Genomic DNA, 203,702 nt, shown 5'->3' with positions numbered 1-203,702 from the left:
CGGTCTACCATCCAGAATTAATGTTGGCTGACGCGCCGCCTTCGCGAGCAAGCCCGCTCCCACAGTGGATTCGAGTGGAGGCTGAAATCGCAGGCATAAAAAAAGCACCCCGAAGGGTGCTTTTTGCGTTTCGCAGGAAGCTTAGCGCTTCAGCGAAGCCGGCAGGTGCGGCTGGATCGCCGTCAGTACTGCCTTGAAGCATTTGGTATTGCCGGCAACGATGTGGCCTTTTTCAAGGAAATCGTGACCGCCGGTGAAGTCGCTCACCAGGCCGCCAGCTTCTTGAATCAGCAGGGCGCCTGCAGCCATGTCCCACTCGGACAGACCCGATTCCCAGAACGCGTCGAAACGACCGGCAGCCACGTAGGCCAGGTCCAGGCTGGCGGAGCCGGCGCGGCGGATGCCGGCAGTCTGGCCAACCAGGGCGCGGAACATGCCCAGGTAGTTGTCGAGGTTGTCCATCTGGTCGTCACGGAACGGGAAGCCAGTGCCCAGCAGAGCGCCGTCGAGGCTGGTGCGACCGCTGACGCGCAGACGACGACCGTTCAGTTGAGCGCCGCGACCACGGCTGGCGGTGAATTCTTCCTGGCGAACCGGGTCCAGAACCACAGCGTGTTCCAGGCGACCACGGTATTTGCAGGCAATGCTGACGGCAAAGTGAGGAATGCCACGCAGGAAGTTGGTGGTGCCGTCCAGTGGATCGATGATCCACAGGTACTCTTCGCCTTCGATGCCGTTACCGACGTGCATGCCGGTCTCTTCACCCTGGATCGAGTGATTCGGGTAAGCCTTGCGCAGAGCATCGATGATTTTCTGTTCGGCGGCGCGATCGACCTCGGATACATAATCCTTGGCGTCTTTTTCGTCGACCTTGATGGTATCCAGGCGCTCGATGGAGCGGAAGATCAGTTCACTGGCGCTGCGGGCGGCGCGCAGCGCGATATTCAGCATGGGCTGCATGGATGTGTCACCTAAGGTTGTTAAAGAAAGCCGCGCATTCTATCAGAACTTTTCTTCAGGTGAAGGTCGCTGTTCGCTTTCATAGCTTAACGGTAGGCTGTTCTGTAAGATTTGCACCCCTTTCCTGTGTCCGAGAGCGCCTCCCTTGCTGCAGAACATTCGTGTCGTCCTGGTCAATACCAGCCACCCCGGCAACATCGGCGGGGCCGCGCGCGCCATGAAAAACATGGGTCTGTCGCGGCTGGTGCTGGTCGAACCGCGGTTGTTTCCGCACCACGAAGCCGATGCCCGCGCTTCTGGTGCCGGTGACATCCTTGAAAACGCCCAGGTCGTCGCCACCCTGGAAGACGCCCTGGTCGGCTGCAATCTGGTGCTCGGCACCAGCGCCCGTGACCGGCGCATTCCCTGGCCGCTGCTCGATCCCCGCGAATGCGGGAGCAAGGTGGTCGAGGAGGCGGGGCAGGGCGCGCAAATCGCTTTGGTATTCGGTCGTGAAGACTCCGGCCTGACCAACGAGGAGCTGCAGCGATGTCACTTTCACGTGCACATCCCCTCCGATCCTGAGTTCAGCTCGTTGAACCTCGGGGCGGCGGTGCAGGTGTTGAGCTACGAAGTGCGCATGGCCTGGCTGGCCGCTCAAGGGCAGCCGACCAAGATCGAGAAAGAAGAAGTGGCCTCGGTGAAAAGCGCCGAGCTCGCGACCATGGATGAGCTGGAGCGCTTTTACGAGCATCTGGAGCAGACGCTGGTTGCCATCGAATTCCTCGATCCGGAAAAGCCTCGGCACTTGATGGCGCGTCTGCGCCGATTGTACGGACGCAGCTCGGTCAGCCGGGCGGAAATGAATATTTTGCGTGGCATCCTCACGGAAACCCAGAAAGCGGCCCGTGGTGAGCTTCTTAAGCGGAAGGACTGAATGATGTTTGAGCGTTTGCGTGAAGATATCCAGAGCGTATTCCATCGAGACCCGGCGGCGCGTAACGCTTTTGAAGTCCTGACCTGCTACCCCGGTATGCACGCGATCTGGATTCATCGCTTGGCCGGGATGCTGTGGCGCAACGAGCTGAAATGGCTGGCGCGGCTGGTGTCGAACTTCGGTCGCTGGTTGACCGGGATCGAAATTCATCCGGGTGCCAAAGTTGGTCGGCGCTTTTTCATTGACCACGGCATGGGCATCGTTATTGGTGAAACCGCCGAGATCGGCGATGACGTGACTATTTATCAGGGCGTGACCCTCGGCGGCACCAGTTGGAACAAGGGCAAGCGCCACCCGACGCTGGGTGATGGAGTTGTCGTGGGTGCTGGTGCCAAAGTGCTCGGTCCATTCACGGTGGGGGCTGGCGCGAAAGTCGGCTCCAATGCAGTGGTCACCAAGGAAGTGCCGCCGGGCGCCACAGTGGTGGGGATTCCGGGGCGGATCATCGTCAAAACCGATGAAGAGCAGGACGCCAAGCGCAAGGCGATGGCCGAGAAGATCGGCTTCGATGCTTATGGTGTCAGCGAAGACATGCCCGATCCGGTGGCCCGTGCCATCGGTCAGTTGCTCGATCACCTGCAAGCGGTGGATGGACGGCTGGAAGGGATGTGCGGCGCGCTGAAGGATCTGGGCAGTAATTACTGTGCGAAAGATCTGCCTGAGCTGCGCGAAGAAGACTTTGCCTGCGTGAAGGGCAAGGATCAGAGCCGGGCCAGCTAAACCGGGGCGCCGCGTTTCGCGAGCAGGCTCGCTCCCGCTGGTGAATGCTTTCCAATGTGGGAGCGAGCCTGCTCGCGAAGAACGATCTCGCGGTTGCGCTGGCTGTACGCCGCCAGCCTTTGCTATGATGCGCGCGCTCTTTTGCGGGTAAACCTGACTAAAGCACTAGGTCTTATAGTTGACTTAAATGCTCGGGAATTGCATACTCCCGCCCATTCCGAACTCCGTGGTAATTGTCCATGCGACTGACTACAAAAGGCCGATACGCCGTGACCGCCATGCTTGACCTGGCGTTGCACGCGCAGCACGGGCCGGTGTCCCTGGCCGATATCTCCGAGCGCCAAGGCATCTCCCTGTCCTATCTCGAACAGCTTTTCGCCAAGCTGCGCCGCAGTAACCTGGTTTCCAGTGTTCGCGGTCCAGGCGGTGGCTACCAGCTGTCACGCGACATGCAGGGCATCCAGGTGGCTCAGGTGATCGATGCGGTCAACGAATCGGTCGATGCTACAAAGTGCCAAGGCCAGGGCGATTGCCACTCCGGCGACACCTGCCTGACTCATCACCTGTGGTGCGACCTGAGCCTGCAGATTCACGAATTTCTCAGCGGTATCAGCTTGGCCGACCTCGTAACTCGCCGTGAGGTGCAGGAAGTGGCCCAGCGTCAGGATCAGCGTCGTTGCAATGGCAAGGCGCCGCGCCTGGACAAGATTGAAGCGTCCGCCGTCGAATGACAGCCAAAGAGCTAGCGGCACGCCAGCCAGCCTGATTTAGGAGATAGTCCATGAAATTGCCGATTTACCTTGATTACTCTGCGACCACCCCGGTCGATCCGCGCGTTGCGCAAAAGATGAGTGAATGCCTGCTGGTCGACGGAAACTTCGGTAACCCGGCGTCCCGTTCCCACGTGTTCGGCTGGAAAGCTGAAGAGTCCGTCGAAAACGCCCGTCGTCAGGTGGCCGACCTGGTCAACGCTGACCCGCGTGAAATCGTCTGGACATCCGGTGCCACCGAATCCGACAACCTGGCGATCAAGGGTGCGGCGCATTTCTATGGCTCCAAAGGCAAGCACCTGATCACCAGCAAGATCGAACACAAGGCCGTTCTCGACACCATGCGCCAACTGGAGCGTGAAGGTTTCGAAGTGACCTACCTCGAGCCGACTGAAGACGGTCTGATCACCCCGGCGATGATCGAAGCGGCACTGCGCGAAGACACCATTCTGGTGTCGGTGATGCACGTGAACAACGAAATCGGCACCATCAACGACATCGCTGCCATCGGCGAACTGACCCGCTCCAAGGGCGTTCTGCTGCATGTTGACGCGGCTCAGTCCACCGGCAAGGTCGACATCGACCTGCAGAAGCTGAAAGTCGACATGATGTCGTTCTCCGCCCACAAAACCTACGGCCCTAAAGGCATCGGCGCGCTGTACGTCAGCCGCAAGCCGCGTGTGCGCATCGAAGCGACCATGCACGGTGGCGGTCACGAGCGCGGCATGCGTTCCGGCACGCTGGCGACCCACCAGATCGTCGGCATGGGCGAAGCGTTCCGTGTAGCCAAGGAAGACATGGCTGCCGAAAACGTGCGTATCAAAGCCCTGAGCGACCGCTTCTACAAGCAGGTCGAGCATCTGGAAGAGCTGTACGTCAACGGCAGCCTGACCGCCCGCGTTCCGCACAACCTGAACCTGAGCTTCAACTACGTTGAAGGCGAGTCGCTGATCATGGCGCTCAAGGATCTGGCGGTATCGTCCGGTTCGGCCTGCACCTCGGCGTCCCTGGAGCCTTCGTACGTGCTGCGTGCCCTCGGCCGCAACGACGAACTGGCACACAGCTCGATCCGTTTCACCTTCGGCCGTTTCACCACCGAAGAAGAAATCGACTACGCCGCGCAGAAAGTCTGCGAGGCCGTTACCAAGCTGCGCGCTCTGTCGCCGCTGTGGGACATGTACAAAGACGGTGTCGACATTTCGAAAATCGAGTGGGCGGCACACTGATTTCAAGTCGCCGCGAACCGGCCCTGCGACCCCAGGTTGCAGGGCTTAAAGAGCGACTCTCTGATGAGTGAGGATTAAGCACCATGGCTTACAGCGAAAAGGTCATCGACCACTACGAAAACCCGCGCAACGTCGGCAAGATGAACGCGGAAGACCCGGATGTCGGCACCGGTATGGTCGGCGCTCCGGCGTGCGGCGACGTGATGCGTCTGCAGATCAAGGTCAACGATCAAGGCGTTATCGAAGACGCCAAGTTCAAGACCTATGGCTGCGGTTCGGCAATCGCTTCCAGCTCCCTGGCCACCGAGTGGATGAAGGGCAAGACGCTGGACGAAGCCGAGACCATCAAGAACACTCAGCTGGCCGAAGAACTGGCTCTGCCGCCAGTGAAAATCCACTGCTCGGTACTCGCTGAAGACGCTATCAAAGCGGCTGTTCGCGACTACAAGCAGAAGAAAGGCTTGATCTAAGCATTGCGCGACGAGTAAGGAGTCAACGATGGCTATCAGCATGACAGAAGCGGCTGCTCGACACGTGCGACGCTCCCTCGACGGGCGCGGCAAAGGTGAAGGGATTCGTCTGGGTGTTCGCACCACGGGCTGTTCCGGCCTTGCCTACGTGCTGGAGTTTGTCGACGAGGTGGTTGCCGAGGATCAGGTGTTCGAAAGTCACGGCGAGAAAGTGATCATCGACCCGAAAAGCCTGGCTTACCTGGACGGCACCGAGCTCGATTTCGTCAAGGAAGGGTTGAACGAAGGCTTCAAGTTCAACAACCCCAACGTACGCGGTGAATGTGGCTGCGGCGAAAGCTTCAACATCTGAGGCTTGTCGTGGGTATTCCTTGTCATTTCGCTTTATTCGAGCTGCAACCGAGCTTTCGCCTGGATCTCGAGCAGTTGGCCACGCGCTACCGTGAGTTGGCGCGCGGTGTTCATCCTGACCGCTTTGCCGACGCTTCCGAGCGCGAGCAGCGCTCAGCGCTCGAGCAGTCTGCGCGGCTCAACGACGCGTACCAGACGCTCAAGAGTCCTGCCCAGCGTGCACGCTACCTGCTGACCATCAGCGGGCATGAAGTGCCGATGGAAGTCACGGTCCATGACCCCGAGTTTCTTTTGCAGCAGATGCAGTGGCGCGAAGAGCTCGAAGACCTCCAGGACAGCGCCGACCTCGACGGTGTCGCGGTATTCAAGCGGCGCCTGAAGGTGGCTCAGGAACAGTTGAACGAAAGCTTCGCAGCCTGTTGGGATGATGCAGCGCAACGCGAACAGGCCGAACGCCTGATGCGGCGCATGCAGTTCCTCGACAAGCTCACCTACGAAGTGCGCCAGTTAGAAGAGCGCCTCGACGATTAACCCAGTGCCGCTCCGGTCGCACGCCTGATATACAGATAAGTCCTGATCACGATGGCCCTACTGCAGATCGCCGAACCCGGCCAAAGTCCTCAACCGCACCAGCGTCGTCTGGCTGTGGGAATCGACTTGGGCACTACCAATTCGCTGGTCGCTGCGTTGCGCAGTGGTCTTTCCGAGCCACTGGCCGACGCTGACGGGCAGGTCATCCTGCCGTCCGCCGTGCGTTATCACGCCGACCGCGTCGAGGTTGGCGAATCGGCCAAGCTGGCCGCGTCCTCCGATCCCTTGAATACTGTGCTGTCGGTCAAGCGCCTGATGGGGCGTGGTTTGTCCGACGTCAAGCAATTGGGCGAGCAACTGCCATACCGCTTTGTCGGCGGCGAATCGCACATGCCGTTCATCGACACCGTACAAGGTCCGAAAAGCCCGGTCGAAGTCTCTGCCGATATCCTCAAGGTTTTGCGTCAGCGTGCTGAAGCGACCCTGGGTGGCGAGCTGGTCGGTGCGGTGATCACCGTTCCGGCGTATTTCGACGATGCGCAGCGCCAAGCCACCAAGGATGCGGCGAAACTCGCCGGTCTGAATGTGCTGCGTCTGCTCAACGAGCCGACCGCTGCCGCCGTGGCGTATGGCCTGGATCAACACGCCGAAGGTCTGGTCGCAATCTACGACCTGGGCGGCGGAACCTTCGATATTTCGATTCTGCGTTTGACTGGCGGTGTTTTCGAAGTGCTGGCCACCGGCGGCGACAGCGCGCTGGGCGGCGATGACTTCGATCACGCGATTGCCGGCTGGATTATCGAGAGCGCCGGCCTGTCTGCCGATCTCGACCCGGGCGCACAACGCAATCTGCTGCAAACCGCCTGCGCGGCCAAAGAAGCCCTGACCGATGCGGCCAGCGTTGAAGTCGCCTACGGTGACTGGAAAGCGCAGCTGACCCGCGAAGCCTTCGATGCGCTGATCGAGCCGATGGTTGCTCGCAGCCTGAAAGCCTGTCGCCGCGCTGTGCGTGATTCCGGTATTGAGCTGGAAGACGTGCATGCCGTGGTCATGGTCGGTGGTTCGACTCGTGTGCCGCGCGTTCGTGAAGCCGTCGCCGAAGCCTTCGGTCGTCAGCCACTGACCGAAATCGACCCGGATCAAGTGGTGGCCATCGGGGCCGCGATCCAGGCGGATACGCTGGCTGGCAACAAGCGCGATGGCGGCGAACTGCTGCTGCTCGACGTGATTCCACTGTCCCTTGGGCTGGAAACCATGGGCGGGCTGATGGAGAAGGTGATTCCGCGCAACACCACCATCCCGGTCGCCCGTGCGCAGGACTTCACTACTTATAAAGACGGCCAGTCGGCCATGGCGATCCATGTGCTGCAGGGTGAGCGCGAGCTGATCAGCGACTGCCGCTCCCTGGCGCGCTTCGAATTGCGCGGCATTCCGGCGATGGTGGCTGGTGCGGCGAAGATTCGCGTGACCTTCCAGGTCGATGCCGATGGTCTGCTCAGCGTTTCGGCCCGTGAACTGGGTTCGGGCGTTGAAGCGAGCATTCAGGTCAAGCCGTCCTACGGCCTGACTGATGGCGAAATCGCCAAGATGCTCAAGGACTCGTTCCAGCACGCCAATGACGACAAGGTCGCCCGAGTTCTGCGCGAACAGCAAGTCGATGCCCAGCGCCTGATCGAAGCGGTGCAAGGTGCTCTGGAGGCTGATGGCGAGCGTTTGCTCGACTCCGAGGAGCGCATGGTCATCGAGCTGCAGATGCAGGAACTGGCCGAACTGATGAAAGGCACTGATGGTTACGCCATCGAGCAGCAGACCAAGCGTCTGTCGCAAGTGACCGATGCTTTTGCTGCCCGCCGCATGGATCTGACGGTGAAAGCCGCTCTGTCGGGGCGCAATCTGAATGAAATCGAGGATATCTGATGCCGCAGGTCATTTTTCTGCCCCACGAGAAGTTCTGTCCTGAAGGCATGGTGGTCGAGGCCGAGCCCGGCACTTCGATTCTCGAGCTGGCTCACGAACACCACATCGAGATGGAAAGCGCCTGCGGCGGCGTCTGCGCCTGCACCACTTGCCACTGCATCATCCGCGAGGGTTTCGACTCGCTGGAAGAGGCGGACGAGCTGGAAGAGGACTTCCTCGATCGCGCCTGGGGTCTGGAGGCGCAATCGCGTCTGGCCTGTCAGGCTATCGTTGGTGAAGAAGACATCACCGTCGAGATTCCGAAATATTCGCTTAACCATGCGGCCGAAGCGCCGCACTGACTGGTAAGACTGTCATGAGCTACGGTTGGAATGATGTTCAACGCATTGCAGAAGAATTGGCCGAAGCCAAGCCGGATGTAGATCCGCTTTCTGTCAATTTCGTCGACCTGCAGCGATGGATCATGGAATTGCCTGACTTCGACAACACCTCTGGCCGTGTCGGCGAGAAGGTGTTGGAAGCGGTTCAGGCACTCTGGATCGATGAAGTCGACTGATCGTCCTCGCAGGTTAGGCAATACCCAAGAACCCGCGTATAATTCGCGGGTTTAATTTTTCGCAAATTACCGTTTCTGGAGTTACACCATGGCTGTTCAACGTACTTTCTCCATCATCAAGCCTGACGCTGTTGCAAAAAACGTCATCGGCGAGATCACCACTCGTTTCGAAAAAGCAGGCCTGCGCGTTGTAGCTTCGAAACTGAAGCAGCTGTCCAAAGCCGAAGCTGAAGGCTTCTACGCTGAGCACAAAGAGCGCGGTTTCTTCGGCGACCTGGTTGCTTTCATGATCTCCGGTCCTGTTGTTGTTCAGGTTCTGGAAGGCGAAAACGCTATCGCTCTGAACCGTGAGCTGATGGGCGCTACCAACCCTAAAGAAGCTGCTGCCGGCACCATCCGTGCTGACTTCGCTGAATCGATCGACGCCAACGCCGTTCACGGTTCGGACTCCGAAGCCGCTGCTGCTCGCGAAATCTCGTACTTCTTCGCAGCTACTGAAGTAACCACTCGCTAAGCATTGCTTTAAGAGTGAAGGTGAATCCATGACTACATCGACTGTTAAAACAAACCTGCTGGGTCTGACCCAGCCGGAAATGGAAAAATTCTTCGACTCAATCGGGGAGAAGCGTTTCCGTGCCGGTCAGGTAATGAAATGGATTCACCACTTTGGCGTCGATGATTTCGACGCCATGACGAACGTCAGCAAGGCCTTGCGCGACAAGCTCAAGGCTATTGCTGAGGTCCGTGGTCCCGAAGTGGTCAGCGAGGACATTTCCAGCGACGGCACCCGCAAGTGGGTGGTGCGCGTGGCGTCCGGCAGCTGTGTCGAGACCGTCTACATTCCTCAGGGCAAACGCGGCACTCTGTGCGTTTCGTCCCAGGCAGGCTGTGCCCTGGACTGCAGTTTCTGCTCCACCGGCAAGCAAGGCTTCAACAGCAACCTCACCGCCGCCGAAGTCATCGGTCAGGTGTGGATTGCCAACAAATCCTTCGGCAGTGTTCCCGCCACCATCGACCGCGCCATCACCAACGTGGTGATGATGGGCATGGGCGAACCGCTGCTGAACTTCGACAACGTCGTGGCCGCCATGCATCTGATGATGGATGACCTCGGTTACGGGATCTCCAAGCGCCGCGTGACCCTGTCCACTTCGGGCGTGGTGCCGATGATCGATGAGCTGGCCAAGCACATCGACGTCTCCCTGGCGTTGTCCCTGCACGCACCGAATGACGCATTGCGTAACCAATTGGTGCCGATCAACAAGAAATATCCGCTTAAGATGCTGCTCGAGTCGTGCCAGCGCTACATGTCCGCCCTGGGCGAGAAACGCGTGCTGACCATCGAGTACACCTTGCTCAAGGACGTCAACGACAAGCTTGAGCACGCCGTGGAAATGATCGAGCTGCTCAAAGACATTCCGTGCAAGATCAACCTGATTCCGTTCAACCCGTTCCCGCATTCCGGTTACGAGCGGCCGAGCAACAACGCCATTCGTCGGTTCCAGGATCAGTTGCATCAGGCCGGCTTTAACGTCACTGTCCGCACCACCCGTGGTGAAGACATCGACGCCGCATGTGGTCAATTGGTAGGGCAGGTGCTGGATCGCACCCGTCGCAGTGAACGTTACATCGCCGTGCGCGAGTTGAGCGCCGACAGCGATCTGGCACAGAACGCCGCGAACACTAACTAAGAGAGGATCTCTATGTCCCTGCGCTTTGCGCTGCTGTTGCTGATGGCCAGCCTGTGTGCTGGTTGTGTCCTGTCGGGTGACTACAACCCGATGAAGACCAGCAAGGGCCGCGACGAAGCGCGTGCCGCCTACGTGCAGCTGGGACTGGGATACTTGCAGCAAGGGATGACCGAGCGCGCCAAGGTGCCGCTGAAGAAAGCGCTGGAGCTGGACGGCTCCGATCCTGATGCCAACGCTGCCCTCGGCCTGGTGTTCCAGGCCGAAATGGAGCCGAAGCTGGCCGACGAACATTTCCGCAAAGCCCTGTCCTCGCGTCCCACCGATGCACGAATCCTCAATAACTACGGCAGTTTTCTCTACGAAGAACAGCGTTACAAGGAAGCCTACGAGCGTTTTGAGCAGGCAGCCGCCGATACCCTGTATCCTGAGCGTTCGCGAGTCTTCGAGAACCTCGGCATGACCGCCTCGAAACTCGGTCAGCGGGATCTGGCACAGCAGCAACTGGAAAAAGCCCTGCGGCTGAACCGTCAACAACCGCGCGCTTTGCTGGAAATGGCTGAGTTGTCCTTCGAAGACAGGCATTATGTGCCCGCGCGTGACTATTACGACCGTTTCAGCCTGCTAACCGAGCAAAATGCACGTAGTCTATTGCTCGGCGTTCGGCTGGCAAAAGTGTTTGAAGATCGCGACAAGGCCGCCAGTTATGGCCTGCAATTAAAACGACTCTATCCCGGTACGCCGGAATATCAGCAATACCTGTCGGAGCAATGATGAAAGCGGCGCATCCCGAAGTTGTAGCAGCGACTCGCGTTAATCCCGGTGAGACTTTGCGCCAGGCCCGCGAAAGCAATGGCTGGTCGCTGGCCGAAGTGGCCCTCAAGCTCAACCTCACCGTGACTTCCCTGAGCAATCTTGAAGCTGGCGCTTTCGACAAGCTGCCGGGGCATACCTTCGCTCGCGGTTACATTCGCGCTTATGCCAAATTGCTCGGGATGGATCAGACTGTTCTGGTTCAGCAATTCGACCAGTCCACCGGCACCGACTCCCAGGGCAGCAACGTGCATGCGCTGGGCCGTATCGAAGAGCCAGTACGGGTTTCACACACTATTTTGCGCATCGTCAGCCTGCTGTTGCTGATCGCGGTCATCGGCGGCGGTTTCGTCTGGTGGCAGGATCAGACGTCGCAGCGCAGCAAGGACGTGACCAGCCTGGCCCCGGAGCACGTTGAAGTCGAAGGCGCCGACGGCACCACACAGATTCACCCGATCGACGAGCCGGAAGACCAGGCCGTGGCCGAAGGTCAGGCCGAGGGCGCGACAGCTCTGGCACTGCCACAAGCGGAAACCACCGCTGAATCGACCGGTGCCGAGCAGGTTTCTCCGGCAACCGCACCCGCCGCCCCGGCTGCAACCACGCCAGCCGCACCGGTTCATACACCGGCTCCGGTTGTGGCTGCTCCGGCGACTCCCGCACCGAATGCCCCGGCCACACCAGCGCCGACGGTCACCGCACCAGTGGTAGCGGCTACCCCTGCGCCGACCGCAGAAGCAGCTGTCCCAGCGGCTGGCGACGGCCAGGTGCAACTGCAGTTCACCGCCGATTGCTGGGCACAGGTCACCGATGGGCGCGGCAAAGTGCTGTTCAGCGGTCTGAAACATAAAGGCGACAGCGTTTCGGTTTCCGGCAAGCCGCCACTGGCGGTACGCCTGGGTGTGGCTCGCGCCGCACAGGTCAGCTACAACGGCCAACCGGTCGATATCGCTCCGTTCACCAGTGGCGAGACTGCTCGCCTGAAGTTGGGTCAATAAGTCATGCACGGCGAATCTCCAATCAAACGTCGCGTTTCGCGCAAGATCTGGGTCGGTAACGTACCTGTTGGCGGCGATGCGCCTATCGCTGTGCAGAGCATGACCAACAGCGACACCAATGATGTGGCTGCCACCGTCGCCCAGATCAATCGTCTGGAAGCCGCCGGCGTCGACATCGTCCGTGTTTCGGTACCGGACATGGACGCCGCCGAGGCGTTCGGCAGGATCAAGCAACTGGTCAAGGTGCCGCTGGTTGCCGACATCCACTTCGACTACAAGATCGCTCTGCGCGTCGCCGAACTGGGTGTGGACTGTCTGCGCATCAACCCGGGCAACATCGGTCGTGAAGACCGGGTGCGTGCCGTGGTCGATGCCGCCCGTGACCGCGGGATTCCGATCCGTATCGGCGTCAACGCCGGTTCCCTGGAAAAAGACCTGCAGAAGAAATACGGCGAACCGACCCCGGCTGCACTGGTCGAGTCCGCGCTGCGTCACGTCGAGCACCTCGAACGCCTGAATTTCCAGGACTTCAAGGTCAGCGTGAAAGCCTCCGACGTGTTCATGGCCGTCGAAGCCTACCGTCTGCTGGCGAAAGAAATCGTCCAGCCGCTGCACCTGGGCATCACCGAAGCCGGTGGATTGCGTTCGGGCACAGTGAAATCCGCCGTGGGCCTAGGTATGCTGCTCGCCGAGGGGATTGGCGATACTATCCGCATCTCGCTGGCGGCCGATCCGGTCGAGGAAGTGAAGGTCGGTTACGACATTCTCAAGTCTTTGCATCTGCGTTCCCGTGGCATCAACTTCATCGCCTGCCCGAGCTGCTCGCGGCAGAACTTCGATGTGGTCAAGACCATGAACGAGCTGGAAGGGCGCCTTGAAGACCTGCTGGTGCCGCTGGATGTCGCGGTGATCGGTTGCGTGGTCAACGGCCCCGGCGAAGCCAAGGAAGCCCATATCGGCTTGACCGGCGGCACGCCAAACCTGATTTACATCGACGGCAAGCCGTCGCAGAAACTGACGAATGACAATCTGGTGGACGAGCTGGAAAAGCTGATCCGCGAGAAAGCGGCCGAGAAGGTCGAAGCTGACGCAGCGGTCATCGCGCGCGGCTGAGCCTGACTGAAAGCCGAATGAATTTAAGGATTTAAAGTGAGCAAGTCTCTGCAAGCCATTCGTGGCATGAACGACATCCTGCCCGAACAGACCCCGCTGTGGCGTTATTTCGAGGGCACTGTCGCGCGTCTGCTGGATAACTACGGTTACAAGCAGATCCGCATGCCAATCGTCGAATTCACCGAGCTGTTCAAACGCTCGATCGGTGAAGTGACCGACATCGTCGAAAAAGAGATGTACACCTTCGAAGATCGCAACGGCGACTCCCTGACCCTGCGTCCGGAAGGCACCGCGGCGTGCGTGCGTGCAGTGCTGGAGCACGGCATCACCGGCGGTGGTCAGGTGCAGAAACTCTGGTACATCGGCCCGATGTTCCGCCACGAGCGTCCGCAGAAAGGCCGTTATCGCCAGTTCCACCAGATCGGTCTGGAGGTGTTCAACCTCGACGGTCCGGACATCGACGCCGAACTGATCATCATGACCTGGCGCCTGTGGGGCGAGCTGGGCATCCGTGATGCGGTCAAGCTCGAACTCAACAGCCTGGGCACCAGCGAGTCCCGTGGTCGCTATCGTGAAGCGCTGGTCGAGTACCTCTCGGCGCACCACGACAAGCTCGACGAAGACAGCCAGCGTCGCCTGAAAACCAACCCGCTGCGCGTGCTCGACACCAAAAATGCCGACACTCAGGCGGTATTGGTCGATGCGCCGAAGATGGCCGACTACCTGGACGACGAATCCCGTGCGCACTTCGAAGGTCTAAAGGCGCGTCTGGACGCGGTCGGCATCCCGTACGTGCTCAACCCGAAACTGGTGCGCGGCCTCGATTACTACAGCAAAACCGTATTCGAATGGGTCACCGACAAGCTCGGCGCTCAGGGCACGGTCTGCGCGGGCGGTCGTTACGACGGTCTGGTCGAGCAGATGGGCGGCAAGCCGACTACCGGCGTGGGTTTCGCCATGGGCATCGAGCGTCTGGTGTTGATGCTCGAAACCCTGGAGCAGATCCCGGAAGAAATCTCCCGTCAGGTCGACGTTTACCTCTGCGCCTTTGGCGAGGAGGCCGAACTGGCCGGTCTGGCCCTGGCCGAGCGTGTGCGTGACCAGCTTCCAAACCTGCGTCTGCAAGTCAATGCCGGCGCCGGCAGCTTCAAAAGCCAGTTCAAGAAAGCCGACAAGAGCGGTGCACTGTATGCACTGATCCTGGGTGACGACGAAATGGCCCAGCAAGTGGTAGGTTTCAAACCCCTGCGTGGCCAGGGCGAACAACAAAGCATTGCCTGGGATGCGCTTGCCGCTCACCTGGCCACCTGCGTCGTGCAGGGTTGAAGCTGTCTAAACAGCCGATTTAGCGATTAAGGAGTATTGGGGTGTCGAGTACCGAAGACGAACAGTTGGCGGATTTGAAGGACTGGTGGACACGCAACGGCAAACCTCTGGTCACTGGCGGCCTGTTGGCGCTGGTCATCGTGTTCGGCTGGCAGGCTTTTCACAAGTATCAGAGCAACCAGTCGCAAGGCGCCTCGGTGCTCTATCAGCAACTGCTGGAAACCACGCTGACCCCGGACGGCAAGCCTGACGCTGCCCGCGTTGCGGATCTGGCCGGCAAGCTCAACAGCGAATTCGGCGGCACCGCGTACGCGCAGTACGGCAGCCTGTTCGTGGCCAAAGTAGCGGTCGACAGCGGCAAGCTGGACGACGCTGCGACTGAACTCAAAGCCATCGTTGCCAAACCGGCCAACCCGGCGCTGGGCGAAATCGCCCGTCAGCGTCTGGCGCAGGTGCTGGGTGCGCAGAACAAGGCCGATGAAGCCCTGAAGCTGCTCGACGGCGATGCCGACAAGGCGTTCCTGGCCACTCGCGAAGAACTCAAGGGTGATCTGCTGGTTCAGTTGGGTCGTACCGACGAGGCGAACACCGCGTATCAAAAAGCCAAGGCGGCACTGTCGGATGAAGCGGCAGTCGGTGGCCTTCAAATCAAGCTCGACGACCTGGCCAAAGGGGATGCGTGACGTGATCCGTTGGAAGCATGCAGCATTGCTGGCTCTGGCCATTCTGGCCGCGGGTTGCAGCAGCAACAGCAAAAAAGAACTGCCACCGGCCGAGCTGACCGACTTCAAAGAAGAAGTGGTTCTGCAAAAGCAGTGGAGCCGTTCGATCGGTGACGGTCAGGGCGAAACCTACAACATGCTGGTGCCGGCGATCGATGGTGACACCATCTACGCGGCCGATGTGACCGGCGTGCTGATGGCCATGGATCGCAGCAATGGCGACGTGAAGTGGAAAAAGGATCTTGAACTGCCTGTCTCCGGCGCCGTTGGCGTAGGTTACGGTCTGGTCACGATCGGTACCCTCAAAGGTGAAATCGTTGCCCTCGACGCCATCAACGGCGAAGAGAAGTGGCGCGCCCGGGTTTCCAGCGAAGTCCTCGCTCCGCCGGCCAACAACGGTGACGTTGTCGTGGTACAGACTCAGGACGATCGTCTGATCGGTCTGGACGCTGCTACCGGCGACCGTCGCTGGACCTACGACAGCACCCCTGCGGTCCTGACCCTGCGCGGCACCAGCGCCCCCGTCGTGACCAACCGCCTCGCGGTGGCTGGCCTGTCGACCGGTAAAGTGGTCGCCCTGGACATTTCCAACGGTGTGCCGGTCTGGGAGCAGCGCGTTGCGATTCCAACCGGTCGTTCGGAACTGGAGCGCGTGGTCGACATCGACGGCGGTCTGCTGCTGTCCGGCGAAACGCTGTACGTAGCCAGCTATCAGGGCCGCGTCGCGGCACTCGATCTGCAAAGCGGTCGCCAGCTCTGGCAGCGCGATGCGTCGAGCTATGCCGGTGTCGCTCAAGGTTTCGGCAACGTCTACGTGAGCCTGTCTTCGGGCACCGTTGAAGGCGTTGACGAGCGTTCGACAACTGCACTGTGGAGCAACGACTCGCTGGCTCGCCGCCAACTGTCGGCTCCGGAAGTGTTCTCCAGCTACGTAGCCGTCGGTGACCTGGAAGGTTACCTGCACCTGTTGAGCCAGGTGGACGGTCGTTTTGTGGGTCGTGAGCGTATCGACAGTGACGGCCTGCGTGCCCGTCCGCTGGTGGTGGGCAACACGATCTATGTGTATGGCAACAGCGGCAAACTGGAAGCCCTGACCATCAAGTAACAACTATGCTTGGGGTTAACGCCCCAGGCAGCTTCATTTGTGGGAGCGGGCTTGCTCGCGAAGGCCTCAACGAAGACGCGTACAGCCTGATTAAACGCGGTGCTGCTACGGTTTTTCGCGAGCAAACCCGCTCCCACAGTGTTGCCCCGAGCACCAGCCGCTGCCTCGCAGCGGCTTTTGTATTTTCTGAAATAACGAAGTGGAGAGCCGCATGGTTCCCGTAATCGCCCTGGTGGGCCGACCGAACGTCGGCAAATCCACCTTGTTCAACCGCCTGACCAGGACTCGCGACGCCATCGTCGGCGACTTGTCCGGTCTGACCCGTGATCGCCAGTACGGTGAGGCCAAGTGGCAAGGGCGTTCCTACATTCTGATCGACACCGGCGGTATCTCCGGTGACGAACACGGTATGGACGAAAAAATGGCCGAGCAGTCGCTGCTGGCCATTGAAGAAGCGGATGTTGTGCTGTTCCTGGTAGATGCCAAGGCCGGTTTCACCGCCGCCGACCAGATGATCGCCGAACACTTGCGCAAGCGTAACAAGCGTTCCCACGTGGTTGCCAACAAGGTCGACAACATCGACCCGGAAATGGCCCGCGCTGAATTTGCCCCGCTGGGCATGGGCCACGCGATCCCGATCGCCGGTGCTCACGGCCGTGGTATCACTCAACTGCTGGAAGCGGCACTGAGCGATTTCCCGCGTGATGATGACGAACCGGCGGAAGGCGAAGAGGAAGAGATCGTCGCCGAGGGTGAGGAAGCCAAGCGCATTCCTGGCCCGAGCGAAAAAGACGGGATCAAGATCGCCATCATCGGCCGTCCGAACGTCGGCAAGTCGACTCTGGTCAACCGCATGCTCGGTGAAGACCGGGTCATCGTCTACGACCAGCCCGGCACCACCCGCGACAGTATCTACATCCCGTTCGAGCGTAACGACGAGAAATACACGCTGATCGACACCGCCGGTGTGCGCAAGCGCGGCAAGATCCACGAAGAAGTCGAAAAATTCTCCGTGGTCAAAACCCTGCAGGCGATCAAAGACGCCAACGTGGTGATCTTCGTGATGGACGCCCGCGAAGGTGTGGTCGATCACGACCTCAACCTGCTGGGCTTTGCCCTCGAAGCCGGCCGTGCGCTGGTGATCGCAATCAACAAATGGGACGGCATGACCCCGAGCGAGCGCGACTTTGTGAAGGTCGAGCTGCAGCGTCGGCTGTTCTTCGTCGACTTCGCCGATATTCACTTCATCTCGGCGCTGCACGGCACTGGCGTGGGCAACCTCTACGCCTCGGTGCAGAACTCGTTCAAGTCTGCGGTTACCCGCTGGCCGACCAGCCGCCTGACGCAGATTCTCGAAGACGCGGTCAGCGAGCACCAGCCGCCGATGGTCAACAGCCGCCGGATCAAGCTGCGTTACGCTCACCTGGGTGGTGCGAACCCGCCGATCATCGTGATCCACGGTAACCAGATCGAGAAAGTGCCGAAGTCGTATGTGCGCTATCTGGAGAACACTTACCGCCGTGTGCTGAAGCTGGTCGGTACGCCGATCCGCATCGAGTTCAAAGGTGGCGAGAACCCGTACGAAGGCAACAAGAACACGCTGACCGACCGCCAGGTCAACAAGAAGCGTCGCTTGATGTCGCACAACAAGAAAGCCAGCAAGAAACGCCGCGACAAAAAGTGATCCTGTGGTGAGGGGATTTATCCCCGACGGGTTGCGAAGCGACCCCAAATACCTGTCATAGGGTTTGCGACTGCTTCGCAGCCGATCGGGGATGAATCCCCTCGCCACAAGGTTGCTGCGCTATAAATGAAAGAAGGGTGCTCAGTTGGGCGCCCTTTTTTTATGGGCGCCGGATGGGCTATTCTCGGGCTCTCCCGCGCCGCCGTCAGAGCCGGGTGTAGAGCAGGGAACCCCTCGATGATCACCAGTAAGCTGCCGAATGTCGGCATCACTATTTTCACGCAGATGTCTCAGCTCGCGGCGCAGACCGGAGCGATCAACCTGTCCCAGGGTTTTCCTGATTTCGACGGCCCGCAGTCCCTGCGTGACGCGGTCGGTCGGCATATCGCCAGCGGCCATAACCAGTATTCACCGATGACCGGCCTGCCGGCGCTGCGCGAGCAAATCGCGGCGAAAATCGCGCGCAGCTATGGCGTGAAAGTCGATGCCGACAGCGAAGTGACCGTGACGCCAGGTGCGACCCAGGCGATCTTCTGTGCGATTCAGGCGGTTATCCACAGCGGTGACGAAGTCATCGTGTTCGACCCGTGCTACGACAGCTATGAACCGGCGACGCAGTTGGCGGGCGGCCGCTGCGTGCATGTGCAACTGAACCCGCACGATTTCTCCATCGATTTCGACAAGCTCGCCGCGGCCCTCAGCCCGCGCACGAAAATGATCGTCATCAACACACCGCACAACCCGAGCGGTGCACTGATCAGCCGTGCCGAACTGGATCAACTGGCGGAGTTGATCCGTGGTCGCGACATCTATCTGATCAGCGACGAGGTGTACGAACACTTGGTGTTCGACGGCGTGCCGCATGTCAGTGTGTTGGCTCACGAAGAGCTGTATCAGCGCGCCTTCGTGGTCAGCTCGTTCGGCAAGACCTACCACGTCACCGGCTGGAAAACCGGTTACGTGGTTGCGCCCCCGGCGCTGACCGCCGAGCTGCGCAAAGTGCACCAGTACGTCAGTTTCTGCGGTGTCACGCCGCTGCAATATGCCCTGGCCGATTACATGGCCGAGCACCCGGAACACGTCGAAGAGCTTCCGGGTTTCTATCAGGCCAAGCGCGACCTGTTCTGCGATTTGCTGGCGCCGTCACGCTTCACCTTTACCCGCGTCACCGGCACGTATTTCCAGTTGGTCGACTACTCGCAGATCCGTCCTGACTTGAACGACGTCGACATGGCGATCTGGATGACTCGCGAACACGGCGTGGCGAGCATTCCGGTGTCGGTGTTCTATCAGAATCCACCCGAAGGCCAGCGCCTGGTGCGCCTGTGCTTTGCCAAACGCGAGGAGACGCTGCGCGAAGCAGCGGCAAAACTATGCGTGATCTGAGTGCATTGCCCGATCTCCATCTGGCGCTGATCCAGACCAGCCTGGCCTGGCATGACCGTCAGGCCAACCTCGAGCACTTCGAGGTGCTGCTGGAGCAGGCCCGGGGCGCGGACCTGATCATCCTGCCGGAGATGTTCACCACTGGCTTCTCCATGGAGTCGGAAACCCTCGCCGAAGCCGAGCATGGCCCGACCAGCAAGTGGATGAAGGCGCAGGCCGCGAAACTGAATGCGGTGATCACCGGCAGCGTGATCATTCAGGCGGCGGACGGCAGCCATCGCAATCGCCTGCTGTGGGCACGCCCGGACGGCGAAGTCTGGCATTACGACAAGCGCCACCTGTTCCGCATGGCCGGTGAGCACAACCACTACACCCCCGGCGAGCGCCAGGTGCAGTTCGAACTCAAGGGCTGGCGCATCCGGCCGCTGATTTGCTACGACTTGCGCTTCCCGGTGTGGAGTCGCGACGCGCAGGACACCGATCTGCTGCTGTACACCGCCAACTGGCCGGGTGCGCGGCGTCTGCACTGGAACCGCTTGTTGCCGGCGCGGGCGATTGAAAACCTGTGCTACGTGGCGGCAGTGAACCGGATCGGCACCGACGGCAAGGGCTTTGCCTATACCGGCGACAGTCAGGTGCTGGATTTCCAGGGCGAGACATTGCTGGCGGCGGGGGAGGCCGACGGCGTGTTCAAGGTTGTGCTGGAGGCCGCGTCATTGGCGGCGTATCGGGAGCGCTTTCCGGCCAATCTGGATGCAGATACCTTCGAGTTCACCTGATACTCGCAGCGCCTGTCAGGACGCCTTCGCGAGCAGGCTCGCTCCCACAGGGAAATGCACTCTAAATGTGGGAGCGAGCCTGCTCGCGAAGGGGCCATAAAAGTCAGTAAAAAAGCATCAGGCAAAAAAAGGCCCCGGAACTTACATTCCGGGGCCTTTTGCATGTCAGCGAATGCTTAAGCCGCTTTCGCCTCAGGCTGGCTCAACGAGCGGTTCAGCGCACTGAACAGCGCCTTGAAGCTGGCGGTAGTGATGTTTTCATCGATACCCACGCCGTGCACCGCACGCTCGCCATTCACGCGCAGCTCGATGTACGCGGCGGCCTTGGCATTGGTGCCCGCGCCGATCGCGTGTTCGTTGTAGTCCATGATCTCCACCGGAATCGGCAGACCGGCCACCAGTGCTTCCAGCGCACCGTTGCCCTTGCCGCGCCAGTGCAGGTTGGTTTCGCCCTGACCCTTGCTCGCCACTTCCACTTCGACGGCACTGTTGCCGTTTTCTTCCTGCAGGCGATGGCTGACCAGCGCGTACGGGGTGTTGGCTTGCAGGTATTCGCTGATCAACAGCGAGTGGATCTGCTTGGCGGTCATCTCCAGGCCGAGGCGATCGGTTTCACGCTGCACCACCTGGCTGAACTCGATCTGCATGCGACGCGGCAAGCTGATGCCGTATTCCTGCTCCAGCAGGTAGGCGATGCCGCCCTTGCCCGACTGGCTGTTTACACGAATCACCGCCTCGTAGCTGCGGCCAATGTCGGCCGGGTCGATCGGCAAGTACGGGACTTCCCACAGGGTGTCCGGTTTCTGCTGGGCGAAGCCCTTGCGGATCGCGTCCTGGTGCGAGCCGGAGAATGCGGTGTGGACCAGGTCGCCGACGTACGGGTGACGCGGGTGTACCTGGATCTGGTTGCACTCTTCGACGACTTTGCGCACGCCGTCGATGTCGGAGAAGTCCAGCTCAGGGTCAACGCCTTGGGTGTACATGTTCAGGGCTACGGTGACGAGGTCGACGTTACCGGTGCGCTCGCCGTTGCCGAACAGGCAGCCTTCGACGCGATCCGCGCCGGCCATCAGGCCCAACTCGGTGGCGGCGACGCCGGTGCCACGGTCGTTGTGGGTGTGCAGGCTGATGATCACGCTGTCACGACGGTTGATGTTGCGGCCGAACCATTCGATCTGGTCGGCGTAGACGTTCGGAGTTGCGCATTCGACGGTGGCCGGCAGGTTGAGGATCATCTTGTGCTCAGGCGTCGGATTCCAGACCTCGATCACCGCGTCACAGACTTCCTTGGCGAACTCCAGCTCGGTGGCGCTGAAGGTTTCCGGGGAGTATTCGAAAGTCCACTCGGTGTCCGGCTGCATCGCCGCGTATTTGACGAACAGCTTGGCAGCGTTGACCGCGATCGCCTTGATGCCGTCCTTGTCCTGGTTGAAGACGATGCGACGAAAGGACGGCGAGGTGGCGTTGTACAGGTGAACGATGGCTTTCTTCGCCCCGCGCAGGGATTCGAAGGTGCGCTCGATCAGGTCTTCACGGCCCTGGGTCAGCACCTGAATGGTGGTGTCGTCCGGGATGTGGCCTTCTTCGATCAGGGTACGCACGAAGTCGAAGTCGGTTTGCGAAGCGGCCGGGAACGAGGCTTCGATTTCCTTCACACCCACCTGAACGAGGGTTTTCCAGAAGCGCAGCTTCTTCACCGCGTCCATCGGCTCGATCAGCGACTGGTTGCCGTCACGCAGGTCGGAGCTGCACCAGATCGGCGCGGCGTCGATGGTTTTCGACGGCCAGGTGCGATCCGGCAGATTGATGACGGGGAACGCGCGGTATTTCGAAGACGGGTCTTTGAGCATGCTCATCGGGAAATTCCTTATTGTCTGGGCCGAAAAGAGGCGGCCTGCCGGTGGAACGAATGTTCGGGGAACAGCGTGGGACGAGGCGCAGCGATTCAGCCCGGCAGTCGTGCGCTGACGAGGCACAAACTACGGTGCTGGCGAAGCTGAATAAGGGTGTGAGAGGTTTTCATGCCTTCAACCCTAACCGCGAGGGGAGAGGATGGCAAGCAGTCGAAAAAAATTGAGAGGAATACTCGAAAAGCGCGGATTTGCGCGATTTTATTGTGCTTCAGGCGGATGATCTTATTGATGTTTGCGCGGGGTTGGATTGGGGCGCAATTGAAACTGGTGGGGTGTGAGCAGTATTTGCGGTGTGGGATGGGCCGCCTTCGCGAGCAAGCCCGCTCCCACAGTTGATCGTGTTCACAACACAAATCCAGTGTGGGAGGGGGCTTGCTCCCGAAGGGGCCGGTAGCCTCAATCAGGAATTACGGTTGGAACGCACCAATGAAAATCGCCGGATCCACCCGCGCATCGTTCAAGCTGATGTTCCAGTGCATGTGCGGCCCGGTCGCCCGGCCGGTCGAGCCGACCTTGCCAACTACCGCGCCACGGGCCAGTTGATCGCCGACCTTCACGTCGATTTTCGACATGTGGCAGAACATGCTGATAAAGCCCTGTCCGTGATCGACAAACACCGTGTTGCCGTTGAAGAAGTAGTTGCCGGTCAGAATCACTTTGCCCGCCGCCGGAGTCTTGATCGGCGTGCCGGCCGGCACCGCAAAATCGAGGCCGGCGTGTGGGTTGCGCTCTTCACCATTGAAGAAGCGGCGCACACCGAACTTGCTCGACAATGGTCCGTTGACCGGTTTGTCCAGCAGCAGGTTGCTCGGGGTATTCGGACTGAAGCTGCGGTAGGCCTTGATCTGCTCGGCCAGTTCACCCTCGATGCGCTTGAGGTTGGCCGGGTTCGGATTGACCTGTTGAGTGTTCTTCAGGGTGATGTGCTGTTCCGGGTATTTCTTGGTGCCAACAGTGAACGGCAGATTGCGCCCGCCGCTGCTGATCTGCTGGCTGCCGGGTTTGACCGTCAGCGGCACGCCGACAATCGCCAGCCAGTTGTTCTGTTCTTTCACCACCAGCACCGGTTTGCCCTGATAGGTGGCTTTTGGTGCCTGCGCGGCGCTGCCCAGATCGACCACCGCGACGCCGCCCGGCACCGGTTTGTTCAGCAAACGGGTGATGTAGCTGTCGGCGTGGGCGTTGAAGGAGGTCAGGCACAGCAACAATAACGGAGCAAAAAAGCGCGGCATGGATCAGTCCAGTAAAGAGAGGGTGACAGGCGTCAGGTGATTGTCCTCGACGCGCACTTGCAGTTCGCCTTCGCCCAGTCTGGCCTTCAGGCGTTGGCCGGTGTGGGTCTGCGCGGCGTTGCGAATGGCGTGCCCGCGCTCATCGAGCAGAATGCTGTAGCCACGGCCGAGGGTCGCCAGCGGACTGACCACATGCAGCGTCTGCATCTGGCTGTGCAGTTGCAGGCGACGGCTTTTCAGGCCTTCGCGCATGGCTCGCGGCAGGCGTTCGGCGAGGCTGTCGAGGCGCTGGCGCAGCATCGCCAGTTGGCGTCCCGGGTGTTGCCCGGCGAGGCGGGTTTCCAGACGGATCAAACGCTCGCGGCGGGTATTGAGCTGACGCTCGAAAGCCCGGCGCATGCGCATGTCCAGGTCATCCAGGCGTTGCGCTTGCTGGCGCAGGCGTTCGCCGGGATGACGCAGGCGGCGGGCCATGCCTTCCAGGCGCAGACGATCGCGCATCAGCCGGTCGCGCATGCGCATCACCAGACGCCGGTGCAGACTTTCGACCTGACGGATCAGGTGGCTCGAATCCGGGGCCAGCAGTTCGGCGGCGGCGGAGGGCGTTGGGGCGCGCACGTCAGCCACGAAGTCACTGATCGACACGTCGGTTTCATGCCCGACGGCGCTGACAATCGGCGTCACGCAGGCATCGACCGCGCGAGCCACGGCTTCTTCGTTGAAGCACCAGAGGTCTTCCAGCGAACCACCGCCACGGGCGAGGATCAGTGCGTCGAAACCACGGGCGTCGGCCAGTTTCAGGGCGCGGACGATTTGCGCGGTGGCTTCACGGCCCTGCACGGCAGTCGGGATCAGCGTCAGTTGCACCTGCGGCGCCCGGCGGCGGAACACGCTGATGATGTCGCGAATCACCGCGCCGGTCGGTGAACTGATGATGCCGATGCGTTGCGGATGCGCCGGCAACGGCACTTTGCGTTCGGCACTGAACAGACCTTCGGCGCTGAGCTTTTCCTTCAGCGCATCGAAGGCCAGGCGCAGCGCGCCGTCACCGGCCGGCTCCACGGTATCGAGAATCAGCTGATAGTCGCCGCGCCCTTCGAACAGCGAGACCTTGCCGCGCACCTTCACGGCCAGACCGTCCTTCAACGCCTGACGCACCCGCGCCGCATTATTGCGGAACAGCGCGCAACGCACCTGCGCACCGCTGTCCTTGAGGGTGAAATACACATGGCCGGACGCCGGGCGGGCGAGGTTGGAGATTTCGCCTTCGACCCAGATGTTGCTGAACACGTCTTCGAGCAACACCCGCGCGCGGCCGTTGAGCTGGCTGACGGTCAGGACTTCACGGTCCAGGCCAAGTCTTGCAAAGGGATCTTTAATCATGGGGCGCAGTTTAAGGGCATTTGCCTGTCGATCACCATGACCCAACACAAAACCAATTGTGGGAGCGGGCTTGCTCGCGAAAGCGGTGTGGCAGGCAAATCAAGTTTCGACTGACACGCCGCTTTCGCGAGCAAGCCCGCTCCCACAGGGTTTTGTGAACATATTGATGAAGTGTTGAACCAGTGGCGTGGGGTTCTGGCGATAGGCGAGGGCCACGGTGCTTTGGCAATCGGGATCGCTCAGCGGCAGAAATCGTACACCGCCGGGGGCGATGTCCTGCATTGATTCGGGCAGCAGGGCGATGCCGAATCCAGCCTGGATCAACTGCAACTGCGTAGTCTTACGCGACATCACCCGCGCCGCTTTGGGAAAAAAGCCCTGACGCATACACAGGTCGGCACACAAATAGCTGAGCCCGCCACGCTGCGGATGCGGGATCGAGATAAACGGCTCGTCCTTCAGTTGCGCCAATTCGACAGCGGCTGAATCGGCCAGGCGATGATCGTTCGGCACCGCCAGAAGCAAGCGTTCGGTGAACAATGGCACCACCTGAATACCTTCACGCTGACGCAGCACCGGCAGGCGCAACAGGCCAATGTCCAGGCGTCCTTCCGCGAGTTCCTCAAGCTGCGCCTCGGAGGACAGCTTGCCGATGTCCAGCGACACGCCCTGCTGCTGATCGAGATAAGTGCTGATCCGACGTAATAAATGCCCGTTGATCGACACGGTGCTGGAATGACTCAGGCGCAGCGTGCCCAGTTGTCCGTTACCAACTTCGGTCGCCATCGCGCTGGCTTTGCTCAGTTCATTGAGCAGGTTTCTGGCCCGCGGCAGAAACGCTTCACCCGCCGCCGTGAGCCGGGGCTGGCGTGCGGTGCGTTCGAACAGCGGGGTTTGCAGGCGGGTTTCCATGTCCTTGATCTGCCGGCTCAGCGCCGACTGCGCGATGAACAGGCGTTCAGCCGCCGCACTGAAGCTGCCACATTCGGCGATTTCCACGAAGTAGCGCAGTTGACGGGTCGAAAGCACCAGGTATGCCTTTTCGAGATGAGTGAGTGACTTTGATCATATTAGTCGCAAGGCATGGCGCTGGCTAAAGTCATCACAGGCTTATAAAGGAAGCGGACCGATGAGCGTGGCGGGGTTGTTGAGTGAATGGACATGGGGCGCGGGCGGCTGGGTGGTGATCGGACTGGGAATCGCACTGGCCTATATCGTGTTCGGGATTGCCGGGTTCGGTACCGCACTGGTCGCGGGGCCGATTCTGATTCTGTTCATGCCGCTGTCGAAAATCGTGCCGCTGCTGGTGCTGCTGGATTTTGTCGCGGCGTTCGGCAATCTGCTGCCCTCGCGCCGGGATGTGGCGAAGCCTGAGTTGTTGCGGCTGCTGCCGTGCATGGCGGTGGGGTGCACGTTGGGGGTGATTTTCCTGCTCAACCTCAAATCCGACCTGTTGCTGCTGTTGATGGGGTTATTCATCAGCACTTATGCGGTTTACAGCCTGTGGGTGAAAACCCGGCCGACGCAGTTGTCTGCCGCATGGGCGCTACCGATGGGCACGGTAGGCGGGCTGTTTGGCGCGCTGTTTGGCAGTGGCGGCTTTCTATATGCGATCTATCTCAACAGCCGCCTGCCCAAGGACGCGGCGCGGGCTACGCAAAGTGCGCTGATCAGTTGTAGCACGGTGGTGCGTTTGAGTCTGTTCGCCATCGCCGGGGTGTATGCCGAGCTACCCTTGTTGATGTTGGCGCTGTGTCTGTTGCCGGCCATGGTGCTGGGCCTGTGGATCGGGCGGCGTTTGACCATGAAGTTGTCGCGCGAGGCGTTTGTGCGATTGGTGACCTGGCTGGTGCTGGCGAGCGGGATTGCGTTGATCGGACGCTACATTATTAGTATGGCGTGAGCACTTGACCGGATTTCGTCAGGGATTAAGCTGCCGGCCTTTAGGGCCCCTTCGCGGGCAAGCCCGCTCCCACATTGGAATGCATATCCCTGTGGGAGCGGGCTTGCTCGCGAAGGCGTCAGAAGCCATACCGCAGGACTTTCCATGAATTCGCAAAGCATCATCGTCCCGAAAATCTCCACCCTGCCGGTCCACGAACCCCGGGCGCGGGCGATCGTGCGCTGGCTGGTGCGCAAGAACATCATCGAAGAACAGCTGACCACTTGCGGCCGCACCGGCAATCGCATGGCCCATGCGATTGCCGACGGCGCGCGTGCGGTGGTGCTGCACCCCGAGGCGCTGCCCTTCGGTGAGCCGGTCAATGGACTGGAGATCATCGTCAAGCGCTGCATCTACACGCCGGCCAAGGGCTTTCTCGAAGAAGCCGGGTGCGCCGAGTGCCGCCGCGAAGTCGGCGAAGCGCTGTTCGAAAGCCTGGAAGACTGGTTTCCAGGCCGCACCGACAACTTTACCTGCCCGGAATGCGGGCATGAAGACGACATCAACGGCTTTCTGTTCTTGCAGGAATGTGCGTTTTCCAACCTCGGCTTCATCTTCAACAACTGGCTGGAAGCCGGGTTCAAGCAGAGCTTTATCGATGAGTTTGCCGATTGGCTCGATCAACCTGTCTCTTGGGTCAAGGTGGAGCTGTAGCAGCGGGGGTCTCCGTACATCAGCAACATTGATATTAAGCTGAGTTTTACATTGAACAGCAGGGGGTGTCTGACTATAATGGCGCGCTTCCATTTTCCCGCTCGGGAGCCCCCGCGATGCTGCGTATCAGCCAAGAAGCTCTGACATTCGACGACATTCTCCTAGTGCCTGGTTATTCCGAGGTGCTTCCTAACGAAGTCAGTCTCAAGACCCGCCTTACCCGTGGCATCGAGCTGAATATTCCTCTGGTTTCTGCCGCCATGGACACCGTTACTGAAGCCCGTCTGGCAATCGCCATGGCTCAGGAAGGTGGTATCGGTATCATCCACAAGAACATGACCATCGAGCAGCAAGCTGCCGAAGTGCGTAAGGTCAAGAAGTTCGAAGCCGGCGTCGTGAAAGATCCGATCACCATCGAGGCTGATGCCACGGTGCGTGACCTGTTCGAACTGACCCGCATGCACAACATTTCCGGCGTTCCGGTGCTGCACGATGGCGACCTGGTCGGCATCGTCACCTCCCGTGACGTCCGCTTCGAAACCCGTCTGGAAGCCACCGTACGTGAAGTGATGACGCCTAAAGAGCGTCTGGTCACCGTGCGTGAAGGCGCCGACAAGAACGAAGTCCGCGAGTTGCTGCACAAGCACCGCCTGGAAAAAGTCCTGATCGTCGACGACAAGTTTGCCCTCAAAGGCATGATGACCGTCAAAGACATCGAAAAAGCCAAAGCCTACCCGCTGGCCAGCAAGGATGATCAAGGTCGTCTGCGCGTTGGCGCTGCCGTCGGTACCGGTAAAGACACCGGTGACCGCGTTGCCGCGCTGGTCAACGCCGGTGTGGACGTGGTGGTGGTCGACACCGCACACGGTCACTCCAAGGGCGTGATCGACCGCGTTCGCTGGGTCAAAGAGAATTTCCCTGAAGTGCAGGTGATCGGCGGCAACATCGCCACCGGCGCAGCCGCCAAGGCCCTGGCCGAAGCGGGTGCCGATGCGGTCAAGGTCGGTATCGGCCCTGGCTCGATCTGCACCACCCGTATCGTCGCCGGTGTCGGCGTGCCGCAAATCAGTGCCATCGCCAACGTCGCCGCTGCCCTTGAAGGCACTGGCGTGCCGTTGATCGCCGACGGCGGCATCCGTTTCTCCGGTGACCTGTCCAAGGCCATCGTGGCCGGTGCGTCCTGCGTGATGATGGGTTCGATGTTCGCCGGTACTGAAGAAGCCCCGGGCGAGATCGAACTGTTCCAGGGCCGTTCGTACAAGGCTTATCGCGGCATGGGTTCGCTGGGCGCCATGTCCCAGGCGCAAGGTTCTTCCGACCGTTACTTCCAGGACTCCTCGGCAGGCGCCGAGAAGCTCGTTCCGGAAGGGATCGAAGGCCGTGTGCCGTACAAAGGCACCCTGACGGCGATCATCCACCAGTTGATGGGCGGTCTGCGTTCCTCGATGGGTTACACCGGCAGCGCCAACATCGAAGAAATGCGCACCAAGCCTGAGTTCGTGCGGATCACCGGTGCCGGTATGGCCGAATCCCACGTTCACGACGTGCAGATCACCAAAGAAGCGCCAAACTACCGCGTAGGTTGATGCTTCAAGCAAATCGTTAAGCAACCGGGGCTGTTTTATTCAGCCCCGAGTTGTTTCTGAATCACGACTGTTTCTGAATTACTTAGACGAGACTGAATCATGGCCCTCGACATTCACGCTCACCGCATCCTGATCCTCGACTTCGGTTCGCAATACACCCAACTGATTGCCCGCCGCGTGCGCGAGATCGGTGTGTATTGCGAGCTGCACCCGTTCGACATGGACGAAGAGGCGATCCGCGAATTCGCACCTAAAGGCGTCATCCTCGCCGGCGGCCCCGAGTCCGTGCACGAAGCCAACAGCCCGCGCTGCCCACAGGCAGTCTTCGATCTGGGCGTGCCGGTCTTCGGTATCTGCTACGGCATGCAGACCATGGCCGAGCAACTGGGCGGCAAGGTTGAAGGTTCCGAGCTGCGTGAGTTCGGTTACGCCCGCGTTGACGTAGTCGGCAAGAGCCGCCTGCTCGACGGCATCGAAGACCACATCGACGCCGATGGCCTGTTCGGTCTCGACGTGTGGATGAGCCACGGTGACAAGGTCACCAAGATGCCGGAAGACTTCCACATCCTGGCCAGCACCCCAAGCTGCCCGATCGCCGGCATGTTCAACGACGAGCGCGCTTACTACGGCGTGCAGTTCCACCCGGAAGTGACCCACACCAAGCAGGGCGGTCGCATCCTCTCGCGCTTCGTGCTCGACATCTGCGGCTGTGAAGCCCTGTGGACCCCGTCGAAGATCGCTGAAGACGCCATCGCCAACATCCGCGCACAAGTCGGCACCGACAACGTGCTGCTGGGTCTGTCCGGCGGCGTTGACTCCTCGGTGGTTGCGGCGCTGCTGCACAAGGCCATCGGCGACCAGCTGACCTGCGTCTTCGTCGACAACGGCCTTCTGCGTCTGCACGAAGGCGAGCAAGTGATGGCCATGTTCGCCGAGAACATGGGCGTCAAGGTGATCCGCGCCAACGCGGAAGACCAGTTCCTGAACAACCTGGCCGGCGAAGCTGATCCAGAGAAGAAGCGCAAGATCATCGGCCGTACCTTCATCGACGTGTTCGATGCCGAATCCTGCAAGCTGGACAACATCAAGTACCTGGCGCAAGGCACCATCTACCCGGACGTGATCGAGTCGGCTGGCGCGAAAAGCGGCAAGGCGCACGTGATCAAGTCGCACCACAACGTGGGCGGCCTGCCGGAAGAAATGAACCTGAAACTGGTCGAGCCACTGCGCGAACTGTTCAAGGACGAAGTCCGTCGTCTGGGTCTGGAACTGGGCCTGCCGTACGACATGGTCTACCGTCACCCGTTCCCGGGCCCGGGTCTGGGCGTGCGCATCCTCGGTGAAGTGAAGAAGGAATACGCCGACCTGCTGCGTCGCGCCGACCATATCTTCATCGAAGAACTGCGCAAAGCCGACTGGTATCACAAAGTCAGCCAGGCCTTCGTGGTGTTCCAGCCAGTGAAATCGGTTGGCGTGGTCGGCGATGGCCGTCGTTACGCCTGGGTCGTGGCCCTGCGTGCCGTGGAAACCATCGACTTCATGACCGCACGTTGGGCACACCTGCCTTACGAACTGCTGGAAACCGTCTCCGGCCGTATCATCAATGAAATCGAAGGTATTTCGCGCGTCACTTACGACGTGTCGAGCAAGCCGCCGGCGACCATTGAGTGGGAATAATGCCGAGCAAGCCGTAAAGGCTTGATCGCTGTAACCGAAAAGCCGTGTGAAATCCGTTTCACACGGCTTTTCTGTTTTTGCGTTACAGCGGTTTTGACCAGCCACCCAGTTGCATGCCCATGTCATCCAGAGCTTGCAGCAGCGCTTTCATGCTCGGGTAGCGTTTACCGCTCACCGAAGGCCAGCCGGGGCGTTCGATGTAGAAATGTTTGCCGTCGGTGTCGATGACGGTTCGCACCAGCTCTCTCGTGCGGCTGCGATGCACAATGAACGTCATGTTAGGTTGCTGCTTCAGGGAATACATGCCGTAGCGAGGCAGCAGGGTTTCAAATTCGGTCATGGTGTGCGCGATCCAGGGAGTTTCGATTTGCAGGCGCAAGTCGCCTCTGACCAGCGCGGAACGATCGTGCGCCGTACCGCCCAAGGGCAGGATTCTTCCGGGATCGACTTCAATGCCCCGTGAAGTCCCTTCGGCGACATCCTCGACGCGAATGCCGATCGCCTCTTCCAGTTCGCTGACGCCGGCAACCCCATCAAAAGTGTTGGAGTGAGAGTTGCCCATCAGCGCCACCCATTTGTGCGCGCCGCGTGCGGACTGATCGGCACGGATCATCAGACGCGCGAAGTAATTCATCATTTTCTGCCGCGCGGTGTTGTTGCCCAATGGCAAGTCCATGCCGTTGAGTCGGTAACTCGCCATGCAATCGATGGCTTGTACATGGATCCCCTGCTTTCTGGCTTCCTTGACCAGTTCCAGGAACGTGTAGCGCTCCAGCGGATCGGTCATGTTGCCGACGTCGAGTGCCTTGAGATAGGCCTCGAGTTTTTGCGGCATGTTGCCGGTGCGGAAGAATTCATCCAGCGCGGCTTGATGGAAGTCGGTCAGCAGGTGCTCCATGTACAGGCTCTTCACCTGTTTGCTGGCGAGCAATGGCATGTTTTCGATCAGCCATTGCTTGCTGCCGATGGCCGTGTGGCTCTCGCCGATGACCAGGCCCCGGGCATGTTCGAGGATTTTTTCGATGATCTCTTCAGCGGTCGCGTCTGCCGCCAGGGCGGGCACCGGAGGACGAACGGGCAGGCGCAGCGTGCTGAAAAAATCCAGTGCATCGTGATACAGGCGTTTGCGGATGACCTTGAAATCCCTGAATGCATCGAACTCGTTCAGGCTGTCGTAGAAGTCACGCAAGGCCTCGTCATTCAGCCCGGCCGCGCCTTCCTCCAGATGCGCCTTGAGCGGTGCGGGTACGTCGTACTGCGAGGCGGGCAGGGCGGTCAGCGGGCTGCGGCTGCTTGATCCGGCCAGTGCCGGTTTGCCACCGCCGGCGAGTCCTGCGCGAGGCATGGTTTCCCATTCACCCTCAGGGTTCAGGCGTACCGGGATCGAGCGAGTAAAGCCGTGGGGGTGCTCAGGATCGATGACCGCCCAGTGTCCGCTGCCGTTGATGTCGGCTTCGTAGCGGACGTAATAGGCGGTGTCGTCCATCAGGATGGCGGTTGAGGGGTTCGAATCGAGCAGATAAATGCCCTGGAATTTTCCGGGCTCGCTCACCGGCGTAATGCCGTCGAGCAACTCATTGGCTTGCCAGCTCGGCGGAATGACCGGTCGCGGGGTGTCTTCAATCAGGGGGGTGGCAATCGGCGGCTGAGGCCCACCCATCGGCGTCCCGACTTTATCGGTCAGGTCGCTCATTTCCGCCGCTTCGGCGGCATCCACCTCGGGGCCGACCTCGGCCAGCGATCCCGGACCCTTGAGTGCCAGCAGATTGAACAGCATGTCGATGCCGTTGAGCACCGCCCCGACAATCCCGGCCTTGCGCTCGGCCGCGGTTTTGCCATTGACCGCCTGATCGATGTTCAGCCCCATGTTGGCAATGCTGGCGCCGATCACCGGCAATGCGACTGGCCAGCCGACCACCGCCATTGGCCCGAACACTTTGACCCCGGCGCTGAGGTAGCCGATCCACAGCTTCTTGCGCAGGTCACCGTTGGAGGTCAGGGACAGGCTGGCTTCGGCAAACATCGCCGTGCGGGTCGAGTCACTCAGCCAGGTGAAGGCGTCGCCACTGACCGCGCGGTTGTTCTGATTGATCAGCGAATGATCGTAGCGGCCCCACGTGGCCACCAGGCGATTCATCAGGTCACCGAGGTTGGCGTTGATCTGCTGCCGGTCGGCCAGCGAGAAATGCGCAAGGAATGTCTCGCGCGCCGCAGGTGTGTTCATCCGCTGCAGGATCCAGAAGTGCAGGTCGGTGGCGCTTTCCAGTACATGGAATGCATCGCTGTCGCCGGGCAGGTAGAGGATCTGCCGACCCTGGGGCATGACGAAACGCAGGACGTTGGTAGCGGCGTAACCGGCAATGTCCAGCGTGCGCACACTGTCCGGGCAAGGGTGGCTGGTCTGCAGCATTGGCAGGCTGACTGGCCACGTCAGCGGGCCGATCGCCGCTTGCGTGACGAACTGGAAATCCTCGCCACTCAGCTGACGTTTGTCCCGCGCCTGCAGCGCTTTGATCAGGAAGTTGCACTTGGCCAGGGTACGAAAGTCGCTGCCGCTGGTATTCCAGAAAGCGTTCAGTTGAGCGTCGTACAGTGCGCTGAAGTCGATGCTCCAGAAGTCCTTGAGCACATCGTTGCCGTGCAGGCGCACTTCATTGCGTTCATCGAAGGTGCGGGCATCGGGACCGGCAGTATAGAAACCGCCATAGACGTCGAGCAGGTCGGCGTTGTCCTGATCGGTGACGCGGAAGCGGTGAATCACCAACTGGGTCAGGGTCATGCTTGACGTGGGCGTGGCGTGCACATGCTCCCAGCCGGTGAAGGCTTTCGAACTGCTTTGCGAGGCGTCGAAGCGGTGGAAATACACTTGATCCGGATCCAGACCGTGGATCTGGTATTTGATCAACAAGTCGCTGGCGACCTGTCGAGCAGCGTCCTGCAGGCTCGGGCAGGTCTGGATGACGGTGGCGGCAATCGCCTTGAGCGCGGCCTTGTCGGCGGCGTTGGGCATCGGGTTGGGCATGTGTTTGGGCTCTCTGTCCTTGAGAAACGGGTGGCACAGGATGGCCCGGCTGTTCGATGCATGTGCACTACATAGTTATGTCACTTGATCGATCGAAATCGTGTACGCGCGAGGCGCAACTGCGTCCATCCGCCGCGCTGCCCTTACTGTTTCGCAATTGCAGGTGTATCGTATTTGCCTTTTGCGGGCCCGGTGCCCGACGCAGATACGTGAGGTAGTTGAGTTCATGTCCTTTACCCGTCGCCAAATCCTCGGTGGCCTGGCCGGTCTTGTTGTCGTTGGTGTCGGGGCGGGAGGCGCGTCGCGCTACTGGCTGGGCAAGATGGCCGATGCTGACGCGGGCCACGACTACGAGCTGATCGCGGCGCCACTGGACGTTGAATTGGTGCCAGGGCACAAGACCGAGGCCTGGGCTTTCGGCCCATCGGCGCCGGGCACCGAACTGCGTGTGCGTCAGGGCGAGTGGCTGCGGGTGCGTTTCATCAACCACCTGCCGGTGGCGACCACCATTCACTGGCACGGCATCCGTCTGCCGCTGGAGATGGACGGCGTGCCGTACGTCTCGCAATTGCCGGTGCTGCCCGGTGAATATTTCGATTACAAATTCCGCGTGCCGGACGCCGGCAGCTACTGGTATCACCCGCACGTCAGCAGCAGCGAGGAGCTGGGGCGCGGGCTGGTCGGGCCGTTGATTGTCGAAGAGCGCGAGCCCACCGGTTTCAAGTACGAAAAGACCCTGAGCCTGAAGAACTGGCACATCGACGAGCAAGGCAATTTCGTCGAGTTCAGCATTCCCCGTGAAGCGGCGCGTGGCGGTACGGCGGGGCGCTTGTCGACCATCAACGGCGTGCCAACGCCGGTGATCGAGTTGCCGGCCGGGCAGATCACCCGGGTGCGTTTGCTCAATCTCGACAACACCCTGACGTATCGCATCAACATTCCCGGCGTTGAAGCGCAGATCTATGCGCTGGACGGCAACCCGATCGAGCCGCGGCCGCTGGGCAAGGAATACTGGCTCGGCCCCGGCATGCGCATTTGCCTGGCGATCAAGGCGCCGGCGGCGGGTGAAGAGTTGTCGCTGCGCAACGGCCCGGTGCGTCTGGGGACTCTGCGCTCGGTGGCCAATAACGATGCGCCGACCGAGTGGCCGAAAGCCTTGCCCGCCAACCCGGTGGCCGAACCGGATCTGGCGAATGCCGAGAAACTCAACTTCAATTTCGAATGGGTCGGTTCGGTGTCGGTGAATGTCGACAACGGAAAGCCACCGAGCCTGTGGCAGATCAACGGCAAGGCCTGGGACATCACCGACAAGACCTGCGCCGATCGGCCGATTGCCAGCCTGAAGCTGGGCCATAGCTACATCTTCGAACTGAAGAACATGACCCAGTACCAGCACCCGATTCACCTGCACGGCATGAGCTTCAAGGTGATTGCGTCGAACCGGCACAAGATCACTCCGTACTTCACCGACACCTATCTGCTGGGCAAGAACGAGCGTGCGCAAGTGGCGCTGGTGGCGGATAACCCGGGGGTATGGATGTTCCATTGCCACGTGATCGACCACATGGAAACCGGCCTGATGGCCGCCATCGAGGTGAAGTGATGCGCCAGATTCGCCCCGCCGCGATCATCGACCGCAGCCGTGACCGCGATTTCATGCGCGAAGCGCTGGAGCTTGCTGCCCAAGGCGCAGCCCTCGGCGAAGTGCCGGTGGGCGCGGTGCTGGTGCAGAGCGGCGAGATCATCGGGCGTGGCTACAACTGCCCGATCACCACCAGCGACCCGAGTGCCCACGCGGAAATGGTCGCGATCCGCGCTGCTGCCCAGGCCATCAACAACTATCGCCTGCCCGGCAGCACGCTGTACGTGACGCTGGAACCGTGCAGCATGTGCGCCGGGCTGATCGTGCATTCACGCATTGCGCGGGTGGTGTATGGCGCGCTGGAGCCGAAGGCCGGGATTGTGCAGAGTCAGGGCCAGTTCTTTACCCAGGGCTTTTTGAATCACCGGGTGTTGTATGAAGGTGGGGTGCTGGCCGAAGAATGTGGAGCAGTGCTGACCGAATTCTTCAGAGCCCGTCGCGCAAAACCATCTGAATAAACACAACCCCCCAATGTGGGAGCGGGCTTGCTCGCACAGGGGGGATCTCCCGTGTAGGGGAGATCGGGTTATTTCTTCGCGACAATCACCGCGCGCATCGGCGCCGGCAGCCCTTCGATGGTCTTGCTGTGATCCTCGGGATCAAGGAAGTCGCTCAACGATTGATACTTCATCCACTCGGTACCGCGTTGTTCTTCAACGGTGGTGGTGCTGACGTCCACGCATTTCACATCGGTGAAACCTGCCCGCCGCAGCCACAACTCCAGCGCCGGTACCGATGGTAGGAACCACACGTTGCGCATCTGCGCGTAGCGATCTTCCGGCACCAGCACTTGATGCTTGTCGCCTTCAACCACTAGCGTTTCCAGCACCAGCTCGCCACCCTTGACCAGGCAATCCTTCAGCGCCAGCAAATGCTCGATCGGCGAACGACGGTGGTAGAACACGCCCATCGAGAACACTGTGTCGAAGCCTTCGAGGTTCGGCGGCAGGTCTTCGAACGGGAACGGCAGGTGCCAGGCATTCGGCTCGGACAGATAACGCTGCACGGCCTGGAACTGGCAGAAGAACAGCCAGTTCGGATCGACGCCGATCACGCTGTCGGCACCGGCGCCGAGCATGCGCCACATGTAATAGCCGTTGCCGCAACCGACGTCGAGGATGCGTTTGCCCTTCAGGTCCAGATGCGGGGCGACCCGCGACCACTTCCAGTCCGAGCGCCATTCGGTGTCGACGTGTACGCCGAACAGGTCGAACGGCCCCTTGCGCCACGGCGACAGGCCCATCAGCGCGGTGCGCATCTGCGCGCGGGTTTCGTCGTCGCAGTCGGTGTCGAGTTTCAGGCCGTTGAGCAGATCGACTTCAGTCGGCTGGAGTTTCGGCAACGCGTCCAGCGCGCTCTGCCAGCGCTCCAGATCGCCGTGACCTTTCTGCATTTTCTTGTCGAGTTGCACTTGCAAGGTGTTGGCCCAGTCGGCCAGCGGGGTGCCGGCCAGACGGCGGGCGAGGGGGGACAGATCAATCATGGCAAGGCAATCAACGAGGCAAAGTTAAGACACTGGAACCACGGCACGACTTTCGAGAACCCGGCGGCCAACAGGCGTTCGCGGTGTTCTTCGAGGCTGTCGGGCTTCATGACGTTTTCGATGGCGCTGCGCTTCTGGGCAATTTCCAGTTCGCTGTAGCCGTTGGCGCGTTTGAACGCGACATGCAGATCGGTGAGCAGCGCGTGTTCTTCGGCATCGTTGAAGCGCAGCTTCTCCGACAGAATCAGCGCGCCGCCGGGCAGCAGCGACTGGCGGATACGCGAAAGCAACGCGGTGCGCTGCTCCGGGGCGATGAATTGCAGGGTGAAGTTCAGCGCCACCACCGAGGCCGGTTTGAATTCGAGCGCGAGAATGTCGCCTTCGATCACTTCGACCGGTAACAACTCCTGGAACATCGAATCCTGACCGTTGAGGTATTCACGGCAGCGTTCGACCATCGCCGCCGAGTTATCCACCGCGATCACCCGGCAACCGTCGGTGCGCACGTGACGGCGCAAGGCTTGAGTCACGGCGCCGAGCGAAGCACCGAGGTCGTACAGAACGCTGTTCGGTTGAGCGAATTGCGCCGCGAGTACGCCGAGGTTTTCGACGATGGTCGGGTAACCCGGCACCGAGCGCTTGATCATGTCCGGGAACACCCGCACCACGTCCTCGTTGAAGGCGAAGTCAGGCACCTGGGCCATCGGCTGGGCGAAAATGCGATCGGGTTCTTTGCTCACGGCGGTTCCGGCGGTGTTGATGAAAAGGCCGGCATTTTAGCCAAAGTGGCGTCGGGATGCTTGGGTTGTCCGACGTGGCGAGGGGATTTATCCCCGATGGGCTGCGAAGCAGCCCCAAGATCTGTGCCTGCGGTCTGTCTGACATACCTGATTGACCGGTTTCAGGGCCGCTGCGCAGCCCATCGGGGATAAATCCCCTCACTACAAAGTTAGCGGTGTTTCACGGAAAACGCCGAAGCGGCAATCCCCCACTGCCCCAGCCAGTAACTGAGGATGATCACGTACGGCGCGGCGTGGAATGGCGATACGAAGCGATCAATGCCGATCACACTGTCGGAGAACACGAACGCCAGCGCACCCGCCGCCGCCAGCAGCGCCGATCGCTTGGGCACATCGGTGCCGAGGCGGGCGAGGGCGCGCCAGAGCATGGCGCTGATCGCGGTGCCATAGACGACCACTGGCACTAGCAACGGCCCGAGGCCACTGGAAATCAAAATCCCCAGCAGCACCGCGCCGACGCCGAGCGCGAGCACCAGCGGCAAGAGCGCCAAACGCTTGCAATCGCTGAGGTAAGCCTTGAGATACGCCAGATGCGCCACCAGAAACGCCCCCAGGCCAAACACAAACAAATCCCCCGGCCACGCCAGCAACACGTCACCGAGCACAGAGAAAATCAGCCCCAGACTGATCCAGCGTCGATAGTCGCTGGGTGGCGCATCGTGCAGCCAGCCGAGCAGCGCCAGCACCGGTAACGGTTTGACCAGCAGGCAGAGCAATGCCGCATGCGTGCTCACACCGTAGAGAAACGTCACCGCGCCCATCAGCGCCAGAATCAGCCAGCCCACGATCAGTTCACCGAAATGGCGCAGTCGAAGGTTTCTGCCGGTTCAACTTCCGGTTCCCACGGCTGCTGCGAGGTCAGGCGCAGGCGGCCGTTGCCGGTGGCAAAGGCCTGGAAGCGCCAGGTGGAAAAACCGCCCGCGCCGACCATGCCGGAATCTTTCGGACTGCTGTAAACCTCAGGGCTGAGTGCATGTAGCACGCCGCCGGCGGAATCCTGAATTGCCCAGCGATAGCCCGTGGTCGGGTTGCTCGGCAGCATCACGATCAGATTTTGACCGTTGGTGAGACGCACGGGGCATTCGCTCTGGTTTTCCACGGTCACGTTCTGTTTTGGCTGCGTGGCGCAGGCGGCCAGCAAAGAGAGGGCGAGAGGGACAAACAGGCGAGTGGCGGACATAGGCTCAGTGGCTCCGGCGTTGACGACGAACGGCGAGCATAACTGAGAATGAGACAAAGTGTGTCGCGGAGCGTGTGGATTGGTCACGGATAACGGCTTAACCGAGCGCGGCGGTCAAGCCGTTCAGAACCCGTGTCGGGTTTAATCAGTGGACAGATAAATGTCAAAGTCGGCGTTGATATTCAAGATCGCCCCTGCGGGTGGGCGGGCCTTCATGGTTAAACTTTTTGCGACATAACGACGCTCATCGAAAACTTCAAGTTCAATAGTCGCTTCTAAGGTTTCAAAGTTTAAATTTATATATTTTTCGCCTATTCGGCGTACTTCGCTGTATAGCAATTTTGTAATTGGGCTGAGCGGATCCGGGTAGCGGTACGTTCCAGAGGTGATTCCTTTTTTCAAATAAATTTCAAATCCGCGTGCGTCGCTTGTCCTGTCACTGTCCAAGGGTTGAATTCCGCTACGGCTAAGAAAATTAATGTCAGGAATCAGAAATAGCGTGTCGTAGCTCAGGCTTGAGGATTGGTAGGGGGCTCTTGCGAAAGAGGTTTCACCGGGATTGAGTGAGGTTGGGAATGTCGCATTGAATTTGCCCGTTATATTCTGCGGGACAGCATCCGAAGTGCGTGCCTCAGTAGAAGAGGAGTTGGATACGTTGACTTGTCCTGAGGGGAGGGCGGTGAAGTGCAATACAACATCGAAGTGGGAGTTTACTGTAAGGGTTTCTCCATTGATCAGTACGTCGAAGTCGAGTTTGCCCGAGTAACGACGGCCATCTTCGGTGATCTTTAGCTCAAGTCTGGCGTTTGTTGCTATGTGGCTCGTATCGTAGAAACCGATGCCGACTTTTTGCACTTCACTGTAAATCACGTTTCTTATAGCGCCTTCCGGAGGAAACTCATAGGTGCCAGGCGCAAGATCGGATCTGAATATAATCCTGATACTTCGACGATCATTGGTGATGGATTGGCTGTCAGGACTTGAACTTGAGGTGCTGTAAAAATCCAGATACTCAGGTGCGGCAGCCAGATTGTTTTGGAGTTGTTGAGATTGGTATTGATACCGTGCTGCGCCCGAAACAGTGTCGCTGGTAAATGTCGCCTTGAATTCTCCGGAGAGATTTTGCAGAGTACCTGCAGGGGTAGCGTTCAGATTTTCCATTGTGTGCTCGCTTTTGGAAGCCAATTGAGCACGCAGTATCAATAGCGCAGTTGAGAAAAGGTACTGTCAGACTTGACAGTTGTTTAGGCTGTTTTGTGCTGTCTTTTATGTTTTTAACAAACTAACCGAAATAAAAAAGCGTTGCAGGCGCGAGCCTGCAGCGCTTTTATTGCCTCAGGGTTAGAACAACACCTTCGCCACATCCGCAAAGCGCTTGGCAAAGTGCACCGTAATCCCTTCCTTCAGATAATCCGGCAACGTAGCGTCGGCCGATGCAAAAATGCTGACTTTGATCAGCAGCAGACTATTGATGGATCATGGTAAATGAGCAAATAACAGGAAAACTTTCGTCACTGCCCTCTTTTGTGAAACTTATATCCATCGCACAGGAGTAGCGATGGGTGGCAGGGTCAAGGTTGAGAAAAATAACGCCTTCTCCCGGAATGGTCCTAAAAAAATCGGCGTTAAAATTTCCGTCATATCCGACTCTGATATTTTCTGCAGGAAAGTTATGCCAGCCATTGTCCGGATACTTCTGGTCTTTTTTTGTCAGGAAAACCCTGACGTTTCTTGAAAAATTCGGTTGGTCAGGACGGTGGTATATTCCTTCCAGGGCTAGGGTTTCTTTATGAGTACTTATGATTAGTTTATCGGTCGAGAAGTTGACGTCCTCTGGAATGTAGGCTGTCAAAATACCGCGAGCAAATGTCCTTGCATCTTTTGAGTTATTCATCTTGAAGCTCCTGTGTCTAACTTGGGGGGAGAAACAAGGTAGAGCTTATTCAAGATAGAAAACTTCGGAACTGTCAGAAATGTCAGTTTTTTATATCGCTTGGCAATTAAGAAGTGCACGGCTATGCGAAGAAGTATTGGTCGTTATCGTTGTTTGATTGATAACGACCAATGTCTGAATCAGAACAAAACTTTCGCTACATCCGCAAAGCGCTTGGCAAAGTGCACGGTAATGCCTTCCTTCAGATAATCCGGCAACTCCTCGAAGTTGCCCCGGTTCGGCTCCGGCAGGATCAGTTCGAAGATCTTCTGCCGCCGCGCCGCGATCACCTTCTCACGCACTCCGCCAATCGGCAGCACATGCCCGGTCAGCGTCAGTTCGCCGGTCATCGCCACGCCTTTTTTCGGCGGCTGATTGCGGGCGAGCGAGAGCAGGGCGCTGGCCATGGTCACGCCGGCGCTCGGGCCGTCTTTCGGTGTGGCACCTTCGGGTACGTGCAGGTGGACGAAGGCTTCATCGAAGAATTTCGCATCGCCGCCAAACTGTTTCAGGTGCGAGCTGACGTAGCTGTAGGCGATCTCCGCCGACTCTTTCATTACATCGCCCAGTTGTCCGGTGAGTTTGAACCCCCGGTTAAGCGTGTGGATCCGCGTGGCTTCGATCGGCAGGGTTGCGCCGCCCATGCTGGTCCAGGCCAGACCGGTGATCACACCGGTGCCCGACAGCACTTGTTCATTGCGGAACACCGGATGGCCCAGCGAGGCTTCGAGGTCTTTCGGGCCAAGCTTGATCACCGCTTTCGGGTCGTCGATCAGCTTCATCACCGCCTTGCGCACCAGTTTGCCCATCTGTTTTTCCAGCTGGCGCACCCCGGCCTCACGGGCGTAACCGTCGATCAAGGCTTTGAGCGCGCTGTCGCTGATGCTCAGGCTGCCCTTGGACACGCCAGCCTTTTCCAGCAGTTTCGGCCACAGGTGGCGCTTGGCGATGGCGACTTTTTCTTCGGTGATGTAGCCCGACAGGCGAATCACTTCCATCCGGTCCAGCAACGGCCCGGGAATCGAATCCAGGGTGTTGGCGGTGCACACGAACAGGACTTTCGACAGGTCCATGCGCAGGTCGAGGTAGTGGTCGAGGAATTCGACGTTCTGTTCCGGATCGAGGGTTTCCAACAGCGCCGAGGCCGGGTCGCCCTGGTAGCTCTGGCCCATCTTGTCGATCTCGTCGAGCATGATCACCGGGTTCATCACTTCGACGTCTTTCAGCGCCTGCACCAGTTTGCCCGGCTGCGCGCCGATGTAGGTGCGGCGGTGGCCCTTGATCTCGGCTTCGTCACGCATGCCGCCGAGGCTGAAGCGGTAGAACGGTCGGCCGAGGGATTCGGCGATGGATTTGCCGACGCTGGTTTTACCCACGCCCGGCGGGCCGACCAGCAGCACGATTGAGCCGCTGATCTCGCCTTTGTAGGCACCGACCGCGAGGAATTCGAGGATGCGGTCCTTGATGTCGTCGAGGCCGGCGTGGTGTTTGTCGAGCACCTTGCGCGCGTGTTTGAGGTCGAGTTTGTCCTCGCCGTACACGCCCCACGGCACCGAGGTCGCCCAGTCGAGGTAGTTGCGGGTGACCGCGTACTCTGGCGAGCCGGTCTCGAGGATCGACAGTTTGTTCATTTCCTCTTCGATGCGTTTCTGCGCCTGTGGCGAGAGGACTTTGCCTTCCAGGCGTTGTTCGAACTGTTCAAGGTCGGCGCTGCGGTCGTCCTTGGTCAGGCCGAGTTCCTGCTGGATCACCTTGAGCTGTTCTTTGAGGAAGAACTCGCGTTGGTGCTCGCCGATCTTGCGGTTCACTTCGGCGGAGATCTCTTTCTGCAGGCGCGCAACTTCGACTTCCTTGCGCAGCATCGGCAGGACTTTTTCCATGCGCTTGAGCATCGGTACGCAGTCGAGCACTTCTTGCAGTTCATTACCTGTCGCCGAAGTGAGGGCGGCGGCGAAGTCGGTCAGCGGCGACGGATCGTTGGGGCTGAAGCGGTTTAGGTAGTTCTTCAGCTCTTCGCTGTACAGCGGATTGAGCGGCAGCAGTTCCTTGATCGCGTTGATCAGCGCCATGCCGTAGGCCTTGACCTCGTCGGTCGGCTCGGTCGGCTGGTGCGGGTATTCGACTTCCACCAGGTACGGCGGGCGGTGGTGTTTGAGCCAGGTCTTGATGCGCACGCGGCTCAGGCCCTGGGCGACGAACTGCAGTTTGCCGTTTTCGCGGCTGGCGTGGTGGACTTTGACCAGGGTGCCGTATTCGGGGAGGGCGCCGGTGTTGAAGTGGCGCGGGTCTTCCTGGGGCGTGTCCATGAAGAACAGGGCCAGGGAGTGGTGGTCGGATTTGCTCACCAGATCGAGGGTTTCGGCCCAGGGTTCTTCGTTGACGATGACCGGCAGCACTTGGGCCGGGAAGAACGGGCGGTTGTGGATCGGGATGACGTAGACCTTGTCCGGCAGGTTCTGGCCGGGCAGGGCCAGGCCTTTGCCGGATGAGGTGTGTTCGATGTGTTCTGCTTCGGTGTAGTCGTCTGGGTTGTCCGGGAATTCTTGCTGGTCGCTCATGGGGCACCTGCGCAATGGGGTATGGGTCTTAGATGGGGCAGGCTTTGGGTGGTTTCAATGGGGGGCGGTGTTTCTGCTTGTGCGTTCAGGGTTTTGACAGGCGTCACGCTTTGGACTTGGCGGCCTTTGGGCCGACCATGTTCATGGGGTTTTGGGTGTTTATCCGTTTTTTTGGGTGTGGCGGCTGGCGGTTTCGCCCTTACGGCGAGTCACCTTTTCCAGACGCCGAAAAGGTAACCGAAAAGGCTTGCTCCTGCGTTCGGCCCGCTCGCTGGGGCTCGGGGTTCCTTCGCTGCGGGACTGATCCGTGGGGCAGCGCCTCCGGTTTGCTTCGCTGCACCTCCTCTCGCTGTGTTTGGCTGCGCCAAACGGTCGCTGCGCTCCCACCCCCGGATCAATCCCTCCACTCAGCCTTCCGACGTCGCCCGAGGATCAAGATCAAGAGCGGTACTCGAGCTTGCGCTCATTGTTTTGAGTGGGGCGGCTGCGCCGCATGGGGCATGCACAAATCAAAGCTGTGGGAGCTGGCTTGCCAGCGATGGCGGCCTGACAGCCGACCAATCTCTACCTGAATGCACCGGGTTCAAACTGTAGGAGTGAGCCTGCTCGCGATGGCGGCCTACGAGCCGACCAATCTCCACCTGACTCAACCAATTCCACTGTGGGAGCGGGCTTGCTCGCGAAAGCGGTGTGTCAGTCACCGCAAGTGTTGGATGTGCTGACGCTTTCGCGAGCAAGCCCGCTCCCACTATGGCTCAGCTGTGTGCCGCAGATTGGGTGATTTCCACATTATCCAGCACCCGATTCACCGCCAGTTCGGCGAGCATGATGATTTGCTGAATGGCCAGTATCGTCCGGCGCTGCGGGATGTCGATGTACGCGGCGATGTCGCTGGTCATGAGGCTGGCTTGGGCCAGCGATTCGCAGGCGTGGACCAGCAGGCTTTCGTTGTCCATGTCCGGGGCGACCTGGAACATGTTGCTGGGTTTGTGGAATCTCACCGCGGCGGCGGAGGGTTTCAGGTAGTGGTCGAGGGCGCGTTCGGCGGCGTCGTGGAGTTTTCTGGAATCGAGGGATTCGTAGGGCGAGGTTTCTGGGGGATTGGGTGTGGGTTTGATCATGGTGAATTCTCAGTTGGTGAAGTGGAGCTACCTTCAATTGCCGCGACGCAATCTGAGGTGGCAGCTGTACGCGGGTTCGCGGACCGATAACTGAGGAATCGGCATACCCCCAAAGAAGGTATCCCGCGCACAGCCGCCATGACACAACCAACAGGCATCCGAGGTGCTGTCAGGTTGGCGATTATGCATCAGTTATCAGGCCGCGACGCCCGGCCGCTGAATTTCCAGCGACCACCAGAGCCTATCCACCCGACTTCCGAGGCACAACCGACGCGACTTGTCGGAAAACTCCCGCGTATAACGCGCTTCTGTAGGACGGACACCGTCCATTGTGGGAGCGAGCAAGCCCGCTCCCACAGGTTTTTCAGTGAGTTCAGAAAAACGGTGGGCACAAAAAAGGCGATGCCCCTCACGGAGCATCGCCTTTCCTTTACCGCCGCTAAAACTTATTCCGGCAGTTTGTACGCAATCACATAGTCACCCATCTTGGTGCCCAGCGAGCCGTGACCGCCGACAACGAGCAGCACGTATTGCTTGCCGTCCTTGCCGGTGTAGGTCATCGGGGTCGCTTGGCCGCCGGCAGGCAGACGCGATTTCCACAGTTCTTTACCGGTGTTCACGTCGTAGGCGCGCAGGTACTGGTCGAGGGTGCCGCTGAGGAAGCCGACGCCGCCTGCAGTGACCATCGAACCGCCCATGCTTGGCACGCCCAAGGTGAAGCCGATCGGAATTGGCGAGCTGTCGCGGCTGGTGCCGTTTTTGCGTTTCCACACGACTTTGCCGGTGGTCAGGTCGATACCGGCGACGTAGCCCCAGGCCGGGGCCTGGCACGGTACGCCCAGTGGCGACATGAACGGGTGCATGATCACCGCGTATGGCGCGCCGGTGTTTGGCTGCACGCCAGCGGTTTCGCTCTCGCGCTTGCTGCCGGCGGCGACTTTCTCGCGTGGCACCATTTTCGAAACGAAGGCCATGTAGTTCGGGCTGGTGAACAGCATCTGGCGAACCGGGTCGACCGAGACGCCGCCCCAGTTGAACACGCCGACGTTACCCGGGTAGATCAGGCTGCCCTGTTCCGACGGAGGCGTGTATTGGCCTTCGTAGCGCAGTTCCTTGAACTGGATGCGGCACAGCATCTGGTCGAACGGGCTCGCGCCCCACATGGCTTTTTCGGTCAGTTCCGGGGCCAGCAGGTTGAGGTCCGAACGGGCCTGGGTTGGTGCGGTGTGGTCGCCTTTCACGGCGCCTTGCGGAACCGGGATTTCCTTGATCGGGATGATCGGCGTGCCGTCACGACGGTCGAGGACGTACAGGCTGCCCTGTTTGGTCGGGGCGATCAGCGCCGGTTTCACGCCGTCGGCGGTTTTCATGTCGAGCAGGGTTGGCTGGCTGCCAACGTCCATGTCCCACAGGTCGTGGTGGGTAAACTGGTAGTTCCAGCGCACTTTACCGGTGGCCAGGTCGAGGGCGACGATGCCGGCGCTGAATTTCTCGGCGCCTGGAGTGCGGTCAGCGCCCCACTGGTCTGGAGTCTGGTTGCCCAGTGGCAGGAAGACCATGCCGAGTTTTTCGTCGACGCTGGCCAGCGACCACATGTTGGCCGAGTTGCGGCTGTAGGTTTCGCCTGGGGCCAATGGCTCGGTGGCGTCCGGCTTGTCGCTGTCCCAGTTCCACACGAGGTGGCCGTCGCGCACGTCGAAGGCGCGGATCACGCCCGATGGCTCGTTGGTCGATTCGTTGTCGGTGACGTGACCGCCCATGATCACCAGATCACGGGTAATCGCCGCTGGCGAGGTGGAGTAGTAGCCACCGGCGGTGAACGGGCCGATGCCTTGGGTCAGGTCGACCACGCCGTTTTTGCCGAAGCCTTCGCAGATCTTGCCGGTGTCGGCGTTCAGTGCGATCAGGCGTGCATCGGCGGTTGGCAGGTACAGACGACGCGGGCAGGCCTGGGCAACGGCTTTGCCGGCTTCGGAGATAACGGCCGAGGCGGCGTTATCAGCTTTCGCGTAAGCGGCTTCGTCGTAGTACGACACGCCACGGCAGGTCATGTGGGCAAAGCCCTTGAAGCCCACCGGGCTCTTGATCTGCGGGTCGAAGCGCCACAGTTCCTTGCCGGTGTCCGGATCCAGCGCCAGCACTTTGCTGTGCGCGGTGCAGGCATAGAGCATGCCGTTGGCTTTGAGCGGGGTGTTTTCGTTGGTCAACTCGACCGGGTCATCTGCGGTTGGCAGGTCGCCGGTCTGGATGCGCCAGGCTTCTTGCAGCTTGCCGACGTTGGCCGGAGTGATCTGCTTGAGTGGCGAGTAGCGGTCACCGAACTCGGTGCGGCCATAGGCCTGCCAGTCGCCATCAGGCATTTGCGGTGCGGTGCTGGTCATGTCCGCGGTGTCGCGGCCCAGTTCGCCTAAGGTTTCGCCCGGGTGGGTGAACAGGCTGGCCAGGGCAGTGACGCCGGCCAGCACCACGGCCACGGTCAGGCCACCCGTGCCCATCGGCGCCGGGCCATTGAGCAGCAGGGGACGACGGAACCACGGCAACAACATCACGATGCCGAGAACGAACCACAGGGCCAGACGCGGCACCAGTTGCCACCAGTCCAGACCGACTTCCCACAAGGCCCAGACCGTGCTGGCGAACAGCACGATGGCGTACAGGCCCAGCGCTGCACGACGACGCAGCAGCAACAGAATGCCGCTCAGCGCAATGCCGATACCGGCCAGCAGGTAGTACAGCGAGCCGCCGAGCATGCTCAGCTTGACTCCCCCGGCCAGCATGGCCAGGCCCATCAGTAGAAGCAGAATGCCGAGCAGGCTCGGTAACAGACGGCCCCGACTCGAAGCACTTTCGGTGCTCATAGTGTGATTCTCCGTGACGTTTATGTAGTCCCGCGCTGTAGTCACTTTAGATGACGATTGGGCACAGGTATGGTTCAGATAAAAACTTGTCTAGCTAACGAATTTCATCAATCCCTGTGGGAGCGGGCTTGATCGCGAAGGCGTCGTGTCAGTCGATGCATCCGTCTTCTGATACACCGCCTTCGCGAGCAAGCCCGCTCCCACATTTGGGATTTGCGTAGATCTTTAGAACGACGACTGGATCTTGATACCACCGATCAGGGCGTCGTCGACATTGTCCACACCGCCCGGATGGCGGATGTATTGCAGGTTCGGGCGCACGGTCAGCCAGTTGGCGACGTGCACGCCGTAATACAGTTCGGCGCTGTATTCGGTGTCCTGCGGCGGCAGGAAGGACGGGTCGTCGTAGTCGTAGACTGCCTGCGCCTGATTGCTCGCTTCGGCGTTTTTGCGAAAGGCCGGGTTGACGTGGACGCGGGCCAGGGCGAAACCGATGTCGTCCTTGGCGCGGGCATCGAACGGGCCTTTGTAGACGACGCCGGCCTGCACGTAGTTGTCGATGGCGTTGGTTTTCTTGTCGTGCATCGTCGCGTTGGCAAACACGCTCAAGCCGCGCGAGTGGTCGCTGGCGATGCTGGTGACTTGCTGCTGCGCACCGAACCACACGCCGTGTTTGCTCGACGCGCTGCGATAGGCTTCGCCGCTCAGTGCGGCGGGCTGGCCGTTCTGGTCTTTATAGACGTCAGAGGCCTTGGCGCTGCTGTAGTAGTAACCGGCACGGTATTCGCCCGGCAGACCGTTGAGCTTCGGCGTCCACACCAGTTCCACCGGCAACACGGCGCCTTGGGTACCGCTGCCGCTGAGTTTGAAGCCGTTGCCGCGATCGAGGTTTGACGGGTTCTGCTCGTAGGCGCCGACCTGCGCGTACAACTCTGGGGTCAGGTGATATTTGACCCGCAGCGCCCATTGGCTGACCGGCCAGTTGTACCAGATGCCGCCGACCCAGTTGCCGACCTGCGAGCCGCAGAACGCCAGGTTCTGGAAATCGCACGGGAAGCTGTTGAAGTCTTCGCCTTCACCGAAGCGGCCGACCTTGATGTCGAGCTTCTGGTCGAAGAATTTCTGCTGATACCACATCTGCGTCAGGCGCGTGGTCTGGCCACGGCCCCAGACTTCCTGGGCCGAAGTGAAGCCGCCCACGCGTGGATCGTTGATCCGGTCGTTGCTGATGTTGTTGCCACTGCGCTTGGTGATGGTCAGTTGAAATTCGGCATCGTCCCAGCCGAGGATCTTTTGCAGGTCCAGGTGCGTGCCCAGACCGAACTGGTCGCTGTAACGCGCGGTGCGATCGTGGTCGTAGCCGCCGTGCAGGTTGCTGCCCATTTCGCCGGTGTAATCGAGTTTGAAGTCGTAGCCTTTTTCCGCCAGTTCGGTACGCGTGCCGTTCCAGTCACCGAGCATCCACGGTGAGTCGCTGTCGAAGGCGGGGGCTGCCTGGGCGTAGGTGGCGAAGCCGAGCGCGGTGCAGCCGCCGAGCAGGCGCAGGGCTGAGATAGCGCTGTCTCGGGAGAAGGAAAAATCAGGCATGGGTCAGTCTTTTTTTGGTGTTTTACGGGGGTAAACCGAGCGCTTCAATTTGACGCAGGCAGTGAAGCGATTCAGCTGAAGGGCGGCAGGATAATGATCTGTAACAAAAAGACAAAGGGCTTTTGCAGACATGCAGCATTTCTGATTCGGTAACAGTGCGGCAAACGGGCGCATTGTGGCGATGGCTGCAGGCTGCGATCTTCTCGGGTTGGCCTACATTTGATGCAAGGCCTTCCACCTGACCGGCCCCTCGGCTAAGGTGCGCGGCTTGTGCATTTTCACTCCGTCCAAAGGCCTGGCATGAACGACCACACTCCCGATCCGCTGCATGGCGTAACCCTCGAACAGATCCTCAATGCGCTGGTGGCGCATTACGAGTGGTCGGGGTTGGCCGAGCGCATCGATATCCGCTGCTTCAAGAGCGATCCGAGCATCAAGTCGAGCCTGACCTTCCTGCGCAAAACCCCGTGGGCGCGGGAGAAGGTCGAGCGCTTGTACGTGAAACTGATGCGCACCAAGCGACCGGTCTGAGATGGACGCCGTTGCGCGGCGACGCCTGATCACTGTCATCGCCAGCCTCGGCTGGGCCGGGCTGAGTATCCAGCTGTACCTGATTTTCCTTGCGCGGCTGAGTGTCGACGCCAGCCTGCTGGGCGGGCTGGTGAGTTTCTTCAGTTACTTCACGGTACTCACCAACACCTTGGTGGCGACCGTGCTGACCTGCGCTGTCAGCGGGCGTGAATCCGCCGCACAGCGCTGGTTTCTCCAGCCATGGGTGAGCAGCGGGATTGCGGTCAGCATTGCGGTGGTCGGCCTGGCTTACAGCATTCTGCTGAGGCATTTGTGGCACCCGCAGGGCTGGCAATTTGTTGCCGACGAATTACTCCACGACGTGATGCCGCTGATGTTTCTCGGCTATTGGTGGTGCTGCGTGCCTAAAGGGACGTTGCGCCTGTGGCACCTGCCGCTGTGGCTGATCTATCCGCTCGTGTACTTCGTTTACGCCTTGCTGCGCGGGCATCTGCTTGGCGCCTACGCGTATCCGTTCATTGATGTGGCGCTGCTGGGTTATACACAGGTGTTCATCAATGCCGGGGGGATATTGGTGGGGTTTGTGCTGATTGGCTTGCTGGTGATCGGGATCGACCGCTGGCAGTCAGGACGAAGTTAAAAGGTCAATGTGGGAGCGGGCTTGCTCGCGAAGGTGTCAGGTCAGTCAACATCATGGTTGAATGATCGACCGCATTCGCGAGCAAGCCCGCTCCCACAAGGGTAAATCACTCTTCTGCGGAACCCTCGGCGCGCCAGTAGCCGACGGCTTTGACGAACTGCTCATTGAGCCCATGCTCATCCAGCAGCACCCGACGGATCTGCCGCGAGACCTTGGTCTCGGTCGCCACCCATGCATACAGATTGCCCTTGGGCACCTGCAACTGTTTGACCGTGGTCAGCAGGTTGTCCTTGCCACCTTCACGCAGGACCCAGATCACATTGACCTGCGCCGCACTTTCCAGCACTTGTTGCTCGGCACCGTTTTCCACTTCGATCACTACCAGCGCCTTGCGATTGCTCGCCAGACCTTCAAGGCGGCGGGCGATGGCGGGGAGGGCGGTTTCGTCGCCGATCAGCAGGTAGCTGTCGAAGATGTCCGGCACGATCATCGAGCCGCGTGGCCCGCCGATGTGCAGGAATTGTCCAGGCTGGGCCTGTTCGGCCCAGGTCGAGGCAGGGCCGTCGCCGTGCAGGACGAAGTCGATGTCCAGCTCGAGTTTTTCCAGGTCATAGCGACGCGGGGTGTAGTCGCGCATCTCGGGCAGCGGGCCGTTGTCCTTGCCGGCGCCGAGCACCATGGTCTCCAGCGCAGCGGTTTGTTCGGCATTCTGCGGGAACAGCAATTTCACGTGATCGTCGGTGCCCAGGCTGATGAACCCGGCCAGCTCTGGCCCGCCGAGGGTGATGCGGCGCATGCGCGGGGTCAGGTCGACCACGCGCAGCACTTCGAGTTTGCGGCGTTTGATTTCGTGCATCACGCGGTGAATGGTTTGCGTATCGACTGCAGTCATTCGGCTTTCTCCGGGGCAGTTTGAACGGCGGGGCCGTCGACGATGGCTTTGGCGGTGTCGTTGAGCAACGCGGCAACCCGCTGGATTTCTTCCGCGCTCCAGCGTCCATGGTGCAGTTGCAGGGCGTGACGCAGGTTATGCACTGCCTCGTGGATTTCCGGCGGCCGGTCATGGCCGCGCAACGAACGTTTGCTGACGTCGATGCGCATGCGCACGCCGTCCAGCGCTACCGCTTGTTCGCTTAGGGACAAACGACCGGCGTCGGTCACGCTGTAACGTTTTTTGCCGGCCTCGGCGTCGCCGCTGATCAAGTCGCTTTCTTCAAGGAAGGTCAGGGTCGGGTAGATCACGCCGGGGCTTGGGCTGTAGGCGCCGTCGAACATGCCTTCGATCTGGCGGATCAGGTCATAGCCGTGGCACGGCTGCTCGGCGATCAGCGCCAGCAGCAACAATTTCAGATCACCGGGGGCGAAGACCCGCGGGCCGCGTCCACCGCGTTCGCGGCCGGGGCGTTTTTCGAAGCCGTCACGGCCGTCGTGTTCGCGGTGATGATGGGGGGAATGATGGTCTCTCATTTTCCTGCTCTCTCGTCGTGTTTAGATACAACTTAAGATATATCTTTACGCGCTGACAAGGGTTCCTGACCAACGGCGCTCACCTGACCGATCGAATCTGCGGTCGAAAAAACCGGAAAATGATCAAGAAAACGCAGTGTTAAATCCCCCGGCAAAGGCGCAGATTAGTGCAGATTCTCTAATATTCCGTTTCGCCCTTTATTTCCGGGAAAGTGTGGTACATGTCTTACGGAAGTTGCTGTTAAGTTGTGGCGCGTGCAGTCATTAGGCTGGCGCGCTGTAGTCTGGTTCTTACAGTTGGACAGGAACTTTCCTGGATTTCACGGTTTTTTCTTTCTCATCTAATGGCGTCCAGGCTACAAGGTCGCAGGACGTTGCCTGCTTACTTTGAAGATAAATTGGTTGAACATTCTTCGGCGTTGAAAGTTAACGGTGAGTACTGACTGCTCGTGACTGTTCTGTTCGCCTTGACTGCTCGACGACTCAACTAATTTATATAAGACAGGTATTCAATGATGCTCAAGAAACTCGCCTTTGCCGCCCCTCTGACTGTCCTGGCCATGAGCGCTTCGATGGCGTTTGCCGCCACTGAAGCCAAGCACTCCATCAGTCTCGTGGCGCACGTACCGGCTGACGACTTCTATGCGGTGCCGGTGGATGCCGATCTGGTCAACAAGGATCAGGACATGAGCTACAACCCGGCCACCGATTCGATGCGCGAAGTCAACGGACACTTCGACGTGCTGCACACTGCCGGCAAGGTTCATGCACGTCTGGAAGGGGTGCCGAAGCTGATTGGCGGCAGCAACACCATCGACCTGAAAGTCGAACTCAACGGCAAGACGCTGACCACCACTTCGCAGGAAGTGGTCGGCGATACCGAGTCCAATACGCGTTATCGCGCGCCCTTCAAGATCAGCGCTACCGGTGGCAAACCGGCTGCGGGCGACTACACCGGTGTGGTCATGCTGGTCGTCGAACCTTCGGTTTGATTCATAACGGCAATACCTGACGTTACTTGTCCAGTAACGTAACCGGCCGGCAACTTTAAAGTTGCCCGGCCGGGCTTTTACTTCCGGTAATCAGAGTATTAATCCATGTATCCGATGACGCCCATCGCGGCTGCGCTTGCGTTGCTTTTGAGCAGCAGCGTACTGGCGGCGCCGCCTCCAGTCGATAATACCCCGCGAAGTTTGCTGGCTCAGGCGAAAGGTCTTCCGGCAGACTTTGAAGAGCATTTCTTTGATGTGCCTTTGGCAGTTCGTGTCGAACTTGATCAACAACCGCTGGGCGAGGCAATGATTATATTGTCGCGCGATGACCGCATTACCTTGCTCGACTTCACCGACACCAGTGACAGTCGTATCAGCGCCGCCGAGCGTGAAACCTGGGCCAGTCTCCTCAAATCCGGCGTAGCCCTGGGCAACTGCAGCGGGCAATGCCCCGAGCAACTGCTGGCGGTGCATTACAACCTGGAAAACTCACTGCTCTCGATCGCCACCGAAAACGCCGAGCGCGATCTGCAGACACAACGCTTCCATGAGCAGCCCGAGGGCGGCAGCAGCGGTCTGATGCTGCGTAATCAGTTGAACCTCAATGGCGGCCAGAACCAGGATCTGGGCGGACGTTTCGGTCTGGAAGCCAGTGCCAGTCTCGGCAACTGGAGCCAGTCCTTCAATATGCAACTGGCGCGCCTCGGCGGGCCGGACACCAAGACCTATCATGCGGTACACGAGCTCTACACCCAGCGCGAACTGCAGGGCAGTTTTTTCCGCCTGGGCTATTTCACCCCCAATTCCGAAGGCCTGACCCGCCAACCCCGGTCGTTCGGCACCAGCCCCGATACGGCGGTGGGCGTGATGTATGGCAGCTCCGACAGCCTGGCGGTCGACAGCCCGCGGCCCAGCGTCTACCCGATTTTCGTCACGGCCAATCGCCAGGCGTCGGTGGAGATCTATCGCGATGGCCTGTTGATCAACACGCAAGCCGTGCCGGCCGGTTTACAGACGCTGGATACCCGGCCCTTGCCCGGTGGCATCTACGAAGTCGAAGTGCGCCTGATCGAGGATGGCCAGACCACCGCGACCACACAGGAGCTGGTCTACAAACCGGTGAACTGGCAAAACCTCGACCAGCGCTGGCGCTATAACGTGTTCGCCGGGCAGGAAAGCAAACTGCTGAGCAATTGGGAGGAACAGCAAAGCGGTGATCTCACCGCCGGCGCCGCGCTCAACTACCTGCTGCACCCGCGGGTGATCCTCGGCCTGTCGGCGCGTCAGGTACGCGACACTTTGCAGTACGGCACTTCGATCGACTGGAGCCTGGCCGACAGCATCAGCCTCTTCGCCAACCTCTATCAAACCGAAGACCACGGCACCGGTGCCGATGTGCAAGGCCTGTACAACTACGGCGCCGGCAGCCTGGTGGTCAGCCACAACCGCAGTTGGCTCGACACCCGCAACAGTTACGACACGCTGCCCGACGGTACCCGGGTGCGGCAGCGCAATGTGTTCACCGGCGAAACCAGTAACTCGTCGCTGGCGCTCAACCACCGTATCAGCCGCAAGGATTCGCTGAGTGCGCGGGTCTCGCACAGCACCGGCAACGTCGAAGGCGTGGGCATGGACCTGGGCTGGACGCAACGCACCGAGCTGTTTGGCAGCGATGCCAACTGGCGGCTGTCGCTGTTCGACCGGCCGGGCAGCTACAGCAGTGGCGAGGCGCGTAATCGCGGGATCGACCTGAGCATCAACATGGCGCTGGGCGGGCCGGGGCAGCAGATTTCCGGCAGCATCGGCAGCCGCACCGCCCGCGATGGCGGGCGCGACAACAATGGCTCGATCGGCTATCGCAAGGATCTGCAGAATCACATTCTGCAAAGCGTTTCGGTCACGGCGCTGACCGACACCTACGGCGTCGGTCTTTCGAGCCTGGCCAACTTCCGTACCGACTGGGTCAATGGCGACGGCTTCGTGCAGCGCTCGTCCTACAACGGCAACTTCACCGGTGGCGTGAACCTCGACAGCAGTGTGATCGTCGGCGGTCAGCAACTGGTCATGACCAGCCAGCATCAGGGCCGTGGCGCCGGAATGATCGTCGATGTCGAGTCGGATATCGCCGACATCACCCTGCGCGCCGACGACCTCAGCGGCGGCAGTTCAGCGCTACGGCCGGGGCGCAATTTCATCCCGCTCACGGCGTACCGCAACAGCTCGGTGGGCTTTGATTTCGAAGGCAATCACGTTCCGGCCGCCAACATCGAACCGTCTCGCGCCCGCTATCACCTGAACAAGGGCGGCGTGGAGTACCGCAAGGTGCGGGTGATGAAAACCGTCACCGTACTCGGACGCCTGCTCGACCCCCAGGGCCAGCCGCTCAAAGGCCATCACGTGATCAATCACGCCAGTCGCGGGGTCAGCGAAGTCGACGGGTTTTTCTCGATGGAGATGCACGCCGGTTCACCGACCCTCGAAGTGCGCTACGCCGATCAACTGCTGTGCCAGTTCCGGCTCGACCCCGACCAACACCGTAGCGAAAACAACGTGCTGATGATCGGCGATTTGCGCTGCTCGCCGGACACGTTGGCCGACGTCACCCAAAAGGCCCACACCGCGGGTTGATGCGGCCTGCTTCAGGAGATTTGCAGACATGAACGTCTCACCCTTGGCTACATACCTGCGTCGCGGGCGGGCCGCTGTTGTGCTGGTTGCCGGCACGGTATCTGCGGCTCACGCCGAACAGGTGTCGATCACCGCCGAGTTCAAGCCGGACTCGTCTTATCCGCACCGCAACAAGTTCCACAACACCACGCCTTCCAGTGGTTACTGCACCTACGATCCGGCGCAGTGCGAGCAGCACGAAATATTCAGCTTGCAGGTGCCGATTCAGTTCAACGCTCGTGCGCCGATTGCGGCGAATCACCCTTCGCCGCGGCAAGGGGCAACGTTTCAGGTACCCGTGCAGTGGCGTGAACTGACGGTCTATCACGAGACCACCCGCGAGCCAAAAATCGTCAAGGTGCGGATCGTCGGTATCGGTTCGCGCTATGTGACCGAGAATGTGATGAAACTGGTGGAGGGCGCCGAAGACGATCGCAGCGCCCACAACCTGTTGTGGGGCTTGAGTTGGGTCTATGCACCCGAACCCTGTCAGTACAGCGGTGTGGGTTGGTACTCCCCCGATTCATACTCGTTTTTCTGGAAAACGCCAGCGGCCGCTGCCTGCACCAAACAGGCGAAGTTCGATGTGCCGTGGTTGCGTCTTGAGCACCTCGATTTTGCCTATGAACTGGTCACCCCCGACCCGCTGGGCATGTCGTCGGGTGACTACAGCGGTTCGCTGACCTACCGCGTCGGGCCGAATGCGGATTTCGATTTTGGCGATGTGATGTTGCCGTCGAGTTCGTCTCTGACCTTGAATTTCAATCTGAATGTACAGCACACCCTCAAGGTCGACATCCCGCCCGGTGGCGAGAAAGTCCGCCTGGTTCCCAACGGTGGCTGGCAGAGCTGGCTGCAGGCCGGACGTCGGCCGGTCAGCCTGTTTCGCGACCAGACTTTCAACATCTCGGCGTCATCGCGTTTCAAGATGCTGATCAATTGCGGTCCCGGAGTAGGTGCCGAGTGCGGATTGCAGGACAGTAATAATTACCGTCGAGTCGAGCTGCACGTCAGCGTCAGCATGCCCAATGGCATAACCGATCTTGCCGGACAGCCGGTGCGGCGCATGCCGTTGAAGCCCGGCGTTGGGAGTGCCCTGTATTTCAAACCGGGTTTTTATGTGGATCGAGCCCCGGGAACCCTGCATTTCGAAGTTCCGCCGCATTCGATGGAAAGCATGCTGCAGCCCGGCGTGAGCGACAGCTATTCCGGCACTGTCATTGTGGTCTGGGATTCGGATATCTGATGGGCCATTCAGCGATGAGTCGAGTCGGCATTGTGTTCAACGACCAAGGAATCAAGGTGATGAAGCGTCTGGTGTTAGCAATGGTTTTGAGCGGGCTGCCCTTTGCCCTGCAGGCCGGCCCGCAGATCAATGTCGGGACGGTCTACGACTATCTCGACGGTGACAAGAGCACGTACCTGAAACGGGTATTCAACAGCGGCGACAGCACTGCATTCGTCAAGGTCAACATTCTCGAAATCCTCTATGACGCCGACGGCACCTCGCGGGAAATCGAGGTCAGGAGCCAGGCTGACATGAGCAGTCGTGACGGCCTGATGGCCAGCCCCGCGCGGCTGATCGTGCCGGCCAACGGCATGCAGGGTACGCGTCTGTTGATGATGGGTGAGCGTGACCGGGAGCGCTATTTCCGCGTGCGGTTCATCCCCGTTGTCCCGGAAAAGGAAGACGAATTCGCCGTGTCCGCCGAGGAGCGTGAGCAATACAAAACCACCTTGTCGGCCGGGGTCAACGTCATGACCGGTTTCGGTACGGTGTTCTTTGTGCGCCCGAAAGACAGCCGTTTCGACAGCGTGATCGAAGACACCCCGACAAGCTATCGAGTGCGCAATAACGGCAACACCGTGGTGCTGATCGACGAGTTCCGCAATTGTGCGCTGAAAGACGAAACCGCCTGCCAGCCAACCACCAAACACCACATCCGCGCAGGCAACAGTTTCGAGTTCGACAAGCAGGCCGGACGCGAATACCGCTTCAATCTGGTGGAAGGCGAGAGCAAGAAGTCCCTGCGTGTAGCCGGCCAATCATCAGGGGGGGCCTGAAATGATCAAGCCATCGTTGATGATCCTGTGCGCGGGCGTTCTGACCCTGTTCAGCGCGGAATCGTTTGCGGCACGCGAAGAGCACCGGTTCGAGGTGTCGGTGGATATTCCGACGCTGGGTTTTTATGTGATACCGGCCGAAACGGACTGGATTCATCGTGCGCAGATTCTGCCGTGGAATATCAGCACCAAGAGCCTCGGCGGAATGCGCAAACACTTCGACCTCAGGCACGACACCAGTGCCATCGAGGCCCGCCTGGAGAACGTAGCGTTTCTGTCCAATGGTCGCGAGGAGCAGAACATTTATCTGCGCGTCAGCTTCGCCGATACCGTGCTGACTCACGAGACGCCGCGTCAGGTGGTTTCTGCGGAGCAGGCCAGGGCCGGCGGGCGTTATGCGCTGGAGATCCAGCCGATCACGCCCGCCGGCGGCTACAAACCGGGGAATTACTATGGCAACGTGCACCTGATCTTCAATGCGGCGGCGCCCTGAGGTTGCCCGGTCTGCCCGATGTGCAACGGGCAGACCGGCGCACCGTTATCAAAGCCCGGCGCGAGTCAAGGCTTCACGGGTCAGGCGACGCGCGAGCTCTTTTTCGTCATCCGCCAGATCGACCAGCAGCCGCTCGAACAGCGTGTCGCTGATCGGTTCTTCATTGAACACCACGGTTGCCGGCGCCGGCAGATCGTTCATCAACGTCTTGAGCTGTTCGCGCAGGGCTGCGCGTTCCTCGGCCACGGTCGATTGCACCCACTGGCGCTGGATTTCGCGCAGCGATTCAAGGGCTTCGTAGCGGTGTTGGAACAGACGCTTGTTGCTTTCCAGGCGCACGGGATAGCGCTCGCTCAGGTACTCTTTCCAGAAGTCGAGCTCGAGCATCTGGTTGACCAGGCCATCGCCTTCTCCCAGCGCCAGTACCGTGTCGTAGGCCCGATCGATCATCGCGTCAGTGACGCCGGACACCGCCCGGTACAGCATGCCCTCGGACTGCCAGGGCAAGCCGAGACGTTTGGCCAGGCCGGTCTGGTAGGCCAGATAAACTTCCACGTCGTCGGGATTGCCGCCACGGCTGGCGACATCGGCCCGGGCGATTTCGTTGACCTGTTCCAGGCGCGCCGCGCCTTTGGCCAGCGTCACCAGCTTCAGTTCCAGTTCCTTCGGCTCGACCGAATAGGCATGCGCCTCGTAGGCCAGCACGTTCACCCCCATGTGGTTGAACAGCTGCGCACCGGCATCGGCGCAGTCCACCGGCGCCACCACCATGGTGAACAGTTTTTCGCGCAAGCGGCTGTCGACGTGCACGGCGTCGAGCATGCGCCAGACGCGTTGCATTAACTGCTCGCGCGCCGTTCCGCCAGCGCGAAAATCGGCAAACTCACGCACGCTGAGCAACGTCGCCATGAACGGTGCGGCCAAGGGGGCTTCCACCAGCTCTGTCCACGGTGTTTCGCGATCAATGCCCCAGCCCGGCACGTCGGACCAGTAGTCGGCGCCATAGTTGGAGATGATCGAGGTGCCCGGGATGGCGACCGGCATGATCGGCTCCGGTGGCAGTGCCATCGAACGGCGACTGTCCTGGTAACGCAACTGGTTGAGGTCCGACAGGGCGGCGACGTCCAGACGCGTGCGCGCCACCAGCCATTGCGCATCGGAACCGCTCGGTACGTCGGGGATTACCGTCAGCGGGTTGCCGCGCAGATCGAGCAGCAAACCGCGTGGCCGTGGCTTGGCCAGAATGCCGTCCGGCCAGGTGGTCAGGCCGGTGTTCTTCAGCGCCACCACTTTGAGGCGCGGCATGCGTGACAGATCAGGCGACAGCCCCAGCGGGTTGTCGTCCATTCTCAGCACTTCGAGGTAGGTCAGGTTACCCAGCCGTTCGACGGCGGTGCGGTCCAGCACAATGTGGTTGTTGTTCAGGCGCAGGCGTTCGAGGCGGCGCATCGTGCTCCCGATGCGTTCCGGCAAGCGCGTCAGCTCGCAGTATTTGGCACTCAGCTCGACCACGTTCGGAAAATCCTTGAGCAGGCCGTTGGCGTCGGGGGAAAACCGCGTGTTGTCGAGATTGAGCAGCGTGACCTTGTCGAGAAACTTCTTCAGCGGTGGACGTTTCGCCCACCAGGTTTCCAGATTCGTGGAGAGCAGTTCCCGCGACAGATCCAGCGCATAGGCGGACGGATCGGCGCGGTTGCCCAGGTGCGCGTTCTTGCGTTCGAAGCAGTCCAGCAGACTTTCGTAGATATGCAGCCCGCCACCGTCACGGAACCCCTGACTGCCCGGCCCCCAGGTCTGCGGTTGCTGATAGCGCCAGCGATGGACGATGACCCGCAGTTCATCGAGTTCGTCTTCATGTGCCTCGATGGCCTTGAGCGGCTCGCCGCGTTCGGTCAGGGCATTGGCAAACGCTTCGACCTCGCTCGGGCTGAAATGCGGATGCAGATCCTGGATGCGTTGCTCCAGCGTGGCGGCATTGCGGCTCAGGCCCGGGCCGCGCACCAGAAACAGGGTGTTGTATTCAGCGATCGGGCGGATCGGCGGACTGGCGAGTAGCGTGCGCCGCTCGCTGGGGGCCTGGGTTCTGGCGATGATCCACTGCTTGAACGGTTCGATGTCGTCGGTTCGATACCCCAGGGCACTGCGGCCATCGTGATTGATCGCCTGCAGGATTGCCTCGTACAGGCCACTGGCGGGGTGGATTGGCAGGTTCGCGCCATCGCGCACTTGATAGCGATCGGCAGCAACCCGCACCAGCACCCGGATGCGCTCGGCGACCGCGGCACCGGCTTCGCAACGCAACTCGCCGTCGAACGTGCCTTCACGGATTTCAATCCGCAGCGCCCCGAAGGTATCGCTGTAATGCCGCAGCGCGCCGAGGATCAGCCGTTCGCTGTCGATGTTGCTCAGGGCTTCCTGCTGCAAACCCTGGGCGGCGCGCACGGACTGCAATTCAAACTGCACCTCGCGGGCGGTCGTGCGCAAACGCAAGGGCAGACGGCGTTGCGTCGTGGCTTGCTGCTGTTCCAGCGGCCGGGCATGAGACACCACCCGTTCGGCGAGAACCGGCGTCAACTGTGGACAATCCACCAGCACCTGGCTGGCCGCCGGCGACAGTGGCGTGTCGGGCTGCACCGGCCGCGCCGGGCCAAGTCGATCCAGCGTATCGCTGAGCAATGGCGGCGGCGGGGTGTTGTCGACGTGCATGCGGCGCAGCATGTCCTCGTCGGTGCCGGTCAGCAGGCGCATGTGCTCCAGTTGCGCGTCGCTGAAACCATCGGTGCGATGGCCGATGCGTCGCATCAGTTTTGGTCCGTCCCACAGACGCGGGTTTTCCGTTTCACAGACCCAGGCCCCGTCGGCGTTGTGCGCAAGCGTCGGTGCGTAGGCCCGGGGACGTCGCGGATGGCGCAGGCGGTGTTTCCCGGAAGCCGGATCCTTGGTCACCTCGAACAGGTGTTGATCCAGGCACAACAGGTGTTTGTCCCCCAGCGTATGAACGCCGTGCGCATCGGGGCGGGCCGGGCTCGGCAGGGTCTGTTCCGGCAGGCGATAGGGCGCCAGATCCGGATTCCACAGGCGGGTCTGGCCATCGGCCAACTGCACCGGTTTCAGGCCTTCGACAAACGACGACAGCTTGACCCGTGCGACACGTCCCAGGCTGGCGCCAGCGGCGAAGGCGCCGAGCTGGACGATGCTTTGCAGCACGCCAATGGCTTGCTCACCCGCTTCGGCCAAATGCCCTTCGGCCATGTCGACGATGCCTTCAAAGACGCCGTCGAGCAGTTGATACGTGGTGTAGGCCAGCATCAATTCGCCGAGCCCCGGCACCAGCGGGGTCACCACCAGCAGCGCCACGTTGAAAATATCCGAGAGGATTTTCCCTAGGTTGTCCCACCAGGCCCAACGGGCCATGCGGTCGGCATACTCGGTGGAAATGGCGATCTCCCGGGCGTCATTGAAAATCTTGTTGAGCTTCTGCTGATGGAAGTAAGCCCAGAGACTGCCGGTGTAACGGGTATCGCGGTCGTCCTGGATTTTCGTCAGGCGAAAGCGCAGGTCGGGGTGATCCACAGGCGTTTCGCGCCAACTGGGCAGGTGGGTTCCCGGCGGTACGGCGTGCCATTTCACGGTGCTCAGGCGGGCGTTCAAGCCTGCAAAAAAATGCCCGCGCTGCTGATGGTTGACGAACTGGCTGAAAAACCGCTGATAGCTGCCGGTAGCGTCGCGGTCACGCAGTTGCCGCGTCAGTTCCGCCATGAAGTCCAGCGCCGAGGGGTATTGTTTGAGCGGGTGTTCCGGGTCGTGGGGCACATAGGCAATCACCGGGACCGGGGCGTTGGCGGTGTCCACGTCAGGGGCGATGAGGGTGATACCGGTCAGCGCCGTATCCATCATGGCGAGGTTGTAGTAGTTGATGGCACGCCCGCGCCAGCGCAGGTTGCGCCGGTCATCGAGCATGCCCTGAATGACCTCGTAGGCGTCGCGGTCAATGTCCTTTTTTGCCAGAGCCAACTGGGCACAGACGCTCAATGTACTTTTCTGACTGAAGATGACCCGGTACTGCAAAACCTGGCGGGCCACACGGTTGCCCGAGCGCAGAAAATCGTTGAGATGCTGCTCGTATCGGGCGCCGATATTCAGCTCGCGGCACAGTGATTTGAACTGCTCGATACTCACTTTGTGCTTGAGCGGCCTGACCGTGAAGTGGCCGTTGGCATCGGGGCGGGTTATGAACTCCGAGGCCGGGCTGAACGCTTCATCGCGGGAGAAATTATGCAATGCAGCGTCGAGCAGCGAGACGGTCCGGCTGGTGGTTGCACCGGCAAAGTCATGGGCCCACCACGCGCTGTTGACGGGGGCGTACAGGCGCAGCCAGGTGTTCTCGACGTTGTCTTCGACACCGAAGCGCTGTTGCAGCGCCTGCTGTAATAACGGCCTGGCGAAGGCGTAGACGTCTTGCAGACTGCTCAAGGCCTTGTCCACGTCGTTTTGTGCTTTCCAGGCATTTTGCATCTGCTGTTGCAGACGCCGATGTTCGGCGTCCGATACCTCTTGATACCAGGCCGGCAGTTTCAGTCGGTGCAGCTGCAATTCATTGACCCGCTTTGCTGAGCTTGCGCGCAGCCAGGCCGGGATGGCTTTTTCGATCGTCTGATAATGAACACTGACATCCGGTGAGACGAGGTGCGCCGTGCGTGGCGGTTGCCCCTGCGGGGAAAGGGTGGGCATTGCTGGATCGTCCTTGATCAAAAATGGAACGATCAGCCTAGGCAAGGACAGTGGGTGAAAAAAGCGCAAATACCCGGTTGAAAGCGCCGGGGTTACGCGCGGAGGCTTCGAAAAACACGGAGTGAAAAATACACAGTTACCACCACGCCACGCTGCTTTCGTGGCTTAGCGGGCGGCGGTGACCTCCGGCGCCTGGCACATCGTGTGTGTGCCCGGTTGCAGGTACGACGAAAGGATCGGCGCCATGCCCTTGAGCACTTGCACCGGCAGTGCCGAGGTGAACTTGAAGTTCTCCGCCGAGCGTCCGGGGACGAACGCGGTGAGCGTGCCGAAGTGGTTGTTGCCGATGTAGAACACGAAGGTCGCGGTACGGTTGATCGACTTCGAACTGAGGATGCGCCCGCCGGAGCCGATGGCTTCGATGCGGTTGTCGCCGGTGCCGGTCTTGCCGCCCATCACCAGCGGGGTGCCGTCGGCGGTTTTGAAACTGCCGGACACCCGTTTCGCCGTACCCGAGTCCACCACTTGTGAAAGAGCCTCGCGCATCGCTGTGGCGACCTCCGATGGCATCACCCGTTTGCCCACATGCGGGTCGTTGGTCAGACGCGTTTCATACGGGGTGTCTGCAGCAAAGTGCAGGCTGTCGATGCGCAGGGTCGGCATGCGCACGCCGTCGTTGAGGATGGTGCCGATCAGTTCGGCGAGCGCCGCCGGGCGGTCGCCGGAGCTGCCGATGGCGGTGGCCAGCGACGGCACCAGATGGTCGAACGGATAGCCGACTTTCTGCCAGCGCTGGTGGATTTCCAGGAACGCTTCGATCTCGAGCATGGTGCGGATGCGGCTGTCGCGGGCGCCCTTGTGCTTGCTCTTGAACAGCCAGCTATAGACTTCCTGACGCTCGAACTGGCTGGCCTTGACCACCTGGCTGAAGGTGGCGTCCGGGTTGTGCAGCAGATAGCCCATCAACCACAGGTCCAGTGGGTGGACCTTGGCGATGAAGCCCTGATCCGGCAGATCGTAGGTGCCCGGGCCGTAGGCGTCGTACAACCGGATCAGGCGATCGTCGGTGAGTTTCTCGGTGAGCTTGGCGCCTTTGAGGTGTGCGCGGACGAAGCTGTTGAAATCTTCCTGACTGGCATTGGGCAGCAGATAACGATGCACGGCGGCCATGCGGATCGGGGTCGGGCGCATGCTGTCGAGGAAGGTGTCGAGGCGCGCCTGGGTGTCCTTGTTCTTGTACTTCTTCCAGAACTTGAGCAGGAACGAGGTGCCTTCGCGGTCAGCGAAACTGGCCAGGTATTCCTGACGTCGCGGATCGCGGTCGTCTTTGAGCAGTTCGGCGCTGCTGTTGGGGCCGGAGTAGGTGACGTAGCGCACCACGTCGCGCATCAGGCGAATGAATGGCAGGTTGATCGACTCGCGCAGCGCATCGCGCAGAGTCGGCAGGCGGCCGTTGTCTTCCTTGCGAAAGTTGTGGAACACATGCAGGCCGCCACCGGTGAAAAACGCCTCGCCGGGGCTGGCCGAATATTTGCGGTCGAGCGCGGCGCCGAGCATTTTCGACAGATCGTGATCCTTGTTCTGGATCAGGTAGTCGATCACCCATTGGCTGAGGCGGTCCTGATCCGGCACTTCGACCTTCTTCAGTTCCGGCACGCTCATGGCGCCGTACTTGTCGTGCAGTTCGGAGATGATCTGCAGGTAGGTCGTCAGCACGCGCATCTTCGCCGTCGAGCCGAGCTCCAGCTTGCTGCCCTCGTTGATGTCGAACGGCTGGTCGGTGCTGTCGGTCTGCACGCGCACCCGCGAGCCGTCCGGGGTCAGTTCGAACAGGGTGAAGCTGTAGCGCACCTGAGTGGTGCTGGTGGGGGTGAGCAGGCGTTCGCCAATCAGGCCGATCTGCCCGGCAAACGTGGGGTCGGCGAGTTTTTTCAGGTAATCGGTGGCCTGGGTCTGCAACTCGCCCTGCAAGGTGCTGGTGGCTGAGAGGTCGAGGCGATCAAGGTCGTACAGCGGACGGTTGAGCATACTCGCCAGACGGCTGCGGGCGACGCTGATGCCCTTGTTGGTTTCGATCGGCTGAAGGGTCGGCTGGGTCTGCCAGTCGCGGTAAGTGACCTTGCTCGCCAGTGCGGCATCGGCCAGCGCGCTGTCGATCACGCCGCCCTGTTTGAGCAGGCGCAAGTGGCTGTCGGTGAGGTCGGCGAGTTCTTCGCGGCCTTTGGTCAGGTAATGCGAAGGGCGGCGCTGGGCGATCATCAGCGAGAGCATTTCGCGCAGGGCCAGGCCTTTGTCGGCCATGGTTTTCGCATCGGTGGCCGGGCTGTTCAGCTGTGCATTGGCCTGGTTGAAATCGCTGCCATACCAGACCCGCAAACCTTCGGCCATGCCGTGTACTTCACCGTGCCCCGGCACAGCGGAAAGCGGCACGCTGTTGAGGTAGTCGCGGATAATGTTCTGCCGCGCGCCGAGGGTTTCCGGGCCGGGCTGATAGGCACGCACGCTGGCGGAAATCATCTGACGGATCTTCTCGGCGCCGGACACCGTCAGGCCATCGGGCGAGTGCCGGTACTTCTCCAGTTGCGTCGCCAGGGTGCTGCCGCCCGCCGATTGCCCCGGCAGGTGCAGCAGTTTCGCCACCTGCGACCACGCGGCCATGCCGAAGCGCGGCCAGTCCACCGCCGGGTTGGCCAACGGTTGCTTGGGGTCGAGCAGAAAGCGGTTTTCGATGAACAGCAGACTGCTGACCACCACCGGCGGAATCGCCGCAAAACTCGAATACAGCTGCTGCGGATACTTGTACTGATACAACGGCGCAGCGCGGCAATCGGTGATCGACAGCCCGGCCTGGATCTTTTCCGAATAGGGCACGAACAGGCCCTTGTCGGTGTAGCTCAACAGCGCGGGTGAAAATCGCGTCTGCTCGGTGATCACGTAATTGCGCTTGAGCAGGCGTGGCAGGAATTCATCGAGAGAGCTGTAGCCCAGACGCAGATCGAACGGCCCGTTGCCCGGATAGCGGATCGCTTCGCTGGGGCCGGGCTCCAGCTGATATTTGAGCGAGGCGGCGTACTGGCTCAGCTCCCGGGACTGGAAACGCGAGGTACGCATCTCCTTGCTCGCGGCCAGACCCACCACGATGGCGATAATCAGCAGCAATAACCAGAACGCCTTCCAGCCATGCCGGCTGCGGCGTTTTTTGGGGGGGACAGGCGCTTCATCCACACGTTCAGTCGGAACCACGGCTTTACTCGAATCGGTTTGCCACAAAGCGCCCATAGTCGATTGATCCATTCACGCAGATTGATCGGACTTGACTGAAGCTTAGACGGTGGTTGGTGATGGGGAAAAAAAAGTGCGGGGAAGCCATCTGAACAAAACTGGAGTCGCTGGCTATTTTGAGTGGAGGTTAACTGTGGTGAGGGGATTTATCTGTGGTGAGGGGATTTATCCCCGATGGGGCGCGAAGCGGCCCCTGAACAAGGGGCTACGCATTTTAATAGCTGGGCCTGCTGCGCAGTCCATCGGGGATAAATCCCCTCGCCACAGATAAGTCCCCTCACCACATTCAAATCTCCTGACCACAGATGAATTGACATGATTGAGTTTAGGTAATGGACCTAGAGCCAGCAGGCGTCCCAAAGCGGGTAGTCGCCAATCCGCTCTACCAATCCCGCCCGTAGCGGATTGGCGATGATGTACCGGGCGAATGGTTTCAAGTCCTCACCATCACGGATAGTGCGGTCGTGGAAACCGGTTTGCCACAATCGACCGCGCCGACCGGTTTTCCTGTTAACGGCTTGGGTGCAGCGCGCCTTTACCGCGCCAATGACTGTGCCAAGGTTGTCGCTTTTCAACTGCATCAACCAATGAAAGTGATCAGGCATGACCACCCAGGCGATGGACTCCACTAAGCCTTGTTCATGGGCGTGGCGGAACTCTGTAACCAATAATCGGCCTGTGCGCCAGTCGGAAAATACGGGTTGGCGGTCATATACAACTGAAGTAACGAAATAGGCTCGGTCTGTTTCGGAATGTCGGCCTAAACGAAGACGGTAAGTATTTGGTTTGACTCGCATGTTCGCTCCCTGCGTTCAGTCATCAAGGCCTGAAGGCTAGTGGCGGATTACTTGAGCCGGGTCTGTAAATGCCGTAGGAATTTTCGTTTTTCAGGCGGGGCGGGGAATATTGACGTCACATGTGGCGAGGGGATTTATCCCCGATGGGGCGCGAAGCGGCCCTGACCAAGGGTGATCACATTTTAAGAGCTTGGGCCTGCTGCGCAGTCCATCGGGGATAAATCCCCTCACCACAGAAAGCTTTCAACGCAATAGGCCATATGAACTGAGGAGTACCGGTTTAGAGCTCTTTAATCTTCAAGACCACCAAAGCAGGGCCATGACGGTGCACCATCATCGTGCAATACTCGCCGGGATTTTTTGTGGTGAATATTCCTACGCATATCAGGTAATATCTCTCCGCAAAGCGGCTTTTTGCCGAGACTTCTAGCTGAATGTTGTCACTTATAGAGTGAAAAGCCCTGTGACAAGCTTTCTATACTGCACGCCCCGCTGATCTTGCAGGCAGGGTCCTGCATGACGTGTCTGCCCACGAAGCAGGCGCGGTGTCGGGAAGCTGAGGCCTATCGGTCGAGGCTTCGACACACGGTGGTCATATCCAATAACAAGACGAGGTTGTATCCCTATGCCAGTCGGCAATCACCTGCCCCATGGCGAGACCGCTCACGGCGGCCCGCTTAAACGCGAACTCGGCGAACGGCATATTCGCCTGATGGCACTCGGTGCCTGTATCGGCGTCGGCCTGTTTCTCGGCTCGGCCAAGGCCATTGAAATGGCCGGCCCGGCGATCATGCTGTCGTACATTTTCGGCGGCCTGGCGATCCTGGTGATCATGCGCGCCCTCGGCGAAATGGCCGTGCACAACCCGGTGGCCGGCTCGTTCAGCCGCTACGCCCAGGACTACCTCGGCCCGCTGGCGGGCTTTCTCACCGGCTGGAACTACTGGTTCCTGTGGCTAGTGACCTGCGTCGCGGAAATCACCGCCGTCGCCGTGTACATGGGCATCTGGTTCCCCGATGTACCGCGCTGGATCTGGGCCCTCGCGGCGCTGATCAGCATGGGCTCGATCAACCTCATCGCGGTAAAAGCCTTCGGTGAATTCGAGTTCTGGTTCGCCCTGATCAAGATCGTCACCATCATCGCCATGGTCATCGGCGGCGTCGGCATCATTGCTTTCGGTTTCGGCAACGATGGCGTGGCGCTGGGGATTTCCAACCTGTGGGCCCACGGCGGCTTCATGCCCAACGGCGTGACCGGTGTGCTGATGTCCCTGCAAATGGTCATGTTCGCCTACCTCGGTGTCGAAATGATCGGCCTGACCGCCGGTGAAGCGAAGAACCCGCAGAAGACCATTCCCGATGCGATCGGCTCGGTGTTCTGGCGCATTCTGCTGTTCTACGTCGGCGCGCTGTTCGTGATCCTGTCGATCTACCCGTGGAACGAAATCGGCACCCAGGGCAGCCCGTTCGTGATGACCTTCGAGCGTCTGGGCATCAAGACCGCCGCCGGCATCATCAACTTCGTGGTGATTACTGCGGCGCTGTCGTCGTGCAACGGCGGCATCTTCAGCACCGGGCGTATGCTCTACAGCCTGGCGCAGAACGGCCAGGCTCCGGCCGGGTTCGCCAAGACCTCCAATGGCGTGCCACGCCGCGCGCTGCTGCTGTCGATTTTCGCGCTGCTGATCGGCGTGCTGCTCAACTACCTGGTGCCGGAGAAAGTATTCGTCTGGGTGACGTCGATTGCGACCTTCGGCGCGATCTGGACCTGGGTGATGATCCTGCTGGCGCAACTGAAATTCCGCAAAGGCCTGAGCGCCAGCGAACGTGCCGGCCTGAAATACAAGATGTGGTTGTACCCGGTCAGCTCGTACTTCGCGCTGGCGTTTCTGGTGCTGGTGGTCGGCCTGATGGCGTACTTCCCGGACACCCGCGTGGCGCTATATGTGGGGCCGGTGTTCCTGGTGCTGCTGACCGTGTTGTTCTACGTGTTCAAGCTGCAGCCGACCGGTGAAACGCAGGGTGCGGTGCGTTCGGTTTCGTAAGTCGACAGTACGGTGATACACAAGCCCCGGCCCATTGGTCGGGGCTTTTTTCATGGGCGCTTCAGAAGCTGTAACCGCCGGTCTGAAAGCGCGATAAAAACCTCGAAGCAAGGCTCAAACCTGTATCACTTCGCAAATTTCGCGCGGCATTGAAACGGGGCGCGCACATGAGAACGAGCGCATTTCTCCAACGAGAACTCAGTCAGCGTCAGGTCGCGCTGTTCTTCCTGCTGGCTACCGCGTTGTACGTCCTGCCCCTGATCCTCGCCGACTTCCCGTACATCGACGATAACTGGCGCACGCTGGCCGCCGGCAATGCCTGGGCCGGGCAGGGGCGATTGTTTGCCGACTGGTTTTATCAAGCGCTGACGTTCACCGGCGCCGCGCCGAACATCTTTCCGTTGCCACTGTTGCTCGCCGTCGTAGCGATGAGTCTGGCCCTGACGCGCCTGACCGTTCACTACTTTGCGGAACCGACGCTGGCCTGCTGTCTGGTGCCGTTGCCGCTCTGGTATAACCCGTTCCTGCTGCAGAATCTGTCCTATCAATACGACGGCCCGATCATGGCCCTGAGCATGGTCGCGGCGATCTACGCCATCACGTTCGAAGGTTCATCGCGGGTGCAGCGCTGGCTGGTGCCTGCGGCGTTGCTGGCGCTGGCAATCGGTCTTTATCAGATCAGCTTCAATGTGTTTCTCGGGCTGTGTTGTGTCGAGTTGATCAGGGCTGTTCAGCGGCGAACTCAGTGGCCGGAGATTCTGCGGATGCTGGGCTGGAAACTCGCACAAGCGGGCCTGGGCATCCTGATCTACAGCGCCACGGCGTACCCATTCATGGAAACGTTGCGAAAAACGGATATGTTGAACCTGGACGCCAACCCGCTGTTGCAGATCGGCATCAATTTCGCTCGGATACTGGATAAAGTTGCGCTGTTGTTTCACGGCGGCTACCCGTGGGTTTTCGCTGCGCTGGTGTTGTGTGCGATCGCTGGCAGTGTGCGACTGGTTCAGTGCCGCCCGCACCGTTGGCCAGACTTGCTGCTGTGCTTGCTCACGCTGCCTGTCCTGGCTTTGCTGGTGCCAGGGATCACGCTGCTGTTCCGTGACTTCAATGAGGGCGCGCGCACCCTGATGGGCTTCGGCGTGTTGTTGCTGGGGTTGTTCTATCTGTCTCACGTTGCGTTGGCATCCGCGCACCGTCGCTTGCCCTTGCTGCTGATTATTCCGCTGCTGGCGACACTCTCGCTGTCCTTCGCCTACGGCCGGGTGCTGAGCCTGCAGAAAACCTTCGCCAACAGCGCGCTGTACAGCCTGAGCCACGACATCGCCGCCCATCGCGAGTTGCGTGAAGCCAAGCGGATCTATCTCTCGGTGAGCTACTCCGATCGCTGGCTGGTCAGTGCGACCGGTTCATTCAAACGGCTACCGGTTCTGAAGTATTTGCTCAACGTCGACTACTTCATGCTCGCGGAAAATCTGCCGTCAGCAGGCATTACCAACGTGGTCGCCGAACGCGAGCGGCGCAACGCCACCCGCGTCGGTTATCAGGGGTTTCCAGCGCTGGTGGACAGCCTGTATTACCGGATTTACCTGATTGGCGATTACGGTTTCATCGTCATGAAAGAGCCGCCGCCTCACCGCCTGCTCAGTTGGTGATGAGGCTCAGGTTGCCGCCACTTCCTGCGGCTCAAAGCTGTCCGCCCGCGCCATCTGCCACATCCGCGAATAGAACTCGCCATTCACCTCACCCGTGAGCAATTCCCCCGGTTTCAGAAACACATGCAACTGCGAGAACAGTTTGATCTCGGTCGCCGACATGCGGCGCACCAGGTGCTTGGCCGACAGTTGCGACGGATGCTCAAGGCCTGCGGCGGCGAGCATTTCTGCCAGCGCCTTGAGCGTGTTGCGGTGGAAGTTGTAGACGCGCTGAGCCTTGTCCGGGACGACGAGGGCGCGTTGGCGCAGAGCGTCCTGGGTGGCGACGCCGGTCGGGCATTTGTTGGTGTGGCAGCTTTGCGACTGGATGCAGCCGATGGCGAACATGAAACCGCGTGCCGAGTTGGCCCAGTCGGCGCCGATGGCCAGCACGCTGGCGATGTCGAACGCGCTGACGATCTTGCCGCTGGCGCCGAGTTTGATCTTGTCGCGCAGGTTCAGGCCGACCAGGGTGTTGTGCACGAACAGCAGGCCTTCGCGCATCGGCACGCCGATGTGGTCGGTGAACTCCACGGGCGCTGCGCCGGTGCCGCCTTCCTTGCCGTCGACCACGATGAAGTCCGGCAGGATGCCGGTTTCCAGCATGGCCTTGGCGATGCCCATGAACTCCCACGGGTGCCCGAGGCAGAACTTGAAACCCACCGGTTTGCCGCCGGACAGTTCACGCAGTTGCTGGATGAAATGCATCATTTCAATCGGCGTGGAGAACGCGCTGTGGCGTGACGGCGAGATGCAGTCTTCGCCCATCATGATGCCGCGGGTGTCGGCGATTTCCTGGGTGACCTTGTGCTTGGGCAGGATCCCGCCGTGGCCGGGTTTGGCGCCCTGGCTCATCTTGATTTCGATCATCCGCACCTGCGGATTCTGTGCCTGAGTGGCGAAGCGCTCCGGGTCGAAACGGCCGTCGCTGGTGCGGCAGCCGAAGTAGCCGCTGCCCAGTTCCCAGGTCAGGTCGCCGCCGTGTTCGCGGTGATACGGGCTGATGCTGCCTTCGCCGGTATCGTGGGCGAAGTTGCCGAGCTTGGCGCCCTGATTCAGCGCGCGGATGGCGTTGGCGCTGAGCGAGCCGAAGCTCATCGCCGAGATGTTGAACACCGAGGCCGAATACGGCTGGGTGCACTGCGGGCCGCCGACGGTGACGCGGAAACCGCTCGGGTCGCTCAACGGCGCCGGGCGCATCGAGTGGCCGATGAATTCGAAGCCCGATTGATACACGTCGATCAGCGTGCCGAAGGGTTTGTCGGCGCTTTCATTTTTCGCCCGCGAGTACACCAGCGAACGCTGGGCGCGGGAGAAGGGCAGGGCGTCGCTGTCGGATTCCAGCAGGTACTGGCGGATCTCCGGGCGGATGCCTTCGACCAGATAGCGGATGTTGCCCAGGATCGGGTAGTTGCGGCGCACCGCGTGCGGGCTCTGCAGCAGGTCGAACAGACCAAGCAGGCTCAGTACGCCGGTGACGGCGGTGATCGGCCACAGCCAGTCGTGTTCGAGAAAGGGCAGGCTGGCGAGGGTGAAAATCACGCAGACGGCAAAGAAGGCGTAGCGGCTCAGGAGTGACAGGCTCATACGGTTTCCTTGGTTCGGACTCAATGGTTTGCAAACCTGTGGCAGCAGGCGGGCCTGTTGATGAGATTTATTGTGGTGAGGGGATTTATCCCCGATGGGTGGCGAAGCCGCCCCAAAACCATTCACTGCGGTTTAACTGAAAGACCGCATGCATAGACTTGGGGCTGCTGCGCAGCCCATCGGGGATGAATCCCCTCACCACAGAGAATCTGTCGACACAGGAAAGCATTTCCACGCGTTATCAGGCGTTCTGCGCCTGGAGAAAAATCGAAAACAGCTCCGACTGGGATTTGATCCCCAGCTTGCTGTACATATGTTTCTTATGGACTTTCACGGTTTCTACGGAGATTTCCAGCTTACGGGCGATTTCTTTACTGGAGCAACCGCTGAGCATCAAACGCCCGACATCCAGCTCCCGGGCGGTCAGTTGCGCGCCCTTGAGTTGTTGCACCGACGCTTCCAGTTGCACCCGCCAGTCAGCGGGTGCAGGTGCGGCAGCGAGGGCCACGGTCTGGTTGATCTCGTACGGCAGACGCTGACGCAACAGGCCCAGCACCCACGGCTGGATCAATGACAGCAAGGCAATCTGTTCGCCAGTGAAACGTTTTTCACTGCCCAGCGACAGACACAGCGTGCGCTCGCCTTCGAGTTGGCAATTGAACTGGATTTCGTCGGCGACCACATTCAGACGAAAGTATCGCTGGTAATACTCGGTCAGCTCGAAATGCTCCGGTGCCACCTCGGACAGGCGGTACAGCCCGGTGCGCGACTGCTCGCGGCAGGCGATGTAGAACGGGTCGAGCAGGTACAACCCGCGCAGATAATCCTGAAACAGCGGGTCGGGACTGCCGTCCTCGCCGGGGCATTCGGCGAATACCTGCGGGTGCTGATCGGCACTGAACAGCAGCACCACCCAACTATCGAACGCCACGTACTGGTCGAGCAGACGCACCAGTTGCGCCCAGAAATTCGGCTTGTCCAGCGCGTCGATCAGTTGCCCGACGGCGCGGTGCCAGGTGATGTCATCAAACGAAACGGTCATGGATCTACCCCTATCGGGTTACCCCGGCCGCGTGATTCCCTGGCCGGTTGCTTGCTGCGCATACTGGCCCACAGACAGCCACCGGGCAATCTTTCAGCGCCCGCTGCCCATCACAAGGAATTCTCATGAAAGTCGAACTCGCCCAACTGGCGGGCCGTGACAATGGCACCGCATACAACCTCGAACGCGCCCTCGCGGCGATCGCGGCGTGCGCGGCCGACACGCAATTGATCGTATTCCCGGAAACCCACCTGATGGGCTTCCCGACAGCAGAAACCGTGGCGAAGATCGCCGAGCCGCTGGATGGCCCGACCGTCCGCGCGGTGCTGGCCGCCGCCCGCGAGCGCAACGTCGCCGTGGTGATCGGCATGGCCGAAAGCGACAACGGGCGCTTCTACAACACCACGCTGCTGATCACCCCGGAAGGCATCGCGCTCAAATATCGCAAGACCCACCTCTGGGCTTCGGATCGCGGCGTGTTCGAGCCCGGCGACCGCTATGCCACCTGCGAGTGGAACGGCGTGCGCGTCGGCCTGCTGATCTGCTACGACATCGAGTTTCCCGAATCCGCCCGCGCACTGGCGCAACTGGGTGCCGAATTGCTGATCGTGACCAACGGCAACATGGACCCGTACGCCCCGACTCACCGTACCGCGATCATGGCCCGCGCCCAGGAAAACCAGGCGTTTGCGCTGATGGTCAACCGCGTCGAGGCCGGGGATGACGGTTTGATGTTTGCCGGCGGCAGTGCGCTGGTGGATCCGTTGGGGGAATTGCTGTTCGAAGCGGGGCGGGAAGAGGGGCAGTTCAGCGTCGAGCTGGATTTCGACCGGTTGGTGATTGCGCGCAAGGATTACCGCTACCTGGATGATCAGCGTTTGAAACTGCCGGGGGAGGTGGTGGAGCACGCTTCTGGATTGCGTGAGTTGCTGATTCCTGCGCGCTGATCCGGGTTCTGTGTCGGTCGGGCTGACGCCTTCGCGAGCAAGCCCGCTCCCACAGGGGAATGCGGTCACTGTGGGAGCGGGCTTGCTCGCGAAGAGGCCAGTCCAGACAACACACCTGCTTGATCCAAAAAACAACAAAGCCACACCCGAAATATTCGCCGAACTCGGCTCTGCCATAAATCCAATAACATTCGGAGTAAGTCGCCCATGGCTCGTTTGCAACGCACCCTTTCATTAGGGTCGGTGGTGCTGTTCGGCATCGCCTACATGACGCCGATCATTGTCCTCGGCACTTTCGGCATCCTCGCGCAATCCACCGCCGGCATGGTCCCGGCCGCGTATCTGGCGGCACTGGTGGCGATGTTCTTCACCGCCATGAGCTACGGGCGCATGGCCGCCGCGTTCCCGGTCGCCGGTTCCGCTTACAGCTACGTGCGCAAGGCGATCAGCCCCAAGCTCGGCTTCATCGCCGGTTGGGCGGTGCTGCTCGATTACCTGTTTTTGCCGATGGCGATCTGGCTGATCGGCGCGGCGTACCTCGCTTCGGCCTTCCCGTCGATCCCGCAGTGGATCTGGGTACTGGCGTTCATCGGCATCACCAGCGCGATCAACATCATCGGTCTGAAACTGGCCAACGGCATCAACGCCTTGCTGATGCTGGTGCAATTTCTGGTGCTGATCGCTTTCGTCGCGTTGTGCGTGCACTACGTCGGCGGCGATGCGCGCACGCCGTTGTGGTCGATCAAACCGTTCTTCAATGGCGACATGCAGATGCCGCTGATCATGAGTGGCGCGGCTATCGCCTGTTATTCGTTCCTCGGTTTCGACGCGGTCAGCACGCTGACCGAAGAGACCCGCGACCCACGCCGCACCATTCCACGGGCGATCATGTTGATCACGCTGATCGGCGGGCTGATCTTCGTCGGGGTGTCGTACTTTGTGCAGATCGCCCACCCGTCATTCCAGTTCGACAGCGTCGATTCGGCGGCCTATGAAATTGCGCGCAACATCGGCGGCGATCTGTTCGTCTCGATCTTCCTCATTGGCTTGATCGTCGGCCAGTTCGCCTCGGGGTTGTCGGCCCAGGCCAGCGGTTCGCGTCTGCTGTTTGCGATGGGCCGCGACGGCGTGTTGCCCAAGTCGTTTTTCGGCACCTTGCATGCGCGCTTCGGCACACCGGTCAACAGCATCCTGCTGTGTGCAGTGGTGGCGTTGCTGGCGCTGAAACTCGACGTGACCACGTCCACTTCGTTCATCAACTTCGGCGCGTTCCTGGCGTTCAGTCTGGTCAACCTGTCGGTGATCTTTCATTACTGGATCGGCGGCGAGAAAAAGGGCCCGCGTGAGCTGGTGCTGTTTCTGCTCTTCCCGTTCATCGGGTTGGTGGCGGACTTGTGGCTGATGGTCAGCCTGGATCACCTGGCGGTGTATCTGGGCCTGAGCTGGCTGGCGATTGGCGTGGTGTATCTGGCGGTGCTCACGGGCGGCTTTCGTCGTCAGCCGCCGGAGATGGATTTTCAGGAAGCGACCTGAGACACCTCAGGCTGCGGGTCGGCTCTGGCGCATCGGTAACTCGACGCGAAAGGTTGTGCCCACGCCTGGTTCGCTGCGGACCGAAATGTCGCCACCGTGTTTTTTCACGATGCCGTAGGACAGGGACAGGCCCAGCCCGGTGCCCTGACCGACCGGTTTGGTGGTGAAAAACGGATCGAAGATTTTCTGCAGGATGTCCGGCGCGATTCCCGCGCCGGTATCCGCGACTTCCACCCAGGCCGTGTCCTGCTGCTGCCCGGTACGCAAAGTAATGGTGCCGCGCTCGGGCCCCATGGCCTGCGCCGCGTTGACCACCAGGTTCATGATCACCTGATTGATTTGCGAGGGCAGGCACTCGATGTCCGGCAACGGTTGATATTCCTTGATCACATCGGCCTTGTACTTGAGTTCGCTGGCGACGATGTTCAGCGTCGAGTCGATGCCTTGTTGCAGATTGGCCCACTGCCATTGCTGATGGGTATCGACCCGGGAGAAATCCTTCAGATCCTTGACGATCTGTCCGACCCGGCCAATGCCTTCCTTGGATTCGCGGATCAACACCGGAATGTCTTCGAGCAGAAAATCCAGATCGGCGTCTTTGCGCAGTTGTTCAAGTCGGGCCACGGATTCGCTGTCCGGCGTGGGGCCCAGCGTCTGCCAGGCATCGAGTACGCTCAACAATTGGTTGAAGTAGCCGTCGAGGGTGCCGAGGTTGGAGGAGATGAAGCCGATCGGGTTATTGATTTCATGGGCCACGCCGGCCGCCATTTGCCCCAATGAAGCAAGCTTTTCCGACTGCACCAACTGACTTTCCAGTTGCTTGCGTTCATCTATTTCGCGCTGCAGTTCTTCGCTGGCCTGCTTGAACTGCGCGGTACGCTGGTCGACCAGATGTTCCAGATGATGCATCTGCAACGAGGCGCGTTCGGTCATCTGCCATTTGGTCAGCAGGGTGTTGGCCATCTGCTGCACTTCGATGTTGTCGAACGGCTTTTTCAGGATCAGCAATCGGTCATGCGCTTGCAGACGTTCGAGCAGTTCATCCCAGGAATAATCCGAGTAGGCGGTACACACCACCACCTGCAACTGCGGATCCTGCTGCCACAGGTGTTCGATGGTTTTCGCGCCGTCCCAGCCGTCGGGCATGCGCATGTCGACGAAGGCCAGCGCGTAAGGGCGTTGTTCCTGCAAGGCCTGCATCAGTTTGCCCAGACCTTCCTCGCCGCCGTAGGCCGAGTCCAGCTCGAACGGCGGACGTTCGGCGCGAATCTGAGCGCCAAACAGTGCTGCTTCCATCTCATCCAGCTCCACTGACTGTGCTGCCGGTGGCGCGAGGATCTTGCGGAAGTCTTCATGAATCGACGGCATGTCATCGATCAGCAGAATGCGGCGGTTCGACAGCTCGCTCATGCGTTCTCCGTGACGCTGATCAGGGGGATCTGCAAGGTGAACAGCGCGCCTTTGCCCGGTCCGTCGCTGTGCGCGGTGAGGTGCCCGTTCATCTCGATGGCCGCCAGCGCGCAGCTGTGCAGACCGAAGCCGTGACCTTCCTTGCGGGTGGTGAAACCGTGGGCAAAGATCCGCGTCATGTTTTCCGGCGCGATGCCTTCGCCGTCGTCCCTGACGCTGATTTCGAGGAAGTTGTCATCGACGATTCTTACCGCCAGGGTCATGGTGCGGGGGCGGTTGCTGAGGTCAGACATGGCGTATTTGGCATTGCTGATGAGGTTGATCAGGATCAGCAGCAAACGGTGTTTGTCGCCCATCACCTGCGGCACCTCGGCGTACTCCTTGACCACCGTGACGTGATGCCGGGTCAGGGCCCCGGCGTTCATGCGCAACGCATCTTCGAGCAGCTCGTTGATAAACAGCGGCTCGGTCATGCTGTTGGCGCCGGCGTAGGATTGCTGGGTGGCGACGATGTCCTTGATGTGATCGACGCTTTTGTTCATCTGGTTCAATTCGTCGATCATTTCCTGCTGTTCCTGGGCGATGGCTCCGACCAACTGGTTGAGATAACCGGGGAGCAATTTGCCCTTGGCGTCTTCGCTGAGAAAGGCGCCGAGGTCGTGCGGGTGCTCGTTGATCAGCTGCATCGCCTTGCCCAGGCCCTGGGTCTTGCTGCTGCGCAGCTTGCGCGCGATCAGATCGCTGGAAATGTTCACGCTGTTGAGCACGTTGCCGACGTTGTGCAGCACGTTGGTGGCGATTTCCGCCATGCCGGCCTGACGTGCAGCGTCGAGCAGCTCGCTCTGGGCGTTCTTGAGTTCCCGGGTGCGCTCCTCGACGCGTTGCTCCAGTGCATCGTTGGCGGTTTGCAGGGCCGTATTGACCCGATTGATCTCGGCGAAACTGCCGATCAGGCGGATGGCCAGCCACACCAGCGACAACATCAGCAGCACCGAGAACAGCAGCAGATAGAAGTGGTATTGGCGGTCGACCTGATCGACGCGCTGTTGATCGCGATCGAGCATGGTGGTGAGGGTGTCCAGGCGCTCGGCCACGGGAATGTTTTCGATGCTTTCGAGCAACTGATTGACCAGTGGCTGCTCGCGAGCGATCAGGCTGATGTGATTGCTCATGATCTTGATCGGGGCTTCAAACGCCGGCGGAAGGCGTTGGGCGTTGACCTTCAGTTTGTTCAGGCCGACCTCGATGTCGGCGGCCCTGTCGTCGGAGGTGACCTGGGCGAATTCCAAGGCGCTGAGCAGCAGGTCATAGGTGTCGGTGGTGATGTTCTGCAGCTGTAATTTATCCAGGTCCGCCAGGTTGGCGAGCTGCTCTTGGATGTCGTCTTCGGCGGTGGGCAAAAACGCCAGGGAATTGCGCAGCAGCGCGTTGTGCGATTTGAACTGTTCGACCAGACGGGTTTTCTCCTGCATCGCCTGCAGAAAACCCTCGTGAGCTTCGTTCCATTGCGCCGAGTCGCTGCGACCATGCCCGGATTCGATTGCGTCGAAGCGCGCCCACAGCCGGTTCATCTCGTTCATCGGTGACACCAACGGATCGTAGTTGTGGGTCAGTGCCACCCTGGCCTTGAGGATCTCGTTTTCCCACAGTGAGTTCTGCTGTTTGATCTGCCGGATCAGATCCCGCGACTCGGTGTACGTCATGGTCTGGTCGGAGCTGGACTTGAAGTACAGAAACAGCAGGATCGAGGCCAGTGCCAGGGCGACCAGGGTCAGCAACAGCAGGCTGCGTCGCCGCGAGATGTTGATCATGGTTTGTCTTCCCGTTGGCCGGTCAGGGTTGTCAGAAACAGCATGATCAGCCGTTTGTCCTCTTCGCTGGGCATGCGCCCCAACTGATACTGGAACATCACATCCACGGCCCGTTCGAGGGTGGGCGCCGAGCCGTCGTGGAAATACGGTGCGGTGATCGCGACATTGCGCAGGCTCGGCACCTTGAACACCGCCCGGTCGACTTCGTCGCCGGTCACGTTGAAACGACCCTGATCGGCCACGGTCGGGTTGCCGCGATCGGCAATGTAATCACCGAACACGCCGAATTTCTGGAACATGTTGCCGCCGATGTTCACCCCCTGATGGCAGGCGATACAGCCGTACTCCTTGAAGCGCTGATAACCGTATTTTTCGTCCAGCGTGAGGATGTCGGTATTGCCCAGCAGGTACTGATCGAAGCGTGAGTTGGGGGGCAGCAAGGTACGTTCGAAACTGGCCAGCGCCTGCTGGATGTTGGTCTTGGTCACGCCGTCCGGGTAGGTGGCGGCGAAATCGCGGCGGTAATCGGCGTCGTTGGCGATCCGCTCGACGACCGTGCTCCAGTCGCTGCCCATTTCATGGGGGCTGGTGATGACGACATTGCTCTGTTCTTCCAGCGTCTCGACGCGGCCGTCCCAGAACTGGCGGAAATTGAGGCTGGCGTTGAACACGGTCGGTGTGTTGACCGCCACCGGTTTGCCGTCGAACCCCAGCGAGAGCGCCCGGCTGTCGGCACCGTTCTTGTTCAGTTGGTGGCAACTGGCACAGGACAGTGTGTTGTTGATCGACAAGCGTGGCTCGTGGAATAACCGACGTCCCAGTTCCACGCGCCGGGCGTCCTGCTGTGGCACGGCGGGCAACGGTTTGAGCGGCTCGTCCAGCGGGTCGGCACCGGCCCCGGCGCAGAGTCCGCACAGCAGCAGCGTCATGGCGGGACGGAACAGGTTCATCGGCAATCGTCTCCTTGACTCAAGGCCGGTATCGAGGCGTTCATCGCGCCGTCCACGGTGGCGGGGCTGCGCTGGCCAGCCAGTGCGCAAAGTCGTCAGCCGGTAATGCCTTGCTGAAAAAGTAGCCCTGACCTTCTTCGCAGTCGTGGGCCTTGAGGAACGCCAGTTGCTCGGCGGTTTCGATGCCTTCGGCGATGACGTTGAGCCCCAAACTCTTGCCCAGGCTAATGATGGCGCTGACCAGTGCCGCATCATTGCTGTCATTGCACAGGCCGCGAATGAACGACTGGTCGATCTTCAGCACATCAATCGGAAACCGGCGCAGGTAACTCAGGCTGGAATAGCCGGTGCCGAAGTCATCGATGGCCAGGCGGGTGCCCAGCGCCTTCAAACGATTGAGCGCTGCCATCGTTGTTTCGACGTTCTGCATCAGCACACCTTCGGTGATCTCGATCTCCAGCCAGTCAGGGGCCAGGCCTGTCTGCTCAAGCACGCGTTCGACGCCCGTAACGAAGTCACGCTGGCGAAAATCGATGGGCGACATGTTCACCGACATGCGGATCGGCGGCAGACCGGCTGTTTGCCAGGCGCGGGTCTGGCGACAGGCTTCGCCCAGTACCCATTTGCTCAGGGGAACGATCAGCCCCGTGTCTTCGGCCACTGGAATGAACTGCGCCGGGTAGATCCAGCCGTGTCCCGGTTTCTGCCAGCGTATCAGCGCTTCGGCGCCGACCACGGTGCCGCTGCGCAGGTCGATTTTCGGCTGATAGTGCAGGACAAACTCGTGCTCGTGCAGAGCGCGGCGAATGCCCGACTCGATGCTGTGCTGCTCGCGGGCGTGCTGGTTCATGGCTTCGATGAAGAAGCCAACGCTGTCAGGGCCGTGTTCCTTGACGTTGCGCATCGCCGTCTCGGCTTTCTTGATCAGCTCGATGGCTTCGAGGCCGTCATCGGGGTACACGCTGATGCCGACGCTGGCGGTGACGCTGACGTCATGCCCGGCTATCGTCTGCGGCAGACGAATGGCAGCCAGCAGTTTTTCCGCGACGCCGTGGGTTTGCTGGGGATGGTTGATGTCGCCGAGGATCACCACGAACTCGTCCGAGCCATAGCGAAACACCGAGTCGGAATCACGCACGCATGACAGCAGTTGGCGGGCGGTGCGTTTGAGCATTTCATCGCCCGCCGGATGGCCCAGCGCATTGTTGATGCGCTTGAAGCGATCCAGGCCGAGAAACATCACCACCAGTTGCTTGTCATGGCGCCGGCAGACAGCCATGGCCTGGCTCAGGCGATCACCCAGCAGGGTGCTGTTGGGCAGCTCCGTGAGGCTGTCGTATTGCAACAGATGCGAGACCTTGAGCAATTCGTGAACCCGCGCCTCGATGGTCTGCTCAAGGCTGAGCATCTTCAGCGCCGCGTCCTGCGCCAGTTGCCATTTCCAGGTCAGGGCGTTGGCCATCTGACGGATTTCCAGACTGTCGAACGGCTTTTTCAGGATCAGCAACTGGTCGCCGAATTCCAGCCGTTCGGCCATCGCCTCCCAGCTGTAGTCGCTGTACGCGGTGCACAGGGCAACCTGCAGATTTGGATCGACACGCCATAGCTGTTCGATGGTTTCCAGGCCATCCCAGCCCGGTGGCATGCGCATGTCGATGAAGGCGAGGGCATACGGACTGCCATGGCTCAGCGCCTGTTTGACCAGGGCCAGGGCTTCCTGGCCCTGATAGGCGGAGTCGAGCTGGAAGGTCAGGTGCGGCGATTGGCGGGTACCGAACAGCGTCTGTTCCAACTGATGCAAGTCGACGTCGTCCTGCGCCTGCGGGGCCAGAATCTTGCGAAAGTCTTCATGAATCGCTGGCGTGTCATCGATGATCAGGATGCGCCGGTTGGTCTGGGGGAAGGCCGTTTTCATGCCTCATCCTCCTTGGGGGAGGGCGCCGCGCGGGGCACGTCCCGGAGCAACCGGCCCGCCTGTTCGGCGCTGACCGCTTCGCTGAAATACAACCCCTGTGCGCTGGGCAGCGGTGCTTCGGCACGGGGAACATCAGGTCGATTCAGGGGTGTCTGGCCTTCTGCGATGATGCCGATGTCCAGATCCCGGGCGAAATTGACGATCGCTCGCAGGGCGTTGGCTCCGGCCGCATCCTGGGACGCGCTGGCGATAAAGCCCTGGGCCAGTTTGAGGTGATTGACCCGGTAGGTTTTCAGGTAATCGAACGAGGAATATTCGGTGCCGAAATCATCGATGGCAATCGCCACGCCCAGCTCACGCAGGCGCGGCAATGCATCGTTGTGGGTCCACTTGGTCTGGGCCAGCGTGGCTTCGGTGACATCGAATCGCAGGTCCCAGGGGGCGAGTTCCCAGCGTGCGGTGGTGCGCAGAACGTCGTAGATCAGTTCGGGGCCACTTTTGAGCTGTGCCAGGGAAATCTTGATCGCCATCACTGGCGGGGCGACTCCGTCATTTCGCCACAGGTGCATCTGGTGGCAGGCGTGATTCAGTACCCAGCGTCCGAGCGGAATGATCGCGCCGGTTTTCTCCGCTATCGGTACGAAAGCGGAGGCCGGCAGCAGGCCGAGGCGCGGATGTTGCCAGAGGATTTGCGCCTCCATGCCCAGAATCCTGCCGCTGTGCAGGTCAATCTCCGGTGCGTAATGCAGCAACAGTTGATTGCCCTGAAGGGCGCTGGTCAATTCGTCGACCAGGGTCATGCGTTCGGCCACTTCCCGCGAGATGTCCTCGGAGTGGAAGTGATACTGGTTGCGCCCCATTTCCTTGGCGCGGTACAGCGCCATGTCGGCCTGCCCGAGCAGGCTGTCGGCGTCGAGGCTGAGCCCGCTGTAACTGCTGATGCCGATGCTCACCGAAATGTGCAGCGCATTGCCGGCCAGGTTGTAGGGCGCCAGCAGCGTGTCGCGGATATTGGCTGCCATGGCGGCTGATTGGGTCGGATCGCTGACGTCCAGTTGCAGGATCGCGAACTCATCGCCGCCCAGACGCGCCACCACGTCGCTTTCGCGCACGCCTGATTTGATGCGGCGGGCGACTTCCTGCAGCAGCAGATCGCCCACCGGGTGGCCCAAGGTGTCGTTGATCCGCTTGAAGTGGTCAAGATCCAGGTAAAACACCGCAAACGGCGCAGCGCCCCGACGCGCGGCGGCGAAGGCCTGATGCAGGCGTTCGATCAGCGTGGCGCGATTGGCCAGGCCTGTCAGGCCGTCGGAGCGGGCCAGCAACGCCAGTTTTTCCTCGGCCACGCGGCGCTCGGTGATGTCGAGGATGATGCCTTCGACTTCCAGCAGACGGCCGTCATCATCGCGCACCGGGATATAGCGGTTTTCCACCCAGCGCCAGGTGCCCTGGCCGGTGCGCATCCGGAACTCGATCGAAGCGCCTGACGCATGCCGGTCCAGCACCCGGGCCATGGCGGCATCGACGCTGGCCTGATCGTCCGGGTGAATCAGTTCCTGCGCCCAGTTGGGCGAGCGCAGCAGGTCAGCGGCGACATGGCCGTAGCGGGTGATGTTGTGGGAGATGTACATCAGGGCAAACGACGGATCGCCGCGCAGCCGGTACAGGATGGTCGGGCTGTTCTGCACAATCATGTTGGCGTCGGACAGTTCGCGGGTGCGCTCCTGAACCGCCTGTTCCAACTGGTTCATTTTCAGCTCGGCGTCTTCGGTCATCTGCCATTTGACCGTGAGCGCGCTGGCCATCTGCCGGATCTCGATCGCGTCGAACGGCTTTTTCAGAATCAGCAAGCGGTCATTCAGTGCCAGACGTTGGTCGATGTCTTCCCAGGAATAGTCGGAATACGCCGTGCACAGCGCGACTTGCAGCTTGGGGTCGACTTGCCACAGCCGTTCGATGGTCTCCAGGCCATCCCAGCCTGGCGGCATGCGCATGTCGATGAACGCCATGGCATACGGGCGATTTTCAGCCAGCGCGGCTTCGAGTTTTTCCAGCGCTTCGCGGCCCTGAAAGGCCGAGTCCAGCTCGAAATGCTGGGACGGTGTCGCGGACGGGGTGCCAAACAACAGATTCTCGGTTTCGCCCAGGCCGTCGTCAGCGGGGACGAGCGGGCAGAGAATCTTGGCGAAATCGCCATGAATCGACGGGCTGTCGTCGACGATAAGCACCCGACGATTGATCTGCGCTGCTGGCTGGTTCATGCCGCGCCGCCTATGAGGCCGCTGGCGGGTGTCATCCGGGGCATCCTTTTCCCTCGCAACTTGTCGGTTCGACCGATGGAGTATTGCGCCGTGTTCAGCATAGTCGTCCCGGCGCGACGCCGTGGCCTGTGAGCGAAGATTTGCGTGAATGCAGTCAAAAATCATCTAGCCTTGGACTCAGGCGCGGGCCAGTGAGGCGGTCGGTCGATGTGTCGTTAACCCTGTTTCTTGAGGCCAAGCCATGGAAGAGCAATCCGCCCCTTTGCCGGTACATCGACCCAAGGTGTTGCTGGTCGATGACGAGGAATCGATCCTCAACAGCCTGCGTCGTCTGCTGCGGGGACAACCCTATGACGTCCTGTTGGCGACCAGCGGTGCCCAGGCGCTGGAGATGCTGGAGCAACAGCCAGTGGACCTGGTGATGAGCGATGCGCGCATGCCGAACATGGATGGCGCCTCGTTACTGGCGCATGTCCGTCAACGCTATCCGGCGACCGTGCGCATCATGCTCACCGGTTATGCCGACCCGTCGGCAATCATCAAGGCGATCAACGACGGGCAGATTCACCGCTACATCAGCAAACCGTGGAATGACGAGGAGTTGCTGCTGATCCTGCGCCAAGCCCTCGAACATCAGCATTCCGAGCAGGAGCGCCTACGTCTGGAGCGCTTGACCCAGGTGCAGAACGACCAGCTCAAGCTGCTCAACAGCACCCTGGAAAAGCACGTCGCGGCGCGCACTGCCGAACTGCAGCAGACCGCCGACATGCTTGACCTGGCCTACGAAGAACTCAAACACAGCTATGTCACCGGCACCGAAGTGTTCTCGCTGCTGGCCAATCTGCGTCTGCCACCTGCGAAGCAGACCAATCGGCAGATCATCGAACTGGTGCGCAGCTACTGCAAACAGCACGCTCTGGACGAGGCCTCAAGCCGCGATCTGACCATGGCCGCCGCGCTGTACAACATCGGTAAACTGAGCTGGACCGACGGCATGATGACCACGCCTTCGGATCTGCTGCGTCACACCGATCGCGAGCGTTATCGCAGCTATCCGAAGCAGAGCGAATCGCTGTTGATGACGCTGGACCCGATGAAGGACGCGGCGCGCCTGATCCTGCATCACCAGGAGCGCTGGGACGGCAGCGGTTTTCCTGACCGGCTCAAGGGCGAGGCGATTCCGTTGGGGTCGCGGTTGCTGAAACTGGCAGTGGATTTCGTCGAGTTGCAACGCGGCCTGATCCTCGAACGGCATTTGAACAGCGACGAAGCGTTGCTCTATCTGCGGCAGTACGCCGGGCGTTTGTATGATCCCGAGCTGGTCGAAGATTTCATTCAGGTGTGCGCGGCATTTCTGGGCGACGTCACCCTGGCCGACCCGTCGGTTAAGGTGCTGGCCACCCGGGACCTGGCGGCAGGGATGATTCTGGCGCGTAATCTCAATGCCGATAACGGCATGCTGCTGCTCAACGCCGGCAAGGTGCTCAGCGCACTGCTGGTGGAAAAGCTGATTGCCTTCGAAGCCATGGAGGGCGGCAAATACAAGATATTCGTCAAGCTGCCCGAGGAGGATGAAACCGCGCTCAAGGCTCAGGGGGAGTGACCTGTGAGGTGACTGAATCAGGCCGGGCATGGGATCCTTGCGGTTTTTCCAGGCCGGTGGCTGACCCATGACCTCTGCATCCGTTGTCGCTCCAAACCTCATCCGTATCGCCGCGGCGCTGTTGCTCAACGCCGAAGGCCAGACTCTGCTGGTGCGCAAGCGCGGCACCACGGCGTTCATGCAACCGGGCGGCAAGATCGAAGCCCATGAGTTGCCGGTGCACGCACTGGCCCGCGAGCTGGAAGAAGAGCTGGGCCTGCAAATCGACCCGGCGCAGGCCTGCTTCCTTGGCCAGTTCTCGGCGCCGGCAGCCAACGAGCCGGGATTCGTCGTGCAAGCGGAGATTTTTCAGTTGACCATCGTCGCCGATGTGACGCCCGCTGCCGAAATCGAGGAAGTGCTCTGGATCGATCCCGCCACTGATCCTGCTGTGGTTCTGGCGCCATTGACACGCGACCTGATCCTGCCGTTTTATCGCAGCTCACTGATGGCGCTCGCCTGATCATTCACGCAAAGGACATTGCCATGATCCCGCTTCAAGACCTGCTGATCTTCGCCGCCGCCGCGCTGTTGATGGTACTGACGCCGGGGCCGAACATGATCTACCTGATCTCGCGTTCGATCTGTCAGGGGCGCAAGGCCGGAGTCACCTCGTTGTTCGGTGTGGTCGCCGGATTTTTCGTGCACATGTTTGCCGCGGCCGCCGGCTTGACCGCGGTGTTTTTGGCGGTGCCGCTGGCTTATGAAGTGCTGAAGTGGGCCGGTGCGCTGTATCTGCTGTGGCTGGCCTGGCAAGCGGTCAGACCCGGTGCGCGCTCGCCGTTCGAAGCGCAGCAACTGCCGGCGGATTCGTCGCGCAAACTGATCACCATGGGCTTTCTTACCAGCGCACTGAACCCGAAAATCGCCGTGTTTTACCTCTCGGTGTTTCCGCAATTCATCAGCCCCGAACACGGTTCTGTGTTCACCCAGAGCATCATTCTTGGCCTGACCCAGATCAGCGTCAGTTTCAGCGTCAATCTGCTGATCGCGCTGTTCGCAGCGGGCATCGCGTCGTGGTTCGTGCGCAATCCGACATGGCTGGCGCTGCAGCGTTACTTCATGGGTTTTGTACTCGCCGGTCTGGCGGTGCGCCTGATGCTTGAACAACGCAGGACGGCCTGAACATGTGGATCGAACGCCTCGACGCCAGTCATGCCCTGGCTTACCGCGAGCTGATGCTCGAAGCCTACGACCGCCATCCGCAGGCCTTCACCTCCAGCGTGCGCGAGCGCGCGGTGATGCCGCTGAGCTGGTGGGAAGCGCGGCTGACCAGCAAGCTCGACGTGGTGCTCGGTGCGTTCGAGGAAGGCACACTGGCCGGCATCGTCGGCCTGGCATTCGAGCCGCGAGAAAAGGCCCGCCATAAGTCGACCCTGTTCGGCATGTACGTCTCAGCCGATTTTCGCCAGCACGGCCTGGGCCATGCATTGGTGCAGGCCGCCATCGCCGAAGCACACACCCATCCTGCACTGAAACTCATCCAACTGACCGTCACCGCCGGCAACGCCGCCGCGTTCTCCCTGTACCAACGCTGCGGCTTCATCCAGTTCGGCCTTGAGCCGCTGGCGGTGCGGGTCGGCGAAGACTACTTCGACAAGATTCACATGTGGCGACAACTCTGATCGTCCCCCTAAGTGAGAGGTTTTTGTGGCGAGGGGATTTATCCCCGATGGGCGGCGAAGCAGCCCCAAATCCTACAAACGCGGGCTATCTGAAACACCGAGTGCACAGGTCTCAGGGCTGCTGCGCAGCCCATCGGGGATAAATCCCCTCACCACAATGAATCTTTTTGTCTCGCAAATGTTCTCGGTTTACCGTCAGTCATGAGGCACCTTGGTGTCAGCGAACCGCGCTGACCCCATCCAGCGTCGAGAACGAGGTGTCCTTGGCGGTCAGCAGGAAATCGCGCATGTAAGGCGCATCGAGCATGTCCGCACGAATCGCCGCGTACAGCGTGGCAAACAGACCTTTCTCACCCAGGCGCTTGGCCTTTACGTAGCCGCGTGAGCTGTATTCGTGCAGCGCCCAGTGCGGCATGCCGCAGACGCCACGGCCGCTGGCGACCAGTTGCATCATCATCACCGACAGCTCCGAGGTGCGCACTTGCGCCGGTTCGATGTCGGCCGGTTCGAGGAAGCGGGTGAAGATGTCCAGCCGATCGCGTTCTACCGGGTAGGTGATCAGGGTTTCAGTCAGCAGGTCTTCGGGGACGATGTACGGTTTGCTCGCCAGCGGGTGCTGGTTGGCCACCGCGAGCATCGCTTCGTAGGTGAACAGCGGCACGTAAGTGATGCCGGCGATGTCCAGCGGATCGGAGGTCACCACCAGGTCCAGATCGCCGCGGGCCAGTGCCGGCAACGGGGCGAAGGCGAAGCCCGAGGCGAGGTCGAGTTCGACTTCCGGCCAGGCGTCGCGGAACTGGTCGATGGTCGGCATCAGCCACTGGAAACAGCTGTGGCATTCGATCGCCATGTGCAAACGCCCGGCGGTACCCCCGGCCAGACGACTGATGTCGCGTTCGGCAGCGCGCAGCAGCGGCAGAGTCGCGTCAGCCAGTTGCAGCAGGCGCAGGCCGGCGCTGGTGAAACGCACCGGTTTGGTCTTGCGCACGAACAACGGCATGCCCAGGCGTTCCTCCAGTTCCTTGAACTGGTGCGACAGCGCCGATTGGGTCAGGTGCAGACGGTCGGCGGCATCGACCAGGCTGTCGGCCTCGCGCAGGGCATGCAGGGTTTTCAGATGACGGATTTCAAGCACTGCTGGCCCCATGAGAAAAATTTGTGATCAGGACGAAAGCAGTGAGTTTGTCTCATGTTGACGACCCTGTCGACCGCTCAAGCAGCGGGGCACAGCCAGTGCCCCGCTGCTTTTTGCCTTAGAGATCTGCGAAATGCCGAATGCCCAGCGGTTTGCCGATATCGCCACGCCAGATCGCTTCGACTTGCGCACCGCCGGCGGCCTGGGCCTGCTGCCATTGCAGGCCGAGATTGCGTTGTTCCGGCAATTTCAGGTGGGCTTTGACGAAGTCGGCGAACGGCACCTTGTCCGAGGTGTAGTGAAAGTGGGCGAACCACAGCGTGCGCGGTGGGGTGCTGGTGAGGTCGCGCACTTGGTATTCCTGAAGGAAATCCTTGCGTCCGTCAGCGCGCTTGCCCAGTGCCCGCAATGAACCTTCGCGGCGGATATCCACCACTTGCTGTTGCAGCAAATAGTCCAGATAGCCTTCGGTGGGTGTCTTGCTGCGCAGTGACTGATCAATGCGCAGGGTACGACCGGTACGTCGCAGCTCACCGGCCTTGGCGTGCAATTGCAGCACCAGTGGTTCGGTCGGCGATAACCGTTCGATGGCCTGGGCGCGGATGCTCAGCTCAGTCGCTTCGCTGCTGAACATGTGTTCCAGATCCACCGGCAACATGTCCTGACGGGTGTAGCCCTGCACCTTGGCGCTGTAGGCCGCAACCGCCTCCAGACGTTTTCGCGCTTCCGCGAGCAATGGTTGAACATCGGTTGGCAGCGGTGTTGTGGCAGGTGCGGGGCGGGCTTGCAGATGATATTTGCCGCTGGAGCGCGGCAGCCAGGTTTCGCGGAAACCGTCGATGCCTTCGACGGTAAAGCGTTTTTCCCGGGTGCCGGGGTCAATGCTTTCGGTACCGATCAGCAACTGGTTGTCCTCGGTTTCGAACAGTTGCCTGCCGCCCGGCTCTCGCGGTTTGATCGGCGGACGCTGTTTGATCGAGTGCCGCGCGTGTGCTTCGACCTTGGTCAGGCCATCGAGGAATGGCCCGACCTGTTCCAGATCCAGATGCTGCGCATAACCCAGCGTCCAGGCGTTGAGCTGACGACGGAAACCGGCATAGATCTGCAGGCAATCCTCGATCACCTGTTTGCGCTCGACCAGGCTGGCGCTGACTTCTGGCAGGTGATGCTGGGTCAGCAGTGCGCGCCCGACCTTGACCCGGGCGTCTTTGAGCTGGGTATGAAAATACACCCAGGACAGGTCGCTGACCGCATCGTAGCGAGTAATGATTTCCAGCAGATGTGCAGTTCTCAGGTAGTGGTGCGTGTTGTCGCCCAGGTTGCGGTTGAGCGCGGTCATGTCTTTCGCCATCTGGGCTTTCTGCGCGCGATTGCTGATGCGGTTGTTCCACAGGTTGGCCTGCTCGGTGATTGTGTGCAGTTGATCGAACTCCTTGAGGAAATCCTTGCGTACCAGCTTGCGCCGGGCCATGAGTTCTATATGGGCCGCTGTATTGCCGAAAGGGGTGGCATCGGATTCGGCGACCAGTGCGTCGATGCGGTTCAGGTGTTCCAGCAAGCGGTCGCGGGCAACAGTGACGCGCTGCACGGCGCGGTCGGCCACGATCCAGGCACAGCGGCTGCGGATGTCTTCGATCTGCAGACGCTTGCGGCCATGGCTCAAGGGCAACAGTTCGGCAAGGTTGTCGTATTGGGCGATCGCGAGATCGATGTCATTCAGGCATGCTGCGTCGACTGCTGTGTGTAGTGGCTTGCGCTGGGCAACGTCGAGTTTCTGGTAGTTCTCCAGCAGCTGGTTGGAAGCGCGTGTCTGGGTATCAAGGCGCCGGGTATAGGCGTCGGCGGTGTTGGTCAGGGTCAATTGCCTGCGCAGTTGCCGATCGGTCCACCAGCGCGGCAACCACTGGCGAATTGGCGCGGGCCAGAGCGGGTCCATGCCGTCGGCCAGATGTCCGAGCACCGCGCCGCCGCCGGCACCGCCACCGTCCATAACGGTGCCGTACACCGCGTAATGGGTGTTCCACTGGCCGTTTTCGTCGAGGGCGATCGGTTGTTTGTAGCTGCGCATCCGTGAGCCATAAAGCCTCCAGCCACGCGGCGCATCGCTGAGCTGAACCCGATAGATACGGCCCTGACGAACGATGAAGTCGCCATCGGCGTGGCGGTAGACGTTGCGATAGACACCGTGGGTGGCCGGGTGCAGGCCGGCGAGGGAGATTTCGAATTCGTACTCGTAACCCTTGAAACGCTCGAGCGTCTGCCTGGTCCATTGCCAGGACGTCGACATCGCGGCGGATCTGCACAGTGCCGCGCGTTGCCGCTGGCGGCTGGCCAGACGAGCGGCTGCGGGTGCCGAGACGGTTCCGGGAAGCACATCCATTGTCGCGTCAATCAATGACAGCAGCACCGCCTCTACCTCCGCCAGCCCATGCCCGAGCTCGCCGCGCAAGAACGCCGCGACGGCCAGATTGGCACTGTTCCAGGCGTCATACAGGGCCACGGCCGCGCCCACGAACGGCAACATGCCGATAGCCATTTTCAGATAGTTGAACAACGCCCCGGACTTCAGTGCACAGCGTTCGAGATACAACGCATCGTTGGAACGTGAACTGCTGCGATGGGCCTCCAGCAACCGGCCCATGTGCACGTTCAGTAAATGAATGGCCAGTGATGTGGTCGCCGGCCAGGCCATCCCGACGCCGATCAGCGCATCGAAATTGCGCAGTTGGGCCTGGTTGATCCGGCTGACATGGCTGGCAAAATCGCCGCTCACGGCGCGTCCGGCCAGGTAGCTGACCATTTTGCTGTCCACACAACGCCTGAACAGATCCACCCGCGCCTGTTCCAGCGTTTCGTATTGACGCAGGAAGATCGCGTCGGGGCTGTCGGGCAGGTACAGCAGGGTCAGGCCACTGGTTTGCTCGACAATGAACGTGACACCCGCGAGCGTGCTCGGTCCCTGATGCGCGGTGTCCTCTCCACCGACGGTCAGGTGCACCGGCAGCAGCGCGATGCGTTGTCCATTCACGGCATACGCCGGAGGTGTAGTCGCCTCGATGGCGACTTTCAGCACGGCATGGCCTGCATTGTCGATGTGCCGTTGCAGCAGGGCGAACTCACCTTGCAACCTGAGCATCAGCCGCCACGGTTCGCTCAGGCATTCACGGCGCCAAGCCTGCTGAAACGCCGATTCTCCCGGCGCGCCGAAAAATGCCTGGCGAATCAGTTCTTCGTAACGTCCGGGCAGATCCAGCTCTGTTACCAGATTGCGCAAATAGGCCGGGGTGATCCCGGCTTCGAGGCGCTGTCGATCAGTGGGGTTCTCGGCGCGGATCCTGGCCCGCATGAAGGACAGGCGCCACTGCACCTCCTGATCGATGTTTTCCTGTGCCAGTTGTTCAAGGGTGAGGTCGCCGCGCTTGTCGCTCGCGGTCAGGATATTGCGTTGCGGTGTGCCAGGCGCGGCGCCTTCCATCACGGTTTTTTGCCAGAAGGTCGAGTCGGGCAGGTCGAGGCTCACGCTCGCGCTTTGTTTGAGCGCGAAGTCTGCGCGCAAGCGGGCGTCGATGCGTTGTTCGGCGAAGGCCTGACGCGGCGGTAATTCCCGTTCGAGCAACGCATGAGCGCGTTGCATGGCGCCGAGGTACTGGCTGATCAGCGTTTTGATCTGTGCACGTGGCGCGTCGTCCAGCTTTTCAAACCATGCAGGCAGGTTGCCGGCCAGCGCCGCGCTGCGATCTTGCGCCTGACGTTCGGTAAATGCCCGTTCACGGGCCTGCGCGACCGCTACGGTCAGGCGTGGCAGATATTGTTCGCGCAGCTTTTCCATCTCGGCCCGGCGCTCGTCGGCACGGCCGGGCAGCGGGTTGTCACGCAGGATCTGCGCGGCCTGCTGTTCGCATTGATAGAGCTGTCGATCAAGGGACCAGGCCAGAGGGTCCCCCGTGAGCGGCGTCAGGTGCAGGGTCAGCCCGCCGTCGTTCGGCGAATGTTTGAACAGGTCCTGTGCCAGCGCTGTACGTGAAGTAAAACGTTGCAGCCCGCCGAACTCGCCCGGCCAGTAAAGCAGCAGGCTGTCGCTCGAGTCAGGCTCCAGTGCGGCGGTCGTCGCTATGATCAGTACGCCATGCAGCTCCTCGACGGCGGTCATGTTCTGATCTGCCGCCGCCAGCGATAGGCGGGCGATAACCCCGTCCGCTGTCGGCAGATGGCGCCCCGGTGCGTCCAGCATCGCGATGATTCGCCGATGCTCCTCGACGGTCAGCTGATCCAGCGCCCTTTGCAGTTCGACCTCGGCGCGCAGCCCTGCGATACGGGCCTGAAGCAGGGCGTGGTAGTGCTGGTTGCTGGCCTGGCGCAGTTCGAGCATCGTCAGCGGATGGTGGCTGTCGAGCAGGGCGGATGCCGCGTCATGACTGGCTTGCTGCGCCTCGCTCAAAGCGTCGAATCGTTGCGCCAGTTGCTGACGTTGCGGGCTGTTCAGCTCGGCGTCGCCAAACAAGCGGTCGAGCGCACGTTGTTCAAGCGCCAGCGTCTGCCGGCGCGCGTCCAGGGGAATATCGGCAACCAGCAAACCGAAGGGCGCAACTTCATCGACGGTTTGCCCGGCACTCTCCGGCAGGGTGGGCGCGACCGGGAAAAATTTGTCGAGCGCGGCCCAACTGGCACCGCTGCTTGCCGATGTGGACAGCAGTGGTTCAATTGCGCGTGTGAGTGGATCGCTACCGAACTCGATGAAGTCCAGCGAGGTGATGCGTAACGGATCCGGCTGCTGGTCAATCAGCCAGCGTTCCAGCGCGGTCTGCTGTTCGAAACGGATCAACGGTTGCGAGTGCGTGGGCAGATAAAGCAGCAGCGTTTCCTCCAGCTTGATCAGCAACGTGCCGTACACACGCAGGCGGCTGTTATCGACGCGGTTGAGTACCGGTTGCGCGACCCGCAGGTCCGCCGCGACCTTGTTCGAAGGGGGGAGGAGCTGCGACAGCCTCTGTCGTTGTATGGCGTCGAGCCTGCCTTCGGCCCCCGCCCAATGAAGCGCGGCCTCGAAATGCCGGTGATAGAGGCTCAGGGCATGCTCGCGCCGCGACAGCGCAGTGCCGGGCGCGCGGACATCCCACCAGGCGCTTTCGGGTTGTTGGGGATGGTGGGCCAGGAGATCCAGCCATTGCTGGTGACAGTCGTTCAAACGAGCCGTCGCCAACAGGTAAAGCGTTTGATCGACGTATGGCTGTAATCGTTGATCAAGGCCGAAGTCGGCCGTTGCAGAGGGCAGTGCGTGGGACATGCGACAAGGCTCCAGAGGGCATGCAGACCGGGTAATCCCGGCCTTCGTGCCTATTAGAGGCGCGCTCTCACAGGCCCATGCGGTACATGGTTATCGCTGGGTAGTGGTTTTGTTTCAGAGGATGTACAGCCCGCTCCGGCCTGATTCGTTGCCTTCATCGCGTTGGCGTAGAAGATCGTGTCGGACGTCGGAACGCTGTGCAGGATGACCGCTCGGCAATCTTCATCAAACTGTCACGCAACTGTGGCAGCGCGCTTGAACAAACTTCATCAGACTCGCGCTCTACTGGGGTTCTGCGTTTCGGTGTTTCTTCATGCGTTTATTTTTTCTGTTGGCCGCGCTGTTGTTCGGCCTGCCGTCGATGGCGGCTTCGCGTTGCGACGTCAATGTACCGACTGAACGGGTCGATCTGGCACAGGTGAGCCTGGCGTACCAGAGCATCGGCCGTGCCTCGGATCCGGCGCTGTTGCTGGTCATGGGCCTGGGTGGTCAGTTGATCCACTGGCCGGACGAAGTGGTGGTTGCGCTGTGTCAGCAGGGCTTTCGGGTGATCCGCTACGACAACCGCGATGTCGGCCTGTCGACCTGGCGGCAGGCCCCGGCCGAGGCCAACCTGACCTTTGAAGTGCTGCGCTACAAACTCGGCTTGCCGGTGTCGGCGCCGTACTCGCTGACGGACATGGCCGACGATGCGCTGGGCTTGATGGACGCTTTGCACGTCGACCAGTTTCACGTATTGGGCGCGAGCATGGGCGGGATGATCGCCCAGCATCTGGCGGCGATGGCACCGCAGCGGGTAGAGAGTCTGACGCTGATCATGACCAGTTCCGGCGCTGAAGGTTTGCCGGCACCGAGTGCGGCGCTGGTGCAACTGCTGGCGCGGCGCGGCGCGCCGAATCGCGAGGTGGCGCTGGAACAGCAGGCCGATCTGCTGGCGGCGCTCGGTAGCCCGGCGGTCACCGATGACCGGCAAGCGTTGCTGCATCAGGCGGCGGTGGCCTACGACCGGGCGTTCAACCCTGAAGGTGTGAAACGGCAGATCATGGCGATACTTGCCGAGCCGAGCCGGGTGGCCTTGCTCAATCAACTGCGCGTGCCGACCCTGGTGGTGCACGGCACGGCCGATCCGCTGTTGCCGGTGATGCACGGCGTGCATCTGGCGGCGCACATTCGTGGCAGTCAGTTGAAGCTGATTCCGGGGCTGGCTCATCGCTTTCAGGAGGCGTTCAAGGCGCCCTTGCTGGCGGCGGTGTTGCCGTATTTGCAGGCGCATCGTGAAGACACGTCGCACTGGGCGCAGATCGAACCGGTGGCAAGCGGCAACCTGCTGTAGCTGAGGTTTTAGCGGTGTTGACTCGGGCCTCTTCGCGAGCAAGCCCGCTCCCACAAGGGGAACCGTATTCCGAATGTGGGAGCGGGCTTGCTCGCGAAGGGGCCATCACTGTCACTCAAAGAGTAGGCAGGTGTATCCGGGGCGAGCCGGCAGATCCTGAGTGAAGCCAATGCTGTGATCAGCTGTGCAGGCGCACCCAGACCGTGACCAGCACGGTCGCCGCGATCAGCCACGCGACCACCGCCACCGCCAGTGAAGCCTCCAGGCGCATGCGGTCCACCAGCACGTACAGCGTCGTCAGATAGATAAAGTACGGAATGATCGACCACATGCCGAACACAATCGTCGCCTTCAGATCGTCGATCGAACGACCTTTGCCGACGATGTAGTGGGCGATCAGGGCGAAGGTCGGAAACAGCGGCACCAGTCCGGCGATGTAGTAGTTTTTGGTCTTCGACAGCGCGGCGAGGATCACCACCACCGCCGCGCCGAGTGCCGCTTTGAGTATCAGATCCATCAGTGGCTCAACCCGTACTTTTTCACTTTGTCGAACAGCGTGGTCTTGGCCATGCCCAGTTCTTGACTGGCCTGGGTCAGGTTGCCGCCACTGCGTTGCAAGGCGTCATTGAGCAGGTTGCGCTCGAAGGCTTCCACCGCTTCGGCGAACGCCAGCCCCTGACCGCCGCTGCTGGCGCCGGACTTCTTGAACGCCGGCAGGCCGAGGGCAAAGCGCTCGGCGACGTTACGCAGCTCACGCACATTGCCCGGCCAGTCGTGGCTCATCAGGTTCGACAGGGTCTGGTTGTCCAGCTCGGGCAATATCCGGTCGAAACGCAGCGCCGACTGCTGGGTGAAGTGTTCGAACAGTTGCAGGATATCTTCACGGCGCTCGCGCAGCGGCGGCAGCTCCAGCGTCACCACGTTGAGGCGGTAGTACAAGTCGCTGCGAAACTCGCCGGCCTTGCTCGCTTCGTCGAGGTCGGATTTGGTTGCGGCAATCACCCGGCAATCCACCGCCACGCTCTGGTTCGAGCCGAGGCGTTCGAGGGTGCGTTCCTGCAACACCCGCAGCAGTTTGATCTGCAGGGGCAGGGGCATGCTTTCCACTTCGTCGAGGAACAGCGTGCCGCCGTCGGCGTGTTCGATCTTGCCGATGCGCCGTTTGCCGGCGCCGGTGAAGGCGTTGGCCTCGTGGCCGAAGATCTCGCTTTCGAAGAGGTTTTCCGGCAGGCCGCCGCAGTTCAGCGCGACGAACTGCTTGGCATGCCGACGACTGAAGTCGTGCAGGCAACGGGCGACCAGTTCCTTGCCGGTGCCGGTCTCGCCTTCGATCAATACGTTGGCCGAGGTGTCGGCGACGTTGGCGATCAGTTCGCGCAGGTTCTGCATGGCTGGCGAGCGCCCGATGATCCGGCCTTCGAGGGAATCGCGTTCGGCCAGTTGCCGACGCAGCGAAGACACTTCCCGGGCGAGGCTGCGTTGTTCCAGTGCGCGACGAGCGACGTCCACCAGGCGCTCCGGCGAGAACGGTTTCTCCATGAAATCGTAGGCGCCTTTCTGCATCGCGCCGACCGCCATGGAAATATCGCCATGACCGGTGATCAGCACCACCGGCAGACTGCGGTCGCGCGCCTTGAGGCGCGTCAGCAGTTCCAGGCCATCGATGCCGGGCAGGCGAATGTCGCTGATGACGATCCCGGCAAAGTTGTCGCCGACCCGCTCCAGCGCTTCTTCGGCACTGCCGACGCCGATGCAGGGAATGTCTTCCAGGGTCAGCGCTTGCTGGCAGCCGAGCAGCACATGGGGGTCGTCTTCGACGATCAGCACACTAAGGTCGTGGTTCATATTGGCTCGGCAGGAGTAGGGCTTACCAACGGTAAACTGAGGACGAAGGTGGTGCCACCGCTGGCCGGGTGTTCGACACCCAGGTGCCCGCCGGTGGCGGCAGCGAGGCTGGCGGAAAGGGTCAGCCCGAGGCCCAGACCCTGTTCACCAGGTTTAGTGGTGAAGAACGGCTCGAACAGATGCTTGCGTGTTTCGGCATCGACGCCATGGCCGTTGTCGCGCACCCGCAGGCGATATTTGCCGTTGAACTCTTCGCCTTCCAGCCACAGCTGCGGTGAAGGTTGCGTCTGCATGGCGTCGAGGGCGTTGCCGATCAGGTTGACCAGAATCTGTTCGAGGCGGGTCTGGTCGATCTGCACCTGTACGTCGCTGAACTGCCGGTGCAGTTGCAGCGCCATGCTCTCGACCCGCGCGCCGAGCAGTTGCAGGGCCGCGTCCACGGCTTTGCCGAGGCTGGCCTGGCCTTTGTCGTCACCACGGCGGGCGAACGAACGCAGGCTGGCGGTGATCCGGCCCATGCGGTCGATCAGGTCGTTGATGGTCTTGAGGTTGGTGCTGGCGACGTCGAGCTGGCCGCGTTCCAGAAAGCGAATGGTGTTGCCGGACAGGGTGCGCATCGCCGCCAGCGGCTGGTTCAGTTCGTGGGCGATGCTGGTCGACATCTGGCCGATGGCCGCGAGTTTGCCGGCCTGCACCAGTTCGTCCTGAGCGCGACGTAGGGTCTCTTCGGCCTGGCGCCGTTCGCGGATCTGGCTCTTGAGCCGTTCGTTGCTGGCGCGCAGGTCGCCGGTGCGTTCGGTAATCCGACGCTCCAGTTGATTGTTGGCTTCCTGCAAGGCTTCGCGGGCGGCGAGGCGGGTGGCGATGACCTTGCGCCGCTCGTTCCAGGCGATCAGCAGGAACGCCACCAGCGCGAAGGCCACGGCCACCAGGATGCCCTGATTGATCGCTTCACGACGCAAGTCCTGCAACGGCGTGAGCAGGGTGAAATTCCATGGCGTGTCGCTCAGCGGCCGGGTCTGCGCCAGATAGCTGATGCTGTCGTCATCGGCGCTCAGTTCGCTGTTGGCCGGGAAGGTCAGTTTCTCCACACCGTCGGCCAGGGTTTCGCGGGCCAGCGGTTGCAGTTCGTTGAGCGGGAACCAGTAATACTGCAGGCTGCGCGCGAGCTTCTCTTTGGTTTCATCGCTCAGCGGGACCACCGATTTCAGGCGCCGCGCCGGATCGCTGGAAAGAATGATGATGCCGTTCTCGTCGCTGACGAAGGCTTCCAGGCGGGCGCGTTGCCAGCGCTCTTCCAGCGCTTCGAGGCGCACCTTGACCACGGCGACGCCGATGATCTTGCCGTGTTCTTCCAGACCGTGGGCGAGGTAATAACCGGGTTCGCCGCTGGTGCTGCCGATGCCGTAGAAACGTCCGGGTTCGCCGCGCACGGCGTTCTGGAAATAGGCGCGAAAGGACAGGTCTTCGCCGAGGTAACTGTCGACGTCGCGCCAGTTGCTGGTGGCCATGACGCGGCCGGTAGTGTCCATGACGTAGATGGCCCGACTGCGGCTGCGCCGGTTCAGGCCTTCAAGGTAAGCGTTGACCGTTTGCCGGTGTTCCGGAGTCGGGTCGGCCAGCAGTTGCGGGACACTGGTTTCCAGTTCCAGCAGGCTGGGCAGGTAGGTGTATTTGCTGATCTCGCTTTCGACGGTGCGCGCGTGCAGTTCAAGCTGACGCTGGCCGTTTTCGCTGAGGCTGCGGATGCCGAAATGTTCACTGGTCCAGAAGCCGATGTAACCCAGTCCGATCATCAGGATGATGATCAGCGGCGGCAGGAACAGATGGCGAATCAGACGGGGCTTCACGGCAAGTGATGGCGGCGCTGCGCGATAGAGATTGGGGTCGCATTTCATCACAGTTGCCTTGGGTCAACCACCACACAGATCTCTGGATCGTCATTGATCCAATGTGGGAGCGGTGTGTGGTTTTTTAGTGCTGCAGGATTTTCTCGAGGAAGTGCTGCGCGCGTTCGGAGCGGGCGCTGATGTCGCCGAAGAACTCCTCTTTAGGGCAGTCTTCGATGATCTTGCCGGCGTCCATGAAGATCACCCGGTCAGCCACTTTGCGCGCGAAGCCCATTTCGTGGGTCACGCACATCATGGTCATGCCTTCGTGGGCCAGTTGCACCATCACGTCGAGCACTTCGTTGACCATTTCCGGGTCGAGCGCCGAGGTCGGTTCGTCGAACAGCATGACGATCGGGTCCATGGCCAGCGCGCGGGCAATCGCCACACGCTGCTGCTGACCGCCGGACAGTTGCCCCGGGTGCTTGTGGGCGTGTGCCGACAGACCGACGCGTTCCAGCAGTTGCAGACCTTTCTTGGTCGCCTCTTCCTTGCTGCGGCCCAGCACCTTGATCTGCGCGATGGTCAGGTTTTCGGTGATGGTCAGGTGCGGGAACAGCTCGAAATGCTGGAACACCATGCCGACGCGCGAACGCAGTTTCGGCAGGTTGGTCTTGGAGTCGGCAATCGAGGTGCCGTCTACGACGATGTCGCCTTTCTGGAATGGCTCCAGTGCGTTGACGCACTTGATCAGGGTCGACTTGCCCGAGCCCGACGGGCCGCAGACCACGATCACTTCGCCTTTCTTGACCTCGGTGCTGCAATCAGTCAGCACCTGGAAGTCGCCATACCACTTGTTGATGTTCTTGATGGAGATCATACGGCAAACCTTTTTTGCAGACGCTTGACCAGCAGCGAGGCGGAAAAGCTGATGATGAAGTAGACGACACCGGCAAAGATCAGGAACTCGTTGGAACGACCGATGATGTCGCCGCTGGAACGGGCGGAGTTGAGGAAGTCCACCAGGCCCACGGTGTAGACCAGCGAGGTGTCCTGGAACAGGATGATCGACTGTTGCAGCAGCAACGGGGTCATCTTGCGGAACGCCTGGGGCAGGATGATCAGACGCATGGTCTGGCCATAGGTCATGCCCATCGCCTGGGCCGCGGCCATCTGGCCTTTGGGGATCGACTGCACGCCGGCCCGGACGATCTCACAGAAGTACGCGGCTTCGAACATCATGAAAGCCACGACGCAGGAGGTGAACGCGCCGATCGGGGTGTCTTCGCCGGTGATCCAGCGCAGCACGAACGGCACCGCCAGGTAGAACCAGGTGATCACCAGCAGCAGCGGGATCGAGCGGAAGTAGTTCACGTAGGCGCCGGCAACGCGCGACAGCAGTTTGCTGGACGACAGGCGCATCAGTGCGAGGATCGTCCCCAGCACGATGCCGCCGATCACGCCCATGACCATCAGTTGCAAGGTCATGACCATGCCGTTCCACAGGCCCGGGATCGCGGGGATGATGCCGCTGAAATCGAAGTCCATTATTTACCCCCCACGGAGATCAGGCCGGGCACTGCGACTTTCTTCTCGACCATGCGCATCAGCAACATCAGGCTCATGTTCAGGGTGAAGTAGATCAGCGTGGCCAGGGTGAAGGCTTCAAACAGGTTGGCCGAGAACTCGGCGGTCTGTTTGGTTTGCGCCAGCAGTTCCATCAGGCCGATCAAGGACGCCACGGAGGAGTTCTTGAACACGTTGAGGAATTCCGAGGTCAGCGGCGGAATGATGATGCGGTAGGCCTGGGGCAGCAGCACGTTCCAATAGATCTGCGGCAGCTTGAAACCCATGGCGCGGGCGGCGGATTCCTGGCCGCGTGGCAGCGCCTGGATGCCGGTGCGCACTTGCTCGCAGACCCGGGCGGCGGTGAACAGGCCCAGGCACACGACCACGCTCAGGTAGGCCGAGGTGGTCGGGTTCAGATCCTGCTTGTACCAGTCCTGCAGGTTTTGCGGCAGCAGATCGGGCACCAGGAAGTACCAGATGAACAGCTGCACCAGCAGCGGCACGTTGCGAAACAGTTCGACGTAGCAGGTCGCGATGCCCGATACGAGGCGGTTCGGCACCGTGCGCATGACCCCCAGAATGGAGCCCAGCAGCAAGGCGATGATCCATGCCACGATGGCGATGGCAATGGTCCAGCCCAGGCCGGCGATGTACCAGTCGAGATAAGTCTCGCTGCCCACGCCGGTGGACTTGAAGAACACGCCCCAGTCCCAGTTGTAATTCATTAGGGTCTCCCCTCGAAATCGATCGATGTACAAGCACCCGCTTGGGGAAGATCCTTTCCCGTCCGACGTTGAACGCCGGGCACACGCGATCGGCTCGAAAACCGCCAGGTCGAGTGTTCCACTGTAAAACCAGCAGGTAACAGACGCCTGAGGGAGGGTGGCCCCCTCAGGGGATAAGGTTAGTCAGGAATCAGATTTTTACGTCAGGCGCCGGCTTGTCGCTCGGGTTGGCGATCAGTTCCTTGACCTTGTCGCTCATCGGGAAGTTGAGGTTCAGGCCCTTTGGCGGAATCGCGGTTTCGAACCACTTCTTGTAGATCTCGTTGATCTTGCCGGATTTGTACAGGCCGACGATGGCGTCATCCACAGCCTTCTTGAAGGCCGGGTCGTCTTTGCGAACCATGCACGCGTAGGCTTCGAACGATTGCGGAGTACCGGTGATGACCCAGTCGTCCGGCTTCTTGGCCTTGGCTTCTTCGCCGGCCAGCAGGGCGTCGTCCATCATGAAGGCAACGGCGCGGCCGCTTTCCAGCATGTTGAAGGATTCGCCGTGGTCCTTGGCGGAGATGATGTTCATGCCCATCTGCTTGTCGGCGTTCATCGCTTTGATGATGCGCTCGGACGTGGTGCCGGCGGTGGTCACGACGTTTTTGCCTTTGAGGTCGGCAAAGTCTTTGTAGGACGGGTTGCCATCCTTGTCTTTCTTGACCAGCAGACGGGTGCCGATTTCGAAGATGTTGACGGTGAAGTCGACTTGCTGGGCGCGTTCGGCGTTGTTGGTGGTGGAACCGCACTCGATATCCGCGGTGCCGTTCTGGATCAGCGGGATACGGGTTTGCGAGGTCACCAGGTTGTATTTGACCTGCAGGTCTGGCTTGTTCAGGTCTTTTTTCAGGGCTTCAACGATGGCCACTTGAATGTCGTGGGAGTAGCCCACTGGCTTGCCGGAAGCATCCGCGATGTAGGAAAACGGAATGGAACTGTCGCGGTGAGCGAGGGTGATGGTGCCGGAATCGTTGATTTTCTTCAGGGTGCCGGTGAGTTCGGCGGCGAAAACTGGAGTGCTGATCAGAGCGGCCGCAATGGCTGCGCCCAGGATATGGGGAACGATGCGCATCAAATTTTCCTCGAATTGTTTTTTTTATGGAGCCAGTTCGTCGGCCCTTTTGTGCTTCGAATGCCTGACGGCTCCTGAAGTGTTGGCACGGCAGGCATTCGTCGAGAGAGTGTAGAGCATGAGTCGTGCCAGAGCAGTCGATAGTGGCTAATGGCTTGATTTATAAGGTGATTAAAGTTTTGTGTCGGTGTTTTTCGATGAAACTGATCCGGTTATCCGAATCGACCGGGAGGTCGCGTTCGGAAATCCGAACGCTCTTTTAATCGCTGCCCTCATATTGATGATCGTTCGAGCCCACATTCCCTTGTGGCGAGGGGATTTATCCCCGATAGGTCGCGAAGCGGCCTTCTTTCAGCGCAAAGGCGAGGACCGCTTCGCAGTCCATCGGGGATAAATCCCCTCGCCACAGGGTTAGTGGCAGGCAAAGTAAGTCACGCAGCAAAAAGCCCCTGAATCTCTCAATTCAGGGGCTTTCGTTTAAGCGATGTTCAAATCACGCCGCTTCAATCTTGCGATTCTGCTCGACCTTGCCCAGGTACGCCGCCAGCTTCTCTTGCTCGGCCGGGGTGGTGAACAGGCCCAGCTTGCTGCGGCGCCACAGGATGTCGTGCGCCGTGGTGGCCCATTCTTCGCTGCACAGGTAATCGACCTCGCGAGTGTAGAGCCCGCCACCAATGTGTTCGCCCATGTCGGCGAGGGTTTCCACGCCTTCGAGCATGCGCCAGGTGCGGCTGCCGTAGGTGGTGGCCCAGCGGCGGGCGATCTCGGTCGGGACGAAGTCGAACTTGTCGCGGATCTGCGCGCTCAAGGCTTGCGGCGTAGTCATGTCTTCGCCGCCGGGCAGGGTCGCGGTGGCGGTCCAGCTCGGGCGCATCTGGGTGAAGTACGGCATCAACTGGGCCATCGCTGACTCGGCGAGTTTGCGGTAGGTGGTCAGTTTGCCGCCGAACACCGACAGCAGCGGTGCTTCTTCGCCACCGCCAGACAATGCCAGGGTGTAATCGCGGGTCACGGCGGACGGGTTGTCGGATTCGTCGTTGCACAGTGGACGCACGCCCGAGTAGCTGTGCTGGATGTCGTCGCGGCTGATCTGCTTCTTGAAGTGCGCGTTGACCACTTTCAGCAGGTAATCGGTTTCGCCGTCGGTGATTGCCACTTTCGCCGGATCGCCGGTGTATTCACGGTCGGTGGTGCCGATCAGGGTGAAGTGGTTCAGGTATGGAATGGTGAAGACGATGCGCTGATCTTCGTTTTGCAGGATGTGCGCGTGATCGCCTTCGTACAGTTTCGGCACGATGATGTGGCTGCCCTGAATCAGGCGGATGCCGTACGGCGATTCCATTTTCAGGTCGTCACGAATGAACTTGGCGACCCACGGGCCGGCGGCGTTCACCAAGGCTTTGGCAGTGATCGAAAACAGGCTGCCGTCAGCGCGTTCCAGGTTCAGGTGCCACAGGCCCTTGGCGCGGCGGGCGCTGACGCAACGGGTCTGGGTGTGTACGTGGGCACCTTTTTCCCGGGCGGCCATGGCGTTCAGAACGACGAGGCGGGCGTCATCGACCCAGCAATCGGAGTATTCGAAGCCCTTGGTGATTTCGCTTTTCAGTGCGCTGTCGGCACCGAACTTCAGGCTTTTCGAACCTGGCAGTTTTTCGCGCTTGCCGAGGTTGTCATAAAGGAACAGGCCGGCGCGGATCATCCAGGCCGGACGCAGGTGCGGACGGTGCGGCAGCACGAAACGCATCGGTTTGACGATGTGCGGCGCCTTGGCCAGCAGCACTTCGCGCTCGGCCAGCGCTTCACGCACCAGACGGAATTCGTAATGTTCGAGGTAGCGCAGGCCACCGTGGATCAGCTTGCTGCTGGCCGACGAGGTGTGGCTGGCCAGGTCATCCTTTTCGCAAAGGAACACAGAGAGACCGCGACCGGCGGCATCCGCTGCGATCCCCACGCCATTGATCCCGCCGCCAATCACGGCAACGTCGTAGATCTCGGAGATAGGGGGCGTACGCAAGGTAGATGTGGACATCGGCTGGCCTCGGGCTCTTTTGATTTTCTGTCTTGGAAATCGAACATAAATGTTCATTTGCGAAAATGGTAGCCCATAAAGACGCGCGCAGCCAGTCGCGTTCGATTGAAAAAACTCATCGAAGGGCGGCTAAAAGAAAATTTTCGAACATTATTGAGTCGAGGGATGCTTTTTGTGGCGAGGGGATTCATCCCCGATGGGCCGCGTAGCGGCCCCTCAATCAACTACCGTGGAGTCTCAGGCACACCGCATTGGGTGGTTTTAGGACTGCTTCGCAGCCCATCGGGGATAAATCCCCTCGCCACAGGGGATGTTGAACGGATTTAAACGACTTCCAGACGAATCTTGTGCTGGCTCAGCAGTTGCGCCAGTGCCGGCACCGGCTGCTGATCGGTCACCAGGCAGTCGATCAGGCTGATCGGACCCAATCGAATCATCGCATTGCGCCCGAACTTGCTCGAGTCCGCCGCCAGAATCACCTGCCGCGCATTGGCAATGATCGCCTGCGACACGCGCACTTCCTGATAATCGAAGTCGAGCAGGCTGCCGTCTTCGTCGATGCCGCTGATACCCACCAGTGCGAAATCGACCTTGAACTGGTTGATGAAGTCCACGCTCGCCTGACCCACCACACCGCCGTCACGGCGCACGTTGCCGCCGGTCAGCAGCACATCGAAATCATCCTTGGCACTGAGCATCGAGGCGACGTGCAGGTTGTTGGTGATGATCTTCAGATGGTTGTGATTGAGCAGGGCGCGGGCAATGGATTCGGTGGTGGTGCCGATGTTGATGAACAGCGAGGCGTGATCGGGGATCTGCGCGGCGATGGCTTCGCCAATGCGTTGTTTTTCGTCGCGCATCTGGTCGGCGCGCATCGCATAGGCGGTGTTTTCGACGCTGGAATCATAGGCCGCGCCGCCATGGTAGCGGCGCAACAGATTGGCTTCCGCGAGCTGATTGATATCGCGGCGGATGGTTTGCGGGGTAACAACGAACAGCGTAGCCATTTCCTCGATGCTCACATAGCCGCGTTCGCGGACCAGCTCGAGGATTTGCTGCTGACGGGGAGGCAGATTCATGGGGCTTCCTTTGGGCTGCCGTGCAAAATTTGCCCATGATGCCGCAGGAATCCGCTCCCGACCAGTTAGTTGCCTATCAGTCTCTGAAGGTTGGCTTATTCAGCGTCTTCACGCGCCCAGTCACGGGTGCGGCTGACGGCTTTTTTCCAGCCTTTGTACAGTTTCTCTTTCTCGACTTCTTCCAGGCTCGGTTCGAACTCACGCTCGATCACGGCCTTGCCGCGCAGTTCGTCGAGGCTGCCCCAGAAACCGCACGCCAGACCGGCCAGATACGCCGCCCCGAGTGCAGTGGTTTCGCGCATTTGCGGACGCTCGACCTGGGTGCCGAGGATGTCGGCCTGGAACTGCATGAGGAAGTTGTTCGCGACCGCGCCGCCGTCCACGCGCAGGGCCTTGAGGCGTTCGCCGGAGTCCTGTTGCATGGCGTCGAGTACGTCGCGGGTCTGGTAGGCGATCGATTCCAGCGCAGCGCGGATGATGTGATCCACGCGCACGCCGCGCGTCAGACCGAACAGTGCACCGCGGGCATACGGGTCCCAGTACGGAGCGCCCAGACCGGTGAAGGCCGGTACCAGGTACACGCCGTTGCTGTCCTTCACTTTATTGGCGAAGTATTCGGTGTCGTGAGCGTCGTTGACGATCTTCAGTTCATCGCGCAGCCACTGCACGGTCGAACCGCCGTTGAACACCGCGCCTTCCAAAGCGTAAGCCACTTCGCCACGCGGGCCGCAAGCGATGGTGGTGAGCATGCCGTGTTGCGATTTCACCGCTTTGTCGCCGGTGTTCATCAGCAGGAAGCAGCCGGTGCCGTAGGTGTTTTTCGCCTGGCCCGGCTCGACGCACATCTGGCCGAACAGTGCCGCTTGCTGGTCACCGGCGATACCGCCGATGGCGATGCCGCTCTTGGTGCGACCATAGATTTCCGAAGAGGCTTTGACTTCCGGGAGCATTTCGCGCGGGATGTCGAGGATTTCCAGCATCTTCGAATCCCACTCCAGCGAATGGATGTTGAAGAGCATGGTGCGCGAGGCGTTGGTGTAGTCGGTGACGTGTACCTTGCCGCCGGTGAATTTCCAGATCAGCCAGCTATCGACGGTGCCGAACAGCAGTTCGCCATTGCGCGCACGCTCGCGGCTGCCTTCGACGTTGTCGAGGATCCACTTCAGCTTGGTGCCGGAGAAGTACGGGTCGGTAACCAGACCGGTGTTGTCGCGGATGTACTCTTCGTGGCCATCGCGCTTGAGCTGCTGGCAGATCTCGGTGCTGCGGCGGCACTGCCAGACGATGGCGTTGTACACCGGACGACCGGTGGTTTTGTCCCAGACCACGGTGGTTTCACGCTGGTTGGTGATACCGATGGCGGCGACCTGATCGTGATGCAGACCGGCCTGGGCCAGTGCTTCGACCATCACCGCGCTCTGGGTGGCGAAGATTTCCATTGGATCGTGTTCGACCCAACCGGCTTGCGGGTAGTGCTGGGCGAATTCGCGCTGGGCGGTGCAGACCACGTTCGCATCGCGGTCGAAAATGATCGCGCGGGAGCTGGTCGTACCCTGATCGAGGGCAATGATGTAGTTCTTATTCTGAATGTCGGTCATGTCGATTGCCTTGGACGAAATAAGGGAGAGTGGGCCGTGGCGCGGGCTCTAAAAGGGCAGGAGCCCGCGCCGACTGTTTCAAGAAGTTCTTGGTTTGCCGTCAATGGCCGGTTCTGCATCCTTTGTAGCAGGTGTAGCGCCGGTCAGGTGGCGGGCGATGAGCCCGCGATACCCGGCAGCGCCGAGGCAGGCACCGACAATCGGTGCAAAAATCGGAATCAGGAAGTACGGAATATCGCGGCCGCCAGTGAAGGAAATTTCACCCCAGCCGGCGAAGAAAGTCATCAGTTTCGGACCGAAGTCACGCGCCGGATTCATCGCAAAACCGGTCAGCGGGCCCATCGAGCTGCCGATGACGGCAATCAGCAAACCGATCAGCAGCGGAGCCATCGGGCCTTTCGGCAGACCGTTGTTGTCATCGGTCAGGGCCATGATCACGCCCATCAGGATCGCGGTGATGATCATCTCGACCAGGAATGCCTGAGCGGTGGACAGTACCGGATTGGGGAAGGTCGAGAACACCGAGGCCAACTCAAGGCTGGCGGCGGTGCCACGCACCATGTGGTGAGTTTGTTCGTAATCGAAGAATAGATTGCTGTACAGCGTGTACACCAACAGCGCACCGCAAAACGCGCCGGCGATCTGCGACAGGATATAGAACGGCAGTTTGCGCTTTTCGAAGTCGGCGAAAATGCTCAGGGCAATGCTCACGGCGGGGTTCAGGTGCGCGCCGGAAACCCCGGCGGTCAAGTAGATCGCCATGCTCACGCCGACGCCCCAGATGATGCTGATTTCCCACAGGCCGAAGCTGGCGCCCGCGACTTTGAGCGCAGCGACACAGCCGGTGCCGAAAAAGATCAGAAGTGCAGTCCCCAGAAACTCGGCCAGGCATTGGCCGGAAAGCGATGGTTGCTGTAAAGCAGTTGTCATTGAAAACCTCGATTTTTGTTGTTGTCTGGCGCGTTTGCCGTCAGGGCAAGGCGCGATTTTCCCCGGGGCAGGATCCCCATCCTGTTCCCGGTTTACTGCTGGGTGCTGCGGTGATGATAATTCTTACATTATTCAGATTCGAAAAAATATAGACAAGAAACAAACCTGTCAAAGGTCGAAAGTGAACCGTCGGTCACAATTAAACTATCAGCCTGCTGAATGATCCTGCGGAGGAAGGAGGCGGTAGCCCGGCGATTTGCCTGCAAAGCCCGGAAAACGGGGCTTGCGCTAGAGCCTTTTGCGAGGTGATGGCCTAGAATCCGGCGCAGGATTTTTCTGTTGATGCCGAACCTGGAGCTGCCATGACCCCTGCGTTGGACTTGTTGAAAAAAGTTCGTGCCGAACATCGCGTGCACAGTTACGAACATGATCCCAAGGCCGCGTCCTATGGGCTGGAGGCCGCCGAGAAACTGGCGCTGGAGCCGGCGCGGGTGTTCAAGACGCTGCTCGCTGCCAGTGAAAAAGGTGAATTGCTGGTGGCGGTGGTGCCGGTCGTCGGAAGTCTTGATCTCAAAGGTCTGGCACACGCGGCGGGCGTCAAGAAAGTCGAAATGGCTGACCCGGCTGCGGCGCAGCGTTCCACCGGTTACCTGTTAGGCGGCATCAGTCCGCTGGGGCAGAAGAAGCGTCTGCGCACCTTCATCGATAACTCGGCCCAGGGCTTTGCGACTATTTATGTCAGTGCTGGCCGACGCGGTCTGGAAGTCGAATTGGCGCCGGCGGTTCTGGCTGAACACACCCAAGCCAAATTTGCCGACATCGGTCGTGCATGAACTTGCGTTCTGTATGAAGAAAATTGCCCGGTTCTGTCACTGGCGCTGAGCGCAGCGTGGCTGCATGCTCTGCCGATTCACTTAGGGAGAAGGTTATGCAGCTCGAATTTCATCAGGTTGATGCGTTCAGTGATCGGCCGTTCAGTGGCAACCCGGCGATGGTGTATCGGCTCGATGCATGGCTCGCGGACGATTTGATGCAGAAGATCGCCGCCGAACACAATCTGGCAGAAACCGCGTTCGTGGTGCGCGAAGGCGCGGCGTGGCACATCCGCTGGTTCACCCCGACCACCGAGGTGCCACTGTGCGGGCATGCCACACTGGCCAGCGCCTATGTGTTGTTCGAGGTCTACAAGGAAAATGCCGAGCGGCTGGACTTCATCTGCAAGTCCGGGCCGCTTAGCGTCAGCCGCGAGGGCGATCGCCTGTGGCTGGACTTCCCGTCGATTGTGCCGTCAGAAATTGGCGTGACGCTGGATGTCGAGCGCGCGCTGGGCGTCGAGGCGGTGGATGTGCTCGGTTCCAATGAATTGTTTGTGGTGCTGGAGTCGGAGCAGGCAGTTCTCGACTGCACGCCGGACATGATTGCACTGGCAAAACTGCCGTGGCTCGGTGCCATCGTGACCGCGCGCGGCAATCAGCACGATTTCGTTTCGCGCTACTTCGCCCCGGCAATCGGCATCAACGAAGATCCGGTGACCGGCTCGACGCATTGCAGCCTGATTCCGTATTGGTCGAAACGTTTGGGCAAATCCAGTTTGACCGCGTGCCAGCGTTCGGCGCGGGGCGGGGAGTTGTTCTGTCGGCTGGAGGGGGAGCGGGTGAAGATCGGCGGGAATGCGACGCTGGTGGCCAGCGGCACGCTGATCCTGGGTTGAACCCAAAACCAACTGTGGGAGCGGGCTTGCTCGCGAATGCGGGGTGTCAGACGACCTCTTCGTTGACTGACACAGCGCATTCGCGAGCAAGCCCGCTCCCACAGTTTTGATCCGGGCGGATCAGAGGGCGGCGCTGTAGCGGCGGACGCCGTTTTCCACCGCCGGGATTTGTGCCGCGGTACTGCCGCTGGCCTGGAACAGGACGAGGTGTTCGGCGGCGACGCGAATTCCCACCTCCGCACCCACCTGATGGTCGGCATGGCTCGGGAAGATCGATTCCAGCTGCGCACCGGTCGGCAGTTGCAGGCGATACAGGGTCGAGGCACCCAGGAACGTCTTGCCGACGATCCGCGCTTTCAACCGACTGTCCGGCGCATAAACAATGTCATCCGGACGCAGCAACACATCCACCGCACCGCCCACCGGCCAGGTGTAGGCGCGGTTGCCGCGCAGTTCGCCGAGTTCGGTCTGAACCGATTCCGGGCTGCCGAGCTGGCCGCGGATGAAATAACCCTGACCGATGAAGCTGGCGACAAACGGCGTCGCCGGCTCGTGGTAGAGGTTGTAGGGCGTGTCCCACTGCTCCAGACGACCTTCCTTGAACACGCCAACGTGATCGCTGACGGCGAAGGCTTCTTCCTGATCGTGAGTCACCAGAATCGCACTGGTGCCACGGGCCTTGAGGATGTCGCGCACTTCGTGGCTGAGTTTGCGCCGCAGTTCGCCATCGAGGTTGGAGAATGGCTCGTCGAGCAGCAGCAATTGCGGCTCCGGCGCCAGTGCCCGGGCTAGGGCGACACGCTGTTGCTGGCCACCCGATAACTCGTGGGGAAAGCGCTTGCCTAGATTCTTCAGATTGACCAGTTCCAGCAGCTCCTCGGTGACGCGCTCCTTGTTCGGGTGCTTGCGGATACCGAAGGCGATGTTGTCTGCAACACTCAGGTGCGGGAACAGCGCGTAATCCTGAAACACCATGCCGATCCGGCGTTTCTCCGGCGCCAGGGTGAAACCGGCGCTGGAAATGGTTTCGCCTCCCAGGGTGATTTCACCTTCGTGCACCGGTTCAAAACCGGCAATCGCGCGCAGGGTGGTGGTCTTGCCGCAGCCGGACGAGCCGAGCAGGCAGCCGATGTCACCGGCGTTGAGGTGCAGATTGAGGTTCTGCACCACGCGTTGATCTTGATAGCCGCAAGCGAGGTTGCGCAGGTTCAGCAGTAATTCATGGCTCATGCGTGGTGATATGCCGGTTCGACGAGGAACTCGAGCAGGGCCTTCTGTGCGTGGAGACGGTTTTCTGCCTGATCCCAGGCGACGGAACGCGGGTCATCAAGCAGGTCGAGGCTGATTTCTTCACCGCGGTGCGCCGGCAGGCAGTGCATGAACAGCACATCTTCGGCCGCCAGATCGAGCAGGGCGCGGTTCACCTGAAACGGAGCGAACAACTTCAGGCGCTTGGCAGTTTCCTCTTCCTGACCCATCGAAGTCCAGACATCGGTGCTCACCAGATGCGCACCGCGCACGGCGTCTTGCGGATCACGGACGATGGTCACGCGATCGCCGGCGCGGGCGACAAATTCAGGATTAGGCTCGTAGCCCTGCGGGCAGGCAACGCGCAACTGGAAGTCGAACTGGATCGCCGCTTCTATATAGCTGTTGCACATGTTGTTGCCGTCGCCGATCCAGGCCACGGTCTTGCCCTGGATCGAGCCGCGGTGCTCGAGGAAGGTCTGCATGTCGGCCAGCAACTGGCACGGGTGCAGGTCATCGGACAGGCCGTTGATCACCGGCACGCGCGAGTTGGCGGCGAATTCGGTCAGGGTGCTGTGGGCAAAGGTACGGATCATCACCGCGTCGAGCATGCTCGACATGACGATGGCGCAGTCGCCGATCGGCTCGCCACGGCCCAGCTGGGTGTCACGCGGCGACAGGAAGATCGCCTGGCCGCCGAGCTGGATCATGCCGGCCTCGAAGGAGATCCGGGTACGGGTCGAGGATTTCTCGAAGATCATCCCCAGGACGCGGTTTTTCAGGGGCTCGAACAGTACGCCGCGGTTACGCAGGTCCTTGAGCTCAACGCCTCGACGGATCACGCTGACCAGCTCTTCGGGCGTGCAATCCATCAGGGAGAGAAAGTGCCTTGCGCTCATCATTGACTACCTTTTTGCTACAGACCGCAGATGCTCAAAGCCTTGTTTAACGGAACAACGGGCGAGACCTGCGGCGTAAGCCGCACGGGGCGACGAAATAGGGGAAGGCGCGATATTGACACTAAATGTCGCGTTACGCCAATAGGCTACGGTTTTTGCGGGATTCGGAGAGCGCACGGGATGTTGCAGTACGCATTTGAAGCCGGGTTCAGGACAGCAGCGAGCCTCTTTGTACACCGGCCTCGCGGGGCTTGGCAATGCGGCGTGGCGGGGATCACGTCGACCAGGTCGGTTTACGACCGTGGCGCCATGCCATCACTTGGTCGGATGCTCAGACTGAAACATTTGCTAAAGCAAAGTGCTGGGTTATAAATAAGTTTCGAGCGACGCAGGAAGCCTCCGCATGGAATCGAAAGAAAAACTGTTAATGGAACTGCTGGGCCACACAGCTCGCTCACTGACCCATCTCACCGCGTCGGTCACTTCGATGTCTTTCGAGCTGCTGCGCAGCGAGGACGAAGTGGTCAAGACCGCCGGCCGCCACATGATCGATCGCATGGCGACCATCAGTGCCGGGCTCGACGAGCACTGGCGGTTGATCGGCGAACTCACCGGCGTGCACGTCGCCCACGAGCAGATCGAAACCATTCAGGAAATTCAGTTGGCCGCGCCGCCGCAGCTGCCGTCGAACTGAGCATGGCGGTGTATCGGCTCGCCTGATAACCGTCGATTCACAAGACGAACGTCGCTGGCGCAGGATCTGCGCCGGGGCCATAGTTTTGTTCCCGCGGGCCTGATTGCCTGCCCAGAACAAGACAGAGACTGGCCATGACCAAGACTCTCCATCACCGTGCCTGCCACCTGTGCGAAGCCATCTGCGGTCTGACCATCGAGACCACCGAAACCGATGGCAACGTCGCGATCACCTCGATCAAGGGTGACGCGCTTGACACGTTCAGTCGTGGGCACATCTGCCCCAAGGCCGTAGCCCTGCAAGACATCCAGAACGATCCCGATCGCCTGCGCCAGCCGATGCGCCGGGTCGGCAGCGAATGGCTGCCGATCGAGTGGGACGAGGCGTTTGCGCTGGTGGCCGAGCGTCTGGCGGCGATTCAAGAGCGTCACGGGCAGAATGCGGTGGCGGTCTACCAGGGCAACCCGAGCGTGCACAACTATGGGCTGATGACCCACAGCAATTACTTTCTCGGCCTGCTGAAGACGCGCAACCGCTTCTCGGCGACTTCGGTTGATCAGTTGCCGCATCACCTGAGCAGTTACCTGATGTACGGCCACGGCTTGCTGTTGCCGATCCCGGACATCGATCACACCGATTTCATGCTGATCCTCGGCGGTAATCCGCTGGCATCGAACGGCAGCATCATGACTGTGCCGGATGTCGAGAAACGCCTGAAGGCGATTCAGGCCCGCGGCGGCAAAGTGGTGGTGGTCGATCCACGGCGCAGCGAAACGGCAGCTATCGCCGATCAGCACTTGTTTGTGCGGCCGGGTGGCGACGCGGCGCTTTTGTTCGGGGTGCTCAATACGCTTTTCAGCGAAGGGCTGACCCGTGACTGTCACTTGCCGGTTGATGGCCTTGATGAAGTGCGCGCAGCCGTCGCCACGTTCACTGCCGAAGCCATGAGCCCGCTGTGCGCCGTTCCCGCTGAACAGATCCGCCAACTGGCCCGGGACTTCGCCGCTGCACCAAGCGCTGTTTGCTACGGCCGGATGGGCGTTTCCACTCAGGCCTTCGGCACGCTATGCCATTGGGTCGTGCAGTTGATCAATCTGGTGACTGGCAATCTCGATCGCGTCGGCGGTGCCTTGTGCACAGAGCCAGCGGTGGATCTGGTGGCATCGACCTCGGGCGGGCATTTCAACAAATGGCAAAGCCGGGTCTCCGGGCGCCCCGAGTACGGCGGCGAGCTGCCGGTGGCGGCGCTGGCTGAAGAGATGCTCACCGAAGGCGAAGGGCAGATTCGTGCGCTGATCACCGTGGCCGGCAATCCGGTGTTGTCGACACCGAACGGCCGGCAACTGGAGCAGGCGCTCGATGGTCTGGAGTTCATGCTCAGCATCGACCTGTACATTAACGAAACCACGCGCTACGCCGATCTGATTCTGCCGTCGACCTCGGCGCTGGAGAACGATCATTACGACACTACTTTCAATCTGTTCGCGGTACGCAACGTCACCCGCTTCAACCGCGCGATTCTCGCCAAGCCCGAGGGCGCATTACACGACTGGGAGATCTTTGTCGGCCTGGCCAAGGCGTTTGCCGAGAAGACCGGCAAGGAGCTGAAACCGACGATGCCGCCGGCGAAGATGATCGACATGGGCCTGCGCATGGGCCTGTATGGCGATGCGTCCGAGCAAAAGCTGTCATTGGCGACGTTGTTCGATCATCCGCACGGGATTGATCTTGGGGCGTTGAAGCCTAATCTGGCTGCACGCCTCAAGACGCCGAATCAACGGGTGCAGGCTGCGCCGCCGGAAATTCTCGCTGATCTCGCACGCTTTGCGGCCTTGCAGGCGCCGGCCGCTGATGAGCTGTTGATGATCGGCCGGCGCCATGTGCGCAGCAACAATTCGTGGATGCATAACTACCATCGTCTGGTGAAGGGCAAGCCACGACATCAATTGCTGATGCACCCGGATGACCTCGCCAGCCGGGGGCTCAACGATGGTCAGTTAGTTCGCGTCAGCTCGCGGGTAGGGCAGATCGAGGTCGAGGTGCTCGGCAGTCTGGACATGATGAAGGGCGTGGTCAGCCTGCCGCACGGTTGGGGACATGCTCGGCCGGGCGTGCAAATGGCAATCGCCAGTGGGCAGCCGGGATCGAGTGCCAACGACCTGACCGATGAATGCCAGCTCGACGAGTTGTCGGGTAACGCCGCGCTCAATGGCGTACCGGTGACGGTGGCAGCGGCCTGAACGAGACCGTCGGGGAGACCGAGCATGGCGCTCGGGATTCCGTTACAATGCGTCACCGTGCCGACCCATGAGTCGGAAAGTTCAGCCGAGGTGCTCCATGGATATCATCGAAACGATTAAAGAGCAGATTGCCAACAACACCATTCTGCTTTACATGAAAGGCTCGCCGAATGCCCCGCAGTGTGGCTTCTCCGCGAAAGCTGCGCAGGCTGTAATGGGCTGTGGCGAGAAGTTCGCCTACGTCGACATCCTGCAGAACCCGGAAATCCGCGCCAACCTGCCAAAGTACGCCAACTGGCCGACTTTCCCGCAACTGTGGGTCGGCGGTGAGCTGGTCGGCGGTAGCGACATCATGGCTGAAATGTTCGCCAACGGTGAGCTGCAGACTCTGGTCAAGGAAGCATCGGCCAAGGCTGCTGCGGCCAAGTCCGAAGCCTGATCCGGTTTTTGTGGGAGCGAGCAAGCTCGCTCCCACAGGGATCTGCATCTGATCCGGGATTTGCCAATAAAAAGCCCCGCACCTCGAAAGAGGGCGGGGCTTTTTAGTGTCGCGAATTCAGCGGGCGCTTATTTACTCTTCGCCCATCTGCGATTGCAGATAGTTCTCAAGACCGACTTTATCGATCAGGCCCAGTTGGGTTTCCAGCCAGTCGATATGCTCTTCTTCGGATTCGAGAATGTCTTCGAGCAGTTCACGGCTGCCAAAGTCGCCAACCGATTCGCAATGGGCGATGGCGGCTTTCAGATCGGCGTGGCCGGTCTTCTCGATACGCAGGTCACATTCCAGCATCTCCTGGGTGTGCTCGCCGATGTGCAGCTTGCCCAGATCCTGCACGTTCGGCAGGCCTTCGAGGAACAGAATGCGCTTGATCAGCTTGTCCGCGTGTTTCATCTCGTCGATGGATTCGTGGTACTCGTGCTTGCCCAGCTTGTTCAGGCCCCAATCTTCATACATGCGTGCATGCAGGAAGTACTGATTGATCGCGACCAGTTCATTGGCAAGGATCTTGTTGAGATGCTGGATGACTGTAATGTCGCCTTTCATGATGGGAGTCCTGCCCTGTATTAGCTGTATATAAGGCGGAGTTTGAGCTTGGTATTTATAAGTGTCAAACCTAAGTTATTGAATAATAAATGAAATTAAATCTGAATAAGAATGTTTGTGTTCCGCGTCTAGCGCCTAAGCGCTTGATTTGCAGGCATAAAAAAACCGGACATATGTCCGGTTTTTTGAAATAGGGGTGATTATGCCGCGGTAAATTCTACGGGGTAGGGAATCGCAGCCTGAGCGGTTTGCAGCTTGGTCAGGGTTTCGCGAACCACTTCCTTGGCAAGGCACGCACATTTGCCGCATTGGCTGGCGACGCCGGTGGCCTGGCGGACTTCTTTGTAGCTGCAGCAACCTTCATAGATCGCTTCGCGGATTTGTCCGTCGGTGACGCCAGTGCAGAGACAAACATACATAAGTGAGAACCGTCGCTGGTTGTGACTCAATTGCGATGGATCTTAATGTTAACGAGAATGATTGTCAAAGTGCTTTCTGAATGGTTTTCGATCGAAAGGCCGGTCACTGACGAACGGTGATTAATGGCGAATTGCCTGGCCCCGAAAATGCTGGTCCGTTATCCGCCTTGGGCAAAAAACCGTTAAGGACAGGCGAAAAACGCAGTGTATGATGGTCGGCCCTTGCGAAGAGGGTTCGTGTCACAGGGCTGTCGCCTCAGGGTGGCAGGCTGGCCCGGGCCCTGAACTTCAAGTTATTCACCAGGAGATATCCATGAGCGTACTCGTAGGCAAACAAGCCCCAGACTTCACCGTCCCGGCCGTACTCGGCAATGGCGAGATCGTTGACAGCTTCACCCTGTCCTCGGCCATCAAAGGCAAATACGGCCTGGTGTTCTTCTACCCACTGGACTTCACCTTCGTCTGCCCGTCCGAGCTGATCGCTCTGGACAACCGCATGGCTGACTTCAAGGCGCGTAACGTGGAAGTGGTTGCCGTGTCGATCGACTCGCACTTCACCCACAACGCCTGGCGCAACACTCCGGTCAACAATGGCGGCATCGGCCAGGTGAAATACACCATGGCTGCCGACATGAAGCACGAAATCGCCAAGGCCTACGACGTTGAGTCCGAAGGCGGCGTGGCTTTCCGTGGCGCGTTCCTGATCGACGACAAGGGCGTTGTCCGCTCGCAGATCATCAACGACCTGCCGCTGGGCCGTAACATGGAAGAGCTGATCCGTCTGGTCGACGCGCTGCAATTCCACGAAGAGCACGGCGAAGTCTGCCCTGCCAACTGGAAAAAAGGTGACAAAGGCATGAACGCTTCGCCAGAAGGCGTTGCGGCTTACCTGACCGAGAACGCTGCTGCCCTGTAAGGCGCAACGTCGCGGTACAAAAAAACCGGCCCATGTGGCCGGTTTTTTTATGCGCGGGATTCGCCCGAACGAGGATCAGTCGTCGAAGTCTTCCCAGCCGCCCATCTGTTTCCAGCGGTTGACGATGCCGCAGAACAGCTCGGCGGTCTTCTCGGTGTCGTAACGCGCCGAATGCGCTTCACGGCCGTCGAAGTCGATGTCCGCTGCCTGACAGGCCTTGGCCAGCACGGTTTGACCGTAAGCCAGACCGGCCAGCGTCGCGGTATCGAAGCTGGAGAACGGGTGGAACGGGTTGCGCTTCATGTCCAGACGCGCAACCGCAGCATTCAGGAAGCCGAGGTCGAAGCTGCTGTTGTGGCCGACCAGAATCGCGCGCTTGCAGCCGTTGGCCTTCAGCGCCTTGCGGATGCCACGGAAGATGTCGGTCAGCGCAGTTTCTTCGCTGACCGCCATGCGCAGCGGGTGATCGAGCTTGATCCCGGTGAATTCCAGCGCTGCCGCTTCGATGTTGGCGCCTTCGAAAGGTTCGACGCGGAAGAAGTAGGTGTGGTCCGGGTAAACGAAACCCTTTTCGTCCATGGCGATGGTGGTCGCGGCAATCTCCAGCAGAGCGTCGGTGGCCGAGTTGAAGCCACCGGTCTCTACGTCGACGACAACCGGCAGGTAACCGCGAAAACGTGCTGCCATCGGGTGACGGGAACCGCCGCCGCCACCTTGACCGTCCAGTTCGTCGTCGAAATGGTCTTCACTCACGCGTGTTCCTCCAGCAGGCGCCAGCGCAGTTTTTCACCGGCGCGCAGCGGGATAACGTTCAGCTCGCCAAATGGCAGGCTGGTCGGGGCGGTCCATTCTTCGCGAACCAGGGTGATGCGATCGGTGTTGGTCGGCAGACCGTAGAAACGCGGGCCGTTGAGGCTGGCGAACGCTTCGAGCTTGTCCAGCGCGTTGCGCTGTTCGAAGGCTTCGGCATACAGCTCGATGGCGGCGTACGCGGTGTAGCAGCCGGCGCAACCGCAGGCGGCTTCCTTGGCGTGCTGGGCGTGCGGCGCCGAGTCGGTACCGAGGAAGAACTTCGCGCTGCCGCTGGTGGCGGCGTCGAGCAGGGCTTCCTGATGGGTATTACGCTTGAGGATCGGCAGGCAATAGAAGTGCGGCCGAATCCCGCCCACCAGCATGTGGTTGCGGTTGTACAGCAGGTGATGCGCGGTGATGGTGGCGCCGACGTTGGCCGAAGCCTCGTTGACGAACTGCACGGCGTCGCCGGTGGTGATGTGTTCGAACACCACTTTGAGCGTCGGGAAACGCTCGACCACACGGCGCATGTGCTCATCGATGAAGATCTTTTCGCGGTCGAAGACGTCGACATCGCCACGGGTGACCTCGCCGTGGATCAGCAGCGGCATGCCGACTTCAGCCATGGCTTCCAGCGCCGGGAAGATCTTGTCGATGCTGGTCACGCCGGAATCGGAGTTGGTGGTGGCGCCGGCCGGGTACAGTTTGGCGGCGTGCACGAAACCGCTGGCCTTGGCCTCACGAATTTCTTCGGGCTGGGTGCGGTCGGTGAGGTAGAGCACCATCAGCGGTTCGAAACGACTGCCGGCCGGGCGGGCAGCGAGAATCCGCTGGCGATAGCCGTCGGCTTCAGCGGCGTTGCGCACCGGTGGTACCAGGTTGGGCATGATGATGGCGCGGCCAAAGGTGCGCGCAACATCGGCAACGGTATTGGTCAACACGGCACCATCGCGAAGATGAATGTGCCAGTCGTCGGGACGCAGCAGGGTCAGGCGGTCGGACATGAGGGGATTCCAGGCGGGTCAAACTGAGGGGAATGCTACCGGAAAAGACTCTTGCAGGCACCCGCTATCAAGTTTTGCAGGAACCTTCCGATATCCCGTAGGTATGCCGTAAACATAGTGTGAATCGGTCTTTGTGTTACAGAAGCCAATGGAGCCTCCCGTGCGCCAGCGATATTTAGCCTTGCTCAGTGTGTTTGCCAGCCTCCCCGCGATGGCGCTGACCTACCAGACGCGTCTGGAGAACATTGAGTGGACGGTCGAGGGCGACAAGTTCGAGTGCCGCCTGACCCAGCCGATCACCGATTTCGGCTCGGGCCAGTTCGTGCGCAAAGCCGGCGAGCAGGCGATATTCCGCCTCAATGCCTACAACGCCATGCTCGGCGGCGGTTCGGCGACGTTGCTTGCCGCGGCGGCGCCATGGCAGCCGGGGCGCAACGACATCAATCTGGGCAGCGTCAGGATCGGCACCGGCAATGTGCTGTTCAACAGTTCGCAATCCCAAGCCGGGGGGCTGATCAGCGGTTTGCTGGACGGTCGCAGTCCGGTGGTGCGCCGTGCGTCCGGCGATGGCCGGGTTTCGGAAGTGCGTCTGCTGCCGGTGAAGTTCAGCAAAGCGTTCAATGATTACCAGACGTGTGTGGCGAAGTTGCTGCCGCAGAATTTCGATCAGGTGAAGCAATCGCAGATCGGCTTCCCCGGCGAAGGCACCGATCTGGATGCCGCCGCCAAAGCCAGGCTGCAGGTGATGCTCGAGTTCATGAAGGCCGATCCGACGGTCAATCACATCGAACTGGATGGCTATTCCGACAACAGCGGCAACCGTCTGACCAACCGTGAGCTGTCGCGTCGTCGCGCGCTGGCGGTGGTCGACTTTTTCAAGGCCAACGGCATCGCCGAATCGCAGATCACCGTGCGTTTCCACGGCGAGCAGTACCCGCTAGTGCCGAACAACAATGCGGCCAACCGGGCGAAGAATCGCCGGGTCAGCGTGAAGCTCGCGCGAGTCGCGCCGACTACCGCGCCAGCACCGCAAGCCAGCACACCTGCCAACGCTGCGGCGACTTCCTGACCCGTCGGTCATCGTCGCGCTGTCGACAGATTCTGTCGCTTTGTCGTCTTAAGCTGTCGCGCCTCTGTAAATTATCGGATTTGAGCGGTAGACTCCTCGGCTTTCCGTAGAACCCCGTGGAGTGATGGCATGGCGGACGTAAACAAGGTCGTTCTGGCGTATTCCGGCGGCCTGGACACTTCGGTGATCCTCAAGTGGCTGCAGGATACTTATAACTGTGAAGTGGTGACCTTCACCGCTGACCTGGGTCAGGGCGAAGAGGTCGAGCCGGCTCGCGCCAAGGCTCAGGCCATGGGCGTCAAAGAAATCTACATCGACGACCTGCGCGAAGAATTCGTGCGTGACTTCGTGTTCCCGATGTTCCGCGCCAACACCGTTTATGAGGGCGAGTACCTGCTGGGTACTTCCATCGCACGTCCGCTGATCGCCAAACGCCTGATCGAAATCGCCAACGAAACCGGCGCCGATGCCATTTCCCATGGTGCCACCGGCAAGGGCAACGACCAGGTGCGTTTCGAACTGGGTGCCTACGCACTCAAGCCTGGCGTCAAAGTGATCGCGCCATGGCGTGAGTGGGACCTGCTGTCGCGCGAGAAGCTGATGGACTACGCCGAGAAGCACGCGATCCCGATCGAGCGTCACGGCAAGAAGAAGTCCCCGTACTCGATGGACGCCAACCTGCTGCACATCTCCTATGAAGGCGGCGTGCTGGAAGACACCTGGACCGAGCACGAAGAAGACATGTGGCGCTGGACCGTCTCCCCGGAGAAGGCTCCTGACACCCCGCAATACCTGGAACTGACCTACCGCAACGGCGACATCGTCGCGCTGGACGGCGTCGAAATGACTCCGGCCACCGTACTGGCAACGCTGAACAAGATCGGTGGCGCTCACGGTATCGGTCGTCTGGACATCGTTGAAAACCGTTACGTGGGCATGAAGTCCCGTGGCTGCTACGAAACCCCGGGCGGCACGATCATGCTGCGCGCGCACCGCGCCATCGAATCGATCACCCTGGACCGCGAAGTCGCTCACCTCAAAGACGAGCTGATGCCGAAATACGCCAGCCTGATCTACACCGGTTACTGGTGGAGCCCGGAGCGTCTGATGCTGCAACAGATGATCGATGCTTCGCAGGTCAACGTGAACGGTGTGGTTCGCCTGAAACTGTACAAGGGCAACGTGATCGTTACCGGCCGCAAGTCCGACGATTCGCTGTTCGACGCCAACATCGCGACCTTCGAAGAAGACGGCGGCGCTTACAACCAGGCCGACGCGGCGGGCTTCATCAAGCTCAACGCGCTGCGCATGCGCATTGCTGCCAACAAAGGCCGCAAGCTGTTCTAAGCCTTGCCGGGCTGTAAAAATGGCGGCTTGTCTCAATGACAATGCCGCCATTTTCTTTTTCTGTGTTTGTCTGACGTTAATCCAGAGCTTTGGTCATTGCCGCCAACTCCAGCATTTTCTTGAATGTCCACTTCAGGCATCTACTCTGCGCTCATGCTCCTCTCAAAACCGTGGTGGTTTGTGTGCTTACGTTGTAAGCAACGAGAAGTTTGGCGCCTCCGCTTTTTTTCGACTGTTTGATAAGGGTCGGGATAATTTGCTTGAGCAAAACGTCGCACGCAGAGTCGGTCAAAAATACCACTGCCTTGGCTGAGTGTTTGCCAAGATGCGGAAAGTGTTCTGCCAGCGCATTGAACGCCTGTGCGCTACTCAAGCGACGTACGTCTATGGCGCACAATGTGCCGATGGATTTAGGCAGCTGAATGTTGTGCTCAATCCACGGTCGCTCCGGGCAGGATTCGCCAGCGCTGCAAGGAGGGAGTTGCCTGAGGTCAACGCTATGTACAGACAACGTCCACTCCAATCCGTTGGCAGCTGATACTTCGCCTACCACAGACGCTCTTGCTGGAGGCGAACAGGAGTGGAGCTCGGGCTGTTTCAACTCCTCGAAACTTTTTAGAAAACTGTCGTCCTTATCGAAGTCCGAGGGCGCATAGAGCGAACGGTAGTTGAAGTTCAGCGTTAAAAAGAATAGCAATAGCAAGTAAAACGGAAAGCTGATCAGGAACCAGATGTAGACTTCTCTTTCGGCGTTATCAAGAAAGGGTAAAGAAATGGCAGCCGACGATTCGGAAATAAATGCAAATATCGCAATTACAGTCATGGGATTGGTAATTTTTCTTCTGATTTTTATCATGGAAGGTGCTCATTAATTGTGTGTTTCCAATACGTATGTTGAGTTGTTTTGTATGGGGTGTTGCAACTTGCTGGTCGAGATAATTTTTATATTAAATGATAACGTTTGGATAGAAGTATCTTGTTTCAGATGTTGATCTATCAAAGGGTTTTTGATTATTTTCACGTTGTTTATTTAAACTTATAAGCTGCCGGGGCTGGCGCTGAGTAGCGATGTGCAGTCAATGGATTATCGCGTTTTTTCAGCCGCTCGCTGAGCCGTCTGCCTAGAAAGAACAGTTCGCGTGGTGTTCAGGACGTCATGTTTTTCGCGTCGATGTGAAGGCCAGGAGATGCGTCGTCCCATTTGAAAATCGCCTGTATGGGTTTTTTTGTAGGAATAATCTTTATTTGCTGTAGGGAATGTCTTTTGCTGGGATTGCAATGAAACTCTCTTGTGCCATGTCAGAAGTGACTGGGCTATTGTGCGTGCTCTAAAAATTCGAACAGCGAAACTGGACTTGCCCATGAATAAAGTGCTGATCGTGGATGATCATCCCGTCATTCGTCTTGCTGTGCGTATGCTGATGGAGCGTCATGGCTACGAAGTCATTGCAGAAACGGATAATGGTGTGGATGCTTTGCAACTTGCGCGTGAACAGATGCCGGATATCGTTATTCTGGATATTGGAATACCGAAACTCGATGGTCTTGAAGTTATTGCGCGTCTGAACTCGACACCCATGCCGTTGAAAGTACTGGTGTTGACCTCCCAGGCACCGGGTCATTTTTCAATGCGCTGCATGCAGTCAGGTGCTGCGGGTTATGTATGTAAGCAACAGGATTTGACTGAGTTGCTGAGTGCGATCAAAGCGGTACTGTCCGGCTACAGCTATTTTCCAAACCAGGCCCTGCACACCGTGCGTACCAGTCTTGGTAATGCCAGTGAGGCCGATATGGTGGATCGCCTCTCCGGGCGGGAAATGATGGTGTTGCAGCAATTGGCGCGTGGCAAGACCAACAAGGAAATCGCCGACGGCATGTTTCTCAGCAACAAGACGGTCAGCACTTACAAGACCCGTCTGTTATTGAAGCTCAATGCCCGCTCGCTGGTGGATCTGATTGAATTGGCACAACGCAACGGACTGGTCTGATGATCAGGAATACCGACGGGGCATGGGCCGCTCAGTGTCGGATTCAGCAGAAAGTAAAAAGCCTCCGGTTCGGGAGGCTTTCAAGTGTCAGAGATCAAAATCGTAATCGGCCAATTGCTTTTGCAGTCGGCGCTCCTCAAGCAGGTTATCGATGGTGCGACGTTTACTCAGATTGGTCTTGGCGACCTCGACCACCGGTTCGGCGTCGTCGGTATCCACAACGGTAAAATCTTCATCTACGTCCAGTTGTTCTTTGCTGTCAGTCATAAGGTGAACTCCAGGCTAAGACTGCCTTTGGCGCTCCTTATATCGATATTCCTGCTGCGGGTAAAAAAGATTTTTTCAATCGAAGAATCAATTATTCCAATAGCCAATCAATCGTCCGAGGTTTTGTGTTTGTACTCACACAAGTCTTCGATGCGGCAGCTGCCACAGCGTGGCTTGCGCGCCAGGCACACATAGCGACCGTGCAGAATCAGCCAGTGGTGGGAGTCCAGCAGGTAGTCTTTTGGCACAAACTTCATCAGCTTCTTTTCCACTTCAACCACATTTTTACCCGGGGCAATGCCGGTGCGGTTGCTCACGCGAAAAATGTGCGTGTCGACCGCCATGGTCAACTGGCGAAAAGCGGTATTGAGGACCACGTTGGCCGTCTTGCGACCGACGCCGGGCAGCGCTTCCAGTTCTTCACGCGTCTGCGGGACTTCGCCATTGTGCAACTCGACCAGCATGCGACAGGTCTCGATCACGTTTTTCGCTTTGCTGTTATAGAGGCCGATGGTCTTGATGTATTCGGACAGCCCTTCGACGCCCAGCGCGTGGATCGCCGCCGGGGTATTGGCCACCGGGAACAGTTTGGCCGTAGCCTTGTTGACGCCGACGTCGGTTGACTGCGCCGAAAGAATGACCGCGATCAACAACTCGAACGGTGAGGAATAGGCCAGCTCGGTCTTCGGCTCGGGATTGTCTTCATGAAGTCTGCGGAAAATTTCCAGACGTTTGGCGGCATTCATGGGTGATGTGTTTCCTTGGAGAGAGCGGTCGAGCGGGTCCAGGCCTGGCGGGCGGCAAGCAGTAGTCCGAGCACGATGAAGGCGCCGGGAACCAGGGTGAGCAAGTGCAGCCCGTCGCTGAACAGAACCAGGCCTTGCCAGTGTTCCGACAGGCCACGGCCGATGTGGCCCTGACCGAACAGTTCACGCAGTACCGACAGCGCCAGTAGCAGCCCGCTCGACAGGCCAAAAAACGTCAGGCGCAGGCCAAATGCCTGACGAAAGAATCCATTGTATTCCAGCACTACGCATTGCAAGGCGATCAGCCCGGCATAGATTCCGATTGACTGTTGCCACTGCAACGCCCAGCGCTGCGCGAGGATATTGGCGCAACTGGTCAGGGTGGCGGCCAGCAGCAGACTGGCCAGCATCAGGTTGTTGCCAGACAACCGCGAGCGCAGCGGGCCGATGCATGCGCCGTAAACCACCACCACAACGCCCGACATCAACAGCATGCCCAGCGCGCCAGCCAAGGTCGCGCTGGTGCCAAGCAGCAGCATCAACATCAACGTGTTTGTCAGATTCGTTGGCCGGATCATGATCCGCTCCCCAGCAAGGTTGCGCGGTGCTCATCAAAGTAACGCAGGGCGTCATGAATGGCATTGACGGTGGCCCGGGAAGTGACGGTTGCCCCGGCCAGTTGATCGAACTGTCCCTGATCTTTTTTCAGCGCCCAGCCTGCGTCGTCAGGTGCGTTGCGCGACTTGCCGGTAAATGTCGCCAGCCAGTGGTTCGGCCAGTCGCCGATAAGTCCGCCGAGCGCCGGGGTTTCGTTGTGCCGCAGGGTTTTTACCCCCAGCAGTCTGCCGTTGGCATCGATGGCGATCAGCAGTTCGATAGCGCCGGCATAGCCCTCGGTCTGGGTGCGCAACAACACTGCCACCGGCTGACCGGATTTGCTTGCGCGATAACCTGCCAGCAGCGTGCTGTGGCTCAACGTTGTATCAGTCAGCGCCAGCGGCTGCTCCAGCGGCTGATTGTCGTAGGCATCGGGCGCGATCAGATCCAGCAATTTGCGGCTGTCGAGCAGGCGTTGCTCGCTGGCAATCTGCGGCGCACTGGCGCGCTGCACGACATAGGTCAGGCCGAGACCGGCACCGGCCAGCAGCACAAGCGCCACGAAAGCAGCTGCGCGGCTCATGATTGCACCTGCGTCTGGCGGGCAGCGGCAAAACGTTCCAGAGCCGGTACACACAGATTCATCAGCAACACGGCAAACGCGACACCGTCCGGGTAGCCGCCCCAGGTGCGGATCAGGTAGGTCAGCAAGCCGACACCCACGCCGAACAGCAGTCGGGCCAGCGAACTTTTGGCGCCGGATACTGGTTCGGTAATGATGAAAAACGCACCGAGCATGGTCGCGCCGCTCAGCAGATGAAACAGCGGCGAGCCGTGGGAATCCGAACCCGAACCGTTCCAGCAGAGCAGGCTGACGAAAAACAGGCTGGCCAGCATGCCAACTGGCGCTTGCCAGGCAATCACCCGGCGCTGCAATAAAAACAGTCCACCGGCGAGAAACGCCAGATTGATCCACTCCACGCCGCGTCCACCGAAACGGCCGAATGCCGGATTGGCCGCGAACAATTCATCCATGGTCAGACTTTTGTTGATGCGCAGGCTGTCCAGCGCGGTGGCCTGAACCCAGGCATCCGGAGCCTGGCCCAGATTCAGGACCTGTGCAAAAGCGGTCTGCAGACTCATGCCATGCGCCGGCCAGTGGGTCATTGGCTGCGGGAACAGCAGCATCGCCAGGGCGAAACCGAGCATGGCCGGATTGAACGGATTCTTGCCGATGCCACCGTATAAATGTTTGCCGAACAGCAGGCCCGAAGCCACCGCCGTAACTGTCAGCCACCATGGGCAATAAGGTGGCATGGCGGCGGCCAGCAGTGTCGCGCTGACCAGTGCGCTGCCATCGCTGAACGTTGGTTGCAGTGGTTGTCGGCGCAGGCGGGCGACGCCAGCCTCGATCAGCAGCGCGGTGCTCGCCGCCAGGATCAGGTTGATCAACACGCCCCAGCCGTAAAACCAGAACAACGCCAACAGCCCCGGCAGCGTGGCCAGTAGCACCCGCATCATCGCCTGTTGCAGGCGATCATCCGGTGCTTCACGGGGCGACATGATCTTGCACCTGACGCTCGGCGGCCTGCAGGCGGGCGCGGGCCTTGTCGAGGATGTTGTTCGGCGTGTCGGCGCGGCGTTCGAGTTTGCTCAGGTCGGCGCGGGCGTAGGCCAGTTCGGTTTTCAACTGGCGAAGCTGGTTGTCGAGCGGGCGCTTTTCCACCCGCACCAGGTCAGGCGCAGGCTGCTCGCTCGCCGTCTCGGCGGCGTGAAGGGCTTGCTCGGCATCACGCAGTGCCTGTTCCAGCGTGGCAATTTGCTCGGCTGGCGCTTCGGCGGTCTGGGCCTTTTTCAATTCGGCGCGCCGCATGGCCAGCTGGATTTTCGCCCGTTTCAGGTCGGCGTCTTTCGCCGGAACCGGGGCCGCAGCGGCTGGAGCGGTGGCGGCGCTGCTTTCGAGTTTCGCCAACGCCTGTTCGGCGGCTTCAAACTGCTGTTGCAACACGATCAGTTGCGATTGCTGTTCGAAGGTCGGCGGATGGCCGAAGGCTTTCAGCGATTTGTGCAATTGCGCGCGGCTCATGGCGACATCGATCTTGGCTTTTTTCAATGCCGCGTCGGCGGTTGCGGCTTTCTGCGCGCGCACCCGTTCCAGAGCGGCTTGCACTGGATCGAGGGTGGCCACCGCCGGTTGCGCTGCACGCTGCGCCCGGGCTTCGCGCTCAGCCTGTTTCTGCTGTTCTTCGCGCTGCAGGCGGGCGTTGCGGCGTTCAAAACGCTGGCGCGCATGATCGCGTTTGGCCGCGCGTGCGCGCAGTTCTTCAAGGCTGGAAGCCAGGCCACCGACCACCGGCAAGGTGCCGAGCGGCAGCGGGTGCATTTCGATGCAGTCCACCGGGCACGGCGCCACGCACAGGTCGCAACCGGTGCATTCGTCGATCAGTACGGTGTGCATCAGTTTCGCCGCGCCGACGATGGCGTCGATCGGGCAGGCCTGGATGCACTTGGTGCAGCCGATGCACTCGGCCTCGCGGATGTACGCCACTTGTGGCGGTGCCGATCCACGGCTGACGTCCAGTTCCAGCACCGGCACGTTCAACAGTTCAGCCAGGGCGGCGACGGTTTCGTCACCGCCGGGCGGGCACTTGTTGATCGGTTCGCCATCGACGATGCCTTGCGCATACGGCTTGCACCCGGGGTGGCCGCATTTGCCGCATTGGGTCTGCGGCAGGAGGGCATCGATGAGTTGAATCAGACTCATGTTTTGATCAGTCCACTGAATCCGAGAAAAATCACTGCGATCAGTCCGGCGCCGATCAGGTCGATCGGCAAGCCGCGAAAGGGCAGGGGTATGTCGTTGTCCGCCGTGCGTTCACGCAAGTCGCTGAACAGGCTCAGCACCAGCCAGAAACCCAGCCCGGCGCCGATGCTCAGCGCTGTTGCTTGCAGCAGGCCGCGATCATTTTGCGCGTTGATCAAGGCCAGCCCCAGTACGCCGGCATTACCCAGCAATAGCGGCCACAGTCCGTCGAACGGCCAGTCTGGCAGCGCACGAGCCAACAGCTTCAGCAGCGGCGCGATCAGCAGCACGCTGAGCGGCAAGAATACAAACAGCTGCAGTGCCTGCAGTTGCAGCGGCACCAGCAGCCAGTGCCAGAGCACGTACCCGATGAAGCCGACGCTCAGCATCAGGCACGCCGTCGCCAACCCCAGCGCATGCACTTGGCGCCGACTGCCGGCCAGCAGCGGATCGACACCCAGCGGCCAGTGCAACACGAAGTTGTTGAGCAGGGCGGCACTGATCAGCGTAAGCGCAAGTTCGGTCATGGTTCTGCCGGCAGCAACGGGCGGGTGTCACTTAAGGTTAGGCATTATCCGGCACCCGCGATGGGTGGGTCAGATATGAAAAATCCCACAGGCCTGCAGAACATGCCTGTGGGATCGTTTCAGCGCTGGGTCTTACTTGATGCGTTGACCCGGCTTGGCGCCGCTGTCCGGGCTCAGCAGGTAGATTTCTTCACCGCCAGGGCCGGCGGCCATCACCATGCCTTCGGAGATGCCGAACTTCATTTTCCGCGGCTTGAGGTTGGCGATCATCATGGTCAGGCGACCGTCGAGTTTCGACGGGTCCGGGTAAGCGCTCTTGATCCCGGAAAATACGTTGCGCTGCTCGTCACCGATGTCCAGGGTCAGGCGCAGCAGCTTGTCCGCACCTTCCACGTGTTCAGCCTTGACGATCAAAGCCACGCGCAGGTCGACGGCAGCAAAGGTGTCGAAGTCGATTTCCGGCGACAGCGGATCCTTGGCCAGTTCGCCGTTGCCCGCAGGCGCGGCGGCACCGGTGTCGGTCTGGCTGGCGGTCAGGTCTTCTTTCGAGGCGTCGGTCATGGCTTGCACTTTTACCGGGTCGATGCGAGTCATCAACGGCTTGAATTCGTTCAGCTGATGGTTGGCCAGCAGCGTGGTGTGGTCGTTCCAGGTCAACGGGGCGACGTTGAGGAATGCCTCGGCGTCGGCAGCCAGCAGCGGCAGCACCGGTTTGAGGAAGATCACCAGCTGGCGGAACAGGTTGATGCCAGTGGCGCAGATCGCCTGGACTTCATCCTGCTTGCCTTCCTGCTTGTTCAGCGACCATGGGGCCTTGTCGGCGATCCAGGCGTTGGCGCGGTCGGCCAGGGCCATGGTTTCACGCATGGCGCGGGCAAAGTCGCGGGCTTCATAGGCGTCGGCAATGCTTGGCGCCGCGGCGAGGAAGGCTTCGGTCAGCTCTGGCGCGGCATTGTTGTCGACCAGCAGGCCGCCGTTGCCCTTGTGGATGAAACCGGCGCAGCGGCTGGCGATGTTGACCACTTTGCCGACCAGGTCGGAGTTGACCTTCTGCACGAAGTCTTCGAGGTTCAGATCGAGGTCATCGACGCCACGGCCCAGTTTGGCCGCGTAGTAGTAGCGCAGGTATTCCGGCGACAGGTGATCCAGGTAGGTACGCGCCTTGATGAACGTGCCACGGGACTTGGACATCTTCTGGCCGTTGACGGTCAGGTAGCCGTGCACGTTGATCCCGGTCGGCTTGCGGAAACCGGCGCCTTCGAGCATGGCAGGCCAGAACAGGGCGTGGAAGTTGACGATGTCCTTGCCGATGAAGTGGTACAGCTCGGCGGTGGAGTCCTTGCCCCAGAACGCGTCGAAGTCCAGCTCCGGCGTGCGGTTGCAGAGGTTCTTGAAGCTGGCCATGTAGCCGATCGGCGCGTCCAGCCACACATAGAAATACTTGCCCGGCTCGCCCGGGATCTCGAAACCGAAGTACGGCGCATCGCGGGAGATGTCCCACTGTTGCAGGCCGGCGTCCAGCCACTCGGCGATCTTGTTGGCCACGGCGTCCTGCAAGGTGCCGCTGCGGGTCCAGGTCTGCAGCATCTGCTGGAAGTCTGGCAGTTTGAAGAAGAAATGCTGGGAATCCTTGAGCACCGGAGTGGCGCCGGAGATCGCCGACTTCGGATCCTTCAGATCGGTTGGCGCGTAGGTCGCACCGCATTTTTCGCAGTTGTCGCCATACTGGTCTTCGGTGCCGCATTTCGGGCAGGTGCCCTTGATGAAGCGGTCGGCCAGGAACATTTTCTTTTCCGGGTCGAAATACTGGGTGATCGAGCGCTGGGCAATGTGCCCGGCGTCACGCAGCTTCAGATAGATCTGGCTCGACAGCTCACGGTTTTCTTCGGCGTGAGTGGAGTGGAAGTTGTCGAAGTCGACCAGGAACTCGGCAAAGTCGGCGCTGTGTTCAGCCTGCACGTTGGCGATCAGTTGTTCCGGGGTGATGCCTTCCTTTTCCGCGCGCAGCATGATCGCCGAACCGTGGGCGTCGTCGGCGCAGACATAGATGCATTGATTGCCGCGATGCTTCTGGAAGCGCACCCACATATCGGTCTGGATGTATTCCAGCATATGGCCAAGGTGGATCGAACCGTTGGCGTAGGGCAGGGCGCTGGTGACGAGGATCTTGCGTGGTTCGGACATGTGGGGCTTCGCTACTTGATGAAACGGAGGTCGGCCACTATAAAGCGCTGGCGCATATTTTTCACCCTGTGCCGCTGGGTACTTTGAGAGCATTTGTAGCGAGGGGATTCATCCCCGATGGGTGGCGAAGCCGCCCCCAAACCCGATATCAGGGCCTATCAGGTACACCGCGGGTGATGGTTCTGCGACTGCTGCGCAGCCGATCGGGGATAAATCCCCTCGCCACAGGTGCTGACTTGCTCAAGTAATCAGTTCGCCACAAATCTGCGTCCAGCGTACGATACCCGCCATCTTTTCCCAGTCTTGTTATCGGAGTTGCCCATGAGTGCCGTCACTCGCGCAGCGGTGGAAGCCGTCCTCAGCCAATACACCGACCCCTACCTGAACCAGGACCCGGTCAGCGCCGGTTGCGTGAAGCACATCGAGATCGTCGGTGATCGCGTCAACGTGCAGCTGGAAATCGGTTACGCCGCCGGTCTGTTCAAGAGCGGCTGGGCACAGTTGCTGCAGCTGGCCATCGAAAATCTTGATGGGGTGACGATCGCCAAGGTCGAGGTCAACAGCGTGATCGCCGCGCACAAGGCCCAGGCGCAGATCCCGGGCCTGGCCAACGTCAAGAACGTGGTCGCCGTGGCTTCGGGCAAGGGCGGTGTGGGCAAGTCGACCACGGCGGCCAACCTCGCGCTGGCGCTGGCCCGCGAAGGCGCCAAGGTGGGGATTCTCGACGCCGATATCTATGGCCCGAGCCAGGGCATCATGTTCGGCATCCCCGAGCGCACCCGCCCCGAGGTCAAGGATCAGAAGTGGTTCGTGCCGCTCAAGGCCCACGGTGTCGAAGTCATGTCGATGGCGTTCCTGACCGACGACAACACGCCGATGGTCTGGCGCGGGCCGATGGTCTCCGGCGCGCTGCTGCAACTGGTGACGCAAACCGCGTGGGGCGACCTGGATTATCTGGTGATCGACATGCCGCCAGGCACCGGCGATATCCAGCTGACCCTGGCGCAGAAAGTCCCGGTGGCCGGTGCGGTGATCGTCACCACGCCGCAGGATCTGGCGCTGCTGGACGCGCGCAAAGGCGTGGAAATGTTCCGCAAGGTCAACATTCCGGTGCTGGGCGTGGTGGAAAACATGGCGGTGCACATTTGCTCGAACTGCGGACATGCCGAACATCTGTTCGGTGAGGGCGGTGGCGAAAAGCTGGCGACCCAATACGGCGTCGAACTGCTGGCCTCGCTGCCGCTGTCGATGCTGATCCGCGAGCAGGCCGATGGCGGCAAGCCAACGGTGATCGCCGAACCGGACAGCCAGATTGCGATGGTCTATCAGGAACTGGCCCGCCACGTCGGCGCACGCATTGTGTTGCAGGAAGCGGCAACACCGGCGATGCCTAATATCAGCATCAGTGACGATTGATCAATCGGTAACGCTGAAAACCTGTAGGAGTGAGCCTGCTCGCGATAGCGGATTAACATTCAACGAAAATGTTGAATGAATGACCGCAATCGCGAGCAGGCTCACTCCTACAGTTGGTTTTGAGGTGGCGCTTAGATACGCAAGCCGCCATCCATCTCCAGAATCCGCCCTGTGTAGTAGTCGTTCTCGAAGATGTACGCCGCCGAATGGGCGATCTCTTCCGGCTTGCCCATGCGCTTGAGCGGAATCCCCGAAGTCATCTTCTCCAACGCTTCCGGCTTCATGCCCAGGGTCATCTCGGTTTCGATGAAGCCCGGCGCAATGCCTGCCACGCGAATGCCATAACGCGCCAGTTCCTTGGCCCAGGTCACAGTGGCTGCGGCTACGCCAGCCTTGGCGGCAGAGTAGTTGGTCTGGCCGACGTTACCGGCACGGGAGATCGAAGAAATATTGATGATCGCGCCGCTGTTCTTCAGCTCGACCATTTTCGCCGCCACTTCACGGGTGCAGAGGAACACGCCGGTCAGGTTGACGTCGATCACCGCCTGCCACTGGGCCAGACTCATCTTGGTCATTTCGCCGTCCTTGACCTTGAGCAGCAGGCCGTCACGCAGGATCCCGGCGTTGTTGATCAGGCCATGGATCGCGCCGAAATCTTCGGCAACCTGCGCGACCATGTGCTCAACCTGTTCTTCATTGGCCACGTTGCACAGATAGCTGCGCGCCTCGACGCCCTTGGCCTTGCAGGCGGCCACCGCGTCGTCGAGTTTTTCCTGATTGAGGTCGACCAACGCGAGCTTCGCGCCTTTGCCGGCGAAATACTCGGCCATGGAACGGCCCAAACCCTGGCAACCGCCGGTGATAATGATTACTTTGTCGTTGAGTTGCATTCGCATGCCCCGATAGCCGGTCTGAGTGGTTTTTGTTATTGGCGACGCTCGATCCGTACCGGTTATGGCCGGATTGCACATGAGCATTGCCCGATGGCGTGACCGGGACTTATCCCCAGGCGCCTGTCCGTTTTTTCGACGGATTCTAATTAAGGAGTCATAAATTGAGCGTTGAAGCGGCCAAGAATGCCCGAGAATTGCTTCTCAAGGAATACCGTGGCGTATTGTCCACCCACTCCAAATCAATGCCCGGTTTCCCGTTTGGCTCGGTGGTGCCGTATTGCCTGGATGAGCAGGGCCGCCCGCTGATCCTGATCAGCCGCATCGCCCAGCACACCCACAACCTGCAGAAAGATCCGAAATGTTCGCTGCTGGTAGGTGAGCGTGAGGCCGACGACGTGCAGGCCGTTGGTCGCCTGACCTACCTGGCCGAAGCGCAGAAGCTCGAAGACCCGGCTGCCATCGAAGCCGCCGCCGAGCGTTATTACCGGTATTTCCCCGACTCGCAGAACTACCACAAGGCCCACGACTTTGATTTCTGGGTGCTCAACCCGGTGCGTCACCGCTACATCGGTGGTTTCGGTGCGATTCACTGGGTCGATCAAGTAACCCTGGCCAACCCGTTTGCCGGCAAGGCGGAAATCAGCATGGTCGAGCACATGAACAGCGATCACGCCAAAGCCATTGCCCACTACGTCGAACTCAGCGGGTTGCCGAAAACCGTACCGGCGCAACTGGCCGGGATCGACAGCGAAGGCATGCACCTGCGCATCGGTCAGGCGCTGTACTGGCTGGCGTTTCCAGCGCCTTGTCATACGCCGATACAAGTGCGCGAAGCCTTGGTTTCTCTGGCTCACGCCGAGGTCTGGCCAAAAAATGCGGTGGCTGACGCTTGAATTCACGAAAGGGCGACGTCATCTAAGGCTTACTGCAAGGCATTTCTTGCGTTGAGGAATCTTTGATGCGCCCTTTTTTGTTGCTCTTTCTGCTGTTTCCGGTGCTGGAGCTGTTCGTATTCGTCAAAGTGGCAGGGGCGATCGGGTTTTTCCCGGCCCTGCTGCTGATCATTCTCGGCTCGATGTTCGGCGTGTTCGTGCTGCGCATCGCCGGTCTGGCCACGGCACTGCGTGCCCGTGAAAGCCTGAATCGCGGTGAGTTGCCCGCACAGACCATGCTTGAAGGCTTGATGCTCGCCTTGGCCGGTGGCCTGTTGATCCTGCCGGGCTTCATCAGCGACGTGGTCGGTCTGGTGATGCTGCTGCCGTTCACCCGTCGCCTGCTGGCGAACAAGATGCGCCAGCGCGCCGAAGAACAGGCAATTCGTCAGCGTGCCTTCGCCGACGACCTGCAACCGCGTGGCGGTCCTGCACCGCGCCAGCCTCTGGGCCGCGAGGGTGATGTGATCGAAGGCGAGTTCGAACATCGCGACAGCAAGTAACCCCTGCTTCGACACGGCACCTTCGGGTGCCGTTTGTTTATGCGCGGCATTCAAGGGGCAATTGATGAAAAATTTTCTGCCCCCGCCCTTGTAATAAGCTTATGCGCCCTTATGTATCGGTCACCGAAAGGTTTCCGGCATTCAAGCCGGACAGACTTCCGCGGTTTGCTCGACGAACCGCAACCGGCGCAGGCCGGATTTGTTAAACCCGCCGGGACTACACCGGCCGATGAAAACCACAATTAGGAGAGATCGACAATGAAGCTTCGTCCTCTGCATGACCGCGTCGTCATCCGTCGCAGCGAAGAAGAAAAGAAAACCGCTGGCGGTATCGTCCTGCCAGGTTCGGCTGCTGAAAAAGCCAACCACGGTGTGATTCTCGCTGTAGGCCCGGGCAAGGCTCTGGAAAACGGTGAAGTGCGTGCACTGTCCGTGAAGGAAGGCGACAAGGTTGTGTTCGGTCCTTACTCCGGCAGCAACACTGTGAAAGTCGACGGCGAAGACCTGCTGGTAATGAGCGAGAACGAAATCCTCGCTGTTATCGAAGGCTGATACCCCCCGTTCATTTTCCCGTTACTACAAAGTATTTAAGGAATATCGATCATGGCTGCTAAAGAAGTTAAGTTCGGCGATGCCGCTCGCTCCAAGATGCTCAAAGGCGTCAACGTTCTGGCTGACGCGGTAAAAGCGACCCTGGGCCCGAAAGGCCGTAACGTGATTCTCGAGAAGAGCTTCGGCGCTCCGACCATCACCAAGGACGGCGTTTCCGTCGCCAAGGAAATCGAACTCGAAGATCGCTTCGAAAACATGGGCGCGCAGCTGGTCAAAGACGTTGCCTCCCGTGCCAACGATGACGCAGGTGACGGTACTACCACTGCGACCGTTCTGGCTCAGTCGATCGTCAACGAAGGCCTGAAAGCCGTCGCTGCCGGCATGAACCCGATGGACCTGAAGCGCGGTATCGACAAAGCGACCATCGCGATCGTCAAAGAGCTGAAAGCCCTGTCCAAGCCATGCGCTGACACCAAGGCTATCGCTCAGGTAGGTACCATCTCCGCCAACTCCGACAACTCCATCGGCGACATCATTGCCGAAGCCATGGAAAAAGTCGGTAAAGAAGGCGTGATCACCGTTGAAGAAGGCTCGGGCCTGGAAAACGAACTGTCGGTTGTAGAAGGCATGCAGTTCGACCGTGGCTACCTGTCCCCGTACTTCGTCAACAAGCCGGACACCATGGTTGCCGAGCTCGACGGCCCGCTGATCCTGCTGGTCGACAAAAAGATCTCGAACATCCGCGAAATGCTGCCAGTGCTGGAAGCCGTTGCCAAAGCCGGCCGTCCACTGCTGATCGTTGCCGAAGACGTTGAAGGCGAAGCCCTGGCGACTCTGGTCGTGAACAACATGCGTGGCATCGTCAAGGTTGCAGCCGTCAAGGCTCCAGGCTTCGGCGACCGTCGCAAGGCCATGCTGCAGGACATCGCCGTTCTGACCGGCGGTACCGTGATCTCCGAAGAGATCGGCCTGAGCCTGGAAAGCACCACCCTGGAGCACCTGGGTAACGCCAAGCGCGTGACCCTGTCCAAGGAAAACACCATCATCGTTGACGGTGCTGGCGTACAAGGCGACATCGAAGCACGTATCGCTCAGATCCGCGCCCAGGTTGCCGAGACTTCCTCGGACTACGACCGTGAAAAACTGCAAGAGCGTCTGGCCAAGCTGTCCGGCGGCGTTGCAGTGATCAAGGTTGGCGCTGGTTCCGAAGTTGAAATGAAAGAGAAGAAGGCCCGCGTTGAAGACGCCCTGCACGCAACCCGTGCAGCCGTTGAAGAAGGCGTGGTACCTGGCGGTGGCGTTGCGCTGATCCGTGCTCTGGAAGCCCTGACCGAACTGACCGGCGACAACGCTGACCAGAACGTCGGTATCGCTGTACTGCGTCGCGCTGTTGAAGCGCCGCTGCGCCAGATCGCTGCCAACTCCGGTGACGAGCCAAGCGTAGTCGTCAACGAAGTGAAGAACGGCAAAGGTAACTTCGGTTACAACGCTGCTTCGGGCGAATACGGCGACATGATCGAAATGGGCATCCTGGACCCAACCAAGGTAACCCGTTCCGCTCTGCAAGCTGCAGCCTCGATTGGCGGTCTGATCCTGACCACCGAAGCGGCTGTTGCTGATGCACCGAAGAAAGAAGGTGCAGCTGGCGGCGGTATGCCAGACATGGGCGGCATGGGTGGCATGGGCGGCATGATGTAAGCCAGCCTTACCCCTGTAACGAAAAACCCCGCCTGCGATGAGCAGGCGGGGTTTTTTATTGCCCGGATTTCAAGCTTCACACCGTCCCCTGTGGGAGCGAGCCTGCTCGCGAAAGCAATCACCCCGTCACTACAGCTGTGACGCATGCACAGCATTCGCGAGCAGGCTCGCTCCCACATTGGGATCTGGATTTCCTGTGATAACCGGTTGCGCAAAAAAAAGCCCCGGTGCATCAGCCCGGGGCGTTTCTATTGACGGTTACTGTTCGCTGACCTGGACAGTGCTGTCCTTCGCCGGCTTCCAGCTCAACAACTGCTGTTTGAAGCCATAACTGGCCGCCTGGTAATACGCAATGGCCCGGCTGACCAGCGGATCGTCGCTGCTGACCCGCGACTCGCGGCTTTCGGTCAACGCATCGTCATGCCGGCGCAAGCCCTGGCGCGGGCTGAGGATCGCCAGATCCTTGCCATCAAACAGACCCAGGTGCTGGTAGTTGCCGACCACCACGCGCGGTGGCAACGGGTTGTCCTGCAACAGGTTGCGACCAAAGAACGTCGAGGTGTAATCCAGGTTGAGCAAGCCCAGCAGCGTTGGGGCCAGATCGATCTGGCTGGCCAGTTGCGCGCTCTCGCGAGCTTCGATCATTTTCGGCGCGTAGATGAACAGCGGGATCTGATAGTTGCTGATCGGCAAGTCTTCCTTGCCGGCGCTGCCCGCGGTGTGGTCGGCGACGAAGATGAAGATCGTATTGTCGAACCACGGCTTCTGCCGCGCCTGCTCCAGGAACTGACCAATCGCATAGTCGGTGTACTTCACCGCACCATCACGGCCGTTGCCGGATTTGATGTCGATCCGGTTGTCGGGGTAGGTGTAAGGGCGATGGTTGGAGGTGGTCATCAGTTGCAGCAGAAACGGCTGCTGTTTGGCGTAGTCGGCATCCGCCAGTTTCAGGGTCTGGCGGTACAGATCTTCGTCGGCCATGCCCCAGGCGTTCTTGAAGTGGATCTCGGCTTCATCGACGCTGCTCTGATCGACCACACGATAGCCGTTGCCGCTGAAGAACGCGTTCATGTTGTCGAAGTAGCCGCGTCCGCCGTAGACGAACACGCTGTCGTAACCCACCGCGCTCAACTGCTGGCCAAGGCTGGCGAAACCGCTTTCACGGCCGATGCGCTTGACGATCGAGCGGCCTGGCGTCGGCGGGATGGCCAGGGTGATCGCTTCCAGACCGCGATCGGTGCGGGTGCCGGTGGCGTAGAAGTTATTGAAGTACAGGCTCTGCTTGCGCAACGCGTCGAGGTTTGGCGTCAGGTTGCGACCGTCGCCATTGCTGCCCAGGTACTTGGCGCTGAGGCTCTCGATGGTCACCAGCACAATGTTCGGCTTGCGCGGGGTGCCCGGGTTGTCGATCACCCGGCGAATGTCCTGTGGATCCTTGCCGATGAAGCGCGCGTCGCTTTCGCTCAGCTCGGCGCGGATCTGGCTGGCGACTTTTTCTGCCGGCAGGCTCTTGTAGAACTGGGTGTAGTCCAGTTCATTGTTACGGAACGCGGCGAAGAACTGATACGGGCCGTTGCTGGCCAGTTCGTTCTGGTAGGCGTTGCCGCCCTGGGCACGTGGGGCGTCCTGGCTGAGCAGTTGCAGGCTCAGACCCGCGACGATCAACAGGCCCAAGGCACTGAGCAGACGCCCGCGCAACGACGGCAGCGGGGCATTCATGGCAGCATTGAACGGCTTGCCCAAGGCAAAGCTGATCACCACGGCCAGCACGGCGAGGAGGCTCAGCAGCTTGCCGATCGGGTACGACTCGAGGACGTTGTTCAGCACTTCGTCCGAGTACACCAGATAATCGACGGCGATGAAGTTGAATCGCACGCCGAACTCGTCCCAGAACAGCCATTCGGCCACTGCCACGAACAGCATGGCGAACAGGCTGACTGTCAGCAGGGCGCGCAGAAACCCGCGATGTCCACGACGCCGCCACAGGCCCGGCGGGCAGAGCAGCAGGTACAAGCCCATCGGCAATGCCGCATAGGCAAGGAAACCCAGGTCGTAGAGCGCACCGATACCGAACACCGACAGGGCGAAGCCGCCAGCCTCATCCAGGTGAGTCAGCAGCAGTACCGCTCGAGTCAGAAGAAAGATGACCAGCCAGGCGCCGGTGATGAGCAGCAGAAAGCGCACGGGCGCGGTCTTGAGAAGGTCCATTGTCTAGTTTTCCTTATATCAATGGCGCGCGAGTTTCGCGGCGTCACTGTAGTCAGGTTGTGAATCGATAGTGAAAACTTTGTTAAACATTTAATTTGCCTGGGCAAATTGATTTGCACACCTGTCGGCCCTAGCCCTGAACCGGCGTTGGCCTTAAGCTGCGCGGGCCATGACGGCCGTCACTGTGTACGGAGGAGATGCCAATGCGAATTCTATTGGTCGAAGACAACCGCGATATCCTGGCCAATCTGGCCGATTACCTGGGGCTCAAAGGCTATACCGTCGATTGCGCCCAGGACGGCTTGTCGGGCCTGCATCTGGCCGCCACCGAGCATTACGACCTGATCGTGCTCGACATCATGCTGCCGGGGATCGACGGCTACACCCTGTGCAAGCGCCTGCGTGAAGATGCCCGGCGCGATACGCCGGTGATCATGCTCACCGCCCGCGATCAACTGGACGACCGCCTGCAGGGCTTCAAGTCCGGGGCTGATGATTACCTGGTCAAACCGTTTGCTCTGTCCGAGCTGGCGGCGCGGGTCGAGGCGGTGATGCGCCGGACTCAGGGTGGCGGCCGCCGTGCGCTGCAGGTCGGCGACCTGTCCTATGACCTCGACACGCTGGAAGTGACCCGCGAGGGCAAGTTGCTCAAACTCAACCCGGTCGGCCTCAAGCTGCTGGCGGTCTTGATGCAGAAGAGCCCGCATGTCCTGCGCCGGGAAATTCTCGAAGAAGCGCTGTGGGGCGATGACTGCCCGGACAGCGACAGCCTGCGCAGCCACGTCCACCAATTGCGTCAGGTGATCGACAAGCCATTTGCCAAGCCGTTGCTGCAAACCGTGCACGGCGTGGGTTACCGCTTGGCCGAGGGGCGTGATGGAGTTTAAGCAAAGCCTTTCCCAGCGGATCATCATCGCCTTTGCGCTGATGAGTGCGCTGGTGGCCGGGGCCTTCGCCATGGGCATCGTGGCGACCGTGCACCTGGTGGAGGAGAAACTGATTTCGGCGGGGCTCGGCGGCGACCTGCAGCGTCTGCTGCTGATGGACAACGTATCGGACTGGAGCCATCGCCCGGAACCGGACCAGTTGTTCTATTTCAGCGGCGGACCGGGTGATTTCGAGCTGCCCAAGGATCTGCGTCACCTCGATGCGGGGTTCCACGAAGTGTTCCGCGAGCAGCTGTCGTATCACGCGATGGTCGAGATCGTCGACGGTCGCCGCTACGTGCTGCTGCAGGATCAAAGCGATTTCGAAGAACGTGAACGCGTGCTGTTCGCCGTGGTGCTGGTGGGCTTTGTGCTCAGTCTGGCGCTGGCGGTATTCCTCGGCTGGGTGCTGGCGCGCAAGGTCATGGCGCCGGTGGTGCGCCTGGCACGGCAAGTACGGCATCGCGATCAGTTGCTCGGTCTGGCGCCGCCACTGGCGCCGGACTATGCGGCTGACGAAGTCGGCGAACTGGCGGTGGCGTTCGATGCCACGCTGGGGCGCCTGCGTCAGGCACTGACTCGGGAGCGGCTGTTCACCAGTGACGTCAGCCACGAGCTGCGCACACCGTTAATGGTGCTGGCGAGTTCCTGTGAACTGCTGCTGGAAAATCCGGGGCTGGATCAACGCGGTCGTGCCCAGGTCGAGCGCATCGCCCGCGCCAGCGAAGAAATGCGTGAACTGGTGCAGACCTTCCTGATGCTCGCCCGCGCCCAGCGTGAAGACGCCGGTTCGGCACCGCAGCAGAACATCAGTCAGGTGGCCGATGGCTTGTTGAGTATCTGGCGTGAACCGATCGAATCGAAAGGGCTGCAGCTGATGTTCGAGCCGGGCAATCCGCCGGACACTCGCTTCAACGCGACTCTGCTCAGCGCGGTCATGGGCAATTTGTTGCGCAACGCCTGCCACTACACCGAGCAGGGCTTCATCCGCCTGACGCTCAACGACAACGGCTTCGTCGTCGAAGACTCGGGCGTCGGCATTCCCGAGGAAAAACGTGAGGCCATGTTCCAGCCCTTCGTGCGCGGCAATGAGAAGCGCGGCGAAGGCTTGGGCCTGGGCTTGTCGCTGGTGCAGCGGATCTGCGAGAACCAAGGCTGGGAGGTGACGTTGAGCACCATGCAGCCCAATGGTTGCCGCTTTGAGGTGACGCTGGGGCAGCGTTGATCCCCAAACCCAAGCGGCCGCGCCCTGAGTGCTGGTATTCGATGACGCCTTCGCGAGCAGGCTCGCTCCCACAGATATCTGCGGTACAAAGGTGGGAGCGAGCCTGCTCGCGAAGGGGATTGAACGGCAGTATCGAATCATCAGTGGCCGCCGGATTCAGCTGATGGCCCCGCGCTATTGCTTTCTCCCTGTAAAACCCTGTAATAGTTTGCCGGTTTACCTGACGTAATTTTCACAAAGGGACGACCTGACGCTGACATGCCACTACCTATGGTAGGGGCATCAGTTATTCAGGAGTCCTGAAATGAGCAGTCCGATCAAGCTCGATTTTTCCGAAAAGTATGATGACCAGCATGCACAAAAATATTTGCGCAAGCACCAGGACGGTCTCGGTCGTCGGTTGTCACATTGGCGGGACGAGCAACTGGCCCGCAAGGCGTTGACGCTGGCGGGCGAGCCGGGGCTGGTTCTGGATCTGCCGTGTGGTGCAGGGCGTTTCTGGCCGTTGCTGGCGGAAAAACCCAATCGGGTGATCATTGGCGCGGACAATTCCGAGTCTATGATCAAGACCGCGATGCAGGCGCAACCGGCTGATGTGGTGAAACGGGTACAACCTTTGCACACGTCAGCGTTCGACATTGCCTTGCCGGATAACGCCGTCGACAGCATTTTCTGTATGCGTTTGCTGCATCACATCGGTGAAGCCGAACATCGGCGGACGATTTTGCGCGAATTCGAGCGTGTCACCCGTGACAGCGTAATCATTTCGTTGTGGGTGGACGGTAATTTCAAGGCCTGGAAACGCAAACGCGCTGAACAGCGCCGTGGGCAGGAAGGTTACCAAAACCGGTTTGTGTTACCGGCTGTGACAGTAGAAAAAGAGTTCGAAGAGGCAGGTTTTCGCATTCAGGAACAACTGGACTTCATTCCGCTCTATGCCATGTGGCGGGTTTACGTATTACGCAAGAGGTAACAGGATGGCGGTGCAAATAGCAGCAGAAACGGAAGTCGCTCCCCAGGATCGCTTCGACTACTACTGGAACCAGCGCGGTGAATGGGTGGAAGAACCCAACGTGCGCCGTGGCGGGGAAAGTGGTGTGCAACGAGTCGTGGGCCGTGACGGCCAGTTACTGTATGCCAAGCGCCAGACCGGACATATCTATCGCAGTTGGCTGCATCCTTTCGGCCGGCCGACAGTCTTGCGAGAGCTGGATGCCCTGACCGGTGTCAGCCGCCTCGGTGTACGCGTCCCGCAAATCGTCTTCTGCGGCGCGCAGCCCGATCCGCAACACAAGTGGCGTGCGCTGCTGGTGACCAAGTCGCTGGACGGTTTCGACGAACTCGAGAAGTGGGAAGCCGCCGGTGGCCGTGCCCAGTATGGCGAAGCGGTTTACGAGCGCGTTCTCAAAGACCTGGCTGAAAACCTCGCGCGCATGCACAAGGGTCGTTGGCAGCATAGCTGCATCTACATCAAACACGTTTTTGTACGGGTGAGCGGCGAAGGTGATTCGGCTCAGGTCGAAGTGGCATTGATCGATCTGGAGAAATGCCGTCAGCGTCTGACCGCTTATCGCGCGGCCTCCCATGACATGAAGCAATTGCGTCGCCATTCGTCGTTCAGCGATACGGACTGGAAAAAACTCGTCTACTTTTATGAGACGGCGTTTGGCAGCGCTATCAAAGGTTTATAGCGATGAAACTCGAAATTGCACGAGGTTTGTTTTTGGTTGGAGCCTTGGCAGTTGCTTCATTGGCGGTGGCGGCCTGGGAGCAGCCCCGCATGCAGGTGATCGGTGCTACCACAGGCGATGCTCACTGCGCAGTACCACGGGTGGCGAAAGCCTCCGTGGCGACTAAACCTGACCATGATCTGTTGTTGTTCATGTTCGGACTTTCTCAAGGGATGAGGCCACAGAGTTGAACCGATTGAAGCCAAAATGAAAGGCCTCGCAGATGCGAGGCCTTTTTTATTGCGCGTGTTCCAGGGATCACACCATTCCCCTGTGGGATCGGCGAAAGATGGAGATTGGTGGCTGGCCGCGATCAAGGGTGGGAGTGGGCTTGCTCATGAAGGGGCCGGCACATTCAGCATTGCTGTTGACTGACCTGGCACTTTCGCGAGCAAGCCCGCTGCCACAAAGGTAAATCGCTGTTATTTCGGATCGGGTTTCGCCAATAGGGTGTAGATGCACGGCAGCACAAACAGCGTAAACAGGGTGCCGATCGACATCCCCGTTGCAATCACGGTGCCGATATCGAACCGGCTCACGGCGCCCGCACCGGTCGCCAGAATCAACGGCACCATGCCGAACACCATCGCCGCCGTGGTCATCAACACCGGGCGCAAGCGGATTGCCGCCGCTTCCTCGACCGCTTCGCGCGCGGTCAGGCCCTTGTCCTTGCGCAGTTGGTTGGCGAACTCGACGATCAGGATCCCGTGCTTGCTGATCAGCCCGATCAGGGTCACCAGTCCGACCTGGGTGTAGATGTTCATGCTCGACCAGCCAAGGAACAGCGGAATCAACGCACCACAGATTGACAGCGGCACCGTCACCAGAATCACCAGCGGATCACGGAAGCTCTCGAACTGCGCCGCCAGCACCAGGAAAATGATCGCCAGCGCCAGGGCGAAGGTTACCCACAGAGCGCTGCCTTCCTGCACGTACTGGCGCGAGGCGCCGCCATAGTCGAAGGCAAACCCGGCTGGCGCTTCCTCCCGGGCGATCTGCAGCACGGTGTCGATGGCCTCGCCCATGCTGACCAGCGGGAATCCGGAAATCTTCGCCGCGTTGAGTTGCTGGAACTGGTTGAGCTGGCGCGGTCGCGCCCGGTCGCTGACCTTGATCAGGGTCGACAGCGGCAGCAGCTCGCCCTGGGTGTTCTTCACGTAGTAGTTGTTCAGCCAGCCGGGGTTTTCGCGGTACGGTCGTTCAACCTGGGCAATCACCTTGTAACTGCGGCCTTCGATGGTGAATCGGTTGATTTCCGCCTCACCCAGCAGCGTCGCCAGGGTGCCACCCAGATCCTGCATCGACACGCCCATCTGCGCGGCTTTGGCACGGTCGATATCGACCACCACTTCCGGCTTGTCGAACGCCAGGTCGAGGTCGACGAAGGCGAACTTGCCCGACTCCATCGCACGTTTCTTGATCCGGTCGGCCACTTGCAGCAGCAATTCGTAGTCGTTGGCGGTATTGACCACGAATTCGAACGGCAAACCTTCACCGGTGCCGGGCAAGGAGGGCAGGTTGAAGCCGAAAATCTGCAGGCCGGGGATACTCGCCAGTTTGCCTTGCACCTCGGGCAGGATCTGCATCTGCGTGCGGCTGCGCTCGTTCCACGGCTTGAGCAGGAAGCCACCGATGCCCGCCTGCACACCGTTGTAGCCGTTGATCTGAAACGAGGAGTAGTACTCCGGAAACTCCTTGAAGATCTTGATGAATTCGTCGGTGTAGGTGCTCAGGTAATCGAGGTTGGTCGGCTGGGGGGCCGTGGCCATCATGAAGATGATGCCCTGATCCTCGTCCGGCGCCAGTTCCGACTTGGTGAACTTGAGAAACACCGGGATCAGGCACAACACGATCACCGCGAACACCAGCACCACCGGCCGCGTGTTCAATGTGCCGTGGAGCATGCTCTGGTAGCGGCGCTTGAGGCCGTCGAAGATGCGGTCGAGGCGGTGCGCCAGACCACTGGGGTTTTCTTCGTGGCGCAACAGCAGGGCGCACATCATCGGCGACAGGGTCAGGGCAACGATCCCGGAGATCACCACGGCGCCGGCCAGGGTCAGGGCGAACTCCTTGAACAAGGCCCCGGTCAGTCCGGTGAGGAAGCCGATCGGCGCATACACCGCCGCCAGGGTGATGGTCATCGACACCACCGGCATGGCGATTTCCCGTGCACCTTCCAGCGCGGCCTCCAGCGGCGTCTTGCCCTCCTCGATATGCCGGTGGATGTTCTCCACCACCACGATGGCGTCGTCCACCACCAGACCGATGGCCAGCACCATCGCCAGCAGGGTCAGGAGGTTGATCGAGTAGCCCATCATCTGCATGAAGAACATCACGCCGATCATCGACAGCGGGATGGTCACCACCGGGATCACCACCGAGCGCAACGCGCCGAGGAACAGGAACACCACCACGATCACGATCAGCACCGCTTCGAACAGGGTTTTCACCACTTCGTCGATCGAGGCCTGGATGAACTGGGTGGCGTCGTAGGCAATCTCGCTTTTGAGGTTGGGCGGCAACTGCGCTTCCAGCTCCGGCATGAGCTTGCGCACTTCCTTGATCACGTCCAGCGGGTTGGCGCCGGGCGTGGCCTTGATGCCGATGTACACCGACGGCGTGCCGCCGAACGAACTGATCGAGTCGTAGTTTTCCGCGCCCATCTCGACCCGCGCGACATCACTGAGCAGCACGCGGCTGTCGCCACTGACCTTGAGCGGGATCGCCGCGAAGGCTTCGGCGGACTTCAGTTCGGTGTTGGCGTTGATGCTGGTGACCACGTACTCGCCCTTCACCTCGCCAGCGGCGGAGAGGAAGTTGTACTGGCGCACCGCGTTGGTCACGTCGCTGGCGCTGAGGCCGAAACCGGCGAGCTTCACCGGGTCGAGCCACAGGCGCATGGCGAATACCTGATTACCGAGAATCTCCGCCTCGGCCATGCCCGGCAGGGTCGCCAGTTTCGGCTGGATCACCCGCGACAGGTAGTCGGTGATCTGCGGGTTGCTCAAGTCCTTGCTGAAGAAACTGATGTACATCAGCGCCGAGGCGTCGGCCGATTCCTTGCTCAGCACCGGGTCTTCGGCGTCCTGTGGCAGTTTGTTCTTGACCTCGTTGGCTTTGGCCAGCAGTTCGGTGAACAAACGGTCGGTGTTGGAACCGATGCGCGCGTAGATCGAGATCACCGAGAAGTTCTGCCGGCTGACCGAGGTCATGTAGTCGATGCCTTCGGCGCTCGCCAGGCTCTGCTGCATCGGTTGAGTGATGTAGCCCTGAATGGTCTCGGCGTTGGCCCCGGGGTAGGCGGTGGTCACCGTGATCAGGGCGTTTTCCATTTGCGGGTATTGGCGCAGCGGCAGCTTGCTCCAGGCCTGGAAACCCAGCAGCACAATCAGCAGGCTGACCACGGTGGCGAGCACCGGACGGCGGATGAACGGATCGGTAAAAGCCATGGGGATTCCTTGATCAGTCGGCGCGAGGCGGACTGTTCTGCTCGCCGAGGGTCTTGTCGTCGCTGATGGCAATGTGTGCGCCGTTGTCCAGTTTGATCTGGCCGGCAGTCACCACTTGTTCGCCGCTCTGTACGCCCTTGTTGATCATCACCAGGCCATCGCGGCGCTCACCGGTCTCGATGAAGCGACGTTCGGCGATCAGTACCGGTTGGCCCTTGTCGTCTTTTTCGACGCTGCCGTCCTCGGCCTTCTTTTGCCCGACCACGTACAGCGAGTTGCCGTAGAGGGTGTAGGTGATCGCGCTTTCCGGGACCACGATGTGTTTCTGCGGATCGGGCAGCAACACGTTGAGGCTGGCGAACATGCCCGGCAGCAATTTGCCGTCGGGGTTGGCCAGGGTCGCGCGCACCAGAATATTGCGCGTGGTGCTCTCGACAATCGGGTTGATCGCGCTGATGGCGCCGGGGAAGTTCTGCCCGGGATAGGCCGCGACACCGATCTGCACCGGTTGCCCGATGGCCAGTTTCGGCACCGATTGCTCCGGCACATAGAAGTCGGCGTAGAGGCTGCTCAGATCCTGCAGGGTGGCGATTTTGCTGCCGCTGGCGAGGTAGTCGCCGACATCCACCTGACGGATGCCGATGGTGCCGCTGAACGGCGCAAGGATGCGTTTTTTCGCCAGCGAAGCGTTGAGCTGATTGACCGTGGCCTTGTTCTTTTGCAATACGGCGGAGAGACGGTCGTACTCGCCTTTGGAGATCGCGCGGCTGTCGACCAGTTGGCTGCCACGGCCGAAGTCCAGTTGCGCCAGACCCAGGTCAGCCTTGGCGGTTTCCAGCAGGGCGGTCTCGACCGCGCTGTCGAGTTGCAGCAGCGGTTGCCCGGCCTTGACCTTCTGCCCGGATTCGAATTTGAGTTCGGTGACGGTGCCGGCGACTTCCAGACTCAGCTCGACGCCTTGCAAGGCCTTGAGCGAGCCGACGGTGGGCAAACGCATCTGCCACGGCTGTTCGCTGGCGCGAGCCACGGCGACGCTGATCGGCGGTTTTGGTTTGGAGAAGCCCTGGATCATGGTGTAGATCGAAAAGGCTTTGTACCCGCCCAATACCAGGACGACCAGCAAGACAACACCCAACATGATCAGCATGCGGCGACGCAGCATATTTCCAGTTCCTTGGATAAATCAGGTGAGACAGGCGGGCACATTACTCCGAGTCAGGTGGGGATTCCAACTGGCAGTTATTACAGGGGAGGACGGAGTGAGGAAGTCTAAACACTGAACCTGTGGTGAGGGGATTCATCCCCGATGGGTGGCGAAGCCGCCCCAAAACCTGAAACCGCGGTCTGTCAATTGAACCGTGTGCGATGGTTTTGCGACTGCTGCGCAGCCGATCGGGGATAAATCCCCTCGCCACAGGTTATGAGTCGTACTCAGAACGGTGGGTTATGCGATCAAATGCAGATGGTTATCCCAGAGCCCCGCTGGCAATTCCAGCGGTTTGGCCAGCAGCTCATCCTGGCGGCAATCGTAGTAGCGGCAACGGCCCTGACCCGAAGTGACGACGAAGCCGTCCTTGACCGCACCAACGCCGGCGCAATCGGGCAGCGGCGCGTCGAGACGCACTTCGCCGCTGTCCAGGTCCCAGATGAAGAAGCGATTGCCACGCGGCGCGGTCAGCGCCACCAGACGCAGATCGCTGTGCACTGCGACGCTGGCGGTGTAGTGACCCATCGACTGCAACTGATGCTCCGGCACCGGAAATGCCACGAAGGGCTGGCCCGGACGCTTGATCGCCAGCAGCTCGGAGCGCTCATGCGAGGCGCCCATGAACTGCTGGCCGGCGACGATGGTGCCGTCGCTGGCAATGCCCAGGTGACGCACGCTGTTCATCTGCTGGGAAAGGGTTTCCTTGCTCAGCAGGGTGCCATCGCGCTGCATCAGCACCAGGCTCGGTTCCATGGCGTTGAGGTTCATGTCGACGCGGCTTTCGGCCTCGGTGCGGATCCCGCCGTTGGCCACCACCAGGGTTTCGCCATCGGGCATCCACGACACCTGATGCGGGCCGAGGCCATGGGTGGAAATCTCACCGCTGTGCACCAGCCGCTCGCCTTGGAACTTGTACACCCCAAGCAGGCCACGCCCCGGATCCGTGGTGTCGTTCTCGGTGGCGTACAGGTATTCGCCGTCCTTGTGCACCACGGCGTGGCCGTAGAAATGCCGGTTCGGCTGCGACGTCACGGTTTGCAGCAACGTCCCGTCGCGCAGGTCGATCAGGTAGCTCTCGGTGCCCGGGCGGCGGGCGACGAACAGCGCGATCGGCAGCGTCGGGTGGTTGATGATGTCGTGGCAGCGCTGGCCGACCTCGGTGGCGAACACCTGCGTACCGTCCAGCCGATAACCGACGGCGTAATGCTTGCCGTCGGTGTCGTCGCGCGCCGAGAGCAACAACGGGCTCTGATCCTTGCGCTTGAACAGCGTCCAGCCGCCCAGTGTCACTGCTCCCAGCAGCAAACTACCTAAAGTCAGAGCCTGGCGTCGCAGCATGGCACTTGCCCTCATCAGTCACCGTCGTTGGCGTTGAAGCCCAGTTGGATGCCCAGCGCCTTGGCCAGTTCGCCTTCGTGCAGGCGATGGACGACGTTGAGGCTGTCGTAAAGATCGTTGAGCTGCTGGCGACCGGCGTCGTCCTGGAGCATTTCGGTCAGCGAGCGCTGGCTGCTGTCGAACAGTTTCAGCGACGCGGCGTAAGCGGCGTCGATCTTGTCCGCCAACGGCTTCTGCTCGGCCGGCAGCAGACCGCGCAGGCCTTTGTTGTCGACGCCTTCCCAGACGGTTTTGGCTGCAGCGAGGCTGGCTTCCAGCGCGGTCAGCGACGACTGGCTGCGCCACGCATCAGCCTGGAACGGCTGCGGCACGCCCTTGCTCTGACGGCCCATCGGCGTACCGAGTTTTTTCTTCAGGGTGTCGAGGGCGGTGACCTGCACACGCAGCAGATCGGCGATCGCTTCGTGAGAGTCGGCGTAGCGCTGGTTAGGGAATTTGCTCATTTGCGCGAGCATGCCGTCGGTGTTGTTCCAGCTCTGCAGAATCTCTTCGGCCAGTTGCTTCTGGCGCTCGCCGATGGCGATCAACAGTGGGCAGTATTTGGCTTTCTGCTCGGCGTTGGCGACGTCCGGTTTTTCATCGAACAGGATGTATTCGTAAGCCGACAGGCCCTGCACCACCACGCTGGATTTGGCCAGTGCGGCGGCGTCGATCTGCGGTTGCGCGACCACCAGTTGCTCGACCTGACGGCCAACGAGGTTTTTCTTGTCCGGCCAGAACTGCACCTGCCACGAACGGTTGCCCTCGGCCAATGGGCCGATCAGCAGCGGTTGCAGCTCGGCCCAGGCTTTCTGCGCGTGCAGGAAGTCGGCGCGGGCGGTTTCCAGGGTTTCCTTGCCCTGGCAGTAGGCGAGGGCGCTGACCGCCAGTTGCTTGTCGGCTTCGACCCAACGGGTGTAGGTCGGCAGGATCACCGATTTGGCGATGGCCGCCGACGTGACCGCTTGCGGATCCTGCGGCGAGCAGGCGCCGAGGGCGAGTGCGGCAAGGCTGGTGAACAACAACTTGGGACGGAACATGTCGGGCTCCCGATTCTTTTAAGTGTTTAAAGTGAGTTCAAGAACGCCAGCAGCGCAGCACGCTGCTCGGCGTTGAAAGACAAAACCTGTTGCTGCGCCTGCTGCGCTTCGCCGCCATGCCAGAGCACGGCTTCGAGCAGATTGCGGGCGCGACCGTCATGCAAGAACTGGGTGTGACCACTGACTGCCTGCGTCAGACCGATCCCCCACAACGGCGGGGTGCGCCAGTCGCGGCCGGAGGCCTGGAATTCGGTGCGGTTGTCGGCCAGACCATCGCCCATGTCATGCAGCAGCAGATCGCTGTACGGGCGAATCACTTGATTGGCCAGTTCAGGTTCGGCGGCGTTGGCGGCGGTGGTGTATTTGGGCGTGTGACAGGACTGGCAGCCAGCCTGGAAGAACAGATTCTTGCCGGCCAGTACTTGTTCGTCGTTGACGCCGCGACGTGCCGGCACTGCGAGGTTGCGCGTATAGAACAGCACCAGACGCAGGATGTTGTCGCTGACTTCCGGCTCGCCGTCCGGGCCATTGCCGTTCGGCGCCTGTTTGCACGCAGTTTGTGCGTCGGTGCAGTCATCGAAGGGTCTGAGGCTGGTGGTCAGGCCCATGTCTCCGGAAAACGCGTGGACATTCTGCTGATTGAGATTCGGTTGCCCGGCTTTCCAGCCAAAACGGCCGGCCACGGTTTTCTGTAACTCATCGTCCCAGACCCTATTTACGCGACCCTTAATGCCGTTGTTCTCTTTGGCTTGCGCCGCAGCGTTGGCGAGAATCGCTTCTTCGGGAATGGCTTCGAGCAGGCCGAGGCCAATCATCGGCGGTGCGACGCGGGCCGAGAAACGCGTGTCCGGGTGCATCGGGCCGTAGCCCAACTGAGTGAATTGCAGAACCGGTTTGCGCAGCTCCACTTCGGTGCCGTCCTTGAAGCGGATCGGCACCGGCGTGTACTCGACGCGCACCTTGCCTTCGGGCGTGACCCCGGGCACGGCCATGTCCTGGAACTGGCCGCCGTAGACCGGCTCGGGCACCACGCCGAGTTGCTCGATGACTTTGGCGTAGGCCGGCGAATCGGGAATCGACAGACGCACCAGCATCGACACCGCGTTCGCCGCATCCGGCGTTGGCGGATGTCCACGACCATCCTTGATGTGGCAGTTCTGGCAGGCGTTGGTGTTGAACAGCGGGCCGAGGCCATCGCGGGCGGTGGTGGTTGACGGGGCGATCACCCACGGACTGCGGAAAAAGCTGTTGCCGACACTGAAGTCGACCCGGCGCGACGGCGGCAGATTCGCCGAAGGCAACGAGAACGCATTCTGATCGGTCTTGCGCACAGTCGCCGCCCCGCCCGAACGCGCTTCACCCGGCTCAGCCTTGGTAAAACGCGGGGCGTCATCGCAGGCACTCAGGCCCAGGGCCAGAAACAGTGCGGACAAGCGAAGCGGCAGCGAGGGCATCAGACATCCTGCGGACGGGCGAAAACAAAGGCGCAAAGTCTAACAGGGCGAGTGAGTTTGAATAAGAGGAATTATCGTTTGCTTGATTTGCGGCAGGACTTTCACTCGAGACCGAGGCGCAGCCATCGCTGGCAAGCCAGCTCCCACAGGATTTGTGTTGTACCCGGAGTGTGTGAACGCCGCGAACACTGTGGGAGCTGGCTTGCCAGCGATGAGGCCATCAGCATCACCGCAAAAAGCAGGCATGAAAAAGGCGACCCGGAGGTCGCCTTCTGGTGCAGCCAGCGTTGATCAGAACTCGTGATCAGCGTTGTCCGGGTTCAGGTCGCTGATGCCCAGCTTGCCGGCAGCGGCTTCGATCGAGCCGGTCTGCTTGACCAGTGCGGCGATGGCGTCACGCACGATCTGGTTGCCGGCGGTGTTGCCCGCAGCGATCAACTGGTCGTAGTGCTCACCCTTGTTGGCGTGATCGACCATGACCTGGATTTTCGCTTCGGTAGCGGCCAGATCGGCTTTCAGCGCGGTGTCGGCAGCCGGGTCGGCCTTGGCCACCAGCGACGACAGGCTGGCACCGGTCATTTTGGTGCCGTCGGTGCGGGTGTACTCGCCCAGGTACACGTTACGAATGCCTTTGGCATCGTAGAAGTGCGAGTTGTGGGTGTTGTCGCTGAAGCAATCCTGTTCGTCTTCCGGGGAGTTGGCCTCCAGGGAAACCTTCATGCGCTCGCCCGCCAATTCGCCCAGGGACAGGCTGCCCATGCCGAACAGCATTTTGCGCAGGCCGCTTTCAGCCGGTTCGGCTTCCAGGGTGGCGCGGTAGTTGTCAGCCACGTTCGGCTTCCAGTTGCCGACCATTTCTTCCAGGCCGCTGACCAGCAGTTGGGTCACGGCTTTGAGGTAGGCACGGCGACGATCGTTGTGACCGCCAGTGGCGCCTGCGCCTTCCAGGTAGTCCGAGGCTGGACGGTTGCCGGCGCCCGGGCCGGTGCCGTTCAGGTCCTGGCCCCAGAGCAGGAATTCGATGGCGTGGTAGCCGGTGGCGACGTTGGCTTCGGAACCGCCCAGCTCGTTGAGGCTGGCAAGTTTTTCCGGGGTGATGTCTTTCACATCGACCTTGTCTTCGCCGACCTGCACTTCAGTGTTGGCGATGATGTTGGCGGTGGCGCCCGGGTTGCCCAGCGCGTGCTCGTAGGATTTGTCGACGTAGTCGATCAGGCCTTCGTCCAGCGGCCAGGCGTTCACCTGACCTTCCCAGTCGTCGATGATGGTGTTGCCGAAGCGGAACACTTCGCTCTGCAGGTAAGGCACGCGCGCAGCGACCCAGGCAGCCTTGGCGGCTTTCAGGGTGTCGGCGTTCGGTTTGGCGAGGAACGCGTCGACCGCCGTTTGCAGGGTTTTCGCAGTGGATTCGGCATCGCTGTAGACGGCGAAGACCATGTCGGCGTAATGCGCGACCACAGCCTTGGCGGCGGCTTCATCGACTTTACCGGCAGCGGCAGGTGCTGGAGCGGCGGCGGTGCTGGCGGCCGGCGTCGGCGCGGCCGGGGCGGCAGCCTTGTCTTTGCCTTCGCCGCAACCGGCGAGGGAAATAGCGATGGCCAGCAGACTGGCGGTAGCCAGAGGCATACGAATCATGGCGAACATCCTGCTTCGGTAATGGAATGGACAGGGCGCGGGGGTGCGCAAAGCTGCGACATAATGCAAATCTTTCGCATTATGTGTAAAGGGCTGTGGCTGGAAATATTTCTTATTTACGCCAGTGTGATGGCGCAGATCAAAAGATCGCAGCCTCGTTTCACTCGAAAGCTCCGACAGGGGCACGCGATCCCTGTAGGAGCTGCCGAAGGCTGCGATCTTTTGATCTTCTAGAGAATGGCAGCATTGCTGCGTTGGGCTTGCTTGAGGTACGCCGTCAGCTCCCGGGCAGGCAGCGGCTTGCTGTAGTGGTAGCCCTGACCTTCGTGGCAGCCTTCGGAGATGATGTAGGACTCTTGCTCGGCGGTTTCCACGCCTTCGGCGATCACCTGCATGCCCAGGCTCTTGCCCAGCTGGATGATCGCGCGAACGATGGTCGCATCATCGTCGTCATCCAGCAGATCCTGAACGAAGCTCTTATCGATCTTGATCTTGTCCAGCGGCAGGCTTTTCAGATAACTCAGTGATGAATAGCCGGTGCCGAAGTCGTCGATGGCGATCAGCGCGCCGGAGCGGCGCAGGCTCAGCAGATGCTGGGCGGCGGTGCTGATGTCTTCCATCAGGCCGGTTTCGGTGACTTCCAGCTCCAGGCTGCGCGGCGGCAGGCGGTAGATCTGCAGCAGGTTGTTGACCACTCGCGGCAACTCGGCGTGGTGCAGTTGCACGGTGGACAGATTGACCGCCATGCGCAGATCGACAAAGCCCTGATCGTGCCATTCGCGCAATTGCTTGCAGGCCTGATCCAGCACCCACTCGCCTATGGCGATGATCGTGCCGTTCTGTTCGGCCAGCGGAATGAACAGGTCCGGCGGCACCAGACCGTGTTCCGGATGCTGCCAGCGAATCAGCGCTTCGACCCCGACCACGCGGTGATCGCGGTAGCTGATCTGCGGCTGATAGACGAGGTAGAACTGGTCGCGAATCAGTGCGTCGCGCAGGTCTTTTTCCAGTTCGCGACGGCGGCGCATCTCGCTGTCGACGCTGGCGATGTAGAACTGATAGCGGTTGCGCGAGCGGGTCTTGGCCAGCGTCATGGTCTGCTCGGCCTTCTGCAACAGCTTCTCGGTGCTGTCGCCGTCCTCGGGGAACAGGGTGATGCCGATGGTCGCGCGCAGGCGGATTTCCTGATGGTCGAGGGCGAACGCCGCTTCCAGATCATCGAGGATGCTCTGCGCCAGCTCCGCCGCTTCGTAAGGTTGCTCGATATCGGCCTGCACCAGCGCAAACTGGTCGCCACCCAGACGGGCGAGGGCGCCGAGGCGACCGCTGTGGGCGCGCAGGCGGTCGGCCAGTGCCAGCAGCAACTGGTCGCCGGTCTGGTAGCTGAACTGCTCGTTGATTCCTTTGAAATCATCCAGCCCTACGCACAACACCGCGACCCGGCGTTGCAGCTTGCCGGCGTCGACCAGAATCTTGTCCAGTTGCTGCTGCAATTGCTGGCGGTTCGGCAGGCCGGTGAGGAAGTCGTACTGGGCCATGCGCAGCAGGCTGTTTTCCGCTTCGTGGCGCAGGTGGGTGTTACGTTCTATCGATTCGAGCAACTGGTTGGCGGTGTTGATCCAGATGCCGAGTTCATTTTTTTCGTGACCCTTGAGCTGTGGAATCTTGTGCTCGCTGGGGCGATCGGGATTGATTTCGGTCAGGTGCTCGATGATCCGCGACAGCGGTTTGGTCAGCAGCCAGTGATAAACCAGATACAGCACCAGGCCCATGGCCAGGGCGCGCAAAACGCCGGAAATGAAAATGATCACCGAACTGACGATGAAACTCTCGCCATAGGTGGCGGTGTCGAGGGTGATGCTCAGGTCGCCGTAATACTCGCTGTACGGGCCGCGACCGACCAGTTGGGTGGTGAAGGTGCGTTCCTGACCGAGAATCAAGTCAGTCAGCCAGCGGCTGTTGGAGTGCTGCAGCTCACGGGACTTTTGCGCGAGCATCGCTTCGTTGGGATGGCCGATGGAAGCCTGGCGCACCGCGTCGTCCTGGAACAGGCCTTCGATCACCTGCATGCCCATTTCCCGGTCCAGGCTGTAGACCGCCTGAGTCGAGGGATCACGGAACATGTCGAGGATACGCTGAGCGTCGCCGGCCACCGCCTGGCGGGTTTTATAGGCATCGAAAACAATCTGGGCGCAGCTCAAGACCACGCCGACGATCAATGCCGAAAGGAGCACGACCCGGAGCAACTTCACCGACAAGCTGTTCTTGAGTTCCAGCTTCAAAGGGTTATTCCTTGTTCCGTGCGGGTAGCGTCAAGTTGCCATGAGTATTGGCAATCCCGTGTTGGCAGTCAAAGGGACAATCAAGCCTCGGAACATTTGCCCGTGGCCTTGGCCGAAATACTGCTGTCTGGAGTCTCAGCTCTATTTGTACTGTGTCGGTAGTTTCGGCCCTCAACTTGAGCAGTCTGGAACAAATTTTCGCTGATTTGATGGTAGCCCGCTGTGCTGCACCGGCAAGCGGCCGGAGCCATCGTTCATCGTGAAAAAAAAGCAGGCATAAAAAAACCCGGCCGTAGCCGGGTTTTTTATCTGGCGCGTAGCTTAAGCGGTGAAGGTTTTGCCTTCGAACTGCTCAGCGACGAACTTCCAGTTGACCAGGTTCCAGAACGCTTCAACGTACTTCGGACGCAGGTTGCGGTAGTCGATGTAGTAAGCGTGTTCCCAGACGTCGCAGGTCAGCAGCGGGGTGTCGCCGCTGGTCAGCGGGTTGCCGGCGCCGATGGTGCTGGCCAGGGCCAGGGAACCGTCAGCCTTTTTCACCAGCCAGCCCCAGCCGGAACCGAAGGTGCCGATCGAGGTTTTGCTGAACTCTTCCTTGAACTTGTCGAACGAACCGAAAGCCGCGTTGATGGCTTCAGCCAGCGCGCCGGTTGGTTGACCGCCGGCGTTTGGCGCCAGGCAGTTCCAGTAGAAAGTGTGGTTCCAGACCTGAGCGGCGTTATTGAAGATGCCGCCCGAGGAAGTCTTGACGATCTCTTCCAGGGTCTTGCCTTCGAACTCGGTGCCTGGCACCAGGTTGTTCAGGTTCACGACATAGGTGTTGTGGTGCTTGTCGTGGTGAAATTCCAGGGTTTCCTTGGAAATGTGCGGCTGCAGGGCATCGTGTGCGTAAGGCAGCGGCGGCAATTCGAAAGCCATGATGATTCTCCTAATCAGGTCTGTTGCGGTGAGCGCAAGGCCGATCACGGGCGGCCAGAAATGCACCGACGAGTTTTTACTCTTTGCGGCGCAGGGTTCGGATCATAGCACCGGGGTCAAGGCTTAACCACGCAACAACTGTGTGGGATAGAGGTTCCAGAGCCTTTTGGAATAAATCAGTTGGCGATAATCAATTGGCCCGCCACGGTGAACATCATCACTGCCACGAGAAGATCAAGAATCCGCCAGGTACTCGGCCGAGCCAGCCACGGTGCAAGCCACGCGGCACCTAGCGCCAAGGTGAAAAACCACAGCAGCGACGCACTCGCGGCGCCCACGACATACGCGCCCGGCACCGACTGCTGCGCCCCCAGCGAGCCGATCAGCAACACCGTGTCCAGATAAACGTGCGGGTTGAGCAGTGTCACTGCCAGCGCGCTGAGCATCACCGCGCGCAACGAGCGTACGGTGTGGTTTTCACCCTGATCCAGGCTCTGTTTCGAGAACGCCCTTCGCAGCGCCTGGCTGCCATACCAGATCAGAAAGACCGCGCCGCCCCAGCGTGCCACCGCGAGCAATGTCGGGTTCTGCGCCAACACGGTGGCCAAGCCAAACACCCCGGCCGCCACCAGCAGCGCATCGCACGCCACACACAACGCCGCCACCGGCAGGTGATGTTCGCGTCGCAGACTCTGCGCCAGCACAAAAGCGTTCTGGGTGCCGATCGCCATGATCAGCCCCAAGGCCACCAGCAGGCCGTTCACATAGCTTTGCCACATAAAGAGTTACTCCGCGTTAGCTGCGAGATCGCGCAGCACGTGCATGGCGCGCTCGGCGTCGGCCTGACCGACAAACAAATGATCGTGGTAATAACCGGCGATCACGTTGCAACTGATTCCGGCCTTGCCCAATGCGCTGGCGAACGCCGCGGTGAGGCCGACGGCTTCCAGTGCCGAATGCACGTTGAGGGTGATCCACGCCGCCACATAATCAAAAGCGAACCCGGCGCGTTCAGCCTGGGAGCGCTCCAGAATAACGGTCAGGCCTTCCTGCTCGCGGAAGCTGCCGACAAGCTCCACACCGCTCGGCAACTGGCCGTCACGCAGGGTGCAGAACACGTATTCGCCTGCATTGAGCTGCGGGCTCATGCTGCGCAGCAGAGTTGTGAGTGAGGTTTCGCCAGCCATTGCCGTGTTCCTTGATAAAGAGTGCTTGCTGGCTATTCTCCGGTCGAAAGCGGTATAAGAAAAACCAATAGTGCTGATCGCTCATTAGGAAAACTGATGTTCGACTACAAATTGCTTTCCGCTCTGGCCGCCGTGGTCGAGCAGGCTGGATTCGAGCGCGCCGCGCAGGTGCTGGGCTTGTCGCAATCGGCGATCTCCCAGCGGATCAAACTGCTGGAAGCGCGGGTCGGCCAACCGGTGCTGGTACGCGGCACGCCGCCATCGCCGACCGAGATTGGCCGGCGCCTGCTCAACCATGTGCAGCAGGTGCGCCTGCTCGAACGTGACTTGCAGACCCTGGTGCCAGCGCTCGACGAAGAAGGCCTGCCGGAGCGTCTGCGCATCGCCCTCAACGCCGACAGCCTCGCCACCTGGTGGGCCGAGGCCGTGGGCGATTTCTGCGCCGAGCAGCATTTATTGCTGGATCTGGTGGTGGAAGATCAGACCGTCGGCCTCAAGCGCATGCGTGCCGGGGAAGTGGCGGCGTGTGTCTGTGCCAGCGAGCGCCCGGTGGCCGGTGCGCGTAGCGTGTTGCTCGGGGCGATGCGCTATCGGGCGCTGGCCAGTCCGGCGTTTATCGAGCGGCATTTCCCCGACGGGGTGCGCGCCGAGCAGCTGCCGCGCACCCCGGCGCTGGTGTTCGGCCCGGACGATTTTCTCCAGCATCGCTACCTCGCATCGCTCGGTGTCGATGGTGGTTTCGAGCATCATTTGTGCCCGTCCTCCGAAGGTTTTGTGCGTCTGACCGAAGCCGGGTTTGGTTGGGGCCTGGTGCCGGAACTGCAAGTGCGCGATCAACTGCAACGCGGCGTATTGCGCGAACTGTTGCCAGATAAACCGATCGATGTGCCGTTGTACTGGCATCATTGGCGCAATGGCGGTCAGCTGCTGGCCTTGCTGACCGAGCAATTGCTACGTTCTTCACCGCGCTGGCTGGTGCCCTTGGGCTGATGGTCAGCGTCAAGACAGACGTATCAGGTAAACGAAAGACATCGGAGCGTTACATGAAAATTCTGGTCACCGGCGCAAGCGGCTTCATTGGCGGACGCTTTGCGCGTTTCGCCCTGGAGCAGGGCCTGGATGTGCGGGTCAACGGTCGCCGGGCCGAAAGCGTCGAGCATCTGGTGCGCCGTGGCGCCGAGTTCGTCCCGGGCGATCTCACCGATGCGGATCTGGTGCGCGAGCTCTGCGCCGACGTCGAAGCCGTGGTGCACTGCGCCGGCGCCGTCGGCTTGTGGGGGCGCTATCAGGACTTTCATCAGGGCAACGTGCAGGTCACCGAAAACGTCGTCGAAGCCTGCCTCAAGCAGCGCGTGCGGCGGCTGGTGCATCTGTCGTCGCCGTCGATCTATTTCGATGGCCGCGATCACCTCGGCCTGACCGAAGAGCAAGTGCCCAAGCGCTTCAAACATCACTACGCGGCGACCAAATACCTGGCCGAGCAAAAGGTCTTTGGCGCACAGGAATTCGGTCTGGAAACCATCGCCCTGCGCCCGCGTTTCGTCACTGGCGCCGGCGACATGAGCATCTTCCCGCGCCTGCTGAACATGCAGCGCAAGGGGCGTCTGGCGATCATCGGTGACGGCCTGAACAAGGTCGACTTCACCAGCGTGCAAAACCTCAACGAAGCGCTGCTCAGCAGTCTGCTGGCGGCCGGTTCCGCGTTGGGCAAGGCCTACAACATCAGCAATGGCGCACCGGTGCCGTTGTGGGATGTGGTCAATTATGTGATGCGCAAGATGGAAGTGCCGCAGGTCAGCAAATACCGCTCGTACGGTCTGGCCTACAGCGTTGCTGCGCTCAACGAAGGCGTGTGCAAACTCTGGCCGGGCCGCCCGGAGCCGACCCTGTCGCGGTTGGGCATGCAAGTCATGAAGAAAAATTTCACCCTCGACATCAGCCGCGCCCGGCATTATCTGGACTACGATCCGAAAGTCAGCCTGTGGTCGGCCCTCGACGAGTTCTGTGGCTGGTGGAAAGCTCAGGACATCCGTTGATACAAGTCGGTCGGCCGGCAATGAACCGCACTGCCGCTTGAGGGTCAATCCCTGCGGCTGCGGCGGTTATACTTCGCAGCATTTAGCCATCACCGCGTTCCACAAAGGTTGCCTCAATGTCCATGCGTAACGATGCCAACGACGATTTCGACGATGTACCGAGCCTGCGGGCCGACACCTTTGACGACGATGACATTCCGCCCTCCGCTCGCACCTCGGTGCACTCGCGCACGCCGCCGGTGGTCAAGGTCAAGGCTGCGAGTACCGGGCCGCTGTGGGCACTGGTCGGCGCGTTGTTCTTTGCCTTCATCGGCCTGGCCTGGTGGAGCTTCCAGCAGATTTCGCTGATGGAGCAGCAATTGGTCGCGACCCAGGAAAGCTTTGCACGCATCAGCGAGGAAGCGGCGGGGCGCCTGCAGGACATTTCCGGCAAGGTCGTCGCCAGCCAGAGCAACGTCAACAGCGACAGCGAAGCGTTGAAGCTGCAGATCAAACAGCTGGAAACCCAGTTGCTGGATCAGAGCAAACAGCAGCAAGGCGTGGTCGGTCAGACCAGTGATCTGGACAAGCGTCTGGCACAGATGACCGCGCAGACCACCGAGCAACAGAACGCCAATACCCAGTTGCAGGCTCAGGTCAAAGCCTTGAGCGCCGAACTGGCGACCCTGAAAAGCACCCCGGCCGACACCGGTAAGGTCGACGCTCAGCTCAAGAGTGATGACGCGCAGCTGAAAAGCCTCGGCGCTGATATCACCGCGCTGAAAAAGCAAGGCAATCCGAGCGCGGCGATCGAGCGTCTGGAGCAGGAAATCGTCGTTCTCAAGAGTGAACAGGACAACCGTCCGGCCGCTGCGCAGGGTGGCGGCAATACCGCCGAGTTCGACGCATTCCGCGGGCAGATGACCCGCAACCTCAACACCCTGCAGGCGCAGATCCAGAACCTGCAACAGCAGATCAATGCCCGGCCATAGGGCCTGATGAACTGTAGCCAGGGACCTTTGTGGTGAGGGGATTCATCCCCGATGGGGCTGCGCAGCAGCTCCCAAACCATCAGCTCGGTGCGTCAGAAAATATGTGTTCTCTCCATCAGGGCTGCTGCGCAGCCCATCGGGGATAAATCCCCTCGCTACAGGATTCGGCGCTCCGTCCGACCCCAAGCCGTCTACGCTCTTGAAACACCAACAAGAACGAGGGAAGCGTTATGGGGTTTTTGCATAAAGTGGCGTGGCTCGGGGTGATGCTTTTTGTGGGGGCAGGGCAGGTCAACGCCGCCACCGCGCAGAAGGACGACAGCAAGGCCGCCATTGCGCTGCTGGAAAAGGCGCTGGCCTATTACCACGACAATGGCGACAAGGCCTTCGCCGCGTTCAGCCGTCAGGGCGAGTTCGTCGACAAGGATCGCTACGTGTTCGTGGTCGACACCAAAGGCGTGATGCTCGCCAGCGGCGGGCCGTCCTCAGCCTTGATCGGCCGTGACGTCAGCGAAGTGCTTGCGCCGGATTTGCAGAAGGCCTTCAAGGACGCCTTGCTAGTGCCGGAAGGCAACGGCATTCAACAGGCCGAATACCGCTGGCAGAACTGGGCGGACGGCAAGGTCGAGCGCAAACATGTTTATTACCAGCGCATCGGTCAGCGGATTCTGGCCGTCGGTTATTACCTGCCGCGTGCTTCAGCCGAGCAGGCCAAGGCACTTCTCGACAAGGCTGCAACCGATCTGGGAAAAAACGAGAAGGGCACCCTGACGGCCATCAACTCGCTCAAGGGCGGTTATCTGCAGGATGACCTGTATGTGTTCGTGGTCGATCTGGACACCCAACGCTACGTTGCCCACGGCACCAACCTGCGCTTGATCAACACCGATTTCAGCAAGATCAAGGACCCGGAAGGCAAACCGGTGGGCGAGCCGATTCTGGCGCTGATCGCCAAACAGGATGACGGTGAATACGAATACCGCTGGAAAAACCCGGTGACCGGCAAGGTCGAGGACAAGCATGCCTACCTGAAGAAGGTCGGGCATTTCCTGGTGGCGGTGGGTTACTACAGTCCTTGAAAACACCTTTGCCCCCCTGTGGGAGCGAGCCTGCTCGCGAAAGCGGTGTGTCATTCAACTGTGATGTCAGCTGACATCACAGTTGAATGACACACCGCTTTCGCGAGCAGGCTCGCTCCCACAGGTTTTCATGGCACCTGTGCCTATTTGGCGCCGTGCTCGCGCCCGCGCAGCAGGTTGTTCGGCATCGCAATTGCCGCCGCCAGCCCCAGCAGCGATACCGCCGTACTCACCCACAGCAGATGCCGGAACGTCACCGAAAGCTCGGCGCGCAAGGCGTTCTGCGCATCGCCCGGCGCGGCGTTCAAACCGTCGAGCAGCACGTTGCCCGAATGCCCTTCGCTGAGCAGCGAGTTGCTCGCCAGATGGGCGAAACTCGAATCCTGCAACAACGCCAGCAACAGCGCCGACATCAACGCCACACCCACTGCGCCGCCCAGCGAACGGAACAGGTTGGTGGTGCTGGTGGCGACGCCGATGTCGCGTTGTTCCACCGAGTTCTGCGTACCCACCAGTGAAGTCGGGAACTGCATGCCGCCGGCAATCCCGCTGAGCAGCATGAACAGGCTGCTGACCAGCGTCGCATCGGGTGGGCTGAACGCCATGCCGAGAATCGAGATCGGCATCAGCAGCGCGCCGGTCAGAATCTGTGGTTTGTAGCGACCGGTCACCGAAGTACGGCGTCCGGCGAAATAAGCGCCGATCGGCAGCCCCATTGCCAGCGGCAGCAAGTGCAGCGCCGCCGCATCGGCCCCGGCACCGGTGACGCTCTGGAAGCGCAGCGGCATCAACACGATCAGCGAAATCGCCTGAAAACTGGTGAAGAAAATCGTGCACCAGCACAGCAACGCGTTGCGGTTGGTGAACAAGTGCATCGGCAGCAGCGGCTCACGCGCCCGGCGTTCATGCCAGACGAACACCGCCAGCACCAGCACCGCGCAGGCGAACAAACCGAGCACTTCACTGCTGCGCCACGAATGACCCTGACCGACCTGAGTGATGGCGAGCAGCAGGGCGGTCAAACCGATGATCATCAACAGCGTGCCGAGGTAGTCGATGATCGGTTTGCGCTGCGGAATCGGCAACCCGCGCAGATTGCGATTGGCAACCCACCAGGCGCCCAGCCCCAGTGGCAGATTGATCAGAAACACCCAGCGCCACGACAGGTATTCGGTCATGTAGCCGCCGAGCACCGGCCCGGCGACGCTGGCCACCGCGTACATGCTGCTGAAATAACCCTGATAACGCCCGCGTTCGCGCGGCGGTACGATGTCGCCGATGATCGCCTGACTGACCGAAATCATCCCGCCGGCGCCGATGCCCTGGAGAATCCGCGCCAGCACCAGTTGTTCCATGCTTTGCGCCATGCCGCAGAACAGCGAGGCGAGGGTGAACAGACCCATGCCGAACAGCATCAGTTTGCGCCGTCCGTACAAATCTCCGAGTTTGCCGTAGATCGGCACCGCCACGGTCATTGCCACCATGTACCCGGAAATCACCCAGGCCAGCAGGCTGACGTCCTTGAACTGTGCGGAGATGGCGGGCATCGAGACGGCGACGATGGTCTGGTCCAGCGCGCCGAGAAAAATCGCCATCATCAACGCGACCAGCACGCTGCGAATGGCCGGTTTGGGCGTTTCAGGGTGATTGAGATTGGTCACGGGCGAGCCTGCGGGCAGTGATGGACCCGCACGGCCATTGCGCGCGGGTGGATGCTCGCCAGTGTAAGTCGGTAGCAGGCTATTCGATAGCCTCGTACGGAAGTCCGACGTAATTTTCTGCAATGGTTTTTCGACCCGCTTCTGAACTGACAAAGTAGTCCAGTTCCGAGGCGCTGATCCGTTGGCTGAAATCATCATGCTCGTCGAAGCGGTGCAGCATCGAAGTCATCCACCAGGAGAAACGTTCGGCTTTCCATACCCGGCGCAGGCAGATTTCCGAGTATTTTTCCAGCAGATCGGTGCGCCCTTCGCGATAAACCTTCAGCAGAATGTTGAACAGCGTACTGACATCGCTGGCGGCCAGGTTCAGGCCCTTGGCGCCGGTGGGCGGCACAATGTGCGCGGCATCGCCGAGCAGAAACATCCGCCCGTACTGCATCGGCTCGACGACAAAACTGCGCAGCGGCGCGATGCTTTTTTCAATCGACGGGCCAGTCACCAGTTTTTCGGCAAGCGCGGCGGGCAGACGGGTTTTCAGTTCAGCCCAAAAGCGCTCGTCGGACCAGTCGGCGACGTTTTCTTCCGCCGGCACTTGCAAGTAGTAACGGGTGCGGGTGGCCGAACGCATGCTGCACAGGGCGAAGCCGCGTGCGTGCCGGGCGTAGACCAGCTCTTCGTGCACCGGCGGGGTGTCGGCGAGAATCCCCAGCCAGCCGAACGGATAGACCCGCTCGAAAATCTTCAGGCAGTCCTCGGGAATCGACTGCCGGGCCACGCCGTGAAAACCATCGCAACCGGCGATGTAATCGCAATCGACGCGCCAGGTTTCGCCATCCTTTTCGAAGGTGACAAAGGCCTCGTCGCTTTTCATGCCGTGAGGAACGACATGGCTCACTTCATAAAACGACAGTGCGCCAGCCTCCCGACGAGCGGCCATCAGGTCGCGCGTGACTTCGGTCTGACCGTAAACCATGACGGTTTTGCCGCCGGTCAAAGCCTGCAGATCGATGTGTGCCAGACGCCCATCCAGTGCCAGATCGAAGCCGGCGTGCACCAGCCCTTCGGCATCCATGCGCGCGCCTACGCCGGCCTGGCGCAACAGCTCTACCATGCCTTGTTCAAGCACGCCGGCGCGAATTCGTCCGAGGACATAGTCGGGTGTCTGGCGTTCGAGAATCAGGGTGTCGATGCCGGCGTTGTACAGCAACTGACCGAGGAGCAATCCGGACGGACCGGCGCCAATGATGGCGACTTGGGTTTTCAGCGTTTTCATTGTTTTTATGACTCGCAAGCTTCACGCGACAGGCGCCGGTGAATGATTTTTATGGATCGAGTGCTTGCATTTTTCCCTTGCGGGTCTGTCAATTGAAGGTGAAAACTGAGCCGATACCTGTACATTCTGCCAATCGGTGCGATTATCGCCCGCAACCTCGAGGCCTGGATTGAAGTGATGAACAAGCCTGACCTGCCTTCGATTCCGGTGTTCAAGCTCTACGGTGAAAGCCTGGACTGGCCGACCCCTGACTTGCTGCACTGTGAAACCATTTCCAAACGCAGCCGCGAACATCAATGGGAAATCAAACCCCACCGCCACGCCGATTTGTGCCAGTTGCTCTTCGTCTTCAAAGGTCAGGCAGAGCTTGAAATCGAAGGTCAACGCACGCAGCTCAACCAACCCGCGATTCAAGTCCTGCCACCGTTGTCGGTGCATGGCTTTCGCTTTTCCGAGGACGTCGAAGGATTCGTCGTCACCCTCGCCAATCCGCTGATCAATCACCTGCAGGCGCAACTGGGCAACTCGGTGCACGCACTGGCCCAGGCCGAGCACTACCCGGCGGGCAAGGACGCGGAGTATCTGAACAGTCTGTTTTCAGCGTTGCAGGCCGAGTACAACGGCCATCAACCCGCGCGGGAAATGCTCATGCATTCGCTGGTCAGCGTGATCATGGTCTGGGTCAGCCGACAGGCGCTCGTGCGCCATAACGCCAGCCAGCGGCCGCAACGCCAGCGCGAATACCTCAACGGGTTCATTCAATTGGTGGAGGAGACGTACCGCCAGCATGTGAAGGTCGAAGACCTGGCCCATCGTCTGGGGATTTCGGTATCACACCTCAACGGCACCTGCCGCGAACTGGCAGGGCAGCCAGCGCTGCAGATCATGCACGAACGCCAGTTACTGGAAGCCAAACGTTTGCTGACCTACACCAGCATGACCATTTACGAGATGTCGGAGTTGTTGGGGTTTTCCGACCCGACCAACTTCACGCGCCTGTTCCGGCGCAGGGTGGGCATTTCGCCAAAGGCGTTTCGCGACCGGCTGAAGGCCGAACAGTGATCCTGTAAACCTGGCGATATCCTGTGGGAGGGGGCTTGCTCCCGAAAGCGGTGTATCAGTGTGCATCAATGCTGAATGGCACACCGCATTCGGGAGCAAGCCCCCTCCCACAGGATCGCATTCCAGCTCAGGTCAATCAGCGCAATGCATTCAGCGTCGCATTGTGCGGAATACAGCGCTCGAAATTGCAGCTGGCGTATTCGCGCGGCAGCTGTCGCAGTTGCTCGACCCGCCAGGCCGCGGTGCCGTACAGCGCCAGCGTGGCAGCGCAGGTGATGAAAATCGCGAAGTACCTTCTTGTTCTGATGTTCATGGCGTAGACCTCTGAACGCATACCCTGCGGTATTACTTTCAGCATAGGTCAGCGGCATAGAGTTGCCAGCCACAAACCTGTGGGAGCGAGCCTGCTCGCGAAAGCGGTGTGTCAGCCACAATACTGTCGACTGACACACCCTTTTCGCGAGCAGGCTCGCTCCCACAGGGGATGGAATTTACAAGCCGATATCCCACTCTGGATTCTCGGGAAACCGCTGCACCAGAAAATCCAGCATGCTGCGCAACGCCGCCGGCATATGCTTGCGTGAGGCGTACACCGCGTAGATGTTCATCTGCCGTGGCTCGGCATCCGGCAGCAGGCGCACCAGTTCACCGGCATGCACATGCACCCCGGCCTGATAGGTCGGCAGCATCGCCACGCCGGCACCGGCCAGGGTTGCGCGCAATAGAGTGCTGGCCTCGTTGGCGCTGATGTTGCCCTGCACCGGCACCGACACGGGCTCGCCGTCCTCCTCGAAATGCCACAGGCTCTTGCCGAAGTAGGAGTGGGTCAGGCAGTTGTGCCGGCTCAGGTCCTCGACCCGCTGCGGTGGCGGGTTGTCGCGCAAATAAGCCGGTGCGGCGCAGACCACCGAGCGGCACACGGTCAGGCGCCGGGCGATCAGGTTCGGATCGAGGTCATTGCTGGTGCGGATCGCCAGATCGATGCGCTCATCCACCAGATTCACCGTGCGGTCGAGCATCTGCAGATCGATGCTGACCCCGGTGTAACGTTTGACGTACGCCGCCATCGCATCGGCCAGTTGCGCCTGGCCGAACGAGGTACTGACGCTGATACGCAGCAATCCTCGCGGTGCATCGTGTGGTTCACTGACTGCCGCCTGCATGTCGGTCGAGAGTTCGAGCATCTGCCGACAGCGCGGCAGGATTTCGCTGCCGGCGGCAGTCAGGCTCAACTTGCGTGTGGTGCGGTGCATCAGACGCGCGCCGACCCAGTCTTCCAGCTCCGCCAGATAGCGCGACACCACTGGCCGTGACAGGTCCAGATGATCGGCCGCCGCCGACTGGCTGCCCAGATCCACCACTGTGACAAACACGCGCATTGCTTGAAGACGATCCATGATTTGCCCGCTTTCAGAAACAAACTATGTCCAAGCATCGCATTTTTTGTACCGAGTCAGGCAACTAAGCTCTGTCCCATCGCCAAACACGGCATTCGGATCACGGAGCAACAGATGATCGGCTTCACTACCCTCAAGCGCGTTTTGCTGGCCACCGCCACCCTCGGTTTCGCGGCCCACGCCGCTGCCGCCAACCTGACTCTGGACGTTTACAACCCGGGCACCCACGCGATTTTCCCGGTGACTTCGGTGCTGGTCAGCGGCGAGAAAGACGCGATTCTGGTCGATGCACAATTCGGCAAGGCCCAGGCCGAGCAGGTGGTGGAAAAGATCCGCGCCAGCGGCAAGCACCTGACCACCATTTACATCAGCCACGGTGACCCGGATTACTACTTCGGCCTCGACACCCTGACCCAGGCCTTCCCCGACGCCGAAGTGCTGGCCTCGCAGCCGACCGTCGATCACATCAACAAAACCGTCGCCGGCAAACTTGCCTTCTGGGGCCCGAAAATGGGCGGCGACGTACCGGCCAAAACCATCGTGCCGGGCGTGCTCAAGGGCGATAGCCTGATGCTCGAAGGGCAGAAGTTGCAGGTGGTCGGTCTTGAAGGCAAACAACCGGATCGCAGCTTCGTGTGGATTCCGTCGCTCAAGGCCGTGGTCGGTGGCGTTGTGGTCGCCGAGAATATTCATGTGTGGATGGCCGATACCCAGACCGCGCAATCCCACGCCGACTGGCTGCAAACCCTGCACTCGATCGAAACCCTGAAGCCGAAAACCGTGGTGCCGGGTCACTACCTGGGCGAGAGCAGCCGCTCGCTGGCCAGCGTGAAATTCACCGCCGACTACATTAAGGCTTTCGACGAAGAAACCGCCAAGGCCAAGGATTCCGCCGCACTGATCAAGGCCATGCAGAAGCGCTACCCGAAACTCGGCGAAGAAAGTTCGCTGGAACTGAGTGCCAAAGTCGCCAAGGGCGAGATGAAGTGGTAACCCGATTCTGAAAACGCAGCACTCTCAAGCCAACTGGAGAATGTCATGAGCAAGATCGCAATCATTGGTGCCACCGGCCGTGCCGGTAGCCAACTGCTGGAAGAAGCCCTGCGTCGTGGGCATAGCGTCACTGCCATCGCCCGCGACACCTCGAAGATCGGCGCGCGTGGCGGTGTGGTCAGCAAGAATGTCGATGTGCTGGATTCGACGGCGCTGCAAGCGGCAGTGGCCGGTCACGACGTGGTGATCAGCGCCGCGCACTTCGCCACGGTACCGGCCAGTGCCGTGGTCGGCCCGGTGAAGCAGGCGGGTGTGAAGCGTCTGCTGGTGGTTGGCGGTGCCGGTTCGCTGTTGCTGCCGGACGACACCCGAGTGATCGACAGCGCCGGTTTCCCCGCTGAGTACAAAACCGAGGCCAGCGCTGGCGCGGCGTTTCTTGATGCCTTGCGTCAGGAGAAGGATCTGGACTGGACTTTCCTCTCGCCATCGGCAGAGTTCGTCGAAGGTGAGCGCACCGGCACCTTCCGCGTTGGCAAGGATCATTTGCTGTTCAGTGCTGAAGGTCGCAGCTGGATCACTTTCGCCGATTACGCGATTGCGCTGATTGACGAAGTGGAAACGCCGAAGCATTCGCGTCAGCGGTTTACCGTCGGGTATTAAGCAACGACGCAGACCAAATGTGGGAGCGGGCTTGCTCGCGAAGGCGGTGTGTCAGCGACATTTGAAGTGATTGACACACTGCATTCGCGAGCAAGCCCGCTCCCACAGGAGGGATCTGTGTACTTCAGCGGGTATGCGCCTGCTCCACCAGCCAGATCATCAACTCCTCCAGCTGCGGCGACGCTTCCCCGCCCTGCGGCATCACCACGTAGTAGCCCAGCCCCGTCTTCACCTTCAGATCAAACGGCATCACCAGCCGCCCCGCGCGCAGGTCATCGCCGATCAGTGACCAGTCGCCAATCGCCACACCCGTCCCATGCGACGCCATCGACATCGCCTGATCCAGCGTCTCGAAATGCTGCCCCATGTTGACGTTGCTCAACTGCAATTCGGCGGCGGTCAGCCACACCGTCCAGTCCTGGGTGTCGCGGGTCGGATGCAGCAGCAGATGCTGTTGCAGGTCGGCCGGTTCGCTCAGCGCCGGTGGGCCTTTCAATAATGCTGGCGAGCAGACCGGTGTCAGCTGTTCATCAAACAGATGCAGCGCGGTCGAGGAGTTGTCCGGCGGCGTGCCGTAGATCACCGCCGCATCGAATTGCTCACGCTGAAAGTCGACGCCATGGGCCAGTGTAGTGGTCAGTTTGACCGGCACGTCCGGGCGTTCCTTTTGCCATTGCAGCAGGCGCGGCACCAGCCAGCGCATCACGCAGCTGGGCGCCTTGAGTTGCAGGGTTTGCCGCTTGCGACCGATCTGCTCGGTGGCCTCGCTGATCAGGCCGAAGATCTTTTCCACCCGTGGCAGCCATTCGCGTCCTTCGGCGGTCAGTTCCAGGCCTCGGGCCAGACGGATGAACAACTCATACCCCAGATGAGCTTCCAGCCCGGCAATCTGCCGGCTCACGGCGCCCTGGGTGATGTGCAACTGCTCGGCTGCCCGGGTGAAGTTGCAGCACTGCGCGGTGATCAGAAACGTGTGCAGGGCGGGCAGGGGAGGCAGTCGTTTCATGGGGATCCAAGGTATGACGTGAGGACATGGCTAGTATGACTTTTAATCGATTGTTGCCGCTACCTGCCGCCCGTTCAATGAGCCCATGTTCAGGTCATGTGGGAGCGAGCCTGCTCGCGAAGGCTGTTTCACATTCAGCATTGATGTTGGCTGATCCAGCGCTTTCGCGAGCAGGCTCACTCCTACACGGGATCTGTGTTTTTAGCTGACAAAAGGGCAATCGACATGGCGACGTGTGGCGAAGTACTGGTCAAGTTACTCGAGGATTACGGGGTCGAGCAGGTGTTCGGCATTCCCGGGGTGCACACCGTGGAGCTGTATCGCGGGCTGGCCCGTTCGAGCATCAACCACGTCACTCCACGGCACGAGCAGGGCGCCGGATTCATGGCTGACGGCTATTCGCGCACCAGCGGCAAACCGGGTGTGTGTTTCATTATCACTGGCCCGGGCATGACCAACATCACCACCGCGATGGGCCAGGCCTACGCCGACTCGATCCCGATGCTGGTGATCTCCAGCGTGCAGACCCGCAGCCAGTTGGGCGGCGGTCGCGGCAAGCTCCACGAGTTGCCGAACCAGAGCGCGCTGGTCGGTGGCGTCGCGGCGTTCTCCCACACCCTGATGTCGGCGGCGGAATTGCCCGGCGTGCTGGCCCGTGCTTTCGCACTGTTTCAGGCCGGGCGTCCGCGTCCGGTGCACATCGAGATTCCGCTGGATGTTTTGGTAGAAGAGGCTGATGAGCTGCTCGCCAGCGTTCCGGTGCACATCGACCGCGCCGGGGCTGCACCGGCTGCAGTACGGCGCATGACTGAGTTGCTGGCCGGCGCTCAACGTCCGCTGATTCTCGCCGGTGGCGGCGCCATCGATGCCGCCGCCGAACTGACTGAGCTGGCCGAGCTGCTCAACGCCCCGGTGGCGCTGACCATCAACGCCAAAGGCATGTTGCCCTCCAGCCATCCGCTGCTGATCGGCTCGACGCAAAGCCTGGTCGCCACTCGCGCACTGGTGGCCGATGCCGACGTGGTGCTGGCGATCGGTACCGAACTGGCCGAAACCGATTACGACGTGACCTTCGCCGGCGGCTTTGAAATCCCCGGCAAGCTGTTGCGCATCGACATCGATGCCGATCAGACCGTGCGCAACTATCCGCCGCACCTGGCCTTGGTCGCCGACTCGCGCAACGCCGCGCAAGTGCTGCTCGGCGCACTGTCGCAGCAGGCGCTGGCCGAGCGGCGCAACGATTGGGGCCAGGTGCGGGCAGCGCGTCTGCGCGATGAGCTGGCCGCGACCTGGGACGCGCCAACCCTGGCCCAGACCCGTTTTCTGGAAACCGTTCTGCACGAGTTGCCGGACGCAGTATTCGTCGGCGACTCCACACAACCGGTGTACACCGGCAACCTCACGTTCAACCCGGAACGTCCACGGCGCTGGTTCAACTCGTCCACCGGCTACGGCACCCTCGGTTACGCCCTGCCGGCGGCGATTGGCGCGTGGCTCGGCGGTAGCGTCGAGGACGGTGCTCGTCCGCCAGTGGTGTGCCTGATCGGCGACGGTGGCTTGCAGTTCACCCTGCCGGAACTGGCCAGCGCGGTTGAAGCGCGTACGCTGGTGATCATCCTGCTGTGGAATAACCAGGGTTACGAAGAGATCAAAAAATACATGGTCAACCGCGCCATCGAACCGGTCGGCGTCGATATCTACACCCCGGATTTCATCGGCGTGGCCAAGGCCCTGGGCTGCGCCGCCGAAGCGATCAGCTCGGTCGAACAATTGCGCGGCGCGCTGCGTGCTGCCACCGATCGTCAGGGCCCGACCCTGATCGAAATCGACCAGACCCAGTGGATGCAGGCGGTGGCCCAATGATCAATTTCCCAACCACACTCGATGGCCTGTACATCAACGGTCAATGGTCGGCCGGACGTGAGCATCTGCGGGTGATCAACCCGGCCACCGAAGCGCTGCTGACCACGGTCAATGGCGGCGATGAACGCGCGGTTGATCTGGCCGTCAGCGCCGCCACTGAAGCGTTCAAGCGCTGGTCGAAAACCACTGGCGCCGAGCGTGGCGCGATTCTGCGCAACATCGCCAACGGCGTGCGCAACGGTCGTGACCACTTGATGAAGTTGCAGTCGAGCAACAACGGCAAACCGCAATTCGAAGCGGCGATCGATGTCGATGATGTGATCGCCACGTTCGAGTATTACGCCGAATTGGCCGAAGGCCTCGACGCACAACTCGACAGCAACGTGGCGCTGCCCAGCGATGACTTCAGCGCGCGTCTGCGTCGTGAACCGTGCGGTGTGGTCGGGCTGATCGTGCCGTGGAATTTCCCGATGGTCACCACAGCGTGGAAGCTCGCCCCGGCCTTGGCCGCCGGTTGCTGCGTGGTGCTCAAACCGTCGGAAGTCACGCCGCTGCCGGAGCTGGAACTGGCGGCGATCATCGCTGAATCCGGTCTGCCCAACGGTGTGTTCAACCTGGTCTGCGGCACCGGTCTGGCGGTCGGTGCGCCGCTGTCGGCGGATCCGCGTATCGCCAAGATTTCCTTCACCGGCAGCAACGCCGTCGGTGTGCAAGTAATGCAGCGCGCCGCCGAAACGGTGAAGGGCGTGAGCCTGGAACTGGGCGGCAAATCTTCGCTGCTGGTGCTTGAAGATGCCGATTTGGAACTGGCGGTGGAACTGGCCTGCGGCGGCGGTTTCTTCAACGCCGGGCAGATGTGCTCGGCCACCAGCCGGGTGCTGGTCGCCGATGAGCTGGCCGATGAATTTCTTGAGCGTCTGCAAAAGCGCGCGCAAGCGATTCGCGTGGCCGATCCGTTCGACCCGGACGTGGAGATGGGCGCGCTGGTCAATCAGGCGCAATACCAGCGCGTGCTCGGTCACATCGACCGTGGCTTGAGCGCTGGCGCCAAGCTGGTGTGCGGCGGCAATCATCCGGCGCATCTGCCACGCGGTTATTTTTTGCAGCCAACGGTGTTCACCGACGTGCCCCTCGACAGTGCGTTGTGGTGTGAAGAGATTTTCGGCCCGGTGCTCTGCGTGCGCAGTTTCAGCAGCGAAGCCGAGGCGATTGCCCTGGCCAACGACAGCCAGTTCGGGCTGGTCGCCAGTGTGGTGACGCGTAACGCCGAGACCGCCGACCGCGTCGCCAACGCCCTGCAGGCGGGGCTTGTATGGCTCAACGCGCCGCAAGTGATCTTCCCGCAGACGGCGTGGGGCGGCTATAAGCAGAGCAGCATCGGCCGCGAATTGGGGCCGTGGGGCCTGGCTGCGTTTCAGGAAATCAAACACGTGATCCGGGCGCTCTGAGCGCCCGAAAAAGGTGAGCGCATGCCTCGCAACGAGGCATGCGTCGGTGTCATGGCTTCGATGAGTTTTTATCGATAGTCAGGTGTATTGCACGACCTCAGGATGAACCCGTCGGCAGCGCTGCAGGCCTTTGAATACAAGGCCTGCAGCGGATCCGGCCGCGCGGATGCAACGGTTGCGACCAACCTCATACTTAAAAGAACAAAGGGAGTCCTTCATGGGCGAGCATGATCTGAACAGGCGTCAATTCATTAAAACCGTCGGCGTCGCCTCGGTAGCGGCGGCGGCCCTGAGCATGCCCTTCATCCGGGCCAGCGCCAGCGACACGCGGTTCGCCGGCAAGACCCTGCGCTTGTTGACCTGGTCGGATGACACCGGCCTCGCCGCACTGCGCAACATCGCCGCCACCTTCGAGGCCAAGACCGGCGCCAAGGTCATCGCCGACCGCACCGGCAGCACCTCGGAAATGGTCGCCAAACTCAAGGCCGGCGGTGACCGTCCGCAGTACGACATCATCACCCTGGCCGGGGTCGGCGCCGAAGGTCTGGCCGCCGCCGGGCTGCTGGAAAAACCCGACCTCAACCGGATTCCAAACCTGATCGACGTACCGGAAAAATACCGCACCGGCGCCAACGGGCACGGCATCGGTTACCTGCTGTGGTGCAACAGTCTGGTCTACAGCACCCGCACCCTCAAACAGGCACCGGACAGTTATGCCGCGCTGTGGGATGCCGATCTGGCGCCGAACATTTTCCTGCCGCCGCCGAACTGGACCGAGGCGATGGACCTGATCATCATCGCCGCGAAACTGGCCGGCGGTGACGAACACAACATCGAGCCGGGCTTCAAGAAACTCGCCGAGCTGAAGGAGCGCGTGGTCACCCTCGGCGAGAATCCGAACCAGATCGCCGAACTGTTCCGCACCGGGTCGTTGGACATGGGCGGCTTGTATGCTCCGGCATTCTTCCCCAAGCAGATCCGCGATCCGAACTACGGCCTCGGTGCCACGTTCGGCATGAAGGAAGGTTTTTACACCGACCTGATGCTCTCGGTGATGCCGAAGAGCCGGCCGGGCGACACAGACCTGGCCTACGCCTTCATCGACCACTCTCTCGACCCGCTGGTGCAGGGCAAGATGGCCGAAGACATCTTCAACGGCCCGGTCAACGCCAAGGCGATCATCTCCGCCGAAGCGCGCAAGAGCCCGTACATCCTCACGCCGGAGCAGATTGCCGAGAAGGCGATCATGCACGACAACGCCTTCCTGGCGACCGTGCATGACCAATGGATTCGTCGCTATACGGAAATTTTTTCTTCCTGACGCCGGCCTCCCGAACACCACGGGCCCCCTGTGGGAGCGAGTCCTGTGGTGAGGGGATTTATCCCCGATGGGCAGCGTAGCTGCCCCAAGATCAGCAAATACGGTGCATCAAATGTACCGCGCACGATGGTTTTGCGACTGCTTCGCAGCCGGTCGGGGATAAATCCCCTCACCACAAAAAATGACTCCCACAGGAGATTGAGGTGTTTGCGAGATTAGCTTTCCATTGACGAGATCATTGCTATGGAACATCAATCCCTGACCCAACCGGTTGGCGCCGCTGACGTGCGCCCGGCGCGCGGTATTTCGCCGACCGCCCGGGCGTGGTTTTTCCTCACGCCGTCGATGCTGTTTCTCGGCGTGCTGATCGCCGCCAGCCTGCTGGTGCTGCGCATGAGCGTCGGCACTAAAGGCGCGGAATGGAGCGGGTTCAGCCTCGCCAGCTACGCGCAATTGCTCGAACCCTATTATCTCAAGTCCCTGCTGCTGACCCTGCGTCTGGCGCTGATCAGTGCAGTGATCGCGGTGCTGCTGGCGATCCCGGTGGCGTACACCATGTCACGGCTGACCTCGCCGTTCGTGCGGCGGATTTTCCTCGCGGCGGTGCTGTTGCCGCTGCTGGTCAACCTGCTGCTGCAAAGCTACGGCTGGCTGGTGATTCTCGGCCCGGGCGGGATGCTCAACCAGACGCTGATGGGCCTGGGCCTGATCAAGCGCCCGATCATGCTGCTGTACAACCAGAACGGCGTGCTGATGGGCCTGGTGCAGACCGCGTTTCCTTTGGCCGTGCTGCCGATTGCCAGCGCCATGCGCGGTGTTGCGCGTACCTACGAAGAGGCGGCGGCGACACTGGGCGCCAGTCGTTTTCAAGTGTTCCGTCAGGTGGTGTTGCCGATGAGTCTGCCGGGGATCATCACCGGGGCGACGCTGGTGTTCGCCTACAACGCCAGCAGTTTTGTCGTGCCGTTGCTGCTCGGTGGCCGCCGTGTGCCGATGCTCGCGGTGATGGTGCATGACCAGATCGCGCCGCTGATGAACTGGCCCGCGGCATCCGCTGCCGGGGTGGTGCTGATCGTCACCACGCTGGCGATCATGACCCTGTCTGAATACATCACCGGCCGTCGTCGGCGGCTGCTGGAGGCTTCGCAATGAATACCCTGACCAACAAGCGCATGGCGCTGCTGCCCGGCGACACCGGCAAGTTCGCCGGGATCCTCTCCGGGTTCATTCTGCTGCTGGCGGTGTTGCCGATCCTGACCATGATCGTCATGTCGTTCAGCGGTGCGTCGAACCTCGACTTCCCGCCGAGCAGCTACAGCCTGCAGTGGTACAAGGCGGCCTGGCACACCTTCGTCTCGCCAGACGCCAGCGACGTGCTGAGCCTCGGCCAGGCCATGGCCACCAGCCTGCTGGTGTCGTGCCTGACCATGGTTTTCGCCACGTTGATCGCGGTGCCCGCCGCCTATGCGCTGACCCGTTGCGAGTTCCGTGGTAAAGCCGTGGCGCTGCAACTGATGTCGCTTCCGCTGGTGTTTCCGATGGTGGTGTTGGGGCTGGCGTTGCTGCTGGTGTTCGACAGCCTGCCGTTTCACCTGACCACCTCGCGGTTGGTGATTGCCCACGTGATTCTGGCGCTGCCGTTCGTGGTGAAAAACTGCACCGCTGCCATGCTCTCCATCGGCAGCGAAGTCGAAGAGGCGGCGCGGATGCTCGGCGCTTCACCGCTGCGGGCGATTGTCGACGTGGTGGTGCCGTTGATGAAGTCGGGGATTCTGGCGGGGATGCTGCTGGCGTTCATCGTCTCGTTCAACGAATTCACCGTGACCTATTTCCTCTACACCATCGACGTCATGACCGTGCCGATCTGGATGTACAGCCGCACCGTGTCATCGCTCGACCCCACCGTGTTCTCGTTTGCCGTGCTGATCGTGCTGATCGACTTCGTCCTGATCTGGGCGCTGGAGAAGCTGGTGGGCGAGGGCGGCGTTTCCTTTTGATTTGAGGTGCAACATGACTGGTCTGATTCTGGAAAACGTCGAGAAATTCTACGGCTCGGCTTGCGCGGTACAGGACGTCAACCTGCATTTGCCGGAAGGCAGGCTGGTGTGTTTTCTCGGCCCGTCGGGCTGCGGCAAAACCACCTTGCTGCGGATGATCGCCGGGCTGGAAACCCTGACCGGCGGCGAGATTCGCCTGGACGGCGAGAACATCGGCCACACCCCGGCGCACCTGCGCAACTTCGGCATGGTGTTCCAGTCGCTGGCGCTGTTCCCGCACATGACCGTCGGCGAGAACATCGCCTACCCGCTGAAACTGCGCGGCGTGAGCAAGGCCGAGCAGCAGGCGCGGGTGGTGGAGTTGCTAGAGTTGATTCAGCTGCAAGCAATGATCGACCGGCCGGTGGCGAAACTCTCCGGCGGGCAACGGCAGCGGGTGGCGATTGCCCGGGCCATCGCCTCGCGGCCGAAAATCCTCCTGCTCGACGAACCGTTGTCGGCGCTGGACGCCAAGCTGCGCGAGTCGATGCAGGTGGAAATACGTCAGCTGCAACAGCGCTTGAACATCACCACGATCATGGTCACCCACGATCAGCGCGAAGCCATGACCATGGCCGACATCGTCGTGGTGCTGGGCGAGCACAAGGTGCAGCAGGTGGGCACACCGATCGAAATCTACCGGCACCCGGCCAACGAGTTCGTCGCCGACTTCATCGGTTCGGGCAACATTTTTCCGGCCACGGCGCTGGGTGACGGCAAGGTCAGTTTGCCGGGCGGTGATGCGCTGCAAGTGCCGATCTGCAGCAGCATCGAAGCGGGGCAGAAGGTGAAGATGCTGATTCGTCCGGAGGATCTGCAACTGTCCGCGCCACAAGCCACGGCGGGCAATCGCTTGCTCGGCAAGGTGACGTTCGTGCGCGATATCGGCGCGACCATCGAGACCACGGTGGAGTGTTCCGGGGTGACGTTCACCGCGTTGAGTACGCCGTGTCAGGGGATCGGTTTGGGGATCGGGCATCCGGTGTCGGTGACGTTGCCGAGCGAGGCGTGTCGGGTGTTGGGGGCTTGATCCGGATTTGATGGTGGTCTTGCCGGCGCCATCGCGAGCAGGCTCACTCCTACAGGGGGAACGCATTCCAACTGTAGGAGTGAGCCTGCTCGCGATAGGGCCATAAGCCTCACCGCAGATGCCGGATCAGACCGACTGCCGCAACCGCGCCAGATCTCTTAATGGCGGCGCACCAAACAAGCGGCTGTACTCGCGGCTGAACTGCGACGGGCTTTCATAGCCCACGCGATAGCCCGCCGCCGACGCTTCCAGCCCTTCGGCCAGCATCAGGCGCCGCGCTTCCTGCAGGCGCAATTGCTTCTGATACTGCAACGGACTCATCGCGGTCATCGCCTTGAAACGGTGATGCAAGGTCGAGACGCTGAGGTTCACCTCTTTCGCCAGATCATCGATGCGCAGCGGCTGTTCGAAGTTGCCGTTGAGCCATTTGATCGCCTGGCTGATGCGGTGGCTCTGGCTGTTGGCAATCGCGATCTCATACAAACGGTGACCCTGCGGACTGCGCAGCAGGCGATAGAGAATCTCCCGGCGAATCAGTGGCGCGAGCATGGCGATGTCTTTCGGCGCATCCAGCAGTCGCGCCAGACGCAACACCGCGTCGAGCATCGCGCTGTCGATCTTTTCCACATACAGGCCGCGCCCGGTCGGTCGGGTCGGCACGCCCATGGGGCCGGCGTCGGCGATCAGTGCGGTGATTTCCGCCGGGTCGATGTCCAGGCGCACGGCAAGAATCGGATCCTCCGGCGAGACATTCACTACCCGCCCGCTGAGCGGCATCGAGACCGAGACCACCAGATAATTCAGCGGGTCGTAATTGAAGAACTCATCGGCCAGGCGCACCTCTTTGCGGCCCTGAGCCATGATGCACAGCGCCGGTTGCGCAAGTACCGGGGCGAAGTCATGGGACTGGGTATGGCGCGACATGAACAGCGAGCCGATGGCGGTCTGATAACTGCCGTCGTCCGTGGTGTTGCGGCGGATGATCGCCGCGAGTTCTGCACGCTGTTTTTCCATGTCGGCATCGGGCGGAGACTGGAAACGATCGAATGACGTCATGCACGGCATCCTCGGCAAGGAATCTGGAATGGGGCAGAGCATATGTTTGTGCAAGCGCCAGCGGTAGACACATCCTGTCAAATGCTTGCCTGATTCTGCATGGGCTGCTTATGCGTGCCGGCCATCAGCCCGCGACCGCCACCTTACCCCTTGGGTCGAAGACCCCTGTAGGAGCTGCCGAAGGCTGCGATCTTTTGATTTTAAAAACAAAAGTCAAAAGATCGCAGCCTTCGGCAGCTCCTACACAAAAGCGTTGTGACAGCGGTGTGACAGGTTTCTACCCATCGATGCGGGGCGTTTGTGCAGTCTCGCAGGATTGTGCAACGCAGCGGCAGGAATCGACTAACGGCACCTTGCGCCCGGCCCTTAACCTTTGATCCTGTCGCAGCCCGTCCCCCGGCTGCCACGCGACTCCCTGGGAGGGTTGAACATGTCCAAGCAGATTCCCGTCAGTCATATGGCCTTCGTTCGAGCGCGCGCCGGACGCTCCGCCGAACTGGGTGTACGCCTCAGTGCCTTGATCGAACCGTCACGCAACGCCCCCGGTTGCCTGAACTTTGCCCTGCAGCATTCGCAATGCGATCCGGACCTGTGGCTGGTCTCCGGTTTCTGGAGCCATCAACAGGCAATGACCGCGTATTTCAACAGCCCGTCGATGCAGATCTTTGCCGAATTGGTTCAGGATCTGGTGGTCAACAGCCTGGATTTCCACACCTTCAAAGAAGTGTCGGCAGCGCAGGCGCTCGGACAATGCCCGGCACCGATACACAAACTCGCCGGTTGAGGGTTTAATGTCCGGCTTATTCATCTGAGCCAGGATGTGTGCCATGGCACGTAAAGAGTTTGAACACTTCGAAGCAGTCTCCGCAGTCGTCCCCGTCGAGTTGGGCGGCAACAAGGGTTACCACGCGGCAATCGCGGTCAAGGCCCTGGTCGATGGCGGTGCGCCACGCTTCCACAAACTGCTGGGTGATCAGGTTTTCCCCGGCGCCATCGCTGCCGATGAGGCTGCCATCAATGAGCTGGACCGCCTCAAGGGCGTCACTGATGACGCCGAGCTGATCTGGTAACTGCGCTTACTTGCCCGCCCCCGGGCGCCACATCTTGAACAGGGCTTCAGGCCCCAACTGGAAATAATCCGCCGGCCCGCCGCCGCGCAGAATCGGTTCTGCCGCGGCGGTGTCGTAGATCCCGTCCTTCAACAGCCATTTGGCGATATGCACGGCGACCACTTCGCCCAGCACTAGCCAGCTCGGCACGGTTTCGCCATCGGCGCGCTGCAACTGGATGATCTGCGTGACCTTGCACTCGAAGGACACCGGGCTTTCGGCTACCCGTGGCACCGCAATCACCTTCGACGCCACCGGCGTCAGCCCGGCCAATTCAAACTCGTTGACCTCAGGCGCGACCATCGCGCAGCTCTGGTTCATCTGCTCGGCCAGCGGCCGGGTGGCGAGGTTCCAGGCGAACTCGCCGGTCTGCTCGATGTTGTTCAGGCTGTCTTTGCGCCCGACGCTGGAAAAACCAATGATCGGCGGAATGTAGTTGAACGCGTTGAAGAAGCTGTAAGGCGCAAGATTCAGCTGGCCGTCGGCATCCTGCGAAGAAATCCAGCCGATGGGACGCGGGCCGACGATGGCGTTGAACGGATCGTGGGGCAGACCGTGGCCGTTGGCGGGTTCGTAGAAGTGGATGTCATCGGACATGGCTGGAGGTTCCTGGAGGGCGTTTGTAGGAGGCAATAGTGCAAGTCTGAAACAGCATTTTCCAGTCACACAAAGATATTCCAGTTGATGCAATCCCCTTTGTGGCAGCGGGTTGCTCGCGAATGCAATCTTTCAGTTGCCACAGTGGTTGACTGACCCGGCGCTTTCGCGAGCAAGCCCGCTCCCACAGGGGATATTTGCCATGCCCCAGAAATGACTAAGCCCGGCCGAAGCCGGGCTGTGCGCTTTACAACTGCAATCAGCTGATCGAAGCGGATTGGGTGCGGTCGTAGCCGTCAGCGGCGAAGGCAGCCGAACCGGTGCGGTCGTAACCGTCTTCAGCAAAGGTCGCCGAACCGGTGCGGTCGTAGCCATCCTCGGCGACGGTTGCCGAGCCAGTGCGGTCGTAGCCGTCTTCAGCAAAGGTCGCCGAACCGGTGCGGTCGTAGCCATCCTCGGCGACAGTTGCCGAGCCAGTGCGGTCATAACCATCGGCAGCGACGGCCGAGCCAGTGCGATCAAAACCGTCGGCAGCAAAGGTGTTGGCGGCCATTACGGACAAGGCGAAAGCGAGGATCAGTTTGGTTTTCATGTGAGTGACTCCAGATTCGTTGGCGGGTGTGTCTTGCATGGGTTTAATGCTACGCCAACTAAATTGATAAAAAAGCGCAAATAAATGCTAAAAACAATCGATTAACTTGATATTAAGGGCGGCGCATTGAATGGGCTTCCACTGTCGGGAGCGAACGCCGCGCGGGTCATCGATCAGGTAGTGGCAGGATGCCGGGGCAGCATTAATGGGGGATTAATCGCTGTTTTTCGCGATATGACGGATTTTTCATCTGTTGCCGACCGGTTTTTCACCGGTGCGACGCCAGTCTGCCCACGGCCAGAAAACCAAGAACCGGCCGTCCCACACTGGAGCTTTGCTTGCGATGAACAAACTGCCTCAAATCACCCTGGCGTTCTGGGTCATGAAAATCTGCGCGACGACCCTGGGGGAAACCGCGGGGGACTTGCTGTCGATGACCCTCAACGTCGGGTACGCCCTCAGCTCGCTGATCCTGATCAGCGTGTTCGTGCTGACCCTGATCAGCCAACTGATGGCCAAGACCTACAAGCCGCTGCTGTACTGGATCGTGATTCTGTCGACCAGCACCGCCGGCACCACCATGTCCGACTTCATGGACCGCACCCTTGAACTGGGCTACGCCACCGGGTCGATGATCCTGATTGCGATTCTATTGGCGATCTTCACGGCCTGGCGTCTGAGCGGCGACTCGTTGAACGTCAGCAAGGTGCAGACCTTCCGTGGCGAGATGTTCTACTGGATGGCGATTCTGTTTTCCAACACCCTGGGCACGGCGCTCGGTGACTACCTGGCCGATGATTCGGGCCTGGGTTTTGCCGGTGGCGCGCTGCTGATCGGCTCGACCATTGCCGTGGTCGTGGCGCTCAAATACTTCACGAAGATTTCGTCGGTGCTGTTGTTCTGGGTGGCGTTCGTGCTGACCCGGCCGTTCGGTGCGACCCTGGGCGACCTGATGACCAAGTCCCATGAAAAGGGCGGCCTGGACTTCGGCACCATCGGCTCGTCGGCGGTGTTGGCGGGGATTCTGCTGGTGATGATTGTCGGCGCGTCGTATGCGCAGAAGCGTTATGGCAAGCCGCCGGTTGCCGAGTTGACTTGATACCGAGTCGCCTCATTCGCGAGCAGGCTCGCTCCCACAGGGTACTTGTGTCGATCACAGATCCAATGTGGGAGCGAGCCTGCTCGCGAAGGGGCCATCACAGCCACCGTTGCAGTGGCTGTGAAAACCCGATCAGTCAGTCACGATCCGCGAGTGTTTCTGCGTGTCTTTCATGGTGATGTACACCAGCAGCGACACCGCGATGCACGCGGTCACGTACCAGTAGTAACCGGTTTCCATGCCGATGCTCTTGAACCACAGTGCGATGTATTCGGCGGTGCCGCCGAAGATCGACACGGTCAGTGCGTACGGCAGGCCGACGCCCAGCGCGCGGATTTCGGTCGGGAACAGTTCGGCTTTCACTACGGCGTTGATCGAGGTGTAGCCGCTGACGATGATCAGTGCCGCCATGATCAGGAAGAACGCGCCCCACCAGGTCTGGATGGTGTGCAGGGTCATCAGGATCGGCACGGTGAAGATCGTCCCGAGTACGCCGAAGGCGATCAGGATCGGACGCCGACCGATCTTGTCCGACAGGCCACCGATGATCGGCTGCAGGCACATGAACAGGAACAGCGTGGCGGCAGAAATGGTGGTCGAGTCGGAGATGCTCATGCCGACGGTATTCACCAGGTATTTCTGCATGTAGGTGGTGTAGGTGTAGAACGCCAGCGTACCGCCCATGGTCAGGCCGACCACGGTCAGCAGTTCTTTCGGATGGCGCATCAAGGTGCGCATCGCGCTTTCCTTGGACTTCTCTTTCTTGGTGAACGACTCGGTTTCTTCCATGCCGCGACGCAGGTACAGCGCAACGATCGCGCACAGTGCGCCGATGGCGAACGGAATACGCCAGCCCCACGCGTACAGCTGTTCAGTGGTCAGCATGTTCTGCAGCACGATCAGCACGCCCAGCGCGATGAGCTGGCCGGAGATCAGGGTCACGTACTGGAAGCTGGAGAAGAAACCGCGACGCTCCCTGGTCGCCATCTCCGACAGGTAGGTGGCCGAGGTGCCGTACTCGCCGCCGACCGACAGACCCTGCAGCAAGCGCGCGAAGACCAGCAGGATCGGCGCGCCGATGCCGATGGTTTCGTAGTTGGGGCTGAGGGCGATCAGCAAGGAGCCGAAGCACATCAGGTAGACCGAGGCCATCAAGGCTTTCTTGCGACCGACCTTGTCGGCATAGAGACCCATCAGCCAGCCACCGATCGGACGCATCAGGAAGCCCACGGCGAAGATCGCGGCGGTGTTCATCAGTTGCGCGGTGGTGGAACCGGCGGGGAAGAAGGTCTTGGCGAAGTACAGCGAGAAAGCGGCGTAGACGTACCAGTCGTACCACTCGACCATGTTGCCGACCGAGCCGCTGAAGATCGATTTGATCCGGCTGGCGGTGGTTCTTTCTTTGGCGGGCGCGGCAGCCGACCCAAGGGGCAGGGCGTTGGAGTTATCCATTGAAGGATCCTTCGTTTAATTGTTTTTGTGGAGCGCGTTGGAACGCAGCCTGCCTGGGCTATAGCAGGAGCTGTGCCAACGGGGGGAGGGCCGGTTTAGAGGGGGCGGAAAGATTGAATGAGCGGAAATCCGCTTATGGCTGGATTGTGGTGAGCGGAAAATTGCTCATTCAGGCTGATGGATAAATGTTGCCTTTGCGGGCCTCTTCGCGGGCAAGCCCGCTCCCACAGTGGTCGGTGGTGTTCACACATTCTGTGTTCAGCACAAAACCCTGTGGGAGCGGGCTTGCTCGCGAAGAGGCCCGATCAAACACTGCAAAACTCAGCTGCCCGGAACAAACATCTCCCGACTCAACCCATGCCGCTGCAGCTTTTCATTGAAGGTCCGGCGCGGCAGTTGCAACTCTTCCAGCACCGCTTTCACATCGCCCTTGTGCCGGGTCAGCGCCGCGCGCAGGCATTGCGCTTCAAAGGCTTCCTGCTGCGCGGCGAGAGACTGGCCCGGATCGATGCCCTGCACCGGCTCATCCAGGCCCAGCACCTGGCGCTCGGCGACATTCGCCAGTTCCCGCACGTTGCCCGGCCAGTCGTGGCTGAGCAGGTGGCTCAATTGCGCTCCGCTCAACGGCGGGAACGTGCGGCCCAGACGCTGGGCGGCGCTGAAGGCGAACGATTCGAACAGCAGCGGAATGTCTTCGCGGCGATCGCGCAGCGGCGGCAGGCGCAGTTCGGCGACGTTCAGGCGATACGCCAGGTCTTCGCGAAAACGTCCGGCGCGGGCCTCATCCAGCAGATCAGGCTTGGTCGCGGCGACGATCCGCAGATCCACGCGAATGCTCTGGTTCGAGCCGAGGCGCTCCAGCTTCTGCTCCTGCAACACCCGCAGCAATTTCACTTGCTGAGCCAGCGGCATGCTTTCGATTTCATCGAGGAACAACGTGCCGCCATCGGCATATTCCAGTTTGCCGATGCGCTTGCCGGAAGCGCCGGTGAACGCGCCACTTTCATGACCGAACAGCTCGGCTTCGAACAACTGCTCGGGGATCGCCGCGCAGTTCAGCGCCACGAAAGGCTTGGCGGCGCGCGGGCCGAAATCATGCAGGCAGCGGGCGATCAGCTCCTTGCCGCTGCCGGTTTCGCCACGGATCAACACGTTGACCGGCAGCGCCGCCAGATCCAGCACTTGCCGACGCAAGGTCTGCATGCCACGGGACACGCCGAGCAGCGTGGCATCGAGTCTGGCGCGGTGGTCGGCCTGCTCGTGCAGGGCGCGGTTTTCCAATACCAGTCGCCGCTTGTCGAGTGCCCGGCGCAGGCTGCCGAGCAGGGTTTCCGGGCTGAACGGCTTTTCCAGAAAGTCGTAGGCGCCGTCACGCATGGCTTCGACCGCCATCGGCACATCGCCGTGACCGGTCAGCAGTATCACCGGCAAATCGCTGTCACGGCGCTGCACTTCGGCCAGCAACTGCAGACCACTGAGCCCGGGCATGCGCACATCGCTGAGGATCACCCCGGGGAAGTGGCTGGGCAGTGCGGCGAGGCAATCCTCGGCGCGGCTGAACAGCTGCACCTCGAACCCCGACAGGCTCAGCCATTGCTCGACAGCGCTGCGAATGCTGCTTTCGTCATCGACCACCATCACCGAGTTGAGCATCAGATGTGTGCCTCCAGATCGATCGGCAGGGTCAGGCTGAACACCGCGCCGGCCTCGCCATTTTCAACGCTCAGACGCCCGCCGGATTCATGCACGATGGCAAAGGATACCGCCAGCCCGAGGCCGAGTCCGTCACCCACCGGTTTGGTGGTGAAGAACGGGTCGAACACCTGATTCAGGTGCTGTTCGGCAATCCCGCCACCATTGTCGATCACGCTCAGGCGCCACAGTTGTTCGTCCACTTCCAGGCGAATTTCCAGGCGCTTGCACGGTTTGCCCTGCATTGCATCGAGAGCGTTGCGCAGCAGGTTGATCAACACCTGTTCGAGACGGATCGCATCGCCACGCACCCAGGCCGGACGCGTCAGGTGCAGCACCAGACTGACCTGTTCGTCGCGTAGGCGCGCATCGAGCAGTTGCAGCGACTGATCGACCACGGTCGCCAGATCCAGCCGTTCGCGCAGGCCGCTGGGGCTTTTGCGGGCGAAGGTTTTCAGGTGACCGGTGAGCGATGCCATGCGCGTGAGCATGTCGTCCACCGGTTTGAGCGCCTTGTACGCATCATCGACGCGGCCATGTTCGAGCAGCAGGCGCAGCGTTGCCAATTGCATCCGTTGCGCGGTCAGCGGTTGATTGATTTCGTGGGCCAGTGCGGCGGACATCTGCCCCAGCGCCGCGAGCTTGGCCGATTGCACCAGACCGTCCTGCGCGGTACGCAGATCGCGGGTGCGTTCTTCGACCAGTTGTTCGAGTTCTTCGCGGTTGCGCTGACGGACTTTCGACAGGCGCCAGCGCTGATTGAGGAACAGCAGCAAAAACACCAGCGCCAGCCATACACCTGCGGCGGCCAGCCCGGCGTTGCGTAAGTCTTCGAAAGCCACTTGCGGGCGGCGCAACAGGTGCAGGGTCCAGCCTTCGGTGGCCAGCGGCAGCGATTCCCACAAGTAGTCCGCCGTTCCGTCCGGGCCTTCGACCCGGCGCAGGTCGCTGTTGTCGTCGAAGTGACGCAGCGACAAATGCGTCAGCGGGATCAGCGATTGTTTGTCGTACTGGCGCGTGCGCTTGATCTCGTCCATGTCGCGGCTGTCCAGCGGCCGCAACGAGCGATAGCGCCAGCCGGGCTGGTTGGCGATGAAGATGATCCCGCGTGCATCGCTGACCAGCAGCGTGTCGCTGCCCTGGCTCCATTCGCGCTCAAGCTCGGGGAACTCCAGTTTGACTACCATCGCGCCAAGGAACTCGGCGTTGTCGCCGAGCACCGCGCTGGACAGAAAATAGCCGGGGATGCCGCTGGTCACCCCCACCGCATAAAAGCGCCCGCTGCCCTGAGTGCGGGTCTGGCTGAAGTACGGACGAAAACCGTAGTTGTGGCCGACGTAACTGCTCGGCAGGCGCCAGTTGCTGGCGGCCACCGCGAGGCCGCTGTGATCAAGCAGCTCGAGGGTCGAGGACTGCGCCGCGCCGTTGATCTGCTCCAGCTTCAGATTCAGCACATTCTGTTGTTCCGCGCCCACCGGCCCGGCCAGCGCGCTGCGCAATTGCGGGTCCAGCGCCAGCACGGCGGGCAGGGCGCGATAGCGGTCGATCAGGGTGTGCAACGAGTTGGCATACAGCGCCAATTGCTGGCTGGCACGGGTCGCGTCTTCCTCCATCGCCTGGCGTTCGGCGTGGCGGATGGCAAGGGTGGCCGCAAGCACGGCACCGGCGATGATCAGCAGGGTATACAACGACAGGCGCAAAGTACGGGAAGTCGGCAGCATGCTGGGCTAATGGATAAAGGGACGGGCGGGCACGATAGCATGGGCCTGCCCGTCCTTCTCGTCTGACGCGTTACCTGATCAGACCGCCGTGAACCGGTGTGAGTGTGAAAGCAGCATGGTGCGTGTATAAGCCAGCTCGCCAATGACGGCTTGCGTGGCCTGTGTCAGGCTTTCGACGCTGTCACTCGAACAAACCAAACGCTTGCTGAAAGTGGCAATCGTCGAACTCTTGGCGATGGAGGGCGGGGTGATACTGAGGTCTTGATCAGCCAAGAGTCACATACATTGCACAGGCGAAGACGCAGATGGATTGACGCTAACAACGATCACGGCAGCGCACACCTGTCAGATCTGACAGGTGCGCTCAAGCCCAAGGTATGTGTCGTTCTCCCAGGCATAAAAAAGGCCGGCCCGTCGATTGACGGGCCGGCCTTTTTTTCCAGCTGCGAAACGCTTACTGCACTTCTACCGCCAGGCTTTCGGCGATCTTCTGTTGCCAGATCGCCGGGCCGGTGATGTGTACCGACTCACCGTTGCTGTCCACCGCGACGGTGACCGGCATGTCCTTGACCTCGAACTCGTAGATCGCTTCCATGCCCAGCTCGGCGAAGGCCAGCACCTTGGACTTCTTGATGGCCTGGGCCACCAGGTAAGCGGCGCCGCCCACGGCCATCAGGTACACGGCCTTGTTGTCCTTGATCGCTTCGATCGCGGTCGGGCCACGTTCGGACTTGCCGATCATGCCCAGCAGGCCGGTCTGCTCAAGGATCTGACGGGTGAACTTGTCCATCCGCGTCGCGGTGGTCGGGCCAGCCGGGCCAACCACTTCGTCACCGACCGGATCAACCGGGCCGACGTAGTAGATGAAGCGGCCTTTCAGATCCACCGGCAGGGTTTCACCCTTGTTCAGCATCTCGACCATGCGCTTGTGCGCCGCGTCGCGACCGGTGAGCATCTTGCCGTTGAGCAGGACGGTTTCGCCCGGCTTCCAGCTCTGCACTTCTTCCGGGGTCAGGGTGTCGAGGTTGACGCGACGGGCCGACGGGCCGGCTTCCCAGACGATTTCCGGGTAGGCATCCAGCGATGGCGCTTCCAGCGAGGCCGGGCCAGAACCGTCGAGCACGAAGTGCGCGTGACGGGTGGCGGCGCAGTTCGGGATCATGCACACCGGCAGCGAGGCGGCGTGGGTCGGGTAGTCCATGATCTTCACGTCGAGCACGGTGGTCAGGCCACCGAGGCCCTGGGCGCCGATGCCCAGTTGGTTGACCTTCTCGAACAGCTCCAGACGGATCTCTTCGATACGGTTCTGCGGGCCACGGGCTTTCAGTTCGTGAATGTCGATGGATTCCATCAACACTTCCTTGGCCATCACTGCGGCTTTCTCGGCGGTGCCGCCGATACCGATGCCCAGCATGCCCGGTGGGCACCAGCCGGCGCCCATGGTCGGAACGGTCTTGAGCACCCAGTCAACGATCGAGTCGGACGGGTTGAGCATGGCCATTTTCGACTTGTTCTCGGAACCGCCGCCCTTGGCCGCCACGTCCACTTCCACGGTGTTGCCCGGGACGATGGAGTAGTGGATGACCGCCGGGGTGTTGTCCTTGGTGTTTTTGCGAGCGCCCGCCGGGTCGGCGAGGATCGAGGCACGCAGGACGTTTTCCGGCAGGTTGTAGGCGCGGCGCACGCCTTCGTTGATCATGTCGTCCAGGCTCATGGTCGCGCCATCCCAGCGCACGTCCATGCCCACACGCACGAACACGGTGACGATGCCGGTGTCCTGGCAGATCGGCCGGTGGCCGGTGGCGCACATGCGCGAGTTGATCAGGATCTGCGCGATCGAATCACGGGCCGCTGGCGATTCTTCGCGCAGGTAGGCTTCGTGCATCGCCTGGATGAAATCCACGGGGTGGTAATAGGAAATGAACTGCAGGGCGTCGGCAACGCTCTGAATCAGGTCGTCTTGCTTGATCACGGTCATGAGTCGCGCTCCTCTAAAAGACGGGAACATTCAATAAGGTGCTTGCAGCTTGGGTGCATCGGTCGGTCGCAAGCACCTTTCAAGGCACGCCGGGGCAGCTGGCGCGACGCTAAAAAGGCGCGGCAGTATACCGCGCCTCTTCGGGGCATACACGCGTCGGCAGTCATTCGTTGGTCGTATGGTTGGGCGAATATCGAACATTGGGTTTGTACTTCAATACCCACCCCCTCACCCCAGCCCTCTCCCCCAAGGGGGCGAGGGGGGAAGGGAGCCGATTTGTGGCGAATTCAAAACCTGAGTTCGGCATGATGTATCAGGTCGGCGTATCTCAAATAAACAATGCGGTCAGTTCCCTATCTCTCGGGGAGAGGGCTAGGGTGAGGGGCTTTTGAGGCCACACTTTTGACGTCAATTTTCGAGCCCGAAAATCGGTGGTCATTTATCGACCGCCCCTCTAAAGTGGCATCCGGTCTGTAGAGTAGGACACTCGGTCAGCCTCCTATCGCACGGTGAGTCAACGATTGACCCATAACGCCATTCAACGTCTTTTGCTCAAGCGCTTTGCCCTCGCCGCAGCCACCTATGGATTGGCTTTGCTGCTGCTGTGGCTGGCGTTTTTCACCGGGCATTACCCGCAATCATTGAACAGCGTGGCCATCGGCAGCGCGCTGGTGGTGATCTGCCAGGCCACGTTGTTTACGCTGTTCTGGTCCGGGCGCAACCAGCGCTTTGCCGACCCCAGCCTGACCGAAGCGCAAGTGCTGCTCGGGCTCGGCTGGCAGACCTGGCTGATCGCTCATCTGGACGAAGCACGCGGCGCGTTTCTGGTGTTCTACGTGCTGATCCTGCTGTTCGGCCTGTTTCATTTAACCCGGCGCGCGTTCATTCGTTGCGCGCTGCTGGTGTTCTTCAGTTTCTGTGCGATCACCCTCTGGGACGGCTACCACTTCCGTCTGCCGGATCCGGCGCTGGCGGCGTTGCAGGTGTGCATTCTGGCGATGGTGCTGGCGTGGCTGGTGATTTACGCACGCTTCGTCCAGGTTTCACGGCAGCGCATGCGCCAGCGCCGGTTTGCCTTGCAGGCGCATCAGGACACCCTGCGCGGGATGATGCGCCAACTCGAAGATCTGGTGGCCACCGATGAACTGACCGGACTGTTCAATCGCCGGCATTTTCTGCGTCTGGCCTCACGGGAACTGGCGGAGATGGAGCCAGGCGTGGTGCATGGTCTGGCGCTGATCGACCTCGACCACTTCAAGCGCATCAACGACCTGCACGGCCATGCCGCCGGCGATCAGGTGTTGCAGGCGTTCGCCGGCGTGGCGGGTGCCTGCCTGCGTGACGGCGACGTGCTGGCGCGTTACGGTGGCGAGGAATTCGTGGTGTTGCTGCCCGACTGCGATGCCGAACGCCTGACGGCCTGTTGTGAACGTCTGCGCATCGCGTTCACCGACGTCGAACTGGTGGGCCTGAATGTGCGCAGCCTGAGCCTGTCGGCAGGCATGACCTTGCTGGAACTGGGCGATGATCTCGACGATGCCTTGCAGCGTGCCGATCAGGCGCTGTACCGGGCCAAGCGCGACGGGCGCAATCGCTGTGCAGCAGCATGGGAGAATGTGGATGCCTGAACTTCGCGTCGGTGATCGGCAATGGTCGGTGGCGGCGGGCAGCAATTTGCTCGACGCGCTGAATCAGCACGGCGTCGCGGTGCCTTACAGCTGCCGCGCCGGCAGTTGCCATGCCTGTCTGGTGCAGTGTGTTCAGGGTTCGCCCGCCGACAGTCGCCCGGATGCCTTGAGCGCCGAACAGCGCCAGCAAGGCTGGCGGCTGGCCTGTCAGTGTCAGGTCACGGAAGATTTGCAGGTACACACCTTCGACCCCGTCACCGACGGGCGCCCGGCGCTGGTCGAGGCGCTGGACTGGCTCAGTGATAACGTCCTGCGTTTGCGCCTCACCCCGCAGCGACCGCTGCGCTACAGCGCGGGGCAACATCTGGTGCTGTGGATCAACCACATCGCCAGACCCTATTCGCTGGCGAGCCTGCCGCAAGAAGACCGCTTTCTCGAGTTCCACCTCGACTGCCGCCAGCCCGGCGAATTCAGCGATGCGGCGCGGCGCCTGCAGATCGGCGACCCGATCCGCCTCGGCGAACTGCGCGGCGGCGCGTTGCATTACGACCCGGACTGGCACTCGCGCCCGCTGTGGCTGCTGGCGGCCGGCACCGGGCTGGGCCCGTTGTTCGGCGTGCTGCGCGAAGCTTTGCGCCAGGATCATCAGGGCGCCATCCGCGTCATTCACCAGGCCCATGACGCGCGCGAGCACTATCTGGCCAAACCCCTGGCGGCGCTTGCCGCGCAGCGCGAAAACCTCAGCGTCGAGCTGTGGACGGCGGCCGAGTCAGCCGCCGCTTTGGCGCAACTGCGCCTTGTTTCCCGGCAAACCCTGGCCTTAGTCTGCGGCTCAAGCGCCAGCGTCGATGCTTTTGCCAAGCGTCTGTACCTGGCCGGACTGCCGCGCAATCAACTGCTGGCCGATGTGTTTTTGTCCCGCGGTTAAGCGCTGAATCTCGTGTGAAGGTGAACTCCTGTGGCGAGGGGATTTATCCCCGATGGGCTGCGTAGCGGCCCCAAAAAATTGTGAGCGCTGCGCACTCAATCGGGGATGAATCCCCTCGCCACAGAGAACCTCTTAAAACAGCCATGTTGAGACACGCCATGACCGAAGCCATCCTGCTGGAACGCGAACGCGGTTTGCTCACCCTGCGCCTCAACCGTCCGGACAAGAAAAACGCCCTGACCCGCGCGATGTACAGTCGCCTCGCCGAAGCCCTGAAGCAGGCCGACAACGATCCTGACATCAACGCCGTGCTGATCACCGGCGGCGCCGAGTGTTTCACCGCCGGCAACGACATCGCCGACTTCATCCAGCAACCGCCGAGCGACCTCGACAGCCCGGTGTTCCACTTCATGCTCAACCTACTCGAATGCCGCAAACCGGTGATCGCCGCTGTGGCCGGCGCAGCGGTGGGCATCGGCACCACGTTGCTGCTGCACTGCGATCTGGTTTACGTCGCCCGCGATGCTCGCTTGCGCATGCCGTTCGTCAATCTCGGTTTGTGTCCGGAGTTCGGCTCCAGCCTGATCCTGCCGCGTTTGCTTGGCCAAGCCAAAGCGGCGGAGTTGTTGCTGCTCGGCGAAGGTTTTACCGGTGAACAGGCGGCGCAGTGGGGCATTGCCAGCGAGGCGTTGGGCAGCGGCGAAGCGGCACTGAACAAGGCGCGGGAGATGGCGTTGCGTTTCGACGAACTGCCGCCGGAGGCGGTGCGTATCAGCAAACAACTGATGAAAGCGCCGGACCGCGAACTGATCCGTCAGGTGATCGAGGAGGAGGGCGCATTGTTCACCCAGCGGTTGCGCTCGCCGGAGGCGCTGGCGGCGTTGACCGGGTTTATCAAACGGCATTGAAAGCTTCGCTGACTGGGCTGGCCTCATCGCTGGCAAGCCAGCGCCCACCGTTTTTTGTGGCGGCTGCAAAAAAGCGTTGGGCGCCGCCGGACCCTGTGGGAGCTGGCATGCCAGCGATGAGGCCTGAATAGGCGCAACACCTTGCGGAGCAGAAAACGAAAAGCCCCGACACTCACATGCCGGGGCTTTTGTTTTTCAGCGAACAGTCATTCAGACCTGCGGGTCACCCACGTGCAGGATCTTCATGCCGTTGGTGCCACCGGTGGTGTGGTAGCTGTCGCCCTTGGTCAGGATGACCCAGTCGCCTTTTTCCACAACGCCGCGCTTGACCAGCTCGTCGATCGCTTTCTGGCTGACTTCGTTCGGGGCCAGCGAAGCCGGGTCGAACGGAACGGTGTACACGCCACGGAACATCGCCGCGCGGGCCTGGGCTTCGCGGTGCGGGGTGAAGGCGTAGATCGGCACCGAGGAACGGATACGCGACATGATCAGCGGGGTGTAGCCACTTTCGGTCAGAGCGATGATCGCTTTCACGCCCGGGAAGTGGTTGGCGGTGTACATGGTCGCCAGGGCGATGCTTTCGTCGCAGCGCTCGAATTCCTTGCCGATACGGTGGCTGGACGTCTTGCTGGTCGGGTGCTTTTCAGCGCCGACGCAGATGCGCGCCATCGCCTGAACGGCTTCCAGCGGGTAGAGGCCGGCAGCGGATTCGGCCGAGAGCATCACGGCGTCGGTGTAGTCGAGCACGGCGTTGGCCACGTCGGACACTTCGGCGCGGGTTGGCATCGGGTTCTGGATCATCGACTCCATCATCTGGGTCGCAACGATCACCGCTTTGTTGTGGCGGCGTGCGTGCAGAATGATCTTCTTCTGAATGCCCACCAGCTCGGCGTCGCCGATTTCCACACCGAGGTCGCCACGGGCAACCATCACTGCGTCGGAAGCCTTGATCAGGCCGTCGAGGGTTTCATCGTCGGCCACGGCTTCGGCGCGTTCGATCTTCGCCACCAGCCAGGCAGTGCCGCCGGCTTCGTCACGCAGTTGACGGGCGTAGTTCATGTCGGCGGCGTCACGCGGGAAGGACACGGCGAGGTAGTCGACTTCCATTTCGGCGGCGAGCTTGATGTCGGCCTTGTCTTTTTCAGTCAGGGCCGGCGCGGTCAGGCCGCCACCGCGACGGTTGATGCCTTTGTGGTCGGACAGCGGACCGCCGATGGTCACGACGCAGTGCAGCTCGGTAGCGGTGGCGGTTTCGACGCGCATCACCACGCGGCCGTCGTCGAGCAGCAGCTCGTCGCCCACGCCGCAGTCTTTCACCAGATCCGGGTAGTCGATGCCGACCACTTGCTGGTTGCCTTCGGTCAGCGGATGGCTGGTGGAGAAGGTGAACTTGTCACCGATCTTCAGCTCGATGCGCTTGTTGGCGAATTTGGCGATACGGATTTTCGGGCCTTGCAGGTCACCCAGCAGGGCGACGAAACGGCCGTGCTTGGCGGCCAGGTCACGCACCAGCTTCGCGCGAGCCTTGTGCTCGTCGGGGGTGCCGTGGGAGAAGTTCAGACGGGCGACGTCCAGACCAGCCAGAATCAGCTGTTCGAGAACTTCCGGCGAGTTACTGGCCGGGCCAAGGGTAGCGACGATTTTGGTACGACGGACGGACATGCAAAGACTCCTGAGTTCAAGCGCTAGCAGAGGCTACTATGCTCTTGGGGTGTAGTCATTGTTCGTTTGCACTACTTATTGTTTTCTTTATTGAACGTGGCAACTTTGGGACAAACGCGCCTGAAGATTTACGACCAGGGGTCGATACAGAGCTCAAGACAGGAGAACCTCCCCATGCGATTGTTGCCCATTGCCGCCCTTGCCCTCAGCGTCCTCGCCGTCACGGGCTGCACCCGTTGGTCGATGAACCATCATTTGAACAACGCCTACAGCGCCTACGACCGGGGCAATTGCGAGCAGGTGATGCTCGAACTGTCCAAGGTCGAACGCGCCAGCCGGGCCCGTCCGTATGTGTGGCCGGAAGTGTCGATGATGCGCGGCCAGTGCCTGGAACGGCAAAAAATGTACATCGACGCGGCGCAGACCTACCAGTTCATCATCGCCTCGTACCCTAACAGCGAATACGCCTTCCGCGCGCGCGCCCGCCTGGAAACCCTGCAGAGCCTGGGACATTACCCGACTCGCAGTGCGGCGGCGGTGCCGAGTGCGCAACGCTTCTGATGCCGGATGTCATACAAACGCTGGCTGACTGTACAGGTTGAGCTATAGTCCAGTGATCCGGTTTAGAGTCTGGCCTCTAAACATGGGGCAACACCTGCGACTGGTCGATGTTGAGGCGATGGCGTATTGGCGACCATGCCACCGGAAGCGGGGAGAGCGTGTCTGTGACACAGGCGTGTTCCGAAGCAAAGGTGCGGCTCTGTGATGGAGCCTTGCGTGGCGTACCTCGCATGTTTACCGACCGACGAATCGAACGGCACCAGTTGCCGTACTTCCTCAGGGTGTTCAACAGCGTCACCGACAAACCCATCGGTTTTCTGGGCAATGTGTCCGAAGACGGGCTGATGCTCATCAGCCAGTTACCGATGATGACCGGTGTCGATTTCAGTCTGCGTCTCAAAATTCCGCTCGGCGATGGCTGCCAGCAGGTCATCGACCTGACGGCGTGCTGCCTGTGGTGCCATGAAGACGCGACCCCGATGCACTACGACGCCGGCTTCAGCCTGCAACGCCCGCCGCCGGAATATGCGCAACTGGTGCAAGCGTTGAAGCAGTACTTCAGTTTTCAGCCCCTGCCGGCGTCTGCCTGATACAGCCAAAACCAAAGATCGCCGCCTGCGGCAGCTCCTACAGTGGAAATGCAATTTTCCTGCAGGAGCTGCCGCAGGCGGCGATCTTTTGATCTTCAAGCCTTCAAGGCAATCGCCCGCTCACTGTCCAGTGTCTTCTCCGCCAGCAACAAACCCATCTCGCTCAACTGATAGATCGCCATCGCCAGATGCCGTGGTTTGTCTTCCAGGCTGTCCGCCAGATCCAGCAGCAGAATGCTCACCGACGAAAAGGTTTCGTAGGTCTGGATGGCGATGGCTTCGGGGTTGAGGTCGGGGGCGACAACGAACATCTGCATGCCGCGATCCACGGAATTGCGTGAGGGCGATTTTGGTTTGAGGTAGTGGTCGAGGGCGCGTTCTGCGGCTTCCTGAAACCTCTCTGAATCAGGGGGGAGACAGCTGGAAGTCGTGTCAGATTCTGGAGGATTTGATGTTGCACTGTTCATGGCTTTATATCCTTTTTGCTTGGCTTCCAGTTCGGGTGAACGAGAACGGAAACTGCTATGAAGAGGTTATTCGGCCGGGGGGAGGTGAGCTGTTCGGCTCACCTAGAGACGTCCTGCTAACAGCTAAAATGTTACTAGCCTGACTGAAGCTACTGCCTCGACATTGCCCCGGACAATTAATTTCGACCGCTGATTCAGCGGCCAAGATCAAGTTACGGAGCCTCACCAATGCGTACAAGACAGAGCATTCTGGTGTGTTCGTAGGCAAAGGCGCCACGTCGTGTAGCCTAAATTCCTAGGTTTGGGGAAAGACTTCATTCGGATGACGGATATGTGTACCCGTACGCATCAATCTGTTTCATTTCGATATGAGACGGGGGGATTTTAGGTGGGGTGTTGGAAGGTTTTTGAATCGTCAAATCGCTTCGATAATCACCCTGTGGATAACACCAAAGCGGTCGACAAAATTCATTGAGTTTTTGAGGCCTAGTCCGTTTCCTTTGCTCTGAGTTTCGCCAAGCCCTGCTTGATATAGCCGGCATTTTCTCCAATGACAAAAAGCGCAGAGCGGACGTTTTCTCCGATCTCGGTAAACCCCCTCTCTTCGACCTGGAGTGTTAGCTCCATTAGGGCTGCCTCCAGCCCAAGCTGATTCTGATAAATCCTTTCCAACACATCAGATAATGAATATTTAGTGGGCATTCTTCGACTCCGTTCGAGAGGCTTCGAGCATGGCTGCATGGGAAAATTTAGCGGGCAATCCGATAGCGCGGGATGGGCCGCTTCAAGGAGCGGACTGGCACTCCTTTAAATAAGTGGAGTGAGATACCGATCAATGGAAAAGCCCTTTTAGCAGCGGTATTTCTTATTAAGAAATCTACACCCGCTTGCCAATTTGAAACACCCCGCCGGCGTGAAATCTACAATGTCTATAGGGCTCCAGCTTTCTTCCAGCTTAAGTAAATTGACACTAGTTCAGTGTTTAGCTTACTGGTAGGGACATCCAGCACAGGTGTGCCATGAGCCATCAGGCGCTCATTCAGTTCGGCCCTAGCGTTTAGGTAATCCACTGCGCCGCAATAGGCCAATGCTTCAGGAAGGGTTTGTACCGAGTCTTGGCGCATTTGGTCGAGTGTTTCTTCGCGCAGGCTGACCACTAACACCTGATGCTGGCGGCTCAGGTGTTGGACTGCGTTGGTCAGTTCGCCATGGTCCTCATCCTGCAGGTTGGTCATAAGGATGACCAGTGCCCGTCGTTTCTGACGTGTTAGTAGTTGCCGAATGGCTGCCTGATAGTCCGCCGGACGTTGGCTACTCGCCAGATCGTAGACCGTGTTGAGCAGGACGTTGAGTTGCCCGCTGCCTTTTACCGGAGCTAGATATCGCGGTTGATCGTCTGCAAATGTACTCAATCCCACCGCATCGCCCTGGCGCAGCGCCACATGACTGAGCAGCAGACACGCATTCAGCGCATGGTCGAAATGCGACAGCTCGCCATCCTGGCTGCGCATTTGCCGCCCGCAATCGAGCATGAACATGATCTGTTGATCACGCTCGTCTTCATACTCGCGGGCAATCGGCGTGCGCTGACGGGCGGTGGCTTTCCAGTCGATCTGGCGCAGGCTGTCGCCTTCGCGAAATTCGCGCAACTGATGAAATTCCTGACCCTGCCCGCGACGCTGGCGCTGGCGCACACCGAGCTGGCTGAGCCAGTTGTCCACCGCCAACAACTGCCCACCGTAGAGCTTTGCGAAGTCCGGGTAGACGCGGATCTCGCCGCTCACGGCGAGCAGGCGTTTGCCTGTCCACAGACCGAACGGGCTGGGCAGGTTGATTTCGCAATGCTCGAAGCTGAAGTGCCCGCGCTTGAGCGGGCGCAGGCGATAGCCGACCGCGCTGAATTGCCCGGGTTGCAGTTCAATCGCCAGCGGCAGGTTTTCGAAGCTCAGGCCCTGTGGCACGTGGTCGAAAATCTCCACCGCGACCGGCTCATTGAAGTCATGGCTGAGCTGCAGCCGCACCTCGCTCCAACGGCCGAGTGCCAAGCTGCCGGGCATCTGCCGCTGGATGCGCGGCGAGGGCAGGTTGTTCAGGCGCAGCGCATCGATGAGCGCCAGCACCAGCAGAGCCAGGAGCAAGCCCCAGTTGATCGACAACAGCGTGGCGGGCAAGTCGATGTCGAGAGCTTGCAGCGTGCCCAGCAGCGTGCCGACGGCCAGCAGAATCGCGAGCCAGATCAGCAGCAGGCGTGACGGTTTCACAAGCGCGGCGCCGGCACTTGGTCGAGCAATTGTTGCAGCACCTGATCGACCTGCAGACCTTCGATGTCCAGCTCCGGCGCCACCCGCACCCGATGGCGCAGCACCGAGAGCGCGCAACCCTTGATGTCATCGGGAATCACGAACTCGCCGCCGCGCAGCAACGCACGGGCGCGGGCGCAACGCACCAGCGCAATCGAGGCGCGCGGCCCGGCGCCGAGGGTCAGGCCGGGCCAGGAGCGGGTGCTGCGCGCCAGCCGCACGGCGTAATCGAGCACCTGATCGTCGATCGGCAGGTCACTGGCGATGCGTTGCAAGGCCTGCACGTCCTTGGCTTGCAGGACCGTGCGCAACGGCTGCACGTCGAGCATGTCGGCGCGGGTCGAGCGGCTGACCTGACGCACCATGTTCAGCTCTTGCTCGGCCTCCGGGTAATCCATGCGCACTTTGAGCATGAAGCGGTCAAGTTCGGCCTCCGGCAGTGGATAAGTGCCTTCCTGCTCGATCGGGTTCTGGGTGGCGAGCACCATGAACGGCTGGGCGATCGGCAGCGCCCGACCTTCGAGGGTGACCTGGCGCTCCTGCATCGCTTCGAGCAACGCCGCCTGGGTTTTCGCCGGTGCGCGGTTGATCTCGTCGGCCAGCAGCAGGTTGGTGAACAGCGGCCCCTTGCGCAGCTTGAACTGCTCGGTGTGCAGGTCGTACACCGCGTGGCCGGTGACGTCGCTGGGCATCAGGTCCGGGGTGAACTGGATGCGCGCAAACTCGCCGCCGAAGCAGCGCGCCAGCGCCCGCACCAGCAAGGTCTTGCCCAGCCCCGGAACGCCCTCAAGCAGCACGTGACCGCCGGCGATCAGCGCGGTCAGCACATCGTCGATCACGCCGTTCTGGCCGATCAGGGCCTTCTGCAATTCGCCGCGCAGCGCTTGCGCCAACTGGCTGGCACGCTGGCGTTGCTGGGCGGCGTGGCTGGCGCTGCCGGGCTCGATCTGTTCACTCATAGCGTGTTCCTCAAGGTTTGCAGGTGGGCCACCTGGCGACTGAAATCAGCGCTGCTCATGCGCTGTTTCGGCACCGGGCTCAGAGCCTGACTGATGGCGCGGGTCGGCTGTCGGGTCAGGCGCGACAGCACCAGCCATTGCTCAGCCACGTTCAATTGGTCGAAGCCGGGATAGCGGCGGCGGGCGCGGCGCAGCACGTCCTGTTGCAGGGCTTGCAACAGCGTGTGCTGACCGTTGTGGCGCAGGATGAAATCGGCGCTGGCACGCAGGTGTTCCTGCAACTGCCGTCGGCCACTTGGAGCGGGTGCCTGCAGTGGCCCATGGCGTACAGCAACGTGCCACAGGCCGAGGCCGATCAGTGCCAGCAGGGCGACGATGGCTTGCGGGAAGTAACGCCAGAGCAAGGTCAGCAGACCATCGTGTGCGGTGTTGAAAATCAGCGTGACGTCGGTGTCGGCGCTCAGGTACCAGAGCAGCCAGGCGTTGTCGTGCTTGCTGATGGCCGGGGTCTTCCACAGTTCGGCATCGGTGACCACGGTGATCGAGCCGAGGCCGTACGGCACTTGCATCATGTGCGTGGCCTTGGCGCTGTTGGCCCAGGCCTGGGCGAGATTTTTCGGGTCTTCCAGATGAAACGCGGTGTCGAAACCGGCGTAGGCCGGCGCGTCCTCGTCTTCCAGGTAGAGCTTGGTCAGATTCGGGTACGGATCATCCGCCAGCTCCGCCGGCGGCTCCTTGAGGTCCTTGCTTAGTGACTGGTGCAACTGCACCCGATCCAGCAACAGATCATCGCTTTGTCTGGCCTGCTTGTCCCACAGCGCTTCGGCCACGAACACCAGGCGCCCACCGGCGCGGGCCCAGTTCAACACCTGATCGACCTGCCGCGGGGTCATGCGCGAACGTTCGCCGAACAACAGCAGGGTGTGCCGACGCGGATCGATGTCGGGCAGCACCGCCAGCGTTTCGGCGTGGCTGACGTTGAGGCCGCGCTCGCGCAAAAACAGTTCTGCCGCCAGATAAGGATTGGCCTGCGCCTGGGGCGAGGGGCCGTGATCGATCACTTCCTGATAGGGCCGCGCCTTGAGGTACAGATAAACGCTCAACGCCGCGAGCAGGGCGACCATCAGCCCGCCGAGCAGCCACGCGCTGCGCCGGTTCAAGCGCGCGCTCCCGAGCCGAACAGGGCACGCCAGCCGTCACACAGTTCCTGTTGCAGATGTGCCGCCGGCACGCGGTGCCCGTAGGCCATGTTCTGCCAGTGCTGTGTCAGGCTGCGACTGAACGCCAGCAGTTCAGGGCGCTGCAATTGCTCGACCCGCAGCAGCACCTGATGCTCGGTGTCGGCAGGTTTCAAGGTCAGGGCAAAATCGTGCAGCAAACGGCTGAGCAACCCGCGATAGAGCAAGCCCAGCGCCGCGCGCGGCTGGGTCTGCCAGAGTTGTTCGGCACTGGCGGCGATGTCGTCGGGCAAGGATTGCGGGGTCAGGTCCAGGCCAAGTGCTTGTTGCGGCGCAGGTGGCCTGACGCGGGCGCGCAACTTCGCCCGGCGACTGACGAAGGTGCGCAGGAACTCGCGATAGCGCCAGATCAGCCAGCCCACAGCGGCGATCAACGCTCCCCACAACAACACTTCAATCAGGCCGGCCAGCGCATTGAAGCGCTGACTGTCCAGCCAGCCGAGCAGGGTTTTCAGCCATTGCGGTGCCTCGCCGGGTTTGTCCTCGGACGGGGCTGCCGGATCGTCGCCAAAGCGATAGCGGGTCACGCTTTCCTTGTTCTTGAACGGTGGTTGTTCGAGCAGCGCCTTGATGCTGTCGTGCGCAGCCTGACTGGTCAGCGGTTGGTGCAACAGGCGGGGTGCCTCCGGTGCGCTGGCGGGATCGGCTGCAGCCCATACGGGTGGCACCGCCGGCAGCAAAAGACAGACCGCCAACAGCAAACCCAGAGCGCTGCTGTTCAGGCGTTGGCGCAAACGGCGGAACACCAACTCGATGTCCCACGCTTCCAGTGCGGTGCGTCGGTTCAGATACAGGCTGAAACCGCAGGCGACATAAATCGGTTCCCAGACCACCAGCACCAGCGCGTAGAAGGCGTTGGTCAGGTGCTCCAGCCAACGCCAGTGGTGATCGGCATCGAGGATCAGTGATTGCCAGTCCCAGTCGGTTTCAATCTGTTGTGGCAGCAGCATGTAGAACAGCACCATCAGGCCGATCCACAGTGCGGTCTCCAGATGCATGCCGATGATCGTCAGCCATTGCGCGCCGCCGGCATTGCGTTGCAGCAACACCTGCAAGCGTTGCTGACGGGCCGTGCCGTCGAGACCTTCGAGTTGCACCACCGGCAGCAAGAAGCTGCGACTCAGGCTCAACCGGCGCCAGGTCAGGCTGGCCAGCAGTTGCGGCTTGAGCAACCGTGGAAATTCGCGCAGGGCCTGTTTCAGTGTCGGTGTTTCGCCGAACAGGGCTTTGGACAGGATGTACAGCGGCAGGCGTTCGTACGCCGGTTTCAGCCACCAGAAAATGAATACCGCCAGCGACGGCGAATCCCATAGCAACAACGTCAGCACGGCGAACAGCGGCAGGGTGACGATGGCCCAACTGGTCATCAGCAGGCGTCGATGCTGCTGGCTCATGAGCACGCCCAGGTCCATGGCTTCCCAGGTGCTGCGCGGACGGATCGCCACGGTGGCATCACTCAGGCGCATGGCGTGTCCTTCCGGCGAACAGCAGATAGGCCGCTACTGCGAGCCACAATGCGGCACCGACCGCATATTTGATCGGCGGTGTGACCCCGGTCTTCGACGACCAATACGCTTCGATGAACGCTGCGATCAGCAGGAACAGCATGACCCCACACACCAGCAGCACGCTTTTGCGCGCCGCCTCCACCAGTGCTTCACCACGGGTCAGCCGTCCCGGTGCAATCACTGCCCAGCCGAGCTTTAGCCCCGCCGCGCCCGCCAGGGCAATGGCGCTCAGCTCGAAGGCGCCGTGGCCGATCACGAACGACCAGAACGTCTGGCCAAAACCGATTTCGGTCAGGTGCCCGGCCACCGCGCCGATGATCAAGCCGTTATAGAACAGGAAGAACGCGCTACCGACGCCCAGCAGCAAACCGCTGGCGAAAGTCTGAAAGGCGATGCCAATGTTGTGCATCACGTAATAGCCGAACATCACCCAGTCTTCGCTGGCCGCCCGTTCGGCCGAGCGCCCGAGGTGCCCGGCCACCGGGTCGTACATGCTCTGCATGTCGCGCACCTGTTCGGCGGGGATCAGGTTGTAGATCAGTTCGGGAAAGGCATACACCAGCGAGGCAAAGCCGATCAGGCTGCCGAAAAACATCAGACCAGCGGCCAGCACAAACGGCCATTCGGCACGCACCAGTCGAGGAAAGTCAGCGAGGATGAAACCCAGGAGGTTGGCGCCGAATCGACTGCGGTGCCGATACAGCTGCTGGTGGCCGCGCAACACCAGTTGTTGCAGCGAGTCGATCAGAAAACTGCTGTAGCCACGCGCCTGTGCCAGCGCCAGATGCTGGCAGAGGCGTCGATAAGCCTTGGGGAAACTGGCTGCCTGCGAGGTGTCCTTGCCATGTTCGAGGCGTTCGAGGGCCAGGGTGAAGCGCTCCCATTCGGCCTTGTGACGAGCTTCGAAAAGACTCTGCTTCATGTCGGACCCAACAAGCCGCGGGCGATGCCATTGAGTTCGCTGACCGCTTTGGGCGCCGAGATGTGCAGCGGTTGGGCGAGCAGCGCGGCCAGCTCATTGACCCGCGCCGGCGACAGTTCAGCCTGACGTTCGGCGAAGGCGAGCAAGGCGCGTTGTTCGCCGAGGTTGAGCGGCACGGGCGAGCTGCGTGGCTGGGCGTCAGGTAACTGCGGGCGGAGCAGGGCGCGTTCGCTATAGACCACCAGCGTGCCGGCGGCGATGTCGCCGAGGCGTTTGAAGGTCGGGTGTTGCAGGCAACTGATGGCACCGAGGAAATAGCCGAACGGCAGCAGATCGACAAAACGCAGCAGGTTGCGCAGCAGCGAGGCCGACCAGCCGATCGGTGTGCCGTCATCGTGGATCACCCGCAGGCCCATCCATTGCTTGCCCGGCGAACGGCCCTGACGCAACACTTCGAACAGCACCATGTACCACCAGCTGACGGCAAACAGCAGCAGCGAACCAAGGCCCATGCCGAGCTGGCCGAGAAACGCCAGCAGCAGAAACAGCACGCCGAGGATGGCCCCGCGAATGCCCAGGTCGATGCCGAAGGCGAGGCTGCGCACCATCAGACCGGCCGGGCGCAACGGCAGGTCGATGCCCTCCGGGGTTTCCACTTGATAGCGGGTATCGAGTGGCGGTTTCAGCGGTGCTTTCCGTGGCAGTGCTGTGTTCTCGAGCATGGGCTACCTGATGGGGCCGGATCGGGATGCGAAGTCCGTCCGATGCTAGCAGCCTCTTGGGGGAAAACGACATAACTATGTATTGCACCGCGTGTGGCGCACGCTGGTTGAATGACACAGCGCTGGCCGCGACCGCGGTTCAACGCCTAGACTTTGCCGATCTTCAGTTCAGGAACCGCCCGTGACTTCAATCTTCTGGTACGACTACGAGACCACCGGCATCAATCCGCGCAATGACCGTCCGCTGCAGGTCGCCGGGATTCGCACCGACCACGACCTCAATGAAATCGACGAACCGGTCAACCTCTACTGCCAGCCCAGCGAAGACATCCTGCCGCACCCGGCGGCGTGCGCCATTACCGGTATTACCCCGAGCTGTCTCGCCGAACAGGGTTTGAGCGAAGCCGACTTCATGACCCGCGTACACGCGCAACTGGCGGCGCCCGGCACTTGCGGTGCGGGTTACAACACCTTGCGTTTCGACGACGAGATGACCCGCTACAGCCTGTACCGCAACTTCTTCGACCCGTATGCCCGCGAGTGGCAGGGCGGCAACAGTCGCTGGGACCTGATCGATGTGGTGCGCGCCGCGTATGCGTTGCGCCCGGATGGCCTGGTCTGGCCGACCGACGACGAAGGCAAGGTCACCCTCAAGCTCGAACGCCTGACGGCGGCCAACCACATCGACCATGGGCATGCGCACGAAGCGCTCTCGGACGTGCGCGCCACCATTGCGCTGGCGCGGTTGATCCGCGAGAAACAGCCGAAGTTGTATGACTGGCTGTTTCAATTGCGCAGCAAACAGAAGGTCATGGATCAGATTCGCCTGCTGCAACCGCTGGTGCATATCTCCGGACGCTTCTCGGCGGCGCGGCACTATGTCGGTGTGGTGCTGCCATTGGCCTGGCATCCGCGTAATCGCAATGCGCTGATCGTCTGTGACCTGCACCTTGATCCGCAAGGCTTGCTGGACCTGGACGCCGAAACCCTGCGCCGGCGCCTGTACACCCGCCGCGACGACCTCGCCGAGGGTGAACTGCCGGTGCCGCTGAAACTGATTCACATCAATCGCTGCCCGGTGGTGGCGCCGTTGTCGGTGTTGCGTGTCGACGATCAGCAGCGTCTGGGTCTGGACATGGCGCTGTATCAGGCACGTGCACTGCGGCTAAGTGACGCACAACAAGTTTGGAAAGATAAAGTCGCGGCGATTTACGCCAGCGAAGACTTCACGCCCAGCGAAGATCCGGAACAGCAGTTGTACGATGGATTTATCGGTGATCGCGATCGGCGTCTATGCGAGCAAGTGAGAACGGCGGATCCGGCGCAATTAGCGCAAGAGCACTGGCCGTTCGATGATGAACGTCTGCCGGAATTACTCTTTCGATATCGCGCACGCAACTTTCCCGACACGTTGAATTTCGAGGAGCAAGAACGCTGGAGAATATTCTGTCAGCAGCGTTTGTCCGAGCCGCAAATGGGCGCGCCTAATACCCTGCAATCTTTTGCCGAGGCCGCGCAGCAATGGGCGCTTAGTGCTACGCCGATACAGAATCAAGTGCTCAATGAGTGGCAGAATTATGTCCAGGCATTGCGCAAACGTTTGAATCTTTGAAATCGAACATAGTGTGCCCATGAAATGCCGGGCATAAAAAAACGCCAGCGTATGCTGGCGTTTTTCATGGGCCGCAGAATCAGTCTGCGACAGGCGTTGCGGCTTAGCCCAGCAGGGTAGCCCAGCCTTCAACCACGTCACCGCCCCACTTGGCTTTCCACTCTTTCAGAGTCTTGT

Annotated in this window: 174 protein-coding genes and 1 pseudogene (1 of these 175 only partly in view); 84 read left to right on the top strand and 91 right to left on the bottom strand. The window is 60.6% G+C overall.

Features of this window, described 5'->3' with window-relative positions:
* Window positions 1-141: 141 nt before the first annotated feature.
* Entirely contained in the window at window positions 142-960 is an 819-nt protein-coding gene (suhB, locus tag AC3WMV_RS07875) for a type III secretion system regulator SuhB (RefSeq protein ID WP_003227916.1), read from the bottom strand.
* A 145-nt stretch (window positions 961-1,105) separates the two neighbouring features.
* On the opposite strand from suhB, the gene trmJ reads away from it, so the two are divergent.
* The 21 genes from trmJ (at window position 1,106) to AC3WMV_RS07770 (ending at window position 20,091) form a co-directional block, all read left to right on the top strand.
* Window positions 1,106-1,876, top strand: a complete 771-nt coding sequence (trmJ, locus tag AC3WMV_RS07870; RefSeq protein ID WP_027612138.1) for a tRNA (cytosine(32)/uridine(32)-2'-O)-methyltransferase TrmJ — start codon at window positions 1,106-1,108, stop codon at window positions 1,874-1,876.
* 3 nt (window positions 1,877-1,879) lie between these two features.
* Entirely contained in the window at window positions 1,880-2,656 is a 777-nt protein-coding gene (gene cysE / locus AC3WMV_RS07865) for a serine O-acetyltransferase (protein WP_103367436.1), read from the top strand.
* A 239-nt stretch (window positions 2,657-2,895) separates the two neighbouring features.
* Window positions 2,896-3,387, top strand: coding sequence for a Fe-S cluster assembly transcriptional regulator IscR (gene iscR, locus AC3WMV_RS07860; protein WP_007956690.1), 492 nt, complete (start codon window positions 2,896-2,898; stop codon window positions 3,385-3,387).
* 50 nt (window positions 3,388-3,437) lie between these two features.
* Window positions 3,438-4,652 carry an IscS subfamily cysteine desulfurase gene (locus AC3WMV_RS07855; RefSeq protein ID WP_007964423.1) on the top strand — a complete coding sequence of 405 codons (1,215 nt, stop codon included), beginning with the start codon at window positions 3,438-3,440 and terminating at the stop codon, window positions 4,650-4,652.
* Window positions 4,653-4,735: 83 nt separating this feature from the next.
* The gene (gene iscU, locus AC3WMV_RS07850; protein ID WP_003227907.1) at window positions 4,736-5,122 is read left to right on the top strand and encodes a Fe-S cluster assembly scaffold IscU; all 387 of its coding nucleotides are present in this window, start codon (window positions 4,736-4,738) and stop codon (window positions 5,120-5,122) included.
* Window positions 5,123-5,150: 28 nt separating this feature from the next.
* Window positions 5,151-5,474 (top strand): iron-sulfur cluster assembly protein IscA, encoded by a 324-nt coding sequence (gene iscA / locus AC3WMV_RS07845; protein ID WP_003227904.1) that lies wholly within the window; start codon window positions 5,151-5,153, stop codon window positions 5,472-5,474.
* An 8-nt stretch (window positions 5,475-5,482) separates the two neighbouring features.
* The gene (gene hscB / locus AC3WMV_RS07840) at window positions 5,483-6,004 is read left to right on the top strand and encodes a co-chaperone HscB (RefSeq protein WP_003227901.1); all 522 of its coding nucleotides are present in this window, start codon (window positions 5,483-5,485) and stop codon (window positions 6,002-6,004) included.
* A gap of 51 nt (window positions 6,005-6,055) precedes the next feature.
* Window positions 6,056-7,921 carry a Fe-S protein assembly chaperone HscA gene (gene hscA / locus AC3WMV_RS07835; RefSeq protein WP_103367341.1) on the top strand — a complete coding sequence of 622 codons (1,866 nt, stop codon included), beginning with the start codon at window positions 6,056-6,058 and terminating at the stop codon, window positions 7,919-7,921.
* Window positions 7,921-8,262, top strand: coding sequence for an ISC system 2Fe-2S type ferredoxin (gene fdx, locus AC3WMV_RS07830; RefSeq protein WP_007964424.1), 342 nt, complete (start codon window positions 7,921-7,923; stop codon window positions 8,260-8,262). The genes hscA and fdx overlap by 1 nt, the downstream gene beginning before the upstream one ends.
* 14 nt (window positions 8,263-8,276) lie before the next feature.
* Window positions 8,277-8,477, top strand: coding sequence for a Fe-S cluster assembly protein IscX (iscX, locus tag AC3WMV_RS07825; protein WP_103367342.1), 201 nt, complete (start codon window positions 8,277-8,279; stop codon window positions 8,475-8,477).
* An 88-nt stretch (window positions 8,478-8,565) separates the two neighbouring features.
* On the top strand, window positions 8,566-8,991 hold the full coding sequence (ndk, locus tag AC3WMV_RS07820; RefSeq protein WP_007964426.1) for a nucleoside-diphosphate kinase: 426 nt from the start codon (window positions 8,566-8,568) through the stop codon (window positions 8,989-8,991).
* 28 nt (window positions 8,992-9,019) lie between these two features.
* Window positions 9,020-10,168, top strand: coding sequence for a dual-specificity RNA methyltransferase RlmN (gene rlmN, locus AC3WMV_RS07815; protein ID WP_003227893.1), 1,149 nt, complete (start codon window positions 9,020-9,022; stop codon window positions 10,166-10,168).
* A gap of 12 nt (window positions 10,169-10,180) precedes the next feature.
* Window positions 10,181-10,939: a type IV pilus biogenesis/stability protein PilW gene (gene pilW / locus AC3WMV_RS07810; RefSeq protein WP_007964430.1), complete on the top strand. Its 759-nt coding sequence runs from the start codon at window positions 10,181-10,183 to the stop codon at window positions 10,937-10,939.
* On the top strand, window positions 10,939-11,976 hold the full coding sequence (locus AC3WMV_RS07805) for a RodZ domain-containing protein (protein ID WP_103367343.1): 1,038 nt from the start codon (window positions 10,939-10,941) through the stop codon (window positions 11,974-11,976). Before pilW ends, AC3WMV_RS07805 begins: the two co-directional genes overlap by 1 nt.
* A 3-nt stretch (window positions 11,977-11,979) precedes the next feature.
* Window positions 11,980-13,089: a flavodoxin-dependent (E)-4-hydroxy-3-methylbut-2-enyl-diphosphate synthase gene (gene ispG, locus AC3WMV_RS07800; RefSeq protein WP_007964434.1), complete on the top strand. Its 1,110-nt coding sequence runs from the start codon at window positions 11,980-11,982 to the stop codon at window positions 13,087-13,089.
* Window positions 13,090-13,125: 36 nt separating this feature from the next.
* Complete coding sequence (gene hisS, locus AC3WMV_RS07795) at window positions 13,126-14,415, top strand: histidine--tRNA ligase (protein WP_027612134.1); 1,290 nt, start codon at window positions 13,126-13,128, stop codon at window positions 14,413-14,415.
* Window positions 14,416-14,456: 41 nt separating this feature from the next.
* Entirely contained in the window at window positions 14,457-15,098 is a 642-nt protein-coding gene (locus AC3WMV_RS07790; RefSeq protein ID WP_007964436.1) for a tetratricopeptide repeat protein, read from the top strand.
* Complete coding sequence (gene bamB, locus AC3WMV_RS07785) at window positions 15,091-16,242, top strand: outer membrane protein assembly factor BamB (RefSeq protein ID WP_027612133.1); 1,152 nt, start codon at window positions 15,091-15,093, stop codon at window positions 16,240-16,242. The genes AC3WMV_RS07790 and bamB overlap by 8 nt, the downstream gene beginning before the upstream one ends.
* A 211-nt stretch (window positions 16,243-16,453) precedes the next feature.
* Window positions 16,454-17,926: a ribosome biogenesis GTPase Der gene (gene der, locus AC3WMV_RS07780; RefSeq protein WP_027612132.1), complete on the top strand. Its 1,473-nt coding sequence runs from the start codon at window positions 16,454-16,456 to the stop codon at window positions 17,924-17,926.
* 237 nt (window positions 17,927-18,163) lie between these two features.
* Window positions 18,164-19,312, top strand: coding sequence for a pyridoxal phosphate-dependent aminotransferase (locus tag AC3WMV_RS07775; RefSeq protein ID WP_027612131.1), 1,149 nt, complete (start codon window positions 18,164-18,166; stop codon window positions 19,310-19,312).
* On the top strand, window positions 19,300-20,091 hold the full coding sequence (locus AC3WMV_RS07770) for an amidohydrolase (RefSeq protein ID WP_103367344.1): 792 nt from the start codon (window positions 19,300-19,302) through the stop codon (window positions 20,089-20,091). Before AC3WMV_RS07775 ends, AC3WMV_RS07770 begins: the two co-directional genes overlap by 13 nt.
* Before the next feature lie 176 nt (window positions 20,092-20,267).
* Here AC3WMV_RS07770 and leuA read toward each other — a convergent pair whose 3' ends face one another.
* From leuA to AC3WMV_RS07750, 4 genes are all read right to left on the bottom strand, one after another.
* On the bottom strand, window positions 20,268-21,947 hold the full coding sequence (gene leuA / locus AC3WMV_RS07765; RefSeq protein ID WP_027612129.1) for a 2-isopropylmalate synthase: 1,680 nt from the start codon (window positions 21,945-21,947) through the stop codon (window positions 20,268-20,270).
* A 464-nt stretch (window positions 21,948-22,411) separates the two neighbouring features.
* Window positions 22,412-23,236, bottom strand: a complete 825-nt coding sequence (locus AC3WMV_RS07760; RefSeq protein WP_096795524.1) for a peptidoglycan DD-metalloendopeptidase family protein — start codon at window positions 23,234-23,236, stop codon at window positions 22,412-22,414.
* A gap of 3 nt (window positions 23,237-23,239) precedes the next feature.
* Window positions 23,240-24,619 carry an exodeoxyribonuclease VII large subunit gene (xseA, locus tag AC3WMV_RS07755; protein WP_103367345.1) on the bottom strand — a complete coding sequence of 460 codons (1,380 nt, stop codon included), beginning with the start codon at window positions 24,617-24,619 and terminating at the stop codon, window positions 23,240-23,242.
* A 99-nt stretch (window positions 24,620-24,718) separates the two neighbouring features.
* Window positions 24,719-25,648 carry a LysR family transcriptional regulator gene (locus tag AC3WMV_RS07750; protein WP_103367346.1) on the bottom strand — a complete coding sequence of 310 codons (930 nt, stop codon included), beginning with the start codon at window positions 25,646-25,648 and terminating at the stop codon, window positions 24,719-24,721.
* Window positions 25,649-25,748: 100 nt separating this feature from the next.
* Here AC3WMV_RS07750 and AC3WMV_RS07745 point away from each other — a divergent pair, with 100 nt between their 5' ends.
* The 4 genes from AC3WMV_RS07745 to guaA all read left to right on the top strand — a co-directional run bounded on the left by AC3WMV_RS07745 (window position 25,749) and on the right by guaA (window position 30,478).
* Window positions 25,749-26,522 carry a sulfite exporter TauE/SafE family protein gene (locus AC3WMV_RS07745; protein ID WP_027612125.1) on the top strand — a complete coding sequence of 258 codons (774 nt, stop codon included), beginning with the start codon at window positions 25,749-25,751 and terminating at the stop codon, window positions 26,520-26,522.
* Window positions 26,523-26,666: 144 nt separating this feature from the next.
* Window positions 26,667-27,215, top strand: coding sequence for a sugar ABC transporter ATPase (locus tag AC3WMV_RS07740; RefSeq protein WP_096795528.1), 549 nt, complete (start codon window positions 26,667-26,669; stop codon window positions 27,213-27,215).
* Window positions 27,216-27,331: 116 nt separating this feature from the next.
* Window positions 27,332-28,801 (top strand): IMP dehydrogenase, encoded by a 1,470-nt coding sequence (gene guaB / locus AC3WMV_RS07735; protein WP_027612123.1) that lies wholly within the window; start codon window positions 27,332-27,334, stop codon window positions 28,799-28,801.
* 99 nt (window positions 28,802-28,900) lie between these two features.
* Window positions 28,901-30,478 carry a glutamine-hydrolyzing GMP synthase gene (gene guaA / locus AC3WMV_RS07730; protein WP_027612122.1) on the top strand — a complete coding sequence of 526 codons (1,578 nt, stop codon included), beginning with the start codon at window positions 28,901-28,903 and terminating at the stop codon, window positions 30,476-30,478.
* 82 nt (window positions 30,479-30,560) lie between these two features.
* Here guaA and AC3WMV_RS07725 read toward each other — a convergent pair whose 3' ends face one another.
* The gene (locus AC3WMV_RS07725; RefSeq protein ID WP_103367348.1) at window positions 30,561-33,500 is read right to left on the bottom strand and encodes a membrane-targeted effector domain-containing toxin; all 2,940 of its coding nucleotides are present in this window, start codon (window positions 33,498-33,500) and stop codon (window positions 30,561-30,563) included.
* A gap of 226 nt (window positions 33,501-33,726) precedes the next feature.
* Between AC3WMV_RS07725 and AC3WMV_RS07720 the strand changes: the two genes are divergently transcribed.
* Together AC3WMV_RS07720 and tadA are read left to right on the top strand one after the other, a co-directional pair.
* Window positions 33,727-35,103: a multicopper oxidase family protein gene (locus AC3WMV_RS07720; protein WP_103367349.1), complete on the top strand. Its 1,377-nt coding sequence runs from the start codon at window positions 33,727-33,729 to the stop codon at window positions 35,101-35,103.
* On the top strand, window positions 35,103-35,600 hold the full coding sequence (gene tadA / locus AC3WMV_RS07715; RefSeq protein ID WP_103367350.1) for a tRNA adenosine(34) deaminase TadA: 498 nt from the start codon (window positions 35,103-35,105) through the stop codon (window positions 35,598-35,600). Before AC3WMV_RS07720 ends, tadA begins: the two co-directional genes overlap by 1 nt.
* A 68-nt stretch (window positions 35,601-35,668) precedes the next feature.
* Here the strand turns inward: tadA and cmoB are convergent, their stop codons facing one another.
* From cmoB to AC3WMV_RS07660, 11 genes and pseudogenes are all read right to left on the bottom strand, one after another.
* Window positions 35,669-36,625, bottom strand: coding sequence for a tRNA 5-methoxyuridine(34)/uridine 5-oxyacetic acid(34) synthase CmoB (gene cmoB, locus AC3WMV_RS07710; RefSeq protein ID WP_103367351.1), 957 nt, complete (start codon window positions 36,623-36,625; stop codon window positions 35,669-35,671).
* Window positions 36,622-37,329: a carboxy-S-adenosyl-L-methionine synthase CmoA gene (gene cmoA / locus AC3WMV_RS07705; protein ID WP_219737930.1), complete on the bottom strand. Its 708-nt coding sequence runs from the start codon at window positions 37,327-37,329 to the stop codon at window positions 36,622-36,624. The genes cmoB and cmoA overlap by 4 nt, the downstream gene beginning before the upstream one ends.
* Window positions 37,330-37,574: 245 nt before the next feature.
* The gene (locus AC3WMV_RS07700) at window positions 37,575-38,210 is read right to left on the bottom strand and encodes a lysoplasmalogenase (RefSeq protein ID WP_177408920.1); all 636 of its coding nucleotides are present in this window, start codon (window positions 38,208-38,210) and stop codon (window positions 37,575-37,577) included.
* A 2-nt stretch (window positions 38,211-38,212) separates the two neighbouring features.
* A complete protein-coding gene (locus AC3WMV_RS07695) occupies window positions 38,213-38,605 on the bottom strand; it encodes a protease inhibitor I42 family protein (RefSeq protein WP_096795534.1) in 393 nt (130 codons plus the stop codon).
* A 141-nt stretch (window positions 38,606-38,746) separates the two neighbouring features.
* Window positions 38,747-39,766, bottom strand: coding sequence for a hypothetical protein (locus AC3WMV_RS07690; RefSeq protein WP_097086115.1), 1,020 nt, complete (start codon window positions 39,764-39,766; stop codon window positions 38,747-38,749).
* A 180-nt stretch (window positions 39,767-39,946) separates the two neighbouring features.
* Window positions 39,947-40,024: pseudogene (locus AC3WMV_RS07685) on the bottom strand (hypothetical protein); the annotation flags it as partial.
* 46 nt (window positions 40,025-40,070) lie between these two features.
* Window positions 40,071-40,499: a hypothetical protein gene (locus AC3WMV_RS07680; RefSeq protein WP_097086113.1), complete on the bottom strand. Its 429-nt coding sequence runs from the start codon at window positions 40,497-40,499 to the stop codon at window positions 40,071-40,073.
* A 179-nt stretch (window positions 40,500-40,678) separates the two neighbouring features.
* A complete protein-coding gene (lon, locus tag AC3WMV_RS07675; protein ID WP_103367352.1) occupies window positions 40,679-43,096 on the bottom strand; it encodes an endopeptidase La in 2,418 nt (805 codons plus the stop codon).
* Window positions 43,097-43,851: 755 nt separating this feature from the next.
* Window positions 43,852-44,217, bottom strand: a complete 366-nt coding sequence (locus tag AC3WMV_RS07670; RefSeq protein ID WP_097086110.1) for a DUF6124 family protein — start codon at window positions 44,215-44,217, stop codon at window positions 43,852-43,854.
* 446 nt (window positions 44,218-44,663) lie between these two features.
* Window positions 44,664-47,075 (bottom strand): glucose/quinate/shikimate family membrane-bound PQQ-dependent dehydrogenase, encoded by a 2,412-nt coding sequence (locus AC3WMV_RS07665; protein ID WP_103367353.1) that lies wholly within the window; start codon window positions 47,073-47,075, stop codon window positions 44,664-44,666.
* A gap of 225 nt (window positions 47,076-47,300) precedes the next feature.
* Complete coding sequence (locus AC3WMV_RS07660) at window positions 47,301-48,662, bottom strand: carbohydrate porin (RefSeq protein WP_103367354.1); 1,362 nt, start codon at window positions 48,660-48,662, stop codon at window positions 47,301-47,303.
* A 300-nt stretch (window positions 48,663-48,962) separates the two neighbouring features.
* Here AC3WMV_RS07660 and AC3WMV_RS07655 point away from each other — a divergent pair, with 300 nt between their 5' ends.
* Window positions 48,963-49,193 carry a VF530 family protein gene (locus AC3WMV_RS07655; RefSeq protein WP_027612109.1) on the top strand — a complete coding sequence of 77 codons (231 nt, stop codon included), beginning with the start codon at window positions 48,963-48,965 and terminating at the stop codon, window positions 49,191-49,193.
* Window position 49,194: 1 nt separating this feature from the next.
* Window positions 49,195-49,833, top strand: a complete 639-nt coding sequence (locus AC3WMV_RS07650) for a Pr6Pr family membrane protein (RefSeq protein WP_103367355.1) — start codon at window positions 49,195-49,197, stop codon at window positions 49,831-49,833.
* Window positions 49,834-49,939: 106 nt separating this feature from the next.
* On the opposite strand, the gene AC3WMV_RS07645 is transcribed toward AC3WMV_RS07650, so the two are convergent.
* Complete coding sequence (locus AC3WMV_RS07645) at window positions 49,940-50,725, bottom strand: siderophore-interacting protein (RefSeq protein ID WP_103367356.1); 786 nt, start codon at window positions 50,723-50,725, stop codon at window positions 49,940-49,942.
* Window positions 50,722-51,300 (bottom strand): PadR family transcriptional regulator, encoded by a 579-nt coding sequence (locus AC3WMV_RS07640; RefSeq protein WP_103367357.1) that lies wholly within the window; start codon window positions 51,298-51,300, stop codon window positions 50,722-50,724. The genes AC3WMV_RS07645 and AC3WMV_RS07640 overlap by 4 nt, the downstream gene beginning before the upstream one ends.
* Window positions 51,301-51,815: 515 nt before the next feature.
* On the opposite strand from AC3WMV_RS07640, the gene AC3WMV_RS07635 reads away from it, so the two are divergent.
* From AC3WMV_RS07635 to AC3WMV_RS07615, 5 genes are all read left to right on the top strand, one after another.
* Window positions 51,816-52,292, top strand: coding sequence for a CS1 type fimbrial major subunit (locus AC3WMV_RS07635; RefSeq protein ID WP_178085222.1), 477 nt, complete (start codon window positions 51,816-51,818; stop codon window positions 52,290-52,292).
* Window positions 52,293-52,397: 105 nt separating this feature from the next.
* A complete protein-coding gene (locus AC3WMV_RS07630) occupies window positions 52,398-54,920 on the top strand; it encodes a CS1-pili formation C-terminal domain-containing protein (protein ID WP_103367359.1) in 2,523 nt (840 codons plus the stop codon).
* A 28-nt stretch (window positions 54,921-54,948) separates the two neighbouring features.
* Window positions 54,949-56,205, top strand: a complete 1,257-nt coding sequence (locus AC3WMV_RS07625) for a hypothetical protein (RefSeq protein WP_103367360.1) — start codon at window positions 54,949-54,951, stop codon at window positions 56,203-56,205.
* Between the two features lie 59 nt (window positions 56,206-56,264).
* Window positions 56,265-57,023, top strand: a complete 759-nt coding sequence (locus AC3WMV_RS07620; RefSeq protein WP_103367437.1) for a pilus assembly protein — start codon at window positions 56,265-56,267, stop codon at window positions 57,021-57,023.
* A 1-nt stretch (window position 57,024) separates the two neighbouring features.
* A complete protein-coding gene (locus tag AC3WMV_RS07615) occupies window positions 57,025-57,516 on the top strand; it encodes a CS1 type fimbrial major subunit (RefSeq protein ID WP_103367361.1) in 492 nt (163 codons plus the stop codon).
* A 48-nt stretch (window positions 57,517-57,564) separates the two neighbouring features.
* On the opposite strand, the gene AC3WMV_RS07610 is transcribed toward AC3WMV_RS07615, so the two are convergent.
* The 3 genes from AC3WMV_RS07610 to AC3WMV_RS07600 form a co-directional block, all read right to left on the bottom strand.
* Window positions 57,565-62,247, bottom strand: a complete 4,683-nt coding sequence (locus AC3WMV_RS07610; protein WP_103367362.1) for an NEL-type E3 ubiquitin ligase domain-containing protein — start codon at window positions 62,245-62,247, stop codon at window positions 57,565-57,567.
* Between the two features lie 165 nt (window positions 62,248-62,412).
* Window positions 62,413-65,526: a transglycosylase domain-containing protein gene (locus AC3WMV_RS07605; protein ID WP_103367363.1), complete on the bottom strand. Its 3,114-nt coding sequence runs from the start codon at window positions 65,524-65,526 to the stop codon at window positions 62,413-62,415.
* 341 nt (window positions 65,527-65,867) lie between these two features.
* Window positions 65,868-66,326: an REP-associated tyrosine transposase gene (locus AC3WMV_RS07600; RefSeq protein ID WP_097086091.1), complete on the bottom strand. Its 459-nt coding sequence runs from the start codon at window positions 66,324-66,326 to the stop codon at window positions 65,868-65,870.
* Between the two features lie 625 nt (window positions 66,327-66,951).
* Here AC3WMV_RS07600 and AC3WMV_RS07595 point away from each other — a divergent pair.
* Together AC3WMV_RS07595 and AC3WMV_RS07590 are read left to right on the top strand one after the other, a co-directional pair.
* A complete protein-coding gene (locus tag AC3WMV_RS07595) occupies window positions 66,952-68,370 on the top strand; it encodes an amino acid permease (protein WP_097086089.1) in 1,419 nt (472 codons plus the stop codon).
* 167 nt (window positions 68,371-68,537) lie between these two features.
* Complete coding sequence (locus AC3WMV_RS07590; RefSeq protein WP_103367364.1) at window positions 68,538-70,025, top strand: glucosyltransferase domain-containing protein; 1,488 nt, start codon at window positions 68,538-68,540, stop codon at window positions 70,023-70,025.
* Window positions 70,026-70,031: 6 nt separating this feature from the next.
* On the opposite strand, the gene AC3WMV_RS07585 is transcribed toward AC3WMV_RS07590, so the two are convergent.
* Together AC3WMV_RS07585 and AC3WMV_RS07580 are read right to left on the bottom strand one after the other, a co-directional pair.
* Window positions 70,032-71,651, bottom strand: coding sequence for an FMN-binding glutamate synthase family protein (locus AC3WMV_RS07585; protein ID WP_103367365.1), 1,620 nt, complete (start codon window positions 71,649-71,651; stop codon window positions 70,032-70,034).
* A gap of 241 nt (window positions 71,652-71,892) precedes the next feature.
* Window positions 71,893-72,693, bottom strand: coding sequence for a helix-turn-helix transcriptional regulator (locus AC3WMV_RS07580; RefSeq protein WP_027612094.1), 801 nt, complete (start codon window positions 72,691-72,693; stop codon window positions 71,893-71,895).
* A gap of 125 nt (window positions 72,694-72,818) precedes the next feature.
* On the opposite strand from AC3WMV_RS07580, the gene AC3WMV_RS07575 reads away from it, so the two are divergent.
* Both AC3WMV_RS07575 and AC3WMV_RS07570 read left to right on the top strand, forming a co-directional pair.
* Entirely contained in the window at window positions 72,819-73,640 is an 822-nt protein-coding gene (locus tag AC3WMV_RS07575) for a carbon-nitrogen hydrolase family protein (protein WP_097086085.1), read from the top strand.
* A gap of 207 nt (window positions 73,641-73,847) precedes the next feature.
* Window positions 73,848-75,173, top strand: coding sequence for an APC family permease (locus tag AC3WMV_RS07570; protein WP_097086084.1), 1,326 nt, complete (start codon window positions 73,848-73,850; stop codon window positions 75,171-75,173).
* Between the two features lie 6 nt (window positions 75,174-75,179).
* Here the strand turns inward: AC3WMV_RS07570 and AC3WMV_RS07565 are convergent, their stop codons facing one another.
* The 5 genes from AC3WMV_RS07565 to AC3WMV_RS07545 are packed head-to-tail and all read right to left on the bottom strand — an operon-like array spanning window position 75,180 to window position 83,520.
* Entirely contained in the window at window positions 75,180-76,583 is a 1,404-nt protein-coding gene (locus AC3WMV_RS07565; protein ID WP_097086081.1) for an ATP-binding protein, read from the bottom strand.
* Window positions 76,580-78,394: a DAHL domain-containing protein gene (locus AC3WMV_RS07560; protein WP_096795588.1), complete on the bottom strand. Its 1,815-nt coding sequence runs from the start codon at window positions 78,392-78,394 to the stop codon at window positions 76,580-76,582. Before AC3WMV_RS07560 ends, AC3WMV_RS07565 begins: the two co-directional genes overlap by 4 nt.
* Window positions 78,391-79,344: a cytochrome-c peroxidase gene (locus AC3WMV_RS07555; RefSeq protein ID WP_097086079.1), complete on the bottom strand. Its 954-nt coding sequence runs from the start codon at window positions 79,342-79,344 to the stop codon at window positions 78,391-78,393. The genes AC3WMV_RS07560 and AC3WMV_RS07555 overlap by 4 nt, the downstream gene beginning before the upstream one ends.
* A 40-nt stretch (window positions 79,345-79,384) precedes the next feature.
* Complete coding sequence (locus AC3WMV_RS07550; RefSeq protein WP_097086077.1) at window positions 79,385-81,259, bottom strand: putative bifunctional diguanylate cyclase/phosphodiesterase; 1,875 nt, start codon at window positions 81,257-81,259, stop codon at window positions 79,385-79,387.
* A complete protein-coding gene (locus tag AC3WMV_RS07545) occupies window positions 81,256-83,520 on the bottom strand; it encodes a GGDEF/EAL domain-containing response regulator (RefSeq protein WP_097086075.1) in 2,265 nt (754 codons plus the stop codon). The genes AC3WMV_RS07550 and AC3WMV_RS07545 overlap by 4 nt, the downstream gene beginning before the upstream one ends.
* Window positions 83,521-83,761: 241 nt before the next feature.
* Here AC3WMV_RS07545 and nosR point away from each other — a divergent pair, with 241 nt between their 5' ends.
* From nosR to AC3WMV_RS07525, 4 genes are all read left to right on the top strand, one after another.
* A complete protein-coding gene (gene nosR / locus AC3WMV_RS07540; protein WP_103367366.1) occupies window positions 83,762-85,123 on the top strand; it encodes a response regulator c-di-GMP phosphodiesterase, NosR family in 1,362 nt (453 codons plus the stop codon).
* 67 nt (window positions 85,124-85,190) lie between these two features.
* Window positions 85,191-85,625, top strand: a complete 435-nt coding sequence (locus AC3WMV_RS07535; RefSeq protein WP_027612085.1) for an NUDIX hydrolase — start codon at window positions 85,191-85,193, stop codon at window positions 85,623-85,625.
* Window positions 85,626-85,648: 23 nt separating this feature from the next.
* Complete coding sequence (locus tag AC3WMV_RS07530; RefSeq protein WP_027612084.1) at window positions 85,649-86,287, top strand: LysE family translocator; 639 nt, start codon at window positions 85,649-85,651, stop codon at window positions 86,285-86,287.
* 2 nt (window positions 86,288-86,289) lie between these two features.
* Window positions 86,290-86,787: a GNAT family N-acetyltransferase gene (locus tag AC3WMV_RS07525; protein ID WP_103367367.1), complete on the top strand. Its 498-nt coding sequence runs from the start codon at window positions 86,290-86,292 to the stop codon at window positions 86,785-86,787.
* 217 nt (window positions 86,788-87,004) lie between these two features.
* Here AC3WMV_RS07525 and metR read toward each other — a convergent pair whose 3' ends face one another.
* Window positions 87,005-87,922, bottom strand: coding sequence for a transcriptional regulator MetR (gene metR, locus AC3WMV_RS07520; RefSeq protein ID WP_007968856.1), 918 nt, complete (start codon window positions 87,920-87,922; stop codon window positions 87,005-87,007).
* A 118-nt stretch (window positions 87,923-88,040) separates the two neighbouring features.
* Window positions 88,041-93,206 (bottom strand): dermonecrotic toxin domain-containing protein, encoded by a 5,166-nt coding sequence (locus tag AC3WMV_RS07515; protein ID WP_103367368.1) that lies wholly within the window; start codon window positions 93,204-93,206, stop codon window positions 88,041-88,043.
* Window positions 93,207-93,519: 313 nt separating this feature from the next.
* Between AC3WMV_RS07515 and AC3WMV_RS07510 the strand changes: the two genes are divergently transcribed.
* Window positions 93,520-94,539, top strand: a complete 1,020-nt coding sequence (locus tag AC3WMV_RS07510; RefSeq protein WP_096795596.1) for an alpha/beta fold hydrolase — start codon at window positions 93,520-93,522, stop codon at window positions 94,537-94,539.
* Window positions 94,540-94,717: 178 nt separating this feature from the next.
* Here the strand turns inward: AC3WMV_RS07510 and AC3WMV_RS07505 are convergent, their stop codons facing one another.
* From AC3WMV_RS07505 to AC3WMV_RS07455, 11 genes are all read right to left on the bottom strand, one after another.
* Window positions 94,718-95,047: a GlpM family protein gene (locus AC3WMV_RS07505; RefSeq protein WP_177408932.1), complete on the bottom strand. Its 330-nt coding sequence runs from the start codon at window positions 95,045-95,047 to the stop codon at window positions 94,718-94,720.
* Window positions 95,048-95,055: 8 nt separating this feature from the next.
* Window positions 95,056-96,384: a two-component response regulator AauR gene (aauR, locus tag AC3WMV_RS07500; RefSeq protein ID WP_103367369.1), complete on the bottom strand. Its 1,329-nt coding sequence runs from the start codon at window positions 96,382-96,384 to the stop codon at window positions 95,056-95,058.
* The gene (aauS, locus tag AC3WMV_RS07495; RefSeq protein WP_103367370.1) at window positions 96,381-98,282 is read right to left on the bottom strand and encodes a two-component sensor histidine kinase AauS; all 1,902 of its coding nucleotides are present in this window, start codon (window positions 98,280-98,282) and stop codon (window positions 96,381-96,383) included. The genes aauR and aauS overlap by 4 nt, the downstream gene beginning before the upstream one ends.
* A gap of 76 nt (window positions 98,283-98,358) precedes the next feature.
* On the bottom strand, window positions 98,359-99,093 hold the full coding sequence (locus AC3WMV_RS07490; protein ID WP_007963947.1) for an amino acid ABC transporter ATP-binding protein: 735 nt from the start codon (window positions 99,091-99,093) through the stop codon (window positions 98,359-98,361).
* Window positions 99,090-99,761 (bottom strand): amino acid ABC transporter permease, encoded by a 672-nt coding sequence (locus tag AC3WMV_RS07485; protein WP_007963949.1) that lies wholly within the window; start codon window positions 99,759-99,761, stop codon window positions 99,090-99,092. The genes AC3WMV_RS07490 and AC3WMV_RS07485 overlap by 4 nt, the downstream gene beginning before the upstream one ends.
* On the bottom strand, window positions 99,761-100,507 hold the full coding sequence (locus tag AC3WMV_RS07480; protein WP_027612077.1) for an amino acid ABC transporter permease: 747 nt from the start codon (window positions 100,505-100,507) through the stop codon (window positions 99,761-99,763). Before AC3WMV_RS07480 ends, AC3WMV_RS07485 begins: the two co-directional genes overlap by 1 nt.
* Window positions 100,508-100,697: 190 nt before the next feature.
* The gene (locus AC3WMV_RS07475; protein ID WP_027612076.1) at window positions 100,698-101,624 is read right to left on the bottom strand and encodes a glutamate/aspartate ABC transporter substrate-binding protein; all 927 of its coding nucleotides are present in this window, start codon (window positions 101,622-101,624) and stop codon (window positions 100,698-100,700) included.
* A 493-nt stretch (window positions 101,625-102,117) separates the two neighbouring features.
* On the bottom strand, window positions 102,118-103,653 hold the full coding sequence (gene glpD, locus AC3WMV_RS07470) for a glycerol-3-phosphate dehydrogenase (protein WP_103367372.1): 1,536 nt from the start codon (window positions 103,651-103,653) through the stop codon (window positions 102,118-102,120).
* Window positions 103,654-103,976: 323 nt separating this feature from the next.
* Complete coding sequence (locus tag AC3WMV_RS07465; protein ID WP_007916700.1) at window positions 103,977-104,732, bottom strand: DeoR/GlpR family transcriptional regulator; 756 nt, start codon at window positions 104,730-104,732, stop codon at window positions 103,977-103,979.
* 95 nt (window positions 104,733-104,827) lie between these two features.
* Entirely contained in the window at window positions 104,828-106,330 is a 1,503-nt protein-coding gene (gene glpK, locus AC3WMV_RS07460; RefSeq protein WP_095136946.1) for a glycerol kinase GlpK, read from the bottom strand.
* Between the two features lie 78 nt (window positions 106,331-106,408).
* Window positions 106,409-107,260 (bottom strand): MIP/aquaporin family protein, encoded by an 852-nt coding sequence (locus AC3WMV_RS07455; protein ID WP_027612073.1) that lies wholly within the window; start codon window positions 107,258-107,260, stop codon window positions 106,409-106,411.
* 362 nt (window positions 107,261-107,622) lie between these two features.
* On the opposite strand from AC3WMV_RS07455, the gene ybaK reads away from it, so the two are divergent.
* Window positions 107,623-108,093, top strand: a complete 471-nt coding sequence (gene ybaK, locus AC3WMV_RS07450) for a Cys-tRNA(Pro) deacylase (RefSeq protein ID WP_097086054.1) — start codon at window positions 107,623-107,625, stop codon at window positions 108,091-108,093.
* 95 nt (window positions 108,094-108,188) lie between these two features.
* Window positions 108,189-108,971, top strand: a complete 783-nt coding sequence (locus AC3WMV_RS07445) for a PhzF family phenazine biosynthesis protein (RefSeq protein ID WP_027612072.1) — start codon at window positions 108,189-108,191, stop codon at window positions 108,969-108,971.
* Between the two features lie 120 nt (window positions 108,972-109,091).
* Here the strand turns inward: AC3WMV_RS07445 and AC3WMV_RS07440 are convergent, their stop codons facing one another.
* Both AC3WMV_RS07440 and argF read right to left on the bottom strand, forming a co-directional pair.
* Window positions 109,092-110,201 carry an ABC transporter ATP-binding protein gene (locus AC3WMV_RS07440; RefSeq protein WP_103367373.1) on the bottom strand — a complete coding sequence of 370 codons (1,110 nt, stop codon included), beginning with the start codon at window positions 110,199-110,201 and terminating at the stop codon, window positions 109,092-109,094.
* Complete coding sequence (gene argF, locus AC3WMV_RS07435) at window positions 110,198-111,118, bottom strand: ornithine carbamoyltransferase (RefSeq protein ID WP_095136949.1); 921 nt, start codon at window positions 111,116-111,118, stop codon at window positions 110,198-110,200. Before argF ends, AC3WMV_RS07440 begins: the two co-directional genes overlap by 4 nt.
* Before the next feature lie 403 nt (window positions 111,119-111,521).
* On the opposite strand from argF, the gene plzR reads away from it, so the two are divergent.
* The 3 genes from plzR to grxD all read left to right on the top strand — a co-directional run bounded on the left by plzR (window position 111,522) and on the right by grxD (window position 114,491).
* Window positions 111,522-111,812: a PlzR type 4 pili assembly inhibitor gene (gene plzR / locus AC3WMV_RS07430; RefSeq protein WP_027612069.1), complete on the top strand. Its 291-nt coding sequence runs from the start codon at window positions 111,522-111,524 to the stop codon at window positions 111,810-111,812.
* A gap of 134 nt (window positions 111,813-111,946) precedes the next feature.
* On the top strand, window positions 111,947-114,052 hold the full coding sequence (locus AC3WMV_RS07425) for a molybdopterin oxidoreductase family protein (protein ID WP_096795146.1): 2,106 nt from the start codon (window positions 111,947-111,949) through the stop codon (window positions 114,050-114,052).
* A gap of 97 nt (window positions 114,053-114,149) precedes the next feature.
* Window positions 114,150-114,491 carry a Grx4 family monothiol glutaredoxin gene (gene grxD / locus AC3WMV_RS07420; protein WP_003227729.1) on the top strand — a complete coding sequence of 114 codons (342 nt, stop codon included), beginning with the start codon at window positions 114,150-114,152 and terminating at the stop codon, window positions 114,489-114,491.
* Between the two features lie 132 nt (window positions 114,492-114,623).
* On the opposite strand, the gene bfr is transcribed toward grxD, so the two are convergent.
* Window positions 114,624-115,097, bottom strand: coding sequence for a bacterioferritin (gene bfr / locus AC3WMV_RS07415; RefSeq protein ID WP_003227727.1), 474 nt, complete (start codon window positions 115,095-115,097; stop codon window positions 114,624-114,626).
* Window positions 115,098-115,297: 200 nt separating this feature from the next.
* Entirely contained in the window at window positions 115,298-115,516 is a 219-nt protein-coding gene (locus AC3WMV_RS07410; protein WP_003227725.1) for a bacterioferritin-associated ferredoxin, read from the bottom strand.
* Between the two features lie 313 nt (window positions 115,517-115,829).
* Between AC3WMV_RS07410 and AC3WMV_RS07405 the strand changes: the two genes are divergently transcribed.
* Window positions 115,830-116,432 (top strand): peroxiredoxin, encoded by a 603-nt coding sequence (locus AC3WMV_RS07405; protein ID WP_007963972.1) that lies wholly within the window; start codon window positions 115,830-115,832, stop codon window positions 116,430-116,432.
* Between the two features lie 75 nt (window positions 116,433-116,507).
* On the opposite strand, the gene rnt is transcribed toward AC3WMV_RS07405, so the two are convergent.
* Window positions 116,508-117,185: a ribonuclease T gene (rnt, locus tag AC3WMV_RS07400; RefSeq protein ID WP_007963973.1), complete on the bottom strand. Its 678-nt coding sequence runs from the start codon at window positions 117,183-117,185 to the stop codon at window positions 116,508-116,510.
* A complete protein-coding gene (gene pyrC / locus AC3WMV_RS07395; protein WP_095136952.1) occupies window positions 117,182-118,228 on the bottom strand; it encodes a dihydroorotase in 1,047 nt (348 codons plus the stop codon). Before pyrC ends, rnt begins: the two co-directional genes overlap by 4 nt.
* A 160-nt stretch (window positions 118,229-118,388) precedes the next feature.
* Here pyrC and AC3WMV_RS07390 point away from each other — a divergent pair, with 160 nt between their 5' ends.
* Together AC3WMV_RS07390 and AC3WMV_RS07385 are read left to right on the top strand one after the other, a co-directional pair.
* Complete coding sequence (locus tag AC3WMV_RS07390) at window positions 118,389-119,297, top strand: flagellar protein MotY (protein WP_098965368.1); 909 nt, start codon at window positions 118,389-118,391, stop codon at window positions 119,295-119,297.
* Window positions 119,298-119,426: 129 nt separating this feature from the next.
* Window positions 119,427-120,644 (top strand): argininosuccinate synthase, encoded by a 1,218-nt coding sequence (locus AC3WMV_RS07385; protein ID WP_027612065.1) that lies wholly within the window; start codon window positions 119,427-119,429, stop codon window positions 120,642-120,644.
* Between the two features lie 151 nt (window positions 120,645-120,795).
* On the opposite strand, the gene AC3WMV_RS07380 is transcribed toward AC3WMV_RS07385, so the two are convergent.
* A complete protein-coding gene (locus AC3WMV_RS07380; RefSeq protein WP_103367374.1) occupies window positions 120,796-121,500 on the bottom strand; it encodes a hypothetical protein in 705 nt (234 codons plus the stop codon).
* Between the two features lie 505 nt (window positions 121,501-122,005).
* Here AC3WMV_RS07380 and AC3WMV_RS07375 point away from each other — a divergent pair.
* A complete protein-coding gene (locus AC3WMV_RS07375) occupies window positions 122,006-122,632 on the top strand; it encodes a response regulator transcription factor (protein WP_003227711.1) in 627 nt (208 codons plus the stop codon).
* An 87-nt stretch (window positions 122,633-122,719) separates the two neighbouring features.
* Here AC3WMV_RS07375 and AC3WMV_RS07370 read toward each other — a convergent pair whose 3' ends face one another.
* From AC3WMV_RS07370 to metG, 8 genes are all read right to left on the bottom strand, one after another.
* A complete protein-coding gene (locus tag AC3WMV_RS07370; protein ID WP_027612063.1) occupies window positions 122,720-122,899 on the bottom strand; it encodes a PA3496 family putative envelope integrity protein in 180 nt (59 codons plus the stop codon).
* A gap of 107 nt (window positions 122,900-123,006) precedes the next feature.
* Window positions 123,007-123,645 carry an endonuclease III gene (gene nth, locus AC3WMV_RS07365; RefSeq protein WP_003227707.1) on the bottom strand — a complete coding sequence of 213 codons (639 nt, stop codon included), beginning with the start codon at window positions 123,643-123,645 and terminating at the stop codon, window positions 123,007-123,009.
* Window positions 123,642-124,223, bottom strand: a complete 582-nt coding sequence (locus AC3WMV_RS07360) for an Rnf-Nqr domain containing protein (RefSeq protein ID WP_103367375.1) — start codon at window positions 124,221-124,223, stop codon at window positions 123,642-123,644. The genes nth and AC3WMV_RS07360 overlap by 4 nt, the downstream gene beginning before the upstream one ends.
* Window positions 124,220-124,825, bottom strand: a complete 606-nt coding sequence (locus tag AC3WMV_RS07355; protein WP_103367376.1) for an RnfABCDGE type electron transport complex subunit G — start codon at window positions 124,823-124,825, stop codon at window positions 124,220-124,222. The genes AC3WMV_RS07360 and AC3WMV_RS07355 overlap by 4 nt, the downstream gene beginning before the upstream one ends.
* Window positions 124,822-125,805, bottom strand: coding sequence for an RnfABCDGE type electron transport complex subunit D (locus AC3WMV_RS07350; protein ID WP_103367377.1), 984 nt, complete (start codon window positions 125,803-125,805; stop codon window positions 124,822-124,824). The genes AC3WMV_RS07355 and AC3WMV_RS07350 overlap by 4 nt, the downstream gene beginning before the upstream one ends.
* A complete protein-coding gene (gene rsxB / locus AC3WMV_RS07345) occupies window positions 125,792-127,006 on the bottom strand; it encodes an electron transport complex subunit RsxB (RefSeq protein WP_103367378.1) in 1,215 nt (404 codons plus the stop codon). Before rsxB ends, AC3WMV_RS07350 begins: the two co-directional genes overlap by 14 nt.
* Entirely contained in the window at window positions 127,003-127,572 is a 570-nt protein-coding gene (locus AC3WMV_RS07340; protein WP_103367379.1) for an electron transport complex protein RnfA, read from the bottom strand. The genes rsxB and AC3WMV_RS07340 overlap by 4 nt, the downstream gene beginning before the upstream one ends.
* A 132-nt stretch (window positions 127,573-127,704) precedes the next feature.
* The gene (gene metG, locus AC3WMV_RS07335; protein ID WP_098965356.1) at window positions 127,705-129,756 is read right to left on the bottom strand and encodes a methionine--tRNA ligase; all 2,052 of its coding nucleotides are present in this window, start codon (window positions 129,754-129,756) and stop codon (window positions 127,705-127,707) included.
* 321 nt (window positions 129,757-130,077) lie between these two features.
* Between metG and apbC the strand changes: the two genes are divergently transcribed.
* Window positions 130,078-131,172 carry an iron-sulfur cluster carrier protein ApbC gene (gene apbC / locus AC3WMV_RS07330; protein ID WP_027612056.1) on the top strand — a complete coding sequence of 365 codons (1,095 nt, stop codon included), beginning with the start codon at window positions 130,078-130,080 and terminating at the stop codon, window positions 131,170-131,172.
* A 131-nt stretch (window positions 131,173-131,303) separates the two neighbouring features.
* Here the strand turns inward: apbC and AC3WMV_RS07325 are convergent, their stop codons facing one another.
* The gene (locus AC3WMV_RS07325; protein WP_016773416.1) at window positions 131,304-132,062 is read right to left on the bottom strand and encodes an SDR family oxidoreductase; all 759 of its coding nucleotides are present in this window, start codon (window positions 132,060-132,062) and stop codon (window positions 131,304-131,306) included.
* Between the two features lie 164 nt (window positions 132,063-132,226).
* Between AC3WMV_RS07325 and AC3WMV_RS07320 the strand changes: the two genes are divergently transcribed.
* The 4 genes from AC3WMV_RS07320 (at window position 132,227) to groL (ending at window position 135,750) form a co-directional block, all read left to right on the top strand.
* Window positions 132,227-132,958 (top strand): HugZ family pyridoxamine 5'-phosphate oxidase, encoded by a 732-nt coding sequence (locus AC3WMV_RS07320; RefSeq protein ID WP_027612054.1) that lies wholly within the window; start codon window positions 132,227-132,229, stop codon window positions 132,956-132,958.
* A gap of 65 nt (window positions 132,959-133,023) precedes the next feature.
* Entirely contained in the window at window positions 133,024-133,500 is a 477-nt protein-coding gene (locus AC3WMV_RS07315; protein ID WP_027612053.1) for an FxsA family protein, read from the top strand.
* Window positions 133,501-133,758: 258 nt separating this feature from the next.
* Complete coding sequence (locus AC3WMV_RS07310; RefSeq protein ID WP_007916610.1) at window positions 133,759-134,052, top strand: co-chaperone GroES; 294 nt, start codon at window positions 133,759-133,761, stop codon at window positions 134,050-134,052.
* A 51-nt stretch (window positions 134,053-134,103) separates the two neighbouring features.
* Window positions 134,104-135,750: a chaperonin GroEL gene (gene groL, locus AC3WMV_RS07305; RefSeq protein ID WP_039765873.1), complete on the top strand. Its 1,647-nt coding sequence runs from the start codon at window positions 134,104-134,106 to the stop codon at window positions 135,748-135,750.
* A gap of 258 nt (window positions 135,751-136,008) precedes the next feature.
* On the opposite strand, the gene AC3WMV_RS07300 is transcribed toward groL, so the two are convergent.
* Complete coding sequence (locus AC3WMV_RS07300; RefSeq protein ID WP_103367380.1) at window positions 136,009-137,958, bottom strand: LTA synthase family protein; 1,950 nt, start codon at window positions 137,956-137,958, stop codon at window positions 136,009-136,011.
* 203 nt (window positions 137,959-138,161) lie between these two features.
* Here AC3WMV_RS07300 and colR point away from each other — a divergent pair, with 203 nt between their 5' ends.
* From colR to AC3WMV_RS07275, 5 genes are all read left to right on the top strand, one after another.
* Entirely contained in the window at window positions 138,162-138,845 is a 684-nt protein-coding gene (gene colR / locus AC3WMV_RS07295; RefSeq protein WP_041068401.1) for a two-component system response regulator ColR, read from the top strand.
* A complete protein-coding gene (locus AC3WMV_RS07290; RefSeq protein ID WP_097086030.1) occupies window positions 138,835-140,109 on the top strand; it encodes a sensor histidine kinase in 1,275 nt (424 codons plus the stop codon). The genes colR and AC3WMV_RS07290 overlap by 11 nt, the downstream gene beginning before the upstream one ends.
* 304 nt (window positions 140,110-140,413) lie before the next feature.
* Entirely contained in the window at window positions 140,414-141,082 is a 669-nt protein-coding gene (locus tag AC3WMV_RS07285) for a class I SAM-dependent methyltransferase (RefSeq protein ID WP_007964014.1), read from the top strand.
* A 4-nt stretch (window positions 141,083-141,086) separates the two neighbouring features.
* On the top strand, window positions 141,087-141,800 hold the full coding sequence (locus tag AC3WMV_RS07280) for a lipopolysaccharide kinase InaA family protein (RefSeq protein WP_103367381.1): 714 nt from the start codon (window positions 141,087-141,089) through the stop codon (window positions 141,798-141,800).
* Window positions 141,801-141,802: 2 nt separating this feature from the next.
* A complete protein-coding gene (locus AC3WMV_RS07275) occupies window positions 141,803-142,030 on the top strand; it encodes a hypothetical protein (RefSeq protein ID WP_025111684.1) in 228 nt (75 codons plus the stop codon).
* A 231-nt stretch (window positions 142,031-142,261) separates the two neighbouring features.
* On the opposite strand, the gene AC3WMV_RS07270 is transcribed toward AC3WMV_RS07275, so the two are convergent.
* The 10 genes from AC3WMV_RS07270 to AC3WMV_RS07225 form a co-directional block, all read right to left on the bottom strand.
* Window positions 142,262-145,288 (bottom strand): multidrug efflux RND transporter permease subunit, encoded by a 3,027-nt coding sequence (locus tag AC3WMV_RS07270; protein ID WP_096795129.1) that lies wholly within the window; start codon window positions 145,286-145,288, stop codon window positions 142,262-142,264.
* A 13-nt stretch (window positions 145,289-145,301) separates the two neighbouring features.
* A complete protein-coding gene (locus tag AC3WMV_RS07265; protein WP_096795128.1) occupies window positions 145,302-146,450 on the bottom strand; it encodes an efflux RND transporter periplasmic adaptor subunit in 1,149 nt (382 codons plus the stop codon).
* A gap of 282 nt (window positions 146,451-146,732) precedes the next feature.
* Window positions 146,733-147,833, bottom strand: a complete 1,101-nt coding sequence (locus tag AC3WMV_RS07260) for a DUF1513 domain-containing protein (protein WP_103367383.1) — start codon at window positions 147,831-147,833, stop codon at window positions 146,733-146,735.
* Window positions 147,834-147,847: 14 nt separating this feature from the next.
* Complete coding sequence (locus tag AC3WMV_RS07255) at window positions 147,848-148,912, bottom strand: imelysin family protein (protein ID WP_096795126.1); 1,065 nt, start codon at window positions 148,910-148,912, stop codon at window positions 147,848-147,850.
* Between the two features lie 26 nt (window positions 148,913-148,938).
* Window positions 148,939-150,366 carry a di-heme oxidoreductase family protein gene (locus AC3WMV_RS07250; RefSeq protein WP_103367384.1) on the bottom strand — a complete coding sequence of 476 codons (1,428 nt, stop codon included), beginning with the start codon at window positions 150,364-150,366 and terminating at the stop codon, window positions 148,939-148,941.
* 291 nt (window positions 150,367-150,657) lie between these two features.
* Complete coding sequence (locus tag AC3WMV_RS07245; protein WP_103367385.1) at window positions 150,658-152,001, bottom strand: imelysin family protein; 1,344 nt, start codon at window positions 151,999-152,001, stop codon at window positions 150,658-150,660.
* Window positions 152,002-152,231: 230 nt separating this feature from the next.
* A complete protein-coding gene (locus AC3WMV_RS07240) occupies window positions 152,232-154,283 on the bottom strand; it encodes a putative bifunctional diguanylate cyclase/phosphodiesterase (RefSeq protein WP_096795124.1) in 2,052 nt (683 codons plus the stop codon).
* 321 nt (window positions 154,284-154,604) lie between these two features.
* On the bottom strand, window positions 154,605-155,201 hold the full coding sequence (locus tag AC3WMV_RS07235; protein ID WP_003227660.1) for a superoxide dismutase: 597 nt from the start codon (window positions 155,199-155,201) through the stop codon (window positions 154,605-154,607).
* Between the two features lie 176 nt (window positions 155,202-155,377).
* Entirely contained in the window at window positions 155,378-155,980 is a 603-nt protein-coding gene (locus AC3WMV_RS07230) for a LysE/ArgO family amino acid transporter (RefSeq protein WP_027612476.1), read from the bottom strand.
* Between the two features lie 6 nt (window positions 155,981-155,986).
* Window positions 155,987-156,388 (bottom strand): ACT domain-containing protein, encoded by a 402-nt coding sequence (locus AC3WMV_RS07225; RefSeq protein ID WP_103367387.1) that lies wholly within the window; start codon window positions 156,386-156,388, stop codon window positions 155,987-155,989.
* 96 nt (window positions 156,389-156,484) lie between these two features.
* On the opposite strand from AC3WMV_RS07225, the gene AC3WMV_RS07220 reads away from it, so the two are divergent.
* The 4 genes from AC3WMV_RS07220 to AC3WMV_RS07205 all read left to right on the top strand — a co-directional run bounded on the left by AC3WMV_RS07220 (window position 156,485) and on the right by AC3WMV_RS07205 (window position 160,474).
* A complete protein-coding gene (locus AC3WMV_RS07220) occupies window positions 156,485-157,378 on the top strand; it encodes a LysR family transcriptional regulator ArgP (protein WP_103367388.1) in 894 nt (297 codons plus the stop codon).
* A 53-nt stretch (window positions 157,379-157,431) separates the two neighbouring features.
* Window positions 157,432-158,424, top strand: coding sequence for an NAD-dependent epimerase/dehydratase family protein (locus tag AC3WMV_RS07215; RefSeq protein ID WP_027612479.1), 993 nt, complete (start codon window positions 157,432-157,434; stop codon window positions 158,422-158,424).
* A 116-nt stretch (window positions 158,425-158,540) separates the two neighbouring features.
* Entirely contained in the window at window positions 158,541-159,395 is an 855-nt protein-coding gene (locus tag AC3WMV_RS07210) for an ATPase (protein WP_103367389.1), read from the top strand.
* 230 nt (window positions 159,396-159,625) lie between these two features.
* Entirely contained in the window at window positions 159,626-160,474 is an 849-nt protein-coding gene (locus AC3WMV_RS07205) for a cache domain-containing protein (protein WP_096795121.1), read from the top strand.
* A gap of 143 nt (window positions 160,475-160,617) precedes the next feature.
* Here AC3WMV_RS07205 and AC3WMV_RS07200 read toward each other — a convergent pair whose 3' ends face one another.
* Entirely contained in the window at window positions 160,618-162,135 is a 1,518-nt protein-coding gene (locus tag AC3WMV_RS07200; RefSeq protein ID WP_098965330.1) for an MDR family MFS transporter, read from the bottom strand.
* Between the two features lie 79 nt (window positions 162,136-162,214).
* On the bottom strand, window positions 162,215-163,408 hold the full coding sequence (pobA, locus tag AC3WMV_RS07195) for a 4-hydroxybenzoate 3-monooxygenase (RefSeq protein ID WP_103367390.1): 1,194 nt from the start codon (window positions 163,406-163,408) through the stop codon (window positions 162,215-162,217).
* 177 nt (window positions 163,409-163,585) lie between these two features.
* Here pobA and AC3WMV_RS07190 point away from each other — a divergent pair, with 177 nt between their 5' ends.
* On the top strand, window positions 163,586-164,470 hold the full coding sequence (locus AC3WMV_RS07190; RefSeq protein WP_097086010.1) for a helix-turn-helix domain-containing protein: 885 nt from the start codon (window positions 163,586-163,588) through the stop codon (window positions 164,468-164,470).
* Window positions 164,471-164,606: 136 nt separating this feature from the next.
* Here the strand turns inward: AC3WMV_RS07190 and AC3WMV_RS07185 are convergent, their stop codons facing one another.
* Window positions 164,607-164,783 carry a hypothetical protein gene (locus AC3WMV_RS07185; RefSeq protein WP_007964044.1) on the bottom strand — a complete coding sequence of 59 codons (177 nt, stop codon included), beginning with the start codon at window positions 164,781-164,783 and terminating at the stop codon, window positions 164,607-164,609.
* A gap of 178 nt (window positions 164,784-164,961) precedes the next feature.
* Window positions 164,962-165,867 carry a LysR family transcriptional regulator gene (locus AC3WMV_RS07180; RefSeq protein ID WP_207264429.1) on the bottom strand — a complete coding sequence of 302 codons (906 nt, stop codon included), beginning with the start codon at window positions 165,865-165,867 and terminating at the stop codon, window positions 164,962-164,964.
* A gap of 114 nt (window positions 165,868-165,981) precedes the next feature.
* On the opposite strand from AC3WMV_RS07180, the gene AC3WMV_RS07175 reads away from it, so the two are divergent.
* Both AC3WMV_RS07175 and AC3WMV_RS07170 read left to right on the top strand, forming a co-directional pair.
* Window positions 165,982-166,860 (top strand): MBL fold metallo-hydrolase, encoded by an 879-nt coding sequence (locus AC3WMV_RS07175; RefSeq protein ID WP_103367392.1) that lies wholly within the window; start codon window positions 165,982-165,984, stop codon window positions 166,858-166,860.
* Between the two features lie 45 nt (window positions 166,861-166,905).
* Entirely contained in the window at window positions 166,906-167,520 is a 615-nt protein-coding gene (locus AC3WMV_RS07170) for an NAD(P)-dependent oxidoreductase (protein WP_103367393.1), read from the top strand.
* Window positions 167,521-167,644: 124 nt separating this feature from the next.
* On the opposite strand, the gene AC3WMV_RS07165 is transcribed toward AC3WMV_RS07170, so the two are convergent.
* Complete coding sequence (locus AC3WMV_RS07165; protein ID WP_027612487.1) at window positions 167,645-168,526, bottom strand: LysR substrate-binding domain-containing protein; 882 nt, start codon at window positions 168,524-168,526, stop codon at window positions 167,645-167,647.
* 225 nt (window positions 168,527-168,751) lie between these two features.
* Here AC3WMV_RS07165 and AC3WMV_RS07160 point away from each other — a divergent pair, with 225 nt between their 5' ends.
* From AC3WMV_RS07160 to AC3WMV_RS07135, 6 genes are all read left to right on the top strand, one after another.
* Complete coding sequence (locus AC3WMV_RS07160) at window positions 168,752-170,389, top strand: 5-guanidino-2-oxopentanoate decarboxylase (RefSeq protein ID WP_103367394.1); 1,638 nt, start codon at window positions 168,752-168,754, stop codon at window positions 170,387-170,389.
* Window positions 170,386-171,837, top strand: coding sequence for an aldehyde dehydrogenase family protein (locus tag AC3WMV_RS07155; RefSeq protein WP_103367395.1), 1,452 nt, complete (start codon window positions 170,386-170,388; stop codon window positions 171,835-171,837). The genes AC3WMV_RS07160 and AC3WMV_RS07155 overlap by 4 nt, the downstream gene beginning before the upstream one ends.
* A 217-nt stretch (window positions 171,838-172,054) precedes the next feature.
* Complete coding sequence (locus AC3WMV_RS07150; protein WP_103367396.1) at window positions 172,055-173,158, top strand: ABC transporter substrate-binding protein; 1,104 nt, start codon at window positions 172,055-172,057, stop codon at window positions 173,156-173,158.
* Between the two features lie 243 nt (window positions 173,159-173,401).
* Window positions 173,402-174,310 carry an ABC transporter permease gene (locus AC3WMV_RS07145; protein ID WP_025111659.1) on the top strand — a complete coding sequence of 303 codons (909 nt, stop codon included), beginning with the start codon at window positions 173,402-173,404 and terminating at the stop codon, window positions 174,308-174,310.
* Window positions 174,307-175,155, top strand: a complete 849-nt coding sequence (locus tag AC3WMV_RS07140; RefSeq protein WP_103367397.1) for an ABC transporter permease — start codon at window positions 174,307-174,309, stop codon at window positions 175,153-175,155. The genes AC3WMV_RS07145 and AC3WMV_RS07140 overlap by 4 nt, the downstream gene beginning before the upstream one ends.
* Before the next feature lie 13 nt (window positions 175,156-175,168).
* A complete protein-coding gene (locus AC3WMV_RS07135) occupies window positions 175,169-176,224 on the top strand; it encodes an ABC transporter ATP-binding protein (RefSeq protein WP_103367398.1) in 1,056 nt (351 codons plus the stop codon).
* A 126-nt stretch (window positions 176,225-176,350) separates the two neighbouring features.
* On the opposite strand, the gene AC3WMV_RS07130 is transcribed toward AC3WMV_RS07135, so the two are convergent.
* Window positions 176,351-177,280 (bottom strand): AraC family transcriptional regulator, encoded by a 930-nt coding sequence (locus tag AC3WMV_RS07130; RefSeq protein ID WP_027612494.1) that lies wholly within the window; start codon window positions 177,278-177,280, stop codon window positions 176,351-176,353.
* Between the two features lie 430 nt (window positions 177,281-177,710).
* Here AC3WMV_RS07130 and AC3WMV_RS07125 point away from each other — a divergent pair, with 430 nt between their 5' ends.
* Together AC3WMV_RS07125 and AC3WMV_RS07120 are read left to right on the top strand one after the other, a co-directional pair.
* A complete protein-coding gene (locus AC3WMV_RS07125) occupies window positions 177,711-178,064 on the top strand; it encodes an antibiotic biosynthesis monooxygenase family protein (protein ID WP_095136993.1) in 354 nt (117 codons plus the stop codon).
* 43 nt (window positions 178,065-178,107) lie between these two features.
* The gene (locus AC3WMV_RS07120) at window positions 178,108-178,350 is read left to right on the top strand and encodes a hypothetical protein (RefSeq protein WP_007965872.1); all 243 of its coding nucleotides are present in this window, start codon (window positions 178,108-178,110) and stop codon (window positions 178,348-178,350) included.
* A 6-nt stretch (window positions 178,351-178,356) separates the two neighbouring features.
* On the opposite strand, the gene AC3WMV_RS07115 is transcribed toward AC3WMV_RS07120, so the two are convergent.
* Both AC3WMV_RS07115 and AC3WMV_RS07110 read right to left on the bottom strand, forming a co-directional pair.
* On the bottom strand, window positions 178,357-178,986 hold the full coding sequence (locus AC3WMV_RS07115; RefSeq protein WP_103367401.1) for a flavin reductase family protein: 630 nt from the start codon (window positions 178,984-178,986) through the stop codon (window positions 178,357-178,359).
* Window positions 178,987-179,245: 259 nt separating this feature from the next.
* Window positions 179,246-179,578: a hypothetical protein gene (locus AC3WMV_RS07110; protein WP_103367402.1), complete on the bottom strand. Its 333-nt coding sequence runs from the start codon at window positions 179,576-179,578 to the stop codon at window positions 179,246-179,248.
* A 343-nt stretch (window positions 179,579-179,921) separates the two neighbouring features.
* Between AC3WMV_RS07110 and AC3WMV_RS07105 the strand changes: the two genes are divergently transcribed.
* On the top strand, window positions 179,922-180,677 hold the full coding sequence (locus tag AC3WMV_RS07105; protein ID WP_027612499.1) for a COG4705 family protein: 756 nt from the start codon (window positions 179,922-179,924) through the stop codon (window positions 180,675-180,677).
* 132 nt (window positions 180,678-180,809) lie between these two features.
* Here the strand turns inward: AC3WMV_RS07105 and AC3WMV_RS07100 are convergent, their stop codons facing one another.
* From AC3WMV_RS07100 to AC3WMV_RS07085, 4 genes are all read right to left on the bottom strand, one after another.
* Window positions 180,810-182,129, bottom strand: a complete 1,320-nt coding sequence (locus tag AC3WMV_RS07100; protein ID WP_007965880.1) for an MFS transporter — start codon at window positions 182,127-182,129, stop codon at window positions 180,810-180,812.
* A 321-nt stretch (window positions 182,130-182,450) separates the two neighbouring features.
* Window positions 182,451-183,782: a sigma-54-dependent transcriptional regulator gene (locus AC3WMV_RS07095; protein ID WP_096795108.1), complete on the bottom strand. Its 1,332-nt coding sequence runs from the start codon at window positions 183,780-183,782 to the stop codon at window positions 182,451-182,453.
* On the bottom strand, window positions 183,782-185,542 hold the full coding sequence (locus AC3WMV_RS07090) for an ATP-binding protein (protein WP_103367403.1): 1,761 nt from the start codon (window positions 185,540-185,542) through the stop codon (window positions 183,782-183,784). The genes AC3WMV_RS07095 and AC3WMV_RS07090 overlap by 1 nt, the downstream gene beginning before the upstream one ends.
* Window positions 185,543-185,996: 454 nt before the next feature.
* On the bottom strand, window positions 185,997-187,520 hold the full coding sequence (locus AC3WMV_RS07085) for a fumarate hydratase (protein ID WP_027612504.1): 1,524 nt from the start codon (window positions 187,518-187,520) through the stop codon (window positions 185,997-185,999).
* A gap of 521 nt (window positions 187,521-188,041) precedes the next feature.
* Between AC3WMV_RS07085 and AC3WMV_RS07080 the strand changes: the two genes are divergently transcribed.
* The 3 genes from AC3WMV_RS07080 (at window position 188,042) to AC3WMV_RS07070 (ending at window position 190,984) form a co-directional block, all read left to right on the top strand.
* Window positions 188,042-189,148, top strand: coding sequence for a GGDEF domain-containing protein (locus tag AC3WMV_RS07080; protein ID WP_027612505.1), 1,107 nt, complete (start codon window positions 188,042-188,044; stop codon window positions 189,146-189,148).
* The gene (locus AC3WMV_RS07075) at window positions 189,141-190,076 is read left to right on the top strand and encodes an iron-sulfur-binding ferredoxin reductase (RefSeq protein ID WP_103367405.1); all 936 of its coding nucleotides are present in this window, start codon (window positions 189,141-189,143) and stop codon (window positions 190,074-190,076) included. The genes AC3WMV_RS07080 and AC3WMV_RS07075 overlap by 8 nt, the downstream gene beginning before the upstream one ends.
* 158 nt (window positions 190,077-190,234) lie before the next feature.
* The gene (locus AC3WMV_RS07070) at window positions 190,235-190,984 is read left to right on the top strand and encodes an enoyl-CoA hydratase-related protein (protein ID WP_103367406.1); all 750 of its coding nucleotides are present in this window, start codon (window positions 190,235-190,237) and stop codon (window positions 190,982-190,984) included.
* Window positions 190,985-191,194: 210 nt separating this feature from the next.
* Here the strand turns inward: AC3WMV_RS07070 and pyk are convergent, their stop codons facing one another.
* Window positions 191,195-192,646 (bottom strand): pyruvate kinase, encoded by a 1,452-nt coding sequence (gene pyk / locus AC3WMV_RS07065; RefSeq protein ID WP_003227610.1) that lies wholly within the window; start codon window positions 192,644-192,646, stop codon window positions 191,195-191,197.
* 174 nt (window positions 192,647-192,820) lie between these two features.
* Between pyk and AC3WMV_RS07060 the strand changes: the two genes are divergently transcribed.
* Together AC3WMV_RS07060 and AC3WMV_RS07055 are read left to right on the top strand one after the other, a co-directional pair.
* The gene (locus AC3WMV_RS07060; protein ID WP_007965893.1) at window positions 192,821-193,207 is read left to right on the top strand and encodes a tetratricopeptide repeat protein; all 387 of its coding nucleotides are present in this window, start codon (window positions 192,821-192,823) and stop codon (window positions 193,205-193,207) included.
* Window positions 193,208-193,437: 230 nt separating this feature from the next.
* Complete coding sequence (locus AC3WMV_RS07055) at window positions 193,438-193,797, top strand: PilZ domain-containing protein (protein WP_027612508.1); 360 nt, start codon at window positions 193,438-193,440, stop codon at window positions 193,795-193,797.
* Window positions 193,798-193,892: 95 nt separating this feature from the next.
* Here the strand turns inward: AC3WMV_RS07055 and AC3WMV_RS07050 are convergent, their stop codons facing one another.
* The 8 genes from AC3WMV_RS07050 to AC3WMV_RS07015 all read right to left on the bottom strand — a co-directional run bounded on the left by AC3WMV_RS07050 (window position 193,893) and on the right by AC3WMV_RS07015 (window position 201,913).
* Window positions 193,893-194,264 (bottom strand): DUF6124 family protein, encoded by a 372-nt coding sequence (locus AC3WMV_RS07050; protein WP_103367407.1) that lies wholly within the window; start codon window positions 194,262-194,264, stop codon window positions 193,893-193,895.
* A gap of 486 nt (window positions 194,265-194,750) precedes the next feature.
* Window positions 194,751-194,966 carry a hypothetical protein gene (locus AC3WMV_RS07045; protein ID WP_007965898.1) on the bottom strand — a complete coding sequence of 72 codons (216 nt, stop codon included), beginning with the start codon at window positions 194,964-194,966 and terminating at the stop codon, window positions 194,751-194,753.
* Window positions 194,967-195,193: 227 nt separating this feature from the next.
* Window positions 195,194-196,525, bottom strand: coding sequence for a DUF58 domain-containing protein (locus AC3WMV_RS07040; RefSeq protein ID WP_103367408.1), 1,332 nt, complete (start codon window positions 196,523-196,525; stop codon window positions 195,194-195,196).
* Complete coding sequence (locus AC3WMV_RS07035) at window positions 196,522-197,523, bottom strand: AAA family ATPase (protein ID WP_103367409.1); 1,002 nt, start codon at window positions 197,521-197,523, stop codon at window positions 196,522-196,524. Before AC3WMV_RS07035 ends, AC3WMV_RS07040 begins: the two co-directional genes overlap by 4 nt.
* Window positions 197,520-198,683, bottom strand: a complete 1,164-nt coding sequence (locus tag AC3WMV_RS07030) for a DUF4350 domain-containing protein (protein ID WP_103367410.1) — start codon at window positions 198,681-198,683, stop codon at window positions 197,520-197,522. The genes AC3WMV_RS07035 and AC3WMV_RS07030 overlap by 4 nt, the downstream gene beginning before the upstream one ends.
* A complete protein-coding gene (locus AC3WMV_RS07025) occupies window positions 198,680-200,227 on the bottom strand; it encodes a DUF4129 domain-containing protein (protein WP_103367411.1) in 1,548 nt (515 codons plus the stop codon). Before AC3WMV_RS07025 ends, AC3WMV_RS07030 begins: the two co-directional genes overlap by 4 nt.
* Entirely contained in the window at window positions 200,214-201,191 is a 978-nt protein-coding gene (locus tag AC3WMV_RS07020; RefSeq protein WP_103367412.1) for a stage II sporulation protein M, read from the bottom strand. The genes AC3WMV_RS07025 and AC3WMV_RS07020 overlap by 14 nt, the downstream gene beginning before the upstream one ends.
* Window positions 201,188-201,913, bottom strand: a complete 726-nt coding sequence (locus tag AC3WMV_RS07015; protein WP_027612514.1) for an RDD family protein — start codon at window positions 201,911-201,913, stop codon at window positions 201,188-201,190. The genes AC3WMV_RS07020 and AC3WMV_RS07015 overlap by 4 nt, the downstream gene beginning before the upstream one ends.
* A 181-nt stretch (window positions 201,914-202,094) precedes the next feature.
* On the opposite strand from AC3WMV_RS07015, the gene sbcB reads away from it, so the two are divergent.
* Entirely contained in the window at window positions 202,095-203,525 is a 1,431-nt protein-coding gene (gene sbcB, locus AC3WMV_RS07010) for an exodeoxyribonuclease I (RefSeq protein WP_103367413.1), read from the top strand.
* 103 nt (window positions 203,526-203,628) lie between these two features.
* On the opposite strand, the gene mvaT is transcribed toward sbcB, so the two are convergent.
* Window positions 203,629-203,702 carry the final stretch of a histone-like nucleoid-structuring protein MvaT gene (gene mvaT, locus AC3WMV_RS07005; RefSeq protein ID WP_003227581.1) on the bottom strand. The gene runs 304 nt beyond the window's last position, so 74 of the gene's 378 nt are visible here — the last part of the coding sequence; its start codon lies beyond the right edge, outside the window; the stop codon is at window positions 203,629-203,631.

This window comes from Pseudomonas sp. FW305-3-2-15-E-TSA4, assembly GCF_058787295.1.
Note: the sequence above shows the minus strand (reverse complement) of the source record. Positions and strands in the feature narration are given on the sequence as shown.

What these genes read in the sequence shown, in the direction of transcription:
- suhB (WP_003227916.1), bottom strand. Translation starts at nt 960, where the DNA reads ATGCAGCCCATGCTGAATATCGCGCTGCGCGCCGCCCGCAGCGCCAGT.
- cysE (WP_103367436.1), top strand. Translation starts at nt 1,880, where the DNA reads ATGTTTGAGCGTTTGCGTGAAGATATCCAGAGCGTATTCCATCGAGAC.
- iscR (WP_007956690.1), top strand. Translation starts at nt 2,896, where the DNA reads ATGCGACTGACTACAAAAGGCCGATACGCCGTGACCGCCATGCTTGAC.
- AC3WMV_RS07855 (WP_007964423.1), top strand. Translation starts at nt 3,438, where the DNA reads ATGAAATTGCCGATTTACCTTGATTACTCTGCGACCACCCCGGTCGAT.
- iscU (WP_003227907.1), top strand. Translation starts at nt 4,736, where the DNA reads ATGGCTTACAGCGAAAAGGTCATCGACCACTACGAAAACCCGCGCAAC.
- iscA (WP_003227904.1), top strand. Translation starts at nt 5,151, where the DNA reads ATGGCTATCAGCATGACAGAAGCGGCTGCTCGACACGTGCGACGCTCC.
- hscA (WP_103367341.1), top strand. Translation starts at nt 6,056, where the DNA reads ATGGCCCTACTGCAGATCGCCGAACCCGGCCAAAGTCCTCAACCGCAC.
- fdx (WP_007964424.1), top strand. Translation starts at nt 7,921, where the DNA reads ATGCCGCAGGTCATTTTTCTGCCCCACGAGAAGTTCTGTCCTGAAGGC.
- iscX (WP_103367342.1), top strand. Translation starts at nt 8,277, where the DNA reads ATGAGCTACGGTTGGAATGATGTTCAACGCATTGCAGAAGAATTGGCC.
- ndk (WP_007964426.1), top strand. Translation starts at nt 8,566, where the DNA reads ATGGCTGTTCAACGTACTTTCTCCATCATCAAGCCTGACGCTGTTGCA.
- rlmN (WP_003227893.1), top strand. Translation starts at nt 9,020, where the DNA reads ATGACTACATCGACTGTTAAAACAAACCTGCTGGGTCTGACCCAGCCG.
- pilW (WP_007964430.1), top strand. Translation starts at nt 10,181, where the DNA reads ATGTCCCTGCGCTTTGCGCTGCTGTTGCTGATGGCCAGCCTGTGTGCT.
- AC3WMV_RS07805 (WP_103367343.1), top strand. Translation starts at nt 10,939, where the DNA reads ATGAAAGCGGCGCATCCCGAAGTTGTAGCAGCGACTCGCGTTAATCCC.
- ispG (WP_007964434.1), top strand. Translation starts at nt 11,980, where the DNA reads ATGCACGGCGAATCTCCAATCAAACGTCGCGTTTCGCGCAAGATCTGG.
- bamB (WP_027612133.1), top strand. Translation starts at nt 15,091, where the DNA reads ATGCGTGACGTGATCCGTTGGAAGCATGCAGCATTGCTGGCTCTGGCC.
- der (WP_027612132.1), top strand. Translation starts at nt 16,454, where the DNA reads ATGGTTCCCGTAATCGCCCTGGTGGGCCGACCGAACGTCGGCAAATCC.
- AC3WMV_RS07775 (WP_027612131.1), top strand. Translation starts at nt 18,164, where the DNA reads ATGATCACCAGTAAGCTGCCGAATGTCGGCATCACTATTTTCACGCAG.
- AC3WMV_RS07770 (WP_103367344.1), top strand. Translation starts at nt 19,300, where the DNA reads ATGCGTGATCTGAGTGCATTGCCCGATCTCCATCTGGCGCTGATCCAG.
- leuA (WP_027612129.1), bottom strand. Translation starts at nt 21,947, where the DNA reads ATGAGCATGCTCAAAGACCCGTCTTCGAAATACCGCGCGTTCCCCGTC.
- AC3WMV_RS07760 (WP_096795524.1), bottom strand. Translation starts at nt 23,236, where the DNA reads ATGCCGCGCTTTTTTGCTCCGTTATTGTTGCTGTGCCTGACCTCCTTC.
- xseA (WP_103367345.1), bottom strand. Translation starts at nt 24,619, where the DNA reads ATGATTAAAGATCCCTTTGCAAGACTTGGCCTGGACCGTGAAGTCCTG.
- AC3WMV_RS07745 (WP_027612125.1), top strand. Translation starts at nt 25,749, where the DNA reads ATGAGCGTGGCGGGGTTGTTGAGTGAATGGACATGGGGCGCGGGCGGC.
- AC3WMV_RS07740 (WP_096795528.1), top strand. Translation starts at nt 26,667, where the DNA reads ATGAATTCGCAAAGCATCATCGTCCCGAAAATCTCCACCCTGCCGGTC.
- guaB (WP_027612123.1), top strand. Translation starts at nt 27,332, where the DNA reads ATGCTGCGTATCAGCCAAGAAGCTCTGACATTCGACGACATTCTCCTA.
- guaA (WP_027612122.1), top strand. Translation starts at nt 28,901, where the DNA reads ATGGCCCTCGACATTCACGCTCACCGCATCCTGATCCTCGACTTCGGT.
- AC3WMV_RS07725 (WP_103367348.1), bottom strand. Translation starts at nt 33,500, where the DNA reads ATGCCCAACCCGATGCCCAACGCCGCCGACAAGGCCGCGCTCAAGGCG.
- AC3WMV_RS07720 (WP_103367349.1), top strand. Translation starts at nt 33,727, where the DNA reads ATGTCCTTTACCCGTCGCCAAATCCTCGGTGGCCTGGCCGGTCTTGTT.
- tadA (WP_103367350.1), top strand. Translation starts at nt 35,103, where the DNA reads ATGCGCCAGATTCGCCCCGCCGCGATCATCGACCGCAGCCGTGACCGC.
- cmoB (WP_103367351.1), bottom strand. Translation starts at nt 36,625, where the DNA reads ATGATTGATCTGTCCCCCCTCGCCCGCCGTCTGGCCGGCACCCCGCTG.
- cmoA (WP_219737930.1), bottom strand. Translation starts at nt 37,329, where the DNA reads ATGGCCCAGGTGCCTGACTTCGCCTTCAACGAGGACGTGGTGCGGGTG.
- AC3WMV_RS07695 (WP_096795534.1), bottom strand. Translation starts at nt 38,605, where the DNA reads ATGTCCGCCACTCGCCTGTTTGTCCCTCTCGCCCTCTCTTTGCTGGCC.
- AC3WMV_RS07690 (WP_097086115.1), bottom strand. Translation starts at nt 39,766, where the DNA reads ATGGAAAATCTGAACGCTACCCCTGCAGGTACTCTGCAAAATCTCTCC.
- AC3WMV_RS07680 (WP_097086113.1), bottom strand. Translation starts at nt 40,499, where the DNA reads ATGAATAACTCAAAAGATGCAAGGACATTTGCTCGCGGTATTTTGACA.
- lon (WP_103367352.1), bottom strand. Translation starts at nt 43,096, where the DNA reads ATGAGCGACCAGCAAGAATTCCCGGACAACCCAGACGACTACACCGAA.
- AC3WMV_RS07670 (WP_097086110.1), bottom strand. Translation starts at nt 44,217, where the DNA reads ATGATCAAACCCACACCCAATCCCCCAGAAACCTCGCCCTACGAATCC.
- AC3WMV_RS07665 (WP_103367353.1), bottom strand. Translation starts at nt 47,075, where the DNA reads ATGAGCACCGAAAGTGCTTCGAGTCGGGGCCGTCTGTTACCGAGCCTG.
- AC3WMV_RS07660 (WP_103367354.1), bottom strand. Translation starts at nt 48,662, where the DNA reads ATGCCTGATTTTTCCTTCTCCCGAGACAGCGCTATCTCAGCCCTGCGC.
- AC3WMV_RS07655 (WP_027612109.1), top strand. Translation starts at nt 48,963, where the DNA reads ATGAACGACCACACTCCCGATCCGCTGCATGGCGTAACCCTCGAACAG.
- AC3WMV_RS07650 (WP_103367355.1), top strand. Translation starts at nt 49,195, where the DNA reads ATGGACGCCGTTGCGCGGCGACGCCTGATCACTGTCATCGCCAGCCTC.
- AC3WMV_RS07645 (WP_103367356.1), bottom strand. Translation starts at nt 50,725, where the DNA reads ATGACTGCAGTCGATACGCAAACCATTCACCGCGTGATGCACGAAATC.
- AC3WMV_RS07640 (WP_103367357.1), bottom strand. Translation starts at nt 51,300, where the DNA reads ATGAGAGACCATCATTCCCCCCATCATCACCGCGAACACGACGGCCGT.
- AC3WMV_RS07635 (WP_178085222.1), top strand. Translation starts at nt 51,816, where the DNA reads ATGCTCAAGAAACTCGCCTTTGCCGCCCCTCTGACTGTCCTGGCCATG.
- AC3WMV_RS07630 (WP_103367359.1), top strand. Translation starts at nt 52,398, where the DNA reads ATGTATCCGATGACGCCCATCGCGGCTGCGCTTGCGTTGCTTTTGAGC.
- AC3WMV_RS07625 (WP_103367360.1), top strand. Translation starts at nt 54,949, where the DNA reads ATGAACGTCTCACCCTTGGCTACATACCTGCGTCGCGGGCGGGCCGCT.
- AC3WMV_RS07620 (WP_103367437.1), top strand. Translation starts at nt 56,265, where the DNA reads ATGAAGCGTCTGGTGTTAGCAATGGTTTTGAGCGGGCTGCCCTTTGCC.
- AC3WMV_RS07615 (WP_103367361.1), top strand. Translation starts at nt 57,025, where the DNA reads ATGATCAAGCCATCGTTGATGATCCTGTGCGCGGGCGTTCTGACCCTG.
- AC3WMV_RS07610 (WP_103367362.1), bottom strand. Translation starts at nt 62,247, where the DNA reads ATGCCCACCCTTTCCCCGCAGGGGCAACCGCCACGCACGGCGCACCTC.
- AC3WMV_RS07605 (WP_103367363.1), bottom strand. Translation starts at nt 65,526, where the DNA reads ATGGGCGCTTTGTGGCAAACCGATTCGAGTAAAGCCGTGGTTCCGACT.
- AC3WMV_RS07600 (WP_097086091.1), bottom strand. Translation starts at nt 66,326, where the DNA reads ATGCGAGTCAAACCAAATACTTACCGTCTTCGTTTAGGCCGACATTCC.
- AC3WMV_RS07595 (WP_097086089.1), top strand. Translation starts at nt 66,952, where the DNA reads ATGCCAGTCGGCAATCACCTGCCCCATGGCGAGACCGCTCACGGCGGC.
- AC3WMV_RS07590 (WP_103367364.1), top strand. Translation starts at nt 68,538, where the DNA reads ATGAGAACGAGCGCATTTCTCCAACGAGAACTCAGTCAGCGTCAGGTC.
- AC3WMV_RS07585 (WP_103367365.1), bottom strand. Translation starts at nt 71,651, where the DNA reads ATGAGCCTGTCACTCCTGAGCCGCTACGCCTTCTTTGCCGTCTGCGTG.
- AC3WMV_RS07580 (WP_027612094.1), bottom strand. Translation starts at nt 72,693, where the DNA reads ATGACCGTTTCGTTTGATGACATCACCTGGCACCGCGCCGTCGGGCAA.
- AC3WMV_RS07575 (WP_097086085.1), top strand. Translation starts at nt 72,819, where the DNA reads ATGAAAGTCGAACTCGCCCAACTGGCGGGCCGTGACAATGGCACCGCA.
- AC3WMV_RS07570 (WP_097086084.1), top strand. Translation starts at nt 73,848, where the DNA reads ATGGCTCGTTTGCAACGCACCCTTTCATTAGGGTCGGTGGTGCTGTTC.
- AC3WMV_RS07565 (WP_097086081.1), bottom strand. Translation starts at nt 76,583, where the DNA reads ATGAGCGAGCTGTCGAACCGCCGCATTCTGCTGATCGATGACATGCCG.
- AC3WMV_RS07560 (WP_096795588.1), bottom strand. Translation starts at nt 78,394, where the DNA reads ATGATCAACATCTCGCGGCGACGCAGCCTGCTGTTGCTGACCCTGGTC.
- AC3WMV_RS07555 (WP_097086079.1), bottom strand. Translation starts at nt 79,344, where the DNA reads ATGAACCTGTTCCGTCCCGCCATGACGCTGCTGCTGTGCGGACTCTGC.
- AC3WMV_RS07550 (WP_097086077.1), bottom strand. Translation starts at nt 81,259, where the DNA reads ATGAAAACGGCCTTCCCCCAGACCAACCGGCGCATCCTGATCATCGAT.
- AC3WMV_RS07545 (WP_097086075.1), bottom strand. Translation starts at nt 83,520, where the DNA reads ATGAACCAGCCAGCAGCGCAGATCAATCGTCGGGTGCTTATCGTCGAC.
- nosR (WP_103367366.1), top strand. Translation starts at nt 83,762, where the DNA reads ATGGAAGAGCAATCCGCCCCTTTGCCGGTACATCGACCCAAGGTGTTG.
- AC3WMV_RS07535 (WP_027612085.1), top strand. Translation starts at nt 85,191, where the DNA reads ATGACCTCTGCATCCGTTGTCGCTCCAAACCTCATCCGTATCGCCGCG.
- AC3WMV_RS07530 (WP_027612084.1), top strand. Translation starts at nt 85,649, where the DNA reads ATGATCCCGCTTCAAGACCTGCTGATCTTCGCCGCCGCCGCGCTGTTG.
- AC3WMV_RS07525 (WP_103367367.1), top strand. Translation starts at nt 86,290, where the DNA reads ATGTGGATCGAACGCCTCGACGCCAGTCATGCCCTGGCTTACCGCGAG.
- AC3WMV_RS07515 (WP_103367368.1), bottom strand. Translation starts at nt 93,206, where the DNA reads ATGTCCCACGCACTGCCCTCTGCAACGGCCGACTTCGGCCTTGATCAA.
- AC3WMV_RS07510 (WP_096795596.1), top strand. Translation starts at nt 93,520, where the DNA reads ATGCGTTTATTTTTTCTGTTGGCCGCGCTGTTGTTCGGCCTGCCGTCG.
- aauR (WP_103367369.1), bottom strand. Translation starts at nt 96,384, where the DNA reads ATGAACCACGACCTTAGTGTGCTGATCGTCGAAGACGACCCCCATGTG.
- aauS (WP_103367370.1), bottom strand. Translation starts at nt 98,282, where the DNA reads ATGAAATGCGACCCCAATCTCTATCGCGCAGCGCCGCCATCACTTGCC.
- AC3WMV_RS07490 (WP_007963947.1), bottom strand. Translation starts at nt 99,093, where the DNA reads ATGATCTCCATCAAGAACATCAACAAGTGGTATGGCGACTTCCAGGTG.
- AC3WMV_RS07485 (WP_007963949.1), bottom strand. Translation starts at nt 99,761, where the DNA reads ATGGACTTCGATTTCAGCGGCATCATCCCCGCGATCCCGGGCCTGTGG.
- AC3WMV_RS07480 (WP_027612077.1), bottom strand. Translation starts at nt 100,507, where the DNA reads ATGAATTACAACTGGGACTGGGGCGTGTTCTTCAAGTCCACCGGCGTG.
- AC3WMV_RS07475 (WP_027612076.1), bottom strand. Translation starts at nt 101,624, where the DNA reads ATGCGCATCGTTCCCCATATCCTGGGCGCAGCCATTGCGGCCGCTCTG.
- glpD (WP_103367372.1), bottom strand. Translation starts at nt 103,653, where the DNA reads ATGTCCACATCTACCTTGCGTACGCCCCCTATCTCCGAGATCTACGAC.
- AC3WMV_RS07465 (WP_007916700.1), bottom strand. Translation starts at nt 104,732, where the DNA reads ATGAATCTGCCTCCCCGTCAGCAGCAAATCCTCGAGCTGGTCCGCGAA.
- glpK (WP_095136946.1), bottom strand. Translation starts at nt 106,330, where the DNA reads ATGACCGACATTCAGAATAAGAACTACATCATTGCCCTCGATCAGGGT.
- AC3WMV_RS07455 (WP_027612073.1), bottom strand. Translation starts at nt 107,260, where the DNA reads ATGACAACTGCTTTACAGCAACCATCGCTTTCCGGCCAATGCCTGGCC.
- ybaK (WP_097086054.1), top strand. Translation starts at nt 107,623, where the DNA reads ATGACCCCTGCGTTGGACTTGTTGAAAAAAGTTCGTGCCGAACATCGC.
- AC3WMV_RS07445 (WP_027612072.1), top strand. Translation starts at nt 108,189, where the DNA reads ATGCAGCTCGAATTTCATCAGGTTGATGCGTTCAGTGATCGGCCGTTC.
- AC3WMV_RS07440 (WP_103367373.1), bottom strand. Translation starts at nt 110,201, where the DNA reads ATGAGCCATGAATTACTGCTGAACCTGCGCAACCTCGCTTGCGGCTAT.
- argF (WP_095136949.1), bottom strand. Translation starts at nt 111,118, where the DNA reads ATGAGCGCAAGGCACTTTCTCTCCCTGATGGATTGCACGCCCGAAGAG.
- plzR (WP_027612069.1), top strand. Translation starts at nt 111,522, where the DNA reads ATGGAATCGAAAGAAAAACTGTTAATGGAACTGCTGGGCCACACAGCT.
- AC3WMV_RS07425 (WP_096795146.1), top strand. Translation starts at nt 111,947, where the DNA reads ATGACCAAGACTCTCCATCACCGTGCCTGCCACCTGTGCGAAGCCATC.
- grxD (WP_003227729.1), top strand. Translation starts at nt 114,150, where the DNA reads ATGGATATCATCGAAACGATTAAAGAGCAGATTGCCAACAACACCATT.
- bfr (WP_003227727.1), bottom strand. Translation starts at nt 115,097, where the DNA reads ATGAAAGGCGACATTACAGTCATCCAGCATCTCAACAAGATCCTTGCC.
- AC3WMV_RS07410 (WP_003227725.1), bottom strand. Translation starts at nt 115,516, where the DNA reads ATGTATGTTTGTCTCTGCACTGGCGTCACCGACGGACAAATCCGCGAA.
- AC3WMV_RS07405 (WP_007963972.1), top strand. Translation starts at nt 115,830, where the DNA reads ATGAGCGTACTCGTAGGCAAACAAGCCCCAGACTTCACCGTCCCGGCC.
- pyrC (WP_095136952.1), bottom strand. Translation starts at nt 118,228, where the DNA reads ATGTCCGACCGCCTGACCCTGCTGCGTCCCGACGACTGGCACATTCAT.
- AC3WMV_RS07385 (WP_027612065.1), top strand. Translation starts at nt 119,427, where the DNA reads ATGGCGGACGTAAACAAGGTCGTTCTGGCGTATTCCGGCGGCCTGGAC.
- AC3WMV_RS07380 (WP_103367374.1), bottom strand. Translation starts at nt 121,500, where the DNA reads ATGATAAAAATCAGAAGAAAAATTACCAATCCCATGACTGTAATTGCG.
- AC3WMV_RS07375 (WP_003227711.1), top strand. Translation starts at nt 122,006, where the DNA reads ATGAATAAAGTGCTGATCGTGGATGATCATCCCGTCATTCGTCTTGCT.
- AC3WMV_RS07370 (WP_027612063.1), bottom strand. Translation starts at nt 122,899, where the DNA reads ATGACTGACAGCAAAGAACAACTGGACGTAGATGAAGATTTTACCGTT.
- nth (WP_003227707.1), bottom strand. Translation starts at nt 123,645, where the DNA reads ATGAATGCCGCCAAACGTCTGGAAATTTTCCGCAGACTTCATGAAGAC.
- AC3WMV_RS07360 (WP_103367375.1), bottom strand. Translation starts at nt 124,223, where the DNA reads ATGATCCGGCCAACGAATCTGACAAACACGTTGATGTTGATGCTGCTG.
- AC3WMV_RS07355 (WP_103367376.1), bottom strand. Translation starts at nt 124,825, where the DNA reads ATGAGCCGCGCAGCTGCTTTCGTGGCGCTTGTGCTGCTGGCCGGTGCC.
- AC3WMV_RS07350 (WP_103367377.1), bottom strand. Translation starts at nt 125,805, where the DNA reads ATGTCGCCCCGTGAAGCACCGGATGATCGCCTGCAACAGGCGATGATG.
- rsxB (WP_103367378.1), bottom strand. Translation starts at nt 127,006, where the DNA reads ATGAGTCTGATTCAACTCATCGATGCCCTCCTGCCGCAGACCCAATGC.
- AC3WMV_RS07340 (WP_103367379.1), bottom strand. Translation starts at nt 127,572, where the DNA reads ATGACCGAACTTGCGCTTACGCTGATCAGTGCCGCCCTGCTCAACAAC.
- metG (WP_098965356.1), bottom strand. Translation starts at nt 129,756, where the DNA reads ATGTCCGAACCACGCAAGATCCTCGTCACCAGCGCCCTGCCCTACGCC.
- apbC (WP_027612056.1), top strand. Translation starts at nt 130,078, where the DNA reads ATGAGTGCCGTCACTCGCGCAGCGGTGGAAGCCGTCCTCAGCCAATAC.
- AC3WMV_RS07325 (WP_016773416.1), bottom strand. Translation starts at nt 132,062, where the DNA reads ATGCAACTCAACGACAAAGTAATCATTATCACCGGCGGTTGCCAGGGT.
- AC3WMV_RS07315 (WP_027612053.1), top strand. Translation starts at nt 133,024, where the DNA reads ATGCGCCCTTTTTTGTTGCTCTTTCTGCTGTTTCCGGTGCTGGAGCTG.
- AC3WMV_RS07310 (WP_007916610.1), top strand. Translation starts at nt 133,759, where the DNA reads ATGAAGCTTCGTCCTCTGCATGACCGCGTCGTCATCCGTCGCAGCGAA.
- groL (WP_039765873.1), top strand. Translation starts at nt 134,104, where the DNA reads ATGGCTGCTAAAGAAGTTAAGTTCGGCGATGCCGCTCGCTCCAAGATG.
- AC3WMV_RS07300 (WP_103367380.1), bottom strand. Translation starts at nt 137,958, where the DNA reads ATGGACCTTCTCAAGACCGCGCCCGTGCGCTTTCTGCTGCTCATCACC.
- colR (WP_041068401.1), top strand. Translation starts at nt 138,162, where the DNA reads ATGCGAATTCTATTGGTCGAAGACAACCGCGATATCCTGGCCAATCTG.
- AC3WMV_RS07290 (WP_097086030.1), top strand. Translation starts at nt 138,835, where the DNA reads ATGGAGTTTAAGCAAAGCCTTTCCCAGCGGATCATCATCGCCTTTGCG.
- AC3WMV_RS07285 (WP_007964014.1), top strand. Translation starts at nt 140,414, where the DNA reads ATGAGCAGTCCGATCAAGCTCGATTTTTCCGAAAAGTATGATGACCAG.
- AC3WMV_RS07280 (WP_103367381.1), top strand. Translation starts at nt 141,087, where the DNA reads ATGGCGGTGCAAATAGCAGCAGAAACGGAAGTCGCTCCCCAGGATCGC.
- AC3WMV_RS07275 (WP_025111684.1), top strand. Translation starts at nt 141,803, where the DNA reads ATGAAACTCGAAATTGCACGAGGTTTGTTTTTGGTTGGAGCCTTGGCA.
- AC3WMV_RS07270 (WP_096795129.1), bottom strand. Translation starts at nt 145,288, where the DNA reads ATGGCTTTTACCGATCCGTTCATCCGCCGTCCGGTGCTCGCCACCGTG.
- AC3WMV_RS07265 (WP_096795128.1), bottom strand. Translation starts at nt 146,450, where the DNA reads ATGCTGCGTCGCCGCATGCTGATCATGTTGGGTGTTGTCTTGCTGGTC.
- AC3WMV_RS07260 (WP_103367383.1), bottom strand. Translation starts at nt 147,833, where the DNA reads ATGCTGCGACGCCAGGCTCTGACTTTAGGTAGTTTGCTGCTGGGAGCA.
- AC3WMV_RS07255 (WP_096795126.1), bottom strand. Translation starts at nt 148,912, where the DNA reads ATGTTCCGTCCCAAGTTGTTGTTCACCAGCCTTGCCGCACTCGCCCTC.
- AC3WMV_RS07250 (WP_103367384.1), bottom strand. Translation starts at nt 150,366, where the DNA reads ATGCCCTCGCTGCCGCTTCGCTTGTCCGCACTGTTTCTGGCCCTGGGC.
- AC3WMV_RS07245 (WP_103367385.1), bottom strand. Translation starts at nt 152,001, where the DNA reads ATGATTCGTATGCCTCTGGCTACCGCCAGTCTGCTGGCCATCGCTATT.
- AC3WMV_RS07235 (WP_003227660.1), bottom strand. Translation starts at nt 155,201, where the DNA reads ATGGCTTTCGAATTGCCGCCGCTGCCTTACGCACACGATGCCCTGCAG.
- AC3WMV_RS07230 (WP_027612476.1), bottom strand. Translation starts at nt 155,980, where the DNA reads ATGTGGCAAAGCTATGTGAACGGCCTGCTGGTGGCCTTGGGGCTGATC.
- AC3WMV_RS07225 (WP_103367387.1), bottom strand. Translation starts at nt 156,388, where the DNA reads ATGGCTGGCGAAACCTCACTCACAACTCTGCTGCGCAGCATGAGCCCG.
- AC3WMV_RS07220 (WP_103367388.1), top strand. Translation starts at nt 156,485, where the DNA reads ATGTTCGACTACAAATTGCTTTCCGCTCTGGCCGCCGTGGTCGAGCAG.
- AC3WMV_RS07215 (WP_027612479.1), top strand. Translation starts at nt 157,432, where the DNA reads ATGAAAATTCTGGTCACCGGCGCAAGCGGCTTCATTGGCGGACGCTTT.
- AC3WMV_RS07210 (WP_103367389.1), top strand. Translation starts at nt 158,541, where the DNA reads ATGTCCATGCGTAACGATGCCAACGACGATTTCGACGATGTACCGAGC.
- AC3WMV_RS07205 (WP_096795121.1), top strand. Translation starts at nt 159,626, where the DNA reads ATGGGGTTTTTGCATAAAGTGGCGTGGCTCGGGGTGATGCTTTTTGTG.
- pobA (WP_103367390.1), bottom strand. Translation starts at nt 163,408, where the DNA reads ATGAAAACGCTGAAAACCCAAGTCGCCATCATTGGCGCCGGTCCGTCC.
- AC3WMV_RS07190 (WP_097086010.1), top strand. Translation starts at nt 163,586, where the DNA reads ATGAACAAGCCTGACCTGCCTTCGATTCCGGTGTTCAAGCTCTACGGT.
- AC3WMV_RS07185 (WP_007964044.1), bottom strand. Translation starts at nt 164,783, where the DNA reads ATGAACATCAGAACAAGAAGGTACTTCGCGATTTTCATCACCTGCGCT.
- AC3WMV_RS07180 (WP_207264429.1), bottom strand. Translation starts at nt 165,867, where the DNA reads ATGGATCGTCTTCAAGCAATGCGCGTGTTTGTCACAGTGGTGGATCTG.
- AC3WMV_RS07175 (WP_103367392.1), top strand. Translation starts at nt 165,982, where the DNA reads ATGATCGGCTTCACTACCCTCAAGCGCGTTTTGCTGGCCACCGCCACC.
- AC3WMV_RS07170 (WP_103367393.1), top strand. Translation starts at nt 166,906, where the DNA reads ATGAGCAAGATCGCAATCATTGGTGCCACCGGCCGTGCCGGTAGCCAA.
- AC3WMV_RS07165 (WP_027612487.1), bottom strand. Translation starts at nt 168,526, where the DNA reads ATGAAACGACTGCCTCCCCTGCCCGCCCTGCACACGTTTCTGATCACC.
- AC3WMV_RS07160 (WP_103367394.1), top strand. Translation starts at nt 168,752, where the DNA reads ATGGCGACGTGTGGCGAAGTACTGGTCAAGTTACTCGAGGATTACGGG.
- AC3WMV_RS07155 (WP_103367395.1), top strand. Translation starts at nt 170,386, where the DNA reads ATGATCAATTTCCCAACCACACTCGATGGCCTGTACATCAACGGTCAA.
- AC3WMV_RS07150 (WP_103367396.1), top strand. Translation starts at nt 172,055, where the DNA reads ATGGGCGAGCATGATCTGAACAGGCGTCAATTCATTAAAACCGTCGGC.
- AC3WMV_RS07145 (WP_025111659.1), top strand. Translation starts at nt 173,402, where the DNA reads ATGGAACATCAATCCCTGACCCAACCGGTTGGCGCCGCTGACGTGCGC.
- AC3WMV_RS07140 (WP_103367397.1), top strand. Translation starts at nt 174,307, where the DNA reads ATGAATACCCTGACCAACAAGCGCATGGCGCTGCTGCCCGGCGACACC.
- AC3WMV_RS07135 (WP_103367398.1), top strand. Translation starts at nt 175,169, where the DNA reads ATGACTGGTCTGATTCTGGAAAACGTCGAGAAATTCTACGGCTCGGCT.
- AC3WMV_RS07130 (WP_027612494.1), bottom strand. Translation starts at nt 177,280, where the DNA reads ATGACGTCATTCGATCGTTTCCAGTCTCCGCCCGATGCCGACATGGAA.
- AC3WMV_RS07125 (WP_095136993.1), top strand. Translation starts at nt 177,711, where the DNA reads ATGTCCAAGCAGATTCCCGTCAGTCATATGGCCTTCGTTCGAGCGCGC.
- AC3WMV_RS07120 (WP_007965872.1), top strand. Translation starts at nt 178,108, where the DNA reads ATGGCACGTAAAGAGTTTGAACACTTCGAAGCAGTCTCCGCAGTCGTC.
- AC3WMV_RS07115 (WP_103367401.1), bottom strand. Translation starts at nt 178,986, where the DNA reads ATGTCCGATGACATCCACTTCTACGAACCCGCCAACGGCCACGGTCTG.
- AC3WMV_RS07110 (WP_103367402.1), bottom strand. Translation starts at nt 179,578, where the DNA reads ATGAAAACCAAACTGATCCTCGCTTTCGCCTTGTCCGTAATGGCCGCC.
- AC3WMV_RS07105 (WP_027612499.1), top strand. Translation starts at nt 179,922, where the DNA reads ATGAACAAACTGCCTCAAATCACCCTGGCGTTCTGGGTCATGAAAATC.
- AC3WMV_RS07100 (WP_007965880.1), bottom strand. Translation starts at nt 182,129, where the DNA reads ATGGATAACTCCAACGCCCTGCCCCTTGGGTCGGCTGCCGCGCCCGCC.
- AC3WMV_RS07095 (WP_096795108.1), bottom strand. Translation starts at nt 183,782, where the DNA reads ATGCTCAACTCGGTGATGGTGGTCGATGACGAAAGCAGCATTCGCAGC.
- AC3WMV_RS07090 (WP_103367403.1), bottom strand. Translation starts at nt 185,542, where the DNA reads ATGCTGCCGACTTCCCGTACTTTGCGCCTGTCGTTGTATACCCTGCTG.
- AC3WMV_RS07085 (WP_027612504.1), bottom strand. Translation starts at nt 187,520, where the DNA reads ATGACCGTGATCAAGCAAGACGACCTGATTCAGAGCGTTGCCGACGCC.
- AC3WMV_RS07075 (WP_103367405.1), top strand. Translation starts at nt 189,141, where the DNA reads ATGCCTGAACTTCGCGTCGGTGATCGGCAATGGTCGGTGGCGGCGGGC.
- AC3WMV_RS07070 (WP_103367406.1), top strand. Translation starts at nt 190,235, where the DNA reads ATGACCGAAGCCATCCTGCTGGAACGCGAACGCGGTTTGCTCACCCTG.
- pyk (WP_003227610.1), bottom strand. Translation starts at nt 192,646, where the DNA reads ATGTCCGTCCGTCGTACCAAAATCGTCGCTACCCTTGGCCCGGCCAGT.
- AC3WMV_RS07060 (WP_007965893.1), top strand. Translation starts at nt 192,821, where the DNA reads ATGCGATTGTTGCCCATTGCCGCCCTTGCCCTCAGCGTCCTCGCCGTC.
- AC3WMV_RS07055 (WP_027612508.1), top strand. Translation starts at nt 193,438, where the DNA reads ATGTTTACCGACCGACGAATCGAACGGCACCAGTTGCCGTACTTCCTC.
- AC3WMV_RS07050 (WP_103367407.1), bottom strand. Translation starts at nt 194,264, where the DNA reads ATGAACAGTGCAACATCAAATCCTCCAGAATCTGACACGACTTCCAGC.
- AC3WMV_RS07045 (WP_007965898.1), bottom strand. Translation starts at nt 194,966, where the DNA reads ATGCCCACTAAATATTCATTATCTGATGTGTTGGAAAGGATTTATCAG.
- AC3WMV_RS07035 (WP_103367409.1), bottom strand. Translation starts at nt 197,523, where the DNA reads ATGAGTGAACAGATCGAGCCCGGCAGCGCCAGCCACGCCGCCCAGCAA.
- AC3WMV_RS07025 (WP_103367411.1), bottom strand. Translation starts at nt 200,227, where the DNA reads ATGCGCCTGAGTGATGCCACCGTGGCGATCCGTCCGCGCAGCACCTGG.
- AC3WMV_RS07020 (WP_103367412.1), bottom strand. Translation starts at nt 201,191, where the DNA reads ATGAAGCAGAGTCTTTTCGAAGCTCGTCACAAGGCCGAATGGGAGCGC.
- AC3WMV_RS07015 (WP_027612514.1), bottom strand. Translation starts at nt 201,913, where the DNA reads ATGCTCGAGAACACAGCACTGCCACGGAAAGCACCGCTGAAACCGCCA.